This is a genomic window from Actinoplanes sp. NPDC051859, from assembly GCF_044452725.1.
Lineage (GTDB): Bacteria > Actinomycetota > Actinomycetes > Mycobacteriales > Micromonosporaceae > Actinoplanes.
Map to the genome: position 1 here is coordinate 1 of NZ_JBITBX010000011.1, position 230686 is coordinate 230686.

At 70.3% G+C, this 230686-nt stretch carries 178 protein-coding genes, 5 pseudogenes and 2 riboswitches (1 of these 185 cut by a window edge); of the genes and pseudogenes, 102 read left to right on the forward strand and 81 right to left on the reverse strand.

Annotated features, from left to right (window positions below; genetic code table 11):
* Positions 1-619: 619 nt before the first annotated feature.
* From ACIA1L_RS25345 to ACIA1L_RS25365, 5 genes are all read left to right on the forward strand, one after another.
* The gene (locus ACIA1L_RS25345) at positions 620-1798 is read left to right on the forward strand and encodes a S8 family peptidase (RefSeq protein WP_396075404.1); all 1179 of its coding nucleotides are present in this window, start codon (positions 620-622) and stop codon (positions 1796-1798) included.
* Positions 1799-1961: 163 nt separating this feature from the next.
* Positions 1962-2669, forward strand: coding sequence for an HNH endonuclease family protein (locus ACIA1L_RS25350; protein WP_396075405.1), 708 nt, complete (start codon positions 1962-1964; stop codon positions 2667-2669).
* Entirely contained in the window at positions 2657-2794 is a 138-nt protein-coding gene (locus tag ACIA1L_RS25355; protein ID WP_396075406.1) for a hypothetical protein, read from the forward strand. The genes ACIA1L_RS25350 and ACIA1L_RS25355 overlap by 13 nt, the downstream gene beginning before the upstream one ends.
* Before the next feature lie 266 nt (positions 2795-3060).
* A complete protein-coding gene (locus tag ACIA1L_RS25360) occupies positions 3061-3777 on the forward strand; it encodes a substrate-binding periplasmic protein (protein WP_396075407.1) in 717 nt (238 codons plus the stop codon).
* Complete coding sequence (locus ACIA1L_RS25365) at positions 3774-4730, forward strand: cation diffusion facilitator family transporter (protein ID WP_396075408.1); 957 nt, start codon at positions 3774-3776, stop codon at positions 4728-4730. The genes ACIA1L_RS25360 and ACIA1L_RS25365 overlap by 4 nt, the downstream gene beginning before the upstream one ends.
* A 4-nt stretch (positions 4731-4734) precedes the next feature.
* Here ACIA1L_RS25365 and ACIA1L_RS25370 read toward each other — a convergent pair whose 3' ends face one another.
* Both ACIA1L_RS25370 and ACIA1L_RS25375 read right to left on the reverse strand, forming a co-directional pair.
* Positions 4735-5607, reverse strand: a complete 873-nt coding sequence (locus tag ACIA1L_RS25370) for a sulfotransferase domain-containing protein (RefSeq protein WP_396075409.1) — start codon at positions 5605-5607, stop codon at positions 4735-4737.
* Between the two features lie 231 nt (positions 5608-5838).
* Positions 5839-6720 (reverse strand): M66 family metalloprotease, encoded by an 882-nt coding sequence (locus ACIA1L_RS25375; protein WP_396075410.1) that lies wholly within the window; start codon positions 6718-6720, stop codon positions 5839-5841.
* 191 nt (positions 6721-6911) lie between these two features.
* On the opposite strand from ACIA1L_RS25375, the gene ACIA1L_RS25380 reads away from it, so the two are divergent.
* Complete coding sequence (locus tag ACIA1L_RS25380) at positions 6912-8933, forward strand: S8 family serine peptidase (RefSeq protein ID WP_396075411.1); 2022 nt, start codon at positions 6912-6914, stop codon at positions 8931-8933.
* A gap of 67 nt (positions 8934-9000) precedes the next feature.
* Here ACIA1L_RS25380 and ACIA1L_RS25385 read toward each other — a convergent pair whose 3' ends face one another.
* From ACIA1L_RS25385 to ACIA1L_RS25440, 12 genes are all read right to left on the reverse strand, one after another.
* The gene (locus ACIA1L_RS25385; protein ID WP_396075412.1) at positions 9001-9372 is read right to left on the reverse strand and encodes a response regulator transcription factor; all 372 of its coding nucleotides are present in this window, start codon (positions 9370-9372) and stop codon (positions 9001-9003) included.
* 140 nt (positions 9373-9512) lie between these two features.
* On the reverse strand, positions 9513-10700 hold the full coding sequence (locus ACIA1L_RS25390) for a signal peptidase I (RefSeq protein ID WP_396075413.1): 1188 nt from the start codon (positions 10698-10700) through the stop codon (positions 9513-9515).
* Between the two features lie 28 nt (positions 10701-10728).
* Positions 10729-11289 (reverse strand): hypothetical protein, encoded by a 561-nt coding sequence (locus ACIA1L_RS25395; RefSeq protein ID WP_396075414.1) that lies wholly within the window; start codon positions 11287-11289, stop codon positions 10729-10731.
* A 2-nt stretch (positions 11290-11291) separates the two neighbouring features.
* Entirely contained in the window at positions 11292-11858 is a 567-nt protein-coding gene (locus ACIA1L_RS25400) for a TasA family protein (protein WP_396075415.1), read from the reverse strand.
* A gap of 158 nt (positions 11859-12016) precedes the next feature.
* Entirely contained in the window at positions 12017-12715 is a 699-nt protein-coding gene (locus ACIA1L_RS25405; RefSeq protein WP_396075416.1) for a (2Fe-2S) ferredoxin domain-containing protein, read from the reverse strand.
* Entirely contained in the window at positions 12712-13470 is a 759-nt protein-coding gene (locus ACIA1L_RS25410) for an ABC transporter ATP-binding protein (protein WP_396075417.1), read from the reverse strand. The genes ACIA1L_RS25405 and ACIA1L_RS25410 overlap by 4 nt, the downstream gene beginning before the upstream one ends.
* A complete protein-coding gene (locus ACIA1L_RS25415) occupies positions 13470-14426 on the reverse strand; it encodes a FecCD family ABC transporter permease (RefSeq protein WP_396075418.1) in 957 nt (318 codons plus the stop codon). The genes ACIA1L_RS25410 and ACIA1L_RS25415 overlap by 1 nt, the downstream gene beginning before the upstream one ends.
* A gap of 44 nt (positions 14427-14470) precedes the next feature.
* On the reverse strand, positions 14471-15454 hold the full coding sequence (locus ACIA1L_RS25420; RefSeq protein ID WP_396075420.1) for an ABC transporter substrate-binding protein: 984 nt from the start codon (positions 15452-15454) through the stop codon (positions 14471-14473).
* A 30-nt stretch (positions 15455-15484) separates the two neighbouring features.
* Positions 15485-15658, reverse strand: a riboswitch (cobalamin riboswitch).
* Positions 15659-15701: 43 nt separating this feature from the next.
* Positions 15702-16859 carry an alpha/beta hydrolase gene (locus ACIA1L_RS25425; RefSeq protein ID WP_396075421.1) on the reverse strand — a complete coding sequence of 386 codons (1158 nt, stop codon included), beginning with the start codon at positions 16857-16859 and terminating at the stop codon, positions 15702-15704.
* On the reverse strand, positions 16856-18676 hold the full coding sequence (locus ACIA1L_RS25430; protein ID WP_396075422.1) for a phosphatidylglycerol lysyltransferase domain-containing protein: 1821 nt from the start codon (positions 18674-18676) through the stop codon (positions 16856-16858). Before ACIA1L_RS25430 ends, ACIA1L_RS25425 begins: the two co-directional genes overlap by 4 nt.
* Before the next feature lie 188 nt (positions 18677-18864).
* Positions 18865-20316, reverse strand: a complete 1452-nt coding sequence (locus ACIA1L_RS25435; protein WP_396075423.1) for a peptide MFS transporter — start codon at positions 20314-20316, stop codon at positions 18865-18867.
* Positions 20317-20368: 52 nt separating this feature from the next.
* On the reverse strand, positions 20369-22330 hold the full coding sequence (locus ACIA1L_RS25440) for a methyl-accepting chemotaxis protein (RefSeq protein WP_396075424.1): 1962 nt from the start codon (positions 22328-22330) through the stop codon (positions 20369-20371).
* 146 nt (positions 22331-22476) lie between these two features.
* Here ACIA1L_RS25440 and ACIA1L_RS25445 point away from each other — a divergent pair, with 146 nt between their 5' ends.
* Genes ACIA1L_RS25445 through ACIA1L_RS25460 form a run of 4 tightly spaced genes read left to right on the forward strand, consistent with a single transcriptional unit; the run spans position 22477 to position 27915 of the window.
* Complete coding sequence (locus ACIA1L_RS25445; protein WP_396075425.1) at positions 22477-23676, forward strand: hypothetical protein; 1200 nt, start codon at positions 22477-22479, stop codon at positions 23674-23676.
* Positions 23673-24194 carry a hypothetical protein gene (locus tag ACIA1L_RS25450; RefSeq protein WP_396075426.1) on the forward strand — a complete coding sequence of 174 codons (522 nt, stop codon included), beginning with the start codon at positions 23673-23675 and terminating at the stop codon, positions 24192-24194. Before ACIA1L_RS25445 ends, ACIA1L_RS25450 begins: the two co-directional genes overlap by 4 nt.
* The gene (locus tag ACIA1L_RS25455; protein ID WP_396075427.1) at positions 24191-24889 is read left to right on the forward strand and encodes a hypothetical protein; all 699 of its coding nucleotides are present in this window, start codon (positions 24191-24193) and stop codon (positions 24887-24889) included. Before ACIA1L_RS25450 ends, ACIA1L_RS25455 begins: the two co-directional genes overlap by 4 nt.
* Positions 24886-27915, forward strand: a complete 3030-nt coding sequence (locus tag ACIA1L_RS25460) for a hypothetical protein (protein WP_396075429.1) — start codon at positions 24886-24888, stop codon at positions 27913-27915. Before ACIA1L_RS25455 ends, ACIA1L_RS25460 begins: the two co-directional genes overlap by 4 nt.
* A gap of 9 nt (positions 27916-27924) precedes the next feature.
* Here ACIA1L_RS25460 and ACIA1L_RS25465 read toward each other — a convergent pair whose 3' ends face one another.
* Complete coding sequence (locus ACIA1L_RS25465; protein ID WP_396075430.1) at positions 27925-28446, reverse strand: DUF4262 domain-containing protein; 522 nt, start codon at positions 28444-28446, stop codon at positions 27925-27927.
* Positions 28447-28671: 225 nt separating this feature from the next.
* Here ACIA1L_RS25465 and ACIA1L_RS25470 point away from each other — a divergent pair, with 225 nt between their 5' ends.
* The 7 genes from ACIA1L_RS25470 to ACIA1L_RS25500 all read left to right on the forward strand — a co-directional run bounded on the left by ACIA1L_RS25470 (position 28672) and on the right by ACIA1L_RS25500 (position 40609).
* A complete protein-coding gene (locus ACIA1L_RS25470) occupies positions 28672-30789 on the forward strand; it encodes a hypothetical protein (RefSeq protein WP_396075431.1) in 2118 nt (705 codons plus the stop codon).
* A gap of 195 nt (positions 30790-30984) precedes the next feature.
* Positions 30985-32415 carry a xanthine dehydrogenase small subunit gene (locus ACIA1L_RS25475; RefSeq protein ID WP_396075432.1) on the forward strand — a complete coding sequence of 477 codons (1431 nt, stop codon included), beginning with the start codon at positions 30985-30987 and terminating at the stop codon, positions 32413-32415.
* The gene (xdhB, locus tag ACIA1L_RS25480; protein WP_396075433.1) at positions 32412-34850 is read left to right on the forward strand and encodes a xanthine dehydrogenase molybdopterin binding subunit; all 2439 of its coding nucleotides are present in this window, start codon (positions 32412-32414) and stop codon (positions 34848-34850) included. The genes ACIA1L_RS25475 and xdhB overlap by 4 nt, the downstream gene beginning before the upstream one ends.
* A complete protein-coding gene (xdhC, locus tag ACIA1L_RS25485) occupies positions 34843-35688 on the forward strand; it encodes a xanthine dehydrogenase accessory protein XdhC (protein ID WP_396075434.1) in 846 nt (281 codons plus the stop codon). Before xdhB ends, xdhC begins: the two co-directional genes overlap by 8 nt.
* Positions 35685-36977 (forward strand): guanine deaminase, encoded by a 1293-nt coding sequence (locus ACIA1L_RS25490; RefSeq protein WP_396075435.1) that lies wholly within the window; start codon positions 35685-35687, stop codon positions 36975-36977. Before xdhC ends, ACIA1L_RS25490 begins: the two co-directional genes overlap by 4 nt.
* 83 nt (positions 36978-37060) lie before the next feature.
* Positions 37061-38737, forward strand: coding sequence for an LPXTG cell wall anchor domain-containing protein (locus ACIA1L_RS25495; protein WP_396075436.1), 1677 nt, complete (start codon positions 37061-37063; stop codon positions 38735-38737).
* Positions 38738-38854: 117 nt separating this feature from the next.
* A complete protein-coding gene (locus ACIA1L_RS25500) occupies positions 38855-40609 on the forward strand; it encodes a hypothetical protein (protein ID WP_396075437.1) in 1755 nt (584 codons plus the stop codon).
* A gap of 59 nt (positions 40610-40668) precedes the next feature.
* Here the strand turns inward: ACIA1L_RS25500 and ACIA1L_RS25505 are convergent, their stop codons facing one another.
* Positions 40669-42429 (reverse strand): substrate-binding domain-containing protein, encoded by a 1761-nt coding sequence (locus ACIA1L_RS25505; RefSeq protein WP_396075438.1) that lies wholly within the window; start codon positions 42427-42429, stop codon positions 40669-40671.
* Between the two features lie 247 nt (positions 42430-42676).
* On the opposite strand from ACIA1L_RS25505, the gene ACIA1L_RS25510 reads away from it, so the two are divergent.
* On the forward strand, positions 42677-44776 hold the full coding sequence (locus ACIA1L_RS25510; RefSeq protein ID WP_396075439.1) for a hypothetical protein: 2100 nt from the start codon (positions 42677-42679) through the stop codon (positions 44774-44776).
* A gap of 110 nt (positions 44777-44886) precedes the next feature.
* On the opposite strand, the gene ACIA1L_RS25515 is transcribed toward ACIA1L_RS25510, so the two are convergent.
* Positions 44887-45792 (reverse strand): MinD/ParA family protein, encoded by a 906-nt coding sequence (locus tag ACIA1L_RS25515; RefSeq protein WP_396075440.1) that lies wholly within the window; start codon positions 45790-45792, stop codon positions 44887-44889.
* 677 nt (positions 45793-46469) lie between these two features.
* Here ACIA1L_RS25515 and ACIA1L_RS25520 point away from each other — a divergent pair.
* From ACIA1L_RS25520 to ACIA1L_RS25530, 3 genes are read left to right on the forward strand one after another with little or no spacing between them, the layout of a single operon-like run.
* Entirely contained in the window at positions 46470-47009 is a 540-nt protein-coding gene (locus ACIA1L_RS25520) for a hypothetical protein (RefSeq protein ID WP_396075441.1), read from the forward strand.
* Positions 47006-47509, forward strand: coding sequence for a hypothetical protein (locus ACIA1L_RS25525; RefSeq protein WP_396075442.1), 504 nt, complete (start codon positions 47006-47008; stop codon positions 47507-47509). Before ACIA1L_RS25520 ends, ACIA1L_RS25525 begins: the two co-directional genes overlap by 4 nt.
* A complete protein-coding gene (locus ACIA1L_RS25530) occupies positions 47509-48840 on the forward strand; it encodes a hypothetical protein (RefSeq protein WP_396075443.1) in 1332 nt (443 codons plus the stop codon). The genes ACIA1L_RS25525 and ACIA1L_RS25530 overlap by 1 nt, the downstream gene beginning before the upstream one ends.
* A 40-nt stretch (positions 48841-48880) precedes the next feature.
* Here ACIA1L_RS25530 and ACIA1L_RS25535 read toward each other — a convergent pair whose 3' ends face one another.
* On the reverse strand, positions 48881-59809 hold the full coding sequence (locus ACIA1L_RS25535; RefSeq protein ID WP_396075444.1) for an amino acid adenylation domain-containing protein: 10929 nt from the start codon (positions 59807-59809) through the stop codon (positions 48881-48883).
* Between the two features lie 74 nt (positions 59810-59883).
* Between ACIA1L_RS25535 and ACIA1L_RS25540 the strand changes: the two genes are divergently transcribed.
* From ACIA1L_RS25540 to ACIA1L_RS25575, 8 genes are all read left to right on the forward strand, one after another.
* On the forward strand, positions 59884-60879 hold the full coding sequence (locus ACIA1L_RS25540) for a 1-aminocyclopropane-1-carboxylate deaminase/D-cysteine desulfhydrase (protein WP_396075445.1): 996 nt from the start codon (positions 59884-59886) through the stop codon (positions 60877-60879).
* Between the two features lie 16 nt (positions 60880-60895).
* Positions 60896-62377 carry an alkaline phosphatase family protein gene (locus ACIA1L_RS25545; protein ID WP_396075446.1) on the forward strand — a complete coding sequence of 494 codons (1482 nt, stop codon included), beginning with the start codon at positions 60896-60898 and terminating at the stop codon, positions 62375-62377.
* Between the two features lie 25 nt (positions 62378-62402).
* Positions 62403-63590: a sensor histidine kinase gene (locus tag ACIA1L_RS25550; protein ID WP_396075447.1), complete on the forward strand. Its 1188-nt coding sequence runs from the start codon at positions 62403-62405 to the stop codon at positions 63588-63590.
* Positions 63587-64255 carry a response regulator gene (locus tag ACIA1L_RS25555; protein ID WP_396075448.1) on the forward strand — a complete coding sequence of 223 codons (669 nt, stop codon included), beginning with the start codon at positions 63587-63589 and terminating at the stop codon, positions 64253-64255. The genes ACIA1L_RS25550 and ACIA1L_RS25555 overlap by 4 nt, the downstream gene beginning before the upstream one ends.
* 125 nt (positions 64256-64380) lie before the next feature.
* Positions 64381-65139, forward strand: coding sequence for an ABC transporter ATP-binding protein (locus ACIA1L_RS25560; protein ID WP_396075449.1), 759 nt, complete (start codon positions 64381-64383; stop codon positions 65137-65139).
* A complete protein-coding gene (locus ACIA1L_RS25565; protein ID WP_396075450.1) occupies positions 65136-67598 on the forward strand; it encodes an ABC transporter permease in 2463 nt (820 codons plus the stop codon). The genes ACIA1L_RS25560 and ACIA1L_RS25565 overlap by 4 nt, the downstream gene beginning before the upstream one ends.
* Before the next feature lie 90 nt (positions 67599-67688).
* Positions 67689-69014 carry a GH1 family beta-glucosidase gene (locus tag ACIA1L_RS25570; protein WP_396075671.1) on the forward strand — a complete coding sequence of 442 codons (1326 nt, stop codon included), beginning with the start codon at positions 67689-67691 and terminating at the stop codon, positions 69012-69014.
* Positions 69015-69061: 47 nt separating this feature from the next.
* Positions 69062-70246 (forward strand): MFS transporter, encoded by a 1185-nt coding sequence (locus ACIA1L_RS25575; RefSeq protein WP_396075451.1) that lies wholly within the window; start codon positions 69062-69064, stop codon positions 70244-70246.
* A gap of 24 nt (positions 70247-70270) precedes the next feature.
* Here the strand turns inward: ACIA1L_RS25575 and ACIA1L_RS25580 are convergent, their stop codons facing one another.
* The 4 genes and pseudogenes from ACIA1L_RS25580 to ACIA1L_RS25595 all read right to left on the reverse strand — a co-directional run.
* Positions 70271-73429 (reverse strand): penicillin acylase family protein, encoded by a 3159-nt coding sequence (locus ACIA1L_RS25580; protein ID WP_396075452.1) that lies wholly within the window; start codon positions 73427-73429, stop codon positions 70271-70273.
* A gap of 130 nt (positions 73430-73559) precedes the next feature.
* Positions 73560-75542, reverse strand: a complete 1983-nt coding sequence (locus ACIA1L_RS25585) for a protein kinase (protein WP_396075453.1) — start codon at positions 75540-75542, stop codon at positions 73560-73562.
* Between the two features lie 87 nt (positions 75543-75629).
* Entirely contained in the window at positions 75630-75959 is a 330-nt protein-coding gene (locus ACIA1L_RS25590) for a DUF2087 domain-containing protein (protein ID WP_396075454.1), read from the reverse strand.
* A gap of 100 nt (positions 75960-76059) precedes the next feature.
* A pseudogene (locus ACIA1L_RS25595) lies at positions 76060-76179 on the reverse strand (DUF2332 domain-containing protein); the annotation flags it as partial.
* Positions 76180-76225: 46 nt separating this feature from the next.
* Between ACIA1L_RS25595 and ACIA1L_RS25600 the strand changes: the two are divergent.
* Together ACIA1L_RS25600 and ACIA1L_RS25605 are read left to right on the forward strand one after the other, a co-directional pair.
* A complete protein-coding gene (locus ACIA1L_RS25600; protein ID WP_396075455.1) occupies positions 76226-76693 on the forward strand; it encodes a GNAT family N-acetyltransferase in 468 nt (155 codons plus the stop codon).
* Positions 76694-76758: 65 nt separating this feature from the next.
* Positions 76759-77307, forward strand: a complete 549-nt coding sequence (locus ACIA1L_RS25605) for a hypothetical protein (RefSeq protein WP_396075456.1) — start codon at positions 76759-76761, stop codon at positions 77305-77307.
* An 83-nt stretch (positions 77308-77390) separates the two neighbouring features.
* Here the strand turns inward: ACIA1L_RS25605 and ACIA1L_RS25610 are convergent, their stop codons facing one another.
* Together ACIA1L_RS25610 and ACIA1L_RS25615 are read right to left on the reverse strand one after the other, a co-directional pair.
* Entirely contained in the window at positions 77391-78881 is a 1491-nt protein-coding gene (locus ACIA1L_RS25610; RefSeq protein ID WP_396075457.1) for a protein kinase, read from the reverse strand.
* Positions 78882-79051: 170 nt separating this feature from the next.
* The gene (locus ACIA1L_RS25615) at positions 79052-79561 is read right to left on the reverse strand and encodes an Lrp/AsnC family transcriptional regulator (RefSeq protein WP_396075674.1); all 510 of its coding nucleotides are present in this window, start codon (positions 79559-79561) and stop codon (positions 79052-79054) included.
* A gap of 121 nt (positions 79562-79682) precedes the next feature.
* Between ACIA1L_RS25615 and pdhA the strand changes: the two genes are divergently transcribed.
* The 7 genes from pdhA to ACIA1L_RS25650 all read left to right on the forward strand — a co-directional run bounded on the left by pdhA (position 79683) and on the right by ACIA1L_RS25650 (position 87641).
* Entirely contained in the window at positions 79683-80768 is a 1086-nt protein-coding gene (gene pdhA, locus ACIA1L_RS25620; protein WP_396075458.1) for a pyruvate dehydrogenase (acetyl-transferring) E1 component subunit alpha, read from the forward strand.
* Between the two features lie 17 nt (positions 80769-80785).
* A complete protein-coding gene (locus ACIA1L_RS25625; protein ID WP_396075675.1) occupies positions 80786-81790 on the forward strand; it encodes an alpha-ketoacid dehydrogenase subunit beta in 1005 nt (334 codons plus the stop codon).
* Positions 81787-83268: a dihydrolipoamide acetyltransferase family protein gene (locus ACIA1L_RS25630; RefSeq protein WP_396075459.1), complete on the forward strand. Its 1482-nt coding sequence runs from the start codon at positions 81787-81789 to the stop codon at positions 83266-83268. Before ACIA1L_RS25625 ends, ACIA1L_RS25630 begins: the two co-directional genes overlap by 4 nt.
* 18 nt (positions 83269-83286) lie before the next feature.
* Entirely contained in the window at positions 83287-85617 is a 2331-nt protein-coding gene (locus tag ACIA1L_RS25635) for a transketolase-like TK C-terminal-containing protein (RefSeq protein ID WP_396075460.1), read from the forward strand.
* A gap of 79 nt (positions 85618-85696) precedes the next feature.
* Positions 85697-86167: a metalloregulator ArsR/SmtB family transcription factor gene (locus ACIA1L_RS25640; protein ID WP_396075461.1), complete on the forward strand. Its 471-nt coding sequence runs from the start codon at positions 85697-85699 to the stop codon at positions 86165-86167.
* Positions 86164-86658, forward strand: a complete 495-nt coding sequence (locus ACIA1L_RS25645) for an SRPBCC family protein (protein ID WP_396075462.1) — start codon at positions 86164-86166, stop codon at positions 86656-86658. The genes ACIA1L_RS25640 and ACIA1L_RS25645 overlap by 4 nt, the downstream gene beginning before the upstream one ends.
* A gap of 182 nt (positions 86659-86840) precedes the next feature.
* Positions 86841-87641, forward strand: a complete 801-nt coding sequence (locus tag ACIA1L_RS25650) for an ATP-binding protein (RefSeq protein ID WP_396075463.1) — start codon at positions 86841-86843, stop codon at positions 87639-87641.
* Here the strand turns inward: ACIA1L_RS25650 and ACIA1L_RS25655 are convergent.
* Positions 87623-88648 (reverse strand): enoyl-CoA hydratase/isomerase family protein, encoded by a 1026-nt coding sequence (locus tag ACIA1L_RS25655; RefSeq protein ID WP_396075464.1) that lies wholly within the window; start codon positions 88646-88648, stop codon positions 87623-87625. The two genes, ACIA1L_RS25650 and ACIA1L_RS25655, sit on opposite strands and share 19 nt — an antisense overlap.
* 88 nt (positions 88649-88736) lie before the next feature.
* Between ACIA1L_RS25655 and ACIA1L_RS25660 the strand changes: the two genes are divergently transcribed.
* From ACIA1L_RS25660 to ACIA1L_RS25695, 8 genes are all read left to right on the forward strand, one after another.
* Positions 88737-90590, forward strand: a complete 1854-nt coding sequence (locus ACIA1L_RS25660) for a methylmalonyl-CoA mutase family protein (RefSeq protein WP_396075465.1) — start codon at positions 88737-88739, stop codon at positions 90588-90590.
* Entirely contained in the window at positions 90587-92791 is a 2205-nt protein-coding gene (gene scpA / locus ACIA1L_RS25665) for a methylmalonyl-CoA mutase (RefSeq protein ID WP_396075466.1), read from the forward strand. The genes ACIA1L_RS25660 and scpA overlap by 4 nt, the downstream gene beginning before the upstream one ends.
* A gap of 10 nt (positions 92792-92801) precedes the next feature.
* Entirely contained in the window at positions 92802-93797 is a 996-nt protein-coding gene (meaB, locus tag ACIA1L_RS25670; RefSeq protein ID WP_396075467.1) for a methylmalonyl Co-A mutase-associated GTPase MeaB, read from the forward strand.
* A gap of 424 nt (positions 93798-94221) precedes the next feature.
* The gene (locus ACIA1L_RS25675) at positions 94222-95001 is read left to right on the forward strand and encodes a BTAD domain-containing putative transcriptional regulator (protein ID WP_396075468.1); all 780 of its coding nucleotides are present in this window, start codon (positions 94222-94224) and stop codon (positions 94999-95001) included.
* A complete protein-coding gene (locus tag ACIA1L_RS25680; protein WP_396075469.1) occupies positions 94998-95507 on the forward strand; it encodes a MauE/DoxX family redox-associated membrane protein in 510 nt (169 codons plus the stop codon). The genes ACIA1L_RS25675 and ACIA1L_RS25680 overlap by 4 nt, the downstream gene beginning before the upstream one ends.
* A 10-nt stretch (positions 95508-95517) precedes the next feature.
* Positions 95518-96048 carry a TlpA family protein disulfide reductase gene (locus tag ACIA1L_RS25685; RefSeq protein WP_396075470.1) on the forward strand — a complete coding sequence of 177 codons (531 nt, stop codon included), beginning with the start codon at positions 95518-95520 and terminating at the stop codon, positions 96046-96048.
* Positions 96045-97892, forward strand: coding sequence for an ABC transporter ATP-binding protein (locus ACIA1L_RS25690; RefSeq protein WP_396075471.1), 1848 nt, complete (start codon positions 96045-96047; stop codon positions 97890-97892). Before ACIA1L_RS25685 ends, ACIA1L_RS25690 begins: the two co-directional genes overlap by 4 nt.
* Positions 97889-98347, forward strand: coding sequence for a S26 family signal peptidase (locus ACIA1L_RS25695; RefSeq protein WP_396075472.1), 459 nt, complete (start codon positions 97889-97891; stop codon positions 98345-98347). Before ACIA1L_RS25690 ends, ACIA1L_RS25695 begins: the two co-directional genes overlap by 4 nt.
* Positions 98348-98398: 51 nt before the next feature.
* On the opposite strand, the gene ACIA1L_RS25700 is transcribed toward ACIA1L_RS25695, so the two are convergent.
* Positions 98399-101506 (reverse strand): AfsR/SARP family transcriptional regulator, encoded by a 3108-nt coding sequence (locus ACIA1L_RS25700; RefSeq protein WP_396075473.1) that lies wholly within the window; start codon positions 101504-101506, stop codon positions 98399-98401.
* 131 nt (positions 101507-101637) lie between these two features.
* Here ACIA1L_RS25700 and ACIA1L_RS25705 point away from each other — a divergent pair, with 131 nt between their 5' ends.
* Positions 101638-101829, forward strand: a complete 192-nt coding sequence (locus ACIA1L_RS25705; protein ID WP_396075474.1) for a hypothetical protein — start codon at positions 101638-101640, stop codon at positions 101827-101829.
* Between the two features lie 64 nt (positions 101830-101893).
* Here the strand turns inward: ACIA1L_RS25705 and ACIA1L_RS25710 are convergent, their stop codons facing one another.
* Positions 101894-102442: a hypothetical protein gene (locus ACIA1L_RS25710; RefSeq protein WP_396075475.1), complete on the reverse strand. Its 549-nt coding sequence runs from the start codon at positions 102440-102442 to the stop codon at positions 101894-101896.
* Positions 102443-102705: 263 nt separating this feature from the next.
* Between ACIA1L_RS25710 and ACIA1L_RS25715 the strand changes: the two genes are divergently transcribed.
* The 3 genes from ACIA1L_RS25715 to ACIA1L_RS25725 all read left to right on the forward strand — a co-directional run bounded on the left by ACIA1L_RS25715 (position 102706) and on the right by ACIA1L_RS25725 (position 113062).
* Complete coding sequence (locus ACIA1L_RS25715) at positions 102706-106125, forward strand: hypothetical protein (protein WP_396075476.1); 3420 nt, start codon at positions 102706-102708, stop codon at positions 106123-106125.
* Positions 106122-111917 carry a toxin TcdB middle/N-terminal domain-containing protein gene (locus tag ACIA1L_RS25720; protein ID WP_396075477.1) on the forward strand — a complete coding sequence of 1932 codons (5796 nt, stop codon included), beginning with the start codon at positions 106122-106124 and terminating at the stop codon, positions 111915-111917. Before ACIA1L_RS25715 ends, ACIA1L_RS25720 begins: the two co-directional genes overlap by 4 nt.
* Positions 111918-112183: 266 nt before the next feature.
* Positions 112184-113062 carry a bile acid:sodium symporter family protein gene (locus ACIA1L_RS25725; RefSeq protein ID WP_396075478.1) on the forward strand — a complete coding sequence of 293 codons (879 nt, stop codon included), beginning with the start codon at positions 112184-112186 and terminating at the stop codon, positions 113060-113062.
* A gap of 251 nt (positions 113063-113313) precedes the next feature.
* Here the strand turns inward: ACIA1L_RS25725 and ACIA1L_RS25730 are convergent, their stop codons facing one another.
* On the reverse strand, positions 113314-113817 hold the full coding sequence (locus ACIA1L_RS25730; RefSeq protein WP_396075479.1) for a hypothetical protein: 504 nt from the start codon (positions 113815-113817) through the stop codon (positions 113314-113316).
* A 271-nt stretch (positions 113818-114088) separates the two neighbouring features.
* Between ACIA1L_RS25730 and ACIA1L_RS25735 the strand changes: the two genes are divergently transcribed.
* On the forward strand, positions 114089-114565 hold the full coding sequence (locus ACIA1L_RS25735; RefSeq protein WP_396075480.1) for a hypothetical protein: 477 nt from the start codon (positions 114089-114091) through the stop codon (positions 114563-114565).
* 76 nt (positions 114566-114641) lie between these two features.
* Here the strand turns inward: ACIA1L_RS25735 and ACIA1L_RS25740 are convergent, their stop codons facing one another.
* The 3 genes from ACIA1L_RS25740 to ACIA1L_RS25750 all read right to left on the reverse strand — a co-directional run bounded on the left by ACIA1L_RS25740 (position 114642) and on the right by ACIA1L_RS25750 (position 117533).
* Complete coding sequence (locus tag ACIA1L_RS25740) at positions 114642-115349, reverse strand: hypothetical protein (protein WP_396075481.1); 708 nt, start codon at positions 115347-115349, stop codon at positions 114642-114644.
* A gap of 245 nt (positions 115350-115594) precedes the next feature.
* On the reverse strand, positions 115595-116065 hold the full coding sequence (locus ACIA1L_RS25745; RefSeq protein ID WP_396075482.1) for a hypothetical protein: 471 nt from the start codon (positions 116063-116065) through the stop codon (positions 115595-115597).
* A gap of 256 nt (positions 116066-116321) precedes the next feature.
* Positions 116322-117533 (reverse strand): acyltransferase family protein, encoded by a 1212-nt coding sequence (locus ACIA1L_RS25750; RefSeq protein WP_396075483.1) that lies wholly within the window; start codon positions 117531-117533, stop codon positions 116322-116324.
* Positions 117534-117742: 209 nt separating this feature from the next.
* Between ACIA1L_RS25750 and ACIA1L_RS25755 the strand changes: the two genes are divergently transcribed.
* Positions 117743-118114: a VOC family protein gene (locus ACIA1L_RS25755; protein ID WP_396075484.1), complete on the forward strand. Its 372-nt coding sequence runs from the start codon at positions 117743-117745 to the stop codon at positions 118112-118114.
* 133 nt (positions 118115-118247) lie between these two features.
* Entirely contained in the window at positions 118248-118631 is a 384-nt protein-coding gene (locus ACIA1L_RS25760; protein ID WP_396075485.1) for a hypothetical protein, read from the forward strand.
* 81 nt (positions 118632-118712) lie between these two features.
* Here ACIA1L_RS25760 and ACIA1L_RS25765 read toward each other — a convergent pair whose 3' ends face one another.
* The 5 genes from ACIA1L_RS25765 to ACIA1L_RS25785 form a co-directional block, all read right to left on the reverse strand.
* Positions 118713-119099, reverse strand: coding sequence for a hypothetical protein (locus tag ACIA1L_RS25765; protein WP_396075486.1), 387 nt, complete (start codon positions 119097-119099; stop codon positions 118713-118715).
* An 11-nt stretch (positions 119100-119110) separates the two neighbouring features.
* Complete coding sequence (locus ACIA1L_RS25770; protein WP_396075487.1) at positions 119111-119608, reverse strand: hypothetical protein; 498 nt, start codon at positions 119606-119608, stop codon at positions 119111-119113.
* Between the two features lie 537 nt (positions 119609-120145).
* A complete protein-coding gene (locus ACIA1L_RS25775) occupies positions 120146-120595 on the reverse strand; it encodes a hypothetical protein (protein ID WP_396075488.1) in 450 nt (149 codons plus the stop codon).
* A 379-nt stretch (positions 120596-120974) separates the two neighbouring features.
* On the reverse strand, positions 120975-121100 hold the full coding sequence (locus tag ACIA1L_RS25780; protein WP_396075489.1) for a hypothetical protein: 126 nt from the start codon (positions 121098-121100) through the stop codon (positions 120975-120977).
* Between the two features lie 204 nt (positions 121101-121304).
* Entirely contained in the window at positions 121305-121451 is a 147-nt protein-coding gene (locus tag ACIA1L_RS25785) for a hypothetical protein (protein WP_396075490.1), read from the reverse strand.
* 208 nt (positions 121452-121659) lie between these two features.
* On the opposite strand from ACIA1L_RS25785, the gene ACIA1L_RS25790 reads away from it, so the two are divergent.
* Entirely contained in the window at positions 121660-122127 is a 468-nt protein-coding gene (locus ACIA1L_RS25790) for a hypothetical protein (RefSeq protein WP_396075491.1), read from the forward strand.
* 32 nt (positions 122128-122159) lie between these two features.
* Here ACIA1L_RS25790 and ACIA1L_RS25795 read toward each other — a convergent pair whose 3' ends face one another.
* The gene (locus ACIA1L_RS25795; RefSeq protein ID WP_396075492.1) at positions 122160-122423 is read right to left on the reverse strand and encodes a hypothetical protein; all 264 of its coding nucleotides are present in this window, start codon (positions 122421-122423) and stop codon (positions 122160-122162) included.
* A gap of 613 nt (positions 122424-123036) precedes the next feature.
* On the opposite strand from ACIA1L_RS25795, the gene ACIA1L_RS25800 reads away from it, so the two are divergent.
* From ACIA1L_RS25800 to ACIA1L_RS25835, 8 genes are all read left to right on the forward strand, one after another.
* Positions 123037-123930 carry a helix-turn-helix domain-containing protein gene (locus tag ACIA1L_RS25800; protein ID WP_396075493.1) on the forward strand — a complete coding sequence of 298 codons (894 nt, stop codon included), beginning with the start codon at positions 123037-123039 and terminating at the stop codon, positions 123928-123930.
* Positions 123923-124123, forward strand: coding sequence for a DUF397 domain-containing protein (locus ACIA1L_RS25805; protein WP_396075494.1), 201 nt, complete (start codon positions 123923-123925; stop codon positions 124121-124123). The genes ACIA1L_RS25800 and ACIA1L_RS25805 overlap by 8 nt, the downstream gene beginning before the upstream one ends.
* 88 nt (positions 124124-124211) lie before the next feature.
* Complete coding sequence (locus ACIA1L_RS25810; protein WP_396075495.1) at positions 124212-124568, forward strand: nitroreductase/quinone reductase family protein; 357 nt, start codon at positions 124212-124214, stop codon at positions 124566-124568.
* 39 nt (positions 124569-124607) lie between these two features.
* Positions 124608-125180, forward strand: a complete 573-nt coding sequence (locus ACIA1L_RS25815; protein ID WP_396075496.1) for a copper resistance protein CopC — start codon at positions 124608-124610, stop codon at positions 125178-125180.
* Between the two features lie 45 nt (positions 125181-125225).
* A complete protein-coding gene (locus tag ACIA1L_RS25820; protein WP_396075497.1) occupies positions 125226-127199 on the forward strand; it encodes a cytochrome c oxidase assembly protein in 1974 nt (657 codons plus the stop codon).
* A gap of 76 nt (positions 127200-127275) precedes the next feature.
* Positions 127276-127866, forward strand: a complete 591-nt coding sequence (locus ACIA1L_RS25825; protein WP_396075498.1) for a copper resistance protein CopC — start codon at positions 127276-127278, stop codon at positions 127864-127866.
* Between the two features lie 157 nt (positions 127867-128023).
* Positions 128024-129955, forward strand: a complete 1932-nt coding sequence (locus ACIA1L_RS25830; protein WP_396075499.1) for a potassium transporter Kup — start codon at positions 128024-128026, stop codon at positions 129953-129955.
* A 229-nt stretch (positions 129956-130184) separates the two neighbouring features.
* A complete protein-coding gene (locus tag ACIA1L_RS25835; RefSeq protein WP_396075500.1) occupies positions 130185-130376 on the forward strand; it encodes a hypothetical protein in 192 nt (63 codons plus the stop codon).
* Between the two features lie 5 nt (positions 130377-130381).
* Here ACIA1L_RS25835 and ACIA1L_RS25840 read toward each other — a convergent pair whose 3' ends face one another.
* From ACIA1L_RS25840 to ACIA1L_RS25860, 5 genes are read right to left on the reverse strand one after another with little or no spacing between them, the layout of a single operon-like run.
* On the reverse strand, positions 130382-131023 hold the full coding sequence (locus ACIA1L_RS25840) for a hypothetical protein (RefSeq protein WP_396075501.1): 642 nt from the start codon (positions 131021-131023) through the stop codon (positions 130382-130384).
* Between the two features lie 9 nt (positions 131024-131032).
* Complete coding sequence (locus ACIA1L_RS25845; RefSeq protein WP_396075502.1) at positions 131033-132229, reverse strand: ABC transporter permease; 1197 nt, start codon at positions 132227-132229, stop codon at positions 131033-131035.
* On the reverse strand, positions 132226-132948 hold the full coding sequence (locus ACIA1L_RS25850) for an ABC transporter ATP-binding protein (protein WP_396075503.1): 723 nt from the start codon (positions 132946-132948) through the stop codon (positions 132226-132228). The genes ACIA1L_RS25845 and ACIA1L_RS25850 overlap by 4 nt, the downstream gene beginning before the upstream one ends.
* Positions 132945-134108 (reverse strand): efflux RND transporter periplasmic adaptor subunit, encoded by a 1164-nt coding sequence (locus ACIA1L_RS25855; protein ID WP_396075504.1) that lies wholly within the window; start codon positions 134106-134108, stop codon positions 132945-132947. Before ACIA1L_RS25855 ends, ACIA1L_RS25850 begins: the two co-directional genes overlap by 4 nt.
* Positions 134109-134166: 58 nt before the next feature.
* A complete protein-coding gene (locus tag ACIA1L_RS25860) occupies positions 134167-135300 on the reverse strand; it encodes an efflux RND transporter periplasmic adaptor subunit (RefSeq protein WP_396075505.1) in 1134 nt (377 codons plus the stop codon).
* 192 nt (positions 135301-135492) lie between these two features.
* Between ACIA1L_RS25860 and ACIA1L_RS25865 the strand changes: the two genes are divergently transcribed.
* From ACIA1L_RS25865 to ACIA1L_RS25885, 5 genes and pseudogenes are all read left to right on the forward strand, one after another.
* A complete protein-coding gene (locus ACIA1L_RS25865) occupies positions 135493-135939 on the forward strand; it encodes a DUF6069 family protein (protein WP_396075506.1) in 447 nt (148 codons plus the stop codon).
* A 43-nt stretch (positions 135940-135982) separates the two neighbouring features.
* A complete protein-coding gene (locus ACIA1L_RS25870; protein WP_396075507.1) occupies positions 135983-136339 on the forward strand; it encodes a YciI family protein in 357 nt (118 codons plus the stop codon).
* Between the two features lie 12 nt (positions 136340-136351).
* On the forward strand, positions 136352-137530 hold the full coding sequence (locus tag ACIA1L_RS25875) for an RNA polymerase sigma factor (protein WP_396075508.1): 1179 nt from the start codon (positions 136352-136354) through the stop codon (positions 137528-137530).
* A gap of 129 nt (positions 137531-137659) precedes the next feature.
* The gene (locus ACIA1L_RS25880) at positions 137660-140053 is read left to right on the forward strand and encodes a phosphoketolase (protein WP_396075676.1); all 2394 of its coding nucleotides are present in this window, start codon (positions 137660-137662) and stop codon (positions 140051-140053) included.
* Between the two features lie 942 nt (positions 140054-140995).
* Positions 140996-141334 (forward strand): annotated as a pseudogene (locus tag ACIA1L_RS25885) (FtsX-like permease family protein); the annotation flags it as partial.
* 863 nt (positions 141335-142197) lie between these two features.
* Here the strand turns inward: ACIA1L_RS25885 and ACIA1L_RS25890 are convergent.
* Complete coding sequence (locus tag ACIA1L_RS25890) at positions 142198-143391, reverse strand: EAL domain-containing protein (protein WP_396075509.1); 1194 nt, start codon at positions 143389-143391, stop codon at positions 142198-142200.
* 262 nt (positions 143392-143653) lie between these two features.
* Between ACIA1L_RS25890 and ACIA1L_RS25895 the strand changes: the two genes are divergently transcribed.
* The 5 genes and pseudogenes from ACIA1L_RS25895 (at position 143654) to ACIA1L_RS25915 (ending at position 157371) form a co-directional block, all read left to right on the forward strand.
* Positions 143654-144874 carry an MFS transporter gene (locus ACIA1L_RS25895; RefSeq protein ID WP_396075510.1) on the forward strand — a complete coding sequence of 407 codons (1221 nt, stop codon included), beginning with the start codon at positions 143654-143656 and terminating at the stop codon, positions 144872-144874.
* Positions 144871-153837, forward strand: a pseudogene (locus tag ACIA1L_RS25900) (MupA/Atu3671 family FMN-dependent luciferase-like monooxygenase); the annotation flags it as partial. The gene ACIA1L_RS25895 and the pseudogene ACIA1L_RS25900, both read left to right, overlap by 4 nt.
* Before the next feature lie 84 nt (positions 153838-153921).
* Positions 153922-155187 (forward strand): annotated as a pseudogene (locus ACIA1L_RS25905) (condensation domain-containing protein); the annotation flags it as partial.
* A complete protein-coding gene (locus ACIA1L_RS25910; protein ID WP_396075511.1) occupies positions 155184-155909 on the forward strand; it encodes a thioesterase II family protein in 726 nt (241 codons plus the stop codon). The pseudogene ACIA1L_RS25905 and the gene ACIA1L_RS25910, both read left to right, overlap by 4 nt.
* Before the next feature lie 292 nt (positions 155910-156201).
* Entirely contained in the window at positions 156202-157371 is a 1170-nt protein-coding gene (locus ACIA1L_RS25915; RefSeq protein WP_396075513.1) for an acyltransferase, read from the forward strand.
* 54 nt (positions 157372-157425) lie between these two features.
* Here the strand turns inward: ACIA1L_RS25915 and katG are convergent, their stop codons facing one another.
* The 5 genes from katG to ACIA1L_RS25940 all read right to left on the reverse strand — a co-directional run bounded on the left by katG (position 157426) and on the right by ACIA1L_RS25940 (position 165630).
* Complete coding sequence (gene katG, locus ACIA1L_RS25920) at positions 157426-159702, reverse strand: catalase/peroxidase HPI (protein ID WP_396075514.1); 2277 nt, start codon at positions 159700-159702, stop codon at positions 157426-157428.
* Positions 159699-160154 (reverse strand): Fur family transcriptional regulator, encoded by a 456-nt coding sequence (locus ACIA1L_RS25925; protein ID WP_396075515.1) that lies wholly within the window; start codon positions 160152-160154, stop codon positions 159699-159701. The genes katG and ACIA1L_RS25925 overlap by 4 nt, the downstream gene beginning before the upstream one ends.
* 97 nt (positions 160155-160251) lie before the next feature.
* Entirely contained in the window at positions 160252-160554 is a 303-nt protein-coding gene (locus ACIA1L_RS25930; protein ID WP_396075516.1) for an STAS domain-containing protein, read from the reverse strand.
* On the reverse strand, positions 160551-164669 hold the full coding sequence (locus ACIA1L_RS25935) for a SpoIIE family protein phosphatase (protein ID WP_396075517.1): 4119 nt from the start codon (positions 164667-164669) through the stop codon (positions 160551-160553). The genes ACIA1L_RS25930 and ACIA1L_RS25935 overlap by 4 nt, the downstream gene beginning before the upstream one ends.
* Positions 164670-164865: 196 nt before the next feature.
* Entirely contained in the window at positions 164866-165630 is a 765-nt protein-coding gene (locus tag ACIA1L_RS25940) for a hypothetical protein (RefSeq protein WP_396075518.1), read from the reverse strand.
* Between the two features lie 168 nt (positions 165631-165798).
* On the opposite strand from ACIA1L_RS25940, the gene ACIA1L_RS25945 reads away from it, so the two are divergent.
* Together ACIA1L_RS25945 and ACIA1L_RS25950 are read left to right on the forward strand one after the other, a co-directional pair.
* Positions 165799-166374 (forward strand): hypothetical protein, encoded by a 576-nt coding sequence (locus ACIA1L_RS25945; RefSeq protein ID WP_396075519.1) that lies wholly within the window; start codon positions 165799-165801, stop codon positions 166372-166374.
* A gap of 3 nt (positions 166375-166377) precedes the next feature.
* Positions 166378-166563 (forward strand): hypothetical protein, encoded by a 186-nt coding sequence (locus ACIA1L_RS25950; RefSeq protein WP_396075520.1) that lies wholly within the window; start codon positions 166378-166380, stop codon positions 166561-166563.
* Here ACIA1L_RS25950 and ACIA1L_RS25955 read toward each other — a convergent pair.
* Together ACIA1L_RS25955 and ACIA1L_RS25960 are read right to left on the reverse strand one after the other, a co-directional pair.
* On the reverse strand, positions 166552-166977 hold the full coding sequence (locus tag ACIA1L_RS25955) for a hypothetical protein (protein WP_396075521.1): 426 nt from the start codon (positions 166975-166977) through the stop codon (positions 166552-166554). The genes ACIA1L_RS25950 and ACIA1L_RS25955 overlap by 12 nt on opposite strands.
* 97 nt (positions 166978-167074) lie before the next feature.
* On the reverse strand, positions 167075-167419 hold the full coding sequence (locus ACIA1L_RS25960; protein WP_396075522.1) for an MmcQ/YjbR family DNA-binding protein: 345 nt from the start codon (positions 167417-167419) through the stop codon (positions 167075-167077).
* Positions 167420-167570: 151 nt separating this feature from the next.
* On the opposite strand from ACIA1L_RS25960, the gene ACIA1L_RS25965 reads away from it, so the two are divergent.
* From ACIA1L_RS25965 to ACIA1L_RS26005, 9 genes are read left to right on the forward strand one after another with little or no spacing between them, the layout of a single operon-like run.
* Positions 167571-168539 (forward strand): VOC family protein, encoded by a 969-nt coding sequence (locus ACIA1L_RS25965; protein ID WP_396075523.1) that lies wholly within the window; start codon positions 167571-167573, stop codon positions 168537-168539.
* 59 nt (positions 168540-168598) lie between these two features.
* Entirely contained in the window at positions 168599-169606 is a 1008-nt protein-coding gene (locus ACIA1L_RS25970; RefSeq protein ID WP_396075524.1) for a hypothetical protein, read from the forward strand.
* An 11-nt stretch (positions 169607-169617) separates the two neighbouring features.
* The gene (locus ACIA1L_RS25975; protein ID WP_396075525.1) at positions 169618-170787 is read left to right on the forward strand and encodes an NAD(P)/FAD-dependent oxidoreductase; all 1170 of its coding nucleotides are present in this window, start codon (positions 169618-169620) and stop codon (positions 170785-170787) included.
* Positions 170784-171590 carry a VOC family protein gene (locus ACIA1L_RS25980; protein WP_396075526.1) on the forward strand — a complete coding sequence of 269 codons (807 nt, stop codon included), beginning with the start codon at positions 170784-170786 and terminating at the stop codon, positions 171588-171590. The genes ACIA1L_RS25975 and ACIA1L_RS25980 overlap by 4 nt, the downstream gene beginning before the upstream one ends.
* A gap of 16 nt (positions 171591-171606) precedes the next feature.
* On the forward strand, positions 171607-172584 hold the full coding sequence (locus ACIA1L_RS25985; RefSeq protein WP_396075527.1) for a VOC family protein: 978 nt from the start codon (positions 171607-171609) through the stop codon (positions 172582-172584).
* A 3-nt stretch (positions 172585-172587) separates the two neighbouring features.
* Positions 172588-174039: an FAD-binding oxidoreductase gene (locus ACIA1L_RS25990; protein WP_396075528.1), complete on the forward strand. Its 1452-nt coding sequence runs from the start codon at positions 172588-172590 to the stop codon at positions 174037-174039.
* A gap of 26 nt (positions 174040-174065) precedes the next feature.
* The gene (locus ACIA1L_RS25995) at positions 174066-175607 is read left to right on the forward strand and encodes a class I adenylate-forming enzyme family protein (RefSeq protein WP_396075529.1); all 1542 of its coding nucleotides are present in this window, start codon (positions 174066-174068) and stop codon (positions 175605-175607) included.
* Between the two features lie 6 nt (positions 175608-175613).
* The gene (locus tag ACIA1L_RS26000; RefSeq protein ID WP_396075530.1) at positions 175614-177251 is read left to right on the forward strand and encodes a CoA transferase; all 1638 of its coding nucleotides are present in this window, start codon (positions 175614-175616) and stop codon (positions 177249-177251) included.
* Entirely contained in the window at positions 177244-177936 is a 693-nt protein-coding gene (locus tag ACIA1L_RS26005) for a PIG-L deacetylase family protein (RefSeq protein WP_396075531.1), read from the forward strand. Before ACIA1L_RS26000 ends, ACIA1L_RS26005 begins: the two co-directional genes overlap by 8 nt.
* Before the next feature lie 17 nt (positions 177937-177953).
* Here the strand turns inward: ACIA1L_RS26005 and ACIA1L_RS26010 are convergent, their stop codons facing one another.
* Together ACIA1L_RS26010 and ACIA1L_RS26015 are read right to left on the reverse strand one after the other, a co-directional pair.
* Complete coding sequence (locus tag ACIA1L_RS26010) at positions 177954-178769, reverse strand: helix-turn-helix domain-containing protein (protein WP_396075532.1); 816 nt, start codon at positions 178767-178769, stop codon at positions 177954-177956.
* Positions 178766-180064: an ABC1 kinase family protein gene (locus tag ACIA1L_RS26015; protein WP_396075533.1), complete on the reverse strand. Its 1299-nt coding sequence runs from the start codon at positions 180062-180064 to the stop codon at positions 178766-178768. The genes ACIA1L_RS26010 and ACIA1L_RS26015 overlap by 4 nt, the downstream gene beginning before the upstream one ends.
* A gap of 186 nt (positions 180065-180250) precedes the next feature.
* Here ACIA1L_RS26015 and ACIA1L_RS26020 point away from each other — a divergent pair, with 186 nt between their 5' ends.
* Entirely contained in the window at positions 180251-181036 is a 786-nt protein-coding gene (locus ACIA1L_RS26020; RefSeq protein ID WP_396075534.1) for a helix-turn-helix domain-containing protein, read from the forward strand.
* 137 nt (positions 181037-181173) lie between these two features.
* Positions 181174-183039 (forward strand): BTAD domain-containing putative transcriptional regulator, encoded by a 1866-nt coding sequence (locus ACIA1L_RS26025; protein WP_396075535.1) that lies wholly within the window; start codon positions 181174-181176, stop codon positions 183037-183039.
* Here the strand turns inward: ACIA1L_RS26025 and ACIA1L_RS26030 are convergent, their stop codons facing one another.
* From ACIA1L_RS26030 to ACIA1L_RS26070, 9 genes are all read right to left on the reverse strand, one after another.
* A complete protein-coding gene (locus ACIA1L_RS26030) occupies positions 183040-183684 on the reverse strand; it encodes an NADPH-dependent F420 reductase (protein WP_396075536.1) in 645 nt (214 codons plus the stop codon).
* The gene (locus ACIA1L_RS26035) at positions 183681-184118 is read right to left on the reverse strand and encodes an acyl-CoA thioesterase (RefSeq protein ID WP_396075537.1); all 438 of its coding nucleotides are present in this window, start codon (positions 184116-184118) and stop codon (positions 183681-183683) included. The genes ACIA1L_RS26030 and ACIA1L_RS26035 overlap by 4 nt, the downstream gene beginning before the upstream one ends.
* Positions 184115-189751 carry an SDR family NAD(P)-dependent oxidoreductase gene (locus tag ACIA1L_RS26040; RefSeq protein WP_396075538.1) on the reverse strand — a complete coding sequence of 1879 codons (5637 nt, stop codon included), beginning with the start codon at positions 189749-189751 and terminating at the stop codon, positions 184115-184117. The genes ACIA1L_RS26035 and ACIA1L_RS26040 overlap by 4 nt, the downstream gene beginning before the upstream one ends.
* Positions 189752-189761: 10 nt before the next feature.
* Complete coding sequence (locus ACIA1L_RS26045) at positions 189762-190715, reverse strand: enediyne biosynthesis protein UnbU (protein ID WP_396075539.1); 954 nt, start codon at positions 190713-190715, stop codon at positions 189762-189764.
* Between the two features lie 35 nt (positions 190716-190750).
* Positions 190751-192646, reverse strand: a complete 1896-nt coding sequence (locus ACIA1L_RS26050) for a CRTAC1 family protein (protein WP_396075540.1) — start codon at positions 192644-192646, stop codon at positions 190751-190753.
* Positions 192643-193620: a DUF1702 family protein gene (locus ACIA1L_RS26055; protein WP_396075541.1), complete on the reverse strand. Its 978-nt coding sequence runs from the start codon at positions 193618-193620 to the stop codon at positions 192643-192645. The genes ACIA1L_RS26050 and ACIA1L_RS26055 overlap by 4 nt, the downstream gene beginning before the upstream one ends.
* Positions 193621-193716: 96 nt before the next feature.
* On the reverse strand, positions 193717-194640 hold the full coding sequence (locus ACIA1L_RS26060) for a hypothetical protein (RefSeq protein ID WP_396075542.1): 924 nt from the start codon (positions 194638-194640) through the stop codon (positions 193717-193719).
* Complete coding sequence (locus ACIA1L_RS26065) at positions 194637-196238, reverse strand: aminotransferase class I/II-fold pyridoxal phosphate-dependent enzyme (protein WP_396075543.1); 1602 nt, start codon at positions 196236-196238, stop codon at positions 194637-194639. Before ACIA1L_RS26065 ends, ACIA1L_RS26060 begins: the two co-directional genes overlap by 4 nt.
* Positions 196238-196942, reverse strand: coding sequence for a VOC family protein (locus tag ACIA1L_RS26070; protein ID WP_396075544.1), 705 nt, complete (start codon positions 196940-196942; stop codon positions 196238-196240). Before ACIA1L_RS26070 ends, ACIA1L_RS26065 begins: the two co-directional genes overlap by 1 nt.
* A 156-nt stretch (positions 196943-197098) precedes the next feature.
* On the opposite strand from ACIA1L_RS26070, the gene ACIA1L_RS26075 reads away from it, so the two are divergent.
* A complete protein-coding gene (locus ACIA1L_RS26075; protein ID WP_396075545.1) occupies positions 197099-197464 on the forward strand; it encodes a VOC family protein in 366 nt (121 codons plus the stop codon).
* Between the two features lie 80 nt (positions 197465-197544).
* On the opposite strand, the gene ACIA1L_RS26080 is transcribed toward ACIA1L_RS26075, so the two are convergent.
* The 5 genes from ACIA1L_RS26080 to ACIA1L_RS26100 all read right to left on the reverse strand — a co-directional run bounded on the left by ACIA1L_RS26080 (position 197545) and on the right by ACIA1L_RS26100 (position 202488).
* Complete coding sequence (locus ACIA1L_RS26080) at positions 197545-197916, reverse strand: ester cyclase (RefSeq protein ID WP_396075546.1); 372 nt, start codon at positions 197914-197916, stop codon at positions 197545-197547.
* A 140-nt stretch (positions 197917-198056) separates the two neighbouring features.
* Positions 198057-198986: a TIGR03619 family F420-dependent LLM class oxidoreductase gene (locus ACIA1L_RS26085; RefSeq protein ID WP_396075547.1), complete on the reverse strand. Its 930-nt coding sequence runs from the start codon at positions 198984-198986 to the stop codon at positions 198057-198059.
* Positions 198987-198995: 9 nt separating this feature from the next.
* A complete protein-coding gene (locus tag ACIA1L_RS26090; protein ID WP_396075548.1) occupies positions 198996-200582 on the reverse strand; it encodes a DegT/DnrJ/EryC1/StrS family aminotransferase in 1587 nt (528 codons plus the stop codon).
* An 11-nt stretch (positions 200583-200593) separates the two neighbouring features.
* Positions 200594-201469 (reverse strand): VOC family protein, encoded by an 876-nt coding sequence (locus tag ACIA1L_RS26095; RefSeq protein ID WP_396075549.1) that lies wholly within the window; start codon positions 201467-201469, stop codon positions 200594-200596.
* Positions 201469-202488, reverse strand: coding sequence for a methyltransferase (locus ACIA1L_RS26100; protein WP_396075550.1), 1020 nt, complete (start codon positions 202486-202488; stop codon positions 201469-201471). The genes ACIA1L_RS26095 and ACIA1L_RS26100 overlap by 1 nt, the downstream gene beginning before the upstream one ends.
* A 109-nt stretch (positions 202489-202597) precedes the next feature.
* On the opposite strand from ACIA1L_RS26100, the gene ACIA1L_RS26105 reads away from it, so the two are divergent.
* From ACIA1L_RS26105 to ACIA1L_RS26120, 4 genes are all read left to right on the forward strand, one after another.
* A complete protein-coding gene (locus tag ACIA1L_RS26105) occupies positions 202598-203539 on the forward strand; it encodes a hypothetical protein (RefSeq protein WP_396075551.1) in 942 nt (313 codons plus the stop codon).
* A 23-nt stretch (positions 203540-203562) separates the two neighbouring features.
* Entirely contained in the window at positions 203563-204465 is a 903-nt protein-coding gene (locus ACIA1L_RS26110; RefSeq protein ID WP_396075553.1) for an ABC transporter ATP-binding protein, read from the forward strand.
* Positions 204466-204580: 115 nt separating this feature from the next.
* A complete protein-coding gene (locus ACIA1L_RS26115) occupies positions 204581-205639 on the forward strand; it encodes an ABC transporter permease (protein WP_396075554.1) in 1059 nt (352 codons plus the stop codon).
* Positions 205640-205670: 31 nt separating this feature from the next.
* Positions 205671-206213, forward strand: coding sequence for a hypothetical protein (locus ACIA1L_RS26120; RefSeq protein WP_396075555.1), 543 nt, complete (start codon positions 205671-205673; stop codon positions 206211-206213).
* Here ACIA1L_RS26120 and ACIA1L_RS26125 read toward each other — a convergent pair.
* Positions 206191-208227 carry an MMPL family transporter gene (locus ACIA1L_RS26125; RefSeq protein ID WP_396075556.1) on the reverse strand — a complete coding sequence of 679 codons (2037 nt, stop codon included), beginning with the start codon at positions 208225-208227 and terminating at the stop codon, positions 206191-206193. The genes ACIA1L_RS26120 and ACIA1L_RS26125 overlap by 23 nt on opposite strands.
* A 36-nt stretch (positions 208228-208263) precedes the next feature.
* Here ACIA1L_RS26125 and ACIA1L_RS26130 point away from each other — a divergent pair, with 36 nt between their 5' ends.
* Positions 208264-208575: a hypothetical protein gene (locus tag ACIA1L_RS26130; RefSeq protein WP_396075557.1), complete on the forward strand. Its 312-nt coding sequence runs from the start codon at positions 208264-208266 to the stop codon at positions 208573-208575.
* On the opposite strand, the gene ACIA1L_RS26135 is transcribed toward ACIA1L_RS26130, so the two are convergent.
* From ACIA1L_RS26135 to ACIA1L_RS26150, 4 genes are all read right to left on the reverse strand, one after another.
* A complete protein-coding gene (locus tag ACIA1L_RS26135; protein WP_396075558.1) occupies positions 208559-209557 on the reverse strand; it encodes a Ku protein in 999 nt (332 codons plus the stop codon). The genes ACIA1L_RS26130 and ACIA1L_RS26135 overlap by 17 nt on opposite strands.
* 18 nt (positions 209558-209575) lie before the next feature.
* Complete coding sequence (locus ACIA1L_RS26140; RefSeq protein ID WP_396075559.1) at positions 209576-209932, reverse strand: PRC-barrel domain-containing protein; 357 nt, start codon at positions 209930-209932, stop codon at positions 209576-209578.
* A 42-nt stretch (positions 209933-209974) separates the two neighbouring features.
* A complete protein-coding gene (locus ACIA1L_RS26145; protein WP_396075560.1) occupies positions 209975-211447 on the reverse strand; it encodes an amidase in 1473 nt (490 codons plus the stop codon).
* 101 nt (positions 211448-211548) lie between these two features.
* On the reverse strand, positions 211549-212091 hold the full coding sequence (locus ACIA1L_RS26150) for a hypothetical protein (RefSeq protein ID WP_396075561.1): 543 nt from the start codon (positions 212089-212091) through the stop codon (positions 211549-211551).
* 162 nt (positions 212092-212253) lie between these two features.
* Between ACIA1L_RS26150 and ACIA1L_RS26155 the strand changes: the two genes are divergently transcribed.
* On the forward strand, positions 212254-212871 hold the full coding sequence (locus ACIA1L_RS26155; RefSeq protein ID WP_396075562.1) for a hypothetical protein: 618 nt from the start codon (positions 212254-212256) through the stop codon (positions 212869-212871).
* On the opposite strand, the gene ACIA1L_RS26160 is transcribed toward ACIA1L_RS26155, so the two are convergent.
* The 3 genes from ACIA1L_RS26160 to ACIA1L_RS26170 are packed head-to-tail and all read right to left on the reverse strand — an operon-like array spanning position 212868 to position 215352.
* Positions 212868-213608, reverse strand: a complete 741-nt coding sequence (locus ACIA1L_RS26160; protein WP_396075563.1) for an amino acid ABC transporter ATP-binding protein — start codon at positions 213606-213608, stop codon at positions 212868-212870. The two genes, ACIA1L_RS26155 and ACIA1L_RS26160, sit on opposite strands and share 4 nt — an antisense overlap.
* Positions 213605-214375, reverse strand: a complete 771-nt coding sequence (locus ACIA1L_RS26165) for an amino acid ABC transporter permease (RefSeq protein ID WP_396075564.1) — start codon at positions 214373-214375, stop codon at positions 213605-213607. The genes ACIA1L_RS26160 and ACIA1L_RS26165 overlap by 4 nt, the downstream gene beginning before the upstream one ends.
* A gap of 47 nt (positions 214376-214422) precedes the next feature.
* Positions 214423-215352 carry an ABC transporter substrate-binding protein gene (locus tag ACIA1L_RS26170; RefSeq protein WP_396075565.1) on the reverse strand — a complete coding sequence of 310 codons (930 nt, stop codon included), beginning with the start codon at positions 215350-215352 and terminating at the stop codon, positions 214423-214425.
* Between the two features lie 226 nt (positions 215353-215578).
* A riboswitch (SAM riboswitch) is annotated at positions 215579-215695 on the reverse strand.
* A gap of 113 nt (positions 215696-215808) precedes the next feature.
* Between ACIA1L_RS26170 and ACIA1L_RS26175 the strand changes: the two genes are divergently transcribed.
* Positions 215809-217842 (forward strand): M6 family metalloprotease domain-containing protein, encoded by a 2034-nt coding sequence (locus ACIA1L_RS26175; protein WP_396075566.1) that lies wholly within the window; start codon positions 215809-215811, stop codon positions 217840-217842.
* Between the two features lie 72 nt (positions 217843-217914).
* Here ACIA1L_RS26175 and ACIA1L_RS26180 read toward each other — a convergent pair whose 3' ends face one another.
* Positions 217915-218892, reverse strand: a complete 978-nt coding sequence (locus ACIA1L_RS26180; RefSeq protein ID WP_396075567.1) for a DUF2804 domain-containing protein — start codon at positions 218890-218892, stop codon at positions 217915-217917.
* A 115-nt stretch (positions 218893-219007) separates the two neighbouring features.
* Here ACIA1L_RS26180 and ACIA1L_RS26185 point away from each other — a divergent pair, with 115 nt between their 5' ends.
* Genes ACIA1L_RS26185 through ACIA1L_RS26195 form a run of 3 tightly spaced genes read left to right on the forward strand, consistent with a single transcriptional unit; the run spans position 219008 to position 222095 of the window.
* The gene (locus ACIA1L_RS26185) at positions 219008-219601 is read left to right on the forward strand and encodes a DUF4956 domain-containing protein (RefSeq protein ID WP_396075568.1); all 594 of its coding nucleotides are present in this window, start codon (positions 219008-219010) and stop codon (positions 219599-219601) included.
* On the forward strand, positions 219598-220374 hold the full coding sequence (locus tag ACIA1L_RS26190) for a polyphosphate polymerase domain-containing protein (protein WP_396075569.1): 777 nt from the start codon (positions 219598-219600) through the stop codon (positions 220372-220374). The genes ACIA1L_RS26185 and ACIA1L_RS26190 overlap by 4 nt, the downstream gene beginning before the upstream one ends.
* Positions 220371-222095 carry a carbohydrate-binding domain-containing protein gene (locus ACIA1L_RS26195; protein WP_396075570.1) on the forward strand — a complete coding sequence of 575 codons (1725 nt, stop codon included), beginning with the start codon at positions 220371-220373 and terminating at the stop codon, positions 222093-222095. The genes ACIA1L_RS26190 and ACIA1L_RS26195 overlap by 4 nt, the downstream gene beginning before the upstream one ends.
* Here the strand turns inward: ACIA1L_RS26195 and ACIA1L_RS26200 are convergent.
* Both ACIA1L_RS26200 and ACIA1L_RS26205 read right to left on the reverse strand, forming a co-directional pair.
* Positions 222040-223152, reverse strand: coding sequence for a hypothetical protein (locus tag ACIA1L_RS26200; RefSeq protein WP_396075571.1), 1113 nt, complete (start codon positions 223150-223152; stop codon positions 222040-222042). The genes ACIA1L_RS26195 and ACIA1L_RS26200 overlap by 56 nt on opposite strands.
* Positions 223149-224090 (reverse strand): metal-dependent hydrolase, encoded by a 942-nt coding sequence (locus ACIA1L_RS26205; protein ID WP_396075572.1) that lies wholly within the window; start codon positions 224088-224090, stop codon positions 223149-223151. Before ACIA1L_RS26205 ends, ACIA1L_RS26200 begins: the two co-directional genes overlap by 4 nt.
* Positions 224091-224208: 118 nt before the next feature.
* Here ACIA1L_RS26205 and ACIA1L_RS26210 point away from each other — a divergent pair.
* Positions 224209-224325: pseudogene (locus ACIA1L_RS26210) on the forward strand (TetR/AcrR family transcriptional regulator); the annotation flags it as partial.
* The gene (locus ACIA1L_RS26215; protein ID WP_396075573.1) at positions 224326-224766 is read left to right on the forward strand and encodes a hypothetical protein; all 441 of its coding nucleotides are present in this window, start codon (positions 224326-224328) and stop codon (positions 224764-224766) included.
* A 27-nt stretch (positions 224767-224793) separates the two neighbouring features.
* On the opposite strand, the gene ACIA1L_RS26220 is transcribed toward ACIA1L_RS26215, so the two are convergent.
* Entirely contained in the window at positions 224794-225321 is a 528-nt protein-coding gene (locus ACIA1L_RS26220) for a hypothetical protein (protein ID WP_396075574.1), read from the reverse strand.
* A gap of 165 nt (positions 225322-225486) precedes the next feature.
* Between ACIA1L_RS26220 and ACIA1L_RS26225 the strand changes: the two genes are divergently transcribed.
* Positions 225487-226158, forward strand: coding sequence for a DNA alkylation repair protein (locus ACIA1L_RS26225; RefSeq protein ID WP_396075575.1), 672 nt, complete (start codon positions 225487-225489; stop codon positions 226156-226158).
* Here the strand turns inward: ACIA1L_RS26225 and ACIA1L_RS26230 are convergent.
* The gene (locus tag ACIA1L_RS26230) at positions 226124-226243 is read right to left on the reverse strand and encodes a hypothetical protein (RefSeq protein ID WP_396075576.1); all 120 of its coding nucleotides are present in this window, start codon (positions 226241-226243) and stop codon (positions 226124-226126) included. The two genes, ACIA1L_RS26225 and ACIA1L_RS26230, sit on opposite strands and share 35 nt — an antisense overlap.
* A 29-nt stretch (positions 226244-226272) precedes the next feature.
* Here ACIA1L_RS26230 and ACIA1L_RS26235 point away from each other — a divergent pair, with 29 nt between their 5' ends.
* Positions 226273-226428, forward strand: coding sequence for a hypothetical protein (locus tag ACIA1L_RS26235; RefSeq protein WP_396075577.1), 156 nt, complete (start codon positions 226273-226275; stop codon positions 226426-226428).
* Here the strand turns inward: ACIA1L_RS26235 and ACIA1L_RS26240 are convergent.
* Both ACIA1L_RS26240 and ACIA1L_RS26245 read right to left on the reverse strand, forming a co-directional pair.
* Positions 226425-226757, reverse strand: coding sequence for a glyoxalase superfamily protein (locus ACIA1L_RS26240; RefSeq protein WP_396075578.1), 333 nt, complete (start codon positions 226755-226757; stop codon positions 226425-226427). The two genes, ACIA1L_RS26235 and ACIA1L_RS26240, sit on opposite strands and share 4 nt — an antisense overlap.
* Positions 226758-226777: 20 nt before the next feature.
* On the reverse strand, positions 226778-228730 hold the full coding sequence (locus ACIA1L_RS26245; protein WP_396075579.1) for a CapA family protein: 1953 nt from the start codon (positions 228728-228730) through the stop codon (positions 226778-226780).
* A 172-nt stretch (positions 228731-228902) separates the two neighbouring features.
* Here ACIA1L_RS26245 and ACIA1L_RS26250 point away from each other — a divergent pair, with 172 nt between their 5' ends.
* Positions 228903-230471 (forward strand): ATP-binding protein, encoded by a 1569-nt coding sequence (locus tag ACIA1L_RS26250; RefSeq protein ID WP_396075581.1) that lies wholly within the window; start codon positions 228903-228905, stop codon positions 230469-230471.
* A 109-nt stretch (positions 230472-230580) separates the two neighbouring features.
* Positions 230581-230686: the beginning of a Pls/PosA family non-ribosomal peptide synthetase gene (locus tag ACIA1L_RS26255; RefSeq protein ID WP_396075677.1), read on the forward strand. 3812 nt of this gene lie beyond the right edge of the window; 106 of the gene's 3918 nt are visible here — the first part of the coding sequence; the start codon lies at positions 230581-230583; the stop codon falls past the right edge of the window.

Here is a 230686-nt window from a genome sequence, read left to right on the forward strand (position 1 = left end):
ACCCCGATTCCTGCACACCTACAATCACCACCGCCACCACACCGCCATCGGCGGACCACCCGCCAGCCGCGTTCCCAACCTCTCTGGGCAGAACATCTAGTCCTCGCCGAGAAATCCTGACATTGCGCTAAAAAGCATGCCTTAAAGCACATCAGAGATGACAACCGATTTGCAGACATGTGTACGCGCGACCGAAAAAATTTTCTCAGCTCTTTTTCAGGGCTTCCTCCGCGACCGTCCTTAGTGGACTGTTAAGGATCGTCGATCTCGCACGTGACGGCGGCCACTCCGGAGGTGATCTTGTGTCGGGTCGGTCCGGCGAAATGCCTGCTCGCGAAGGCACCCCGGCGCCGGGCGGGTCGCGCGCCGTTCGGCGCCCGCGGTCGAGGATGGACGCGCTCCCAGCGGCGTCACTCTTTGCGTTCGGCGGCCGCTCTCCGCGGGCGGTCAGCGGGCCTTGGTCCGAGTTTCAGCGGTTGTGAACATCGACCGATTGTTATTAGCGTCCTCACCACTCAGTTGATCCTCTCCACTGAACGGACAGCGAGAGTTGGCCGAACGGTGGATGGGAAGAGAGTCGGGAGGCACGTTGCGAGGATCTAGGAAGACGACGCGTCGGGTGTTGGGTGCGACGACGGTGGCGGCCGGTGCGCTGGCCGCGGCGGTAGTGGTGATTCCGGCAAGCGCTACGACGACTCCGCAGCCGGGCGGAGCGAACGCGGTGCAGGGCGCGGGTGCGGCGGACGCCGTGGCCGATCGGTACATCGTGGTGCTCAAGCCGGGCGCCGAAAAGGTCTCGGCGGCGGCCAGCCGGCTCGCCGGCACCCATGACGCCAAGGTGCAGCGCACCTTCAGTCATGCGCTGCAGGGCTTCTCCACCACGATGAGCGCCGACGAGGCCAAGAAGATGGCCGCCGACAAGAACGTGGCCTCGGTCCAGCAGGTGCGCAAGCTGCACACGATGGACACCCAGACGGACGCCACCTGGGGCCTGGACCGGGTCGACCAGGCGGCCCTGCCACTCGACAAGTCCTACACCTACGCCACCACGGGCAAGAACGTGACCGCGTACGTCGTCGACACCGGCATCCGGACCAGCCACTCGGAGTTCGGCGGCCGGGCCACCAGCGGCTTCGACGCCGTCGACGGCGACACGGCCGATGACTGCAACGGCCACGGCACCCACGTCGCCGGCACCATCGGCGGCAAGACATACGGCATCGCCAAGGAAGTGAAGCTGGTGGCCGTGCGGGTGCTCGACTGCGAAGGCTCGGGCACCACGGAGCAGGTCGTCGCCGGCATCGACTGGGTGGCCGGCAACGCGGCCAAGCCGGCCGTCGCCAACATGAGCCTCGGCGGCGGCGTCGACGAGGCCATCGACACGGCCGTCCAGGGCGCGATCGGCAAGGGCGTCACCTTCGCGGTCGCGGCCGGCAACGAGACCGCCGACGCTTGCGAAGGCAGCCCGTCCCGGGTGCCGGAGGCGATCACGGTCGGCGCGACCGCCGACACCGACGCTCGTGCCGAGTTCTCCAACTTCGGCACCTGCCTCGACATCTTCGCCCCGGGTGCGGACATTACCTCGGCGTGGATGGACGACGACTCCGCCACCAAGACCATCAGCGGCACCTCGATGGCTACCCCGCACGTGGTCGGCGCCGCCGCCCTCGTGCTGGACACCAAGCCGGACGCCACCCCGGCCGACGTTGCCACCGCGCTGAGCGACGCGGCGACCGGCGACATCGTCACCGACCCGGGCACCGGCTCGATCACCAAGCTGCTGCGCATCGGTAGCTGACTCCCCGGCTCCACCCCGCGGCGGCGGGCCCCCGGTATTCGGAGGTCCGCCGCCGTTGTCATACCCGCTTCCTCCGCGGCCCCTAGCCGCGTCATCCGCTTCATTCGCGGCGTTGCACCGCCGCGAACCCCCATCACCAGCCAGCTGACCCTGGGAGTCATCGATGCGCCGTACTCGCGCCACCGTCGTCGTCGCAGCCGCCTTCGCCGCCGCTGCCGTTGTCACTGTCCCCGCTTTCGCCGATGAAAAACCCACACCGGTCGTCGCCTTCGGCGGGGGCGGGACCACGGTTCCGCCCACCACAGCGGACATTCCGCCCGTGCCGGCGGTGCCGTCGAAGGCTGAGGCGCAAGAGCAGTTGAACGCCCTGACTGTCGGCGCCGAAGGTTCCGGCGAAGGCTACGAGCGCGAGAAGTTCCCGCACTGGGAGAATCAAGAAGGCAGCTGCAACACCCGAGAGACCGTGCTCCAGCGCGACGGCGACGGCGTGGTGGTCGACAACTCCTGTCAAGCAACCTCGGGAACCTGGCACAGCCCGTACGACGGGGAGACCTGGACGGACGCGCAGGACGTCGACATCGACCACCTCGTGCCGCTGGCCGAGGCTTGGCGGTCGGGTGCCGCCGACTGGACCACCGAGCGGCGTGAGCAGTTCGCGAACGATCTGACCCACCCGCAGCTCTGGGCGGTGACCGACGACCTCAACCAGGCCAAGGGCGACCAGGATCCCGCCGAGTGGCAGCCGCCGCTCGAGGGCTTCAAGTGCGATTACGTCAAGATGTGGATCACGGTGAAGCACACCTGGGAGCTGACCGCCCAGGAGGCCGAGAAGACCGCCCTCCAGCAGGCACTCGAGGCATGCAGCGCCTGACGGACCGGGAGCGAACGCAGCTGGTGGCGGCGCTGCTCGACGAGGACTGGGAAGTCCTCGTCGAGCAACAGCGGCCCCGGGTCGACCCCGGCGGCGGCACGTCGCCATGTGCCACTTGCGGATAGCGAGGAGGTCGGCCGACCTCGGCCGACCTCGGCCGACCTCCTCGCGGGAGTAAGGCTGGGCCTTCCGGTGCGGCATCGGTGGCTGCCGATGGCCCGATGGCTTGCTTTCCCACGCGCCGTGGGTCGCTGTGCGCAATGGCCGTGAGTGGTCGCCGTGGGCGGACAGCGAGCCAACTCTTTTCGGGCGAACCTCTTGATCTGCCGGGGACGGGTAGCCGGCGGACAAAGCGGGTATGCCCACACCCTCGTGATCATGAGGGGGTCGGATGCGGCGCGGCGCTGCTGCTGTGGTGGTGGTGGTCCTGGTGCTGGTGCTGGCTGGCGGGTGTGGGTGGCCGCGGGACACCGGCAGCACCTTGGCCGACGTGCGTGCCGGGGTGCTCCGGGTCGGCCTGTCCGAGAGCCCGCCGTGGACCTGGGCGCCCGACCGGGGTGAGCCGCAGGGTGCCGAGGTGTGGCTGGTGCAGCGGCTGGCCCAGCGGCTCGGAGCTCGGATCGAGTGGTATCCGGGCGCGGAGTCGACGCTCATGCCAGCCCTGAAGGACCGCGTTCTGGATCTGGTGATCGGCGGGCTGGACGCGACGTCGCCCTGGCTTGAGCAGGCGTCGCTGACCCGCCCGTACGTGACGACGAAGACGGTGATTGCGGCCCCGCCGGGCGTGCCGGTTCCGGATGACCTGGCGGGAACGCGGGTGGCGGTGTCGGCCGGCACCGCGGAGGTGGCGGCGCTGGCGGCGGAGGATGCCGTGGTGGTGTCGGTGCCCGAGGTGACGGGCGCCGAAGGTCTGCCGGTGGTGATCGGGGAGTGGCGGCTTTCCGAGCTGGGGTTCGAGTCGTCGGGCCACGAGTTGAGCACCCAGGACCATGTATGGGCGGTGTCGCCAGGTGAGAACGGCTGGCAGGTCGAGGTGGAGCATTTCCTGCTCGACCTGTCGGCCGACGACGTGAACGGCCTGCTGCGTCGGGCGGAGGAATCCCGGTGAGGGTCGCGGACCGGTTCGAACTACCGCCGGAGATGGCTGCCCTGCACCGCCGGGCCGTACGCCTCGAGTGGTGGACGATCGTCTTCTTCGCCGTCGCGATCGGTCTGCTGGCGATCACGCTGGGGCAGTCGCAGGCGATGAAGGCGGCCTGGATCGAGGACATGCTGGGTCTGGTGCCGCCGGCTGCCTTCCTGATCGCCGCGCGGTTTCGGAATCGGCCGCCCACCGAGCGTTTTCCGTACGGTTATCACCGGTCCGTGAGCATCGCCTTCCTTGCCGGGGCCGTGGCGCTGTTTGGTTTAGGCGGTTATGTCGTTTACGACTCGGCGGTGCGCCTGATTGCCGGCGAGCGAGCGCCCATCGGCTTGGTCGAGGTGCTCGGCGTGCAGGTGTGGCTGGGTTGGCTGATGGTCGTCGTGTTGTTCGCGACGATGCTTCCGGCGATCCTGCTGGGTCGGGTGAAGCAGCGGATCGCCCGTGACCTGCACGACAAGGTGCTGTTCGCCGACGCCGAGATGAACCGGGCCGACTGGCTGACCGCGGGCGCGGCGATCCTCGGTGTGCTGGGTATCGGCGCCGGCCTCTGGTGGGCGGACGCCGTCGCCGCGCTGATCATCGGTGCCGACATCGTGCGGGACGGGATCCGCACCCTGCGTGCCGCGGTGGCCGATCTGATGGACGAGCGGCCCAGGGTGGTCGACGGTAGCCGGCCGCACGAGTTGCCGAACCAGCTGCTGACGGCGGTGCTGGACCATGACTGGGTGGCGGACGCCTGGCTACGCCTCCGGGAGGAGGGTCATGTCTTCGTCGGCGAACTGGTGGTGGTGCCGCGCCCGGACATCGGTGACCTGGTGGGCCGGCTCGAACGGCTGGAGGCCTTTGCCCGCGGCTTCGACTGGCGCATGCACGATCTGGTGATTTCCCCGGTGTCGCGGATCGAGGGGAAACCGTGAGCGGTCAGACCCGGACGCTGGTCGACTCCGACCGATAGCCGAGCAGGTCGGTCAGGTTGCCCGATGCCCGAGCGAAGGCCTCCTGAATGTCGTCGTCGAAGTGGTTACGCCAGTCACCGGGGCTGCCCTTGCGGTAGTGCGAGACCGTGCCTGCGCTCTCTCGGTGGTTCATCTCCGAGAAGCTGTAGCGGTGCAGAAGCGTGGACAGCTCAGCGGGCGGGATGACGATGCCGCAGTGCCGCATCAGCTGGTCGACCTGCTCGGTCTGCCCGGGGCCGGTCAGGTCCTCGTAGCGGAAGAGCCGGACGTTGCCGGACTCTCCGGCGTTGGCCCAGGAGCGGAGCGCTTTGAAGGTGCCCTTCTGCGCGAGATGGTTGATCAGGTAGAGCATGCCGTCCTTGACCGGCAGCTCCTCCAGCGCGCGCCGAACCTTCGGGATGTCACCCATGGGCGCATGTGATTTGCGCGTGGAGAAATAGCTCGACACGACCATGTCGCGCGGATCCCGTAAGACGAAGAATGCTCGGTGCCGCTCGGGTTTCGGGATAGCGTCGAAACGCTTGCGGGAGAAGAACAGCGATAATGCCACCCGATCGGGTGGACAGACCTGCGGGTGGCGCCAATTGTAGAAGCGTGGATCATAAGTGGGCAGTCCGGAGTGGCGATACACGATGGGATCGCTGAACAGCGCCTTGATCCATTGGCTCGCCGTCTTGCGCACGGCGCAGTGATAAATGTTCACGTATTCGGAGCGGGCCACCACGGGAACCGTGAGCCGCAACCTGGTGTTGTGGGCTTCGAGCATCGTGCGTCGCACCACGACTCGCATGGCGTTGGGCGTGTGCTGCTTGGCATACATCACTGTGCGGTTGAACATCGTCCAGGCCCTCGTCCGACCGCGCGACGGAACTGCTCCGCGCGGGGGTTGAATTCCCTGCTGTTCGCAGGAGTTTCGCACCACCACGTGCGCCCCTGCCGTGTGCGGACTTTACATCAGTAACGTCAGCGTTGCCAGCGTCGTGGCCGGGCTTGGGTGCACGCCTTCAAGAGCACGGATCAACGGCCGAAATGGATCAATGTTCTAGATAACGAATCGGATAACGCATCCTTACCAGGCGGCGTACGCGCCGTTCGAGGAGGCGGCTTCCGCCGGCACGGAGGCACTCTCTACCGGGTTGTTGTTGGTCATACAGCCGCCCGACTTGCCGACCAGCTTCAGCCCGTTGAGGTCCCCGGCACCCCAGACAGCCTTCTTCCGACTCATCTGGGGGTACATGATCTGCTTCTGGTCGTCGATGTCCGGGTGCGCGAGGCCGATGGCGTGCCCGAGCTCGTGCATGAGCAGCTGGCCGCGGGTGCCCTGCCAGCCGTACTTGGGGCCGGTGCCGAAACCGCCGACCACCTTGACGTCGGTGTTGAGGACGACACCTCCCCAGCTGATCATGCCCTGCTCTTTGCCGCTCTTGGTCCACGCCGGGCTCCAGACCGATCCGCCCACGCCGGCCGGACCGTTCTTCGGCATCCACTCGCTCTGCTTGCCCGGCTTCACCCAGGCGACCACGAGCTGGGTGTTGGCCGGGTACTCGTCGTTGTAACCCTCGTTCGCGCGCGGGACGGCGCTCGTCGTGCCTCGGTACACGAAGCGGAGGCCGGTCGCGGCGCTGACCCGCTTGACCGCGCCCTTGAGATCGGTGAGCGCGCCCTTCGGCGCCCGGGCCGGGTTGAACCGGTAGCCGATCACATCGCACGGGTTCCAGCGGGCGACCGGGTCACCCATCAGCTTGTACGCCTTCCGGTTGCCCGCCGCCGCCGCGAACGTCGTCGCGCCCGAGAACGGCAGCATCGCCTGGGCGACAGCGGCCTCCGCGGCCAGCACTGGGCCGACCCCTGCAGCCGAGGCCGGCACGGTGACCGGGGCAGCTGCGGCAACACCGCCGGTGGCGACGACGGCGAGGGCCGCGGCGAGACGGTGCCGGAAGGACAGCGACATGTCAGCTCCTGGGGTCGGGGGCACCCGTTTCGATCGGCAGCCGCGCCCCGTACCTGTGGAAGGTGGCGTGGGGCTTTCCGCAACCCGGCGGCAACCTCGCCGGTTCCCGTCCCGCACCGATGCCGCACCACTCTGGGCTCGCGTCGCGTCGGTCCATTCCCGGGCCAGGGGCGCGGAAAGGTGGGTCACGGATGACTCTGGAAGTCCGTCGCGTCGTACTGGCCGCGGTCGCCGCCGGCACGCTGGCCGCCACCGCGGTGAGTGTGCCGTCCCTTGTGGGCACCTTGTCGGCGCAAGGTCCCAGCGTGCCCGAATGGACGCCGGTCACGTCCGGCCTGACCGCCGCCCCGGCCGAGCTGTTGCCCGAGCGGATCAGTGTCAAGGAGCCGGTCGACGTCGTCACCACGACGGTCGACGCCACGGGCCGGCCGGTAGTGACCACCCGCCACGCCACCGACCGGGAGCATGCCGAGGAGCTCGTGCGGGCCGGGCAGCAGACGCCGGGCGCAGTCGCGGTCGAGCTCGACGCCACTGCCCGGGCGTTGGCGGCGCCCACCGGCACCGACCAGTACGCCAACCAGCAGTGGAGCCTGCCCCACCTGGGTATATCCCCGGTCTGGCAGCGCTCCACGGGAGCCGGTGTCACGGTGGCGGTGCTGGACAGCGGGGTCGACGCGTCGCACCCCGACCTGGCCGGCCAGCTCCTGCCCGGCATCGACTTCACCCGGGGCGGGGCGCCGGCCACCATCGACGAGAACGGGCACGGCACCCACGTCGCTGGCACCATCGCCGCCTTGACCGGCAACGGCATCGGCGTGGCCGGCGTGGCACCCGACGCTCGGATCCTGCCGGTCCGGGTCCTCGGCGCCAACGGCACCGGCAGCATGTCCGATGTGGCGAGCGGCATCGTCTACGCCACGGACCAGGGCGCCCAGGTCATCAACATGTCCCTCGGCACGCCGTCCCGGCTCGCCTCGGTGAGCAACGCGATCGCGTACGCCCGCTCCCAGGGTGTGACCGTGGTGGCGTCGGCGGGCAACGCCCGGACAACCGGCAGTCCGGTCAACTATCCCGCCGCGGACCCGGGCGTCATCGGGGTGGCTGCGACCGACGACCACGACGCTTACACCTACTTCTCGACCCAGGGCCCCTTCGTCGACGTCGCTGCGCCCGGCCTGAACATCCTCAGCACGGTCCCGCTCGACAAGGGCACGTACGCCTTCAAGAGCGGTACGTCCATGGCTGCACCGCACGTGGCCGCGGTCGCCGCTCTGCTCAAGTCCGCGGACCCGACCCTGACGCCGGACGAGATCCAGAATGCGCTGGAGAGCACCGCGGTCGACGCCGGCGCCCCCGGCAAGGACACCGACTACGGCTGGGGCGTGATCGACCCCGCCGCTGCTCTCGCCTCCGCCGTCCCGGCCAGCGCACCGACCACTCCGCCGACCACTCCGCCGACGACGGCGCCGGCTACAACCCCGCCGACGACGCCGCCAGCCACGACGCCGCCCACCACAGCTCCGACGACTCCGCCGACCAGCGCGCCCAGCGTCACGCCGACCAGTTCAGCGCCGACGGTCGTGCCCGCCCCGAGCGCCGCTCCGACGACGCCGCCGGTAGCTCCCTCGCCCGTCCCGTCCGATCCGGCCGGCTTGCCGACCCCCGGTGTGACGAAGAGCCCGGTCAGGGCGACGCCGGTCGTCGCTGCGCGGACCACGGCCCGCACGGTGAACCACGGTGCGACGAGCACCAGCACGTTCACCGTGACCGCCGCCAAGAAGCCGTGGGCAAACCAGCGGGCCTCCGTCTGCGTCGCCGGGCCGACCGGACCGTTCACCTGCACGGCGACCACCACGGCCGCGGACGGCACCGTGCGCTATTCCCGCCCGGTCACCGGCAGATACTCGGTGCGTCTGGTGGTCTCCGCGACCACGAGCTCGCCCCAGGTGTCGTCGGACACGGTCACGTTCCAGCCGCGCGCAGTCGTCGCGCTGGCGAAGGCGGGTAAGACGCTGACCGGGAATCTCGACGGCGCGGCCGGGCAGACGGTTCGGCTGCAGCGCCTCGACGGCCGGAACTGGGTCAACGTCGCGTCCTACCGTGCGGTGAAGCAGCGCACGTTCTCGGGCCTACGTGCCGGCTCGTCGTACCGTCTCGTGGTGCCGACGGTCCCGGCCGTCACCGGTGCGACGAGCGCCACCGTTCGCCTCTGAGTTCAGGAGCGCGAGAAAGCCCGGGCCAGCTGGCCCGGGCTTTCTTCGTTGTTCGGGTGCGGGAAACCTACGCCGAGGGTTCGACGCCAGTGCGGCGGAGCAGGGCTTGGACGTGGGAGCGGAGGCGGGCCGGGCTGAAGGGCTTCTCCAACCAGCGGTCCACAACGTACAGATCGCGGTGCTTCTCCGTGCCGGTGAGCAGGATGATCGGGACGTCGCCGATGGCGTGGTCTTCGCGCATGGCCCGGACCAGTTCCAGGCCGGTCATGCCGGGCATCATCTGGTCGGTCACCAGCAGGTCGGGCTGCTGCTCCCGCATCGCCGTGAGGGCCTGGGAGCCGCCGGAGGCGCAGTTGACCTCGTGGCCGTCCATGCGCAGGGTGGTTTCGATGAGGTCCCGCACGTCGGCGTCGTCGTCGACAACCATGATGAAAGCCATGGCGCCCTTCCTGTCGGTGCTGGCAGTATGCGCTATCCAGCGGGGGATTTGCACTAATTCGCGAACTTCTTCGGAGGGGTAGACAACAGCACGCAGGGCCCCGCCGGTCGGCGGGGCCCTGCGTGCTGTTGGCAACGTTTTCAGCGGGCCACCGCGATGACGGCGGCGGGCAGCTTGATGCTGAGGACGACGTCGGCGTCGCTGGCGGCGGCCGGCGTCAGGTGCGGCTCGAGGATGCGGTGCGCGACCACTTCGGCCAGGCTGTGGTGATCCTCGACGTCGAAGTCCACCGGTGCGCTGCCCGGCGAGGACACCGAGATGTGCATCTGGTCGCCGTCGCGGTGCGCCGTGACTTCCACGATCGTGCCGGGCTGGGCCGCACCGACAACCTGGCGCAGCAGCGTGAGCAGCGCGTGCCGCAGGCGGCGCGGATCGGCCCGGACGCCGCTGTCGCCCTCGAGGTCGAACTCGAGGTCCACCCCGCCGGCGGCGAGGTCCGCGGTGAGCAGGTCCCGGGTCTGGTGCAGGATCGCCAGCAGGCACGTGTCGGCGGGCTCCTCGTCGCCCGGCTTCTCCAGTGACTGCCAGATGCTGAGGTCGTCGGCGATGCCGGCGAGGCGCTTCGCCTGCCGGGCGATGGTCTCGACCACCCGCGCCTGAGCGGGATCCAGCTCCTCCTCGGCCAGTATCTCGGTGTAGCCGACGATGCTGCTGAGCGGCTGACGCAGTTCCTCCGAGAGCAACGGCAGGGGAGTGGCTACCTCCGTCGGCCGGGTCGGCTCGGCCTGCTCCGGCCGCTGCCGCAGGCGCAGGGCGTAACCGCCGACGCCGATCAGGATCAGCAGGCCGGGCCAGGTCAACATCCCGCCGGTGTGCCGGGTGGTGTTGTGCAGGAACTGCACGAACAGCCCGACGTACGGCAGGTTCGCCTGCACCTGGAGCAACGCGGAGCTGCGCAGGTCGATGGACCACGGGTCGTCGGTCTGGTTGGCGTCACCGCGGGTCCGCATCACCGGTACGCCGGCCTCGTCGCGCAGTTCGACGACGCGGTGCATGACGGACGCCTGGGCGTCGTCGAGGTAGCCGGCCGGCGGCTGGAACACGACCACGTCGCCGATGCGCAGGTCGGCGGCGCGCACCGGAGTGGCGAGCACCAGCGAGTACTGCGGGATGCTCGGGTCCATCGACCCGGTGAGCACCGGCTGCACCTTGGCGTCGGTGATGAGCAGGGCTGCCGTCGCGGCGATGAACAGGGCGGTCGCGCCCGCAGCCACGCGGAACAGGACGGTGTGGGCGCCGGCGAATTGACGTCGGAGCGGATTCTTCATCGGGTACCCCGTCCTGTGTGGCGGTGACTCATCCGGCGGTCCGGTTGGTGTTGCTGATCGGCAGCAGGGCCTTGTTGACGGTCAGGGTGACGGTTGCGGTCGCCAGGAACCCGCTGACCAGCACCTTGAGGTACACCTTGCCGCCGGCGGGAATCGGCGCGGTCTGGAACTGCAACGTTGGTGTCGGCGACAACCAGGTCGGCACCAGCAGCATGACCTCGCCGGTGGGGCACATTCCCAGCACCCACGCCACGGTGCAGGACACCACCGCCACCGCTGAACCCAGCGGCAACCCGCCGCCGCCCGGGACGCTGGACTGGATCGGTCCGGAGAAGCTCGCCGGGGTGGTGCCGGTGTTGGTGAAGACCGGGTAGGTCGTGTCGACAAAGTTGATCACGGTGTACCCGATGGCGAAGCTGCCCGGAGTCGGCCCGGCGAACTGGTAGGACGGCAGGGCCATCTTCAGTGTTCCGGAGTCCGCCCGCTTCGAGCTGGTCCACGACACCGCGGCCTCCGCCGGTGCGCCGGCGACGAGGAGCAGCCCGGCGACCATGGCTACCAGCCAGGCCGCCGGACGACGCTTTCCCATCACTAACCCGCCGTGCGGTTCCGGCCGCCGGTCACCGGCGTGCTGCCGCCGATGGTCACCGAGATCGTGCCGGTCTTGCCCTGGAAGGTCGCCTGGTCGGCGCTCGGGTTCAGCAGGAACTTGTAGCGCAGGTGCGCGGAGCCCGCGGCGGCGACCTGGCCGAGCGCGACCCCGGCCGAACCGGCCACGTCACGGGCGGTTGCCACCGGGAGCAGCGTGCCGCTGCAACTGCCGTCGTTGGCCCACGAGACGGAGCACGAGTCGACCGCGAACTGCAGACCGCCCGCGGCGGCGAGCGCGCCCCCGCCGGACAGGGTGGCGGTGAAGTCCTGGGCGAGGTCGCCGCTGTTCACCAGGTTCGCGTACCGGTAGAGGTAGTCGCCGGGCAGCAGGTCGTTGACGCCGCTGCTGAAGACGGTGCCGTTGGTGTCGTTGTGCACCAGGCTGACGGTGGCGGCCTTGGTGGTGCCGGTCGTCGACTGAGCCGTTGCGACCCACGACGCGAAAACACCGCTACTGGTCATAGCGACGCCCAGAGCGGCTACGCCACCGAGGACCAGCCACTGCATGGACCGGGAACCTTTTCCGGCTGCTGTAGCGCTCGTGCCCATTTCTATACTCCCCCGCTCAATGTTGCTGACAGTGAGACAGTTCGGCTGGCACAAACCGGCCCTGAGCTGGGAAACCTCGAATTGGCTGGTAGCAACCTGTAAGCACCTTGGCTGCTTCACTGCCGCGACGGCCGCGCCGCGATCTCCGGCTCGCCCCGGACAAGATGGTGCTCGGTGATCCGTACGGCGGAGTCCGCGTCCACCCGTTCGTACCAGGTGTCTTCGGGGTGCACGACGACCAACGGGCCGAGATTGCAGGGCGCCAGACAGCCGGTCGCGGTGACGAGCACGTCGTCGTCGCCCAGACCAAGCTCGGCGAGCCGGCCGCTCAGGGCAGCGGCCACCTCGTTCGCGCCGTACGCCGTACAGCGTGGCCCGCGGCAGATGAGGACGTGCCGCCGGTGCGTGGTGAGCTGCGACCAGGCTGGGCTGCGGAACGGCCCGGGATTGCCACCGAGCGGCACGGAGGGACCGGCGGCCGCCTCGACCACCGCGCGGATCAGTGCGGGCTGGGTGGACAGTGGGGCGGAAAGGGCTATGCGGGGCCGCCGATCGCGGGTGGTGCACCAGTGCGCGACCGCTCGCCGGATCCAGGTGTCGAGGTAGCGGTCCGGCGGCAGGTGAGCACCGACGAGGAGCACGTCGTCGTCCGGCGGGACCTCGTCCAGGGCAGCGTGCAGGGACGGTTCGGCGCCGTCCAGAAAGCAGGCCCGGACTGGCAGCTCCAGCTCCGCAGCCGCGGCGGCGGCCAGCCGGTGCACCGCTTCGTGCCCGCCGTGGTGGGTCACCGACCGGGCGATCAGCAAAACGATCATGTCGGCGGCCGGTACGTGATGGTCGTGCGGCCGTGGTGCACGGTGACCTCGGCATCGACCTCGTAAACCTCGGCGAGCAGCGCGGGAGTCAGGACGGACTGCGGCGGACCGGTGGCGACGACCCGGCCGTGGTGCAGGACGACCACCGTGTCGCAGAACATCGCCGCCAGGTTCAGGTCGTGCAGGGCGGCCAGGGCGGTGACAGCGCTGCGGCGTACCAGATGCAGCAGTTGCAGTTGGTGGCCGATGTCGAGGTGGTTGGTGGGTTCGTCGAGCAACAGCAGTTCCGGCTCCTGGGCGAGTGCCCGGGCAAGCTGCACGCGCTGGCGTTCCCCGCCGGACAGGGTCTGCCAGCGACGATCCGCCCACCCGGCCAGGTCCACCCGGGCGAGGGCCTCGACCGCGACCGCCCGGTCGGTGTCACCATCGGCCCAGCGCGAGCTTCGGTGCGGCGTACGCCCCAGCAGCACCACGTCCAGCGCTGTCAGGTCCAGCTCGGTCTCGGCGTGCTGAGCCAGCAGCGCCGTCCGTCGGGCGATGGCGAGCCAGGACAGCGTGGCAAGGTCGGACTCGCCCAGCGACACGCGGCCGTGCTCCGGCCGGATCAGGCCGGCCGCCACCCGCAGCAGCGTCGTCTTGCCGGAACCGTTCGGGCCGAGGAGCCCGACCAGCGCACCGGGCGGCACAGCGCAGGTGACCTCGTCGAGGATGTGGACGGCGGGCACCGACCAGGACACGTCGTTGATCTCGAGCATCAGCGCACCTCTCGGCGGCGGAGCAGCCAGACGAAAGCGGGCACGCCCAGCAGAGCGGTGAGGACCCCGGCGGGTAGCTCTCGCGGCTCGAATGCTGTCCGGGCGGCCGCGTCCACCCAGATCATGAAGATCGCGCCGGCCAACACCACGACGGGCAGCAGCCGCCGATGATCGGGACCGGTGAAGAGGCGGGCGGCATGCGGCAGGATCAGCCCCACGAAGCCGATCGCGCCGCTGATCGCGACCAGGACGGCGGTCACCAGGGCGGTGGTGATCAGCAGCACCCGCCGGACCCGCCGGACATCGATGCCGAGGGTGGCGGCGGATTCCTCCCCGAAGGCGAACGCGTTGAGCGCCCGCGCTTGCGCGCCGATCACGAGCAGCGCGGCGCCGAGCACCGGTGCCGCCCAGGCCAGCGCGGTCCAGTCGACCCGGGCCAGCGACCCGGAGAGCCAGAAGGTGATCGACTGGGTGGCGTGCGGATCCGCCACCCAGATGATCACGAACGTGGTGAGCGCCGCGCACAGTTGGGCGACGGCCACCCCGGCGAGCACCACCCGGGTCGGCCGCAGCGCCGCCCGCCCGCCGGCCACGATGATCACCAGCCCGAACGCTGCCAGCGCGCCGATCAGCGCGCCGCCGCTGAGCGCGGCAACCCCACCACCGACGCCCAGGACGACGACCGCGACCGCGCCGAGGGACGCTCCGGACGAGACCCCCAGCAGGTACGGGTCAGCGAGCGGATTGCGGGTCACGGTCTGCAGCACCGCACCCGCCGCGGCCAGCCCGGCCCCGACGACGGCGGCGCCGAGCACCCGCGGCAGCCGCAACTCCCACACGATGTGGTCGCGCATCAGCGGCACGTCGGCAGTGGTCAGCCCGAGGTGGCCGGCGATCACCTCGCCGACCGTACGCAGGGAAAGGTCGGCCGGTCCGACCGTGACCGCCGCACCCACCGAGAGGACCAGGGCGACCGCGAGAACGCCGACCTTGACCGGAGTCAGCTGCCGGCCTTCGCGAGCCCCGCGGTCAGCGCCTCGACGGCGAGCACGTTGCGCACGCCGGCCGACGTGGCGGAGAACGGGACGACGATGAACCGCTGATTCTTGACCGCGGGCAGGTCCTTCAGCGTGGCGTGCTTCGCCAGGAACGCCTTCTTGGCGGCGGCGGGGTCCCAACTTGCGTCGATCAACACGATCGCGTCCGGGTTCCGCTCCACGACGGCTTCCCAGCTCGAGTCAGCCCAGGAGCCGGTGAGCTCGGCGAACACATTGGTGACGCCGGCCTCGGCCATGATCATGCCGGGGCTTCCGCAGCACGCGCCGACGCTCGGAGCGTCGGTGCCGGCGTCCCACCACAACACCTTCGCGTCCCGGCCGCTCGCCTTGGCCTTGACGATCCGGGCCTGCTGCTCGGCGATCAGTTGCTCGGCCCGGTCCGGCACCCCGAACACGGCGGCGATCTCGCGGATCTCGGTGAAGACGTCGGTCAGGGCCAGCTTTGCCAGGCGGGTCTCCTTCGGGCAGCCCGCCGCCGAGACGTACGAGCTCACGCCCAGTTTCTGCCACTCGGCCCGGTCACCGACACCCTCGGTGCCGAATGCGCTGGCGAACGACGCGTAGACGAAGTCCGGCTCGGTGTCGAGCAGCTTCTCCTTGGCCGGGTACTCCTTGGCGAGCACCGGCACCTTCGCGTAGGCGGCGGCGTACTCGGGCAGGATGGCGTCGTCGAGGTAGGCCGTGCCGATCATCCGGTCCTGCAGGCCGAGCGCGAGCATGATCTCGGTCGCCGGCTGGTTCATGGTCACCGCCCGCGTCGGCGGTTTGGCGATGGTGACGGGCGTACCGCAGTTGGCGAGCGTGACCGGCCCGCCCGCGGACGCCCCCGGCGCGGCCTTCGGCGCATCGGTGGCGCCGCACCCGGCGAGCAGGACGAACAGGACGGACAGCGGCGCGGTTACGCGCCAGGACAGGGAGGACCGCACAGCGGGACCACCTTCCAGCACCTCGTGGACGGGTCGAAACGGTGCCGTGGCCGGTCTCCTGGCTGACGGGTGGTGCGCCGATGGCCGGCCTTCCCAGGCTTGCGCCCAGTGACCTTGTGGTGGCCTCCGGCATCCCGATCACAGTGGCGAGGGCCGCGCCGGCATCACACCGGCTTCCCGAACACCACGGCGCGCCCACCCTAGCGGCTGGGCACCTGCCCATCCGCGCCGGGCCGCTCTGATCTGGTCAGCTGGTCCGGGTGTCCGGTTGCTGGCCGCGGTCGGGGTGCGCGGCGAGCCAGCCGTTGAGCCACTGGAACAGCGCCGGGAGCGTTTCGTTCCAGGTGGCGAAGTTGTGGCCGCCCGGGCGGCTGTCGTAGACGGTGGCGACGTCCGGCGTACGGATCAGCGGCCGGTAGGCGTGCAGGTCTGCCAGCGCCTCCTTGTCGCCGAGCCCGGCGGACAGGAACAGATGCATGGGCCGGGGCCGGCGCTCGTTGATGGTCAGCCGGGGGTCGTTGGCCCGGCGCAGGTTCAGGTCGCCCTGGTAGAGGTCGCCGGTGGAGCGGTCGATGATGGGCCGGAAGTAGCCGGAGAGGCTGGCTGCCGCGGAAAACTTGTCGGGATGCCGCAGGGCCAGGTTGAAGGCGCAGAAGCCGCCGGTCGAATAGCCCGCGACGGCCCAGTTCTCGGGACCGCTGGCCGCCCGGAAATGTCGGGTGAGGATCTCCGGCACATCGGAGGTGAGGAAGGTGTCGGCGCGGACCCCGGTGGCCGAGTCCACGCACTCGCTGTCCTTGCCGCGGACCGGGTCCTGCTCGGGCAGGACGGCGATCATCGGTGGCAGAGCCCGAGCGTTGATCGCCTTGTCCAGGGCTGCGCCGACGCCCATCGTCTTGAGCCAGCTGTCCACCGTGCCCGGATAGCCGGCCAGGAACATCACCACGGGATAGTCCCGCCGCGCGGCCTCGGGAGCGGTGTAGCCAGCCGGCAGGTAGATCTGTGCGGGCAGGTGATAGCCCGTCCGGGCGCCGGTCAACATCGCCGGGATCACCGTGCCCTTGTCGGCGCCGCCCGGGTGCTCGGCGATCCACCGGGCGATGGCGTCGTGACCCGTGTTGTCGGAAGTCAGCCGCGGGGCGTTGTGCGGGATCGTGGCGGCGTACCCGTCGGGTGCGCTCTGTCCCAACAGCTCGCCCAGGGTGACGTAGAAGTTGGCCTGCTTGTTCACTACGGCGCCGATGCTGAGCAGCAGCAACAGCTGGACGAGGATGAGGCCGGCGGCCCGGTGCGCGGTGCGGAACCGGCCGCGGTCCCAGAACTTCGCGGTCGCCACGGCGGCAAGGACCGTCAGGGCGCCGAGCAGGGCGATCAGCCAGCCGCTGGTGATGACGATGCTGTTCAACGGGGCACACTCGTTTCTGCGGCGGCGGGCTCGGGCAGGACGGTCGGGACGATCGCCGCGGCAGATCGTGCCGGGGCCGGTCGGCGTTGTCCCGGCGGAGTGACGAATCCCTCGGCGATGGCCGCGGCCAGGGCGACACGCGGCAGGTCTCGGCCGCGCGGGTAGCAGAGGAACCGAGGCGTCCAGTCCGGCTGATACTTGGCGTTGGCCCGGTAGAGCTGCTCGAGCTGCCACCAGCGGGAGGCGGCCATCAGCAGACCGCGCCAGCCGCGCAGCAGCGGTCCAGCCCCGAGCTGCTCACCCCGGGCGAAGGTGGCCCGGAACATTGCGAAGTTCAGCGAGACACGCTTGACGCCCAGCGCCTCGGCTCGGGCCATCAGCTCCACGACCAGGAACTCGAAGATGCCGTTCGGCGTGTTCGGGTCCTTGCGCATGAGGTCGAGCGACAGTCCGTCGGTGCCCCACGGCACGAAACCCAGCACCGCGGCGGGCCGGCCCTCGGCGTCACGCACCTCGGCCACCAGGTATTCGAGGTCGGTCGGGTCGGCGAATCGGCCCAGTGCCATGGAGAAACCGCGTTCCACCGGTCCGTCGCGCCACAGCTCGGCCTGCGCGGCCAGTTCGTCCATCGTGCTGGGTGCCGCGTCGCCGACCCGGTGGATTCGCACCTCGTAACCGGCCCGTTGCACCCGGTGCACGGCCTGTCGGACGCCGCGCATGGGTCGGCCCTCCACGCTGAACTCGCCGGTGTGCAGGATGGCCTCGTCGCCGATCTCCAGCACCCGCAGGCCAGCCCGGTCGTACGCCCGCGCCGCGGCCTGCCCCGCGCCGAGCACCGCCGGGGTCCAGCCGTTGGCGATCGCCTCGTCGCGCCACGCCTTGATCGCGCCGGGCCATTCCGACTGTTTGCCGATCGGGTCACCGCTGGCAAGGCTGACCCCGTTGACCTGGCGGTAGCAGACGGCGGCCTTGCCGGTCTCGGAGAAGATGGCCGTCTTGTCGTCGCGCAGAGCGAAGTAGCTGAGCGAGTCCTGACCGCCGTGTCGGGCGACGAGGTCGCGCAGCTGAAGGATCTCGGTGCTGGGCATGTGCCGCGGCGTACGGCCCGGACGCAAACTCAGGTACGCCGCCAGGATCACCACAGCCGCGCCGGCGACACCAGCGCTGACCGGGATCCATTCCGGGGGAGCGGCCTCGAGGTGCGGCTGCCGAATGCCGACGAGGCCGCGAACGAAGTACCAGGCGCTGCACAGGGCGCGGTGCGGGCCGCTGGCGGTCGCCGGGCTGAAGGCCGTCAGCATGCCCCAGCTCGCCACCGGGCCGAGGACGGCCAGCGAGCCGAGGAGGACGGTGGCGGCGCGGCGCGGGCGCGGCCCGGTCACGGCGAACTCGGCGCGGGCGGCCACGACGACGGCGAGCAGCAGCATCCCGATGCCCAGGCGCAGACCGGTGCCGGTGGTGCCGGCTACGGGGCCGCCGTCCACCAGGGCGCCGGCGGCGGTCAGCACGATGCCGACCGCCATCAGGCACACCAGCCACACCCAGGCGGTACGCCGGCGCCGGCTCAGGCCGCGGGCGACGACGAGGTAGAGGATGCCGCCTGCGGCCGTACTGATAGCGGGAAGGCCGGACCACGACGAGGCGTGGCCGGCGAACTCGGCGCGGACGGCACCGGCGGCGGCGAGGATGCCGAGCGTGCCGACGAGTGCGCAGAGGACGGTGGCGATCGCCGGTACGCGCCGGCGGCAGGCCGCCCAGCTGGCGTGTCCCGCGGTCTTGCTCGCTGCCGTAGCCGTACTGGCTTCTTGTCGTGCCACGTTGCCCTCCCCGTCGTATCCATCCGCCGGCGGCAATGTCGCGCCAAGATCGGACCGAACGAGAGAGTGCCATCACCGCGCTACTCCGGGCATCTGCCGCCAGGTGGACCTGTCGGCCGGGCTCTCCACCGATAGGTGGACCAGCCGCGGTCAGCTACACGTAGCGCTGCCCCTTGGGTCACTGCCCGTCAGCGAACGCCGCCCATCAGCCGGGAGATCGGTCGAGCCGCGGCGGCCAGAGCAAGCCCCAGCACGATCGCGACCGCACCGAGCACCCCGAAGTACGTGCCCTCGTTGTCGGCGCTGTAGTAGCGGGCGAGCGTGCCCGACAGGGCAGTGCCCAGCGCCACGGACAGGAAGAACAGCGCGACCATCTGAGTGTGGAACGCCCGCGGGGCGAGTTTGGTGGTGAGCGACAGCCCGACGGGGGAGAGCAGCAGCTCGGCGATGGTGAAGACGAGCAGGATGCCGGCCAGGGCGAGCAGCGGCGTGCTGTTCGGTCCGCCGCCGGCGAGGGGGAGGAAGAGCAGGAACGCCACGCCCATGATGGCCGTACCCGCGGCGAACTTGACCGGGGTGGACGGTTGCCGGCGGCCGAGCCGGGTCCACAGCGCGGCGAACGCGCCGGACAGCAGGATGATGAAGACCGGGTTGATCGACTGGACCCAGGACACGGGCATCTGGAAGCCGAACACCGTACGGTCGAGCCGCTGGTCGGAGTAGATCGTGACGACCGTGAACTGCTGCTGGTAGAGCGACCAGAAAGCGGCGCTGGCGAGGAACATCGGGACGAACGCCCAGACCCGGCGACGCTCCTCGCCGCTGATGTCCCGACTGGCCAGGATGACGGCGAAGTAGCCGATCGCGGCGGCGGCACTGACGACCACGACGACGGTGGCGAGCCGGTCGGCGGACAGCACGCCCGTGAGCGCGAGAATCACCAACGCCACGACCACGACCGCGGCGATGCCGGCCACGGTGGTCCGGCTGCGGGCCGGCAGCGGATTCGGTACGTCGTGGGCCGACTCCGGCAGCCGCCGTCGACCGAGCGCGTACTGGACCAGCCCGACCGCCATGCCGACCGCGGCGAGGCCGAACCCGACGTGGAACCCGGCACGCTGCTGCAGCAGCCCGGTGAGCAGCGGCCCGGCCAGTGCGCCGAGGTTGATGCCGAGGTAGAACAGCGAGAACCCGGCGTCGCGGCGCTCGTCGTCCGCGGCGTAGAGGGTGCCGACCAGTGACGTGGCGTTGGCCTTCACTCCGCCGCTGCCGATGGCGATGAGGATCAGGCCCACGGTGACGCCGGCCAGCCTGGGCAGGACGGCCAGCGCGATGTGCCCACCCATCACCAGGATGGCGCTGAGGAACAGCACCCGTTCGGAGCCGAGCAGCCGGTCGGCCACCCAGGCCCCGATGATGGTGGACAGATAGACCGCGCCGCCGTACGCGCCGACGATGCTGGTGGCGGTGTCCTCGCGGATGCCCAGGCCGCCATCGGCCGCCGAGTAGTACAGGTAGATCAGCAGGATGCCCTGCATGCCGTAGAACGAGAAGCGTTCCCACAGCTCGACCCCGAACAGGTTGGCCAAGGCCCGGGGCTGGCCGAAGAACCCGGTGTCCCGTTCACGCGTCACGGTCATGGGCGGCCAGCTACCCGGGCGTTGCATCACCCAAACGGGTGACGTCGATCGCTCAGGCTCGGAACTGACCCACCGAGGTTTTGAGCTGGGCGGCAAGTCCGGCCAGTTCCTCAGCGGCCCGGCCCGTGTCCGTGCTGCTGGCCGTGGTGTGCTGGACGGCTTCGGCGACCGCGCCGATGGTGGCGGCGATGTCGGCCGAGCCGGCGGCGGCCTCGTCCACGTTGCGGCTCATTTCCTGCGTGGTGGCGGTCTGTTCCTCGACGGCGCCGGCGATGGTGGTCTGCAGCTCGTTGATCCGGCCGACGACGTGCACGATCTCGTCGATGGCGGCGACGGCTGCCTGGGTGTCGGCCTGGATGGCCTGGACCCGCCGGGTGATGTCCTCGGTGGCGCGGGCGGTGTCCTGGGCCAGGTCCTTGACCTCCCCGGCGACGACCGCGAAGCCCTTGCCCATCTCACCGGCGCGGGCTGCCTCGATGGTCGCGTTCAGGGCCAGCAGGTTGGTCTGCTCGGCGATGCTGGTGATCGCCTTGACTACCTCGCCGATCTCCACCGACGACGCGCCCAGCTTCGCCACCGTCTGCGTCGTCGCCAGTGCGGCCTCGGTCGCCCGGCCGCCGACCTGGGCCGCCTCGGAGGTGCTGGCCGAGATCTCCCGGATCGAAGCGCCCATCTCGCCGGCACCCACGGTGACCGTGCTGATGTTGCCGGACACCCGCTCGGCCGCCCCGGCCACCACGTCGGCCCGCTCGGCGGTCTCGGCGGCGTTGGCGCGCAGCCGCTCACTGATCGTGCTCAGCGACCGCGCCGAGATGCTGACCTGCTCGGCTTGGGCGTCGATCCGGCGCACCACGTCGCCGATCTTGCTGGTGAACCGGTTGAACGCGGCGCCGAGCTGCCCGATCTCGTCGCGGCGCGACTCGTCCACCCGCGCGCTCAGGTCGCTGTCGCCGTCAGCGATCTCGGAGAGCCGGTCGCGCAGTGACAGCAGCGGCCGGGTCAGGCGGGTGCCGAGCACGTAGACCACGGCCCCGGCGGCCAGGAACGCGACCGCGGCGGCGAGCAGCAGCGTGCCACTCAGCTCGGTGGCCGGAGCGGTGATCGAGGAATCCGGTGCGGCCACGAGCAGCGCCCACGAGTCACCGGTAGCCAGCTTCACCCGCGCCACGACGGCGGTGGCGTCCTCGCCGAGGGTGTCGTCCTTGCCGTTCCACCGGGCCGCTCCGGCGTCACCGAGAGCGGTGGGGATCTGCTTCGCGACCTCGCCGGGCAGGGCTTTGCCGAGCAGGTCGGCCTGCGGGTGTGCCACGACCACGCCGCCCGCGGTGACCAGCGACAGGTAGCCCGTGCCGTACGGTTTGTCGGCACCGAGGGCGGCGCTCAGCTCGGACAGCGCCATGTCGACCGTGACCACGCCGACGAACTTCCCGTCGACCATGATCGGGGCGGTCGCCGTCGTCATCAGGACGTCCTGGCCGTTCACCGGATACACGTACGGGTCCACGACCATGCTCTTGCCGGTCTTGCGCGGCACCAGATACCAGTCGCCGGCGCCGGGCTTCTCGTAGTCCACCAGCGGATCCGACTTCAACGCCGTGCCGTCGCGGTACCAGTACGGAATGAACCGGCCGGTCGCGTCGCTCGGCGCCTTGTCCTTGAACGCCGCGTCGCGCCCGTCGAACGCGTTCGGCTCCCACCCGGTCGACATGCCGACGAACTCCGGGTGTCGGGCCAGGGTGTCGCGGACCAGGTTGCTGCCCGCGGTCCGGTCGGTGATCCCCGCCACCTTCAGCGTCGCCATCGCGCCGGCCAGCTCCTGGGCGGCGGCAACGGCGACGTCGATCCGCGCGCCGACCTCGCCGGCCTCCCGGCGGGCCAGTTCCTCCGTGTGGTCCCCGGCCTGCTCCAAGGCCAACGCGGTCGTCCACGTGGTGGTGATAGCCACCAGGGCGCCCAACGCCACCGCGATGATGACGAGCACGCTGGCGACCAGCCGGGTCCGGATGCCGTGCACGAAACCTCCAGATTGCGAGGGGTACGGGCGCTTCCCGCTACCCAATGGCTACTTCGGCAATAGGCCCTGAATGTCTGAGCGAGGCGTGCGCCACCCCCGACCGACCGTGCCTGGCCGGGCTGGTCAAGGCCGTGCACAATCGCCCGGTGCCCGCCGCCCTGCCCTTCGAGGAGAACACCGCCGGATCCGCCGTCCTCGGCGTATACCGGCAGGTGTTCGCGGTCCTGGCCCGGGAAGCAAACGGCATCGTCGACGACGCGGCATCGGTGCTGATCGACGAGTCGATTCTCAAAGCGTTCGCGGATGCCGGCCCGGCCGGGCTGACCGTGGAGCAGGTCATCGCCGCCTGCCCCGGCACCCCGGCGGTGGCCCTGCGGCGCCGGTTCGAGGTGCTGCGGTCGTACCGGGCGGTGACCCGGGTCAACGAGCGGCCGCACGAGATGTACTACCAGGCGGCGTTCGCGCCGTACGTGATGCTGTTGTTCCTGCGGCGGTTGTCCCGGACCGGCGGCCTGGGTGAGCTGCACCGCATGCTGTCGATCGCCCGGCTGGCCGCCGACGACGCCGCCACGACGCGGGGTGAGGCACGCGAGCACCTGCGCGAGATGACGAACGTGTTCCGGCTGCTCGCCAACCCCATCATGCAGCTCGCCAAGGGCGGGACGGTCGAGTCGCTGCGCTCGCAGGCCCAGCCGATGCTGGGCAACAGCGAAATGCTGGACCAGGCGAAGCTCTACCACAACCGGGCGTTGGCCCGCTGGCCGGAACTGTTGCCCGAGTGCACCGAGCTGCGGATGGCCCTGGGCGCGTACCGGGACGCGGTGACCACGGCCGCGCGGCGCCTCATCGACCAGGCCGGCAAGACCCGGGCGTTGGGGCTGCTCCCGGCCGAGCGGTGGCGCAGCTTCGCCCGGGATGCGGGCGTCGACGAGCTGGCCGCGGCCGTCGACGGGCTGCTGTTCGACGCGCCCGATCCCTACTTCACCGCGGACGACCTGCTCGACGCGGTGGAGGAAGGGCTGCGCACCGACGCCGGCCGGACCCCGCCGCCCCGGCCCCGCATCGACGACGACGGCCCGGTTTCCACCGCGGCTGATCCTGCTGCCGAGGCGGACGCGCTGGTCGCCCGCGCCGAGGAGCTGCTCGCCGGCCAGGACCGGGTCAGCGTCGCCGAACTGCTGACCGGGGCGGGGGACTGGGCCGCCGCGCGCCGGGTGCTGGCGGACCTCACCGCTGTGCACCTGCGGTCCGAGCTGCCGTACGCGCTGACCTGGGCGGACGACTGGCTCGTGCACCCCACCGCCGAGCTGAGCTGGGCCACCGACGGGTGGTTCGAGCGACGATGAACGACCGAGAAACAGCGCTGTGGTGGGTGAAAGCCCGGTCCGGCGGTCCGCAGCACGCCCCCGCGGGCACGGCGACCCCGGCGGGCATGCGACGCCTGATCGCACCGGACGCCCAGTCGGTGTGGTTCCTGCCCGCCATCCCCAGCCAGGCCGGCCCCGACGTCCTCGCCGAGTACGGCCAGCCCGCCGCGACCTTCACCGACCCCGCCGGCACACTGCGGGTGTTCGCCGCCTGCCTGCGGTGCTGCTGGCCCGACCCGGGCGTCGACCCGTGGCCCGGTCAGCCCGCCGACCTCGCCCGGATCGACCGGGTCCTCGAACTGTTGCACCCCGGCCGCGACCGGATCAGTCGCCAGCGACTGCTCACCGCCGGGCTGCGCCGCCTGGAGACGGCCCGGTGGGTGCTGCAGGCGCCCGGCTCGGTCCGGCTCGGCCCGCGGGTCGCCACCTGGGGAGCCCTCGAACTCAGCACCATCCGCGAGCTGTGGCGGCTGATCCCACCGGACGACGAGCGATGAACCCGGTGTTCGAGACAGTGCTCGCTGCGCTGACCGACCGCGGCCGCGAGCAGGTCGAGGCCGCGTACGCGCTGCTGGAGCATTCCCGCGATCCGATCCACCGCCAGGAGCTGCCGGCCGTGCAGGACCCGGCGAGCCGTGCCGGCCTCGACCGGCTGCTGCGCCACACCGGCCGGGTCCTGGTCCAGGTCGACGACCTGCACTTCACCACCGGGTACGACGACACCATCGCCGCGGAGTTGACCGCCGAGGGTTGGCAGCCCCTGACCGCGGTCGAGCGCGCTGTGCTCGTGCTGGTCCTCGTCTACTCCGTCGCCATTGCGCGCAGTGAGGAACGGCTCGGTCAGGACGCGTGGACCAGCACCTACCCGGCGACGGAGCAGGATGTGCTGCGCGCCGGCAAGGTGCCGCCCGGGGCGGCCCGGGCCGCGCTGAGCAAGCTGGTCGCGGCGGGAATCCTGCGCCGGATCCGCGGCGGCGACGCCGATGGTGGGTACGTGCCGGGCCCGCAGCTGCTGCGCCTCACCCCGGCCGCCCGCGCCCGCCTGCAAGACCAGCTGATCCTCGCGGCAGCCCCGGACCATCCGCTGGCCGCGGCGATCCGGGAACGGCGAAACCGCTCCGCCCGCGGTGCGCGGTCGCGAACCGGGACTGGCGCGACCGCGCCGCATCGTGAAGGGGAGAACCCGCGTTGACGGCAGCCGATTACGGCCCTGAGGGTGCCCACGACCTCGTCGGCCCGCGAGTGCTCGCCGGCATCCAGATGATCAACATCTCCCGGTTGTCCACCCACCCGGTGCCGATCACGTCCCGCGGGCTCATCACCGTCGCCGGGCAGGGACCCTCCGATTCCAACGGCGCCGGCAAATCCTCCTTCATCGCCGGCCTCAGCCTGCTGCACGCCGACGACCAGTGGCGTCTGCAGTCCGGTGCGCAAGCCGCCGCCGAACTGCTGTTCACCGCCGAACTCGCCGGCCAGGAATCCCTGCACGCCAACGCCGACCACGGCTACCTCGTCGGCGTCTTCGTCCCGCCCGGCAGCCACACCGTCGCCGAGCTCGACGCCGACGTGCTGACCGTGTGGCTGCGGGTCAACCGCCAGGCCCCGCACGTCGAGCTGCGCTGGGCCAACCGGCTCCACGTCGCGTACGGCAGCACCGAGAACGACCGCGCGAGCACCGCCGACCAGCTCTGGGCCGACCTGCCCCGCAGCAACGGGCGCACCGACCTGCGCGCCAACCGCCTCGCCCGCACCCTGTACGGCACCACGGTCCGCTGCGTCTCCTTCCTGTCCACCTCGGTCCGGGCCAGCCTCACCGCCAACCTGCTCGCCCAGCCACTCAACGAGCTCACCCCGGAACGCATCTTCGACGCGGTCGGCGCCCTGACCGGCCTCAACCGGGAGATCGACGACGAGCAGAAGGCCCGCCAGCAGGAACACCAGTACGCCGTCGACGCCCGGCAGGCGAGCGAGGATTACGAAAACTGGAACAGCCGGATGGTCGCCATCGAGGACACCGTCCGCGCCCGGCAGGAGGCCCGGACGCTGCTCGCCGCAGCCCGGGAGAGCTGGACATCCCGCTGCGCCCGTAGCCTCGTCGACGGCGTCGCCCACGACGAGGAGCTTGCCGCCGGTCTCGCCGACCTCGACCTGCGCCGCCGCGAGCTCGACGACCAGCTCGCCACCGCCGACGACGACCTCGCCCGACTCTCCGACGACAAGACCTTCGAGGCGAGCTACCGCACCCGGGTCCGCGAGCACGAACAGGCCCTGGCCGCCGCCGAAGAGCTGCGGACCAGCCACAGCCACAACGTCGGCCAGCTCGAACAACTCACCGCCCGCAGCCGCACGCTCCGCGAGACCGCGGCCGCCGCGGACGGCCGTACCCTCGCCGATTCCGAAGCGGAACTGCGCGCCGCCCGCGACGCGATCCGCGACGCCGAACGACACAAAGGCGTCACCCAGCAAGCCCTGCTCGACGCTCGCGCCGCCCTGGCTGCCGCGGAACGAGGCGAAGACGTGGCGGTGCCGCAGCTCCAAGCACTGCGCGCCGCCGGCCTCACCGGCATCCCCCTCATCGACGCGGTCACCCTCGACGACGCCGAGCGCCCCAGCTGGGAAGCGCGGCTGCTGCCGTACCGGCAAGCGGTTGTCGTCTCGGACATCGCGGCCGCTGCCGCAGCACTCGTCGGCATCCCCGGGTCGCTGCTTGTCGAAGCAGACCCGGGCACGGCACACACCGTGGACCGCTTCCTCAAAGTTCTCCAGGACCGCGCCGGCGCGACACCCCAGCACACCGACGCAGACGCTGGCGTCCACGCGATCACCGGCTTCGCCGAAGCCCGCACCGGCCGGGCCGGCCGCATCCAGACCGCCCGCGACGCCCTGTCGGCTGCCTCCACCGCCGACGAAGCCGCCGACGACGCCATCCGCGCCGCGAAACGCGCCCGCGACCGGGCCGCCGACCACGCCCAGGCCGCCCGCGCCGCCCTCGAAGCGGACCGGCTCGACACCCAGGTCGCCGAGCTGCGCACCACCAACACCAAACTCAGCGGCGAGTTGGACAAGGTCGCCACGCAACTCGCCCGCACCAAATCCGGCTACGAGACCGCCCTCGGCGAGCGCAACGCCCGCGACCAACGCGCCACCGCCGCCCGCACCCAACGCGACACCCTGCGCCGCGAACTCGAGAACCTGCGCGCCGCCGCCGAGGAGAAAACCACCGAACGAGCAGCACTCGACCTGGCCCAACGCCGCAACGCCTGGACCGGAACCGTCGCCGCAGCAGAACACCACCTGCTCACCCTCGACGAGGCCGAACAGCGGCGCAGCATCACGGAATGGGACGACCTGTGCGCGTACCAGACCGAACTGGCCCGCCGCACCTGCTTCCCCGCCGGCACCCCGGACGAACAGGTCCCCGAAGAACTCCGTGTCGTCGACGACCAGCGCCGAGACCGCCGCGCCGCCGCCCACCTTCGACTCATCCCGCAGGTGCTCCGCATCGTCGGCGGCTACCTCGGCGAGCTCGAAGACCTCGACCAGCAGACCGTCGACCAGATCCACTCCGAACGCGCCACCCGTACCCGCACCCTGCACAGCGCCGAGACTCACCTGCACGAAGCCCAACTCGCCTCGGCGGCCCTGCGGGCCACCCTCGCCACTGCCATCAAGGCCAAACTGCAACGGGTCGCGCTCGAATTCGACAACCTCGACCAGGCGTACGGCGGGTACGGCGCGAGCCTCGACTTCCCCGAACCCGAACCACCCGCCGACCCCCAGAAACCGTGGCAGTGGACCATCACCCCGCGCTGGCGTCGCGGCGAAGGCAAACCGCTGTCGTCATACCGGCTGCGCGGCAATACGGCTCAGATGGACGACAAGGCGGTCAAGCTCGTGTGCGCCGCTGCGCTGGCCGGCTCGCACGACCGGCCGCTGCTGCTCGTCCTCGACGAACTGGGCCGCAACCTGGGCTCCGCCCATCGCCGCGATGCCGTCGCCCTGTTCGAAAACATCGGCCGCGACCGGGCCATCAGCGTCGTCGGGGCGCTGCAGGACGACATGGAGCGGTACGCCATCGGGTCGTCCAGCTTGTACATCAAGCTGCGGCGCACCTCGGACGCGTTCCCCTACAACCAGGCGCCGGTCGTCATCGGCAGCGAACCCGAATCCGCCCGGATCGCCCTCCTCACCGATTGGATGAACTCCTACCGCCCCTGACGCAGCAGCTCAGACGTCTTGAGTCCAGACGCCGGGCACGTGGTCGGTGGGTGGGAGCCACAGGTGCGGCTGGGCCAGGCTGCCGGAGTCCCACGGGAAACGGCCCTCCCGGTCCGGCCAGACGACCTCGAGGAACGGGATGGGCGGATGCCGGTAGAACCACATGCCCTGACCGAAGAAAGCCCGGAACCAGTCCGGCTGCACGCTCCGCAGGTGCACCGGGTAGCCGTTGATGACATCGTCATGGGACTGGCCGTCGGCGAGCCCGTCCCGCTTGCCGAGGATGTTCAGGCACGACTGCATGACCCGCAGGTCGAGTCCGAACATGGCCAGCTCCGGCTCACCCCTGCTGTGCCAACGACCGATCGTGTACGACCAGCCCGGCCCCTGCTCATCCGCGGGAACGCCGGTGACACTCCACCCGAACTCGCGCACATTGTCGATGACGCCACGGTCGGCCGCGTCGTACTCCGCGCGATCGTCGTAGTCGTGACAGATGACGCAGCGGCAGATCCGCGAATCCTCGAACACCCGATGAGCGTAGGCGATCACCAGTACCCGCCTGCAGCGGCCAGCCGGACTGATCGCGGTCGGGCCGGGCCGTCAGCGCGGCAGATCTCCACAATGGTGCGGACATCTTTCCTGGGGAAAGGGCGCATTTCGCGGTTTGACTAGAGAAAACGGGCGGATCGGCGACCGTGGTAGCCTGCCCGTCGCTCGTCACGGGAGCAGTGTCGAGCTCACGGGGGAGGACATATGCGCCGATGGTTGGCGCGTATCACTGTCCTGCTCCTGCTGATAGGCGCCGTCGGTGTGCCTGCCCCCGTCGCTCCGGTGCCGATTGCCGATCCTTATACCTTCACCTCCGCAGATGTCGGCTTCATCGACGGCGGCGACCTGGAGAGCCGGCCCGGCCGGATCGCGGCGATGGACGAGTATGTCGGGAACAAGAAGCCGATCATCCGCGTCGACCTGTACTGGCACGAGGTGCAGCCGAGCCGTCATGTCGCGCCGAACTGGACCAGACTCGATGGTGTGGTCGACGCCGCCTACGAGCGTGGCGTTCGGGTGCTGCTGATCCTGGACTATTCAGCGCCGTGGGCCAACGGCGGTCGCGGAATCCATTATTTTCCTACGGAGGACATGGCCTGGGCCGGCATCGTTCGGCAGGCAGTGGCCCACTTCGGGAACAAGGTGCAGGCCTACGAGGTGTGGAATGAGCCGAACCTTCGCCATTTCGGCAACTACGGTGACAACAGCCTCGACGTCCGGGCCGGACGGTACTGGCAGCTGGTGGAGATCGCCCATCGGGAGGTAAAGGCCGGCTGTCCGCAATGTGTCGTGCTGGCCGGCGGCTCGACGAGCGGCGACACCTACGAGGACGCGAACGGGACCTGGCATGGTGGCGACGAGGCGGCCGACTGGCTGGAGTGGGCCTACCGGAACGGGATGGGAGGCCACATGGACGCGGTCGCCTACCACCCCTACCCGGACCACCCCGGCGGGAACCTTCCCTCGTTCGCCAAGGATCCATGTGCGGGTGCCGGCCACTGGTATCGGTTCTGGTCCACCTTCGGCCCGGACGACCCCGAGTGCGGCGGTCTGGCGGCTCTGCGTGCGGTGATGGTCCGCTACGACGATGCCGACAAGCAGATCTGGGGCACCGAGATGGGCTTCCCCAGCGACGGCTGGCGCGAGCCGCAGACGCCGGAGCGCGTCCGCGACGCCCTCGAGGAGGGGATCCGGATGTGGCGGTCCCGGCCCTACACCGGGCCACTGTTCATCTATTCCTTCCAGGATCTCCCGACGACCTACTCGAACTGCGTCGACCGGCCCTACGAGAGCGAATGCCACTTCGGGCTCCGGGACGCCGACGGAAATCCCAAGGAGCCGATGTACAGCGATGTCCGCGCCGCGCTGATCGGTGACGACTGGCTGCCGACGCTCCCACCGGGTCGATCGCTGTTCCGGGGTGCGGCGATGAGGTCCGCGAACGGCAAGTTCACGCTGCAGATGCAGGATGACGGCAACCTGGTGCTCTATGACCTCCGTGGCGGGGTGCCGGCTCCGATCTGGGTGCGGGGCGACCAGCGCGGGTACCGCCTGACCCACCAGCGTGACGGCAATGTGGTCCTCTTCGACCACGCCGCCCGGCCGTTGTGGGCTGCCAGCTCGTGGGGACGGGGCGCCTCGACGATGCGCCTGCAGGACGACGGTGCCCTGGTGCTCATGCCGCAGAACGCCGATCAGGGCGAGCCGACCTGGAACTCCAGCGACGTGTTCGCCAGTGGGGTGGAGCCTTATCAGCCGGGCAACACCTGGGCCAGCACGGTTTCCGACCAGGCGGTAGCGGGCTGGATCAGTAACGTGGGCGGGATCTGCTGCTCACTGACCGGTCCGGAGCTGACAACCAGCTTTCTGGGGAAGAATGCGCACACCGGGGACAACGCACTGCTTTTCTCGGGAAATGACACCAGTACGACCACGTCGTTCGCCTACACCAAGGTGTTCGACCTGGACAACGTGATCGTTACGCCGACTTCCCGGCTGTCGTACTGGATCTATCCGCAGAGATCGGAAGGTGCCACCGGTGCCAACAGCACCTGCGTGGCGGTGGACCTGATCTTCTCGACTCCGCCCTCCGGTGCCCGGAACAGTCTGCGCGAAAGTGGCGCCACCGATCAGCACGGCAACCGGGCACACCCGGAGCACCAGTGCGGCAAGCTGACCTTGGATACCTGGAACTTCGTGAGCGTCCCGCTGGGCGCGGTCGCCGGCGGCAAGCAGGTCGTGCAGGTGGACGTCGGGTACGACCAGCGGGCGAACATCGGTGGCTACCGCGGCTTCATCGACGATATCCGAATCACCCGTTGACGACTGGCAGAGCTGACCGGTTGGCGGCGCCGGCTTCCCGGGAGGGCCGCTGACTTGTAGAGTCTCTGCTGGCTCGGGCGGTTGTTCACATGGATAACCAGCCGCCCCTGCGTCACCGTCAACCATGTTTCCCGCCCGAAGAGCACGGGCCTGGGGAAACATCGGTACGTGGACGACGGCTGACGGGAGCTGATCATGGGCGCTGCCGGGATCAGGGTTAACGGACGGGATCTCGCACTGGGCGAGGTCGCGCCGCACACGAACGCGCTGGACTGGCTGCGGGAGCAGGGGCTCACCGGGTGCAAGGAAGGCTGCGGCGAGGGCGAATGCGGCGCGTGTTCGGTCCTGGTGGCGCGGCCCGGGGTGGACAGCCCGACCGAGTGGGTGGCGGTCAACGCGTGTCTGATTCCCGCGCTCGGGCTGGACGGCCAGGAAGTGGTGACCGCCGAAGGTCTCGGCAGCCCGGATGACCTGCATCCGGTGCAGCGGGAGATGGCGGTACGGGGCGGCTCGCAGTGCGGTTACTGCACGCCGGGCTTCGTGTGCAGCATGGCCGCTGAGTTCTATCGGACGGGCAGGAAGGCATGCTCGGAGGAATCGACGGCCGAACACGGCCCGAACGGCTTCGACCTGCATGCGCTCAGCGGGAACCTGTGCCGCTGCACCGGCTACCGGCCGATCCGCGACGCTGCGTACGCGCTGGGGACGCCGGATGCTGACGATCCGCTAGCCGGGCGTCGGGATGCTCCGGTGGCGCCGGCCGCGCTGACCAGCGTACGGAAGAATGAGCGGGAGTTTTTCCGTCCGGCCGCGCTGGCCGACGCTCTTGAACTGCTGCGGGAGCGGCCGGGAGCGACCGTGGTGGCGGGCTCGACCGACTGGGGTGTGGAAGTCAATCTGCGCGGGGCGCGGGCGGAGTGCGTCATCGCGATCGACCGGTTGCCCGAGCTGCGGGGGCTGACCGTGGGGGCCGAGACGATCGAGATCGGCGCCGCGCTGACGTTGAGCGAGGTGGAGCGCAAGCTGGCGGGGCGGGTGCCGCTGCTGGGCGAGCTTTTTCCGCAGTTCGCATCGCGGTTGATCCGCAACAGTGCCACGGTCGGGGGGAACCTCGGCACCGGCTCGCCGATCGGGGACCTGCCGCCGGTGCTGTTGGCGTTGGCGGCCGGCGTGGTGTTGGCCGACGCCGACGGGGAGCGGGAGGTGCCGCTCGCGGACTATTACACCGGCTATCGACGCAGCGTGCGGCGGGCGGACGAGCTGATTCGGGCGGTGCGGATTCCGCTGCCGTTGGCAGGGATCACCGCCTTCCACAAGATCGCCAAGCGGCGGTTCGACGACATCTCCAGCGTCGCCGTCGGGTTTGCGCTCGACGTGGCTGGCGGGAGCGTGGTCCGGGCGCGGATCGGGCTGGGCGGGGTGGCGGCGACGCCGATCCGGGCGAAGGACACCGAGGCCGCCTTGGCGGGGCAGCCGTGGTCCGCGGAGACCGTCACGGCCGCTGCGCAGGTGCTGCAGGGCGAGGGCACGCCATTGGACGACCATCGGGCCAGTGCCCCCTATCGGGCAGCGATGCTCGGGCAGGCCCTGCTGAAGCTGTACGCCGAGAAGGAGGTAGCCCGATGAGCGCCCTGTCCGAGCGCCCGGCGCATCCCGCAGTCGGCGTGTCCCTGCCGCACGAGAGCGCGGCGTTGCATGTCACCGGTGCGGCGCTGTATACCGACGACCTGGTTCACCGCACCAAAGACGTGCTGCATGCGCATCCCGTCCAGGTTCCCTACGCGCACGCCCGGGTCACCGCGCTGAAGACCGAGCCTGCGTTGGACGTGCCGGGTGTGGTGCGCGTGTTGACGGCGGGCGATGTGCCCGGCGTGAACGATGCCGGGGTCAAGCACGATGAGCCGTTGTTCCCCGACGAGGTCATGTTTTTCGGGCATGCCGTGTGTTGGGTGCTCGGCGAGACGTTCGAGGCGGCCCGGCTGGGGGCAGCTGCCGTCGTTGTCGAGGTGGAGCCGCTGCCGTCACTGGTGAGCCTGTCCGACGCGATCGCCGCGGAAAGCTTCCAGGGCGCCACCCCGCAGATCGTGCGCGGGGACGTGGAGGCCGGGATGGCCGGGGCCGCGCACGTGTTCAGCGGCACCTTCGAGTTCGCCGGGCAGGAGCACTTCTATCTGGAGACGCACTGTTCGCTGGCGCACGTCGACGAGGCCGGGCAGATCTTCGTGCAGAGCAGCACGCAGCACCCGTCGGAGACGCAGGAGATCGTCGCGCATGTGCTGGGGCGGGCCAGTCATGAGGTCACCGTGCAGTGCCTGCGGATGGGTGGCGGCTTCGGCGGCAAAGAGATGCAGCCGCACGGCCTGGCCGCGATCGCCGCGCTGGGTGCGACCCTGACGGGCCGTCCGGTGCGACTGCGCCTGACGCGTACGCAGGACCTCACGATGACCGGCAAACGGCACGGGTTCCACGCCGATTGGCGGGTCGGCTTCGACGCGGACGGGCGGCTGCGGGCGCTCGACGCGACGCTGACGTCGGACGGCGGTTGGAGCCTCGACCTGTCCGAGCCGGTGCTGGCGCGGGCGCTGTGCCACACCGACAACGCGTACTGGCTGCCGGACGTGCGGTTGACCGGGCGGGTCGCGCGCACCCACAAGACGTCGCAGACGGCGTTCCGCGGGTTCGGCGGGCCGCAGGGCATGCTCGTCATCGAGGACATTCTGGGCCGGTGTGCGCCGCTGCTCGGCATCGACCCGGTGGAGCTGCGGCGGCGCAACTTCTACACCGAAGGTCAGGCCACACCGTACGGTCAACCGGTTCGGCACGCGCAGCGGCTCCACCAGCTGTGGGATCAAGTGCTTGACACCGGCTCCGTCGCCGAGCGGCGGCGGGAGATCGCGGAGTTCAACGCGGGGCACCCGTACACGAAACGGGGTCTGGCCCTGACGCCGGTGAAGTTCGGCATCTCGTTCAACTTCACGGCGTTCAACCAGGCGGGCGCGCTGGTGCACGTCTACAAGGACGGCTCGGTCCTGATCAACCATGGCGGCACCGAGATGGGTCAGGGGCTGCACACCAAGATGGTGCAGGTCGCGGCCACCGCGCTGGGCATCCCGGTCGAGAAGGTTCGGCTCGCTCCCACCCGTACCGACAAAGTGCCGAACACGTCGGCCACCGCGGCCAGCTCGGGCGCCGACCTGAACGGCGGCGCGGTCAAGGACGCCTGCGACCAGATCCTCGCTCGGCTGACCCAGGTCGCCGCCACCATGCTCGGCGTCAACGCCCACGACGTGCGCATCTCGGGCGGGATCGCGCAGGGCATCGGCGCCGCCGCGGGCGTGGCCTGGGACGACCTCGTGCGCACGGCCTACTTTCAGCGCGTCCAGCTCTTCGCCGCGGGCTACTACCGCACCGAAGGCCTGCACTGGGACTCGTCCGTCATGCACGGCACCCCCTTCAAATACTTTTCGTACGGGGTGGCCGCCGCCGAAGTCGAGGTGGACGGTTTCACCGGCGCCTACCGGACCCGCCGGGTCGACATCGTGCACGACGTCGGCGACAGCCTCTCGCCACTGATCGACATCGGTCAGATCGAGGGCGGCTTCGTGCAGGGCGCGGGCTGGCTGACCCTCGAGGACCTGCGGTGGGACGAGAGCGACACCGCCGCCCGGGGCCGGTTGACCACGCAGGCGGCGAGCACCTACAAGCTGCCCAGTTTCTCCGAGATGCCCGAGGTCTTCAACGTGGCGCTGATGACCGACGCCACCGAGGACGGCGTGGTCTACGGCTCCAAAGCCGTCGGCGAACCACCCCTCATGCTGGCCCTGTGCGTCCGCGAAGCCCTGCGCGAGGCGGCCGCAGCCTTCGGCCCCGGCAACGTCACCGTCGAGCTGGCCTCGCCGGCCACGCCCGAAGCCGTGTTCTGGGCGATCGAACAGGCCCGCGCCGGAGCCGCCGACAGCCACACCACCGCTGGCGACGTCACGCCGCCGCAGCCCGGCACCGGCGCGCACCCGCTGCGGCCCGAGTCGGAACAGGTGGGTCAGGCGGTCAGCCGTGTCTGACCGCAGCTGGCTCGGCGCGGTCGCCCACCTGCGGGCGGTCCGCGAACCGGGCGTACTCGTCACCCTGATCGAGGTACGCGGCCACGCTCCCCGCGCGGCCGGTGCGAAACTCGTCGTGGGCACCACCCGAACCTGGGGCTCGATCGGCGGCGGCAACGTGGAGGCCGTCGCCATCGACCGGGCGCGGGAGCTGCTGACCGGTGGCGCCACCGTGCCGGATACGTTCACGGTGGCGCTGTCGGACAAGGCGCCGTACCAGCATGGCGTGCAGTGCTGTGGCGGCAGCGTCACCGTGCTGCTCGAGCCGCTGCCCGTCGTACCCGCGGTGGCGGTGTTCGGGATCGGCCACGTCGGCATGGAACTGGCACGGATCCTGGCTAGGCACGACCTCGACCTGCACCTTGTCGACACCCGCCCGGAGCAGCTGGCCGAGAGCCGGCTGGCGGTGCTCGCCGACGCCGTGGCAACCGTTCACGTGCATCGGGTGGCCGTACTGCCGGAGATCGTGTTGGGGGATCTGCCACCCGGCACCCACATCCTGATCATGACCCACGACCACGCCGAGGACTTCGCGCTCTGCGACGCGGTCCTGCGCGGCGGCCAGTTCGGCACGGTCGGGCTGATCGGCTCGGCGGGCAAATGGGTCCGCTTCCGCGCCCGGCTGGCCGCTCAGGGTCACGACGACGCGGCGCTGGAGCGCATCACCACCCCGATCGGACTCACCGACATCCGCGGCAAAGAACCCGCCACCATCGCCGTCAGTGTGGCGGCCGACCTGCTGCGCACGATGGAACAGGCCACCGCGCCCGTTCCCCTCACCCTGGACGCCGACTCATGACGACCCTCTTCCGTGCCCAGACCCTCGACACTCCGGACGATCCCTTCACCGGGGGAGCGCTGCGCAGCGACAGCGACGCCGGGCTGCTCGTCGAAGGTGGCGTCATCACCGACCGCGGCGCTTTCCCCGCCCTGCGGGCGAAACATCCGCACGCGGACGTGGTCGAGCTGCCCGGCGGCGTCCTGCTGCCCGGCCTGGTCGACACCCACGTGCACTTTCCTCAGGTACGCGTCATCGGCGCGCTCGGCATGCCGCTGCTCGAATGGCTGGACCGTTGTGCCCTTCCCGAGGAGTCCCGCCTCGCCGAGGTGAGCTACGCGCGGGAAGTCGCCGCCGAGTTCACCACCGCTCTCCTCGCGGCGGGCACCACCACGGCCCTGGTCTTCGGCTCCCACTTCGCGTCCGCGGTGGACACCCTGTTCGAGGCGGCCACCGCCAGCGGCCTGCGGGTCACCAGCGGCCTCGTGGTCAGCGACCGGCTGCTCCGCGACGACCTGCACACCACCGCCGAACGTGCGTACGACGAAGGCCGCGCCCTGGCCGACCGCTGGCATGGCACCGGAAACAGCCGGTACGCCGTCACCCCCCGCTTCGCGCTCTCCTGCAGCGACGATGTGCTCGCCGCGTGCGGACAACTGCACAAGGACCTGTCGGACAGCTGGTTCACCTCGCACATCAACGAAAACGTCGCTGAGGTTGCGACGGTCGGCACGCTGTTCGGCGGTGGCAGCTACCTCGACACCTACGACCGGCACGGCCTCGTCGGGCAGCGCAGCGTTCTCGCCCACAACGTGCACCCCACCGACGCCGAGCTGAAGAGGCTCGCCGCGGCAGGTGCGAGCGTGGCGCACTGCCCGACCAGCAACGCCGCGCTCGGCAGTGGCATCTTCCCGCTGCACCGCCACCTCGCCCACGGCGTGCCGGTCGCGCTGGGCTGCGACGTCGGGGCGGGCACCGGTTTCTCGCTCTTCAAGGAGGGCCTGCAGGCGTACCTCCTGCAGCGCCTCAGCGGCACCGACGGCGTCGCCCTCACCGCGGCGCACCTGCTGCACCTGGCGACTGCGGCGGGGGCACAGGCGCTGGGGCTGCGCGACCAGGTGGGCGACCTGAGCATCGGCAAGAAATTCGATGCCATGTGGGTACGCCCCCAGTCCGGCACCCCCCTCGACATCGGCATGCGGCACGCAGCCGGTCCGGACGACGCTCTGGCGAAGGTGTTCGCCCTGGGTACGCCGTACGACGTCGCCCGGGTCTGGATCGACGGCCGGCAGGTGTCCGCAAACAACTAGTTCGTCGCCCGGGGCACCCGCACGATCCGCCAGGACTCTAGGATGCAGATCCTTTGATCTTTGCCAACCGTGGAGGAACCTGGATGTCTCGGCGACTGTTCGCTGGCTTGTGCGCGGCGGGGGTGGCCGTCCTCGGCCTGACCGCTCCGGCCCGGGCCGCCGAGCCTGACGGCACTGTCGCGGTCTTCCTGGCCGACACATTGCTCGGCGTCGGCGCCAACGCCACGCTCAGCCCCGTCCTGTCTGCCGACCGGGAACTGAAGATTCGCAAGGCGGCGCTCACCTACGAGCTTTCCGGCGACCTCCCCGGGGTCAGCCTGATCAATCCGGACGAGGAGAGCTGCACCAGCGACTCGCCGACCACCATCACCTGCTCTCTGGGGTCCACGATCGATCTCGACCCCGAGGGGGGCACCGGCTACGGCGAGGTCGACCTGTCGGCCGCCGAGTCGGCCGTGCCCGGCTCCACCGGATCGGTGACGGCCACGCTTACCGCAAAGGGAATCACTCCGGTCAGCACGACTGCCGCCGTGCAAGTGCTGGAGAGTGTGGATCTTGCCGCCGGCGAGGGCAGTGAAATCAGCGCCGATCCCGGCGCCACTTTCACGGCCCGGCTCGAGGCCACCAACCTGAGCAGCACCACCATCGACGGACTCGGTGTCTACTTCGCCACGCCACCCGCGTTCGAGCCAGCGGAGCGCTACCGGAACTGCCTTTACGCCGGCGACCAGTTGCGCGGCTGCCTGTTCGACCAGTCCCTCGAGCCGGCCGCGACCGCCCAGCTGGCCATGCCGTACCGCCTGCGCAACGACACGCTCGCGCCCAGCAGCGTGGGCGGGCAGTTCCAGTGGCTGACCGCTGCAGAGTATGACGCCGTCATCGAAAAGATGTCTGCCGGAGGCACCGAATTCAGCAGCGACCCGAACGGGGCGACGCTGTCCCTGACACCCAAGCCCGCTGCCAAGCGTGCCGCGGCGGCGCAGACCGACGTCGACCCCAGCAACAACTGGCAGTACTTGTTCGTCAACGTGACCGGCACGCAGAGCACCGACATTGCGGCTCTGGGCACCACGGTCTCTGGCGCGGCGGGTGCCACGGTGCAGGCGACCGTCGGCGTACGCAACAACGGACCCGCAAGTCTGGACCGCAGCGGCGTGGGCGACCCCGCCACGGTCGCCCACGTGACCGTCCCCGCCGACAGCACGGTGACGACGGTGCCGAACGGCTGTAGCCCCGTCGATGAGTTCGACCCGCGACTCGGGTATCTCTGCCAGACCGGTTTACGGTTCCGCGTCGGTGAGTCCGTCACCTGGACGTTCGGTGTGCGCATCGACAAGGTCATGCCGGGCGCCATCGGCACGGTGGAGGCGAACCCGAAGTGCGAATGCGGCAACTTCGCCAAGGACCTGGATCTCGCCAACAACAAGGCAGAACTCGTCCTCAACCCGGTCGAAGCCCCGGCTCCGAGCACTCCAGCGACCGGCAGCCCGGCAACCGACGCTCCGGCCACGGGCCAGCCGACACCTCCCACCCCGTCGGCCAGCGCTTCTGCACCCGCGGCTGTGGTCGACACTGGCAGCGTTGCCACTCCTCGCGCCGCTGCTCCTCGTGCCGCTGGTGTCCTCGCCGTAAGTGGAGTCCGTAGTGCTCTGCCCAACACCGGTCCGGATGGCATGGCCGTGCTGCAAGCGGGCGCGCTGTTCGTGGCGGCCGGCGTGGCGATGGTGTGGCTGACGCGGCGGCGTACCACTGCCGTCTGAGCCTGACCAGAAGCGACAAGGGCGCCGATTCCAGAGTCGGCGCCCGGGGCTCCCCCAAGATCCAGCAGAGTCTAGGATGCAGATCCTTTGATCTTTGCCAGCCGTGGAGGAAACCGGATGTCTCGGCGATTGTTCGCCGGCCTGTGCGCCGCGGGGGTGGTTATCCTGGGTCTGACCACCCCGGCTCGGGCTGCCGCACCGGAGGGCACCGTCGAGGTCGCTCTGTATCACAATGCGCTCCCCGTCGGCGGCCGCGTCGCACTCAGTCCCTCACTGCAGGCTCAGCGGTCAGTGACGATTAGTAACGCGATGCTCACTTACGAGCTCTCCGGCGGCACGACCGGTGTCAGCCTGGTCGCGCCGGAATCGGAGAACTGCACCGCCGCATCGCCCACCAAGGTCACCTGTTACCAGGCAGCCACGATGAAGATCCCCCTTCCCTGGTCGGAGCGCGCCTTCCCCGAGGTCGACCTGCTGGCCGATGAGTCGGTGGTGTCGGGCTCCACCGTGACGGTGACGGCCGCGCTCATGGCGACGGGAACCCCTGCGGTCAGCGCGACCACCGATGTGCCGGTGGTGGACTATGTGGATCTCGCTGCCGGCGAGCACGGCGAGGTCAGCGTCGAGCCCGGCGGCGTTTTCACCGCCAGTTACGAGGTCACCAACGCGGGCGGGAGAACCGTCCGCGGGGTCGGCGCCGACTTCAATCCGCCACCCGAGTTCCAGTCCACGGAGCGCTACCGCAACTGCCTCTACGTCGGCGACGCGTTGCGCGGCTGCCTGTTCGACCAGATCATCGAGCCGGCTGCGACCTACCAGCTGACGGTGGCGTACCGATTGCGTAAGGACACGTTCGCGCCCAGCCGTGTGTTCGGGAACATGTCGTGGCGAACCGCCGCGTTGTACACCGACTTCATGAAGGAGGACTCTGCCGAGGGCCTCGAACTCAGCACTGACCCGAACGGAGCAGTGCTGGCCCTGACACCGAAGGTCGCTGCGCTGCCCGCGACACCGGAGGCCGCTGCCCAGAACTCCGCGGGGCCGCAGACCGATGACAGAAGCGGCAACGACGGGCAGGGCACGATCGTCAATGTGACCGGCAGGCAGAGCGCCGACATTGCGGCGGTGGGTGCCAAGGTCTCCGGCGCGGTGGGTGCCACGGTGCAGGCGACTGTCGGCGTTCGCAACAACGGTCCCGCGATCCTGATAGCCGATGGGTCCGGAATCGCTACGGTTCTCAACGTGACCATCCCCGCCGGCAGCACGGTGCGGACCAAGCCGAGAGGCTGCGATCTCTTCGACCGGGACGGCCCGCAGGTCGAGTACCGCTGCCGGACCGGTGCCCGGTTTGCCGTCGGTGAGTCCGTCACCTGGACGTTCGGTCTGCGCATCGACAAGGTCGTGACGGGTGCCGTCGGCACGGTGGAAGCTAACCCGAAGTGCGAATGCCTGAACTTCGGCGAGGACCTGGATCTCTCCAACAACAAGGCGGAGTTGGTCCTCGACTCGGTGGAAGCCACCGCTCCGAGCAGTCCGACAACCAGCATTCCGACAACCAGCAGCCCGGCCACCGACGCGCCGACCACGGGCCAACCGTCACAGGGCACCCCCACGGCCAGCGCTCCCGCAGGCGTGGCGGTGGTCAACACTGGCAGCGCCGCACCTCCTCGCGCTGCTGCTCCTCGCGCTGCTGCTCCCCACGCCGCTGCTCCTCGCGGTGCCGGTGTCGTCGCCGTGAGCGGAGTCCGTAGCGCTCTACCCAACACCGGTCCGGACGGCATGGCCGTTGTGCGTGCAGGCGCGCTGTTCGTGGCCGCCGGGGTGGCGATGGTGTGGCTGGCGCGGCGGCGTACCACTTCCGCTCAAGCCTGATCAGCGGCGACAAGGGCGCCGTTCCCACCAGGGGAGCGGCGCCCTTTGATATTTCCCGGTCAGGCTGGGGCGTGTGCGGCCAGGAATGCCTGCGCTATGGCTGAGGCCAGTTCGGCCGGGTCCTTGGCGGCCAGTGCCCGGCCGCCGGTGGCCTTCGCCATTGCGGTCAAGGCGTTCATGTCGGCGTCCGCGCCGTAGCCGACGCCCATGATGGGGACCGGGCGGGTCGGGTCCTGTGCCGCGGTCAGCTTCGCCATGAACTGCTGCTCCGGCATCGAGAAGCGGGACTGCTCGTCGCGGCCGTCGGTGAGCACCACGACGAGAGTGGCCGTGCCAGGCTTGGCTTTCGCGCGCATCGCCGCGGTGCCATCGAGCACCGTCTGATAGAGCGGGGTGCCCGCGTTCTGCGGCGGCTGGTAAGCAGAGACCATGGAGGTCAAGGCCGTACGGCGGGTCTTGCCGTCGATCGGTTCGGTGAGCGGGCCGAGGGGGAGCACTTCGGTGTGTGCGGGGCTGGCCGGGTTCTCCGTACCGAAAAACCACATGCCGATGGCCGTGTCCTCGCCGAACAGCAGGCTGGCCGCCAAGCCGGACTCGCGGAGCAGGGCCGCCTTGGTGGTGGCCTTCTTGGCTTTGTCGGTGACCGGCTGGTGCATCGAACCTGACGAGTCCACCAGCAGCAGCACCTGATAGTTCAGCTTCTTGTACTGCGACCACTGCAGCGCCGGCCCCAGCAGCTTGGCGGCGTCCGTGGGCATCGGCATCGCCTGCGGTGTCGCCTCGGTGGCGAAACCGGCGTCAGCCAGGGATTGCGGGGTGATGGCGGCTTTCAGCTTGGCGGCGAGCTCCGGCTGGGCCACCGATGGTGCGAGGGCGTACGGATAATCGGCATCGACCGCACCATCCGCCGGCGCCGCGCTGATCAGGGAGACCGGCGTTCCGTTCTGTTGTGCGGCGCGGATCTGCTGAGCGGTGGTCGGGAAGACGCCGAGTGCGTCCGCCTCCTTGACGGCCCGGGGAAGCAGGGTCGACGGGTCGACGGCTGCGTCCGTCAGCTTGCTGCGCAACGTCAACGCGCGCAGCTGGGCGATGCCCGGATCGGGCGTGGTGCGCGTCATCGCCTGGTGTACGGCGTGCACCGACAGCAGGCCGACCGTGCTGTGCAGCGGGTCGGGCATGGTGACGGCCGGAATTTGGTGCTGAGCCACGCCATCGACGAGCGCGGCCCAGGAACCGCGGCCGTCCTTGGCGTATTTCGCGGCGATCGGTTCCGGGGCGGCCAGCACAATCGGGGAGCGGGCCAGCGGCGCGCCGTCCGTCGTGTAGGCCGCACCGTCGGCGGCGGCGATGGTCAGCCAGGCGCTGCTTGACGGGATCCACACGTCGGGCTTGTGCTCGGCGGCCCGGGTGACGGCCGGTTCTTCCGCGGTGACCGCAACGGCGTAGCAGCCGTCGCCGTCCGGGCCGAGCGTCTTCGCGGCGGCCTGCACCGCCGGCGCGATTTCCGGGGCGGCCGCCACCCGCAAACCCGGTTCGGTGCAGGAGCTGCTGTTTGCGGCGGCTTCCTTCTGCTCACCGCTGACGGGCTCCCGCTGCCACCACAGCCCCACACCCGCGACACCGATCAAGAGCAGGCCCACGGCGTACGCGGTGATGAGCCGGACTGTGGAACGTTTGCGGGGCTGTGCCAAGGGCGACAGACCGAGTTCGTGCAAGGCGCGTCGTTCGGAACGTTGACGCCACACCGAGCGCAGGGCCAGGGCTGCCAGCACGCACACCACGACGGCGATCACGAGCCACCACACGGCGGTTCCGGCCATCTCTTCCTCCGCCTGCCTCAACGATCGGCGGCGGTTGGAGGCGGGTGCCTGAGCGCCGGCGACCCATAGTGGATCAAGAATGCGTGGGGCAATGTAGCAGGCGGGAGCGCACCGGATCCGGGCAGAGTGTGCAGGGAAGCGTATCGATGTCCGTGCGAACGTGGGAGTCTGCCCTCCCGCCCCCGCGCTGCGGCATCCGGCGCGGGCAGGCCGTAATGTGCTGCTCGCTGACGACAAGGGGGCGAGCATGGGAACGGGTTCGCAGCGGGCTGACCCGCCGGTCGACGGCATGCCTGTCCTGAGCGGTGTGGTGGTTCGGTGGGACGAGCGCGTTCTCGTGATCGGGGAGGCCGAGCCGGGGCTGCCAGTGGCGCAGTTCGCGCGCGAACCCGGCCGTCAGCCGGTGCTCGTGGGGGCTGCCCTCGCGGCGGCCGCCCTCATCGCGCTGCTGCGTACCCACCTGCCGCCCGGCTGCGCCTCGATCCGACTGGCGATGTCCGGCGCTGCCCGGCCCACCGACCCCATCGCCCAGACCATCGCGAACGCCCTCGACCTCGAAGTGGTAGCCCCCGACGGCACGGTCGAGCTGCTGCCCAGCGGGGTGCTCTTCGTGCACGACGGCGACGGCAGCGGCGCCTGGTGGACGTTTCGCCCCGGTGTCGAGCCGGTCCGCGGTGGCGCCCGACACCCGGCGCCGCCCTGGCAGACGTACCTGCCGCACCGGCATCCGCACCTTCCGGGGGTGACGGCCCGGTTCATCCCTGCCGGAGTGTGGCTCTCCTCGGCCGACGACCGGCCGCCCCCAGCCGACGATCCGGCGTACCGGCTCGCACCCGACGGTGCCACCCTGTCCGTCCTGGTCGGTCGGCCCGGCGGAGCCGCCCTCGACCCCGAACACCTCGCCCGGTACGTCCTGGCACTGGCACCCGACGCCCGCCGTTACCTGACCCTCGTGCCGTACGGCCCCGGCGGTGCCGCCGTCGACGCCGTGGTCGACTGGCTGCTCGCCGAAATAGACACCGTCGTCGACATAGTCGCAGGTCCAGCCGCCCCGACCAGCGCCGGCGGCACGACCCGAGCGGTTCTGGACGACCTCGGCCGGCCGGCCTGGCGCCCCTTCGCCGAACGAGTCGCGTACGCCGTCGGCAAACAGCCCCGAGTCACCGAAGCCCACCCGCCAGTCCCGGGCCTGCCAGCGCTCGAACCGGCGGCCTGGCGGATCAATCAGGACTGGGCGGTCGAAGCGGTCCGGTGTGGCCTGTGGCTGCGCGAAATCGCGGTCGGCAGCACCGAACCAGCCGCACGCTCCCTACCCGCGGACCCCACCCGGCTGCTGCTGGTGGTCGGCTCCGCGCAGGCGCCGACACCCGCCGACCCGGTGTGGTCCCTCGTCACGAAACTGGTGACCTGGCTGCCCGCCGATGCCCGCGACCGGGTCCAACTCGCGGTGCCGGCCTCCCCGCCGAACCAGCCGCAGCATCTCCCGCCGGCCGCCCTCGCCGACCCCTACGGCCCGGTTCTCCTGGTCAACCCGTCCCCGCCGACCTCGGCCGCCCTCCCACCCGTCCCCGACGCTGCTCCAGGCGAGTCTGTTCCCGCCGGGCTCGCTCGTTCGGAGCCTGCCCTGCTCGGGTCGACAACGACCGGCACCGCATTGTCCGTGATCGCTGATGGCGGCGCCGTTTTGGGGCCGGCACAGATCGCCGCGGACCACCGTAGTACCGATGCGGAACGGCAAGCGCTCCGGGACTGGCTGGGGTCGCAATACGACGCGGAGGCGCGGGTTGTGGCGAATGTTCTCACCGAGCGTCCAGGCCTGCGGAATTCGGCGGCGGCTGAGCACCCCGACACCCTCGTCACCGACCTGGTCGCGGTGTCGGTCGCGGCCGCGCTCGGTCCGGCTGCGCTCGGTGCCGGCCCGGAGCCGCTGCAGGCGTGCCTGGTCAGTGGCTTGCGGCGGCTACCCACCCACGTCGGCCTCCTCCTTGCCGACTGGGGCGCGGAGGCGGGCCCCCTCGATGGTGGCCCCGGCACCACCTTCACGACGACCGTGCCGCTTGCCGCCTCCGTGCCGATGCCGGACTTCGAGATCACCGCGGTGGTGTGGTCCCTGACGGCTCGCCGCATCGACCTGCTCACTAACGGTGACGAGGCGGTGTTCGTCGCCGGCACCACATTCCGCGTTCTCGACGTGGTGACCACGGCTGTGGGCGTACGAGTGGCTTACCTTCGCGAGTTGGCCCTGGGCGCGTCGCCGGACCCGGCCGACCCGGAAAGCGCTGCCGTGGACGCCCGAATCCTCGCCCGCCTGTCAGCCGCCGCTGTCGAGGTTCCAGGTCTGACCTGATTCTGCCTCGCCTGGCGGTCACCGGCCGGCACGCGCAACGCCAGTTCGGCGAGGCGTGCCGACACCGGGAACCAGTCTGCTCGACGTGCTCCGATACGCGCGTGGTGCTGTCAGCCGGCGTCGCGGGCGGCCAGGGAGTGGACGATTTCCGCGCAGGCCAGCTGCCAGGCGCGCCGGGTCGGTACGGAGACCTGGTCGAAGGTCATCCGGCCGCCCGCGCGGATCAGCGGGTCGAACGGGACGACCATGACCTTGCGGACCACCTGCTGGTAGCGGGCGACCACGTCGTACAGAAGCTGCATGTCGGTGCTGGGGTCGGCGCAGGAGACGATGGCGACCGCGTTGGACACCAGGTCGGCCCGGCCGATCTTCGTGAGGTGGTCCAGCATCCACAGGCCGGTGTCGGCGGTGTCGCTCTGCACCGTGGTCGGCACGATCAGGCAGTCGGCGGCTTCGGTGGCCGCGCGCCAGTTGGCGGCTCGGACGTTGTTGCCGGTGTCCACCACCATGACCCGGTAGAACCGGCTCAGCGCCTCGCGGAGCTGGGCGAAGGCCCGGTCGTCGATCATCTCCATCCGGCCGGGGACTTCGTCGGAAGCCAGCACGTCGAAGTGCGCGCTCTGCGGGCGTAGGTATCCGGCCAGCGAGCCTACGCTTGCCTGGGCCTGCAGGAACCGGTCGATGTTGTGCAGCAGGTCGACGACGGTGTGGTCGTGGTGGCTGACTTCGGCGCGGAGCCCCAGCGTGCCCCGTGTCTCGTTGTTGTCCCAGGCCAGCGTGTATCCACCGCGGTGGTTTCCGAGGGTGGCAGCGGCCATGAGCGTGCTCGGTGTTTTTGCCGCGCCGCCCTTCGGGTTGGCGACCACAATGGTCATCGTGCGGCTGAACGGGCGCAGGAGTTGGCGCCGCGCGGCCCGGTGTTTCAGTTCTTCGGCGGTGGCTGGCAGGCGGACCGGGCCGCCGATCAGCCGGTTGGCGCGTCCGCGCCAGCCCCAGCGGGCCGCAGGCTCCTGCACCGCTGCAGTGCCGGCCGGAGGGCCGGTCTCCGCGGAGCCAGTGGTCAGCCGGGGCGGTCCTGAAGGCGTGGCAGGCGAAGCCGCTGCGGCTGGCACGACGGCACCCACCGGGCCGGTGAATGCTGCAGGAACCGGCGGCGCAGGAACCGGTGGCCCGGTGACGGTCGCTGCGTTTCGCGTCGTGGGCTGGTCGGGCGATGCCGGGGTGGTGCCTGCTCTCTCGGAATGCGGGGCTGCAGGCGGTGCGGGGGGACCGGCGGACGGCGTGCTGCGCGTCGCGTCGAGGGTGGACGGAAGCGCCGGAGCCAGGGTGGGGCGGGCGAAGCGGGGGTGCTCCGGGCCGGTCCGGGGTGCGGGGGTGCCGGGCTGTGGGGCGACGTCGCCGGGTGTCTGCGGGTGGTCTGGATCGAGCGTCATCGTGAGTCGCGTTCCCGGCTGGTCAGGGGATGAGCAGAGGGGTGGAATGGCTGGAGCGCAGGGCTGCGCGGTCGCGGGTGAGCGTATCTCACGTCTGCGTCTCGGCTCGGGCGTGCGATCCGGCTGGGGGAATGGGGGGTAACGAAGAGTGCGCGACCTGACCACAGTGTCGGGTAGCTGACAGCTATAGATCAACATTGATCTGTGTGGCGCCTGCTCCCGTATCCCCGGCAGAACGGACGGACCGGGAGGAATTGATCATGAGTGGAGCACGGCGCGCGGCGATCGTGGTGGCGGTTCTGGCCCTGGCGGCAAGCGGCTGTTCGAGCGGCGGGTCGGACAGCGATGACAGCTATCGTCCCCCGGACACCAGTTCGGCGACGACCTCGACCAAACGGGCGACGCCGCAGACGGAAGCAACCGCGACCCGGCGGGTGACACCGCAGACGGAGGCAGCGGTCGCGCAGCCGCCCAAGCCACAAGGCACAGTGCCCCGCGGTGCGTTGGGCATCTGGGTTGGTGGGCTGGGCAGCAAGTCGGACTTCACGTTTATCGTGGTATCCAAGGGCCAGTACCAACTGGAGCATCGTGCCACCCCGGCCATCCCCGCCTTCGTCGAGCAGGGCTGGGTCGTCGGGGACGGTGACGAGTTGCTGCTGCGACCGGTCAACGCTCGGGGCATCAACGCGCGCGAGCGTACGGTCAGCTGGTTTCGGCAACCCAACTCCGTGGGCCTGGACCTGCTCGTGATCGGCGACCCGGTGTTCGGCGAGCTCGACTACGTCCGGGACGACTCGTGAGGCGGGCGAGCGCGGCCGTGGTCCTCGTCCTCGGCCTGCCCGGCTGTGGCCTACTCGACGAACCGGCCGGTCCGAGTCCCACGGTCGTCCACACCACCGAGGCAACGAAAACGGCCGCGCCGACCGAGAAAGCAGCGGTCATCCCGGACGCATTGACGTCGGCGGTGTGGACGCGGGCCACCGCCACGATGGAGGTCGACCTGAAGATCCTGCCGGATGGCCGGTACCGCAGCGTCGAGATCTACTCGCCGGTCGAATCGGGCGGGATCTACCAGCTGCAACGGGTCGAGGACGGCCAAGCGCAGGTCTCCGGGGACCGGCTGCGGCTGGTCGGCCGGACCGCCACCGAGAAACGTACGGCCGAAGACGACCCGGGCGGCAACTACGAGCGACCGTCGGGCACCCGGACCGGCACCTACGACTGGCGGGTCGACGGGGACCGGCTGCACCTCACCGATGCCAACGGCGACGCCGCCGTGTTCACCCGCACGACGGCCTGATGCGCCCGCGGGGCGGTTTCGGTGGCCCGCGCGGGGCGATCCAGCTCGCCTGTCTGGTGGCCGCCGCCGGGCTGACCGGGGTCGCCGCGCTCGCCTTCAGCGACGCCAACAGCTCCTGGCAGGACGGGGTACGCCTGGAGGAGGCCCGCTCTGCTGCCATTCAGGAGCAGGTGCGCGCGATCTACGGCGACGAAGCACCGGCAGCCGTCCGCATCATCATGGACGAGCGACTCGCAGCCCGTCTCACCGCAGCCGACCCCCTGGCCCGTTCACAGCAGAAAGCCAGCGCCGATGCGGCCGAAGCCATGCGTGGCGCCTACGCCACGCTGTTGCCGAAGAGTCTGGCTGCGGTGGGCGGCGAGGACGTCATCGGCCGGTTGCGCACCCTGCACGCCGAGGAGCCACCACCGCCCAACCCTGAACCGCAGGTGCGCGCGGGCGACGCCGCGGCCCGACGCGGCGGCCTGTTCGGTGCCGGCGCGATCGTCCTCAGCCTCGTGCCGGCGCTGCTAGCGCTGCGCCGCCGCGGCCGGCACCGCGCCGAGTCGAAGGCTGCCGAGTTGCTCCCGCAGCCCGGTCAGGAGCCGGACTCCCGGCGCAGGCCGGCACTGATCCACCTGGCTTTGTGGCTGCTCGCCGCGGCGGTGCCAGTGACCCAGCTGGCGTTGAGCGCCGAGGAGCAACGGTCGCAGGGTGCCGCAGCCCGGCACGCCGCACGGCTCACCACCGACATCGCTGCCGGCAATGCGCGTACCCAATTCGGCACTCAGGCTCGGCAGTCCGCGCGCGAGTGGGGCGTCCGGGCGGAGGGCCGTCGGGCGGATGCTGCGGCGAGCGAACGTGGGGTGGCCGATGCCGAGGATCAGGCTGCCGTCGAGGTGGAGGCGATCGTGCTGGCGATGGCCCGCCCGCCGGTTGCCGCCGACGGCTTGGATCCGCGGATGGCGACGGCGCTGGCGTCCGAACCGGCGAACTGGGCCGCGAGCTTAGCCGCTGAGCGGGACGAGGTGGAACGTGCGAACCGCTGGGGCGACCGCTCGAACAACGCGATCGTGCTGGTCGCGCTGCTGGCCGGCGTGGCCTACGGCATCGTGTTGCTCCGCGAACGGATCGCGGTGCCACCACCGCAACCGGTCCCGGCAACGTCCGACCCGCCGGAGCCCTCGGACGCATCGGCGCCCTCGGACGCATCGGAACCCTCTGAGCGGCCGAAGCGTTCAATGCGGTCCGGGCGGGTGGACCCGGCGTCGCGGGTTGCGCTTCTGGTCATCGCCAGTGTTGCTGGCGTTTGTGCCGCAGTCGTATGCGCCCGCCACCACAAGGGGCGGTGAGCTGCGGAGTCAGACGTGGAAGACCAGGTCCTCTGGCGGATCATGGCATAGGCACCACCCAGTCCAACAAGTGCAGCGGCGCCGCTCGGACACCGGCCGCTGCGAGCGCGTCCCAGTAGGCGGCGGCGGAGTCGGCGTCCACCGGTCCGCAGACCAGCGGCAGCCCGGGAGTTGTGGCGTGCAGCAGCGACTCCAGTTGGCAGGACGCTATGGCCGCTGGGATCCCCGTACGGGCCACCGGCGGTATCCCCGCCGCCACTACGCGGGTAGCAGGACCACAGTGGAGCAGTCCGCCACCCACGACGAGAATGTCTCCCTCGACGCGCATGCGCGACAGCGCGCGGTCGGTGTCGAAGCAGTGCGGGAAGGAATCGTCCACGACGACGGTGCCCGGCCGCAGCCGGTCGATGTCCAGCGTGCCGGCTCCGCCGCTGGTCGCCGCCACGATGACATCCGCGCGGTACACGGACGCCGGAGCGCGTTCGCGGCCCGCGGACGGCTCTGCGGTGACGATCTCGATCGGTCCGCCGAAGCCACCCGCGGTGATCGTGGCAGCCAGGTCGGTGAGGCGTTCGACGGCGCCGGGCAGGTCGCACAGCACGAGACCTGCGGGCGCCTGATCTGCGCGAGAGAGCAGCAGGTGCAGGAACGATGCGCCGATCGAGCCTACTCCGACGACGGCGAGCACGCTGCCGGACAGGCGACGGCTGCGCGCCGCAACCGCGGCAAGGGTGGTGTGTACGACGGATGCCGCGGTCACGGCATGGCCGGTGGTGACCCGGGTCGTCGACTGTGCCCGTCGAGCTACCGCCGTCCCGTACCCGGTGAGGGCCGGGATCATTCCGGCAAGCGACACGGTGCGAGCACCCAGCGCGGCGGCGAGGTCCGCCGCGCGAGCGCTCTGTTCGGCCAGGCCGTCGCCGGCCAGCTCATCGGCGAACCGGGGCAGGCACACGAATCCCGTACGGCCCAGCGGGGTTTCCGTCGTTTCCAGCAGCCGTGGTCGACCGTCGGGGAAGAGCGCGGCTCGGATGCTGTCCCGATCCAGGTGCGGCAGCTGCGCCCGTACGGAAGGGGGAAGGTTTCCGGCGACGGCCGCGAGGTGCGCCGGTGCCGGAAGGTAGCCGATCAGCGCGGCATCGAGCCGGGATGTGGTTTCCAGCCGGGACCGAAGCTCAGCGGCAAGGCGGTGCAGGGTTTCCGGCGCGGTCCGGCCGCGTAAGGTCAGCCGCATTCCGCTGTCGGTGGGGCGGACCGCGAGGAGCACCTCCGTGCCGGGCGGGACGGTCAGCTCGGCGTCTGCGTCGTCCCAGGAGAGCCGGAGTGTGTCGCCCCGCAGCGGTCCCAACGCCGCGAAGTCGAGGTAGGTGAAGAAGAAGCGCCACCCCTGCGGGGCGGTGTAGGTGCGGTGCTGTGCCTCGTGCACGGCCGTGGCCGTCTCCTGCCAACCGGTCTTGCCCGGTGGGATTGCCACCGCGCTCGCGCATGGCCCGAAGAGCCGACCAAGGTCGGGCAGCGCATGGTCGCGCCCGGTCACCGCGACCCCCACCTGGGCATCGCCCCATACCGCGGAAAGACTGCGACGGTACGCGTCGAGCACCGGCACGAATGGCGTCACCCCGGCCGCGACGGCTCGGTTCTGCAGCTCGCTGGCGGTTGCCGCCGTGAGCGTGAAACCAGTCGCGGCCACTGCTGCCTGCGGAACCCGGTCGTTGGCGACAACTGTCGGAGTCAGCCGGTCCAGCAGCGCCACGTAGTCGCGGAAGGTCGAGCGGAGCGGCGGCAGGGCCTGCACCCCGCGGTCGAAGGTCGTGAGGAGCTCGCGGGCCAGAAGGGCCACGCTGTATCCGTCGCCCACCAGGTGATGGGCGTGCAGGATCAGCACATGTTCCTGCGCGGTGACTCGGAGCAGCCGCAGGCGGACAAGCGGCCAGTGTGCGGGGTCGAAGCGCTGCACGCGTTGCTTGTCCAGCTCTTCGCCGATCGGCCCGGGGGCGGGTTCATAGTCCACCACCAGTCGTCCTGGGGAAGTCAGTTCTCGCTGGGTGGGCGGTCGGGCATCGGGCCGGAATACCGTACGCAGCATGGGGTGCCGCGCCACCAGTGCATCCACGGCACGCTGGAACCGGTCCACGTCGAGCGGACCGCGCAGGCGTGGAGCCGCCAGCCAGGCAGCGGGTGCCCCCAGCGCGTCGGCCAGCAAGTAGCCGCGCTGTCCCGCACTTAGCGCAAACTCGGCTGCCGGCTCGGCAACGCTTTCCTGGACTTCGACCGCCTCATCGATCGCCGCTGCCAGCTTCGCCAGGGTGCGATGCCGATAGACGACAGTGGGCCGGGGCAACGCCGGCAGCCGCGATTCCAGCTCACCGAACATTTCGAGAACGCCGATGGAGTCGCCGCCCAGCGCGAAGAAGTCGTCGTCCCGTCCGACGTGCGGCAGGTCGAACATCCGTTGCCACACCTCGGCCAGCACCCACTCGGTGGGCGTCGACGCACGGTCCGTCTTGCCGGTCACCGTCACGGGCAACGCCGTCACGACCTCGATGCGACTCGGCACCAGATAGGACGGCAACAGACCCGCCAGGTACGCCCGCAGCTCCGCGCCCGTCAGCTCCTGATCGTCCCGCGTCTGGACGACGGCGACCAGGCGCCCACCCGCGCCGCGTACGGTCGCTCGCTCGACGGCCGGATGGCCGCGCAGCACGGCCTCCACCTCGCCGGGCTCGACCCGATGTCCGTGCACCTTCAGCTGATCGTCGATGCGGCCGCGGAACCACAGCACACCCCGTTCGTCGCGGACGGCGCGGTCGCCGCTGCGATACCACCGTTGCCCGGCTCGTTGCACGAAGCCGGCAGCGGTCTGCTCCGGATCGTCCAGGTAGCCGGCGGCGACACCGATCCCACCGATGTACAGCTCACCCACCTGGCCGGCAGCGCACGGCTCGCCGTCCGGGCCGAGCACTGCCACCAGCGCGCCGCCTACCGGGCGCCCGATGGGCACGTGCGTGTCGTCGTCGGCCGGGCGCCGATCGATGATGTGGAAGGTGGCGTTGATCGTGGTTTCGGTGGGGCCGTACAGGTTGGACACTCGTGCGTGCGGACCCACCAGGTCGAACCAGCGCCGGAGGTGCGCCGCGGACAGTTCCTCGCCGCCGACGTGCACCCAGCGCAGCGTGGACAGGTCGGCCTGTCGCTTTTCGGCTGCCCCGAGGAGGCGTTCCCACAGGGTGGGGACCGAGCTCCACACGGTCACCGCGTCGCGCAGGACCCGGCTCAGCAGTTCGGCCGGATCGCGGATGGTGTCCCGATCCCACGCGATGATCGTGGCGCCGGCGAGGAGCGGGGCGAGGATTTGGCGTACCGAGGCGTCGAAGCAGATCGACGCGGTCTGCGCCATCCGGTCGCCCGGCCGGTAGCCGAAGGTGGTGCCGGCCCAGTCGAGATAGTTGCTCAGGGCTCGATGGGAGACCACAACTCCCTTGGGGCGTCCGGTCGAGCCGGAGGTGAAGATGACGTACGCGTCGTCCCCGGGCGTGGTGTCGACCGGCGGTGGCGTCGCGGGCATGCCGTCACTGATGTCGATGAGGGTGCGCCCGCCGAGCTCGTTGGCTTTCGCCTGCGTGCTGGGGTCGACGACGACCACCGGGGCGCCCGCGCGGCTGAGCTGTGCGGTCAGCCGTACGGAAGGGTGCGCGGCGTCCAGTGGCACCCAGGCCGCGCCGGCTTTGAGGATGCCGACGACGCCGATGACCGTGGCGGCTCCTGGCGCGGTGAGGAGACCGATCCTGCGCGCACCGGTGGCAGCGAGTCGGGCGGCCAGCCGGTCGGAAGCCAGGTCGAGCTCGCCATAGGTGAGGGCCGCACCTTCGGTGAGCACCGCGACTGCTTCGGGTGTGCGTCGACATTGGCGGCGGATCCGCTCCGCCACCGGCTCAATGGCCTCGGTTGCCGAACCGGTCAGTTCGGCCAGGTGCTCGGTGGCGAGCCGTTGCACCGTGGTCAGCTCGAACAAGGCGGTGGGGTAGTTCCACGAGAAGTGCAGGGCACCGTGTGCTTCGAAGCAGACCAAGCCGAGTCGGGTAGCGGCCGACGCAGTTCCCGCTGTCGTCGCCACCACCCGGTTGTCCGAGCCTTCCCGGCCGGGGAATCGCGCGAAGCTGAAGCTTGCCGGGCTGGCGGTTCGTGGTCCGGCACCTGCCGCGGCGAGCATCTTCGCCAGGTCCACAGTAGAAACCTGACCGTGCTGCTCGCTGCTCAGCCAGTCCTCCCGCAACCGCTGCGCCAGCCTCAGGGTTGACTCGTCGTCGCCTATCTCCGCGAGCACCGGCAAGGTGTCGGCGAACGGGCCGACCATCCGGTCCACGTCCGGCAGACGCGCCGTACGCCCGGCCCGGGCCACCAACACCGGCACTCGCGACTGTCCGCTCCAGCGCGACAGACAGCGCGCATAGCCGGCGAGAAGCAGCTGAAAGAGTGAGACACCGCCGGCCTGGGCCTGCTCGGTCAGTCGCGCGGTCACGGTCGGATCGACCCGCACCTGATGCACGGCGTACGGCGGTTCGGGCTCGGCCGTGGGGTCGCCGTCGAAGGGCAGGGCCAGGCCGGGATAGCTGGCGAGCCGCTGCTGCCAGTACGCCAGCTGTTCGGCGCCCGGCTCCCGGCGCGCTTCCTCATGCTGGGCGAAGGACGTGGTCGGCGATGCCGGGAGGTCGTGTCCGGCGTAGAGCCGCCACAGTTCGTCGCCGAGAATCGCGAGACTGTAGCCGTCGGCGGCAGCGTGGTGCACCACCACGATCAGGTGGGAATGGCCCGTCGTGGACATGACCAGGAGCACCCGGATCGGTGCCTCCCGACGCAGATCGAAGGGGCGGTTCCGCAGCTCGGCGTCCAGCTCCGCCACCGCATCGCTGGGTGCCGCATCAGCAAGGGAGGTCACGGTGAACCAGTCGGGGCGGCCGGTGCTCGGCGCCGCGCAGCGTTGGCCGCCGTCCTGCACGCGTATCCGCATCATCGGGTGGCGTCGTTCCAGCTCGGCGAATGCGGCAGCCAGCCGGTCCGGGTCGATGGCGCCGGTCAGGGTTTGGCGCACGTACGCGTACGCGGGCACGTCGGGGTAGAGCTGGCCGGTGGTCGCGAAGGCCTGCTGCACGGGGCTGAGCGGGAACACCTGCGGAAGCGCCGCCGGTCCGGCCAACTGCCGGGCGACGGCGCTGATCGTGCGGTGCTCGAAGAACAGCGTGGTGGAGAGGGTACGGTCGAGCCGTGTTTCCAACCGCTTGACGAGGTCCACGGCGGTGAGGGAGTCGAGTCCGAGGGCCAGGAGCGACTCATCGACCCCGATGTCCTCAGGTGCCCTCCGCAACGGCCCGGCCAGGAGTTCCCGCAGCATGGTCTGGATTTCGCTGGAATCCGAGGATGCGGAAGTCCTTGCTTCGCGCGGTCTTGCTGCCTCCGGTGCGTCGACGAGCACCTGCGGTGCCCCCCGCCGGGCAGCTGCCCACAGCACGTCCGGCACCTGGTCCACCGGCAGCCCACCCGTCCGCAGGCCTTGGCTCGCGGCTAACCCGCCACCGCTGAGCACCGGCAGGTTGACCGTGACGAACCGATGTCCCGCGGCCTGCTCCGCGAAGGCGAAGGCATCGAGGTAGGCGTTGGCGGCAACGTACGCGCTGATCGCGCCGGCCAGTCCGGGCCGTGCTGACGAGATGGACGACAGTGCCAGGATCAGCGGCTGCTGCGCACGAACCGCCTCGGTCAACAGATAGGTCCCGCGGACCTTCGCTGACAGCTCCGTCACGATGTCGGTCGGGCTCTTCGCCTGCAGGCTGCCCGGCTGTACGACTCCGGCGGCCTGCACCACCACGTCGAACTGCCGCCCCGTGGTCAACGCGGCAACGTCCTGCGCCACCGCCACGTCGGCCACGTGGTATTCCACTGTTGCGCCCAGCGCCCGTAGCTCGGCGAGTAGCGCCGCCGGTTCCGCCGACCGTCCAGCGAGCAGCAGGTGGGGCCGTCCGCGCCGGGCCAGGTCCCGGGCGATCGCGCGTCCGACCGCCCCGGCTCCGCCGACGAGCAGATACCGGCCGTCCGGCGGAAGCTCTGCGGTGGTGTGTAGCGGTGAGTCGTGCTGGTACTGCTCCGTGAACTGCCGGGTGAGGCGTCGACCGGCACGGACCGCGATGATCTCCGCAGGGCCGGGGTTCGGCGGCTGGGCCCGCTCCCGATCGATCGCCGCCTGCTGCACCTGCGCCGGATCCGCCGACGAAAGATCCACGATGCGTACGCCGAGACCGGGATTCTCCGCCGCCAGTGCCATCGCCAGCCCGACCCACACCGCGTGGGCCGGGTTGAGCCGCTCGGCACTGCTGCCGGTGGCATAGAGGTCCTCGGTGATGACCAGCAACTGACCCGTACGCGCCGCAGCGGTCAGAGTGGCCGCCGCCGCAGCACACGACTCGTCGAGCGCGGCAAGCCCGGCAAGCCGCGGGGTGGCCCGCACGACCGTTACCGCACCGGCTGCGGCGCTGTCCACGTCGGGAGCGGGGATCCAGTGTGCCGTGAAGAGGGTGGCAGGGGTGTCGGTCACCCAGTACCGCCGCCGTTGGAACGGGTAGGTGGGGAGCGCCACCCGTCGAGTGCCGGCGTCCAGCGTCGAACGGTGCAAGGCGGCGCCACGCTGCCACAGGCTGCCGACCGTCGCGAGCAGCTCCGTGGCGTTGCTGCCGGCCTGCCGTACGGTCGCGTCGCGGATCATCGGTGCCAGCGCGGCGCTGGCGCCCACCTCGACGAAGGTGTCGAAGCCGGCCGCCTGCAACCGGTTCATCGCCGCCGCGAACCGCACCGGGCGCACCGCGTGGTCGGCGAGGTAGGCCGCGTCGTAGGCCGCACCCCACTCGCCGCTGACCGTGCTGAGGAGTGGTGTCTCCGCAGGCCGGGGGATCGGGGCGAGGTCTGACAGCGCCGCGGCGACCGGCAGCATCGTGGGCGAGTGGAACGCGTGCGACACGGCAAGTGGTCGGACGTTGATGCCGTGCGCCGTCAGTCGCGCGGCGGCCCGCTCGACGTCTGAGTCCGAACCGGCAAGCACGGTCTGCCGGGCAGCATTGTGGGCCGCCACCACGACCGCGTCGAGGACGGCAGCACCCAGGATCTCGGTGATATCTTCGGCGCTCGCAGCGACCGCGAGCATGGCGCCCGGGGTCGCCAAGGTGGCGGTCAGCCGTCCGCGCGCTGCCGCCAGGCAGACCGCCTCGGCAGCGGTGAACATTCCCGCGTCCGCGGCGGCAGCCAGCTCGCCGACACTGTGTCCGGCCACCGCATCCGCACCAATGCCGTACGCGCGCAGCTGCGCCGCCTGCGCGGTCCCGAACGCGACCACCAACGGCTGCGTGACCTCGGTACGGGCCAGATCCGCGACCGGCACAGTCGGATCGATGCACCACTGCACCAGAGTGCGGCCCGCGATTGCCCCCGCCGCGACCGACACCTCGTCGAGGACTTCCCGGAACCTGGGCGCCGTCTCATACAGGGCTGCGCCTTGCCCCGGCCGTTGCGTTCCCTGCCCACCAAAGAGGAAGGCGACCCGGGGCAGCCGCCCGACCGGATCGTGGGTCCCGGTCTGGCTGAGCGCGTCGAGCTGCTCGATCAGGGTGCCCGCGGTGACGAGCGCAGCCCGGTGCGGACCGTCGTCCCGGTTCGTCGAAGCGGTAGCGCACACGTCCGCCTCGGCGAGCTCGGGATGGTCACGCAGGTGCCCGGCCAGCTCTTGGGCTGCCGCTCGCAGCGCATCCGCCGACCCCGCCGACAAGGTGAGCAAGCGCGGTTCGTGTGTCGACTCACCAGACCGGTCAGTGGGGGTGCTGCGGGTGGTCGGAGCGGACAGGATGGCATGCGCGTTGGTGCCGCCGAAGCCGAAGCTGTTGATACCCGCGACGGGGGAACCGGTCCAGGGCTGCCGTGAGGAGACCACCTCGAAACCGGCGGCGGCCAGGTCAAACCGTGCCGAGGGCGGGTCGTGATGCAGGGACGCGGGGAGCTCGCGGTGCCGGAGAGCCATGATGACCTTGATGAGTCCCGGCAACCCGGCGGCGTGCAAGAGGTGGCCGACGTTGGTCTTCACCGAGCCGAGCAGCCGGTTGCGTCCGTCCGGCAGTGGTGGGAACGCGTAGGCCAACGACTGGGCTTCCACCGGATCACCCACGGCGGTGCCGGTGCCATGTGCCTCCACATAGGAGACATTCGCGGGATCGATGCCGCAGTCCTGGTACGCCTGGGCGATGACGGCGCGCTGCGACAGCGGGTTGGGGGCCAGCAGACTGAGCGAGCGGCCGTCGTTGTTGACCGCGGTTCCGCGTACCACGGCGAGAACGTCGTCAGCTGCGGCATCGGACAGGCGGGTGAGGATCAGCGCCGCGCCGCCTTCCCCGGGGACGAAACCGTCGGCGTCAGCGGAGAAGGCCCGGCAGCGTCCGGTGGGAGACAGTGCTTGAGCGCTGCTCAGCAGCTGTTCACTGGTCGGTGTCAGCTGGAGGTTGACGCCGCCGACCACGGCCACGTCACAGTCGCCCGCTGCCAGGGCTCGACGGGCGAGGTGCAGCGCCACCAGGGCTGAGGAACAGGCGGTGTCCACGGCGAGAGCCGGGCCGTGCAGATCGAGGAGGTGCGCCACGCGGGCAGGCAACAGGCTGCGCATGGTGCCGGTCATTGCGTGCGGTCCTGCCAGCCCGGCCGCGGTCACCAGCTCGGAATATCCGCTCTCGCCCACCGCGGCGAAGACGCCGATGCGCCGACTGTGCCGGCGTGGGCCGGCGTATCCGGCCCGCTCCAGTGCCTCGTGGGCCAGCTCCAGGAAGATGCGGGCGTGCGGGTCGAGCAGCGCCGCCTCACGATCGTCGATGCCGAAGAATTCCGCATCGAAGAGTGCGGGGTCGGCCAGGAAAGCGCCGTGACCGCCGCCGGGCCAACGGGTGACCGAGGTGACGCTGTCCCGACTGTCGACCAGGTTGTGCCAGAACTCCTCGGGGCTGTCCGCGCCGGGAAAGCGGCACGCCATGCCGATGACCGCGAGCTCGCCACCCGTGTCCGCCGCGGCAGGGGAACGGTCCGGTAGCTCGTCAGGCCGAAGCAAGAGCCGGTCCGCCAGCTCGGAAATGGTCGCGCAGTCACGCAATAGGACCGGATCGAGCGTACGCCCCAGCGCGTCCTCCAGCACCGCCAGCACTTCCATCGCAGCCAGCGACGACCCGCCGATCGCCAGGAACCTGTCCGCCGTTCCGATGGTGCCCGGGGGCACCCGAAGCACGTGCGCCCAGGCCTCGCGGACGACCGACTCCATCTCGGACCTGGTGACCGGCGCGGTGCCGACTCGTGTGGGCGGGGCGGGTGCGGGCAAAGACAGCGCTGGCGCGGTATCAGCGGCGAGCCGGTCGCGCAACGCCTGCCGCCGCAGTTTGCCACTGGTGGTACGCGCGAACACGCCGTTCGGCACCACCTGCACCTCGACACCGTCGTATCCGAGCGCCTCCGCGACCCGTGCCCGGACGAGAGTCGTGACGGCCGGGTCGGTGCGGACGGCGGTGGCGGACAGGAAGACGGCGACCCGTTCGTGGCCGGAGGTCTCGTCACTCGCACCGACGACCGCGAGCGGGCCGGTTCCGAGACCCGGGGTGCCTGCGGCGATCTCTTCGAGGTCCGCGGCGTGGAAAGTGCGTCCGTGCACGAACACCACGTCCTTCTCGCGACCGGTGACGCACAGCCGCCCCGCCTGGAGAAAGCCCGTGTCACCGGTGCGCAGCCAGTCGCCGTCCCGCGCCGCCGCGGTGGCCGCGGGGTCGAGGTGGTAACCGCGGGTGACGTTGGCGCCCTGCACCTGGATCGCGCCGCCGAGGCCGTCCTCGACCGGCTGACCAGCGGCGTCCACGATCCGGAGGCGGCAGCCCGGCACCGGGTGCCCGACGTCCATGACCTCGACGGCCTGCGGATGCGTGGCGGGCAGCGCGACACCGCGAGCCAACGCGGCACGGCTCAGCCGGAGGGGTGTGGCGAGCTCGCCTGCCGGGGCAAAGGTCACCGCCACGCTGGCTTCCGCGAGGCCGTACACCGGGCAGAGGGCGCGCGGGTCGAGCCGCGCCTGGGCCAGGTGGTCCGCGAAGGAGCGCCACACCTGGGGGGAGATGGGTTCGGCGCCCACCATCACCAGCCGTACGCTGCTGAGGTCGAGGTCGTCGAGCACTGCCGCCGGCACCCGCCGTACGGTCAAGGCGAGCGCGAAGTTGGCCGCCGACAGCACCGTCGCCTGGTGTTTCTGGGCGGTGCGCAACCAGGTTTCCGGGCGTTTGGCGAACGTGAGCGGGCTGATCCGCACCTGGCGGCAGCGCACATGGGTCGGGACGAGGTGGGTGCCGATCAGGCCCATGTCGTGGAAGTAGGGCATCCAGGTCGCGACGACGTCGGCCGCGGTCAGGGCGCTGGCCTGGGCCGCCTGGTCGAGGTTCGTCACCAGATTGCGGTGGGTCAGCTCGACCCCCTTGGGCGTGCCTGTGCTGCCCGAGGAGAACTGCAACAGAGCCAGGTCGTCCATGCCGACCGGCACCGGCGCGGTGAGCGGCGCCGACCGGCGCAGCGCTGCGGGAGAAAGCGCGTCGGCGCCGTCGCCGGCCAGCGCCGGCCCACTGAGCAGCCGGGAGACTGCGGCCACGCGGCCAGGTTCCGGTGGCAGCGGCACCGGCACGATGCCGGCGCAGACCGCACCCCAGAACAGGGGGAGGAAGTCGGTGCCGTCCTCCGCCACCAGCAGGAGGGGGTCGCCGGTGCGAAGGCCGGCTTCCTGCAGGCCACCGGCGATGCGCAGCGCGTCGGCGTAGAGGTCCGCGTAGCCGACCATACGTTCCGTCCCGGACGCGCCGACGTGGACCACGCCCTGGTCGGGGGATCGGGTCGCGGCCCGGATCAGCACGTCGGTGAGTGTCATGGGAGAACTCCTGGGCGGCCGGGTGCGGGTGACACGACGGTAGCCAACGGCGAAAATCGCAGTACCCTGCGGGGATGACGGTGCCGCATGTGCACGAGCGCTATCCCGCTGTGGTGGAGCGTCTTCCGTTCCGGCGGCTCGGTGCCGCCCCGACGCCGGTCCGCCCGCTGGCCGGCCTGCCTGGCCTGTGGGTCAAGGACGACGGTGGGTACGGCACCCGGTACGGCGGCAACAAGGTGCGCAAGTTGGAGTGGACGCTGGCCGACCTGTTGCGCCGGGGCTGCCGGTCGGTGGTGACTGCAGGCGGCACGGGCAGCCATCACGCGGTCGCGGTCGCCCGGTATGCGACTGCGGCCGGGTTGCGGGTGTCGTTGGTCGCGCTGGAGCAGCCGTACGACGATCATGTGGCCCGGCAGATCGCCGCCGTGCACGAGACCGGGGCGACGGTGCGGCGGGTGCGCAGCGTGCGGGCCGGCTATCTGACGGCGGGCCTGCTGCTGGCCGGGGCGACGGTGTCCGGCGGTCGCCCGGCGCTGCTGCCGGTCGGTGGGTCGAGCCCGCGCGGCTGTCTCGGCTATGTGGAGGCCGCTTTCGAGCTGGCCGCCCAGGTGGAGACCGGTGCGTTGCCGCTGCCCGCGAAGGTGGTCGTGCCGGTGGGGTCCGGCGGGACGGCGGCGGGCTTGGCGCTCGGGCTTGCCCTGGCTGGGTTGACCACCGCGGTGGTGGGCGTCCTGGTCAACGACCAGACCCCGATGGGGGAACCGCAGGTGCGTCGGCTCGCCGAGGCGACGGCACGCCTGCTGCGTCGCAGCGGCGCGGCACTGCCCACTCCCGCTCCGCTCAATCCGCTGACCGTACGCGCGGACTGGCTCGGTCCCGGCTACGGCCACCCGACGGCCGAGTCGACGGCCGCCGCTGCCTGGCTCGCCGAGCATGCGGGGGTGCACACCGAGCCGGTCTACACCGCCAAGGCTGCCGCCGCGCTCCGCGAGATGACCGCCGCCGCGGACGGCCCGGTCCTGTACTGGCACACCGCCGACGACGGACACCGCCCGGAGCCACCCTTGTAGTGATAGCTTTCGATGCATGAATCGTGCCGCCGTGCGCTCCAGCCTGGTCGCCGCTCTGCTCGTCAGCACCGCCGCCGCTGTGCCTGCTTCGGCCGCCGCCGCGCCGGTCAAGAAGCTCCTCGTCATCGGGATGGACGGCCTGAACTGGGACAACGTGGTCGCCGCTGACGCTCCGCAGCTGAAGAGCCTCGCGGCGCAGGGTGCGCTCGGCCGCAGTCTGGTGCAGTGCCCGACACTGGCCGACTCCTCCAGTGGCCCCGGCTGGTCGACCATCGCCACCGGGGTGTGGCCGGACCGCCACGGCGTCCGCAACAACACCTTTGCCGGCAAGCAGTACGACACCCATCCGGACTTCCTGACCCGCCTCGAACAGGCACATCCGGCCCTCGGCACGTACTCGGCCGTCGACTGGGCGCCGCTGCACCAGCAGGGCACCTTCTCTGCCGCCATCGATACCCGGTTCACTCTGGACGGTGACGCCAATGGGTACGCCGGCGAGGACGAGAAGATCACCGCCGAGGCGATCCACCGGCTGAGCAGCGGCGGCCCGGATGCTTCCTTCCTCTATCTCGGCAACACGGACGTGGTGGCACACGCCGTCGGCACCGGCGCCCGCTACCGGGCCGCGATCGAGAAGCAGGACCAGCAGCTCGGCCGGATCCTGTCGGCGGTACGGGCGCGTCCGACGTACGGAAGCGAAGATTGGCTCGTCATGGTCACGACGGACCACGGCCACCGGGTGCCGTTCGGCGGGCACGGCGGCTGCCGCATCGACGAGCGGGGCACCTTCCTGTTGGCGGTCGGCAGTGGGATCGGCGCCGGCACGCGGCCGGCCGACGTCCGTCAGGTCGACCTGGCCGCGACGGCCCTGCAGCATTTCGGGGTCACCGCGGGTATCGACGGCCGGAGCCTGCGGGTCCCTTCCACCGATCCGTTCGACGCGTTGCCGCTGCAGACCCGGGTGGACGAGACGGGCATTCCGGCCACGCTGGCCGGCTGGACCCCGACCGCCCCGGCCGGCTGGTCGGTGGACCGCGCCGCGATGCCGGCGGGCGGCATGACGGAATGGCGCGGCTGGTCCTTCACCACCGACGACTTCTGGAGCCGGACCCAGAGCGGCCAGGACCGGGAGAACGCGGTGCGGGCGCGCGGCGTCTTCGCGGTGGCGGACAGCGACGAGTATGCCGACAAGTCCGGCGGGAACGCCTTCGACTCGACGCTCGTCTCCCCAGCCTACCCGGTGACCGCGGGTGGCACGGTCCGACTGGACTATGTGACCCACTACCGCCAGGAGGGCGCGCAGAAGGCCGACGTGCTGGTCTCCTTCAACGGCGGCACCGATCAGTTGGTGAAGCGCTACACGGCGGATGCCCGGGCGGCGGTCGAGTCGCTGCCGGTCGCCGTGCCCGCCGGGGCCACCAGCATGATCGTCAAGTTCCGCTACTACGACGCGAGTAACAACTGGTATTGGGTCGTGGACGACCTGCGAGTGAGCTGAGCTGCCGTTTTGTAGTATCGCCCGCATGCTGTGGTCGCTGGTCGGGCGCTACCGGGCGGTCCTGATCGATCTGGCCGCGGCCGGGACGTTCCTGGTGGCCGGAAGCTGGCAGTGGCCCGAGTATTCGACGGGCGGGACGATCTACGGGCTGCTCGTCGGGTGCGCGCTGATGTGGCGTCGGACGCACCCGGTCAGCTCGTTCGCGGCCGTCTTGGTGCTCTCCCTCGCCGCTGTGCCGATCGAGATGCACGACTCCTACCTCCGGGTGGAGATCATGGTGTTCGCGGTGGCTTTCTCGATGTACTCGACGGTGGTGCATGCGGCCCGGCTGCGAGCGGGCATCACGGCCGGGCTCCTTAGCCTCGCGGCAACGACCGCGGGCGGTGCGTTTCGCACCTCCGTGGAATTTCCCGATTCCCTGTTCACCCTCGACGACGTCGAGTTCGCGCTGACCAGCAGCGGTAGCATCCTCGCCCTGGTGTGGGCCGTCGCCTCGCTCGCCCGGTCGCGCCGGCTCTACCAGGTGCGGGGTGCGGAGGAGGTCGCCGCCGCCGAGCGGGAGCGCGACCAGCTGGCCCGGATCGCGGTCGCCGAGGAACGGACGCGCCTCGCCCGCGAGCTGCACGACATCGTGGCGCACTCGCTGACGGTGATGATCGTGCACGCCAACGGCGGCGAATACGCGTTGGACCGCGACCCGGAACGGGCCCGGACCGCGCTGCGCACCATCGGCACGACCGGTCGGGAGGCTCTGGTGGAGATCAAACAGCTGGTGGAGCTGCTGCGCCGCGAGGACTCTGACCTCGACCGCGCCCCGGCCGGGCTGGACCAGGTGAGCGCGGTGGTCGAGCGGGCCCGCGGCGCCGGGCTGGCGGTCGAACTGCTCGTCGACGGCACGCCGCCCGAGGTGCCCAGCGGAGTGGCGCTGGCTGTCTACCGGATCGTGCAGGAGGCGCTGACCAACACCCTCAAGCACGCGGGTCCGGCGCCTGAGGCGACCGTCCGGCTGCGCTACCGTCCGGAGGCCATCGAGCTGGACATCAGTGACAACGGCTCCGGAACCACCGTCGCCGTGCCGGGCGGGAACGGGCTGATCGGCATGCGGGAACGGGCCCGCCTGCACGGCGGCTCCTTCGACGCCGGTCCGTTGCTGTCCGGCGGCTGGCGGGTCCGCACCCGGATCCCCCTGACCGCCGGGTCGGTGGCGGCGTGACGCCGATCCGGGTCGTCCTCGTCGACGACCAGCAGCTGGTCCGCGCCGGTTTCCGCATGGTGCTGGACTTCCAGGAAGACATCACCGTGGTTGGCGAAGCGGGCGACGGCGCGGAGGCGCTGCGCCTGCTGCACACCACCGACGCCGACGTGGTGGTGATGGACCTGCGCATGCCGGTCTTGGACGGCGTGGCGGCGACCCGGCAGATTTGCGCCGCGGGCCCGACCCCACGGGTGCTGGTATTGACCACCTTCGACACCGATGAGGAAGCCTTCGCCGCGTTGCAGGCCGGGGCCAGCGGTTTCCTGCTGAAAAGCGTGCCGCCGGAGGACCTGCTGGCCGCCATCCGCGTGGTAGCCAGCGGCGAGGCGGTGGTGGCGCCGCGGATCACCCAGCGACTGTTGGACCGTTTCGCCGGGCGGTTCGTGCCGGACCGATCGTCGGTGCTCAAGCTGAGCGCGCTGACCGAGCGCGAGCAGGAGGTGCTGCTGCTGATGGCCCGGGGCCAGTCGAACGCGGAGATCGGGACCGCGTTGCGGGTGGCCGAAGCGACGGTGAAGACGCACGTGGGGCGGATCCTCCACAAGCTCAACCTGCGCGACCGGGTGCAAGCGGTGGTGTACGCGTACGAGTCGGGCGTGGTGCGGCCGGGCGGCGATACCTGAGGTGGACCTCGCCGGTCGGGAGCGACCTGCGGCGTACGCGACGGGTCCCACCGCACGCGGACGCGCCGGAGCCGCGCGATCCCTAGCGTCGTGATCGTCCTCGATCATGACCTGCGGGAGTCCCGATGCCTGTGCCCCTCACCCCCTCCAGCGACCGTCCGGCCGTCGAAGCCGTCGGGCTGCGCATGGCGTACGGCGCCGGCGACGCCACCGTTGCCGCCCTGGACGGGGTGGACCTGACCCTGTCGGCGGGTATGTTCCACGCCGTCATGGGGCCGTCCGGCTCCGGCAAGTCGACCCTGCTGCATTGCCTGGCCGGGCTGGACCGGCCGACCGGCGGCACGGTCCGGATCGGTGGCATCGACCTGACCACGCTCGACGACCGGCGGCTGACCCTGCTCCGCCGCCAGCACGTCGGCTTCGTGTTCCAGAGGTTCAACCTGCTGCCGATGCTCAGCGCAGCCGAGAACATCGCGCTGCCGCTGACGATCGCCGGAAGCCGGCCGGACCAGGCCTGGTTCGACCGGGTGGTGGCGGCCGTGGGGCTGCGGGACCGACTGACCCATCGGCCGTCCGAGCTGTCCGGGGGCCAGCAGCAGCGGGTTGCGGTGGCTCGGGCGTTGATCACCAGGCCGCTCGTGGTGTTCGCCGATGAGCCGACCGGCAACCTCGACTCGCGGTCCGGCGCGGAGGTGCTGGGCCTGCTGCGCGACGCGGTGACCGATCTCGGGCAGACCGTCGTCATGGTGACCCACGACCCGCAGGCCGCGGCGCGCGCCGACCAGGTGATCTTCCTGCGCGACGGCCGGTACGCCCGCACGCTGCGCCGACCCACCGCGGACGCGGTGCTGGAAGCGATGACCCGGGTGACGGTGTCGGCATGATCTCGCTGACCCTGCGCTCGCTGCACGCCAACCTTTCCCGCTTGCTGCTGACCTCGCTGTCGATTGTGCTTGGCGTGGCCTTCCTCGCCGGCACCCTCATGTTCACCGACGGCCTGTCCCGGGCCATGACCGCCCAGGTGAGCGCGCAGTTCCGCAACCTCGACGTCGAGGTCACCGGCTTCCCTGATGCCGGCGACCGGGTGGACAAGGTCCGCAAGGTGTCCGGCGTCCGGGCCGCCGAAGGTACGGCGACCGTGACCTCGTTCGGCATCGTCGGCAAGGACGGTAAGCAGGTGCCCGGTGTCCATCGGGCCGACAGCATCCCGGCCGACCCGGCGTTGCAGCCGCTGAGCGCGACCGAGGGCCGGCTGCCCCAGGCCGCCGGCGAGCTCGTCCTGGACGCCGATACCGCCCGCCGGGAGTCGTTCCGGGTGGGCGACGAGATCCGCATGGGTGGTGGCACAGCAGCGGCTCGGCCGTACCGGCTGGTGGGGTTGGTCTCGGCGAGCAAGGCCGCAGTCGAGGCCCGCGGCGCCGTCGCCGGTCTGGTGCTCAGCGATGTGCTGACGCTGGCCGATCAAGACCGGCCGGACCGGGTCGTGGTCTCCGCCGATGACGGCGTTACCCACGCCGAACTGGCCGATCGGATCCGCGCCGCGGTCGACGGCGACGTGCAGACCCAGGAAGCGCTGATCAGGACGGCCCAGGAAGCCGCGCTGGGGGATGCCGGGACATTTCGGGCCATCCTGGTGGGCTTCAGCGTGATCGTCGTAGGTGTCGCCGCGTTCGTCATCGCGAATACGTTCACCATCATGCTGGCGCAGCGCACCCGGGAGACGGCGCTGCTGCGGTTGATCGGCGCGACCCGGCTGCAGATTTACCGCTCCCTGCTGACCGAGGCCGCGGTCGTTGGTCTGGCCGGATCGCTGGCCGGCGTCGTGACCGGCGTCGGTCTCGCGTACGGCCTACGGGCGGCGTTCGCGGCGTCAGGCGCGGGCCTGACTGGCGACCTCGTCGTCACGCCCACCACCGTGGCGATCGCGTTCGCCGTCGGTACGGGCGTGACCGTGCTAGCGGCGCTGATGCCTGCCCGCCGGGGTACGGCCGTGGCGCCGGTGGCAGCACTGTCCGACTCCGAGGTGCAGGACGCTCGCCGGACGGGTCGGGTGCGACGTGGCTTCGGCGTGGTCACCATGGCCGGCGGCGCCGGGGCGCTGATCGCCGCGGTGACCGCCCGCCAGGTCGAATTGGTCGCTGCGGGTGCGGTGCTGGCCGTCGTCGGGTTTGTGCTGCTCAGCCCGGTCCTGGTCCCGGTTCTGGTCCGACTGCTCGGCTGGCCCGCCGCACGGATGGGCGGCGCGACCGTGTCCCTCGCCCTACGCAACGCCGTCCGCAATCCGCGCCGGATCGCCGCCACCACCAACGCCCTGGTGATCGGCGTGACCCTGGTCGCGTCGGTCACGATGATCATCGAGAGTGCCAAGGCGCCGGCCGAGCGGAAAGCCGCCGAGCGGTTCGGTGCGCATTTCCTGGCGGTGGACGGCACCGGCTCGACACTGCCGACCGGGTTGGCCGCGGCGCTCCGCGAGCAGCCCGAACTGGGCGCGCTCTCCCCGGTGTTCACCGCGATCGACACGAGCAGCGATCTCAGTGTTCAGGTGGGGTATCCGGCAATTCTGGAACGCGGGTATCCGGACTACGAAGGGTCGTTCTCCGCCCTTGCTCCCGGCACCGCGGTGGTGACCCGGGAATCGGGCGTCGCCCCCGGCGGCACCATCACGGTGGGCGGGCGGCCGTTCGCCGTGGTGGCCTCGGTGCCGCGCGTTCGCGACGACGCGGACTATCGGCTGGACCGGACAGTGTGGCTGGCCCCGGCGGATTTTCAAACGCTCTTCAGCAAGCGGGATCCGTGGCTGTCCGAGGTGCAGGCCGATCCGGCGCCGGGCGTTTCCGCTGCCGCTGCCCGGGCCGCATTCGATCGGGTCGCCCGCGACTTCCCCACGGTGACCGTGTACGACCGCGCGGGATACACAGCCCATCTCAATGCCCGGCTAGACCAGGGTCTCATCATGGTCACTGCGCTGCTGGCTCTGGCCGTGCTCGTAGCGCTGATCGGCGTCGCCAACACGCTGACGCTGTCGGTGGTGGAGCGGACCCGGGAGAACACGCTGCTGCGCGCAATCGGCATCACCCGCCGTCAGCTGCGTGGCACCCTCGCCGTCGAGTCGCTGGTTCTTGCACTGACCGGCACCGTCGTGGGCATTGTCGCGAGTATTGCGATCACCAAGTCGGGCCTGGCGTCCGTCGCGAGCTCCGGCGCCGGACTGCCGCTCGTGCTGCCGTGGGACCGACTCGGTGTGCTCCTAGGCGTGGCTGTGGTCGCCGCGTTCGCCGCATCCGTGTTGCCGGCTCGGCGGGCTGCACGCCGGCCGATCGCCGCGAATCTGGCCGCGGAGTGATTCAGTGGGCTCGATGCTCTTGTGCGCGCGGCCAGGTTCGCTAATCTGAGCCCCACTCGCTTTTCGAGGAGGCCGGAACCCGTGGTTGCCCTGCCGAAATTCCCCCCGAACTTCCTGTGGGGCGTGTCCACCGCGTCGTACCAGATCGAGGGTGCCGTCCAAGAAGACGGGCGCGGACCCTCCATCTGGGACACGTTCAGCCATACGCCGGGCCGAACCCATGAGGGCGACACCGGTGATGTGGCCTGCGACCACTACCACCGCTGGGCGCAGGACGCGGACCTCATCGCCGACCTGGGTGTGGGGGCGTACCGGTTCTCGATCGCCTGGCCGCGCGTGCAACCCGCCGGTACGGGCCCGATCAACGACAAAGGCCTCGACTTCTACGACCGGCTCGTCGACGGGCTGCTCGTGCGGGGCATCGCGCCGGTGCCGACGCTGTATCACTGGGATCTGCCGCAGCCCCTCGAGGATGCCGGCGGATGGCTCAGCCGGGACACCGCCGAACGCTTCGCCGAGTACGCCGCCGCGGTGGGTGACCGGCTCGGCGACCGCGTCCGACGCTGGATCACCCTCAACGAGCCGGTCGTGCACATGGCCGAGGGGTATGCGTTCGGCACCCATGCTCCCGGCCGTGCCCTGCTGCTGGACGCCCTGCCGGTGGCGCACCACCAGCTACTCGGCCACGGCTGGGCGGTCCGGGCGTTGCGCGAGCGTGGCGCCACCGAAGTGATGATCACCAACAACTGCACGCCGGTGTGGCCCGCGAGCGACAGCGCCGACGACCAGGTGGCCGCCGCGGTCTACGACGGCTTCCACAACCGGCTCTTCCTCGACCCGGTGCTGCGCGGGGAATATCCGCCGTTCGCCGCGGCCCTCACCGACACCGGCGTCGTACGCGACGGCGACCTGGACGTCATCGCCACGCCGATGGACGCGCTGGGCATCAACTACTACCACCCGACCCGGGTCGCGGCAGCGCCGGACGACTCGCCGCTGCCGTTCGTGACCACCGACATCGCGGACGTGCCGCGGACCGCGTTCGGCTGGCCCGTCGTCCCGGACGGCCTGCGCGAACTGCTGACCGGCCTGCACGAGCACTACGCCGACGTGCTGCCGCCCATCTACATCACCGAGAACGGCTGCTCCACCTCGGATTCGATCGACGCGGACGGCCGGATCCGGGACACCGACCGGATCGATTACCTCGACGGGCACCTCCGCGCCCTGCACGAGGCAGTCAGTGCCGGTGTCGACATCCGCGGCTATTTCGTCTGGTCGCTGCTGGACAATTTCGAATGGGCCGAGGGCTACAGCCAGCGCTTCGGCCTGGTCCACGTCGACTACGCGAACCAGCAGCGGACCGCGAAGGACTCCTACGACTGGTTGCGCGCCGTTCTCGCCGGACAGCGGTGACCGCGTACGCTCCCGCGGCCGGACCGCCACGGGTGCGGGGTCGCTGGATGGCGTTGCTGTCGATCGCCAACCTCGGCCTGTGGATCGGCTACTACGCGCCGCTGCAGGTGTTGCTGCCGAACCAGGCCGAGCAGGTTGCCGGGGTGGACAAGACCACGGCACTGGGCATCATCACCGGCGTCGGCGCGTTTGTCGCCGTCGTGGCGGGCCCGCTCGCCGGGGCGTTGTCCGACGCCACCACCCTGCGCACCGGGCGGCGGCACACGTGGACGGCGATCGGGGCGCTGACCGGCCTCGCGGGGCTCTTTCTGCTCGCCGGGCAGCACACGCTGCTCGGGCTGACCCTGTGCTGGTGCCTCGCGCAGGCCGGGCTGAACATGCTCCAGGCCGGGATCACCGCGATCGTTCCCGACCGTACGCCGGTGGGCCAGCGCGGGCGGGTGTCCGGCTGGGTGGGTCTCGCCCAATCGGTCGGGGTGGTGGTTGGCGTCCTGCTGGTCTCCGTCGTGGTGACCGGCACCCTCTCGGGCTATCTGCTGACCGGGGCGGTGGTCGTGCTCGCCGTGCTCCCGTTCGTGTTGTTGACCCGCGATCCGCCGGTGTCGCCGGCCGACGCGCCACGGCTGTCCGCCCGTGCGGTGGTAACCGCGTTCCGGTTCGACCCGCGCGTCGCCCCGGATTTCGCCTGGGCGTGGGCGACCCGGTTCCTCGTCCAGCTGGGCAATGCGATGGCGACGCTGTATCTGCTCTACTTCCTGCGTGACCGGGTGCACCACCCGAATGCGGAGGCGGGGCTGCTGCTGCTCATCCTGGTCTACACCGCCGGCACGCTGCTGACCGTCGTGGCTGGGGGAGTGGTGTCGGACCGCACCGGACGGCGCAAGCCGTCGGTGATCCTGTCCGGCTATGTGATGGCCGCTGCGGCGGCATTGCTGGCGCTTTGGCCGACCTGGCCTGGCGCGCTCACCGCCGCCGCCGTGCTCGGGCTGGGCTTCGGCGTCTACCTCTCGGTGGATCAAGCGTTGATCACCCAGGTCCTGCCGGCCGCCCGGGACCGCGCCCGCGACCTCGGCATCATCAACATTGCCAACTCGGCCCCGCAGGTGCTCGGCCCGGCCCTGGCCTTCCCTGTCGTGGCCTATCTGGGCGGCTATCCGGCGCTGTATCTGACGGTGGCCGCGGTGACTGTCCTCGGCTCGGTGCTGGTGACCCGCATCCGCTCAGTGCCCTGAGACGGACGCGGGTCCCTCGCTGCTCTAGTGCGCGTACAGCTCTACTTCGTAGGTCGAGTAGCCGTAGGACGTCGCCCGCGCCTGACCGGTCAGGCGCACGTACCGGGCCTGTGTCGGGGCGAAGGTGACGTTGTCGACGCCGCCATTGCCGCCGGTCACCGCCTTGACCTGGGTCCAGCTGCTGCCATCGGACGAAACCTCGATGGTGTACGCGGTCGCGTACGCCTCTTCCCAGCGGACGATCATGCGGCTGACCGCCCGGCTGCTGCCCAGATCGATGCGCAGCCACTGATTGTCGGACCACCGACTCGACCAGCGCGACGCGCGATCGCCGTCGACGGCGTTCGATGCCGGATGTCCGAGCTGGCTGCTCGACGCGGTCACCGCCCGGCCCGCCGCCAGATTGCTGACGTCGTCACCGCGCTTCGCCTGGAACGACACCACCTGCTGGTAGGTGGGCCGGTTCTGCCAACTGGTGATCTTGTGGGTGATGCCGCCCAGCGGGGACTGCACAATCGCGTCAGCGCACCACTGGTCGCCGGCGACGCAGTGCGAGTCGCCGGGGTACGTCGTCGTGGTCGGCACCGCCAACGCCGCGGTCAAGCTGGTCAGCAGGGCCGTACGGCATGCGCTGAGCGAACCGTTCCCGCAGTACGTCGTCGGCCATGCGGCCACGCTGTCACCGAGTACCGCCCGTAGGTCCTTCTCCACGTAGCCCCACCAGCCGGACTGGAATGCGGAACCCTTGTGCGCCTGCCCTGCGGACGGCGACTCGTCGACCTGCAGTGCGCCGACAACCGCCTGATAGAGGTCGTCGCCCAGCGGGCCCTTGAACTGCGCCTGCACCAGCAGCGGCCACCACGCATCGAGGATCCGGATCGCCTCGGCGTCGCGGTAGGCCTTGCTGCCCGGTGCGTTCTCGACCCGCTTCGCGCCGCTCTGCAGCCAAGCACGCAGCTTCGCGACCGCGGCGGCCTGCCCCGGATCGGTGACCGCTGCCGAGTCGATCACCCGCAGCAGATCGTCCAGCACCTCGATGCCGCGCAGATCGGTGATCGCCGCGGTCTCCACCACATTGAGCAGGCCGGCCCGGTCGAACTTACGCCCGGCAGTCACAGCCTCCTTGATCGGCCGGTCCAGCAGGTCACCCCGGTGCACCGCGCCGAAACTGAAGTTGCCGTCCGCCGCCGAAGTGCCCGGTGCCTGCTTGTTGTTCCAGTTCACGTAGTAGTCCTGGTTGACCGCCTGCGCATGACTCGCCGGTGGCTCATACGTGGCGACATTCGTGCCCGGATTCCAGCCGGACCACTCGTACGCGGGCTGCGCCCGGGTCGGTAGGTTCGGATCCGCGCCGGCGGCCCGCACCGGGTGCGCCCCGGAGTTGAAGTACGCCGTGTCGGCCGAGTTGACGTAGAACCAGTTGAACGCGAACGGGATCTGCGCCGCCGCGGCCTTGAAGCCGTCCGGCGTACCCATCGCCTCGGGCTCGTTGAACATCTGGAACCCGAGCGCCGAGTCGGCCTCGTGCCGGTACGAAGCGCGCAGGCTGGTGAATGCGACCGGCTTGCCCTCGACCAGGCCGCGCGAGCTCACCAGGCCGTAGTTCGTGCGCAGAATGGTCAACCGGTACGACCCCTCCGGCGTGGGGTCCGCGACGCTCGGCGACCAGGCGTTCGACCGGGACAACGCCTCCATCGGCAGGCACTGGCCGTGGTAGACGTAGTGCGTCGACGCGGTGGTCGGCGTCTGGCCGCCGGGCTCGCACAGTTCAGCGGCGAACGTGTCGGTGATGTCCTGGCTCGCTGAGGTCGCGCTCCACGCGTAGTCCGGCCCGCGGCCGAGCAGTGTGTAGAGGTTGAGTCCGGCGAAGGCGGCACCCCGGGTGCTGATGCCCGGCCCCTGCAACTCCTGCAGCATGAGCAGCTGCGGCGCGAAGTAGCCGGTCTGCGGCCCGAACACAGCGATGGGGTGCCCGGTCGTCGAGTGCGCGCCCGATATCACGGCGGCGTTGGACATGCCCCGGTGCCCGTTGATCGTCAGCTTGCCGAGGGACTCCGCGATGGGGCTCTTGCCGACCGCCTTCTTCGACGTCGCCGAGCCGGTCGGGTCGTAGACCAGCGGTTCGCCCTTGACCGTGCCCGCATCCGGCATCGCCACACCCGGCGCGTTCCGGTTGTCCTGCGTGTACGGGAACGTCTGCCCGTTGTGCACGGTCGTGACGGTCTCCGGATCGTTCTGCGTGCGGAACGCCGTCCACACCGCGTCCCCGGCCACGTCGCCGTACTTGGCGCGCGCGGCGATCCGGACCAGCGCCGACTGCATCTCGCCGCCCCCGCCACCACCGAACAGGCCGCCGATGACCCCGGCGACCGCCACCAGGTCGGTCAGCTTGAACGGCTCCGGGCCACCCTTGTTGGTGATCGGGTCGAGGTGTCCGGTGACCACGTACTCGCCGGGGCAGTCCCGCTTGCCCATGCAGTCGGCGATGTACTTGTTGATCCCGGCGATGTACGACTGCACATCCGCGTACAGCTGCGCGCCGCGTGGTCCGGACGCCCGCAGCGCCGCGATCTGCGCCTCGAGATCCGCCTCCGTGTACGGCGAGGTCCGCCACACACTCTGCTCCAGGCTGCGGTTGGCCGGGTTGCCACCCGCGAACGGCGTCACCTGCCCGCGTCCCAGGCGCCGCATCAGGTCCATCAGGAACAGGCGGTCCTCCGCGCCGACGTACCCCGCGCCGAACATCGTGCCGTCCCGGGTGGTGCCGGTGACGTGTGGAATGCCGAGCGCCTTGTCACGGACCACGGTGACGTCGGCGCGGGGCTGGTAACTCTTGTCAACGTCGCCGGCGGCGACGCCGAACGAGCCGTCGTTGAAGAAGTTCGAGATTTGTTCGTTGGACAGGCCGGTGTGGTGCACCAGATCCGCGTACCGTCCGAGCTGGTCACTCGAATGCGGTGGCATGTACCCGACCGTCTGGTGGGCGAGGATCTGCACGAGGTCGGCGTCGCCGTTCTGCCCTGGCGGCAGGATGTCGCTGCACTCACCGAGGCAGTAATCGGTGTTCAGGACGGGGGCGGCGGCTTCGGCGGGCGCGCTGGTTGCGGGATTGACCGCGATGGCGATGGTCAGCAACAGTGAGGCGGTCAGTGCCGCGCCGAGGCGCGAGGGGCGTCGGTGCATGGGCGGGGGTCCCTTCCAGGCCGCATGACGCGAAAAATTCTCATAGTGCTAACCATCTATTTACGTGTCGGTAACAGGCTTTGACAAGGGTCGATTTCTTCGATCACCGCCAGAATTCGTTCGGCGGACCCTAGATCTTTACCAGCGGATAGCCGATCAGGCTCCAACCGATCTGCGCGACGACGGTGTCGGCGGCGGCGAACAGGTCCGCCGCGCCGGACGTCGCCGTCGACCAGACGGTCTGCCCGGTCGTCGGGTCGAGTTCGTGCAGCACGGAGTCGTACGACGCGGCGAAGAGCCGTCCACCATCGGTCACGACGACGTTGGGGTTGAGCAGTGGGCGACGCCAGCGGATGGCGCCGTCGGCCACCGCGACCAGGCCGGAATAGGTGGGTGAGACCCGGCCGTCCCGGATCGTCGCCACGGACAGGCCGCCGACAGTGTCGACCTGGAGCACCTCCACCGCCGCCTCGTCCTCGTCCGTGGCGACATCCAACAGCTCGACCGCCCACATCCGCTTACCGGTAGTGACGTCCACGCAATGCAGCGTAAATTTCCGCCCCTCGGCGACGGCGGCGTGAACCAGGCGTCCGGCACCCCACAGTGCGCTGCTCGGGCGCAGCGCGGAAGGGCTGTGTTGCGGCACCGCGACCCTTCCGCTTTTTGCCAGGCGGGTAGTCCACCGCGGTTTCCCGGTCGAGCGATCGAGACCGTACAGGACCTGATCGCCGAAGTAGCAGAAGATTCCCTCCGCGCTGTGGAAACCACCGGGCGAGAAGCGGTTCGCGGCCGTCCACAGGTCCTTGCCCGTGAGCGGATCCACCCCCGTCAGCTTCTGCTCCTGCTCCTCAGCCAAGACCAGGCCGGGCACCACGCCGACCACGCCGCGCGGAGACTCCGCCCGCTGCCGCCCGGTCGCCGCATCGAGGATCCGATACCCCGCGGGACCCGCGAATTCCGTGACCAGCAACCGGCCGTCGCCGACGTCGGACACGCTGGGTGACTTAGTTGCCCGGAGCGTCCATCCGTCCCGGCCGGTGGCCGGGTCGATGGTCCACACCTTGTCGGCGTCACCCCCGAACAGGGCAGTCCCGGCCGCGAACGCCGACCTGATGTTGTCGCGACGCCAGGCGGCCGCACCGACTCCGACCGGTCGCCGCACTCCCGAGGACTTCTCTGTTCGCGACCACACGCCGACCGCACCGGCCACGGACGCCGCGCTCACCACTGCACCCGCCACGAGCAGACGGCGCCTGGTGAGCACCGGGCGTCGGACCGTCTTACCCAGGAGCAGGTCGCGGGCCTGCTCCGCGGTCGGGCGCTGAGCGGGGTCGGCGGTGAGCAGCCGCATCAGGGCCGGGGCCAGCGCGCCGGCCCGTTGCGGCTGCCGGACGTCGTGCTTCGCGTACGCCATCAGCATCGGCAGGTACGCGTCCCGCTGGAACGGCCCCAGTCCCTCGACCGCGTAGTACAGGGTCGCCCCGAACCCGAAAATGTCCGCCGGCGGCCCGGGCGGCAATCCCTTGGCCTGTTCGGGGGCGAGGTAGCCGGGCGTACCGAGGACCATGCCGGACTCGGTGAGCGTCTCGGAGTCCGGCGTCGTGGCCAGGCCGAAGTCGGTCAACCGGACCCGCCCGTCCGGCGAGACAAGCACGTTCGCCGGCTTGACGTCGCGATGCGTGATACCCGCCCCGTGCGCGGCGGTCAGCGCCGACAGCAGTTGCAGGCCGACCTCCACCACCCGCGCCGCCGGCAACGGGCCCTCGGCGGCGATCAGCTCCTTCAACGAGCGACCGGCCACCAGCTCCATCACGATCCACGGCCGGCCGTCGTGCTCGACGATGTCGAACACCGACACGATGTTCGGGTGATGCAGGGCGGCAGCGGCCCGCGCCTCCCGCAGGCTGCGCTCACGCTCCACGGCCACCGTCTGGTCGGAGCTGCCCCAGCCGTGCCGCAGCTCCTTCACCGCGACCTGCCGCCGCAGTAGTTCGTCCTGACCGCGCCACACCACGCCCATGCCGCCGGCGCCGATCTGTTCGACCAGCCGGTACCGCCCCGCCACCAGCACGGAACCGCCCGCCGACTCGGGAACAGGGGGATGGCTCGGCACGCCGACACGCTATCCGATCATGTCTCGCGCGCCCTCCGCCGGCCGTACCTGGCCGCGCTGATCTGGCTCCGGTGGGCAGGACGCACCCTAGTCCAGACCGATGGCGTCCAGGTAGCGTTGCGCGGCCCCGGGGGAGGGCAGCAGGTCGCCGCTGCGGGCGTAGACGCCGCCGCTCCGGAACAGCAGTTGATGATCGATGAGATAGCGCCGGACAGCCACATGGTCCACCTCGCTGCCCGTACACCAGCGCAGCAGGATGGTGTTCACGGCAGTCTCGTCATAGGTGGTGCCCTGCGCGAACGACGTCTCGACGAGGTAGCCGAGGACGGTGTGCCGTCGGGTGCGCTTGGCGGGCAGTCGCCGCAGCCGGTCTCCGTCAATGAACGGCGCAAAGGCGGTCTCGTCGGAGGGTTCCATCTGGTGAACCGTAGAGCACGGATCCTCTCCGTGCGATCGAGTATCCGAGCTGGTCAGGACGCGAACCAGTGCAGCGCCTGCCCGTGGCCCTTGGCCCGGGCAGGTTGGGTTGGCGTTTGGCCGGTGGCAGGGTGCCGATCAGATCCAGGACCTGGTCGTCGGCGGCGACCGCGAGAGACCGCCGTTCGTATGCGGCCGACACGCCTCGGGACGGAAACACCGCGAATCCGGTTGCGGCCGGTCGGTTGCGGCGCGACGGTGGGCCGATGGACCATTCCGTACGCCCGATGCCCGCCGCGGAAACCACCGTCGTGGCCGACATGCTGGACGCTTTCAACCGCGAGTTCGACACGCCCACGCCGGGTCCCGAAGTGATCGCCCAGCGCCTGCCCGAGCTGATCGCCGGCGGCCGGCTGGCGGTCCTGCTGACCGGCGAGCCGGCCGCCGGCGTCGCGGTCATCTCCTTCCGGCCCAACCTCTGGTACGACGGCCCGGTCGCCCTGCTCGACGAACTGTACGTACGCCCGGAGCTGCGCGGCCGCCGTTACGGCCACGCCCTGCTGGAGGCCGCCTGCCAGCTGTCCCTGGACCGCGGCGCCGACGTCCTCGAGATCAATGTCGACGGTGAAGACGTCGACGCCCGGCGCTTCTACGAGGCGCACGGTTTCACCAATCTCGAACCGGGCGCCACCGAGCCGATGTACTTCTACTACCGCGAACTCGCCGCAACCTGACAGGTTCCACACATCGGTCGCCGAGGCTGTCCGCGACAGCACGTCGACAGTGGAAGGACCAAGAAATGGCTCAGCGACGGGTACTGCTCTGCGCAGTGGTGGCGGCAACCCTGGCGTTCGGATCGGCCTGCAGCTCCGAGCCGGCCAAGAACGAGGCGCCGCAGGTGGCGACCCTGGCCAGCCCCGGCAGCACGCCCGCCCCGTCCGCTTCCACAGCCGACACCCGGCCCCGGGAACGGATCGACATGACGTCGAAAGACTACGAGGTGATGCTGGAGCCGTACACGAAGTGCATGCAGGAGCACGGCGTGGACATGACCAAGCGCGGCTCCGGTGTGCAGGGTGTTGACGTCACCAAGAACGAAAAGGCCAATGCGATCTGCGAACCGAAATATCTGCCGTTGCCAGCGTGGGAACGCGACCCGGCGAATCCCGCGGCCAAGGACTTCGCCCGGGCGGTCGTCACCTGCCTGAAGGCCAACGGCATCAAGGAGGTCGAGATCGGTGCGGACGGCGTCGGCATCTCGCTCGGCGGTCCCGCCAACGACCAGGACTCCATCACCCGCGGCCTGGACTTGATGCCGAAATGCGAGCGTGAGACCGCCAAGAAGTAACTGTCAGCGGCCGGGCCGCCCCCGGCCCCACCCGCCACCCGTTGAGGAACAGGTCGGCCGGTCAGCTACCGGCCGGAGCGCGCTCAGGGGGTGTTCTCGGCGAGGACCGTCGTCTCCGTGGTGGTGGGGGCGGTGGTGGTCGGCGTCGGCTCGGTGGGGGTGGTGGTCGTCGCCGTGGGGGTGGGCGTCGTCGGGTCCGTGGTCGGGGTGACCGTCGGGGCGGTGGTGGTGGGCTTGGTGGTCGGCGTCGTCGTGGTGGTGGTCGGCGCCGGGTTGGTCGGGGTGTTTGTGGGTTTGGTGGGCTTGGTCGTTGTCGGGGCGACCGTGGGCCAGTGCATCGGCGGGGCGGTCGTGGTGACCGGAATCGGCGGGTAGGTGAGCATCGGCGGGTACGCGGTGAGCGGTGCGTCGACGGCGACGACCGTGCGGCCAGGAGAGACCGGGATGTCCCGGGCGGGGGAAGTCGAGGCCGGGGGCTTGGTGGCCGGCGGGCCGGGGGTGCGTGGTACCGCGACGACCGCGCCGCCGCCGCCGTCGATGGCGGCGTCGGCCTGGCGGCCGTGTGGGGCGGAGCCGCCGTTGGCGAGTTGGAGGCTGAGGACGCTGACGACCGCGGCGGCGACTGCGATGGAGGCCGTCACGGCGGCGCGGCGGCGGGGGCGCCGGATGCGGGTACGGAGCTGGCTGACCTGGCCGACGATGACGGTCGTGTCATCGGTGTCGCGGGCGAGGTCGATGAAGGCGGGGCGCAGGCTGGGGGAGCGGCCCACGGCGTGCCGCAGGATCTGGGCGGCGGTGGCTGCCGTCGGGCGGTGGTCGGGGTTTTCGGCGGTGCACTCTTCGTAGAGGCGGATGACCTCGTTGGGGAGTCCGTCGATGTGGGGCAGGCGGGGCGTCTGGTTGTCGTGGCGGGCGGCGAGGATCTCGCCCACGGTGGTGCCGGGCCAGGCGCGCGTGCCGGTGAGGCATTCGAAGAGCAGGAGGCCCATCGCGTAGACGTCTGCGGCGGGGAAGGTCGGGGCGCCTTGGAGCTGCTCGGGGGCGAGGTTGGCGGGGGTGCCCCAGAGGCGGCCGTGGCTGTCGAAGCTGTTCTGCCCGGCCATGGCGGCGATGCCGAAGTCGAGGACTTTGACGCCGTTGGGGGTGAGCATGACGTTGCGCGGCTTGATGTCGCGGTGCACCAGGTTGCGGGCGTGTGCTGCGGCCAGGGCGGCGGAGATGCCGGCGCAGATCTCGGCGGCGCGCTGCCATTCGAGGGCGCCGGATTCCTTGAGGTGATCAGCCAGGGTGTCGCCCTCGAGGAATTCCATCACCAGGTAGGGGTGCCGTTCGCCGCCTTCGGTGGCCTCGCCGTAGTCGTAGACCCGGGCGACGTGGGGGTGGCTGAGTCCGGCGGCGGCGCGGGCTTCGCGCAGGACGTCGGCGGAGGGTTCGTCGTCGGTGGGGCGGCTCGGGGTGAAGAGCTTGATCGCCACGGTGCGCTTGAGCGTCTTGTCCCAGCCGCGGTGCACCATCGCGCTGCCGCCTCGACCGACGGCCTCGTGCACCTGATAGCGGCCTGCGAGTGAGCGCACCGTGATCCCTACCGTTCTACCTGCGATTACTCACCGTGGTTATTCATGGCGATGAAGATTGTCACCGGTGAGTGCCGCGAATAGTACCCGACCTGCGGAGAATGCCAACCCCGGCCAAGTTCGGCGGATCGTGAAGCGTATTCACGATGGGTAACGGTGGCTTGTGGTGATCATCCCGCCGACTCGCCGTACGGGACGCCCCGGCCGGTTTGTTCCTCGAAGACGAGCCAGGTGCGCGTGGTGCGTACGCCGGGAATGTCCTGAATTCGATCCAGCACGACGTCCCGCAAGGCCGTGTTGTCCGGAGCGCGGACCAGAGCGAGGACGTCATGGTCACCGCCGACCAACGCGAAATGCTCGACGTACGGAATCTCGCGGAGTCCGGCAGCGATCACCCGCCACGCGGTCTGGTCGATGGTGATCGCCACGTACGCGGTGGTGCCCAGCCCGATGCTGCGCGGGTTCACCTCGGCGGTGAAGCCCCGGATCGTGCCGTCCTCCACCATCCGCGACAGCCGGGTGTACGCGTTCGAGCGGGAGATGTGCATGCGCTCGGCCAGCGCCCGGATGGAGATCCGGCCGTCGCGTTGCAGCTCCGCCAGCAGCGCCGTGTCGGTAGCGTCGAGGGGTCCGGCAGAACGTCCAGCCGGACCGTCCGCAGCAGCACTGTCCGAGGACATTCGGTCGTCCTTCCCGCTCGTGGTCGGCAATCTGTCGCCGATCATCCGGCGCTCTTGACCGTACAGTGCCTCGAACTCACGCTGATGCGACCAGACGTCCTTGAAGAGAGCGAGCGTCGCCATGCAGCTTGAGGACCTGTTGCCCTCGGCCGAACCCGTACGGTTCGTCGCCGAGGACGGCACCGAGACCGGGGTGCCCGCGGGTCACGCGCGGCCCGCCGACGACCGGCTGGTCGAGGCGTACCGGCGGATGGTGCTCGGGCGCCGGTTCGACACCCAGGCCACCGCGCTGACCCGGCAGGGCCGGCTCGCGGTCTACCCGTCGAGCCGCGGGCAGGAGGCCTGCCAAATCGCCGCGGTGCTCGCACTGCGCGAGGAGGACTGGCTGTTCCCCACGTACCGGGACAGCGTCGCCCTGGTCGCGCGCGGTCTGGACCCGGCCGAGGTGCTGACCCTGCTGCGCGGCGACTGGCACTGCGGCTACGACCCCGCGGCGACGCGTACGGCCCCGCAGTGCACGCCGCTGGCCACCCAGACGATCCACGCGGTCGGCCTGGCCGAGGCGATGCGCCGCAAGGGCGAGGACAGCGTCACGATGGCGCTCATCGGCGACGGCGGCACCAGCGAGGGCGACTTCCACGAGGCGCTGAACTTCGCCGCGGTGCGCAAGGCCCCGGTCGTCTTCTTCGTCCAGAACAACGGGTACGCCATCTCGGTGCCACTGGCCCGGCAGAGCGCGGCACCCGCACTGGCCTACAAGGGCGTCGGGTACGGCGTCCCCTCCGAGCAGGTCGACGGCAACGACCTGGTCGCGGTGCTGTCCGTGCTGGAGAAGGCCGTCGAGCACGCCCGCTCCGGCCAGGGCCCGTTCCTGGTGGAGGCACACACCTACCGGATCGAGGCGCACACCAACGCCGACGACGCGACCCGCTACCGGGACGAGGCCGAGGTCACCAGGTGGACCGCCGCGGACCCGCTGGCCCGGCTGCAGACGTACCTGAAGAACCGGGGTCTGCTCGACGACGAGGCCGTGCAGACCGCCGAGACCGAGGCCGAGGCTTTCGCCGCCCGGACCCGGACCGCGCTGAACGCTGACGTCGAGGTCGATCCGCGCAGCATGTTCGACCACGTGTTCGCCGAGCCGACCGCGCAGCTGGCCGAGCAGCGCGCCCAGCTCGTCGCCGAGCTGGAAGAGGGGCAGGCGTGATGAGCAACGCGACCGAGATGACCATGGCGCAGGCGCTGAACGCCGCGCTGTGCGACGCGATGAGCGACGACGAGCGCGTGCTGGTCTTCGGCGAGGACGTCGGCGCGCTGGGCGGCGTCTTCCGGATCACCGACGGGCTGACCCGCAAGTTTGGCGAGGAACGCTGCTTCGACACCCCGCTGGCCGAGTCCGGCATCGTCGGGCTGGCCGTCGGTCTCGCGATGGGCGGCTTCAAGCCGGTCGTGGAGATGCAGTTCGACGCGTTCGCCTACCCGGCGTTCGAGCAGATCGCCTCGCACGTCGCGAAGATGCGCAACCGGACCCGCGGCGCGCTGACCATGCCGATGGTCATCCGCGTGCCGTTCGCCGGCGGCATCGGCGGCGTCGAACACCACTGCGACTCCAGCGAGGCTTACTACGCGCACACGCCGGGCCTCAAGGTCGTCACCCCGGCCACCGTCGAGGACGCGTACTGGCTGCTGCGCGACGCGATCGCCGACCCGGACCCGGTCGTCTTCATGGAGCCCAAGCGGCTCTACTGGAGCAAGGCGAAGGTCGACCTCACGAAGCGGTCGGTCGGCACGATCGGCGCGGCGGCGGTCCTGCGCCCCGGGACGGACGTCACCCTGGCTGCCTACGGCCCGACCGTGCCGCTGGCACTGCAAGCGGCCGAGGCCGCCGCGGCCGAGGGGATCAGCCTGGAAGTGGTCGACCTGCGCTCGGTCGTGCCGTTCGACGACGAGACCCTGATGCGTTCCGTACGCAGAACGGGCCGTTGCGTGGTCGTTCAGGAGGCGCAGGGCTTCGCCGGTGTCGCCGCCGAGATCGCCGCGCGCGTGCAGGAGCGGTGCTTCCACTCGCTGGCCGCGCCGGTCCTGCGGGTCACCGGGTACGACATCCCGTACCCGCCGCCGAAGATCGAGCACTCGCACCTGCCGAACGTCGACCGGATCCTGGATGCCGTCGACCGCCTGCAGTTCGACGACGAGCCCGACCTGCGCCACACCGGGACCGCCCAGTGAGCGCCGACCAGGTCTTCCGCCTGCCCGACCTGGGCGAGGGCCTGACCGAGGCCGAGGTCGTCCAGTGGAAGGTCGCCGTCGGTGACACGGTCACCGTGGACCAGGTCGTCGCCGAGGTGGAGACCGCCAAGGCCATGGTCGAGGTGCCGGTCCCGTACGCGGGCACGGTCGCGATCCTGCACGCCGATGCCGGTTCGGTGCTGGCCGTGGGCGAGCCGCTGATCACGGTGTCCGGCGGTGCGGCGGGGCCGTCGGAGGCCGCCGTCGAGCAGTACCGCACCGAGGAGCGCGCCGGCTCGGGCAACGTTCTGATCGGCTACGGCACCGGCCACGGCCCGGTCTCGCGCCGCCGCGCCCGCCGTGGCCGCGCCAACGCTGCCGTGTCCGTTGCTGCTGGCTCGCCCACGCAGGCCACGCCCGTTGCCGCCACCATGCAGGCCGCTTCCCCTGCGGCCACCATGCAGGCAGCTTCTTCTGCGGCGACCGTGCAGGCTGCATCTCTTGCCGCGTCGGCTGCGGCCGCGTCAGGCGCGACCTCCGGCCGTGATTCGGCGGCGGCGCGGGTCATCTCGCCGCTGGTTCGCAAACTTGCCCGCGAGCACGGGCTGGACCTCGCCACGATCCTGCCCGGCGCCGGGCACGGCGTCATCCGGCGCCGTGACGTCGAGAGCGCCATCGCCGCGGCCGGCCAGCCCGCCGTCGCCGGCCAGCCCGCCGTCGCCGGCCAGCCCGCCGTCGCCGCTCAGCCGGCTGGCGCCGCGTCGGCGACCCAGTTCGCGGCCGTGCCGGTTACCGCGGAGATCGTGCGGATTCCGCTGCGCGGGGTGCGGCGGCTGGTCGCCGATAAGCTGTCGCGCAGTCGCAGCGAGATCCCGGACGCGGCCACCTGGGTCGACGTCGACGCCACCGCGCTCATCGAGGCGAAGAACGCCCTCGCGAGCCGCGGCGTGGGCCTGCTTGCGCTGCTGGCCCGGATCACCGTCGCGGCGTTGCGCAAATTCCCCGAGCTGAACTCCACCGTGGACGTCGCGGCGCAGGAGATCGTGCGGCTGCCGTATGTGAATCTGGGTTTTGCCGCCCAGACCGACCGTGGCCTGGTCGTGCCCGTCGTGCAGGGCGCGCACCTGCTGAACGCGGTGCAGCTCGGCGCGGAGCTGAGCCGGCTGTCCGGCCTGGCCCGCGCGGGAACGCTCCCACCGGCGGCGATGACCGGCGGCACCTTCACCTTGAACAACTACGGGGTGTTCGGCGTCGACGGCTCGAACGCGATCATCAACCACCCGGAGGCCGGTATCCTCGGCGTCGGCCGTATCGTCGACAAGCCGTGGGTCGTTAACGGGCAGCTCGCCGTCCGCAAGGTCACCCAGCTCTCGCTCAGTTTCGACCACCGGGTCTGCGACGGCGGCGCGGCGGGTGGTTTCCTGCGGTACGTCGCGGACTGCGTGGAGCAGCCCGCGGTCCTGCTCGCAGATCTCTGAGTTCCACCAGGAGGCACCATGACCACGGTCGATCAGCACCGGCTGCACGAGGCCGGAACGGACCGCTGGGCCGTGCTGCGCGAGGTGGAGCAGCGGGTGCTCTGGCTTGCGACGGCGATGATCGACCACGCCAACCGGGTGCGGCCCAACACGGACGGCCTCAAGGTCGGCGGGCACCAGGCGTCCAGCGCGTCGATGGCGACCATCATGACGGCGCTGTGGTTCGACCACCTCCGCAGCGCCGACCGGGTGTCGGTGAAGCCGCACGCCTCGCCGGTGCTGCACGCGATCAACTACCTGCTGGGCAGCCTCGACGAGCGCTACCTGACGACGCTGCGGGCGTTCGGCGGGCTGCAGAGCTACCCGAGCCGGTCCAAGGACCCCGACCCGGTCGACTATTCGACCGGCTCGGTCGGCATCGGCGCCACCGCCCCGATCTGGGGCGCGCTGGCCCGCCGCTATGTCAACAGCTCCGGCGCCGCGACCGGCACCGGCCGGCAGTATTCGCTGGTCGGCGACGCCGAGCTGGACGAGGGTGCCTGCTGGGAGGCGATCCTCGACCCGATGGTCACCGACCTCGGCGAGGTCTGCTGGATCGTCGACCTGAACCGGCAGTCGCTGGACCGGGTCATCCCGCACGTGGCCGCGACCCGGCTGCAGGCCATGTTCGCCGCCGCCGGCTGGCAGGTGCTGACCGCCAAGTACGGCCGTCTGCTGACCGAACTCTTCGAACGGCCCGGCGGTGACGCCCTGCGCCGGCGCATCGACGAGATGTCCAACGCGGAGTTCCAGCGGCTGTTGCGCTGCGATCCGGAGCAGTTGCGGCTGCGGCTGCCGGGCGAGGGCCCGGACGCGGACGCCCTGCGGTCGCTCGTCGGCACCCTGAACGACGGCACGCTGACGGCGGCGCTGCGCAACCTGGGCGGCCACGACTTGCGCACGCTGGGTGACACGCTCGACGCGATCGACGACACCCGGCCGACGGTGATCTTCGCGTACACGGTGAAGGGGCACGGACTAGCCACCGAGGGCCACCCGCAGAACCACTCCTCGATGCTGACCGAGGCACAGCTGCGCGAGTTCGCCGCGCGGGTGGGCATGTCGGTGGAGACGCCGTGGGCCCGCTTCACCGACGACTCGGCGGCCGGGCAGCTCTGCGCGGAGGTCTCGGAGCGCTTGCACCGTACGCCGCTGGCGGCCCAGCCCGCCCCGGACGTGCCCACCGACCTGGGGCGTACCCCGACCGGCACCTCGTCGACCCAGGCGGGGCTGGGCCGGGCGCTGCTCGACCTGACCCGCCAGGCCCCGGCCGTGGCCCGCCGCGTGGTGACAGCCGCGCCCGACGTGGCCTCGTCGACGAACCTGGGCGGCTGGATCAACAAGGTCGGCGTGTGGGCGGCCGACGACCGGCGAAACTGGTTCGACGACGACCCCGAGACGATCCTGCACTGGCGCGAGCGGCCCACCGGCCAGCACATCGAGCTGGGCATCGCCGAGGGCAACCTGGTCGGGCTGCTCGGTGAGCTGGGTGCCACCTGGAGCCGCTGGGGTCAGCCGCTGCTGCCGATCGGCGTGGTCTACGACCCCTTCGTGGAACGCGCCCTCGAACCGTGGTCCTTCGGCATGTACGCCGGCGGCCAGTCGATCCTGGTGGGCACCCCGGCGGGTGTCACGCTGGCGGCCGAGGGCGGCGCGCACCAGTCCATCAAGACTCCGTCGATCGGCCTCGAACAGCCCGGCTGCATCAGCTACGAGCCCGCGTTCACGGTCGATTTGGAGTGGACCCTGCTCGCGGCGTTGTCCCGGCTGGGCAAGGCCGGCGGCAGTTCCGCGTACCTGCGGCTGTCGTCGCGTCCGGTCGACCAGGGCCTCGCTGCGGTGCCGACCGACCCCGCCGCTCGGGAGCGACGTCGCCGTCAGGTCGTGGCCGGGGGTTATCTGTTGCGCCGGGCCGCGCAGGCACCCGCGGTGACCATCGCCGCGATGGGCGCGATGCTGCCCGAGGCGTTGGCCGCGGCTGACCGGCTCGACGCGCAGGGCGTGCCGGCCGACGTGGTCTGTGTGACCAGCCCTGGCCTGTTGTTCTCGGCCATGCAGGCCCGCGCCGGGCACGGCACCGCCGAGAGCTGGATTCTCGACGCTGTCTTCCCGGCTGACCGGGCCGCGCCGCTGCTCACCGTGCTGGACGGTCACCCGCACACACTGGCGTTCCTGGCCGGTGTGCACCGCCGTCCAGCCCAGCATCTCGGCGTGAGCGCCTTCGGCCAGTCCGGCGCGCTGAACGCGGTGTACCAGCACCACGGCATCGACACCGACAGCATCGTCCGGGCCGGTTTGGACCTCGCCTGACCGCTCGTACGGCCGCCGGGGCTGGATCTCGGCGGCCGTACGTTTGCCTAACGCGTAACACAGTGGTTACGCTTTCGGGGTGGATGAGGTGGCTGCGGCGATCGCCGACCCGGTGCGGCGGGAGATCCTGGAGCTGCTCCGCGAGCACCCTCGGGCCGCCGGGGAGCTCGCCGACCGCTTCCCGATCAGTCGTCCCGCCGTGAGCCGGCACCTGCGTGTGCTGCGCGAAGCCGGGCTGGTCCGGGACACCGCCGAGGGCCGCCACCGGGTCTACACGCTGGATCCGACCCCGTTCGCCGAGCTGACCGCCTGGCTGGACCCGTTCCGCCGAGCCGCCCAGGAAAGCCAGCCGACCACGGAAAGCCTGCCGACCACGGAGAGCCAGCCGACCACGGAGAGCCAGCCGAACACGGAGAGCCAGCCGACAACGGAAAGCCCGGCGGCCGGCTGGGAACGGCGTCTTGATGCCCTCGAGACCGAGGTTTATCGCACCCGTCGTGAGCACCGCACCCGCGGCGCTGCGGCACACCGACAGGAGAACAGCGCATGACCAACCCACCCACCGGCCGGCTGCAGGCGGCCGCGGCCGGCGTCGAGCTCATCGTGAGCCGCAGCTTCCGGGCGCCCATCGAGGATGTCTGGGCCAGCGTCACCGAGTCGGACCGCACCGCGCGCTGGTTCGGCGCGTGGGAGGGCGATGCTGCGCCGGGCGCCATCATCAAGATGCAGATGGCCTTCGAGGAGTCGGCCCCCTGGTTCGACGTCCGCATCGAGGCATGTGAACCACCGCGCCGACTGCTGCTGGTGATGACCGAGGGCTCCGGCATCCAGCGCATCGAGCTGCGGCTCGCCGCGGCGGGGGAGCAGACCGACCTGGAGCTGGTGCAGCACCTCGACACCACCGACGCGGTGGGCGACATGGGCCCGGGCTGGGAGTACTACCTGGACAACCTGGTTGCCTCGCGAGCCGGGCAGCCGCTGCCGAGCTTTGACGACTACTACCCCGCGATGAAGCCGTATTACGAAGGCTTGTCCGCCTAGCGTGACTTTCTGTCGGAACTCTGACAGCGTGCGGCGGATAGTCGCAGGCAAGGCGGCTTGACAGGACAAAGCTAAATATTGACCCACGGCAACGAAAAGGATGACACTTTGCAGCGTAAGTTCCGGTCCCGGACGGTCCTGTCCGATCGGGACCGGGTGAAGCCTCAGCGCAGGAGGCTGCTGTGAAAGACCGTCCTCCGTATCTGTTCGCCACCGCTGTCCGCCGGCCCGCGTCCGCACACGTGGCGGTAACCAGCGACGTCGGCACGGCCGTGACCGAACTGGCCGTCCACGGCCGCTGGGAAAGGCGGATGGCCGCGGAGCTCTCCACGGCCATCCGGAAATGCCACGCCGAGCAACCCCGGGCCGTGATCGTCAACCTGCACGATCTGGGCGATCCGCTCGGCGACAGCATGCCGCTGTGGCTGACCGAGCGCCGGGTCGCCATGCGGCTGCGCCCGGCGGTGCTGTTGGCGCTCAGCCTGCCGACCACCGCCCCGTTGCACCGGCGACTGCGACGGGTAGGCGCCTATCGCTACCTGCCGATGTACGCGTCCATGCCGGAGGCGCATGCGGCTCTGGCCGACCAGTCGCCCCGGCTTGACCTGATGCAGGTCTCACTCCCACCGGAGTTGACCGCGGCGCGCACTGCCCGTGACCTGGTCGAGCAGGCCTGCGTGAGCTGGGGTCTCACCCGCGTCCTGCATCCGGCCCGGCTGGTCGTCTCGGAGCTGACGGCCAACGCGGTCACCCACGCCCGCACCGACCTGACGGTCACGGTATCCCGCCGCGGCAGCGGCCTTCATGTATCCGTCAGCGACGGCGACCCGCAGCTGCCCCAGCTGGATCCGCCGGAGAGCACCCGGGCGGAACACGGTCGCGGCCTCTACCTGGTGCACAAATGCGCGGCCGCGTGGGGCTCCATGCCGACCTGCACCGGCAAGGTTGTCTGGGCGACGCTCTATCACCGCTCCCGGCTCTGAAAGCAGGAGTCGACCAGGCTGTCCGGCACCTCGGCGAGCGTGGCCGGTTGCCAGCGGGGACGCCGGTCCTTGTCGATGATCTGCGCGCGGATGCCCTCGGCCAGGTCCGGCAGCCGGAGCAGGGCCGCCGACAGCCGATACTCCTGCGCCAGCGCGGCCTGCAGGTCCGGCAGCGCGGCGGCCGTGCGCACCGAACGCAGACTGACGGCCAGCGAGGTGGGCGACTTGCCTTCGATTTCCTTGGCCGCTGCCTGGGCCGCCGGATCACCGTGTGCGGTCAGCCGTTCGACGATCGTCGCGACGCTGTCCGCCGCGTAACACTCGTCGATCCACGCGCGGGCGGTATCGAAATCGCCGCCGGGCGGGTCCGTCGCCAACGCCGCGACCGCCGCCGCTGCCTCGGTGTGCACGAGTGAGTCAGTCAGCGCGGCAAGCCGGTCGTGCGACACGAAGTGGTCGGCCAGCCCGGCGGTGATCGCGTCGGCCGGCCCGATCGTCGTGCCGGTCAACGCCAGGTGGGTGCCGAGTTGCCCAGGCGCGTGCGCCAGCAGCCACGATCCGCCCACGTCGGGGTGAAACCCGATGCCGACCTCCGGCATCGCGAGCCGCGAGCGGTCGGTGACCACGCGCACGCCCGCGTGCGCGGAAACCCCGATCCCGCCGCCCATCACCAGGCCGTCCATCCAGGCCACGACCGGTTTCGGGTACGCCGCCAGCTGCGCGTTCAGCCGATACTCGTCGGCCCAGAAGTCCAGCGAACCGGTGCCGCCCGACACCGCGTCGGCGTGCATGGCCCGCAGGTCGCCGCCGGCGCACAGGCCGCGCTCACCCGCTCCGGTGATCAGCACGGTCCGGACCTGCGCGTCATCCGCCCATTCGGTGAGCGTGCGCCGCAGGATGCCGACCATCTCGGCGGTCAGCGCATTGATGGCCCGCGGGCGATTCAGCACGAGGTGCCCGAGCCGGCCGGTGATCCGCGCGAGCACCGGGGAATCGGTCATGGTCATGCGTCTCCTCGCCGTCCGGTCCGCCCCAACCAGTTGATGTTGTCACATCCCGGGGGCGCTCCCGCCGCCACGCATTTACCATCCCGTCATGACGGTGCCGTCAGAGAAGCTTCGCCTTGCCGCAGACTTCCCCGCTGCCACACATGAGCAGTGGCGCAAGCTTGCCCTCGGAGTCCTGCGCAAGGCCGGGCGTGCCGATGAGGACACTCCGGCCGAAGCCGCCGAGGATCTGCTGGCTGACCAGGGCTTCGACGTCACCTTGGCGCCGCTGTACACGGCTGACGACCCCACCCCGTTCCCCGGGCCACCCGGGCTGTTCCCGTTCACGCGAGGCGCGCAGGCGGCCGGCGCGGTGCCGGCGGGCTGGGATCTGCGGCAGCGGCACGCGAACCCGAGCCCGACGCTGACCAACGAAGCCGTCCGGGCCGACCTGGAGAACGGCGTCACCTCGTTGTGGCTGGTGCTCGGCGCCGCCGGCCTCCCGGTGACGGGCCTCGCGACCGCGCTGGACGGCGTCTACCTGGACCTCGCCGCCGTGGTGCTGGACGCGGGCGCGGCTGCGGTGGATGCCGTGCCGGCCTGGTTTGCGCTGGTGGCCGACCGTAAGGTGCCCGTCGACCAGGTCCGCGGCAACCTGGGCGTCGACCCCCTGGGCTATCGGGCCCGCACCGGACAGCACGGGGAGTGGCCCCTCGCAGAATGGGCTGACCGCTGTGTCAGCGAGTTCCCCGGCCTGCGCGCGATGACCGTCGACGCGACCAGTTACCACGACGCGGGCGGCTCCGACGCGCAGGAGCTGGGCTGTGCACTGGCTACCGGCGTGGCGTACCTGCGGGAGCTCACCGCCGCCGGACTGAGCATCCCCGCCGCCCTGGGCCAGCTCGAGTTCCGATATGCGGCCACCGCCGACCAGTTCGCCACGATCGCCAAGCTGCGCGCCGCCCGCCGGCTCTGGGCCCGGGTCGCCGAGGTCAGCGGGGCTCCCGAGGCAGGCGCCCAGCGGCAGCACGCGGTGACGTCCACAGCGATGATGACCGCCCGTGACCCCTGGGTGAACATGCTGCGGACCACCCTCGCCTGTTTCGGCGCGGGCGTCGGCGGCGCGGGTGCAGTTACCGTGCAGCCGTTCGACCACCGCCTGGGGCTGCCGGACGGCTTCGCCCGGCGGATCGCCCGCAACACTCAGTCGCTGCTGCTGGACGAGTCCTCGGTCGGCCGGGTCGCCGACCCCGCTGGCGGGTCCTGGTATGTCGAGCGGGTCACTGAGGACCTGGCCCAGGCTGCCTGGGCCTGGTTCACCGAGATCGAGCGGGCGGGCGGGATGGCTGCGGCGCTGGACAGCGGTCTGATCGCCGACCGGCTCGCCGCCACCTGGGAACGCCGCGCCGACGACCTGGCCCACCGGCGTACCCCGCTGACCGGCGTCAGCGAGTTCCCGAACCTGGAGGAACGCCTGCCGGTCCGCGAGCCGCAGCCCGAGGTCCCGAGCGGTGGCCTGCCCCAGCACCGGTACGCCGAACAGTATGAAACCCTGCGGGACCGCGCCGATGCCCATGAGGCCGCGAACGGCACCCGGCCGACGGTGTTCCTGGCTACGCTGGGCCCGCCCGCGGTGCACAACGCCCGCGCCGGATTCGCCGCGAACCTTTTCGCCGCCGGTGGGATCGCGTCCGTGCGGCCTGCGGTCGGCGCCGACGACCCGGCCCGCCTGGCTGCCGAGTTCGCCGCCAGCGGCGCTCAGGTCGCCTGTCTGTGCTCGTCGGACAAGACGTACGCGGCATCGGCCGCAGCGGTTGCGGCAGCGCTGACCGAGGCCGGTGCCCGCCGGGTCTGGCTGGCCGGGCGCGGGGAGTACGACGGTGTGGACGGCTACGTCTTCGCTGGCTGCGACGCCGTTGGCGTGCTGGAGACCACATTGACCGACCTGGGGGTGGCGTCGTGATTCCCGACTTCAGCGGCGTCGAGCTCGGCGCCCCACCGGCCGGGCCCGACCTCGGGCAGTGGCGCGAAGCGGTCCGCACGGAGACCGGGGGCGACCCGGAAGCGCTGAACTGGACCACCCCAGAAGGCATCGTGGTGCCGCCGCTCTACACGGCGGCGGACCTGTCCGGCCTGGACTTCCTCGGCACCTACCCGGGTGTGGCGCCCTATCTGCGTGGGCCGTACCCGACCATGTACACCACCCAGCCGTGGACGATCCGCCAGTACGCGGGCTTCTCCACCGCCGACGCGTCGAATGCCTTCTACCGGCGCAACCTGGCCGCCGGGCAGAAGGGCCTGTCGGTCGCGTTCGACCTGCCGACCCACCGTGGCTACGACTCCGACCACCCCCGGGTCGGCGGCGACGTGGGCATGGCCGGAGTGGCGATCGACTCCATCTACGACATGCGGCGGCTCTTCGACGGCATCCCGCTGGACAAGATGAGCGTGTCGATGACCATGAACGGCGCCGTGCTGCCGATCCTGGCGCTCTACATCGTCGCGGCCGAGGAGCAGGGGGTGGCGCCGGAACAGCTCGCCGGGACCATCCAGAACGACATTCTCAAAGAGTTCATGGTCCGCAACACCTACATCTACCCGCCGCAGCCGTCGATGCAGATCATCTCCGACATCTTCTCGTTCACCTCGGCGAAGATGCCGAAGTTCAACTCCATCTCGATCTCCGGCTACCACATCCAGGAAGCCGGTGCCACCGCCGATCTCGAACTGGCGTACACCCTGGCGGACGGCGTGGAATATCTGCGCGCGGGTCGCGCCGCCGGGCTGGACATCGACGCGTTCGCGCCGCGGTTGTCGTTCTTCTGGGCCATCGGCATGAACTTCTTCATGGAGGTCGCCAAGCTGCGCGCCGCCCGGCTGCTCTGGGCCCGGCTGGTGCGCGACTTCGAGCCCAAGAACCCCAAATCGCTGAGCCTGCGCGCGCACTCGCAGACCTCCGGCTGGTCGCTGACCGCCCAAGACGTCTTCAACAACGTGGTCCGCACCTGCGTGGAGGCGATGGCCGCCACCCAGGGCCACACCCAGTCGCTGCACACGAACGCCCTCGACGAGGCCCTCGCACTGCCGACCGACTTCTCGGCTCGCATCGCCCGCAACACCCAGCTGGTCCTGCAGCAGGAGTCCGGCACCACCCGGATGATCGACCCGTGGGGAGGCAGCGCCTATGTGGAGCGACTGACCCACGACCTGGCCGCCCGCGCCTGGCAGCACATCACCGAAGTCGAGGCCGCCGGCGGCATGGCCCGTGCCATCGACGAGGGCATCCCCAAACTGCGCGTCGAAGAGGCCGCGGCCCGCACCCAGGCCCGCATCGACTCCGGCCGCCAGCCGGTCATCGGCGTCAACAAATACCGGCCCGACGCCGACGAGCCGATCGACGTGCTCAAGGTCGACAACCGGGCCGTCCGTGCCCAGCAGATCGACCGGCTGCGGCAACTGCGCGCCGACCGCGACGAAGCCGACTGTACGGCCAAACTGGACGCCCTCACCCGCGCGGCGGGCGCCGCGCTCGACGGCACCCGGGGCCCCGGCCTCGACGGCAACCTGCTGGCGTTGGCCGTGGACGCCGCCCGCGCCAAGGCCACCGTCGGGGAGATCTCCGACGCCCTCGAGAAGGTGTACGGCCGACACTCCGCGCAGATCCGTACCATCTCCGGGGTCTACCGGAAGGAAGCGGGAGCGGTGTCCTCGATCGAGAAGGTCCGCACGGCCACCGCGGAGTTCGGCGTCGCCGAGGGCCGCCAGCCCCGCATCCTGGTCGCCAAGATGGGCCAGGACGGGCACGACCGCGGCCAGAAGGTGATCGCCACCGCGTTCGCCGACCTCGGCTTCGACGTCGACGTCGGCCCGCTGTTCCAGACCCCGGGCGAGGTTGCCCGGCAGGCGGTCGAGGCGGACGTCCACATCGTCGGCGTCTCCAGCCTGGCCGCCGGGCACCTCACCCTGGTGCCCGACCTGCGCGACGAACTGGCCGCGCTGGGCCGCGACGACATCATGATCATCGTCGGCGGGGTGATCCCGCCCCAGGACTTCGACGCACTGCGCGCAGCCGGTGCGGCGGCCATCTTCCCGCCGGGCACGGTCATCGCTGACGCCGCGCTGGACCTGCTCGGCCAGCTGTCCCGGCAACTCGGCCACGCCTGAGCCGCGGCCGATGGCGACCTTCGACGTCCAGACGTGCGCCGACGGCGTACGCGCGGGTGCCCGGGCCTGGATCGCCCGGGCCATCACGCTGGTCGAGTCCACCCGGCCCGACCACCGCGCGGCGGCCCAACGCCTGCTGACCGAGTTGACCCCGCACGCGGGCGGCGCCCGCCGGGTCGGCATCACCGGCGTTCCCGGTGCGGGCAAGTCCACCTTCATCGACGCGCTGGGCAGCCGTCTCACCGCCGAGGGGCACAAGGTTGCCGTCCTCGCCGTCGACCCGTCCTCCACCCGCTCCGGTGGCAGCATCCTCGGCGACAAGACCCGGATGGCCCGGCTCGCCGTCGACGACCACGCCTTCATCCGCCCGTCGCCCACCGCCGGCACCCTGGGCGGTGTCGCGAAAGCCACCCGGGAGGCGATCGTGGTGGTCGAGGCGGCCGGCTACGACGTGGTCCTGGTCGAGACCGTGGGAGTGGGCCAGTCCGAGACCACGGTTGCCGAGATGGTCGACTCGTTCCTGCTGCTCACGCTCGCCCGTACCGGCGACCAGTTGCAGGGCATCAAGAAGGGCGTCCTGGAACTCGCCGACGTCATCGCCGTCAACAAAGCAGACGGCCCGCACGAGGCGGACGCCCGCCGCGCCGCCCGCGACCTCGCCGGGGCGCTGCGCCTGCTGCACGTCCAGGAGGACGGCTGGCAGCCGCCGGTGGTCACCTGCAGTGCCCTCGAAGAAACCAACCTCGACGAGGTCTGGCGCCAGATCTGCCACCACCAGGACACCCTCGCCGCCTCCGGGGCGCTTGCCGAGCGCCGCCGGCGTCAGCAGATCGGCTGGGTCTGGTCGATGGTCCGGGCCGAACTGCTCGACCGCCTGCGGACCGACCCGGCCGTGCGAGCCCTCGCCCCCGACGTGGAACGCGCGGTCGCGGACGGCACCCTCACCCCGGCCCTCGGCGCCGAACGCCTCCTTGCCGGCTTCACCTGGCCCGCCGGCGATTCGTAGTGCGGTAGTTGCACTTCCAGCTGCTCCGAAGGGCGGCACCTGGACCTGGACGACGGAGCATCGGCACACTTCGCCAGTGTCGGGCGCTCGACCGGCGCCCAGCCCGTGCTGATGTTCATCCAGGTGAGCGACCGGACACCGGGCAAGAACAGCATCCACCTGGGCCTGCACACGCCGGACGCGCCGGCCGCCGTCGCCCGGGGCGACGGCCCTGGGCGCAAAGCCGGTCGCCGACTTCGCCGAGTACGGCGCGGTGTGGACCACCCTGACCGATCCCGAAGGCAACCTCTTCGACATCGGCGCCGGCAGTTGAGCATGACCACTACGGCACGAGCCAGGTGTTGCCTACCCGAGTAACGCCGAGCCAACGCTGAGCCAATGCCGGGTTGGCAGGGTTGCCTCCGTCAGCAACAAAGGAGGTGGCATGGCATTGCGAGATACGGATGCAGCCCTGCGGTTCCGCATTCTCGGCCGCGTGACGGCGACCCGCGGCCCGGAACGGCTGCACTGCGGCGGGCCGAAGCAGCGGGCACTGCTGGCGGTGCTGCTGCTCAACGCGAACCGTCCCGTGTCGATGAGTCGGCTCGCCGACCTGATCTGGTGGGAAGCGGAGCCGAAGTCCGCCGCCGCGAACCTGCGAACGTACGTGGCTGGTTTGCGGCAGGCGATCGGCGGCGAGCGCATCCTCGCCCGACCCGGGGCCTATGAGATTCGCGTGCTGCCTGGCGAGTTCGACGCGCACGATTTCGCCGAGCTGGTGGCGCGCGGCCGGGCGGCGCTTGCCGCGGGGTCGCTCGACTTGGGGGTGGATGCGCTCGGGCGTGCGCTGGCGCTGTGGGACGGGCGGGCGGGCGAGGACGTGCCGCGGGCGTTCGCCTTGGACAACCTGTTCACGATCCTGGACGAGGAACGCCTAGCCGTCTTCGAGGACTGGGCCTCCGCGCTGATCGCTGTGGGACAGACGGCATTGGCGGTGCCTGCCCTGCGCCGGTTCCTTTCCGAGCATCCGTACCGCGAGCGGGCCTGGCGGCACCTGATGGAGGCGCGCTACCGGTGTGGTGACGCCGCCGGTGCCATCGCGACGTTCCAGCGGGTCCGCGCGGTGCTGCTGGACCAGCTGGGGCTGGAGCCGGGCGTGGAACTGGTGGAACTCCATCGAGCGATCCTCCGGCGCGACCCGCTCGTCCCGGCGGGTGCCAGGTGATCGGCCACGTCGCGACGGCCTGTCTGGTCGCGGTGGGATTGACCTTCTCCGTCGCCGCATGGAACAAGGCGCGGGGCCGGGTGCAGCGCCAGGCCGCGCTGAGTCTCGTGCAAGCAGCTACCGGGTTGACCGGTGTCCGAGCCGGGATCGCCGTCACCGCGCTGGTGGCTGTGGAAACTGCGGTGCCGGTGGCACTCGCCGTTCCCCCGTGGCGACCGGTGGGCGGATGGCTCGCCGTGGCGCTGTCCGTCGGTCTGCTGGGTGGCGTTCTGCTGCTCGCGGATCGCGATGTCCCGTGCGCCTGTTTCGGCGAACCGACGGCCATGGTGTCGGGGCTGCACGCGGTCCGCAACGCCGGGCTGGTCGCGCTAGCGATCGGTGGAGCGGTCGCGCCGCCTCTGCCCCTGACGGTGCCGACCGCCGTCGCCGGGATTCTGCTCTGCCTCTGCATCGTCCGTTTCGAAGCCCTCGGTGCGGCCGTCCGTGCCATCCGGGTAACCCCATGAAGGAGAAACTGTGTTCGTACCTGTGTTGTTGTGCGCCGTGTCGGCCTTGCTGGTGCTCAATCTCGTGCTCACCTACGGCGCTCTGCGTCGGTTGCGGGAGCACGCCCAACTGCTGAACCCGGACCAGGGCCCGGCGATCAAGGCGGCGGGGGAAACAGTCTCGGACTTTGCGGCTAGTACGGTCGATGCCGCAACCCTCACGGCCGCCGATCTGGGCGCCGGCACTCTCATCGGCTTCTTCACGCCAGGGTGCGAACCCTGTCGGGAGATGCTGCCGAAGTTTGCCCGGGTCGCCGCCGCGCACGCTGCCGGCCGGACCGGTGTGGTCGCCGTGCTGGTCGGTGACGAGGAGACGACCGCTGACGACGCTCGCATGCTGGCGTCGGTGGCCCAGGTCGTGGTGGCCTCCCGGGCCGCGCCGATCGTGGCGGCGTTCGCCGTGCAGGCCTACCCGTCCATCTGCACGATGGGCGACCGGGGCCGGATCGCCGCGCTCGGCCTGCCAGCTGCCGAGCCGGTGCACGTCGGTGCTGCCGCATGACAAGCCGTGGCGGCCGTCCCGACCTGGAGATCCGGGTGGGGACGGCCGTACTGGCCGCCTTGGTTTTCGCCCTGCGGACCACCCCCGGCAGGCTCGTCCTTCAACTGTTGCTGGCGATCGTCGCCGGGCTGGTGCCGCTGACGACCGCGCTGACCACCAAGCGGGTATTCGACGAACTTGCCGCCGGCCAACGTGCAGCGGCGCTCATCGCGGGCGCCGTCCTGGCGGGTGCTGCACTGACCGCCGCCTGCGTGCCGCTGCTTCAGCACTACGTCGGGCGGGAGATCGAGCGGCGGTTGAGCTGCCGGGCCTCCGACGAGTTGTATCGGGCCGTCACCAAGCCGGTCGGGCTGGCTCGCCTCGAGGATCCGGCGTTTCACGACCGGGTCCGGCTCGCTCGCCAGTCTGGTGGTGACACCCCGGCCGCCGTCACCGACTCTTTCCTGTCAGTGGCGCGCTGCGTGATCAGTGCGGTCGGTGTGCTTGCGGCGCTGGCGGCACTGAGTCCGCTCCTGGCCGGCGGGCTGCTCCTGGCGTGCGTACCGGTGGTCCTGTGTCATCTCGCGATGTCGAGAGGACGCGCTGCCCTGCTGTGGACGGTGAGCCCGGCAGAGCGACGGGAGATCTTCTTTGGTGGCTTGCTCGTGGATCTGCAAGCGGCCAAGGAGATCCGGCTGTTCGGGCTCGGCGACTTTCTGCGCCACCGGATGCTGGCCGATCGCCAGGTGGTGGATCGGCAATACCGGCGGATGGACCGCAAGGACCTCGTTCTCCAGGCCGCGGCGGCACTTCTGGTCGCGGTTCCGGCTGCCGCAGCCATCATGTGGGGGATCCGGTCGACCGGTACGGGGCTGTCTATGGGCGACGTCTCGCTGCTGCTCATCTCGGTGGGTGCTCTGGGCTCCATCGGCAGTGATCTGGCGTCGGGACTCGCCATGACGCATCGGCAGGCGTTGCTGTACCGGCACTACCTCGCGGTGTTGAGGGAACCGATGGCCGAAGTCGTAGCCGGGCCGGCACTGCCCACCGCAGCGTTGGCGGGCAGCGGCATTCAACTGCGGGACGTCTGGTTCCGGTACGCCGACACCGGTCCGTGGGTGCTACGGGGCGTCACGTTCACGATTCCCACGGGGCGATCGCTGGCGCTGGTCGGTGCGAACGGGGCGGGCAAGAGCACCCTCGTCAAGCTGCTCTGCCGACTCTACGAACCCACGCGCGGTGCGATCACCTGGGACGGTGTGGACATCCGTACCCTGCCGCCGGAGGAACTGCGGAACCGCATCACCGTCGTCTTCCAGGACTACATGGAGTACGACCTGTCGGCGGCCGAGAACATCGCGATCGGCAACGTCAGCGCCCTGGACGACACGCCGGGGATCCGGCGGGCTGCCCAGCAGGCCGGCGTCGACGGCGTGATCACCCGGCTGCCGCACGGCTACGACACCCTGCTCAGCCGGGTGTTCGCGGGCGACTCCGACGCCCCGGACGACGTCGGAGTGCAGCTCTCCGGCGGCCAGTGGCAGCGACTCGCCGTCGCCCGCGCAATGTTCCGCGGGGACCGGGAGCTGATGATCCTGGACGAGCCGAGCTCGGGTCTCGACCCCGCGGCGGAGCACGAGTTGCACGAGCGGCTGCGCCAGTTGCGGCACGGACGGACCAGCTTGTTGATCTCGCATCGGCTCGGCGCGGTACGGGCCGCCGACCACATCGTCGTGCTGGACCAGGGGCGGGTCGTCGAGCAGGGCGATCATGCTGGTCTCCTGGCCGCCGGTGGCCGGTACGCGCGACTGTTCCAGCTCCAGGCCAGCCCGTACCTGGCCCAGCAGCGGCAGGAGGCGCGGTGAGGGGCGTGCTGCTCTCGCTCGGTGTGGTGGCCGTGGCAGCCGGGGTGCTGCGGCGTGGCCTGGTGGTCGTCGACGTGACCGGTCGCAGCATGGAGCCCACCCTGTTCGCGGGTGACCGGGTGTTGATCCGGCGGAGGAGCAGCGCCCGGTTGCGGCGCGGCGCCCTGATCGTGTTGGAACTGCCGGACGACGACGGGAGATGGGACCGCCCGCCGTTGGGTGCTGCCGCCCTGGACGACCGGTACTACCTGGTCAAACGGGTGGTGGCGAGGGGCGGTGACCGGACGCCGCCGGATTCGGTGCCGGCATCGTCGGAGCGCGTCGTACCGCCGGGAACGCTGGTGGTCGCGGGCGACAACCGGCGGCGCAGCCTCGATTCCCGGCAGTTCGGCTTCGTCCCGGCTAACCGGGTGCTCGGAGTCGTCCTGGTCCACCTGCCGCCACGACGCCTGTGACACGTGCTCGGGGGCCTGCTCTGCGGGTCCCCGAGCCGTGCTGTCGGGCAGCTATTCGTCCAGGAGGGCGTCGAGAGCTTCCGCTTCCGCCGCGTTGCCAGCCTTCAGATAGAGGCTCCGCGCCTCGTGACGGGCGGCCCGGGCGGCGCCAGGTCGGCCGTTGAGGTCCTCGGCGGTACCGAGTGCCTTCCAGGCTCGTGCCGAACCGTACGCGGACGCGAGCCGCACCATGCGGTCGCGCCCGTCAGCCAGCAGGGCGTACGCGCGCTCGCCGTCCCCCGCGTCGTTGGCGATCTCGCCGAGGGTGATCAGCGCGTCGCCCTCGGCAAAAGCCAGTCCGACTGCTCGGCTGGCCTGCAGTCCTTCTTCGGCCGTTGTCTGGGCTCCGGCGATATTGCCGCGGCGGCGTTGCAGCGCCGCGAGGTTGTTGAGGATGCTGGCGATGTCGCCTTCGGTGCGGGCCGTGCGGGCCGCGTCGAGGGCTTGGCGGAGGTGAAGTTCCGCCGCCGCGAGGTCGTTTCGCTCCCGGTGCACGATGCCGACCGCGAGCGACAACCAGATCCGGAGCCGAAGGTAGTTGCCCTCGTCGGCCAGCCGGACACCTTCGTCCAAGTGGCTCAGCGCCGTATACAGGTCACCGCTCATCCGGTGCACCCAGCCCACGTGATGCAACAGGTTCGCCTCAGCGCGCCGGTCACCCGTGGCGCGGGCGAGACGGAGCGCCTCCTGCGCATCGGGAAGTGCCTTTGCCAGCTCGCCCAGGCGCAGATGAGCCGCGGACCGGAGGAACAGGGCGTCGACCTCGCCGAGCCGATCGCCGGTGGACCGGAACAACGCCAGGGCTTGCTCCGCTTCGGCCGCGCCCCGGTGGCAATCCCCGCCGCCGCCGAAGATCTCCAGGTGGGCGAGGTTGCGGTGCAGCACCGCCTGGCCGCGGCTGTCGCCGGCCATGCGGGCCGCTGACAGCCCGAGCTGATGCGTCTCTCGCCACTCCTGGAAGAGGCCGCGCGGTTGGAAGGCGAGCAGCGACGCCGCCGGGACCTGCCAGGCCGGCGCACTGCACGAGTCGGTGGAGGCGGCGCGTGCGGCCCAGATCACCATGGTCAGTTCGGCGTCGAACCAGGCCGCCGGATCGGGCAACAGCTCGTCGATCCACGGGTGAACCGGCGCTGCGGCGCCGGTGAGAGTGGACACGGCGGCGAGGATGCGCAGCGGCGAGCGCCGGTCGGCTTCGGTAGCGATTTCCACCAGTGCCGCCCAGACACGGGCCAGCGCGGTGTCGCGGTCGGTTTCCAGCTCCGCCTCGTACGCCTGCTCCCGGGCATAGATCCGGACCAGGTCGTGGAGCCGGTAGCGGAAGTGCGGCCCGGGTCCGGTGCCGGTCACCGAGAGCAGTTGCGCGTCGATGAGCTGATCGACCAGGCGCTCGGCGGTCGCCACCGAGGTGTCGAGCAGCGTCGCGGCGACCCAGGCGTTCCAGTCGCCACTGTCGAGCAGGCCGAGGCGGCGGAACAGCCGGGCGGCATCGGCGGGCAGGGCCTGGTAGCTCAGGTGCAGCGAGCCGCGTACGGCAAGGTCGTCGACCGCCAGTTCGTCGAGGCGACTCTGTTCGGCCTGGAGTGCCCCGGCCAGCCGAGCGAAAGTCCAATGCGGACGGCCAACCAGTCGAGCGCCGGCGATCCGGATGGCGAGCGGCAGGCGGCCGCAGAGCGCCACGACCTCCGCGGCCTCGTCGGCCCCGTCGTGGTCGGCGCCGGCAACTGCCTGCAACAAGCGGGTGCCGTCCGCCCGCGAGAGCAACCCGAGGTCTGTCCAATGGAATCCGTCCAGGGCTGCTACCCGGGAGCGGGAGGTGACAAGAGCGGCGCTGCCGCCGCCGGCGGGTAGGAGCGGGCGGATCTGTGTCGCGCTTGCCGCGTTGTCGAGCACCACGAGGACCCGGCGGTTCGCTAGCCGGGTCCGGAAGAGCGCCGCTCGTTCCTCGGTGCCGTCCGGGATGGCGGCCGCGGTCATGCCGAGCGCCCGCAGGAACGCACCCAGGACCCGTCCGGGGTCGGCCGGTTCCGGCGCGCTGCCCGCCAGGTCCACGAAGAGTTGGCCGTCCGGGAACTCGGCAGCGAGTCGGTGCCCCACCTTGACCGCGAGGGTGGTCTTGCCGATGCCGCCCATCCCCGCGATGCCGGCCAGAGCCGGGCCATTGGTGTCGGCACGGAGCCGATCGCACAGCATCTCCACTTCCTGCTGACGTGCGGTGAAGTGCGCCGGGAGCGGCGGAAGTTGCGCAGGCACGGCGTGAGCAGGGGCAGAGACGGGAGCGGAAACAACGGCAGGAGCAGGAGCAGGGACAGGAGCAGGAGCAGGAGCAGGAGCAGGAGCAGGGACAGGGACAGGGACAGGGACAGGAGCAGGAGCGGGATTCGGTGCTGGAGGTGTTGGTGTGAGCAGGTGGCGGTGCAGCTCGCGCAGGCGGATGCCGGGGTCGACGCCTAGTTCTTCGCCGAGGAGCCGGCGGGTGCGGTCGTACAGCATCAGCGCTTCGGCTTCGCGGCCGCTGCCCGCCAGCGCCGTCATGGCCTGGGCCACGAATTGTTCCTGAAGGGGATGGTCCCGGACGATCGCCAGCAGCTCCGCGCAGATTTCCCGGTGCCGACCGTGGTCGATTTCCAGGTCGAAGAGGTCTTCGTAGGCGGTCATCCGCCGGTCGTTGAGGCGCGCGGCGGCGGTGCGGACGAGGTCGCAGGAGTCGTCGTCCTCGAAGGCGGGACCCCGCCAGAGGTTCAGCGCCTGGCGCAACGTACGGCGTGTTTCGTCGAATTTCCGCGCGAGGGTGAGTGCGCCGGCGTGCTCGACGAGGCGAATGAACTCCTGGGCATCGCCTTCCCCGGGTGCCAGGCTCAGGACGTAGCCATCCGGGTCCCGGACGATCCGGTCGGCGCCGATGGCGCGGCGAACGTGGTGAATGAGGACGCGCAGGGCGCCCGCTGACCGCTGCCCTGAACCCTCCTCCCACAGTGCGGTCGCGAGGGTGTCGGCCGGAACGGCGTGATTGGCCCGGGCGAGCAGGACGCGCAGGATCGTTCGTTGCTGGGGCGGCACGATGACAATCGGCTCTCCCGTCGACCCGATGACCGATAACGGGCCGAGTACCCCAAAGTGCACGTTCTCTCCAGCGCCACCGGAACTGCGACGGCTCAAGATACCCCGCGGCCTGTAGGTGATCTGTGCCGGCATTTGTATGTGCCGTCTTTAGCGTTGGCGACGTCAACAACGAGTGCCACCGAAAAGGACTGATGACAATGTTTGCAAAGCTGGCGGACAAGATGCTCGGTATGGCGGTTCCGCGGACGCAGGCTGCGGCCGGGTGCGCGCCGGACAACGAGTGCTGGATGTACCAGCAGCCCGGCACCTGCAAGTGCATGCGCACCTTCATGGCGCACGGCCAGTGCCGCACCGAGATCTACTTCCGGCGCGGCTGCTACTGAGTTCCGAATGACCGCAGGAGAACGGGGAGCGCCCACCGGCGCTCCCCGTTCTCCGTTTTCCTGATCAGCTCGCGCATTTCCAGTAGAGGTCGTCGATGAGGAGGACCTTGGTGGTGGAGTCACCGAAGAGGGAAACGCGGAAGTAGACGGTTTCCGGGCCGTTGTACCAGTCGGTGGTCTGGACGTCGGCCCAGTTGTTGCCGACCGTCACCTTGTTGAGGGCCAGGTAGGTCCAGGTGGTGGGGTTGATCACCTCGACATTCGCGGTGCTGGTCCGCCCCACGGTTTCCGTCCGCAAAGACAGGCGCAGGGTGCACTTGGTGCCGGTCGGCGTCGGTGGCGCCACCTTCGCGGTGCGGCCCAGTGAACCCCAGCCGGTGCTGCCCGCGGCGCTTTCTTTGAGCCAGCCGAGTTGGCGGTGCACGGGATCGGCGGTCTGTTTGATGCCGCCCGAATAGGCGCCACCCGGGGTGCTGAATTCCCAGCGCAGATGTGCGGTGTCGTAATTGAGGTCGTCGGCGCCGTAGAAGAGCAGATTCGCGTTCGCGGGCGATGCGGTGGCGACGATGGCGGTGGCTGCAGCGGCGGCGGTGAGGGCGGCCAGGATGCGCATTACCGGCTCCTAACGGGAACGTGGTGGTGGGCCGGAATCAGCATGGTCGGGTCTAGCGGTCGACCGCCGGGACTTGCCGATCTTCGTCGAGACGCATTCCGGACAGCAACGGTCGGCGTGTTTGTCGCCCGGATCGCCGGTACCTGCCGTTCTGTGCCGCGCTCAGGTGCAGGATCTCCGACACAACAGGTCACGAGGCGACTACCTGGAGGTAAACCGAGTTCTCGCACTTGTCGTGGATTCACCATCGTCCGGGAGCTCTCATGACCATCGCTGCTGCGACCATGCTCTATTCGGCCCACCCGACGCTCGCCACCAGTTACGCCGAGACCGTCCTGACCGCCAGCTCGCCGCGAACGGGGGTGCTCGAGGAGGTGCGTGCCGAGACCGCTCGGGCGCACGCGCTCGTGCTGGCCGGAAACTACCGGGAAGCCGTGTTCGTCTATCAGAACGTCCGGAACCGGATCTTCCGACTGCTGTCGCCCGGCGGCCCGCGCGGCCTTGGCGACCGGTACGCCGCACCCCACGACTTGTCGCACCTCAAGGAAATGGTCCGGGCCAGCGCGACCCTGCTCGCCGACCTCGTGCCCGGGGTGGTCGAACCGCCGGTGATCCAGGCCGGACTGGACGCCGGGTCGATCCGCGATTTCGCCGCGGGCGCCCAGGCGGTGCCGCACGCGGGCGACGACAAGGCCCGCACGTTCTCGGACGCTGCGGCGCTCGGGCAGTACGCCTTCGATAACGGCAATTACGAGCTTGCCGTCAAACACTTCAGCAACGCCGCCGAGTTGGCCGGCGATGATCGGGCCGCCCGCGCCGGGCTGCAACTCAACGCCGGTGCTGCATACGTGCAGCTCGGCAACCTGGACCGCGCCGAGCGGATGCTGGGCGTGGCGATGGAGGGCTTCCAGGGCGCCGAGGACTCGCTCGGCGCTGCGCAGGCCGCGCACAACCTCGCCATCGTCAGTGCCGCTCGCGGCGACGTGGCGAAGGCCGAGGGTGCTTTCAAACAGACCGACGAGCGGTCCCGGGTCGCCGCCGGTACGGCCGGCATTGCTCTGGACGTCGTGAAGTCCCTGGGCCGGGCCGGAAACAGCGGGCGCACCAACGGGTTGACCGCGACGCTGGAACGAGGTGCCGTAGAGATCAAGGAGCTGGACCAGAAGGCCAGCAGCAGCGGTGTGCAGCAGACCCTCGGGCAGGGCGCGCAGCTGATTCTGCGGGATCCGCTGGTCGCCACGGCCTGGTCCAGCCGCCCGCTGGACAGCACGATCGAGCAGGCCGACCGGGCCGTCACCTACAGCGCCGGTGTGGTGCTCGGCGCCGGGATCCGCACGGTCAGCTGGCAGAAGTCGCAGACGCCGGCCGTCGAGTCGCTGTTGTCGGCCGGGTACGAGGCCCGCCTCACCGCCAAGTCGCACTTCGACCTGCGGGCTTGCGTGTTCACCGCCGCCGATCTGTCGGTGCAGCTGGCGCACCTGTTCTACTACGTCATTCCGGTCGGGCTGGCCGAGGCGTACGCGGGGCAGGGCGATTGGACCGCCGCCCGGACCTGGCTCTATCGGGCCGCCGACTACCCGTACCTGAACGCCGAGTTGGAGGCGCCGGCGCTGTGGCTGCGGATTGCGCAGACGCATCTCGGTGAGGGCGACAGCCTGTACAAGTCCGACGAGTTCGCGAAGGCGCTGGCCGCGTACGGTGGCATCGTCGCGGCCGATGGCAGCAAGGGTGACGCGGCGGTGTTCTCGCACGCGGCGCTGACCGCCACCGGCGGGCGCGTGGCGACGTTGTTGGCCGACCCGGCGACGTTGCCGGACGGGCTGGATCCCGGGCTGGGCGCGGTCGTGCTGGACATCGCGGCGAAGGTGCAGCAGCTCGTCGCACATCTGGACTGGTTCGGGGTGCCGGCCGCGTTCGTGCCGCCGTTCACGTTCGACTATCTGCAGAATGCGGCCCGGTTCCTGGGGCAGCAGGCGCAGGCCGCCGAGCGGGACTTCATTCAGTTCATGGAGCGCTACGACTCCGGCAAGCTGACCCGGATGCAGCTCAACCAGGCTGCCGCCGCGTCCGCCGCCGACGAGGCGGTGGCGAAGCAGCAGGCCGTCGCCGCGCAGGCCGAGGTCACCCTGGCGAACACCGCGCAGCAGTTGGCGAACACCCGCAAGGCCAACGCGGACGCGGCCCGGTCGGCGTTCAACACCATGTCGAACGAGCAGATCCGGCTCGAAACCGAGATGGCCTGGTACAGCTCGCAGAACGACTGGGAGCTCAACAACCCGATCCCCGGCGACGGCCGGGACATCCACGAGGTGATCGCCGCCGACCGCAAGCGGCTCGGCCAGATCAGCCGCGACTACGAGCTGCTGCGCATGCAGCAGACCGCGAACGAGCTGGGCATCGCCGCGACGCAGGCCGCCAACCAGGTCGCGCTGTCGCAGGCCCGCTCGCAGGCGGCCGTGTTGTCGTCGCAGGCCGCCACGTTGCGCCGCCAGCAGGCCCAGCAGCTCGCCGCGGCGTTCGAGGCGAGCGTGCTCACGCCCGAAGTGTGGCGCGCGTTGGCCGACTTCATGCAGCAGCAGGCGCAGCGGTACCTGTACTGGGCGACGCGGATCGCGCGGATGATGGAGCGGGCGTACGAGTTCGACTTCGACGCGGTGGTGGACCGGATCCGGTCCGACTACTCGGCTGGTGTGGTGAACGGGATGCTCGGTTCCGACCAGTTGCTCGCCGACATCGACTACTTCACCTACGACCGGATCACCCGGACCACGCACAAGATGCTTCGGGCCAGCCACAGTGTGTCGCTCGCCGAGCATTACCCGTACGCGTTCGCGACCGGCTTCCGGCGCACCGGGGAGATCCAGTTCGACACGTTGTTGTCCGATCTGGAGCGCAGCTACCCGGGCTCGTACAACCACCGGGTGCAGGCGGTCGAGGTGAACCTGATCGGGCTGGTGCCGTCCGGCGGGTTGCGCGGCACGTTGACCAACAGCGGCGTCTCGCAGTACCGGTCGTTGGCCGGGGACACGAAGTGGCGGCTGCAGGACATCGACACGATGTTGCTGAGTGCGTACACGCGGAACGACGCGATGATGTTCCGTCCGCGCCCCGAGCTGCTGAGCGTGTTCGAGGGCGTCGGGATGGCGTCGGGTTGGGTGCTGCGGTTCCCGCCGGAGATCAACGACGTGGACTTCCGGTTCATCGTGGACGTGCAGGTGACGTTCCACTACGAGGCGCAGTTCGACCGGGCGCTCGCCACCGAGATCGCGGCCCGGCCGGTGCCTGCCGAAGCGCTGCGCGCGAGCACGTCGTTCAGCCTGGGCAACGACTTCCCGGACCGGTTCTATCTGTGGCAGAACGCGGGCACGGCCACCATCACCGTCGGCCCGGAGCATCTGCCGCATCAACACCTCGACCCGAAGGTGCGCGGAATCTCGCTGCAACTGCTCGGTGCGGGTTCGGTGCCGCTGACCATCACCGCACCCGGTGGGGCAACCGCCACGGTCACCCCGGACGCGACCGGCCGCGTGCCGTCCAGCGACCCCGCGCTCGCCGCATTGACCACCGGCGCGGTGGGCGGGGAGTGGGGCATCGCCACGACGGCCAACCCCGCCGACCGGGCCACCGTCGAGAACATCCTGCTGTTCATCGAGTACGACTTCACCCCGCGCGGTGTGGCGTGAACGGCGCCGGACCCGACGTGCTGGCCCTGCCGAAGGGCGGGGGTGCGGTCGGGGGGATCGGCGGCAGCTTCACGCCGGATCTGAACACCGGGGGCGGTGGCTATGCGGTGCCGCTGGACCTGCCGCACGGCGTCGACGGCCACACCCCGCAGCTGACGCTGCAATACAGCACGGCGTTCGGTCACGCTGAGTTCGGGCTGGGCTGGTCGCTCGGCACCGTACGGGTGGAGCACACCGATGGCGCCTACCGGTTGGCCGGCGCCGGCCGCCTCGTCGAGGTGCCGGGGGAGCCGGGCCGGTTCGTGCCGGAGACCGACGGCCTGGGTTGGCGCATCCACCGCGACGGCGACGGTTTCACCCTCACCGACCGCTCCGGGATTCGGCACGTCCTCGGTAGCACCGCGGCGGCCCGCATCGCCGACCCGGCCGACCCGATCCGGGTGACCGGGTGGCTGGTCGAACGGTCGATCCGCCCGTCCGGGGACGAGATCGGCTACACCTGGGACGACGGACTCCTGACGTCCGTGGCCTGGGCTGCCTACCGGTTGGACTTCGGCTACGAGACCCGACCCGATCCGGTGCTGGACGGGCGGTCCGGCTTCCTGCGGTCGCTGCTGCGGCGCTGCACGACTGTGGAACTACACGCTCCCGGCCAGACGCCGTCTCTGCTGCGGCGCTACACCTTGGATTACACGGCCGGGCAACCCACCGGGCACAGCCTGCTCGCCGGCATCACCCTGTCCGGGCACGGCCCGGCCGGCGAGGTCGAGACGTTCCCACGGCTGGCGTTCGACTACACCACCTCGGCATTCGGCCTGCGGGCCACCGGAACGGCACTTGCCGCCGCGCTGGCCCGGCCGGAGGGCACGGTCGCCGACCTCACCGGCGACGGGCTGCCGGACGCGGTGATCCTCGGCGGCGTCCCCACGGTCGCCCGCAACCGAGGCGCCCTGCAGTTCGACCCGCCGCGCCCGCTCGGCCGCGCGGGCCTGCCCGGCTTGCCCGCGGGCACCGCACTTTTCGCCGCCGACCTGACCGGCCGCGGTCGCGTCGACCTCGTCGGGGTCGGCGCGGGCCGCCGCCACCGCTACCCGGTCGACGGCGCGGGCGTGCTCGGTGCACCGGTGGTCAGCCCGTACGCCCCGACGTTCACCCCGATGGACCCGGGCGTCCGACTGCTCGACCTGGACGGCGACGGCGCCGCCGACCTGATCAGCGTGGCCGATGGGCTGCTCACCACCGCGACCAGCGACGGTGGTGGCGAGGACTGGCGGTCGGTCGGCCGTCGCGTCGTCAGCGGCTCCGACCCGCTGGCCGGGGTGGATCTGCGCAGCCCGGACATGCACGTCGCCCCGATGACAGGTGCCGGGCCGGTCGACCTGGTGGAGGTCCGCAACGGCCAGGTGCGCTACTGGCCCAACCTCGGCAACGACCGTTGGGGTGCACCCCGGACCATGGCGAACAGCCCGATTCTGCCCGCCGGTTACCGCACCGAACGGTTGTTCCTCACCGACGTGGACGGCGACGGCTGCGCCGACCTCGTGTACGTCGACACCGACGTCGTCCGCATCTGGACCAACCGCGGCGGCACCACCTTCGAGGAAGAACGGACGATCGGGCCGGTCCCGGGGCTCACCGCGGAACGGGTCGAACCCGTCGATCTGCGCGGCATCGGCTGCACCGGGCTGCTGCTCGCCACCCGGCACGGCAGCCGCCCGGCGGCCTACCACCTCGACCTGGACGCGAAGCCGTACCTGCTGCACCGGGTCGACGACGGCCTCGGCCACCAGACGGCGATCGACTACGGCACGTCGACCGAGGAGTCGCAGCGGGACGCGGCGCAGGGCCGTACGTGGACGACGTCGTTGCCGTTCCCCGTGCCGGTGGTGCGCCGGGTCGCGCAGACCGACCCGGCCGGCGCCGACCGGATCAGCCGGTTCCGCTATCACGACGGGCACTGGGATCCGGCCCTGCGCCGTTTCCTCGGCTTCGCCCGGGTGGACGAGGTCGAAGAGGGCGACGCCACGGTCGCGTCGCTGCTCAAGCGCACCGAGTTTCACCTCGGCCGTACTCCGGAACGGGTGGACCGGCCACCCACCGACGCTGAACGGTTATCCGCTCAGGTGTTACGCGGCCGGGTGATCCGCTCCGCCGGGTACGAGGCGGACGCCGACCCGGACGTGGACGACCCACTGTTCGAGGTGCGCCAAACCTGGACGGCACACCTTGCCGGCCCCACGGTGTCGCCTCGGCTCGTCGAACGCCGCGAGGACCACCTCGACGGCGCCCCCACCGCCTGGCGCAGCACGATCACGACCACGGTCGCCTGGGACGCGTACGGCAACATCACCGAACAGCAGCAACGCAACGAACTCGCCGCCGATCCCGGGGCCACGGCCGAATTGCGGACGCTGACGGCGTACGCAACAGACCCGGTGTCCTGGATTGTCGACAAGCCGGCGCGGATCACCCAGACGGACCGCGACGGGATCGTGGTCGACGCCCGGGTCCTGCGTTACGACGGCCCGGCCTTCACCGGCCTGCCCGAAGGCGTCGTCGCTGCCGGGCTGGTCACCTCGGAGGAACGGCTCGCCCTGCGCGACGACCAGGTCGCCGACATCTACGGCGGCGCGATCGACCCGGCTGCGCTGGGCTACCACCGCCGCCCCGGCGAGGACGGCTGGTGGGTGTACGCCCGCCGCTACGACCGCAGCACCGGTGGCACGCTGGTCTGCCTCGACCCGCGCGGCAACCCGGTCACCCTGCACCTCGACGCCGAGCGCCTCTTCCCGGTCCGCCGGATCGACGCGCGCGGCAACGACATCGCTGCCGAGGTGAACCGGCGCGCCCTGCGCCTCGCCACCCTCGGCGACGGCAACGGCGGGACCCGGCGCAACGAGTACGACGCGCTCGGGCGCCTGGCCGCCGAATTCCGACCCGGCGACGAACCGACCGCCCCGACCGTCACCTACCGCTACCTGCTCGGCGCCGCGGGACCCGCGGTGGAGACCGACGAGTTCCCGGCTGCCGATCGCACCGACCGGGTCACCACGCGACGGTTCCTCGACTCTGACGGGCACGACGTCGGGGTCGCCCGACTCGACGACGACGGGACGTGGGTGGTCGGCGAAGCGATCGCCCGCAACGCGCGCGGGCTGTCCGCCCGGGCCTACCTGCCGTACCGCAGCCCCGCCGGACCCGACCCGCAGCGGCCCACGCCGGCGCTACCCCACACCGCGACCAGCTACGACGCGCTCGGCCGGCCCACCCGGGTCGACCTGCCCGACGGTGGTTTCCGGCTGGGCGTACACCTGCCCGGCCGCTCCGACCTGTTCGACGAGGAGGACACCCGGGCCGGCGGCCCGCACGAGAACACCCCGACCAGCTTCCACCTGGACGCGGCCGGGCGGGTGGGCAAGGTGGTGACGCGCGCCGGAGCCATCGAGATCACCACCAGCTACATGTACGACTTGCGCGACCAGCCGACCACAATGACCGACCCGCAGGGCCGCACCTCCACCGTCCACTACGACCTCCTCGGCCACCGGATCCGGGTGGACGACCCGTCCGCCGGCACGGTCCTGTTCGTCCACGACGCGGCGGGCAACCTCATCCAACGCCGCAACGCCGCCGGCCAGCTCGCCGAACAGGACTACGACGTGCTGAACCGGGTCGTTCGCACCCGGGCCACCGGACAGCCCGACGTCCAGTACCGCTACCTCGACAGCGCCGACGTGGGCGGGGGAGGAGCACCCGGACGTCGGCTGGGCCGCCTCGCCGGCGTCGACGACGCCCGCGGATCGATCAGCTTCGACTACGACGTACGCGGCGAAGTCGACACGCGGCGGGTGGTGCTCACCAACGGCCAGGCCTTCACCGTACGGCGCCGTACCGACCGCCTCGGCCGGGTCGCCTCCATCGGCTACCCGGGCGCAGCCGGCGACGTGCCAGGCCCCGTGCTCACCTACGGGTACGACCGCCGCGGCTTCCTGCGCTCCATCTCCGGCGTCGTCGACACCATCGACTACGACCCGGCCGGCAGCCCGATCCGCACGGTGTACGCCGGCGGCGTCCGCACCCTTCGGCAATTCGACCTGCTGTCCCGGCTCGTCTCCACCGAAATCCGCGACGCCGCCGGGGCGGTCCTCCACCGGCAGGACCTCATCCGGGACCTGTCCGGCCACGTCACCGCCGCCACTGGCTGGGCGTACACCCACGACGACCTTTACCAGCTGATCCGCGCCGAACCCGCGGGCGGCACCGCGATCGACTACACCTACGACCCGGCCGGCAACATCACCTCCCGCTCCGACGTCGGCACGTTCTTCTACGGCGAAAACGGCGCACCACCGACCGCCGTCACCACCGCCGGGCCGGGCAGCTACGCCTACGACGCGTCCGGCCGGCAAACCAGCAGCCCGGCCGGAGCATTCACCTACGACGGCCGCGACCGCCTCGGCCACATCGTCAGCGCCACCACCACCGTGGCGTTGTCCTACGGGGCCTTCGACGAACAGGCCATCCGCGAAACCACCACCGGCGGCGTCACCAAACGCGTAACACTCCTCGACGACCTGGTGGAACTCCGCGACGGACAACTCGTCCTGTTCGTCACCGACGGGCGCACCCGGATCGGCCAACTCGCACCGGGCAGCCCCGTCGCCCACTGGCACACCGACCACCGCGGGTCCGTCACCCTCGTCACCACCGGCGGCGGCACCATCCTGCAACAGATCACGTACGACCCGCACGGCCGCATCCTGACCATCGGCGCGGGAGACCGCCCCCGAGCCACCTACGACGGGTACGACCTGGTCGAAGAATTCGGCCTCTACCTGTCCCCGGCCCGCCCCTACGACCCGACGCTCGGCAGATACCTGGTGCCGGACACCGTCGCGCCGGACCTTTGGCATCCGGCGGGACTCAACCGGTACGCGTACGCCGCCAACGACCCGGTCACCCTGCGCGACCCCGCCGGGCGCGCCTGGTGGCAGATCGCCCTCGCCATCCTCGCCGTGGTGGCAGTCGTGGTCCTCACCGTCGTCACGTTCGGCGTCGGCCTCATCGGCCTCGGCGCGATGATCGGCGTCTTCGCCGCCATGGCAGCCGGGGCGGTGGTCGGCGGCATCGCCGCAGCCCAAGCCGGCGGAGACATCGCCTTGGGCATCCTGCTCGGGGCGGCCCTCGCCGGGGCAGCGGCCCTCGGCGGAGCTTTGGCCGGCGCCGGCTTCGCGGCTGCCTTCGGCGCGAAAGCCCTCATCACCCACCTGCTCGCCGGTGCGGTCAGCGGCCTCCTGCTGGGCGCCGCCACCGGCTTCGCCGCCGGCTGGGCGGGCGGGCAAGGCTCAGCGGGCGACATCTGGGAACGCACCTGGCAGTCAGCCCTCGCCGGCCTCGTCACCGGCCTCGTGTTCGGCCTCGCCAGCTACGGCTTCGCCCAAGGCTGGTTCGGCACCGGCAACATCAACCCCCGCATGCCCACCGGCGCCGAATGGCAGAAAGCCGCAGCCGAAGGCGCCAAAGCCGCCGGCGAGGCCGGCAACGCGGGCGCGACTGCGGGATCGGCGGCAGCTACCGGCGCTCAGGCCGCTGCCACCAGCGCAGCCGGCGCGGCGGTGAACTTCGGCGCGTCGACCGGCTTCAACGTCCTGCAAACCTTCGTCTTCAACCCGGTGGCGATGACCCTGTTCATCGAGGCCACGGCGACCCTGTTCGCCTTCGACCTGGTGGACGACCTCATCGACGCCATCAAGAACAGCGGCGCCAAAACCTCCAAGAGCGGCACCTGGTGAATCACGGGTGCTGGGCGAGCCTTTCGCAGGCTCGCCCAGCATCCCATCCGTTCACCAACCGTCCGATGCGACGGTAGCCACCCTCGAGCCTGCGGATAGCGGAACTGCTGGTCGGATCGGCCCGGACGCCGGGAAACGGAGGACTGCCGGACCGGCCCATCGACGTGACCGGATATCGGTGCGATCATCTCGGCAACCCGGCCGCAGAGTGGTCCCCGTCACTGTGTCCGCGGTTCACGTCGCCGCGTCCATCGAAAGGGGACAGTGTGGATTCCGTGCTGTTGACCGCCGGGCTTCCGGTCGCGCTCGCCGTCATCATGTTCGGTCTGGGCCTGTCGCTCACCGTCGACGACTTCCGCCGCATCGGCAGCCAGCCCCGGCCGGTCGGGGTGGCGCTCGCCGCACAGGTGCTGGTGCTGCCGCTGATCTGTTTCGGGATCGTCGTGGCGCTCGATCTCGACCCGCTGCTGGCTGTCGGCATGATGCTGCTCGCGGCCTCACCCGGCGGCACCTCCGCGAACCTGTTCAGCCATCTCTTCCGCGGCGACGTCGCCCTGAACATCACCCTCACCGCGGTCAACTCGCTGATCGCCGTGCTCACGCTGCCGGTCCTGGTCAATCTGTCGGTGGCCTCCTTCGATCCGGCCGGGGCGGGCGACATCGGCCTGCAGTTCGCCAAGACCGTGCAGGTGTTCGCGATTGTCCTGGTGCCGGTGTCCATCGGGATGACGGTGCGTCGGTTCGCGCCCGGGTTCGCCGCCCGCGCCGACAAGCCGGTGCGGATCGCGTCCGCGGTCGCCCTGGCCGCGGTGACGATCGGGGCGCTGGCCGCGGAGCGCGAGAACATCGGCCGCTACCTCGCCGACGTCGGCCTCGCGGCCACCCTGTTCTGCGTCTGCAGCCTCGCCATCGGCTATCTCGCGCCGCGCGCGCTCGGCGTCGGCCCCCGGCAGGCCATCGCGACCGCCTTCGAGGTCGGCGTGCACAACAGCACCCTGGCCATCGCGATCGCCGTCAGCGTCCTCGGCAACGAGGAACTGGCCGTCCCGGCGGCCGTCTACGGGGTCGTCATGTTCCCCCTCGCCCTGGCCGCCGGAATGATCCTGAGCCGGCTCGACCCGGCCCGCACCCGTACCATTGCCTGACGAGTCTGAACCTTCGGTGGGCATGGCATGCCAGCGGGGTCCACGCACGACCTATGGACGGGCGATACCGGTCCGGGTCGATTTCGGGCTGGCTCATGAGACGGGGCGAGGCCAATCCCCACTCGGCTGGAGCGTTGCCTGCGATCGCGACGCTTTCGCCGCCCGATATGACGGAGCGCGCCACATCAAGGTCATCGGTCGGACCGGTACCCGACGCTGGCTCCCGGCCTCATCCGTGCCACGCTCGAAGGTCATGTCGTGATGTTCGCGATGCCTGGACTCTGCCGGGTAGTGATTCTGGTGACCGGGGTCCGGCCACGGCGGGCGAAGCCGCGAGCGGGAGGTCGGCCGCCCGGGGTGCGGGTGGTGACAGCATCCTCGCCGCTCACGGTTCCCTTCCCGAAACGCTTCACCGTGCGGCGCAAACTCGGATGCCGTGTCTCCCACGCCTCACGAACCCGGGACGGCAGGTGCAGGTCTCGCCATACCCGGCGCAGCACCGCCGGGTTGATCAGATCTGTTACCTCGCCGCAGCTGGCCGCCTCGCACAGCACCCGTTCGTAGGCGTGCCGCAGTTGAGCGGGATCTTCCAGGTCGTATTGGCGTCGACTGGCATGCCCGCAGGCCATGTGGCGCGGCACTTCCAGCACGCCGAGGCTGCCTCCGTGCAGGTCGTCGATCCGGTCAGGGACAGCTGGGGCCCGGTGTGCGGCGCTGCGATTCCGGCGTCCGTCACGGGTGGCGACGTAGGACATGCCCCTCAGGTTAGGACGCCCGGCGCCGCCTTTCCCGATCTCGCGGCCACCGGTGACGGGAGTCCGCCGGAGTGCCTGATGAGCAGGGAGTTGCTCCAATCCGCCGCACCCGAGTTGGATATGTCGGCCGTCAGAAAAAAGGGCCGCAGGTAGGGGGTCTTCTTGCGAGCAAGTCGTCGGGGCATCTCACGAGATAGCCCTCCCACGTTGCCCTGCCGTGCCGCACTGAACAATGGGCGGCGGCCCCGCCGTACAAGGAAAGGTCTTGATCATGGGTTGGAACACCTCGGTGCTCTTCCGCCGGGACGTGACGGTGGACGAGGCTGTGGACGACCTCGCCAGCACAGAGTTCAGCGGCGAACTGGTCGGAGCCGACGAGGCTACCAGCGCCCTCAAGCCCGACGCCCTCTATGCCGCCGAGTCGGATGGCTGGGTGCAGGTCTGGAACCCGATGATGGATGTGGTCATGGGCTGGGAGCCGACCGACCCGGCCGACGCTTTGGTGGTCTTCTTCAGCAGTGTTTCGAGCACATACGGCTTCACGCTGTTCACGAACGGGGAACGCACCCGGCATTGCGTCTACGCCGACGGCGTGGCCGTCGAGGACGAAGGAACGCCACTGCTGGTCGAGGCCGATATTGCCCTGCCGTCCTGGGGCCCGGACGAAGACTTCCTCTGGTCGATCATCACGGCAGTCACCGGTCTCCGGTATGACGAAGAGCTGCAGTACCGCGTCTACCCGGTGTGACGGCGTATGCGACGGGCACCGCGCCATGTCGAAGGTGTCGAGACCTGGCTCCCCGCCGGCATCGACGCGGCATGAATCACTTCCCGCGCCAGTCCGCCACTACCTGACCCCGCGGCGCTCCGGAATGTCCACCGTCGAGGTCGATCACAGTCCGCCGATGCTGATCAGTCCATGTAAAACCGTACGGATCCATGCTGACCCGCGCTGAGCCCTTCCAGCGCAGCGTTTTGCACGCCCGTACCAGGTCATCACCGTGGTAGGCGGCATCGAAGTGTTCGGTGCGCACAATCAGGTCGCCAGCAGCGGTGACCACCTCGACATGGACGTGTCCGAACCCGTCGTCAGAAATGCCGGCCACGGCGCGAGCCCGATGTCGTCGATCCGGCGCCGACTTCCACGGGCCTTCCGACCAGTAGCGAAGTGCCCTCGCCTCGACGTGATGTAACGCGCCGGCGAGCACGACCGGATCCCAGCCGAGCGCCCGGGCCAGCTCCAGCATCCCGTGGTGCACCACGCGAAGGCTCAGCCGGCGCGCTTGGTCGGCGGGCAACATCGCGAAACCGGTCGGCACTGCGACCCATCCATTCTCCTGAGAGCCGAGAAACCGGGCGCTGACTTCCACCATGTCCTCGAGCGGCGCGTCGAGCGCCGGCGGCGGACGCCGCGACGCGCCGGGGTCGGCGTTCAGCCGCATGATCGAGGCCCGTGCGTCCAGCGTCAGTCCCGGCAATGCCTGGCTGTACGCCTCGCAGATGCCTCTACTGATCCGGGCGAAGGCGTCCACGTCGGGGTCGTCGTTCCAGCGCCGCTCTGCGAAGCCGGTGTCCGGCCACACATGCACCTGGCGGAATTTCGGCATGAACGCACTGTAAGGAGAAAGATACTAAGCCTGAACGACCCGCGTCGGCGGGTCCTTCAGCGCCCGGACTTCTCACCTACTCTGCGGATACCGGCGGCGCAATATCGGCGGCAGAAAAGCATGCGCAGATCGAGCCGCCCCAACGGCTGCGGTACGCCGGGCAGCTGAAGTCAAAGCGCGTCGAGCAGCAGGACGTCGTCCGCTGAGTAGAAGTAGTCGTGTACGTGCTGAACCCAGTCTTCGATCGTCGGGTCCTCCGCATGCGACAGCCATTCGGAAAGGCGTGCGTGTACGTCGGTGTGCCCGTTGTCCGAGAGCCATCGCAGCGTTTCGTCCCGACCCGCTCCGAAGACTGCCTGGGCATCGAAACCGATGCCCAGGTCCATGTCACCGGTGCAGAACTTCGCCGCGTACAGGCGGAGCGAGTCGGCGGGATCACCGATCAGGAACAGCAAGTAGGCAGTCAGGTAGATCTGCTCGTACTCGTCGCTCTCGCCGTTGTCCGGACCTTCACGCCAGCCCCTTTCAAGGTCGAATATCTCCCGCAGCATCGCGTGGTAGGGACGAGGGTCGCCGACGTCCACCATCCGGAGCGCTTCCCGGCGCGAAGCCGGAGTCGACAGATCCACAGACTTGGGCACGCGTGCACGGTAGCCCAGCGCGGCTCGTCGACCCGGTGTCAGGAAGCGACCGTCGCGTGGCCGGCCACTACGGTGCGTAGCGATCGGTTCGCGGAAGATTAGTGCGTTCGGCCGCTAGGTTGCCCGCGGATCATGTCCCTCGGGGGAACGGCGGCGATACCTACCTGGAGGCAGGGTTGGGGTCGGCCCCAGTCGCAGTAGGGGTCGGGGGCGTGGTGGGTGATGATCCCTGCCTGAGAGGACACCATGCCCCGCCTCAGCGATCTAGCAGCGGAGGATTCGGGGAAGTTGCGTTGCTGGCTACGCCCGCTGCCTCCTTTCCGGGCCACAACACCGACTCGCTGTGACGGTCCGGGCTAGCGGGGCGGGGAGCCGGCGCAGGGACGGGAGCTGCGGACCGCGCCGCCGCCAGACCGCGCCGCACGGCGTCGCGTAACCGTGGACTGAAGGGCACCTCGACGAGCCGGTACACCAGCCAGGAGACGCCGAGCAGCACCGCGATCGCGCCGAAGACGACTACGACGGCGGGCAGCCCGCTGTGGAGGTAACCGTACTGGACCAGCACGTAACCGACGCGGCGGTGCAGCAGGTAGAAAGGGAACGTCAGCGCTCCCGCCACCGTCAACCACCGCCAGGTCAGCCAGTCGGTGTAGCCCAGTGCGATCAGGAGCAGGACGCCGTACGCCAGAGTCACGATGAGCAGCGCCGGCCAGATCGCGACCTCCCAGCCCGGCTGGACCACCGGTCCAAGGCTCAGGTGATACATGTTGATCAGCCACGAGAAGGCGATGATTGCCCATAGCAGCGGCGAACTGCCGTACCGGCGCATCAGGAACATGGTGACCCCGGCGACGAAATACGGCGCGGCTGCGCCGAGGGTGACCAGGGAAAACAGCGGGCTGTTGACCGCCGGGGTGATCGTCGCCGCGGTGAGCCAGGTGACGCAGAAGATCACCGTGCGTCGGTAGGTGGTGCCGGGCACCACCACGAAGGCCGCAAACAGCAGGTAGAAGCGAAGCTCGACCCAGAGGGTCCAGTACACCGGATCCACTGACGGCGCGCCGAGCGGCTCTTGGAGCATGGTGAGGTTGATGGCGACGCCGCCGAGCGTCACGGGCGGGGCGAAAGGCATGATGCCGCTGACCGGCAGGAGCACGATGACGATTGCCGACACCACGACGCACGCCCAGTAGGTCGGATAGAGCCGCGCTGCTCGGGAGGCGAAGAACTCGCCGAGGCTCCGGCCCCAGCCGCTCATGCAGATCACAAACCCGCTGATCATGAAGAAGAGCTGAACCCCGAGGATCCCATAGACGGCGTACCGGCTGAGTTCCGGCAGAAGATCGGAGGCTGGCCGGTGTCCGTCCAGCGCCCAGATGGCCGTCAGATGGAACAGCCCGACGGCTAGCGCGGCGAACAGGCGGAGAGCATCGAGCGCGGCAAGCCTGCGCCCCGGTTCCGTCGACATGGTCCCGTCTCCTCTCGAAGGACCACCAACTGGTCGGGAGCGATGATCGGCGGCGCGTCGTAACGTCCAGGTAAAGGACTTAGGCAGTTCGCAAGGCAGCCATACACCACCATGCGTCACCAGCGATCATGAACGCCAGCACGCCCGAAGCGGCAGTTGGGCGCACGGCAGAGTGCTCCGCGCAGCAGCAACACCTACGATGAGCGCTCGTGACATCCTTCATTCGCAATGTCTCATTCGACTGCTCCGATCCGTACTCCTTGGCGCAGTTCTGGAGCGAGGTGATCGGCTCGGCCGTACCTCCGGAGTACACGCCGGGCGCCGCCGAGGTAGCCATCGAGGCACCCGATGGACCTCGGTTGTATTTTCAATCTGTTCCCGAGGCCAAGACGGTGAAGAACCGTGTGCACGTCTGCCTTCAGCCAGGCGATCGCGACCGAGACGCCGAGGTCGATCGGCTGCTGGCGCTCGGCGCCAGGGTCTCGAGCGACCACCGCACACCCGATGGCGCCGGCTGGGTCGTACTGCTTGATCCGGCCGACAACGAATTCTGCATGACCTTCTCCACCGCAGGGCGATAGTCCTCACCAGTCGGACGCACTCAACTCGGCCGAAGCTCGCGTGGGCCTGAGACGAGCACACGCAGCGTGAGTGTGGGCGGCAAGCCGGGCGCGCACGATCAAACAGCAGATCCGTGTAGGGGATCATGGGCATGTGCCGTTCAATCCGCCGCCCGGCCACGCCGACCGGGATCCTCGATTCGACCCTTATCGCGAGCGGGCCGGCGCGCTCGCGAATCAAGGCGAGCCGTTCGGCATTCTCTACCTACGCTTTGACGCGTGCTGGTGGCAACTCGGTGGTCACCTCTGGTGGCGCCGCTGGTCAGCGCCGCGCGAGCAAGTCACCGGCTACCTCGTCCTGAACAATGGCGGATTCGACGACTTCGTGGAGGACGCGGACACCGTGCTCGAAGAGCTGGAGGACTGTCAGCGCGGCCTGTTCCGCTACCGCGGCATGCTCCTCACCGTCGAGTGGCTCGACGACGAGGGCTCTCGCCGAGCACGTACGGGTACCTTCGGACTCGACCCGAATCAATGACCCGAGCGGCGGTTCGTCGGCAACCGGCACGCAGATCGCGGCAGTTGAGTGTCATGTGATGGCTATTGTCTTCGCTTCTCATCAGCCCAATTTGCGCCAGGAGTTGACAAGGCGGACGCATAGCCAAATGATCGAAGCGGTGATGATCAAGACGACCACAGAGACTACGCCGAAGCAGGCCAAAACAGGATCGTAGGGCTTCCCTGGAGACACTCCAGAAACGACCTGCCAAGCGGGTGCAGCTAGCGCGGCAGCAAAAAGCGCTGTCGCGAAGGCCAGTGGAATGGCGCGAACGAAGAGTAGTCTTTTAAGAAGTTTTCGGTGCCGCTTCTTCTCGGTGCTAGTAAGTATGTTGTCCAGTTCTAGAGCTTTGCTAAATTCCAAATACCAGGTTGTGTAAAGCACGCCGATGCAGGTGGCGATCAAGGATGACGCACTTAGAAGGTCTGCGGTCACCATCTTCGCCATATCTGCTCCAACTATGACAGGGCCATGAGCGCTGTATATGTATCCTTGGGGATCTTGTAGATCGAGGCTGTTCCTGGAACAAGGGAAACCTTACGCAGGTTTTCACCCAGTTCGGAGATCTCGTCGTTCATCGCTTCAACCAGGTATCCCGTGGGTATGGGCAAAACAGCCCCATCATCACTGACGGATACATCTCCGATCAAGGTCTTCGTCGCCGAGCGCGTGTTCGGCCGCAGCTCCTCCCGATACTTCTTCAAGACCGTAGACAGCAGTACCCGCCCTTGAGACGCGGACATCCTAAATATGAAAGCGACAGCTTCGGCTGCGGGGACGGCATTTGGGTAGGCGTGCTTGATGATGAGATACAGTCGGAACTCTCGCACGGCGCTGATGGTATTTAGAGCATACTTGCCGCTCAGCATATTCGCGTATTCTTCAGATGCGGCCTCAGAGAGGGCGGTGCGGAGCCGGTCAACGTCGGTGGCGGCGCAATGTAGGACCCGCTGCATTTCCGACTTGGAGATGTTAGCTAGCGTCACCTTCGATCGAGCCTTCCGGGAATCGCGATTTTGCGGCAGTCTACCGCACAGCTATCCGATCCGCCGGATTTCTTAAGAAGAGCTGTATCTCCGCGGCCAAACCGGGAAAACGACGTGCGCGCAGCCCTTGCTGGCTCCTGCCTCCAACAGAGCCGTCGGCGCACTACTTTCGGCAGATCCGCGCGCTCGCGCTTCGAGCGACCTCATGATCGTTTGCACGCAGGGCGAGTGGGCGTGGCGGATGACCGGCAGCGCCAGCGGGGGTCAGGATCTGCTAGTGGCGCCGGTTCTCACGTTTCCACTGCCAGGACAGCTGAGTCGGCCGTGGTCTTCTGAGCACGGCTGCCTCGCTTAGAGTGGCGGACGATGCGGTTCAGGTTGTCGTTGGAGACAAGGCGACTCGCTGAGTGTCGGTGACGATGAAGCGTCAATCGATGGCGAGCGGGAGACGATCGGGTCGGATGACGATGGTGCTGACGGTTCCGTTGCCCCAGACGGTGGTGTTCATCATCGCCTTGTGGTCGACGGAGAGCATCGAGAACTCCGGCACGAACCGATCGGTGAAACCCCTCCGAAACCGCTGCGCAGGGCGGTTGAGTTGCTTCCGGCCGGATCCCATTGGTCCGACAGTCGGACCTTGACCCAGGCGTATTCGGGTGAAACCTCGTCAGGATCGCTGTAGTCGACGCTGAGAAGGCACTCCCGACGACTGTCGAGGACGCCGTATTCGGTTGCCATGTGCAGCCAGTCGGCGTTGACCTTCGCTGGCATCTCGGGGTCGTCGACGTCGGTCGCCTCGTCCGAGTCGAACCTTCCGTGCTCTGGTCCGCAACTGGCCGGTGAACGGTAGGGCGGTGGGGACGGCAGCGGCAGGCTGACCTCTTCGGTGATCCTTTCCAGGAACTCAAGCCCGGCCGGAACGAGCTCCGCTTCGACGACTGCATCGGTGAGTGGCACGAGCGGGGTGATAGCCGAGCGCTGATCAGGTCAATGGCGCGCGAGGCGAGGGTGCAAGGGCATCTGCGGTGGAATGCAAGACGATGACGCCGTCCAGGAAGTCGTCGAACTGTGCGATGCGCCGCCAGGGGGTGCACGGCGAACGAGTCGTAGCTCGTGAAGATTGCGGTGAACACGATTCCGCGAATCTGTCGTACCCTCGACCTACGGTGGTGCCTGAGCGCACGCGACATAAGGCCCCATCGCCGCAGGTCGCAGGCTCTCCGGAGTGCGTTGACCTGGGGAAATGACGGAACCCCCGCCGCTTCTGCTTGCCAAGCGTCGCGCGGCGAGGGCCCGTTCCTGCTGGTGCGCTTCCGGGCGCTGGGGATGGCAGTCCCTAGCCTCGGAAGACGCCCACGAGGTCGCAGTACGTACTCAGCACCGCCAACGCGAGCAGCAGCCAGGTGTAGTCCTGCTGCCCGTTCGGGTCGTCCGGGTCGTACTCGTTCCCTTCGTGAGGCACCTCATCACCTCCTTTCCCGGTTTCGAAGGTTCGTACGACGCCCTTCGCTCACCGGGAGAGGTGACTTCGACATTGGAGCACACGGGGCCTACGGAACCGCCGCACCGGCACCCCGAAAGGGTGGGGGTCGGGGTGGCTGGGGGCGACCACCAGCCCTACGGTTCCGCGCCCCGGGGACACTGCACCCGGCCACGTTTGCCGAGCTCACTGGGCTGCGCTGAACGGGCTGAGGGCTGCTGGAGCGGATTGCCCGTTGGTCCTGTGGCCGTGCCGGTGCCACTGGATGACGGCTGCCGCGAAGTCCTCGTTCACCGGGTTGACCAGCTGCTGGGTCGACGAGAAAGAACTCATCCGGGCCGTCGGTGTAGAACAACGTGCCCATGTCGCCGTCCGATCGGTTCACCCAGACCTGATGGTCAAAGGGACGGCGACACTTCCCCGCACTTTTGCTGCCGGCAGGGTTGGGTCTCAGCTCGGCGGATTGAGGGCCGCGACGCATCGTCTCGGCTGAGCACTGCAGCCCCCGCCTGAGCCGGGGATGATGGCATAGTGCGGCGGCGTGAGCAGAAGCGATAGCGACGAGGCCTACGTCATCGATCTTTGCGACGCTGTGCTGGGCGAAGAGGCGGCGCGCCAGCACCGGTTCGAGTGGCTGCTCGGCGATCCGGCACCCACGGGACGACAGGCGAAGCTGCCCGTTGACGCCTACTGGGCTGGTCATGGGATTGTCGTTGAGTACCGTGAACGGCAACATGACCAGCCGGTGCCGCACTTCGACAAGCCCGACAGGCTGACGGTGAGCGGGGTCCACCGCGGCAAGCAAAGAGCCTTGTATGACGCTCGGCGTGCCGCGGAGATCCCCGCCCACGGGCTTCGCCTCGTGGTGATTCGGCCCCGTGATCTCGATGCGGATGGGCGAGGTCGCCTACGTCGCAATGCCACCGTCGATCGCGAGGTTCTCCGCACGATGCTTCTCGAAGACCCTGGCTCGACTACGGTGAATGCGGCCAAGACTCGCGGAGATTGAGGATCTCGCTCTGTGTGCGCGACCGCCTGGGGCTACAGCGGCCAGCGAATGCGGGCGGAGGCCAGTCCTTCGGCGCGTAGATAGAATTCGACGGGGCGCCAGTCGGGGGAGAATCTTTCGGGGGTGCCGGGGGTGAAGTCCGCGGTTACCTGCCACCACGGTTCATCGTGGTAGGGCAGGAGAGCGTTGACCGAAACAATGTGGACGAGTACGGGCCCGATGCCGTATCGGTAGTTCTCTTCGGGTAGGGCGTACACCTCGCCGGGTTGTGGTGGTGTGTGGGCTGTCCCGTCCATGTTCACCACCGCCGGATCAGGTCGCAGAGGCGGGCAAGGTCTTCCGTCGTGAGCTCGCTGGCGTGCGCAAAGTCGGGCGAGGGGACCGTCGCCTGGCCGACAAACCTTGGCGGAGCAGCCGCAGGCGGAGCAGCCGCAGGCGGAGCAGCCGCAGGCGGAGCAGCCGCAGGTGGAGCCACGCCGAACTTAGGCAGCGTTGCACCGGGTACGCGTTGCGGCAACGTCGGATGGCTAATCATGGCTCCTCCGTCCTGATGTCGCGAGTGGGTTGCAGGCCCGGTCGGAGCAGGTGAGCGCCGAGCCGCAAGTCGCGCACCACTGCTGTTTCAGGCGGAACGTCAGAAGTCCGGCCAGAAAGCCGATCGTGAGTCCCGCCAGTACCGCGATTACCAGCATTTCTCCCGCCTCTATTAAAAGATCATGACGGATTCTGGAGAAGATCATTCCCGTCGCGTCTACGGTCAGCCTGCCGACCGGTCTACCGTGGAGGCAATATTCCGCGGTAAGAAATCCGTCTAGGTCTTGCCTGGACGCATGATCGACCGGAATTGTTTGCAGGGCGGAAGGAAAGCTCTTCCGTGTTGCGCGGTCGGCGCAGGCCAGAGGGAGGAAGATGACTGTGGACAGCGAGCCCGGCTCGACGGTTCCCCGGCGGCAACTGGGGAGATATCTCCGCCAGCTCCGCGAGGAGAGCGGATTGACGGTGAAGGCCGCCGCCGATGTCCTCGAGTGCTCGTTCCAGAAGGTGTGGCGGATCGAGAAGGGAGCCGTCCCGGTCCGCAGTCCCGACGTCCGGCTGCTGTGCCAGGCTTACCAGGCCACACCCGAGATGACAGAAGCTCTCGCCGGGCTCGCCAGAGAGACGAAGTCGAAGGGCTGGTGGCAGTCCTACGGCGACGCCGTGCCCGACTGGTTCGAGCTGTATGTGGGCCTCGAAGGAGCGGCAAGTCGGCTCCGCAAGTTCGAGCCCTCGATCATTCCCGGCCTGCTGCAGGCGCGCGCCTATATGGAGGCGGTCATCCTGGCTGATCAGCCGGACATGACCGACCCTGACCTGCAAAGTCGGATCGCGATGAGAACGGAGCGCCAGGGTCTCCTTTCCCGACACTTCCCGCCTCCGCCGAGCCTCGAAGTGATCGTGGACGAGGGCGCTCTGCGACGGTCCCCGACGGTTCCAGGCGCGATGCAACAGCAGCTCTGGCATCTGTTGAAGGCGAATGAGCTTCCACACCTGTCCGTCCGCGTGCTCCCGCTCACCATTGGCCCGCATCGCGCCTCGGTGTCCGGAGCGTTCACGATTCTTGACTTTCCCTCGAGCGACACGGAGAAGGGGGAGCCCTCCACGATCTACTCTGAGTCACTGACGGGCGCGCTCTATCTCGACAAGCCCAAAGAGATCCAACGATATGATGAAGTCTGGTCCGACCTGTCGGATCGAGCCCTGACCAAGGGAGAATCACAAAAGATGATCACAGTGATCATTGGGGAGATGAACAACAATGAGTGACTTTACCGGTGCTGCTTGGCGCAAGAGCACCCGCAGCGGTGCCAATGGTGACTGTGTTGAGGTGGCCGACAACCTGCCCGGCGTCGTCGGAGTTCGGGACTCCAAGAATCCGGCCGGCCCGGCACTGGCTTTCGCGCCTGCAACCTGGTCCACGTTCGTCGTGGACGTCAAGGCGGGATCGTTCGATCGGTAGGTCCCACGCGCAAGACCCCGGCACGGATCTCCTTCCGTGTCGGGGCGGGGCTTGACCTGAAGCCCGGTCGAGGTTGCAGCATGGCCGGATGGCAGAGACAGACGCAGCGCGGCGGGCGCTGGAGGAGCAGCAGACCGTGGAGATCACCACGGTCGGGCGCCGCAGCGGCGTGCCGCGCCGTATCGAGACCTGGCGGTATCGGGCGGCGGGCACGTTCTGGCTGACCGGCAGCCCCGGCAGGCGGGACTGGTACGCCAACCTGGTCGCCCACCCCGAGTTCACCCTGCATCTCAAGGCGCTGGATCTGCGGGTCCGCGGCCGCCTCGTCACCGACCCCGACGAGCGGGCACGGGTGTTTGCGGAGATCGTGCCGGAGCTGAGTTGGGCCGGCACCACGCAGAGTTGGATCGACGGCAGCCCGCTGGTGGAGATCGAGCTGAATTGATCCTGTTCAAGGCGCGTGGGAGTGGCTAGCCTCGCGGGGGTGAACATCGGATGGCGTCGATGGTTGTCTGCCGGCCTCGTGGGGCTGCTCGCCGTGATGGCGCTGCCGCCAGTGACGGCGCAGGCGCATGGCGGGCTTGCTGTCAGCGTGCCGGCGCAGGGCGCGACGGTTTCCGCGCCCGTGGAGTCGTTGACGTTGACGTTCACCGAGAAGCCAGCGTCGAGCGCGACGTTCACGGTGACGGCGCCGACCGGGGAACGGGTCGACGGGGGCTGGTCGCATGGCACGCCGGCGCCGTTGACCAAGCCGGTGCGCGAGTATCAGCTGACGAACGGCGTGTGGGAGCCCATGCTGTACGCCACCGGCTTCCCGGTCGCCGTCACAGTGGAGCAGTGGCCGGCGTCCGGGACCTATGTGGTGCGCTACCAGTCGATCGCCTCGGACGGTGACGAGGTGGACGGCGAGGTCAGCTTCACCTACACCGGCCCGGCGACGGTGAAGCACGCTCCCGGCCGCGGCGTGTGGGTGTGGCTGGTGCCGCTGCTGGTGGCCGTGGCCGGAGTGCTGATCTATGTGCTGGTGCGGAAGCGTCCGGTGGCCCGCGAGGGATAGGTCACGCTGGGGAACCAGCGGGGCTCGCGGAGCGACTGCGGGGGCATGCGTAATGCGGTGAAAACGGTGGCCGCGGCGACGAGTGCGGCCGCAGTGGTGCTGGTCGTGGCGTTGCTGGGTGGCGGTGCAGTGGATGACGCGGCGCTGCCGGGGATCGCCGGCGCGGGGATGTTCACCGAGTGGGGGTTACCGACCGTCACGTTGGTGACCACTGTGCTCGGCATTCTGACGGTCGGCACGGCGGTGACGGCGGCGTTTCTGCTGCCGGGCGACGGACCGTCCGTGGCGGCGCACGGGTGGCTGCTGCTGCGCCGGGCGACGTGGCTGGCGCTGGGGTGGGCCGGGGGCGCCGCCGCGACGCTGGTGTTGACGGTCAGCGACGTGCTCGGCACGCCGGTCCCTCAGCTCAGCGCGCAGTCGGTGGCGAGCTTCGCCGCGTCGATCACGCAGGGTCAGGCGCTGCTGCTGCAGGCGGCTCTGGCCGTCCTCATAGCGCTCATGACCCGGGGTGGGGTTTCTCGGGGGTTGGCGGCGGTCGTGGCAGGGTTGTCGCTGGTGGCGCTGCTGCCGCCGGCGTTCACCGGGCATTCGGCCGGGGCCGGCGACCATCAGGTCGCGGTCACCAGCCTGTCGCTGCATATCCTCGCGGCGTCACTCTGGGTGGGTGGTCTCGCCGGCCTGCTTCAGGTACGCCGGCAGCACCGTTTCGCCGACACGGCCCAGCGGTACAGCCGGCTCGCCCTGGCCTGCTTCGTCGCGACGGCCATCAGTGGGGCGATCAACGCGGCGGTTCGGCTCGGCGACTGGTCGGCCCTCTTCTCTTCCGCGTACGGAATGCTGGTGTGGGGTAAAGCGCTCGCGCTGCTCGTGGTCGGCGGGCTCGGGTGGGTGCACCGCCGTCGGACGCTGCCCGCGTTGCGGGCCGGCGCGCCGGGGGCGTTTCTGCGGCTGTGCGTCGGGGAGCTGGTGGTGCTCGGCGCTGCGATGGGGTTGTCCGTTGCCCTGTCGCGCAGTCCGACGCCGGTGCCGGAGACGGTGGCCGAGCCGGATCCGCTGGTGGAACTGCTGGGGTTCGCGCAGCCCGGCCCGGTCACCGCGGCCCGGCTGTTGGGCGATCCGCTGCCGGACATGTTCTTCCTGACGCTCGTCGTAGTCGGCATTGCCGCCTATCTGGTCGGGGTTCTGCGGTTGCGTCAGGCGGGGCATCCCTGGCCCGCCGCGCGTACCGCCTCCTGGGTGGCCGGGCTGCTGCTCCTCGGCGCCGTCACCTGCCTCGGCGTGGCCAAGTACGCGTACGTCCTGTTCAGCGTCCACATGGTGCAACACATGGTGCTGTCGATGGCCGTACCCATCCTGTTGGTGGGTGGCGCCCCGGTGACCTTGGCGTTGCGCGCCCTGCGCCGCCCGACGGATCCGCAGGTGCGCGGCGCGCGGCAGTGGCTGGTGGTGCTCCTGCACAGCGGGTTCTTCCGGGTGGTCAGCCATCCGCTGGTGGCGCTCGGGATCTACGTGCTGAGCCTGTACGGGCTCTACCTGAGCGACCTGCTGGGCACGCTCATGCGCTCGCACGTGGGGCACCTGGTCATGCTCGTGCACTTCGTGCTGGCCGGTTACCTGCTGTTCTGGGTGCTGATCGGCATCGACCCGGGCCGCCGCCGGATCCATCCCGCGCTGCTGGCGATCGTGCACTTCCTGGCGATGGTGGCGCATGCGTTCTTCGGCTTCGTGCTGTTGCAGTCCACCACGGTCATCGCCGCTGACTGGTACACCGCTGTGCATCCGGAGTGGGCCGCGTCGCTGCTTGCCGACCAGCAGTTGGGTGCGAGCCTGGCCTGGGCGTTCGGGGAGCTGCCGGCGGCGATCGTCATGCTGTTGCTGGTCCGGCAGTGGATCCGCGCCGACGAGCGGGAGCAGGCCCGCGTGGATCGGGCCGCCGACCGCGCCGAAGCGTCGGGGGAGGAGGACGAGTTGGCCCGCTACAACGCCATGCTCGCCGCTGCGGCCCGCCAGGAGCTGTGACCTCGGCCCCGGTCGGAACTTCCGCCGCGTGCGGTACGACAAACGCAGCGCAGACCCCACGATCAGAACGGACATCATGCGAAACAGCACCACCCGGCGGTCCCTCGTCGCGATCCCGGCACGCCTGCCACCTCTGGCGGGCCGGATCCTGGTGTCGGTGCTCGCGGCGGGTACGGTGCTCGTGCCCGGTTCGCCGGCCTGGGCCCATGCCCAGTTGGTCGGCGCGGATCCGGCGCAGCAGAGCACCCTGGCCGAGGCGCCGGCCGCGGTGACGCTCACCTTCAACGAGCGGCTCAACGCCGACTTCACCACCATCGTGCTCAGCGACGCGGCGAAGCGTGCCGTGCCCACCTCCGCCGCGGTGGTCGACGGCGCCAAGGGCACGGTGACCCTGACGGGAGCTCCAGCGAACGGCGCGTACACCGTGGCCTACCGGATCGTGTCGGTGGACGGGCACGCGGTGCAGGGCTCCTACTCCTTCACCGTGGCCGACCCGGCACTGCCCGCCGCCGCGCCGTCAGCGGTGGCGGGGCCGGTCGACCAGCCGGCCGATTCCGGCGGGCTGCCGACCGGGGTGCTGATCGGCCTGGGTGCGGTCGGCGTCCTGCTGGCCGGCCTTGCCGCGGTTTTCTATCGTCCCGCCCGGCGGCGGAGCAAGGTGCGCTGACCAGGCCGCTTGCCGCCCTTCGGCGTCCGTCTCGCGCGTGACCACCTTGACCGAACGGCCGCAGGTGCGTCCGGTCGGGTCTAGCGTCAGGTGCGATGCCGTGCCGCCGCTCGGGGGCGGCCGGGTCCTGCCAGCGTCGGCGCGAGGGGGGTCTGTGGTGGACGCGGAGTCCGAAGCCGGATCGGGACACCACGCGGGTGGGCCGGTGCGGGCCGCCGTGGTCGTCGGGGCGCTCGGCGTCGTCTTCGGCGACATCGGCACCAGCCCGATCTACACCCTGCAGACCGTCTTCAACCCCGAGGACCCGCACCCCGTGCCGGTCAGCACCGGCAACGTCTACGGGGTCGTCTCGCTGATCTTCTGGTCCGTGATGATCATCGTGACCCTCACGTACGTCAGCCTCGTCATGCGGGTGAGCAACGACGGCGAGGGTGGCGTGATGGCGCTGATCGCGATGTTGCGTCGGTGGGGTGGTGCCGACAAGCGGCGGATCGCCGGGATGCTCGCCCTGGCCGGGCTGTTCGGCGCGGCGCTGTTCTTCGGCGACAGCATGATCACACCAGCCATCTCGGTGCTGTCCGCCGTGGAGGGCATCAAGATCGTCCAGCCCGGGCTGCATGATCTGGTCGTACCGCTCACCGCGGTGATCATCGTCCTGCTGTTCAGCTTCCAGCGCCGGGGCACCGCCGCGGTGGGGCGGCTGTTCGGGCCGATCATGATCGCGTGGTTCGTCGCCATCGGCACCCTTGGGGTCGTCGGCATCGGCCACCACCCCCAGATTCTGCGCGCGCTGTCGCCCACGTACGCGATCGGTTTCCTGTCCGGGCACTTCGCGATCGCCTTCTTCTCGCTCGCGGCGATCGTGCTCGCGGTGACCGGCGCCGAAGCGCTCTACGCCGACATGGGCCACTTCGGACGGCGGGCGATCACCCGGGGCTGGTTGCTGCTGGTGCTGCCCGCCTGCGTGCTCAGCTACCTGGGCCAGGGCGCCCTGATCCTCGAGGACCGGTCCGCGGTCAGCAGTCCGTTCTTCCTGCTCGCGCCGGGCTGGGCGCGGTTGCCGATGGTGCTGCTCGCCACTGCGGCCACGGTGATCGCCGCCCAGGCGGTCATCACCGGCGCCTACTCGGTCGCCAACCAGGCCGCGCAGCTGGGCTACCTGCCCCGCGTCCGGATCGCGCACACCTCGGAGTCCGAGATCGGGCAGATCTACGTGCCGTGGATCAACTGGCTGCTGATGATCTCGGTGCTCACCCTGGTCTTCGCCTTCCGCAGCTCGGCCGCGCTCGCCTACGCCTACGGCATGGCCGTGGTCGCCACCATCACCATCACCGCCACGCTGTTCTTCTATCTCGCGCGCAAACGCTGGCGGGCACCGAAATGGCTGATCGTCGCCGGCGCGAGTGTCCTGATCAGCCTCGACCTGCTGTTCCTCGCCGCGAACCTCACCAAGATCGCGCACGGCGCCTGGCTGCCGCTGCTCATCGGCCTCACCGCCTTCACCGTCATGACCACCTGGCAACGCGGGCGGCAACTCGTCACCCGCGAACGGGCCCGTGCCGAAGGCTCGCTGCGGACCTTCATCGACCAGCTGCGCGACCGGAAGCCACCCCTGACCCGAGTGCCCGGCACTGCCGTCTTCCTCAACCGCGGCAAGCAGACCGCGCCGCTGGCGCTGCGCGCCAACGTCGACCACAACCACGCCCTGCACCAGCAGATCCTGATCGTCTCCGTCGAGACCAGCCCCGTGCCCCACCTGCGCGGCGCCCGCCGGATCCAGGTCGACGACCTCGGGTACGCCGGCGACGGCATCATCTACGTCACCGTCCGGTTCGGTTACATGGACACCCCGGACGTGCCGTCGGCGCTGCGGCTGCTCAAACCGGCGCAGACCGAAGGGTCGATCTCGCTGGACAAGGCGTCGTACTACCTCTCGAAAATCGAGCTCACCCGGGGCTCCGCGCCGACCATGGCGCAGTGGCGTAAACGGCTGTTCATCGCGACGTCGTACATCACGGCGGACGCCGCGGAGTTCCTCGGGCTGCCCCGCGACCGTACGGTGATCATGGGGTCCCGGATCGAAGTCTGAGTCAGGTCACCGGCCAACCGAGCGTTGCGGCCAGCACCCCGAACCCACCGACCGCCTCGCCCGTCTTGTGCGTCGTTTTGGCGCGGCTCCGCCGTGCGGGTGACGTCACGACGGTATTGGCGAAGGACACCACGCATGATCGTTACCGTCGGGCCCGAGGGGCGGGTGCCAGCGGAACGGATTCTCCACGCGGCCGGGCGTCCCAGTTCGCCTTAGAGGAGCTGAGACTGTGACCGCCACCGTGAAGTCCGTTGACCTGCCCAACGGCACCACCGCCCACGACGAGACCCTCAACCGGTGGTACGTCAAGAAGCCCGTCGGCATGTTCCCGTGGCGGGCGAACAACGGGGAGAAGCTGACCGACTTCGAGGTCGACAACTTCCTGCGCTCCGGCCGGATCGTCGTCACCCTGCCCGAGTAGGGTCGTCAGCCCGTCGTCACGCTGGCGGCGGTGACGGTGCCATCGGTGGCCGTGGTGCCTTGGACGGTGATTGCCTGACCGGCGGTGAGCTTGTCGGCGGTGATGGTCTGCTGCAGCTTCGTGCTATCGGTGATGGTGACGGTCACCATGGCGCCCGTCATGGTCTGGACCGTGAGGGTGCCGTTGGCGGCCGACTTCAGCGTGCCGACGGTGGCTGTTGCGGCCTCCGCGCCCGGGGCGCCGCCGGGAAGACCTCCGCCGGGAAGGCCTCCGCTCGGACGGCCGGATCCGGGGCCGAACGATGGGTTGCCACCCTGACGCCCGGCGCCGAAGGACGGGCCACCGTTCGGGCTGGTACGCGCCGTCGTGCTACCGGTGCTCTCGCCCCAGTTCTTCTGCGTCAGGACGCCACCGAGGAAACCGGCTGCGGGGAGGGCCAAGGCCAGCAGGACCAGCGTGGTCCGGTTCCACCAGCGGCGGGGCGCGGCGGCGGCGAGGGCGGCGGGCAGGTCAGCGTCGGCGCGGTCGTCGTCCGGGTGGGTGTCAGGCTCCGCGTCGTGGTCGGGCTTGGCGGCGTCCGTACGCTCCGGGTCGTCGACCTTCGGCAGCACTTCGGTGTTGTCGTCGGATGCCTTGGTGTCCTTCATGGTGGTTTCCTACTCGTAGCGCAGCGCGTCGATGGGGCGCAACCGGGCGGCCCGGGCGGCGGGGAGCCCGCCGAAGAACAGGCCGATGACGACGGAGACGCCCAGGGCCAGCACGACCGAGCTCGGGACGACGACCGGTGTCACGCCGGCGATGGTGAAGTTGCTGCCGATCAGGGCGGCTGCCACGCCCAGCCCGCCGCCGAGGAAGCTGAGCAGGGTGGCCTCGATGAGGAACTGGGTGAGGATGACCCGGTGCGGTGCGCCCAAGGCTTTGCGGATGCCGATCTCCCGGGTGCGTTCGGTGACGGTGACCAGCATGATGTTGGTGATGCCGATGCCGCCCACGAGCAGGCTGATCGCGGCGACCGCCCCGAGCAGGGTGGTGAACGTGTCAGCGGTTTCGGTCTGCGTTTCGAGCAGCTGCTCGGCGCTGCGGATCCGGTAGGCGGTGGTGCCACTGCTGGTTGTGGGCATCCGCTGGTCGAGGATGGTGCTGATTTCGGACTCGACGGTGCCAACCTCGTCGGAGCTCTCCGCTTCGACCAGGATCGAGCTGAGCGAGCCGTACCCGGTGAGGGTTTGCCGGACCGCGGTGATCGGGGCGATCGCGACGTCGTTGGCGTCCGAGGCGCCGATCGACGCGCTTTCCTCGGCCAGGACCCCGATCACGGTGAAGAGCGCACCGCCGGCGGTCACCTGCTCGCCGATCGGATCGGTGTCGGCGAACAGCTCCTCGGCGACGGTCTGGCCGATCACCACGACCCGGCGGCCCTGGCTGTCGTCCTCGGCGCCGAACGTCGCACCGGACTCGACCGGCGTGTTCGAGGCGGTGAAGTAGCTGGGCGTGGTGCCGATGAAGGAGCCGACGTCGTGGGAGGTGCTGCCGTACGTGAGGGTGGATTGGGCGCTGACCACCGGCGACACCGACTTGACGTCGGGGGCGAGCGCCGGGTCGTCCAGGGCCTCGGCCACATCCACAGTGAGCCCGCCGCCGGCGGCCGAGCGGGTGCTGCTCATGACCGTCAGGGTGTTGGTGCCCAGCGCCTCGATGCGGTCGCTGACCGCCTTCGCCGAGCCGTTGCCGACCGCGACCAGCAGGATGACCGCGGCGACGCCGATGAGGATGCCCAGCATGGTCAGCGCGGAACGCAGCTTGTTCGCGCCGACGCCACGCAGCGCGAAACGGATGATCTCCACGAAGTTCACCGGGCCGCCTCCACCGCGTGCCGCCCGGACAGGTGCTGCGGCTCGTCCGTCTGCACTTCGCCATCGAGCAGCCGGATCAGCCGGTCCGCGCGGGAGCCCACCTCGGGCTCGTGGGTGATCATGAGGATGGTGCGGCCGGCCGCGTTCAACTCGTCGAAGACGGTGAGGATGTCCTCGGTGGAGTGGCTGTCCAGGTTGCCGGTGGGCTCGTCGGCCAGCACCAGGGCGGGTTCGGTGACCAACGCCCGGGCGACAGCGACCCGTTGCTGTTGGCCGCCGGAGAGCTGGTTGGGTTCATGCTCGGCACGGGCGGACAAGCCCACCAGATCCAGGGCGTGCATGGCCCGCTCGCGGCGCTCACGCGCGTGCACCCCGGCGTACGCGAGGGGCAGCTCGACGTTGGCTCGGGCGGTCGTGCGGGGGATGAGGTTGAAAGCCTGGAAGACGAAGCCGATGAGGCGGTTGCGGACCAGGGCGAGTTGCCGGTCCGACAGGCTGCTGACGTCCACTCCGTCGAGGAGGTACTGCCCGCCGGACGGGACGTCGAGGCAGCCCAGGATGTTCATCAACGTGGACTTGCCGGAGCCCGACGAGCCCATGATCGCCACGTAGTCGCCCCGGGCCACGGTCAGGCTGACCCCGCGCAGGGCGTGCACGGTGGTCTCGCCTTCGCCGTACACCTTGGTCAGTGACCGGACGTCGAGAACCGGGCGGCTCACGGCGGGCCCCCGTTGCCGCCAGGACCGCCGCCGGTGCCGAAACCACCACCGCCGGCCGGCCCCTGCCGGGAGTTGCCGCTGGTCGACGAGGTGGAGCTGGTCGCGGGCAGGATGACCCGCTCACCCGCGGTGAGACCCGAGACGATTTCGTACGCGTCCGCGCCCTTGACGCCCACCTCGACCTGCCGCGTTTCCGTGGTCCCGTCGGCTCTCGGAACGCCGACCGTGTACCGGCTGCCGGTCAGGGTGACCGCCGCCGAGCTGACGCTGACCACGTCCTCGGCGGTGCCGGTGACCACGGCGACCTGGACGCTCTGGCCGGGCCGGGCGCCGACGGGCAGCGCGCCGACGCTGACGGTCACGCCATAGGTGACCACGCCGCTGCTGCTCGTGCCGGACGGGTCGATGGACAGCACCTTGCCGGTCGCCTCGGCGTCGGTCAGCGCGCTCCACTCGATCGTCGCGTCCTGACCTGCCTGCAGCTTGGTGGCATCGGCCTCGCTGAAGTCCGCGGTGACCTGAAGCTTGCTCAGGTCGGCGAGCTGGATGAACCCCGACGAGGCGCTGGCCGTCTGGGTCCCACCGCTTGCTCCGCCGCCTGCTCCGCCGGTGGCGGAACTCGATGCGGACGAGGAACTCTCGCTGCCGACTGTGCCGTTGACCGCGACGACCGTACCCGCCATCGGCGCGGTCAGGCTGGTGCCGGTCACGGCCGCTTCCGCCTCGTCCACGGCAAGCAGGGCCTGGGCAACGGCGTTCTGGGCGGTGGTGGTGTCGGTGCCGGCGTCCTCGGCCCGGTCCACCGCGTCGTACGCGGCCGTCAGATCGGCCTGGGCCAGGGCGAGATCGCGCTGGGCGGCGGCCGGGTCCACCTTGGCGAGCAGGTCACCCTTGCCGACCTGGTCGCCGACCTTGACGTAGATCGTGGTGACCGTGCCGTCGGTCGCGAAATCGGCCGTGCCGCCGGTGACGGGCTCCAGGGTGCCGTCCGCCGTCACGGTCGCCGTCACCGTCCCCTTGGTGGCGGTGACTGTGCGGCTCGCCGCGGAGACAGGCGTCGTGCTGCTCGTGCCGCGCACCAGGAACACCGACCACGTCGCCGCGCCGACGAGGACCGCCAGCAGCACGAGGTTGACAAGATGACTGGTGAGCCTGCGCACACCTCATGATCGCTGGTGGGGCAGGTGGGACGTCGTGATACTCGGAAAATCGGTGCGGCTACCAGGCCCGGACGACCAGCTCCCCGGCCGTGAGCCCGCCGGTGATCTCCGTGTACTGGTCGCCCCGCAACCCGACCTGCACGGACCGCTGCGCCTGCATGGTGCCGGAGCGGACGAGCACGGAGCCCGCCCCGTCACCGGCCTCGTGCACCGCGGTCGACGGCACGCGTAGCGCATCGGCGACCTCGCCGGTGGTCACCTCCACCGCAGCGGTCTGCCCGACGAGAAGTCCGGACGGCACCGCCGTGAAGCTGAGCAGCACCCCGTACGTGACCAGGGTGCCGTCCGAGGTGCCGACCGGATCGACCTGCGCCACCTTGGCCGGGAACTCCTGCCCGACCCGGTCGGCGAGGGTCACGGTCGCCGGCTGCCCGACCGCCAGTGCGCCCGCGTCGGCCTCCGGGAAGTTGGCGGTGATCTGCATCTGGTCGGTGTCGGCCAGCGTGACGAAGGTGGTGCCCTGCCGCACCTGGTTGCCCACCACGCCCTCGACCGACATGACGGTCCCGTCGATCGGAGCCTTGATCGTCGCCCCGGCCAGCGCCAGTTTGGCCTCCGCGAGGGTGATCGTCGCCCGGTTGACCCGTTGCTGCGCGGTGAGAACGGCGTCCACAGCCGCCGCGCGGTTGGTGCCGGTGACGGGTTGGCCCGCGCCACCCAGCGCAGCGCCACCCAGCCCGGCGGCGACCGGCCCGATGGTGGCCGGGACCGGCGTCGCGGGCGTCGTGCTGGGCGCCCGGGTGGGTGCTGTCGTGCGGGTCGCGCTGTCCGCGGCGGCCTCAGCCGCGGTCAGCTGGGTCTCGGCGGAGGCGAGACTGGTCTGCGCCTCGTTGACCGCTGTCGCCGCGTTGGTGGTCTCCAGCGCGGCGAGGACCGTGCCGGCCTTGACTTTGGTGCCGGCCTTCACGGCGACCGAGTCCACTGTGCCGGCGACGGTGAAGGCGAGACTGCGGGTGGTGGCCGCCTGCAGAGACCCGGTGGCGGCGACGCTGACCGTGACCGGGCCGCGGTCGGTGCCCACCATGGCCGGCGTGGACTTGCCGCCCTCGGGCTCCTCACCGATCACCCACGCGGTCATCGCCGCCGCGACGCTCACCACAGCGAGACCACCCACCACCCATCGTCTGCGCACAGCGGTGATTCTTCCCGCCGTCCCGCGCCAATGGTGCAACTTTCGGACATATGCCGCGTTGTGCACCTCGCCGGCCGCCGCAGAAACTCCGCAGAAAATCTTCGGCGGAGCTGTCGATTACGGTCCGGGCCGTTCGTAGCCCTGGTGAGAGGCCGGCACGGTGCCGGTCCGCGGACTCACCCGGAGGGCATCATGACCACCACCGCGACCAGCCCGGCCCGCTCTGCCGTCCCGGCCCGCTCTGCCGTCCCGGCCCGCCGCACGAGCCTGGTCGCGTCGGCCGGGATCGGGATTGCCGCCACCGCGGGCGCCTGCGTGGCAACCATTGCTGTCGCCGCGGCCGGGCGGGCGGCCGGGATCAGCCTGCACGTGAGCGACGCGCCGATCCCCATCGCGGGCTTCGCCGTCATGACCGCGCTGTGCTCGGCGGTCGGCCTGATCCTCGCCGCCGTTCTGCAGAAGACGGTCCGGCACGCTCGGCGCGCCTTCGTCCGGACGACAGTGGTGCTGACCGTGCTGTCCCTGGTGCCGGACGTGCTGGCCGACGCCACCACGGGCACCAAGGCGTTGCTGATGCTTACCCACCTGGTAGCCGCGGCGATCGTCATTCCTGCCGTGGCGCGCCGCCTGTCCGCCTGAAACCGACGTACGTTTTCATCCATCACCCACCGGAGGAACCATCATGAAGCAGTACCTGCTCGCCGTACACATGGTCGAAGGCGTTCCCGACCCCGAGCCGGCTGTGATCCAGCGGATGTACGGCCAGGTCGAGAAGGTCAACCAGGAGTTGCAGGCGGCCGGCGCCTGGGTGTTCGGTGGCGGGCTGCTGCCGCCGGACAGCGCCACCGTCGTGCGGGCCGAGAACGGCAAGACCACCATGACCGACGGCCCGTTCGCGGAGACCAAGGAACAGCTCGGCGGCTTCTGGGTGCTGCGCTGCGCAGACCTGGACGAGGCGCTGGCCTGGGCGGCCAAGTGTGCCGAGGCCTGTGAGGGTCCCGTCGAGGTGCGGCCCTTCCAGGACGAACCGGAGAGCTGAGTCCCGGCCACCGTGGACCTCGACAGCATCTACCGGGCGGAATACGGCCGCTGCGTGGCCACGCTGGTCCGCCTCCTCGGCGACATCCATCTCGCCGAGGAGGCAGTCCAGGACGCCTTCGCCACCGCCCTGCACAAGTGGGACACCCCGCCCCCCAACCCGGGCGCCTGGATCGTGACCACCGCCCGCAACCGGGCCGTCGACCGGCTCCGCCGCGAGTCGACCCGCGAGGCACGGCACGCCCAGGCGCTGCTGCTGCACCAGCAGGACGAACCCCAGGAGGTGGGACCGGTGCAGGACGACCACCTTCGCCTCATCTTCACCTGCTGCCATCCCGCGCTCGCCCCGGACGCCCGGACCGCACTGACGCTGCGGCTGCTGGGCGGGCTGGACGTGCCGGAGATCGCCCGGGCGTACCTGGTGCCCGAGGCCACCGTGGCGCAGCGGATCGTCCGCGCCAAGAAGAAGATCCGCGACACCGGCATCCCTTACCGGGTGCCGGGCGCGGCGGAGCTGCCGGACCGGCTGCCACCGGTGCTGACCGTTCTCTACCTCATGTTCAACGAGGGCTATGCGGCCACCACTGGCACGCTGATCCGCACCGACCTGTGCACCGAGGCGATCCGGCTCGGCCGGGAGCTTGCCGCGTTGATGCCCGACGAGCCCGAGGTGCTGGGGCTGCTCGCCCTGCTGCTGCTCACCGAGGCGCGGCGCCCGGCCCGGGTCGGCCCGCACGGCGAGCTGGTGCCGCTGCCTGAGCAGGACCGAAGCCGGTGGGACCGTACGCTCATCGCCGAAGGTCATGATCTGGTCCGGCGCTGCCTGCGGCGTAACCAGCCGGGGCCGTACCAGATCCAGGCGGCGATCAACGCGGTGCACACCGACTCGGACGCCACCGACTGGGCGCAGGTCCTCGCGCTCTACGACCAGCTGTACGCGCTATCGCCGACCCCGATCGTCGCCCTGAACCGAGCCGTCGCGATCGCGGAGGTGCACGGCCCGGCGCTGGCCCTGGCCGCGCTGGAAGACGTGGAGTTGCCCGGCTATCACCTGCTGCCCGCGACCCGGGCCGACCTGCTGCGGCGGCTCGGTCGGCGACCGGAGGCACAAGCGGCGTACGACGAGGCGATCGCGCTGGCCGGCAACGAGACCGAACGCGCTTTCCTGCGCGGCCGCCGCGCCGACCTCTGACCGTCCGACCGCTGGACGGGTCGAAGGTCCTGCCGGCGGCCCCGGACGGCCCTACGGTGAGGGGAGGCGGCCGGCTCACGGCCGTGGTGAAGACAGCATCCGCGAAAGGACAGCGCCGTGACTGCCGTCATGCCGGACCTGCTGCAAACCCTGGCCGAGCCCGACGAGTCGGAGCTGGGCGGCCTCGACGCCTGGTGGCGTGCGGCCAACTACCTGACGATCGGTCAGATCTATCTGCAGGGCAATCCGCTGTTGCGGGAACCGCTCGCGGCCGAGCACATCAAGCCGCGGCTGCTGGGCCACTGGGGCACCAGCCCCGGCCTGTCCCTGGTTTATGCGCACGTCTCGCGGCTGATTCGACACACCCGCCAGCAGGCGATCTATCTTGCCGGTCCGGGGCATGGCGGCCCGGCGCTGGTGGCCGCCGGCTACCTGGAAGGGACCTACAGCGAGATCTATCCGCGGGTATCGCAGGACGAAGCCGGGATGCTGCGGCTGTTCCGGCAGTTCTCCAGCCCGGGCGGCATCCCCAGCCACGTGTCGGTGACCACGCCCGGCTCTATCCACGAGGGTGGCGAGCTGGGTTACGTGTTGGTGCACGCGTTCGGGGCCGTGCTGGACAACCCGGATCTGTTGGCTGTCGCAGTCGTGGGCGACGGGGAGGCGGAGACGGGCCCGCTGGAGGGTTCGTGGAAGGGCATTTCGTTCCTGAACCCGGAGCGGGACGGCGCGGTGCTGCCGATCCTGCACCTCAACGGCGCGAAGATCGCCGGGCCGACGGTGCTCGCCCGCAAGGATCCCAACGAGGTGCGTGCGCTGCTGCGCGGGCACGGGTACGACGTCATCGAGGTGGAGGGCGACGACCTGCCCGGCATGCACGTGCGGTTCGCGGCGGCGCTGGCGCAGGCGTGGAGCCGGATTCGGGAAATCCAGGCTGCGGCCCGGGCGGGTCAGTGGGATCGAAGCCGTCCGGTGTGGCCGATGATCGTGCTGCGGTCACCCAAGGGCTGGACCGGGCCGGCGCAGGTGGACGGCATTCAGGTCACCGGGACGTGGCGGTCGCATCAGGTGCCGCTGTCCGGCGTACGCGAGAATCCCGAGCACCTCGCGCTGCTGGACGGCTGGCTGCGGTCGTACCGTCCGGAAGAGCTGTTCGATGCGACCGGCGCGCCCACCGCGTTGGTGCGGTCGCAGGCGCCGGAAGGCGTGCTGCGGATGAGTGCCGCGCCGGCGGCGAACGGTGGCCTGCTGACCCGGGAGCTGGACCTGCCCGACTTTCGTGCCTACGCCGAGACGGTGTTGCGGCCGGGTGAGGCGCGCGCCGAGTCGACCCGGCGGCTCGGGGAGCTGATGCGCGACATCTACACCCGCAACCCGGACCGGTTCCGGCTGTTCTGTCCGGACGAGACGACCAGCAATCGGCTCGGTGCCGTCTTCGAGGCGTCCGACCGGGCGTTCGCCGAGCGGGTGACCCCGGACGATGTGGCGATCGGCCCGACCGGCCGGGTGATGGAGGTGCTGTCCGAGCACAACTGCCACGGCTGGCTGGAGGGTTACACGCTGACCGGCCGGCACGGGCTGTTCGCCACCTACGAGGCGTTCGCGATGGTCAGTGCCTCGCAGACCGTGCAGCACGGCAAATGGTTGCAGGAGGCCGCGCAGCTGTCGTGGCGGGCGCCGGTGCCCAGCCTCAACGTGCTGCTCACCTCGACGGCCTGGCGCAACGACCACAACGGTTTCTCCCATCAGGGCCCCGGCCTCATCCAGGTCGTGCTGACCCAGCGCGGCGACGTGGCCCGCGTCTACCTGCCGCCGGACGCGAACTGCCTGCTGTCGGTCGCCGACCACTGCTTCCGATCCCGGTCATACATCAACCTGATCGTCATCGACAAGCAGCCGCAGTTGCAGTACCTGTCGATGGACCAGGCGATGGAGCACTGCGCCCGGGGCGCGGGCAGCTGGGACTGGGCGGGCACCGACGACGGCACCAGCGACCCGGACATCGTGCTGGCCTGCGCGGGTGACGTGGTCACCATGGAGACGGTCGCCGCGGCGCAGATCCTGCACGACCGACTGCCCGGCTTCAAAGTGCGGGTGGTCAACGTCGCCGACCTGATGACCCTGGCCCGGCCGAAGGACCATCCGCACGGCATGAGCGAGACCCTGTTCACCGAGCTGTTCACCGACACCGTCGACGTGGTCTTTGCCTTCCACGGCTACCCGGGCGCCATCCACCAGCTCGTGCACGGTCGCCCGGACGCCGACCGGTTCCGGGTGCGCGGCTTTATCGAGCAAGGGACCACGACCACACCCTTCGACATGACCGTACGCAACAAGGCGTCCCGCTATCACCTCGTGATCGACGCCATCAACAATGCGAAGCGGTTGCCACGCGGCGCCGCAGAGCTGAAGGCGTGGTGCGAGCGCCAACTCGAGCGGCACGCGGCGTACGTGGTGGAGCACCTGGAGGACATGCCGGAGGTCCGCGACTGGGCACTGGGTGACTGGGCGCACCAGGGCTGAGGGACTCGTCGGGCAGCGGTCGCTGCGACTTTCGGTGGACGTCCGCCCTCTGTCGAATGGCGGATGGCGCGTGCCGCGGTGCTGCACCGCGAGCCGATGTGTGGACCGTCCGGGTGCCTCAAGATCCCTCCGGTGAAGGTTCTGGGAACCCAGTTGGCTGGGGTAGCGCGGCGTCCGGCGCGGTTGTTGTTGACCGGTCTTGCGGTGTTGGTGGCCTCGTTCGTCGTCTACGCGACCGTGCTCGCCCACCAGATCACCGAGCGAACGGTCATCAAGGAGGGCGTCGACACCCCCGCGGCGGTGAGCCTCGTCGTCGGCGAGGGGCCGCCGCAGGCGGATGGCTTCCCCGCCCCGACGAAGGTGACGACGCAGCAGATCACCCAGTTCCGTACGGTGCCCGGCGTGGCCGAGGCGGCGCCGCGGATGGACGTCTACGGCGAGGCGAACGGCGATGACCTCGTCGTGACCGCCGACCCCGGCAGTGGCCCGCTGGCCCGCGTACGGATCAGCCAAGGCACCTATCCGGCGCGGCCGAACGAGATCGCCGTGACCCCGCGCACCGCCAACCGGGGCGGCCTGCCCCCGGGCGCCTCAGCAGTCTTCTATTCGCAGTGGGACAAAGACGGTAAGCCGGTTGACCCGGTCACGGTCAAGGTCACCGGCGTCGTGGACCTCGACCAGGACTATGGCAACGCCGCGTACGCCCCTGCGGGCATCGTGCAGGGACTTCGGCGCAACGGCGACGTGACGCGCGTGGACGTGCGGCTCGCACCGGGAGCCGACGCCGCCGCGGCAACCGCGGGACTGCAACGGGTCGTCGATTCCAGCCCCGCACTGGAAGAGCCACTGGTCAAGGCAACGATCCGGACCGGTGACGCGATCCGTCAGGAAGAGGCGGACGGCGCCATCGACGACGTACGCCTGCTGTTCGCGGTCATCGCGATGTTCGTGGCGCTCGCCGTGGGCGCCGCCGGTCTGGTCGCCGCCTCCACCTTCCGGATCGTGTTCGCCCAACGGATGCGTCAGCTCGCCCTGCTGCGGGCCATCGGTGCAGGCCGCGCACCGGTGTGGCGGGCGCTCGCCGCCGAAGGCGCCCTGACCGGGCTCGCCGTCGGCGTGGTGGGTGTCCTGGCGGCGCTCGCGTTCGGTCACGCCCTGCCGCCGATCGTCCGCGCTTTCGGTGTCCAGGTGGAAGCGCCCGGCATGCCGCTCCTGCCCGCTCTCGGCGTCGTCCTGCTCGCCATGCTCATCACTGTGGTGGCCGTGTGCGCGCCCGCCGTCACCGCCGCCCGGGTGGCCCCGCTGGAGGCGCTGCGGACGGCGAACACCGCACCGGGCGGCCGCACCATCGGCAAGGTCCGGGGCACGTTCGGGGTGCTGTTCGCCCTGGTCTCCGCGCTGCTGGCGGCGTACGTCATCGTGCATTTGCCGGTCCCGGGCGAGAGCGGCTATCAGATGGAGATGATGCTGCTCAGCATCGTCGCCTCCGCCACGCTGGCCTATGTCACGCTCATCCTGCTCGGTCCGGTGCTGGTCCGTCCGCTGCTCGCCGCGGTGGGCTGGCCGCTGCGCAGGTTTGGTCCGGTAGGTCGCATCGCCGTCGGTGGTGTCGGCGGCGCACCCCGGCGGGCCGCCGCGGTGTCCGTGGTCGTAGCACTCGGCGTCAGCCTCATCGGCGGCGCGGCGGTCATCGCGGCCTCGGCGCGCATCGTCGCCGACCGGGAACTCGTCACGAGCGCACCGGCTGACTTCGTTCTCGCCGGCAGTGACGGCGTGCAGCTTCCCGCCGCCGTCGTGACCAAAGCGAAGGCCGACCCGCGACTCGCGCAGGTGACGGCGTACCGGGAACTGCCCGTGCAGATCGACGGCTCCGAGGACGATTTCCCGGTCAACGCCAGCGACCTCTCCCTCACCGCACTCCCGCAACTTGCGAAGATCGATGTCGCCCAAGGATCCACGGCCGCGATCGGCCCGGGCAAGGCAGCCTTCGGCGCGGTGCTGGCGCAGGACGAGGACCTTCAGCTCGGCGACAGCGTCACCCTGACAGCCGGTTCGCGTCAGCTGCGGGTGGAGGTGGCTGCCGTGCTGGCTGGGGAAGGACCCTTGGGCGCGAGCATCATGCGCTCGCCACCGACTGACTCGGCTCAGGATCGGACGGCCACGCCGTACTCTTCGCGGAGCTCTTCCGGGGTGGTCGCCCTGCCGAAGAGCCAGCCCTGGCCGAGTCCGACGCCGGCGGCAGCGAGCGCCACGGCGTCGGCCTCGGTTTCGATGCCCTCGGCGACCACAGCCGCGCCCATGGCGCGCGCCAGCTCGACCAACGACTGGGTGACCACGCTCAGCACCGGGTCGGCGCCGATGCCGGCGACGATGCTGCGGTCGAGCTTGATGACGTCCGGCGAGGTGACGACGATGTGCCGTAGCGACGAGAATCCGGCGCCGACGTCGTCGACAGCTAGTCGCATGCCGCGGGCGCGCAGCGGGGCCAGGACGGCCTTCAGCGCGTCGTAGTCGTCGACGGCCTCGTGCTCGGAGAGTTCGAGCACCACGCGGTCCAGCGGAAAGCCGTGCAGCAGCTGAGCACACTCCGGAGTCATCAGCGTCGCCGGGGAGACGTTCATCGTCACGTAGTGGGACACCTGGTACAGGTGGTTCGCCGCCTGCCGCAGGGCCAGCAGCTCGAGGTGGTGGCCTTCGCCGATCGAGTGGGCCTCGGCGAAGACCCGGTCGGGCGGCATGCCCCATTCCTGTGGGAACCGGCTCAGCGCCTCGGCGCCTACCCGGCGGCGGGTGGACAGGTCGACGATGGGCTGCAACAGGACGACCGGGCCGCCGCCGTCCAGAACCGGGCGCAGGCGGGCGGTGATGTCGGCCTGTCGGGCGTGTTCGCGAAGCCCAGGCTCGATGATCATGGAAGCGGCGTGCGAGAGCACGTCCATCAGCGCCCGGTCGCGCGGCGCGAGCGCGGGATCGGTGTCGAAGCCGGCCGCGCAGAACGTGCCGTACACGGTGCCGTCGCTGAGCACCACAGGCACCGAGACGAAGCTACGCAGCCAGGGGATCTGGGCACCGGGCAGCTTCAAGGCCTCCGGGTAGGTCGTCACGTCCGCCATGACCGGCGGCAGGCGCCCATCCATGATCGCCTGGCAGAAGGAGTTCTCCTGCGGCTGGCTCATGCCCGGCCGAAAACCCTCACCGGTGGCGCTGTCGACGGCCTCCAAGTGCTGAGTTGTCCCGTCCATCCGGGTCAGGAAGGCGAATCCGAGGCCCAGTGACTGCCGAGCGGTCCGCAACAGGTCGGCGAGCTGCTGTGCAGTTTCCGTACGCTGCTCGGACACCCGCGCCTCCCTTCGTCACTCAGCTCCGCCGACAGTGCCAATCGGCAGGCCAGCCGCCGTCTTGAGGCCCAACGGGCCGGGCGATCGCCGAAAGTCCGCCGTCGGGGCGGCTCGTTGCCCGGCCGTACATCGACCACTGCCCGGCCTCTCACCTGCAGTTGCGTAGTTCCGCATCGATACTTGCGGCGAAGATCGACATTCTCGTAGGGTCCCTGCGGACCGGGGACGGGTCCTCAATAGAGCCTGGGGGAGGGGGACAGCTGTGCGGAACTTCCGGCTCTTGACGGTGGGCAACGCCGTGTCGTCGTACGGCAGCTTCCTCAGCATGGTGGCGCTGAGCCTGTTCGCCTTCCACCTGACCGGCAGCGCGCTGCAGACCGGCCTGTTCATGGCGCTGCGCCTCGCGACCAGTTTCGTCGCCGGGCTGCTCGCCGGCGGTCTCGTCTCCCGCCTGGACCGCAAGCGCCTCATGGTCGGTGCGGACCTCACCCAGGCCGTTGCGCTCGCGGGTCTGGTCGCGGCGCCGGTCGCCCTGCAAAGCTCCCTCCTGTACGGCGTCGCGGTCGTCACCGGCGCCTGCGGCACCCTCTCCGCGGTCGCCCTGCGCAGCAGCGTCCCCGCCATCGTCGGCCCCGACCAGCGCATCCGCGCGAACGCCCTGCTCGTCACCGGCCGCTCGATCGCCATGGTCGCCGGCTTCGCCTCCGCCGGCCTGGTCGTCTCCACCCTCGGCTTCACCGCCGCGCTGCTCATCGACGCCGCCACCTTCCTGTTCTCGGCCGTCAACCTCGTTCGGCTCCCACTGACCACTCGCGAGGCGCCCGCACCCGACGCCGAAACCCCGCCCGGTCTGCTCACCGCGCAGCGGCTGGCGATCGGCTTTCTCCGCGGCACCCCGATCCTGCTCGCGATGATCGCGCTGCGGGCGATCGACGGCTTCGGCTCCGCAGCGCACAACGTCGGCCTGCCGGTGCTGTCCAGCACGCTCGACCCGGCGCACCCCGCCACGTTCATGGCCCAGTTCTGGACCTCGTGGGCGGTCGGGAACATCGTGGCCCAACGCGTCGTCGCCCGCTGGCTGAGCCGCGGCGCCCGGTCGGTCAGCGAATGGGCCTTCGGCCTGGGCGCCGCCCTCATGTCCGGCGCCTTCATCCTCGCCTTCACCACGCCGCCGCTCATTCTCGGTGTGCTCATCGCAGTGGTGGCGGGGATCGCCGACGGATTCACCGAAATCGCGTACACCTCACGCCTGCAAGCCGCCCCCGACGTGCATCGCGGCTACGTCTTCGGGTTTTCCGCCATGGTGGAGAACATCGGCTTCGGTACGGGCATGGTGCTCAGCGCCGCGCTCCTGGAACGCAGCAGCCCGCTGGCCGTCGTCGCCACCTTCCACGGCACGGCTGTCGCTCTCGCCCTGATCTTCCTCGGCGTCCTGGCCCTGCGCCGGCGTCGACGGCCCGCCGAGCCGCTGCCCGTGTCATGACCGACCAGCGACTGGCCGTGATCGGGCTGGCCTTCCACCTGCCGGGCGCCAGCACCAGCGCACAGTACTGGCAGAACATCCACGATGGTGTGTCGAGCGTCCGCCGCTTCAGCGACCGGGAGCTGGCCGCCGCCGGCATCCCCGCCGACATCCGGTCCGCACCGGACTTCGTCGGCGCCAGCGCGGTCCTGGGCGACGTCAGCGGATTCGACCACGAGTTCTTCGGCATCAGCCCGCAGGAAGCGCGGATCACCGACCCGCAGCACCGGCTCTTCCTCGAAACCTGCCACCACGCCCTCGAAGACGCCGGGTACGCCCGACCCGCGCCGCAGATCCGCATCGGCGTCTACGCCGGAACCGGCTACCACCTCTATCCGCTCCACAACTACCTGCGGAACAACCTGACACCCCCCGACGGTGACCCGGTCGCCGGGCTGCAGATCTCCATCGGCAACAACCCGGACTTCATGGCGACCCGCGCGGCGTACCGGCTGGGACTGACCGGCCCCGCGATGGGCGTGCAGACCGGCTGCTCCACCGGGCTCGTCGCCGTCCACCTGGCCGGGCAGGCCCTGCTCACCGGCGACGCGGACGTCGCCGTGGCCGGAGCCTCGGCGGTGCACCTTCCACAGGTGCTCGGCTACCGCTACGTCAAAGGCTCCATCCTGTCGCGGTCCGGCGAATGCCGGGCCTTCGACGCCGACGCCGACGGAACGGTTGGCGGCAACGGCGTCGTCGCGGTCGTGCTGAAACGGCTCGACCGGGCACTCGCCGACCGCGACACCGTGCACGCGGTGATCCTCGGCTGCGGCATCAACAACGACGGCGATGCCAAACGCAGCTACCTCGCCCCGAGCGCTGCCGGACAGCAGGCCGCGCTGCAGCTGGCGTACGAGCGGGCTGGCGTGTCCCCGGAGACCGTCGGCTACCTCGAGACGCACGGCACCGGCACCCTCAAAGGCGACCCGATCGAATTCGACGCGGCCCAGGCAGCGTTCCGGCAGCACACGGACGCGACCGAATTCTGTGCCCTCGGCTCGTCGAAACCGAACATCGGCCACCTCGACGCCTGCGCCGGCCTCGCCGGCCTCGTCAAAGCGGTGCTCGTGTTGCAGCACAGGGTCATCCCACCGCTCACCGGGTTCCGGCGGCCGAATCCGGCACTCAACCTGGCCGGCAGTCCGTTCTATGTGCCCACCACGGCTCGTCCGTGGCCCGCGGGTGCCGCGCCCCGACGCGCGGCCGTCACCTCGCTGGGCGTAGGCGGCACCAACGTGCACGTCGTCCTGGAGGAAGCGGGTGCCCGCGCCGCCGTGTCAGCCGGTTCAGCGCCCGCACCGGGCCTGCTGCCGCTGTCCGCCCGGCATCCCGAAGCGCTGAGCCAGCTCGCTGCCGACGTCCGTGACCGGCTCCGGACCGACCCTGACCTCGGCCTTGCCGACCTCGCCACCACCCTGGCGCTGGGCCGCCCGCACCTTCGGCACCGGCTGGTCGCGCTCGGCACCACTCCGGCAGCGCTGGCGGATGCACTCGACACCTTCCTCGCTGCGGATCCCGCTCCGGCTCTCTCCAGCCCGGTGCTCTCCGGTGGCCCGGTGCTCTCCGCTGCCGCCCCGGCCTTCCTATACGCCGGGCAGGGCGCACTTCGGCCCGGCGCCGGCCGGCCGCTCTACCAGCGCTTCCCGGCATTCCGGGCCGTCCTGGACGAGTGCGAGCAGCACTACCGGGAACTCGGCGGCGAGTCGCTACTGGACAGTGCGCTCGACGGCACAGATGTAGCCCAGCCGGCGCTCTACGCCTACCAAGTCGCGCTCGCGGCTCTCTGGGGTTCCCTCGGCGTCCTGCCCGCCGTCGCGGCCGGGCACAGCGTCGGCGAGTTCGCCGCTCTGCACGCGGCCGGAGCGTTGTCGCTGGCCGACGGGTTGCGCCTCACGCACGAGCGCGGCCGACTGATGCGCCACCGGACCGCCCCGGGCGGCATGATCGCCGTCCTCGCCGCGGAAGACGAGGTCGCGGCGCTGCTCGCCGAGCATCCCCGCCTCGAAGTCGCCGCCGTGAACGGGCCCGCCAACCGGGTCCTCAGCGGCCCAGCGGCGGCCGTCGACCGGGCCTGCGCCGCAGCCGACAACCGTGGGTTGCGCTGGCGGCGGCTCACCGTCGACCGCGCCTTCCACTCGACGCTGCTCGACCCGATCCTCGAACCACTGCGGCAAGCCGCGGCGGCGGTCACCCTGCACCCCTTGCGTACGCCCCTGGTCAGCGGCCTGGACGGCACGGTGTTCCCGATCGGCCACCAGATCGACCCGGGCTACCTGGTCCGCCACGCCCGCGACCCCGTCCGCTTCGACCTGGTCCTCACCACCCTCGGCAGCCTGTCAGCCCCGCTGCTCGAGATCGGCCCCGACGCCACCCTGACCGGACTGGTCCGAGCCAACCTCGGCCTGCCGGGCATCAACTCCCAACGACCCGGTGCAGAACTGACCACTTTGGACCGAGCCATCGCCCACCTCCACGTCGCCGGGACCGAACTGGAATGGGCCACCCTCCTAGCCGACTGCGGCGGCGGCCGGATCCCGCTGCCGCACTACCCATTCCAGCATCGGCAGCACTGGGATGGACCCGAACCGGTGCGACTGGACGAAAACCCGGCACTGAGCGCCGACCCTAGCGAGGAGACCAAGGCCGTGCAGACGGACAGCAGGACGGACGAAATCGTCGCCCGCGTACGCGACCTGACCGCGCGCCAGCTCGGCTGCACCCTCGCCGACGTCCAACCCGAAGCAGCCTTCCTCGACCTCGGCGCCGACTCCCTCACCATGATCAACGTGCTGCGCGAGCTGGAAACCGAATTCGGTGTACGCATCACCATGCGCGAACTCTTCGACGACGGCGGCACCCCACACCAGCTCGCCGCGCTCCTCGCCTCGCGCACCGCCCCAGCTCCTGCACCGGTTCCGGCTCCGGCTCCGGCTCCGGCGTCTGTTCCAGCTTCGGCCCCGGCCTCTGCTCCTGCTTTTGCTCCTTCAGCCCGTGCGACCCCTGCGGTCTCTGCTATCCCTGCGGCCTCTGTTGGCCCGGCATTTTCGGAAAGTCCGATCGTCGTCGCCCCGCCAGCGGTGTCTGACATTCCGGCGAAGTCGGCTAGCTCGGCTGCGTCGGCTAGCCCGGCCGTGTCGGCTAGCTCGGCCGTGTCGGCTAGCTCGGCCGTGTCGGCTAGCTCGGCCGTGTCGGCTAGCTCGGCCGTGTCGGCCAGCTCGGCCACGTCGGGCAGCTCGGCCACCATGATGCCTAGCCTCCTAGGACGACGAAGCGATGGTGACGCCCCGGACATCTCCCGCGGCGCACCGAGCGGCGGTGGAGGCGTCGACAGCGGGAGTGTTGCGGCGGACAGCGAACAGCCTGTCGTGCACGGTCCGCGGGTGGTCGTCGCGGCTGCGGTGGATCGCAGTGCGGAGCAGCGCCGGCACGTTGCGGAGTTGCAGGGACGGCTGGTGGCGCGGACCGCTGCGTCGAAGGAGATCACGCAGCGGTATCGGCGGGTGCTGGCCGACAGTCGGGCCGTGGTCGGGTTCCGCAGCGGCACCAAGGAGATGTTGTATCCGATCGCGGGCGAGCGGGCGCAGGGCTCGTGGCTCGAGGACGTGGACGGTAACCGGTACGTCGACATCACCATGGGCTTCGGCACGTTGATGTTCGGGCACGAGCCGGAGTTCGTGACCGAGGCGGTTCGGGAGCATCTGTCTCGCGGTCTGCGCTTGGGACCGCGGGGTGTCGACACCGGCGAGGCTGCGCTGTTGTTGGCGGAGCTGGTCGGGCAGGAGCGGGTGGCGTTCGCGAATTCGGGGACGGAGGCGAACTCGGCGGCGATTCGGTTGGCGCGCGCCGCGACCGGCCGGAGCACCGTGGTGATGTTCCACGGCTCGTACCACGGGCATGCCGACAATGTGCTGGGCCGGTCGGTCGGGGCGGGTGGTGAGCGGGTGACCGTGCCGGTGTCCACCGGAATTCCGGCGGGTGCGGTCGCCGATCTGGTCGTGCTGGACTATGACAAGCCGGAGAGCTTGGCGGCGATCGACGCTTTGGGTGACCGGTTGGCTGCCGTGCTGGTGGAGCCGATCCAGAGTAGGCGTCCGTCGCTGCGTCCGGGCGAGTTCCTGCGGTCGCTGCGGGAGATCACCCGGCGGCACGGCGCGGTGTTGATGTTCGATGAGATGCTGACCGGGCTGCGGCCGCATCCCCGGGGGGCAGCCGGCATGTTCGGTGTCGTCCCGGACCTCGCCACGTACGGTAAAGCGCTCGGTAGTGGCTTTCCGATCGGTGCTGTCGCGGGTCGGGCGGACATCATGGACGGAATCGACGGCGGCTTCTGGCAGTACGGTGACGACAGCCGCCCGCCCCGCGAGACGACGTTCTTCGGTGGGACGTATATCCAGCATCCGCTGTCGATGGTGGCTGCCCGGGCGGTCTTGACCCACCTGACCGAGCAGGGTCCGGGGTTGCAGGAACGGTTGAACGCGCGCACCGACGCACTGGCGGAGACGTTGAACCGGTTCTTTGTCGAGGAGGAGTTCCCGCTGCGGGTGGGGCACTTCGGCTCGCTGTTCCGTTTCGAGCACCGCGCCGACCTGGAGTTGCTCTACCACCAGCTCCTTTCCCGCAGCGTGTACGTCTGGGAGTGGCGCAACTTCTTCCTCTCGACGGCCCACTCGGACGCCGACGTCGAGTTTGTGGTGGACGCGGTGCAGGAATCGCTGCGCGATCTGCGCTCCGGCGGTTTCTTCGGGGGACCTCGCCCGGTGCAGGTCGCGGCGCCGGTGCGGAAGGCTGAGCCCGAGACGACGGGCACCGATTTCAGCTTGTACTTCTTCGGCGACTATCCGGAAGCCGCGGCCGCCGAAGGCTACCAGTGCCTTGTGGATGCCACGAAGTTTGCGGACGAGCAGGGTTTTCATTCGGTGTGGCTGCCGGAGCGGCACTTCCACTCGTTCGGCGGCTTGTTCCCCAACCCGGTCGTGCTGGCGGCCGCGCTCGCCCAGCAGACGAGTCGGATCCGGTTGAATGCCGGTTCGGTGGTGCTGCCGCTGCACGATCCGATCAGGGTCGCTGAGGAATGGTCCATGGTGGACAATCTTTCCGGCGGCCGGGTCGGCATCGGGTGCGCATCGGGCTGGCACGCCAACGATTTCGTGTTGGCGCCGGAGCGGTTCGGGCGGCATCGCGAAGCCATGTACGAGCACCTGGACGAGGTGCGCAAGTTGTGGCGCGGCGACGAAGTCCTGCGTCGGAACGGCGCCGGGGAGCAGGTGCCGGTTCGGATCTATCCGCGGCCGGTGCAGGAAGCGCCGCCGATGTTCACCGCGGTCGTGGGTCGACCCGAGTCGTTCCAGCTCGCCGCCGAGCAGGACCTCGGCATCGTGACGAACCTGATGAGTCAGTCCGTCGACCAGCTCGCCGCGAACATTGCGCTGTATCGCAAAACCCGGGATGCGCACGGTTTGGATCCGGCGGCCGGGCGGGTTGTGGTGCTGGTGCACGCTTATCTGGGCCCGGATGCCGCGCAAGCCCGGCGGGAGGCGTACGAGCCGTTGCGCCGGTACATGCGGTCGTCGTTGTCGCTGTTCGGGCAGGTGGCGAACAGTCTCGGCGTGAAGCTGGATGTGGATGCGGCGCACACCGACGACTTGGACTACGTCTTCGAGCGGGCGTACGAGCGGTACTGCGACTCGCGTGCGCTGATCGGGACGGTTGAGGGCTGCGATGCGATGGTGGAGTCGCTGCGCGCGGCCGGCGTGGACGAAATCGCGGCGCTGGTGGACTTCGGCGTCGCATCGGAGCGCTTGCATGCCGGGCTGCCGGAGCTGAATCGACTGCGGGAGCGGTGGCAGCACGCCGCTCCGCAGGAGTTGCCGGTCGCACCGGGGCCGCGACGGATGTGGTTGCTGGACCGAATGTTCCCGGGCCGCACCACCTACAACGAGCCTGCCGCGGTGCAGTTGGACGGCCCCCTGGATGTGGATGCGCTGCGGGGTGCGCTCGACGGGCTGGTGGCCCGACACGCGGCGTTGCGAACGGTGTTCCGCGACACCGACGGCGAACCGGTGCAGCTTGTGCAACCGCCGTCCGCCGCCGCGTTCACCATCGAGGAGCATCCCGGCCGGGACCGGGCGGAGCTGGCCCGCGTTGTGCTGGCCGAGGAGAGCGCGCGGGTCTTCGACCTGAGCACCGGCCCGCTGTTCGTCACCCGGCTGTTGCGGTGCGCCGAGCAAGAACACCTGTTGGTGCTGTCGTTCCACCACATCGTCGTCGACGCGGTGTCCGCGCGGGTGCTCACCCGAGACCTGTCCAGCCTGTACCGGTCGCTGCGCGACGGCACTCCGCCGCCGCCGGCCCCGCTGCGGACGTACGCGGATGTCGTGCGGGACCAGATCGCCGCGCTGGACGACGGCCGGGTTGAGGCGGATGTGGCGTATTGGCGCAACCAGCTCGCCGGGGAGCTTCCGGTGCTCGCGTTGCCCACCGACCGGCCGCGTCCGCCCGTGTTGACGTCACGCGGGCGCAGCGTGTCCCAGCCGCTCGGGGCGGAGCTGACCGCGGCGGTTCGGGCGCTGGGCAACGCCCACCGGGTTACGCCGTTCATGGTGCTGCTCAGTGGTTTCGCCGCGACGCTGCGCCGGTTTGCCGGCCAGGACGAGCTGGTGATCGGCACACCGATCAGTGACCGTCCCACCGGTGCGGAAGACCACGTCGGCTTCTTCCTCAACACCTTGGCGCTGCGGCTCGACCTGGCCGGTGATCCGGCCTTCACCCACCTGCTTTCCCGGGTACGCGAGACCGCCCTCACCGCCTTCGACCATGCCGCAGCGCCGTTCGAGACGGTGGTCCGCGCCGTGGTCACCGACCGGGATCCGGCCCGTCACCCGGTCTTCCAGGTGCTCGCCGAGTTTGAGAGTGAACTGGCCTTCCGGCTGGACCTGCCGGATATCGAGGCGACGACGCTCGACGCCGGCGCCGACCGGGCTGTGGTGGATCTGGGGCTCTATCTGACGAACCGGTCGACGGGGATCGACTGCCGACTGGAGTACAACGCCGACCTGTTCGACGAGGCAACGGCGGAGCGCCTGGTGCGGTACCTGGTGGCGATGCTGGCTGCGGCCGTACGCAATCCTGGGTCCAGGTTGTCGGCACTGTCCGAACTGGATGGTGCGGACGCAGCGCAGGTCGACGTGTGGGGGAGTGGACCGCAGCGGCCGATTCCGGCGGAATGCCCGGCGGATGCGGTGGCCCGGCATGCGGCGGCGACCCCGCACCGGATCGCGGTCATCGGGGGCGGCGCGGTGCTGACGTACGGTCAGCTCGACGCCGCGGCGCACCGCCTGGCCGAGCAGCTGCGGGAGGCTGGTGCCGGAGCGGGTGAGGTGGTGGCGCTGCGGCTGCCGCGTTCGCCGGACCTGGTGGTGGCGATGCTCGCGGTGCTGCGGTCCGGAGTCGCCTATCTGCCGATCGACCCGGACCTCACGCCGGCCCGAACGCAATTCCTGCTTGCCGACAGCGGTGCCCGGGTGGTGCTCGGGCACGGTCCTGGCGAGCTTGCGCCGGACGTGCACGCCCACGCCGGACCGGTGGCGCCGTCGCCTGCGGGCGATCCCGACGCCGCCTGCTACGTGATATACACGTCGGGTTCCACCGGGCAGCCCAAGGGCGTGGTGGTTTCCCGGCGCAGTGTGCGCAACCTATGCCAATGGTTTGCCGGCACGACCAGCCTCAGCCCCGACGACCGGGTGGCGGTGGTGTGCGGTCAGAGTTTCGACGCGTCCGTGCTGGAACTGTGGCCCGCCCTGGTGGCCGGGGCGAGCCTCACCATCGCCGACGACCACGTCCGGCTCGACCCGGCAGCGTTGGCCCGCTGGCTGCGCAGCGCCGGCGCGACCGTGGCCGTCCTGCCGACGCCGCTCGGGGAGGCAGTGCTCGCACTGCCGCCCGCTGCACAGCCACCGCTGCGGCACCTCGCTTTGGGCGGCGACCAGCTGCGGGTACGGCCGCGCACCGACCTGCCGTACCGAGTGCTCAACATCTATGGCCCGACCGAGACGACAGTCGTGTGCGTGGCCCAACACGTCGACGGCTGGGCTGCCGCACTGGTGCCGCTGCCGATCGGCACCCCGGTGGACAACACCCGGCTGCGGATCCTCGACGCCCACGGTCATCCGGTCCCGGTGGGTGCTGCCGGCGAGCTGTTCGTCGGTGGGGCCGGCGTGGCCCTCGGCTATCTGAACCGGCCCGAGTTGACCGCGGAGCGTTTCGTCACGGACGAGGTGGGGGACCGGTTCTACCGCACCGGCGATCTGGTGCGTTGGGCGGCGCGCGGGCGGTTGCAGTTCCTCGGCCGGCTCGACGACCAGGTCAAGATTCGAGGTTTCCGGGTCGAGCCGGGCGAGGTGACCGCAGCGCTGCGGGCGCTCGCTGACGTTGCCGACGCTGCGGTGACCGCCCCGCGCGACCGCGACGGTGCCGCCTATCTGGCCGCCTACGTGGTGCCTGCCGGCGAATCGGACCGGAACGGATTCGCCGAACGGATCGCCGGTGCGCTGGCGCAGACGCTGCCCGGATACTTGATGCCGGCCGCCTGGGCCGTGCTGGACGCCCTGCCGCTCTCCGCCAACGGCAAGCTGGACCGCTCCGCGCTCCCGACCGTTCGGCCGGGCGACGTGGCGGGTCCCGTGGCGGCGCCGGCAGTTTCGGCAGGGATCGCGGCGACGGTGCCGGGTCGGCTCGAGCACAGCGTGCAGGTGATGTGGTGTGCCGAGCTTGATCGGGAGCCCGCCGAGGTGCCGGTGGACGCGTCGTTCTTCGCGCTGGGCGGGGACTCGGTGAAAGCCATGCGGCTGCTGAACCGGGTTCGGGAAGCCACCGGCGTCGACTATCCCGTGCTGTCGTTGTTCCAGGCACCGACGATCCGCGGTATGACCGAGCGGCTGCGCGCCGCCGGGCTCACCGATCCGGCCGAAACCAGCGTGCCCCCCGTCGAGGTGGCCCAGGCACCGCTGACCTTTGCGCAGGAACGCATGGTCCAGGTCGGTGCGGCCACCGGCGAGTCCGGCGCCTGGAACCTCGGCCTTCGGCTGGAGCTCGACGGCGACCTCGACGAGTCGGCCCTCGCCGCCGCCCTCGACGCGGTACGCGCCCGACATGCCGGGCTGCGTACCCGGCTGGTCTGCGACGAGGCGGGCTGGACACAGCGCATCCTCGCCGCTGCGCCGGTGCCCCTGCCGGTCGTGACGCATACCGCGACCGAGGCCGCCGACGAAGCTTGTCGGGACCTGCTGCGGCCCGCGTTCCGGCTGGACCACGAGGATCCGATCCGGGCGCTGCTGATCCGCCGCCCGAACCAGCGGTGGTGGCTCGCCCTCGTCCTGCACCACATCGCCTGCGACGGCTGGGCAATGACGGTGCTGCTGCGTGAGCTGGGCGAGGCATATGCCGCGGCCCGCGCCGGACGCACTGTCGACCTGCCGGCCGCCACGCAACCCGCCGAGTACGCCCGTTGGCAGCGCACCCGGTGGGACGACGAGACCCGCGACCGGCGGCTGGCGTACTGGCGGGACGAGCTTGCCGGGGCGCCGCTGGGCTTGGCGCTGCCGTTCGACCAACCGGCGCCGGACGTGCCGACCGGGCGGGGTGCGCTGCACAGGTTCACGCTGCCCACCGAGGCAGTAGCGGCAGCCCGGGAACTGGCCCGAGACCGCGGCACGACGGTGTTCGCCGTGACGCTGGCCGCGTTCGGGGTGTTCCTCGACGAATTGACCGGCCAGGACGACGTGACGCTGTCCGTGCCGTACGCCAACCGGGACGACCGGGCACACGAGGGTCTGCTGGCCATCACCTCGACGCCGATGCTGCTGCGGGTCCGCGCGGGTCAGTCAGCCAGCTTCGGCGCGCTGGTCGACCAGGTCACCGAAACACTCTGCAGTGGCGTCGACAACCTCGTGCCGGTGGCCTGGGTCTACGAAGCACTGGCCGCCCACCGCGGTGACGGAGTGCCGCTGATCGTGCCGATGAGCTTCGCCTATCAGAGCACCCTGGAGTTGAGCTTGCACCTGCCCGGCGTCCGCGCCGAGGTGGCCGAACTGCCACCGCTCGCCGACCGGGGCACGCTGTTGTTCGGTCTCGTGCCGGAAGGCGACGGCCTCGGCGGCTACTTCGGCTTCCCCTTGGACCGCCTCGACCCCGCAACCGCCGACCAGTGGACCACCCGGTACGCCGCTGTCCTCACCCGGATGTGCACGCAGCCGGGCCTACCCCCGGGCGTACGGTGAATCTGCCGGTGCGGTTGTTCTGCCTGCCGCATGCCGGTGGCGACGCGCGGATCTTCGGGCGCTGGTCGCCGTACCTGCGGCGGGGGATCGAGCTGCACCCGCTGGACCGGGCCGGACAGGGTTCCCGGGTGGCCGAGCCGCCCTCCGCGTCGTGGGAGGCGGCGGTGGCCGATCTGGCAACCCGGATCACCGCAGCCGTCGACGGACCCTGGGCGCTGTACGGGCACAGCATGGGCGGCCTGCTCGGCTACGAGCTCCTGTGCCGGCTGGCCGAAACACTGCCGCCGCCACGGTGGTTCTTCGTGGGTGGCTGCCGCCCGCCGCAGCTCGGCCGCCGTCATCCGGTGCTGCACGAGCTTCCGGACCGGGAGTTTCTCACTGCGCTGTCCGAGCTGGGTGGCATCCCGCCGGAACTGCTGGGCGACGAGGATCTGGTCGCCTACTTCGCCGCCGGGGTGCGCGCCGACTTCCGGCAGTACGAGCAGTATGTGTTTCGCCCGCGGGAGGTGCGCCCGGCCTGCCCGCTCACCGCCTTCGTCGGCAGCGAGGACCCGATCACCGACCCGGCCGAGGCAGCGCGATGGGCCGAACTGATGGCCGGTCCGGTCGCCGGGACAACCCTCGCCGGCGCCGGCCATTTCCTGGTCGTCGAACGACCCGCGGAGATCGTCGCGGTGATCAACTCCGTGCTGGGACCGACGGCGCCCGGACCGGCTGGTTGACGGCTAGTGCGTGAGGGGTCGATCTGACTGGTCGGGTCGCGCGGCTGCTGCCCGTACGCAGCAACGGTCATCGCCCTGGTGCGTGCGGTCTGGCGCGAACACTGCCGTTTCCGGCGTTTCGCGGTCCTGCGTCCTATTCCGTACGCCCGGCAGCGGGGTACCGCGAATGGTCGCGACAGCGCTCTGACTCTGCCTTTCGACCAGCCGGAGAGTGCCCTGTTCCAGCCGTTCGGCTCACCGCGGGACCGGCAAATGCGGATACGTTGAGTAACGCTGTGTCGGGTCGAAGGTCGTGGGAGAAGCGCTGGTGGCGGAGTTGGCGAGCGCTGAGTTGCCCGCGCGGGATCGTTATTTCGACACGCTGCGTGCTATGGCGATGGTGCGGGTGGTGGCGTATCACGCCTTCCACTACACCGTCCTTGCGCTGCTGTTTCCATCGATGGGCATCATGTTTGCGCTTGGCGGGTCGCTGATGGCCCGGTCTCTGGACCGGGCTGCCGGCGCGCAGGTGATTCGCGGCCGGGTTCGGCGTCTGCTGCCGGCGGTGTGGGTGATGAGCGCCGTGCTGGTGCCGCTGATGCTGGTCGCCGGGTGGGGTCATCGCCCAGCCTGGCCGGACTTCCTGCTCTGGGTGGTGCCGCTGGCGACTCCGCCGAGCAGCCACGGCTTCGGAGATGTGGGTGCCGAGGGCGCGGGAGTGCTCTGGTATCTGGCGACGTACCTGTGGTTGGTTTTGCTGTCGCCGGTGCTGCTGCGGCTCTATCGCCGACAGCGGGTGCTGACGATCCTGCTGCCGTTGATCGTGCTGGCCGCGCTGCACAGCGAGAAGATCGCGGACGGCAACAACGCGGTGCAGACCGTCGGATACGTGCTGACGTTCCTGCCGTGCTGGCTGCTCGGTTTCGCCCACCGCGACGGTGACCTGCGCAAGCTGCGCCCGGCCGTGGTGGCCGGGGTGGCCGTCGGTTGCGCCGCGCTCGGCCTGGGCTGGGTGGTGGAACATCCCGGGCCGGGCGGCTTGGACCTGGTGCCTTTCCCGCTGGCGCACGCCCTGTACTCGATGGGCTTCGTGCTGGCGCTCCTGCGACTCAACCCGAGCCTTGCCTGGCTGGGTCGGATGCCGCTGGTGCAGAAACTGGTGGCCGCCCTCAACAACCGGGCCGTGACCATCTATCTGTGGCACAACGTCGTCATCACGGTGGCGATCCTGATCGGGGACCGGCTCGGCCTGTGGGACCTCGGTCGGGGCGCGCTGGTGTACTTCGGCTTCACCTGCATCGCGCTGTCGCTGCTGACGGCCACCGTTTTCGGGCTCGGCTGGGTGGAGGACCTGGCAGCCCGTCGTCGCCCCCGGCTGCGGCCGTGGCCGGTCCGCTCCTCCCGGCATGCAGCGCCCCCGCTGGCCGGTCGTGCACTGGTGGCGCCCACAGCCGCGAAACACCGCGTCGGCGCCGCCTCCTGACTGAGCCGAGCCCGACCGATCCGAAGATCGGCCGGGCTCGGCGCAGTGCGGTGGTCAGACCAGGTCGAAGCGGTCCAGTTCCATGACCTTGGTCCAGGCGGCGACGAAGTCCGTGACGAACTTGGCGCTGCCGTCCTGGCTGGCGTACACCTCGGCGAGGGCGCGCAGCTGGGAGTTGGAGCCGAAGATGAGGTCGACTGCGGAGGCGGTCCACTTCACCTCGTCGGTGGCTACGTCCCGGATCTCGTAGCCGTGCTCCTCGGACTTCGACGCCGTCCACCGGGTGCCGGGGGAGAGCAGGTTGACGAAGAAGTCGTTGGTGAGCACGCCAGGCCGGTCGGTGAGCACGCCGAGCTTGCTGCCGCCGACGTTGTTGCCCAGGGCCCGCAGGCCGCCGACGAGCGCGGTCATCTCGGGGGCAGTCAGATCGAGCATGTACGCCCGGTCGATGAGCAGCACCTCGGGCTGGGTCTTCTCGCCCGCCCGCAGGTAGTTGCGGAAGCCGTCAGCCCGCGGCTCCAGCACCCGGAACGATTCGGCGTCGGTCTGCTCGGCCGTGGCGTCCGTACGGCCCGGGCGGAACCGGACGGTCACTTCAGCGCCGCCGTCGCGGGCCGCCTTCTCTACCGCGGCGGAACCGGCCAGCACGATCAGGTCGGCGAGCGAGATCTGCGCGCCGCCGGCCGCGTTGAACTCCTGCTGGATGCCCTCGAGGGCGGTCAGCACGGTGGCGAGCTGCTCGGGCTGGTTGACCGCCCAGCTGCGCTGCGGCTCCAGGCGGATGCGGGCCCCGTTGGCGCCGCCGCGCTTGTCGGTGGAGCGGAAGGTCGCGGCGGAGGCCCAGGCGGTCGAGACCAGCTGGGCGACGCTCAACCCGGACTCGAGCACCTTCGCCTTGAGGGCGGCGACGTCGGCGTCGCCGACGAGCGGCTGGTCGGCGGCCGGCACCGGGTCCTGCCAGAGCTGGGCCTCGGCGACCCACGGTCCGAGGAATCGGGCGACCGGACCCATGTCACGGTGCAGGAGCTTGTACCAGGCCTTGGCGAAGGCCAGCGCGAACTCGTCAGGGTTCTCCAGGAACCGGCGGGAAATCTTCTCGTACGCCGGGTCGATGCGCAGCGACAGGTCGGTGGTGAGCATCGTCGGCTTGTGCTTCTTCGCCGGGTCGTGCGCGTCCGGGATGATCGCGTCGGCGTCCTTCGCCACCCACTGCTTGGCGCCGCCGGGGCTGGTGGTGAGCTCCCATTCGTAGCCGAACAGGATCTCGAAGAACCGGTTGCTCCACTGGGTCGGCTTGTCGGTCCAGGTGACCTCGAGGCCGCTGGTGATCGTGTCGCCGCCCTTGCCGCTGGCGTGGGTGCTCAGCCAGCCCAGGCCCTGCGACTCCAGCGGGGCACCTTCCGGCTCCGCGCCGACGTGGCCGTCGGCCGGGGCGGCGCCATGCGCCTTGCCGAAGGTGTGGCCGCCGGCGATCAGCGCGACGGTCTCCTCGTCGTTCATCGCCATCCGGCCGAAGGTCTCGCGGATGAACCAGGCCGCGGCCAGCGGGTCGGCGTTGCCGTTGGGGCCTTCGGGGTTGACGTAGATGAGGCCCATCTCGGTCGCGCCGACCTCGTCGGACATCTTCGCGTCGCCGAGGTAGCGCTCGTCGCCGAGCCAGGTGTCCTCCGGGCCCCAGAAGATCTCCTCGGGCTCCCACACGTCTGCGCGGCCGAAGCCGAAGCCGAAGGTCTTGAAGCCCATCGACTCGAGCGCCACGTTGCCGGCGAGCACCAGCAGGTCGGCCCAGGAGATCTGCTGACCGTACTTCGCCTTGACCGGCCAGAGCAGGCGGCGGGCCTTGTCGAGGTTGGCGTTGTCCGGCCAGCTGTTCAGCGGGGCGAACCGCTGGCCGCCGTCACCGGCGCCGCCGCGGCCGTCGTGGATGCGGTAGGTGCCCGCCGCGTGCCAGCTCAGTCGGATCATCAGGCCGCCGTAGTGGCCGAAGTCCGCCGGCCACCACTCCTGCGAGGTGGTCAGCACTTCGGTGATGTCCCGCTTGAGGGCCTCGACGTCGAGCTTCGCGAACTCCTTCGCATAGCTGAAGTCCTCGCCCAGCGGGTTGCCCTTGGCCGAGTGGGCGTGCAGCACCGACAGGTCGAGCTGGTTGGGCCACCAGTCCCGGTTGGTGCGCGGGCGACCGCCGGTCTTCGGGGTCGGCGAGTCGATCGCCGGGTTTTCGCTTTCGCTGCCCTGCGCGGTCACCGAATCGTGGGCGACCGGGCAGCCGGCCGCAGCCTTCTGGTCCACGCCCTGTGCACTCGCGGGGGCGTTGTCCTGCGTGTCGCTCATCTGTTTCCTTCCGAACTGCTCGGATCACTGGGGCTTGCGTCGGTCGCGCAGGTGGGGCAGGTGCCCCAGAAGACGACCTCCGCCTCGTCGACCTCGAAGCCGTGGTCGTCTGCGGCGGTGAGACAGGGGGAGTGGCCGACCGTGCAGTCGACGTCGGCGATGGTGCCGCAGGAACGGCACACCATGTGGTGGTGGTTGTCCGCCACCCGGGACTCGTAGCGGGCGGTCGCACCGGCGGGTTGGATGCGCCGGATGAGGCCGGTGTCGGTGAGTGCCCGCAGCACGTCGTAGACGGTCTGGTGGGAGACCGTGGGGTGCTCGGCTCGGACCAGCGCGAGCACCGTGTCGGTGTCGACGTGCGGATGGTCCTGCAACGCGGCCAGCACGGACAACCGCGGCCGGGTCACGCGCAGCGAAACCGACCGCAGTTGAGCCTCGAAGTCGGACGTCACGGGCGAAGCCTAGGGTGCTTGTCTGGAATAAATCAAGTTTAGAGGCTGGCGTGCCCCCAGACACCTCACCACGAACGGACCGGGTCGGGAGGCCGTTTTACTCCTCGTGAATGGTCAACAGGTCGTCCAGCCCGGCCACGGTGAGCACCGGCGCGAGCAACCCGGTGGTGAGCAGCTGGAGCTGGTCGACATGTGGGAAGAGCGCGGCGAGCCCGGCGCTGTCGATGTACTCGACCCGGGTGAGGTCGACGATGAAGGGGTCACCCGCGGCTTCCTGTCGCGCCGCGGCCAGGGCAGCCGAGAACGCCTCGGCGTTGCTCATGTCGATCTCGCCCGTCGCGGCCAGCACCACGGTGGCGTCCGCGCGGCGGCTGGTGGTGAAGGTCAGCGCGATGCTCATCCGGAGATCCTCGTCTGCAGGCCGACGACGGTGCCGGTGGCGCCCGTCGTCACGGTCACTTCACTCATCAGCGCCCGCATCAGCGTGAGCCCACGGCCCCGGTGCGGATCGGCGGCGGGCTGCGGCGCCTTCCACCGGCCGCTGTCGGTGATGGTGAGGTGCAGATGCGCGGCAGTGGCGGCGGCTCGCAGCCGGACCCGGCCGCCGGGAGTGTGTCGGTGGCCGTGCTCGATGGCGTTGGCGCACGCCTCGCCGGCGGCCACGAGCACGTTCTGCGCGGTGGTGGTGTCGACCCCGCAGCGACGCAACCAGCCGCGCAACGCCGAACGCACCGGGGCGAGACGGGTGGCCTCGGCGGGGAAGTCGAGCTCCAACGGCCCGGGATGCCGATAGAGCAGCAACGCCACGTCGTCGTCGTACCCGCCGGCGGGCGCCATGCTAGCCATGACCTCGCCGGCCAGTTCCTCGAGCGGAGCGGACCGACCCTTGCGCACTGCCGCGGTCACCCGGTCGATGCCGGCAGTCAGCGGCTGGCGTCGGCGCTCCACCAACCCGTCCGTGTACAGCAACAGGGTGGCCCGGGTGGGCACGGTATAGAGGGCCTCCGTGCGCGCCGACCGGCTCCGGACGCCGAGCGGTCGGGAGCGGCCCCGATCGAGCAGGTCGGTGGTGCCGTCGGCATGGGTGACGAGCGCGGGCGGGTGCCCGGCACTGGAATAGCTGAGCTGGCCGGTGGCGGGGTCGAGGATGCCGCAGAAGACCGTGGCGCACATCGCGCCCGGCAGCTGAGCCGCGAATCGGTCCAACGCCGTCAGCGTCCGCGCCGGATCGGTGTTCTGCAACAACAACGCGCGGCAGGCACTGCGCAACTGGCCCATGACGGTGGCTGCCTGCAGGCCATGACCGACACAGTCGCCGACCACGATGGCGATGCGGCCATCGGACAGCGGCACCGTGTCGTACCAGTCGCCGCCGACCTTCAGCGGTCGGGTCGCCGGGGAATACCGCACGGCGAAACCGGCGGGCAGCTGGGCCGGACCGAGAATCGCGCGTTGCAGGGCGAGTGCGGTCTCCCGCTGCTGGTCGATCTGGTGCACCCGGTGCAGACCCTGGCCCAGATGCCCGGCCAGCAACGCCAGCAACGTCAGATCTTGCTCGGTGAACGGCCGATTCTCGGCCAGCTGCACCCACAACACCATCGTGCCGTCGGGATGCTCCAGCGCGATGCCCGCCCCGGCCGCCCGGGCGGCGACTGGATGCAAAAGCGGCTTCTCGCGTACGGAAGAAAGGGTTTCGCGGTGCTCTTCCGGCAGGTTCTCCCACCGTGCCTGGGCATCGGTGGCCGTGACCACCGGGGTGTGCGAGCCGTCGAACACCGTCGCGGACACGTCGGTCGCCTGCCAGAGATCCTGCAGGACGGGCAGGATGCCCCGCACCGCTCCATTCAGGCTCTCCGCCTGCGCCAGACGCACGCTCACCGCAGCGAGCGCACTCTCCCGCTGCACGGCGTAATGCTCGGCCGTGACGTCGCGGAACGTGCCGACCACGACCCGGCGACCGGTGGCCGGATCGTCGACCTGGCTGAACGCAGCCGCCACCCACAGCCGGTGCCCGTCGCGGTGAATCACCGGGATCGTGTACGCACCACGCGACCGCCCCATCAGCATCGAGAACGCGGCGACGACCTGCTGATGTCCCTCGGGGTCGGCGGCCTGGTCCGGCCACCACGGATGCACCGGAAGGTACGGCAGGCCTTCGGGTCCGTACCCGAGGATGGTGTGGAAGGTCGAGTTGATCTCGATGATGGCGCCGTCCTCGTCGCAGACGAAGAACGCCTCCTGCAACGAGTCGATGAGCGCCGTCCGCCAGCGGGTGTGATGGTTGCGCAGCCGGGCGAGCTCCACGTTGGCCCGCACCCGGGCCAACAGCTCGGCGGAAGAGAACGGCTTCACCAGGTAGTCGTCGGCGCCCGCCTCCAGGCCCTCGATGGAGGCTTCCTGGCCGGCGCGCGCCGACAGCAGGAGCACCGGCGTGCTTGCGGTCCGGGGGTCGGCCCGCAGCGCGGCCACGAGTTGCAGGCCGTCCAGGCGCGGCATCATGACGTCGCTGACGACCAGGTCCGGGTTGCGCAGCCGAGTCGCCTCCAGCGCGGCCAGCCCGTCGGCGACCGGCTCCACCCGATGCCCCGCCGAGCGCAGCAACCGGGTGAGGTAATCCCGCATGTCCGCGTTGTCGTCAGCCACCAGAACGTTGGCGGACGTGCGTTCCGCCGGCACCGGCGGGTCCTCGGCCACCGCCGGGTCGCTGTCGGGCAGCCACCGCATGGCTTCCTGCACGTACGGGGTGGCGCCCGCCGCGTAGCCGCCCGAAGGGTCCGCCGTAGCGAGCGCCCCGGCCGGCAGGTGCTCGGTGCCGAACGGAAGCCGGATGACGAAGGTGGTGCCCTCGCCCACGACGCTGTCCGCGGTGATGCTCCCGCCGTGCATCTCGACGAGCTCTTTGACCAGGGCGAGCCCGATTCCACTGCCCTCGTTGGACCGGGACCGGGCGTGCTCGATGCGGTGGAAGCGCTCGAACAGGCGGGGAATCTCCTCGGCGGGAACGCCGATGCCCGTGTCCGTCACGGTGACCACGGCGTGCAGCCCGTCGGCGCGTGCGGCGACCCGCACCCCGCCGGCGAACGTGAACTTGAGGGCGTTGCTGAGCAGGTTGAGAATCACCTTCTCCCACATGGCCCGGTCGATGAAGACCGGCTCCGGCAGCGGCGGGCAGTCCACTTCCAAGCTGAGGGAGGCGCGTTCGACCGCGGAACGGAACACGCTGGCGAGCTCGCCGGTTGCCGCCGCAAGATCCGACGGCTCGTAGCGGGCCTGCATCCGGCCGGCCTCGATCCGCGAGAAATCGAGCAGGGTGTTGACCAGCTTGCCCAGTCGCAACCCGTTGCGCTGAATGACGTCGAGCTCCTGGCGGACCGCGGGATCCGTCCCGTCGACCCGGGTGAGCAGGTCCTCCACCGGACCCATGATCAACGTGAGTGGGGTGCGGAACTCGTGGCTGATGTTGGAAAAGAAGGCGGTCTTCGCCCGGTCGAGCTCGGCCAACTCCTCCGCACGGCGCTGCTGCGCCGCGTAGCCGCGGGCGCTGGCGATCCCGGCAGCGACATGCCCGGCGGCCAGCTCGACGAAGCCGCGGTAGCCGTCGTCCAGCGGCCGGTAACGGTTCACCGCCGCCACCAGATAGCCGTACGGTGCGGAGCCCTGCTGCAACAGCGGCACCACCATCGCGTGGGTGGCGGGCTCCGGCCAGTCCCCGGGCGGGAGATCGGCAAAGGTGTCGCCGGGGAGCGGCAGCACCAGGGGTCGGCCCGGCACGGTGGTCGGCCACACCGCGGGCTCGCCGACCTGCAGCGTCGCGGGAGCGGCGGGATGATCCGCCGCGATGCCGGTCGCACCGGCGAGCCGAGCCCGGTCGCCGTCGAACAGGTAGGTCAGCGTGAACGGCAGGTCGCGCAGGTTACGGCCGAGCTGCGCTTCCGCGAAAGCCAGCACCTCCTGCTCGGTCCGGATGGCGCTGGGATCAGAGCCGAGATCGCGCAGCGTCGCCATCCGCCGCTCGCCGATGACCCGGTCCGTATCCTCGCTGACCACGCACAACATGCCGACCAGAGCAGCGTCATCGTCGCGCAGCGGGCTGTAGGAGAAGGTGTGGTAGCTCTCCTCGGTGTAGCCGGAGCGCTCCAGGAACAGCAGCAGGGCCTCGTCCCACGTCGCCTCGCCGGTGGACAGCACCGTCTCGATCCGCGGGCCGATGTCGTCCCAGATCTCCGCCCACACCTCATTCGCCGGCCGACCCAGCGCCCACGGATACTTGCGGCCCAACGTGCCCTGTCGGTAGGCGGCGTTGCAGAAGAAGGTCAGCTGAGGTCCCCAGGCCATCCACATCGGGAACCGCGACGACAGGAGGATGCTGACCGCGGTCCGCAGACTCTGCGGCCACCCGGCCGGCACGCCCAGCGGCGTCGATTCCCACGCCACCGCGGCCAGATCCCGCCCGACTTCGCCGGTGAACACGTCGGCACCCGGCACCGTCTGTGGTTGACGCTCAGCGCCACTCATGGCCTCGCGTTCCCCTTGCTCCTCGGGTCAGCACACCCCTTCTCCGGAGACGATAGATTCACCGACGCGCGTCGACACGACCGGTTGTCCGATTCTTCCGCAAGACCGGCTGCGAGCTGGGTAGATGTCTGGAAAGTCGGAGTTATGGCTCACCCGGCCGGCGTACGCTGCCCGCCGGGTGACTCCGTGCTCGACGTCAGGGGAGAACGGTGGCCTTGGCGACGATCCAGACGAATTGCGGCTGGCGGGGGTCGACGTAGCGGACCTCGGTGGTGCCCTCGCTGAGCTGGAACTGGGCCTGGGTCCACCTGTCCACCGTCTGGAAGAGCATGTCGCCGCCGACCAGGAAGCCGCCCTCCTGCTGGCGAGTTGCCGGGTTGTAACGGTAGAAGTAGCCACCTGCCGGCACGAGGGGAGCCTGGGCCACCTTGAGGACGGACACCGTGCCGCCGCCGATGGACGGCTGGGTGCCGAGCGCGATGTTCGTCACGCGGTATCGGGTAATGATGTGTGCAGCCTGCACCGCGGCGGTTTCGGGTGCGTTGACGTCACCGAAGCGAACCTGGGTGCTGGTGGTCCGCGGCTGGAACTCCATCATGGTCCACTCGGGAGTGCTGTGGATCATCATGTCGCCCTGGTAGATGAAGTCGACCACCGAGCGGGTCTTCGGGTCGTAGAGGAAATATTCCCCGGTGTCTTCGGGGCCGTCAGTGTCCTCAGGGGCACGGGACTGGAGCTTGAGCACCCGGACGGTGCCGCTCGGCCAGGTGGGCTGGTTGGCCCAGCCGAGGTTCCACAGCCGCGTCTCGGTGAGCGTCGACGACGCGGCGGCACTGGCCGTCGCGGTCTCGGTGGGGGAGAGCGGTGCGGCGCTGGCTGCCGCGCCCGCGCCGACCCCGCCCGCCATGACGCACAGCGCCAGGGCAGCCTGCAGACCGGTGCGTAGCATACGACGTTTCACGAAAATCCTCCTGCAATGAAGATCGATGAGCGTCGCTATCGTAGCGGCGGAAAAAGTCGGCAATATTGAACTTTGCGAATGGAGAAAAGCAAGAATCGAGAAGTTGCCCAGCGGCTCCGTCGATAACGTTCGGGGCATTTCCGCTCGGCGACAAAGGAGTGGCCTGCCATGGCGAACGGTGGCTTCCTCGCACCCCGAACCCTCAACGAGACGCATCACCGCGCCGCGCTCAACATTTTCATGCTGATCGTCCTGGCGCACTGGGCCGAGCACCTCACCCAGGCCGTGCAGATCTGGGGCCTCGGCTGGCCGCGTCCGGAGGCCCGCGGTGTCCTCGGCATACCATTCCCCGCTCTGATCTCCTCAGAGTGGCTGCACTACGGCTACGCGATCGTCATGCTCGCCGGGCTGTGGCTGCTCCGCGACGGGTTCACCGGCGCCGCGCGGACCTGGTGGATGATCGCCTTCTGGATCCAGGCCTGGCACCACGTCGAGCACTTCCTGCTGCTGGTGCAGGCGCAGCTCGGCCAGCCCTTCTTCGGCCAGGCGGTGCCGACGAGCCTCGCACAGCTGATCTTCCCCCGGGTGGAACTGCACCTGTTCTACAACACCGTCGTCTTCATCCCGATGGTGATCGCCGTCTACCTGCACATGCGGCCGAGCGCGGCCGAGGCGAGCCGGATGGAATGCAGTTGCCGGCCGGACCGGGCGGACCGGCCGCTCGCGTCGGCCGGCGCCCGCTGAGCGGTGCTCACCCATCAGCACGGCGAGTGGAGTACGGCGAACGCCCTGCTGCTCGCCATCAGCGCGGTCCTCGTCCTCGTGGTCCTCGCCCTGCTCCTGCGGCCGCCACGGATCCGCGAGGAAGCCCGCTGGCGCCTCTCTGAGCAGGAGCGACGGCGCCAGTTGGAGGACGAGGACCTACGGGGCTGACCGGGGCGGGGTGCGCACCACGGCGGACGGGCCGGCCCGCCAGCCGACGCTCGGCCACATCAGGCACTCGTCGGAGATGTCCAGCAGCACGAACCGTGGCCCGTCCGAGCCGGCGAAGGTGGCGCCGGTAGCGCACGGGTCGCAGCGTACGCCGCAGCCGGACAGGGCACCCCGGACGGCGTCGAGCTCGTCGACCAGCAGGACCACATCCCGGCGCGGATCGTCGTCGGCGGCCGCGGCGGCATGGTCCAGCGTCCAGTCCACCACCAGGACGGCGTCGCGGGCGGCATAGCTGATCGACGTTGCGTCCTGTGCGGACACAGGAAGCAGCAGTGACTCCTCAAAGAACCGGCGCAGCGCCGACAGGTCGGGACGGGCGGCGTGCAGGCGCATGATCCTGGGGTGCGACGTCACGTGCTGCTCCTTCGGGTCGTTTCCCCATGATGCGACGGGGGGTACCGGCATCGGTACTCCCAGATTGCGCAATCACCGGCGGACGACCGTGCGGCGCCTACGTCGGGCGGTCCTTCTTGGGCAGAGCCGCCACGATCGCGTCGTACGAGGCGTCGACGGCCTCGCGCAACTCGTCGTCGGGGATCGCGCCGCCGATGTTCAGCGAGTTCCAGCCGTACCGGCCGATGTAGGACGACGGCGAGGCATCGTCCGGGTAGCGTTTGATCCACTCGTCGGCGGTGTCGCGGTTCTTGCCGCACTTGACGCCGACGGAGGTGATCTCGGCGCCGAGGAAGGCGAAGACCTTCGGCCCCACCTTGGCTACCGTGTCGTTTTCCCATGGCTCGTCCTGCCAGGCCCCGGGCTTGGACAGGCAGTACGCGAGCATCTCGTCCCCGGTCATGGCACCAGTCGTACGCCGTACCGGGCGCTGTCGCAACCACCGCCGGTCGCGGCGTGGCGCGGTCATGGTCGAAAGAGCAACACCGGAGAAGGCGTGACCGCGGGTCCGGGCAGAGCATGGTCAGGACGGCTCCCCGCATGGAGGTAGCGCAATGCTGACCGGAGCACCCCTCGTCTCGCTGGTGATGTATTCGTCCAACGTCGCCGAATCCGCGGACTTCTATCACCACCGGCTGGGCCTGCCCCACCTGAGCGCCGAACCGAACGAGGCTCGGCTGAGCGCGGGCGGCGTCGACCTGTGGCTGCGTCCCGCGGGTCAGCACGGCGTACGGCTGTTCGGCCGCCGCGACGACTCCTCGGACGTCGTGTTTCTCACCGAGGACATCGACGCGACCCGGGTGGCGTTGGAAGGCCGGGGCATCCAGTTCGAGCGGCGCCGCAGCTACGAGATCGGCTCGGTGACCGACTTCTACGACCCGAGCGGCCATCGGCTGATGCTGTACGAGCCGTCACAGACCGCGCTCGGCTGGCCCAGCGGGCCCAAAGTGCGCGAGGTGTGGCGCGCGCACGGCCGGGGCGGCGCGGAGGTGATCGGGCCGGCCGCCGGTCCGACTCTGGGACCGCCCGAGGAGACCGGCCTGGCCGGCAATCCGTTGGTCTACCTGTTCATGTTCGAGAACGACCAGCTGTCCGCCCTTGGCTTCTATCGCGACCAGCTCGGCCTGGATCTGCTGGAACGCGTGCACTGCTGCAACCAGGACTGCGACGAGGAGATCGAGGGGATCGGCAAGTACGACGGTGGGGACGTGCTGCTGTCCACCCACCACATGCACGAGAAGAGCATGGTCTTCGACGATCTCGGTCGGCCGTACTCGCCGCGCGAGTTCACCCCCGCACACGGTCAGGGCATCGCGCCGGTGTTCCTGGTGCGGGATGTGGCCGAGACGACCCGGCAGCTCGCCGAGCGTGGTGTGGCGTTCCCGGGCGGATTGCAGGACGACCCGGCCGGCACGCTGGCCCGTTTCGAGGACCCGTTCGGTCACCCGTTCTTCCTCCTGCAGCGGGCGCCAGGAAATGCCGAGCAGAGCAAAACGAGAGAAGGCGCCGGCAGCGTTCACTGAAACAATTTCATTACTGCGACTTCGTGGAACTCCCGTTGCACAGCCAGAAGGGAACAGTCATGCCCGTCAACGTGTACCGCAACGAATCCCTAGTCCAGATGGAGACGTACGAGGCCCCGCCGTCCCAGGTCGACGAGCTGGTCGAGCAGGTCCGCGCCAAGTGGTCGATGCTGCGCGAGCACGGCTTCGCCGGCGACTACCCGATCGAGGTGCTGCGCGGCGCCCGCAACGGCAACGAGAACGTCAAGGTCGTCGAGGTCTTCCGGTGGAAGTCCATTCAGGACCGGGTCAACGCCCAGACCGACCCGGACTATGTCGCGATGGCCGGCCGGATCTCCGAGCTGACCACCACCGAGGGCCCCAAGGAGGCCTTCACCCAGGCCGTACGCGGCTTCAACCACAACTTCCCGCCCATCGGTGGCGTCGAACTGCTCAAGGGCGTCTGCTCCTGCCTGCTCACCATCGACGGGGTGGTGAAGGACTACCAGATGAGCGTGAAGAACGGCATCGTCCTGATGCACCGCAGCCCGCGGATGGACCTCGACGGTGACGGCTACAACGAGATGTACCTGAAGATCCTCATGCACGGCGGCGAGATCATCCAGGCCGCGCTCGGCCCGATCCGGGTGGAGCAGAACTTCAACCGGCCCAACGACGGCATCGTCAAGTCCAACAGCATGGACGGCTCGGACTTCCCGGCAACCGCCATCTGGCGGGTGTCGTGGAAGATCCACACCCCGCTCGGCCCACTGCTGACCGACCCCGACAACCCGCTGATCTTCGGCCCCGCCCAGGTCAACCACTACCCGCCGGTGGGGACGCACTTCCACTCGCCGACCGGCCCGACGGCTCTGATCCACGAGGAGACCGGCGCCCGGGTGGGCACGCTGACACCGGGCGAGCTGACCGCGTTCGACATCGTCGTGACCAAGGACGACGAGATCTACGCCGACGTGCTGAACACGCCGCCGGCCGACATCTTCGAGGTCATGGAGGAATGGCGGTCCCGGATGGGCGGCGCCGAGGTCGAGCCGGTGGTGGCGGGTGCCACTGACGGCGTGATGTGACCGATCGCTCCGTGGGGCCGCCAACCTCCTGGCTGGCGGCCCCGTCCCCGGAATCCTTCCCGGCGCCGGCTGCGCTGCCGACCGAGGCCGACGTCGTGGTGATCGGCGGCGGCCTGATGGGCGTGTCCACCGCCTATTGGCTGGCTCGGCGGGGCGCCTCGGTGTTGCTGCTGGAAGCCCGCGGCTTGGGCTGGGGCGCGAGCGGCCGCAACGCCGGGATCTATCTGTCCGGACTGCACGCGATGGAGGACGACACGGTGCTCCGGAAGGTGCTGAGCGAAGAGGGCTTCGATCCGGGCTACCGCAGGACCGGCCACCTTGCTCTGGCTACGACACCGGAGATTCAGCAGCAGTACCGCGCCGAGGTGGCGCGGCGTCCGGACACCGCCCCACCGCTGCACGCGTTGGACCGGGCGGGTTGCCTGGCCGTCCTCCAGCAGCCGATCGCCGAGCAGGTCGCCGGCGGTCGGTGGTTGCCGGACGGCCACGTGATCCACCCGGTGCGACTCGTCCGGGGATTGGCCGGGGCGGCCCGACGGCATGGCGCCCGGATCGCACCGCGGACCCGGGCGCTGCGCGTGGTGGCCGGTCGCAACGCCGAGCTGCGGGTCCGGACCACGCGTGGGACGGTCCGGGCCGGTCAGGTGGTCTATGCCTGCCAAGCCGAAGTCACCCGGTTCTGTCCCACGCTGAGCCAGGCCATCCGGCCGGTCCGCGGGCAGATGTTGGTCACCGAACCCCTGCCGCCGATGTTCGGGCCGGGCCTAGCCACCGACTTCGGCAGCGTCTACTGGCGGCAGACGGACGACGGCGCGATCATCATCGGTGGTCTCCGCTCGGCCTCGGTTGCCCAGGACGTGGACGAGAACGTGGATTCGATCGTGCAGAGTGCCCTGGAACGCTTCCTGCCCGCGACGTTCCCGGGCTTTCCCCGCTTCCGGGTGCAGCACCGGTGGGCCGGTGTCATGGATCAGAGCGTCGACGGGAGACCGTTGGTCGGCGCGGTGCCGTGGACGCAGCGGCAGTGGGTGATCGCCGGTTTCGGCGGGCACGGCCTGCCGCCCGGCCTCGCCGCCGCGCGCGGCCTCGCCGAGGCCATGGACGCCGGGTGCCGGGCCGGGCCGGAACCCGCCTTCGACCCCGCCCGGGCACTGCCCGGCGACCAGGGAGGACCACGATGAGTTACGCGACCGAAGGCCTGTCCGGTGCATCTTTGATGTTCGTCTTCCTGGACGTCTCCTCGCTGCCCCGGCACCGCCGGCTCTACGAGGAGGTGTTCGGCTTCGAGGTCATCGAGAACCAGTTCCATCCGCCACATGAGCACCACGGCTTGGTGAAGTACGACGCCGGCGGCACCATCCTGGCCGTCAACCTGTTCGCCGAGCGCAAGTTCCAGCGCCCGGACGCAGACGGAGTCACTCTCGTCTGCCGCGTTGCCGAGCCGGACCGGCTGGAGGCGTTGACGGAATACGGCGTGCGGACCGGCGCCGACTTCACCGACGTGGACGGCCACCATTACCGGTTCACCACCGAGCAGCCGGCCGGCCCCGGTCTGCAGGCCGAGATCAGCGAGCTGCGGGTGGCCGTACCGGATCTGGCGGCGGCGGTGCCGTTCTACCGTGACGTGCTCGGCTTGCGGCTCGCCGGCGACGATTCCGGCGACGAGGTGCGCTTCCACACCGGATCGATCGACCTGACCATCTACCAAGCCGCCGTCGGTCCGGACGGCCGGCCGCTGCGCTACAACGCCTTCCTGATGGTGTTCTACACCGGTGACGTGGAGGTCGCCGAACGGGAGCTGGCCGGGCGGGGCCTCACGTTCTCGCAGGGCGCCGGGTTCAGTGACATCGGCGGCACGGCCCGCTTCCGCGACCCGTCCGGCAACGTCTTCTGCCTTTACCAACCGTCGGCGGAGAGCCTCACCTGGGGTAGCGCCGACAAGGTCATGCAACTCATGACGCACCGTGCCCCCACCCGCAGCTGACCCTAGGGAGCTTCTGATGCCGACCGATGTCGCCACGCTGGCCGAGCGCCGCGTCGTCTACCTGTTCCTGTACGTCGCCGACCTGGCCGTGTCGCGGGACTTCTTCGAGCAGAAGCTGCGCCTGCGCGTGCTCGAGGAAGACGACCGATCCGTCAAGTACGACACGGGCGAGGTCATCCTGGCGCTGAACCGCGCCTCGGACTTCGACATCACCTTGCCGAACGAGCCGGACCACTCCACTGACATCGTCTTCCTCGTCGAGGACCTGGACGCTGCTCGCGCCGCGTTGGAGGAGCGTGGCGTGGAGTTCACCGAAACCCACAACTACGAGATCGGCGGCATCAGCGACTTCTACGACCCGGACGGGCACTGGTTCACCCTGTACGAGACGTCGGAGGAGTCGCTGACCTGGCCCAGTGGCGACCGGATCCAGGCCGTCCGCAAGCTGTACGAGGCGGAGGGCAAGCCCGGACTGGTCGGGCCGCACGGCGGGCCGGAGTTCAGCCTGGACGGCAAGCCGCTGATCTACCTGTTCCTGTTCATCCGCGACGCCGAGGAAGCGGTGAGCATCTACGCCGACGGGCTCGCCATCAAGGACCTGGAGGGCGGGCCGTGCAGCCGGGCCTCCACCGCCGACGAGGAAGGCGTGATCAAGTACGACACCGGCGGCATCATCCTCACCACCCACTCGCTGGAGACGGTGCGCGACGATCACGAGATCATCGACCACCCGTGCCCGCCGCGCACGGTGAACCCGCTCGAAATGGGTGGCAAGGCGGTCGTGTTCCACGCCCCGAACATCGAGGTCGCGGTCAAGGAACTGGCCGAGCGTGGCGTCTCCTCACCGGAGCACATCGTCCACTCGGAGATCGGCGCGACGCAGCGCTACACCGACCCGTCCGGGCACGTGTTCTTCCTGTACGAGCCATCCGAGGAAGCACTGCGCACACCGAGCGGCGAGAAGCTGCGGACGATCATCTCGCGGACGTACTGAGCCGTGCCGGGCACCGGCGGCGCGGCCGCGTACCGGGATCTGGGACGCCTGGTGCGCGGCCCGCTGCTGCGCCCCGGTGATGAGGGGTACGACTCGGCGCGCCGGGTGTGGAACGGCGCCATCGACCGGCGACCGTTGCTGATCGCCCAGTGCGCCGATGCCGACGACGTCAGTGCGGCGGTGCGGTACGCCGTACGCAACGGCATCGAACTGTCGGTGCGCAGCACCGGCCACAACGTCACCGGATGCGCGATCAGCGACGGCGGTCTGACCCTGGACCTGTCGGGCCTGCGTGATATTCGGATCGACCCGGACCGGCGGACCGCGGTGGTGCAGCCGGGCGTGCTGTGGGGCGATTTCGACGCCGCAGCGCAGGAGCACGGCCTCGCCACCACCGGCGGGCGGATCTCCACCACCGGCGTGGCCGGGCTGACCCTGGGCGGCGGTTTCGGCTGGCTGATGCGCCGCTACGGCCTGTCCGCCGACAACCTGCGCGCGGTGGACCTGGTCACCGCGGATGGCCGCCGGTCGCGGGTGGACCCGAGCACCGATGCGGAGCTTTTCTGGGCGCTGCGCGGAGGTGGCGGCAACTTCGGGGTCGCGACCGCGCTGGAGTTCCGGCTGCACCCGGTCGGCCCGATGGTGACCGGCGGTGCCGCCTTCTATCCCGAGGCCGAAGCGGGGCGGGTCCTGCGGTGGTATCGCGACTTTCTGCGGGATGCCCCGGACGTCGTTTCCGCGCAGTGCAACCTGCTGAGGCTGCCGCCGGCGCCGTTCGTCCCTGCGGAGCTGCACGGGCGCTCGGCCGTCGCGATCGCCGTGTGTCACACCGGCACCGACACGGAAGCCGAGCGGGACCTGGCAGCCCTGGGCGACCTCGGTCCGCCGCTGCTGCGCCGCATCGGTCGGATGCGGTACCTCTCACTGCAACGCCTCTACGACATGGCCGGCCGGTTCGGTTCTTTTGTGTACGGCCGCGCCGGCTACCTGCCCGCACTGGACGACCAGGCCGTCACGGTGCTGGAGAAAGGCGCGGGCGCGGTGCCGTCCCCGCACTGCATCATCATGATTTCTCCGCTGGGTGGGGCGGTCGCGCGGGTCGGCCTGGGCGACACCGCGGTCGGCCATCGCAGCGCCCAGTTCAGCATCTCCGTCGACGCGGTGTGGCGCAGTCCCGCCGAAGCGCCGGCGCACCGGGACTGGGTGAATGGGCTGTGGCGTGGCCTCCTGCCTTCCACCACCGGGGTCTACGTCAACGAGTTGGGCGACGAAGGCCCGGAGCGGACCAGGTCGGCGTACGAGGAGACGAGCTGGGCGCGGCTGCGCTCGGTGAAGGCCGACGTCGACCCGGGGAACGTCTTCCACTTGAACCAGAACATCCCACCGGGCGTGACCGAGACAACCGCAAGCGCCGAGAAGACACCCCTGGTGGTGACCGGCGAGGCTGACAGGTGATGCGTCCACGACCTCCGGGAGCGGCCATGAGCGCCGAACCAGCACCGACGTTGTCCGCCGCCCTGATCGCGACGGCGCAGCGCTGGCCGGATCGGCCGGCGCTGCTCTGCCCCCGGCACCGGATCACCCACGCCGGACTGGTGGAGGCAGCCGGGCGGCTGACCGCTATCTATCAGCGCCTCGGCGTCGTGCCCGGCGACCGGGTGGCCTGTTCGGTCGGCAACCGCTGCGAACACCTGATCGCGATGCTCGCGGCATGGAACTGCGGCGCGGTGCACGTCGCTACGGATCACAAGTTCACCGTGCCGGAGCTCGACGCGGTGGTGACGAAGACCGGGGCCCGCCTGCTGATCTACGAGCCCGGTGACGGTCGGATGAATCCGTACGCGACGCCGTCCGCGCTGCGCCGCCGGCATCCCGACCTGCAGTACGTCGTCGTGACGCCCCACCTGGCCCCGGCGGAGTTCGTCCGCTGGACGATCGACGACCTGGGCGAGCCGGCGACCGGGCCGGGCCCGGCGCCGGCGGACCCGGCCGTCGTGTTCGTCAGCTCCGGGACGACCGGCACCCCGAAAACCACCGTCGGTTTCCACGGCAACCTGGCCGGACGCTGGCGTGGCCTCGCCGGCTGGCTGGAGTTCCGGCCGGACGACGTGCACCTGGCCCAGCTCCCGCTGTCGCACGGCTTCGGCATGATGATGGCGATGGCCGCACTGCTGTCGGGCGGCTCGCTGGTGCTGCTCGACCGGTTCTCGCCGGAGGCCGCGCTGCAAGCCTGCGGTGAACACGGCGTGACCGTGCTCAACGGCGCGCCGGCACACTTCTCCCTGCTGCTGGACCGCCTCGACCCAGCCATGCACGACATCGGCACACTGCGGTTCAGTGTCGGCACCGCCGGTTCGTTCCCACCCGAGCTGGTCAACGCCATCTGGGAGCGGCTGTCCGTCGACCTGATGGTCATGTACGGCTCCAGCGAAGGCATCGGCGTCGCCACCAAAGACGTCGAGGACGTGCTGCGCGGCTCGGTCGGTCGGCCCGACCCCGGTTCAGTGCGGATCGTCACCCCAGAGCGGGAGACGTTGCCGGTCGGGGAGGTCGGGGAGGTCGCCTTTTCCCGGGCCACCTTTCCGGTGCGCTACTACGGCGAGACACCACCGGCCGACCCCTGGTACTACTCCGGCGACCTGGGTCGGCTGGACGAGCAGGGCCGCCTCTACATCCACGGGCGGCTGGCCCACCGGATCGACCGTGGCGGACTCAAAGTGGACCCGGTCGAGGTGGAGCGGGCGCTGCTGCGCTGCGCCGATGTGGCCGATGCGGCGGTGTTCGGGCGTACGGATCCGGTGGTGGGGGAGATCGTGTGCGCCTGTGTCCAGGCCGCGGCCGGGCGGCAGCCGGAGCTGGTCGCGCTGCGCGCCGAACTGAGTGACCGGCTGGCCCCGTTCAAGCTGCCCGAGGAGTTGTGCCTGGTGGACGAGATCCCACGGACGGCCATCGGCAAGGTCGACCTGCCGCGGCTTCGAGAAGCGGCCGCGACGGCACCGACCCAGCGCCTGGCTCGGCGGTGAGCGCGGGTGGATCCCCTCGCACTCGTCGCTGACCACCTCGACCGCGCCGGCGTCGCCGCAGACGTCGAGGTCCGCATCGACCCGCCGACCGGGGAGGGAATCGCGCAAGGGCGTACCGGGCTGATGACCGTGCACGGTCGCGACGGCGGTGCGCCGCGCCGGCTCGGCCTGGAGGTCGCCTCGGTCGCCACCGGCATCCTGGCTACCCAGGGCGCGCTGGCCGCGCAGATCGGCCGGCTCCGCGGTATGCCCATCGAGCGCGTCACGGTGCCCGGTCTGGCCGGAGCGCTGCAGTTCGTCCGCCATCAGCTGGCGATCGCCACCGGTGGCGGCTCGTTTCCGTTCCGGCCGGGCGGCGTGCCCGGCACGCCGTTGCGGACCGGCGACGGCGTGTGGGTGGAGCTCGAGGTGCTGTCCGGCGACGACTGGGCGGCCTTCTGGCGGCAGCTCGGCCTGGACGGGGCGCGGGTGGTCGGCGCCGCCTGGCTGCCGTTCGTCTACCGCTACCTGGCCGGCGAGTGCCGGGTGCCGCCGGAGCTGCCGGCCGCCTTCGCCCGACACAGCCTCGCCGAGATCCAGGCCTTCGCTGCCACGTGCGGGGTCGCGGTCGTCCCGGTCCGGTTGACTTCGGCGGACGGCGTTGCACTGTGGACGCTTCAGCCGCACGACGCGGTGCCCGCTCGCCGGTCGACTGCGGAGACCCCTGATGCTCCCTTGCGCGGCCTGCGGGTCGTCGAGGTGACCTCCCGGCTGCAAGGTCCGCTCGCCGGCCGACTTCTCCACCAGCTCGGCGCCCACGTGACCAAAGTCGAGCCGCCCGGCGGCGACTTCGGCCGGCACAGTCCGCCGTTGGCCGGCGAGTTCGGCGCGGCCTACCTGGCCTACAACGACGGCAAAGACCTCGTCGAGATCGACTACAAGTCCGCCGCGGGCCGGGCTGAGCTGCGGGACCTCGCCGCGGGAGCGGACGTGTTCCTGCACAACTGGCGGCCGGGTCGCGCCGAGGAGCTGGGGCTTGACCCGGACTCGGTGGCGCGAGCCAACCCCGCGGTGGTCCACGCCTTCGCGTCCGGCTGGGGCGGGATCGATGACCCGCCCTGCCCCATCGCCGGGGACTTCGTCGTGCAGGCGTACGCGGGAACGGGGTCCTTGTTGCACCCGCCCGGCGCCCCACCGTTGCCGAGCCGGCTCACCCTGGTCGATGTCGCCGGCGGTTTGCTGGCCGCCGAGGCCGTGCTGGCCGGATTGCTGCACCGGGAACGGACCGGGCAGGGCTGCGCGGTCGGCAGTTCGCTGATCCGGGCCGCCGCGACGCTGGCAACGGCCGCCACCCAGCCTTGGGGGCCGCTCGACGGGCCCATCGACACGACTGCCGGGTTCCTCGTGGTGAGTCCCGAGGACCCGCAGGCCGCCCAGCGGTTGCGGAAGGACTGCGGGCTGCCGGAGACGGCTAGCGACGTGGAGGTCCGCGCCCGGCTGGGGCAGGCGCCCGCCGCGGAGTGGGCCGAGACGCTGTCCGTGCCGGCCGTGGTCGTACCCCCGGATCTCACCGGGTTGCCCGCTGACCCGGCGCTTACCGGCCTGCTGGAGCGGGCCGGCGGCGCCTGCTGGATTCCCGGCGTACCGTGGAGGTTCGATGCTTGAGCCGGGCACTCGCGTCCTGGTCGTGACAGCCCATCCGGACGACGCGGAATTTCATTTCGGGGCTACCATCTCGGCCCTGGTCGACGGCGGCGCGGACGTGCGCTACCTGGTGTGCAGCGACGGCGCGCAGGGCGAGCCGGGCGACGGGCCACTGGGGATCGCCTCGGTGCGGATGGCCGAGCAGCGGGCCGCGGCAGCCGTGCTGGGTGTGCACGCGATCCGGTTCCTCGGGCTGCCGGACGGCAGTCTGGAGCCGACCCTTGCGCTACGCCGGGAGATTACCGCCCAGCTGCGCCGGGACCGGCCCGCACTGGTGCTCACCCACTACCCCCGCCGGGTGTTGGACATTCCGATCGAGGCTTCGCACCCGGACCACGTCGCGGTCGGCGAGGCCACCCTGGCCGCGCTGTACCCGGACGTGAGCAACGCGCGGGCCTTTCCGGAACTGGCCCGGGACGGCCTCGCGCCGCACAAGGTGCGCGAGGTGTGGGTTCCCGGCTACGAACGGCCCAACCATTTTGTCGACGCGACCCCGTGGGTGAAGCAGAAGAGCGACGCCCTGCGGGAACACCGCAGTCAGACCGGCGGCGAGCCGCCCGCATGGGTGTTCGGCTGGATGCGGCAGGCCGGGCGCACACCGGGGTACGAGTTCGCCGAGCACTACAAGCGGATCGAGCTCGGCTGAGGCACGACTGGCGGACCCTACAGCTCGGCGGCGACCATCAGCAGCGGCAGGGCCAGCAGGATCGGCGGGTCGGTGGGGCGACGGCGGCGCAGTGGCAGGTCCACGGCCACCGGTGCGGTGCCACCCCCGGGCACCCGGACCGGGCTCGGCGCGGCGGCGACATAGCAGCCGTCCAGGTCGGTGTCGGCGACCGCTTCCCGGACGGTCACCGACGTGTCGAAGCACATCGCCATCGGCTGCACCACCGCGTCCGACGCGAGGACGATTCCCGCAGTGCCCGGCACCGCCGACACTGCGCAGCCCTCCGGCCGGTGCTGCGGAATCGCGCCCGCGAAGAGCCCGACCGCGGCCAGGGCGCCACCGTCCGGCCCGCCGCTGACTGACACCGTCACGGTGGGGTAATGCGCCGCGGGGAGCGCGGCGCCGAGCCGTTCGAGGATGTCCTGGAAGGGCACGTCGGCGTACGCCTGCACGAGCCGCCGGAACCGCCCCGGCGACACGCCGACCACCCGGGTGAACTGCGACGTGAACGTGCCCAGGCTGGCGTACCCGACCTGCATGCAGACGTCCGTGACGCTGTCATCCTTGTAGGCCAGCAGCCGTTTCGCCTCGGCGATCCGCCACGCCGCAAGGAACCGTGCCGGAGTGGAGTCGGTGAGCCGGTGAAAGACCCGGTGGAAGTGGAACGGGCTGAGCCAGGCCGCCTGGGCCAGGGTGCGCAGCGGCAGGTCCTCGCCGAGGTGTTCGCGCATGGTGCCGATCGACCGCAGCACGGCCTCGCTCCACAGGTCCGCGGTGCGTTCGGTGACCGGCCGTCCCGTGGTCGACGTCATGTTCCTGACCTCTCCTTCTCCGGCGGCAGCTCTATCCGCAATGCTTCGAACAGGGTGGGGATCGATTCGGCCTGGAAGTCGACCTGCACGTCGAAGTCGTTGATCATTCCTTCCAGGACCAGCAGGGAGAGCAGGGGAAACACGAACTCCGGGTCGGCCGAGATGCGGTACCGGCGCTGAATGTCGAACAGCCGGGCGGCGAACGGTCCGAGCCGGAACTGACCGATCCGCTTGCCGTGGTTCTCCCGGACCAAAGCCCCCAGCTCGCGGGAGAATCCGGCCAGGTCGGCGTCGGCGGGCAGGGCGCTGGCGCTGCGCAGCACGATCTGGGAGCATTCGTCGGCCCGGCCCAGGGCCATGTTGACGAAGAACTGGGCGAAGAGCTTGCGCACGGCGGGCGTCAGCTCGACCACGAAGCCCGCGTCGAGCAGCACCACTTCGCCGTCAGGTCGCAGGTAGAGGTTGCCGGGGTGCATGTCGACGTGCACCAGGCCGTCGATGAACAGCATGTGGTAGACCGCGCGCAGGATGCGCCGCACGATCGCGGTGCGCTGCTCGCGGGTGAAGGCGCCCGGGCCGAAGCGTTCCAGCCCGTCGAGGAACTCCATCACCAGGACGCCTTCACCCGCCGCTTCTGTGACGGTCGCCGGGATGCGTACGGTATCGCCGAGGTTGGCGCGCAGCCGTTCCAGCATGACCGCCTCGCGGGCCAGGTCGAGCTGGTTGAGCACCGCCGGCCCGACCGAGTCCATCATCCGCTGGGCGGGCAGTCCCTTGAGCCCGGGCAGCCGCTCGCCGACCTTGGCGAACAGGCCGAGCAGCCGAAAGTCGGCCGCCATCTGGCGGTCCAGGCGGGGCCGTCGCACCTTGACCGCGACCTGTTTGCCGTCGTGGAGCCGCGCGCGGTACACCCCGGCGATGCTGCCGCTCGCCACCGGTGCGTGGTCGAATTCGCGGAACGGCCACGGCCGCCCCTGCGGGTACGCCGTCGCGAGCGCCCGCCGCAGGTCGTCGTCGGACATCGCGGCCATCCGGTCGGTGAGCTGGGCCAGTGCGGCGCAGTAGGCCGGGGGCAGCAGGTCAGCCCGGGTGCTGAGCAGCTGACCGCCTTTGACGAAGGTCGGTCCGAGCCGGACCAGGACCGGCACGACCCGCTGACCGGGCTGGCCCTTCGGCGGGCGGCGCAACGCTCGGCTCACGGCCCAGCGCGAGCCCGTGACCAGCAGGCCGGCACCGGCCAGCAGCCACGTGCTCAGACGAACCACCAGGAGCGGCCAGGGGACGGTGGGCGCCATGCGGGCCTCCGGCGGGCGGCAGGGAAGACACGTGAATCTGTGGCCGATTCAACGGGCCGCCCTGGGGCGGAACAAGCCAGCGCGGCGCATATCCCAAGCTCGAAGAGCCGTTGGTCGGCGGCGTCCAGAATCCGTCAAGGTGTGCGGGGCAGACTCGAGATCCCAGCAGCATTGCGAAGGGGGATCGTGGCCACGGCGACGGAGACCGGACGCAACGGTACGCACACCGCGCACCTGGAAGCGGTGACTCGGGCAATCGACGTGATGCGGCACCGGCTCGCTCACCCGCAGCCGCTGTCCACCCTGGCCGAGGCGGCCGCCTTCAGCCCCTTTCACTTCCACGAGATATTTCGGGAGCTCACCGCGGTGACCCCGGCCCGATTTCTGGCGGCCCTGCGGATGGCCGAGGCCCGCCGTCTGCTGCTGCATTCCAGCCTGCCGATTCGTCAGGTCGCCGCGCAGGTGGGGTATACCAGCCCGGGCACCTTCGCCGCCCAGTTCGCGCAGCTCACCGGCACTCCACCCGCGCGGTTCCGGGGGCAGGCCCGTGCGCTCGGCGACGTGCGCGCGGCCGAGGCGGCCCGGTGGTCCCGGCTGTCCGGGACTCACCGAGGCGCGGCGGTCACGCTGGCCCGGGCACCGGAACCGGGTTCGCTGGTCTGCATCTGTCTGGTGCCGTCCGGCAGTCTGCGGATTCACCGCGGACATTGGACGGCGGCCACCGGGTCCTCCCGGGTGCCCGGGGTGGCACCCGTTTCCGCCGCTGCGTACGCCACGTTCTGCCTGGTGATCCCGCCCGGCGAACGGGTGGTCGACGCGCTGATCGACGAGGTGCCCGGCAGTTTGCGCCTGGGCCGCGTCGGGCCCTCGCCGCCCGGCCATCCACCGCCACCGGGGGTGCGGATGCGCTGGCCGGAGCCGGCCGATCCACCGATCACGGCCCTGCTGTCGTTGACCCGGCCAGCCGGCTGATCGGTGGCGGCTCACCGCGATTTGGATGATCGGCCACTCGAATCAATCGATATCTTAAGGGCACACTTTCCTATGCGGACCGACGGGCCGGTGCACCATGGCCGCCGCCGGTGACGACCTCGACGGGGGAGTAGTCGATGTCCGACTCCAGAGCGATCCTGCGTATTTCCGCATTGGGCTCGATGCAGGTGCACCGAGGCCCCGTACCGATCGATCTCGGGCCGGCGAAACAGCGGGCGGTGCTGGCGGCGCTGGCCCTGCACGTCGGCCACCCCGTCTCCATCGACTGCCTGCTCACCCTGGTCTGGGGCGCAGCTCAGCCGGTCAGTGCCCGGCAGTTGGTGCACACGTACGTCGCTCGGCTGCGCCGCCTGCTGGAACCGGATCTGCCGCCCCGGGCGCGTACCAACATCATCAGTTCCGGACCCGGCGGCTACCGGCTCATCACCGGCCGGGAGCTGGTGGACATCACGCGATTTGAGCTGCTCTACCGGCAGGCGAAACAATTCCTGTGCGCTGACGAGCCGTCTCGGGCATTCGAATTGTTCGGTGAGGCGATGCGGTTGTGGCGCGATCCTGAGCTGGCCGAACTGTCCGCCCTCCTGAACTCTGCGGAGGCGTTGGATCTGCTGCGCCGGCGGTGGTCCGAGGCGGCATTGGACTACGTCCGCACCGGGCTCGACCTCAAGCAGGCGGCGGCGGTGCTGCCCGCCGCGCGCCGGCTGGCGATCAGTGAGCCGATGAACGAGGTCGCTCAGGCGCTCTACATCGTCACGCTGGAGCAGACCGGGCGCCGGGCCGCCGCGGTCCGCCACTTCGACGACATCCGGGTGATGCTCAAGGCGGAGCTCGGGGTGGGGCCGGGTTCGCAGCTGTCCGATGCGTACCGCGCGGTGCTGGCCGGCGACCATTCGGGGCCGGGCCGCATCGTCGTCTCCGGCGCGACCACCGAACAGACCCGCCCGCCCTGGTACGGCCGCGGCCCGGGACTCGGCCCGCTGATCTATCGCGACCGGGACCTGGACGCCGTGCTGTCGCTGCTGGCCGAGCAGCGGCTGTTGACGATCACGGGCCCGCCCGGCTGCGGCAAGTCCACCCTGGCCCTGCGCGCAGCCGCCGGTTTGCGGGACAACCTGCTGGGCGGCGTCGCGGTGCTGGATTGCGCGGAGATCACCGCGTTGGCGGGCTTGGACCGGCAGCTCAGCATGTTGCTCGGCGCCGAGCCGGGCACTGCGCCGGCCCGGGCGGTCGGCGAGCAACAGCTGCTGATCGTCCTCGATGACGTCGAGCATGTGCTCGATGCCTGCGCCGAGGTGGTCGATGACGTCGTCCGCTCCTGCCCGAACGTGTCGGTGGTGATCACCTCACGGGAGCCGCTGGGGGTGCCGTACGAGACGGTGTGGCGGTTGCAGCCGTTGGCGGTGTCCAGCGCCGATGAACTGGACTGGGGTGCGGAGCCGCCGGCCGTGCAGGTGTTCACCCGGCGGGCCGCTCAGGTCAGCCCGGGGCTGCGGCTCGGCGCGGACGACCTGCGGACGGTCGCCGAGCTGTGCGCCCAGCTCGATCATCTGCCGCTCGCGGTGGAGCTGGCGGCCGAGTGCCTGGCTACCGAGACGCTGGATGAGGTGGTGCAGCGGCTTGAGGATCCACTGCGGGAACTGAAACCGCCGCGGCGCGGGCAACCGGCACACCATCGGTCGTTGCAGGCTGCATTGCTGCGCAGCCTGCACTGCCTCAACCCGCAGGAACGCTGGTGCTTCCTGCGGCTGGGCGGGTTGCCGCTCTCCTTCCGTGCCGCCCAGGCCGAGGCGGTGTGGGCGGCGTCGCCGTACGGGCCGGTGGACGGTCGCTCGATGCTGATGGCGCTGTGCGAGAAATCGCTCCTCTTCGTCCGGCACGACCTGGCCGGCCCGTTGTACGGCAAACTGCGTCTGGTGCACCGGTTGGCCGCCGATCTGGGGTCGGAGCGCCGGTATGCGGAGGCCCCCGCCGTCACGATCTGATCAGCTCGCCACCTGGGCGGTCGGGGCGCGGTCCGGCTCGGCGATCCGGATGCCGATCCGACCGTGCAGACCGTGCGCGGCGCTGACCCGGGCCATCAGCACGGCGAGGGCCTCCAACTCCCGGCTGCCCTCGATGCCGCCGGCGTCCAGCGGGTCGAAACCGAGCCGGCGGGCCAGGTCGAAGACCGCGGGCTTGGCGTCCGGCGGCCCGGCCACCGGCAAAGTCACCGCACCCCCGTCGATCCGGGTCGCGGCCAGGTGTTCGGCAGCGACCGTGTTGAACGCCTTGACGGTGCGCCAGCCGGACGCCGCGGCGGCGATCAACTCGCCGCCGGACAGGCCGGGCGGCACCACCCGGTCCCGGCAGAAACCCGGATTCGTGGCGTCGATCAGGGTCCGCCCGCCGCCGCACCGGCCGGCCGGTCCGGACATCAGCCCGGCCGCCACCGGGTACGGCAAGGCGAGCAACACCGGCCCGGTGTGCCGCAGCACGAAGTCCAGCGTGGCAGGCGTGGACTCGGGTGGCACGCTGCGTGGTCCTCGGCCATGACGTGCGGTGCACAGGGCGGTGGGGATGGCTGCGGCGGCGAGCGCGTGGGCCAACGCCGTGCCCATCCGGCCTGCGCCGATGATCCCGACGGTCACGACACACCGGCCGGGTCGTAGGGCGCCAACGCCGCCCGCAGCTCGTCCGGAATCGGCACCGGTTCCATGCCGTGCGCCGCCCGCCGCATGCACGCCACGGTCTGGCGGCCGCGGGCCAGCAGTTCCTCCCGGTCGTCGGTGCAGCGGACGTAGTCGAACGTCATGGTCGCCCGGTTGCCGGTTATCCGGTCCAGCCCCATCCGGATTTCGAGCCGGTCCCCGGCGTAGCCCTCCGCGTAGTACTCGACGGCACAGTCGACGGTGACCAGCGCCAACTCGCCGGACAGCAGGGCCACGACGCCGGGCGCCCGGTCGAGCAGGAAACCTTCGCGGCAGTGGCCCTGCCAGCGTACGTAATGCGCGAAGTAGACGTTTCCCACCAGATTGGTTTCGTCGAAGGTGACGACATGCCGGTGGATGTAGTGGCCGCTCATCCGCGTTCTCCGGTTCCCACGCTGACCGCCACCGGCCCTGAGGTGCTGTCCAGGACGATGCTGTGCAGCGTGACGTCTCCCGCGGTGGCGATCAGCCAGCCGTCCCGGACGCCGGTGACGGACAGCGGCGCGTTCGGCGGCTCGCCGAGCTTGCTCAGCGCCTCTCGGCAGGTCCAGATCTGGACGGCCGCCGCGGCGCTGCTCGCCCGGCCCACCCGGGCGGCCTCGGCCGCGGCGGCCTGGTCCGTGGTGCTCAGCGGCGGCGTCGCCGAGCCGACCCGCTCCCAGTCGACCGCGACCCGGCCCGGCCCGGCAGCGACCAGCAGCACCTCGTCAAGATGACTCGCCGATACCCCTCCGGCAGCGTCCCGACCCGCGGTCACCAGCCGGCCGTCGGTGGCGTGCGTGACCGGGGTGCCGGCCAGCCAGCTCGCCACGGCCTCGGTGTGCGACGGAACGCTGCGGTCGGCGTAGGCAGTGGCTAGCCGCACCGGCGGTGGCTGCGCGAGCCGAGCCAACGTCCGTGTGAGGTGGGCGCCGACGAGTTCGAGGGGCCAGCGTTGCAGGCCGGTGTCCCGGACGGTCCGCAGCCGCAGGCCGGTCCAGTCCTCCACGACGGCGCCGTCCGGGCCGGTCACGGTCAGGTCGAAGACGAAACCTTCCGCGTCCTGAGCGCGCTGGCGGGCGGAGACGACGAGCCGTCCGGCTAGGGGCCGGTGCAGCCGGATGCGGTCCACCCCGACCGGCAGCACCAGCCGGTCCGGCACGCAGGCCTGCAGCAGATGCAGGAAGGCGTCGCGCGCGGCCGCATCGCCCAGCCGCAGCCGCTGGTCCAGGTAGGCGGAGAACCACGGGCCGTCCGGGTCGGCGTCCACGACCGCCACGCATCCGTACGCCCCCAGCACCCGATAGCCCCGCACTCGACGGAACCGGGGTCCGTGGAAGAACAGCGGTCCGTAGAGGTGCGCGGCGCTCAGCTCGACCCCGGCCAGCAGGTCGGTTGCCGGGTCCGGGGTGGACGCGGGACCACTGATCCGGGCAGTGAAATGGTCGGTGGCGAAGCCGGTTTCGGCGCTGCGCAGCACGACATCGGTGCCATCGTCCCCGGCCAGCGCGGCTATCCGCAGCGCGCGTCGGTCCCGGTCCGGCACGGTCACCGGATGGGTGAGCCGGACGTCGGTGAATTCGACGGTCTCGGTGCCGCCGGTCAGCACCGCGGCGCACTGGGCCATCGCTTCCAGGCCCATGACCGCGGGCAGCACGGCCGTACCGTCGATGCGGTGGTCGGTGAGGTAGGGATCGGTGCCGGTGGAGACGTCGACGGCGGCGACCAGCTCGGTGCGCGGGGTGTGCACCAGCGGCGTTTCCGGGAAGCGCCCGGTCATCGGCTCGTCGGCGCCCTGCCAGCGCAGCACCGGCCCGGCCGGCAGCCGTCCGGCGACCAGCACGGTCGGCGGCAGCTCGGGGGTGGACAGCAGGCGCAGCAGCGTGGCGACCCCGGCGTCCACCGCGATCGGGTCGAGGCCGCGCCGGATCAGGGCGTCCAGCACGCCGAGGCGTACACCCATGCCCGCGCCCGACCACGCCGACCACTCGATGTTCAGCCACCTGACCTGGGGATGTGCTGCCGCCAGCTCGGTGCAGCGGCGAGCCAACCACTCGTTCGCCACCGCGTAGTGCGCCTCGCCGGCCAGTCCGGTGCGGGCGATGACCGAGCCGAACGTGACCGCGAATCGCAGCTCAGCGACGTCGAGCGCGGCGAGGACCCGGTCGAACCCGACGTTCTTGCCCGCCGCCGCCGTGGCCAGGGCCGTGACGTCGAGCTCGGGAATGGGCGTCGGCTGGTTCTGCCCGGCGGCGTGGATCAGTGCCCGGATCGGCCCGTGCCGCCGGCGTACCTGCGCCAGGGTGGTGGCGACGACGGCCGCGTCGGTGATGTCCACGGCGTAGTAGTGGGCGTTGGGCAGGCGAGACAGGGTGGACTGGACGGCCGGGTCGGTCGCTGGCGCTCGGCCGAGCAGCACCATCCGGGCCCCGGTCAGCCCGGCGAGGGCGATCGTGCATTCGGCGCCGATCCCTTTGGCGCCGCCGGTCACCACGCAGACCTCGCCCGCGCGCAGCCCCACCTTGCCGGCGTCGACGGCGGCGAGCGGCATCGGCACCATCTCCGGGGTGTGCCGCTCACCGGCGGTGAAGATCACTTCCGTATACGGGGCCAACTCGCGGCGGGCCTCGGCGGCAGCCCGGGCGATGCCGGCAGCGTCCGCGGAGGTCTCGACCACCAGCACCGGCACCTGGGGGAGCTCCGCGAACAGGCTTCGGCCCACCGCGGCCCCGACGCCTTCGTGGTGCAGGATCACCAGCGGCACCCGGTCCTGGTACGCCGCCTGCAATGCCGCCACGATGTCCGCGGGCGGCGCCGGGGCGGGCCAGGGCGGCACTGCGAGCAGGTAGGCCGGGTCGCCGCCCGCGGACCTGCCGAACGCCGCACGGATCTCGGCGGCCAGCGGGTGTTCGGCCAGGTCACCGAACACCGTGAAGGAACGGTCCACCGTGGCCGTCGTCGGTGTGGCGGCTGGGGTGAGGACGGGGACGAATGCGCGTACCCAGCTGGTGACTCCCGCGGGGGGAGCTTCCCCTGAGCCGGCAGCGGGCAGCTCGCCGACCGTCTCGGCAAGCTCGCGGATCGTGGCGTTGCTGAGTGTGAGCGGGGCTGCGGGCAGCGCGCGGCCCAGCCGTGCCGCGACCGCCGCGGCGATCTGACCCACCCGCAGCGAGCTGAGGTGCAGTTCGGCGAGTAGCCGGGCATCCGGTGCCAGGGACTCGGCGTCGAGTTCGAGCACCTCCGCGACACAGGCCAGGGCGACCGCCAGCGGGTCGCCGCCCGTGACCTCCACTTCGGCCGGCGGGACCACCGCGGGGGCCGCCGGCACGAAGGGAACGGTCGGGCCGGGAATCGCCTCGCACGGGTTGGTCAGCAGCACCCGGTCCCGGTCCAGGTCGTACGGCCGGGTGAACCGGCCGGCGAACCAGGGCGCGAGCGTGGTGCAGCGCCCGGCGGCGAACAGTGCGGCGGTGACCGTCGCGGCGCCCTCGGCAGTGGGTGAACCCGCGTCCAGCGAGACGGTCGCCTGTGCAGCCAGCCCGGCCATCATCCGACCCGGTCCCACCTCGACGAACAGGTCGGCGGTCAGCCGCTGGACGGCCTCCGCGAACCGGACTGGCGCGGTCAGCTGCCGGACCAGCAACTCGACGAGGTCCTCGTTGGACAGCCAGTCGCCGGTGACGGTGGACGCCACCGCCCGGCGCGGTGGCAACCAGGTGACGGCGGCCGCGGCAGCTTTCAGCCGTGGCGCCGCCGCTTCCATGGCGGGGGAGTGGAAGGCGTGTGCGACCGGCAGCCAGGTCGCGCCGACGCCGGTCCGCGCTGCCGCGTCGATGACCAGGCCCACCTCGGTGCGACTGCCGGAAACCACCGTCCGCTGCGCGCCGTTGTCAGCGGCGATGACGACGTCGGTGCCGTGCAGCAAGCCAGCAGCGGTGCCCGGATCGGTGTGCAAACTTGCCATCGCACCCGGCACGGGGTCCGCCTCGGCCATGGCAGCGCCCCGCACGGCCGCCAGCGCGTAGGCGTCCGCTCCGCGCAACGCGCCGGCCCACACCAGGGCGCCGAGCTCGCCGAGGCTGTGGCCGACCGCCTCGTCCGCGTCGGCGCCGAGCGCGGCGAGCCAGCGCAGCCCGGCCAGGATGCCGCGGACGATGGCCGGCTGGGCTACCTCGGTGCCCACCGTGGCGTACGGATCCTCGCCCAGCGGCAGCCGGTCGGCGTACCCGGCGGGCAGCGTGCCCAGCAGTCGGCCGAGTGCTCCCGGCCCGGCGTAGCAGGGCGCCGCCTGCCCGGGGAACAGCAGCGCGATGCGGAGCGGGTGCGGGCCACCCACGAAGACGCGACGGGCCGGATCGACAAGGGCGGTGTCTCCGCCGGCCAGGTGCTCCTGGGCGATGCGGACGGCGGTGGTCAGCTCGTCCGGGTCGGTGACTGCGGCGGCGAACCGCCACGGCGAGTCCACCGGAGACTGTGCCAGTTCCGCGGCCAGGTCGCCGAGCTCGCCTCGGGTCAGCGTGGCGCTCACTGCGCCGAGCCGGTCGAGCTTCGCGGCCAGCGCCGCCCGGTCGGATGCCGCGCAGACGACGACCTCGTGACTCGGGTTCGGAGCGGACAACCGCTGGTCGGCTGGGCTGAGCCGGCGGCGCCGGGCGGGCGCGATGCCGCCGACGACCCCGTGCACGTTGATGCCGCCGAAACCCATGGCGCTGACCGCGGCATACCGGCGGCCGACCGGCCACGGCCGGGCCTCGTCGAGAACCTCCAGCTCCGCGCCGGGCTCGGCCAGCAACGGGTGTGGTTCCGCGCAGCCGGTCGTCGGCGGCAACACACCCTGGTGCACCGCCCAGATCGCTTTGATCAGCCCGGCGACCCCGGCCGCCGCCTTGGTGTGCCCGATGTTCGCCTTGACGCTGCCCAGCGCTGCGGGACTGTCGGCGCCTCGGCGTAGGTGCCGCAGCGCCTCCAGCTCAGCCTGGTCGCCGACGGCGGTGCCGGTGCCGTGCCCCTCGACCAGGCGGACGGTCGCCGGATCCACCCGGGCGTGCTCGTAGGCGCGGCGCAGGGCCAGACCCTGCCCGGCTGACTCCGGCCGGGTCAGCCCGCCGCTGCCGTCCGACGACATCCCGAAACCCAGCAGCTGACCGTACGTACGCAGCCCCCGCTCCCGCGCCCACGAGTCCCGGCACAGCACCAGCACGCCGCAGCCTTCGCCGGGCAGGAAGCCGGTCGGGCGCCGGTCGTACACCCGCATCTCGCCCTGCGCGAGGGCGCCCACCCGGGCGAAACCCACCAGCTCGAACGGGTCGAGGCTGAGGTCGACACCGCCGGCCAGCGCCACATCGAGGCGGCCGTCGGTCAGTGCCGTGACGGCGGTCGACACGGCCAGCAGCGACGACGCGCAGGCACCGTCCACGGTGTAGCCGAAGCCGTGCAGGTCGAAGTGGTTGCACACCCGGCCGGCGATGGTGTTCGCCAGGGCCCCGGACAGCGTCTCGTCGGACGGTTCCGGGAAGGGCGCCTTGTAGGCGCGCTCGATCGCCGCGACCAGTCCGGCCTGCTCGTCGGTCGGCACCGCCGAGTCTGTCAGCGCGGCGAGCACCGACTTCCGGACGTACGGCCACCGGGTGCGCAGCGAGGCGGCGCGGCTGAACTCGCCGGTCAGCGAGTTGCCCAGCACCACGCCCGTGCGGCCGCGGTCCAGCCCGTCGCCGTCGGGGAAGCCGGCGTCGGCGAGCGCCGCCGCGGCCACGTCGAGGGCGAGCCAGTGCGTCGTGTCGACCGCTCGGAAGGTGGGTCCGGCCACTCCGAAGCGCCGCCGGTCGAACGTCCAGTCGCTGATCAGCCCGGCCCGGGTCACGTACGTCTGGTCGGGGGTGTCGCCGCCGTACTCGGCCAGCGGCAGCCGTTGCGGGGGCAGCCGGCGGAAGGACCGCCGCCGCGACATGACGTTCTGCCACAACCGGTGCGGCGAGTCGGCCTCCGGGTAGCGGCACGCCATCCCGACGACGGCGATCTTTTCGGCCATGCTGGTCCTCCTAGCCGGCAACGCGGGCCGTCTCCGGCGCCGGGGCTGCGACGACGGGCGGCTGCGGGATTGCGGGCTGTTCGTTGCGGCGACGCCGAAGCTCGCGGACGAGGGTGAACAGGAAGCGGCCGGCGCAGACGATGGTCAGCGCGTAGAACAGGCCGAAGGTGATGTGCCCGACGACCAGCAGGCCGTAGACGCCGGCCGTGGCGCCGCCGAAGAGGACCTGGTCGCGGGGGCGCGACGGGGTGGTCTGCGGGTCGGTGATCATGTAGTTGGTGAACAGGATGAACGCGACGCCGGTCATCACCAGCAGGCCGGAGGGCAGCGAGTCCGGGCCGAGCGCCCAGCGGAGGACCGCCTGGAGCGCGAACCCGCCGACCCAGCCGAGGATCAGCGGCATCCGGTTCGTCAACTTGGCGTTGATCATGGTCCCGGCCATCAGGATGCCGGCGGGCAGCGCCCAGTCGATGACCGACCCGACGTTCTCGGTGAACTGGTACGGCGGCGCGATGGCGACCCAGCTGAACAGCACCAGCGTGAGGCTGATCCCGAAGTTGCTGGGATTGAGGAAGTGCTTCATGACGCCGTCGACCCGGATCCGCACCAGGTACTTGCTGGCGATGGCGAGCGTCACGGCGAACACGGTGGGCATCAGCCGCTGGTTGCCGTACAGCAGCATTGCGCAGGCCAGGGCGGCGATGTGCGCGGGCAGCAGGAAGTTGATCACGTTGACCATGCCGCCCCGGTAACGGGGTGGCCGGTCCTGTGCCCAGGCGTCGAGGGATTCGAATGCCAAGCTCAGGCCGTAGGCGACCACCATCGCCACGATCGGCGTCAGGTAGGCCTGCTCGAAGCCCAGGAAGGCGTGCCCGAGGATGGTGAACACGGTGATGGAGATGGCGAACCGGCGGAGCGCGGTCAGCCCCTTGGCGGAGCGGGCGGGCGGGGGATTCAAAGTCATCGCAAAGTCCTCCTGCGGCGGCGGTGCCGGCTGCGTCAGGCGCCGAGGGTCAGGTCGTGCCAGCCGGGGGTCAGCGTGCGGGTGGTGGTGTGCGTGCCGGTGGTGTCCCGCCAGGTGACGGCGACGGAAACTCCGGCGCTGGTGCTCGCGCCCAGCCCGAACATCAGCTCGGGGGCGTTCACCCCGGAGTGCCCGTTGGCCGGGTAGAGCTGGGAGCGCAGCACGGTGCCATCGGCCCGGGTGACCGTGACCGCGGCACCGATCGCAGGCCGCGGCTTGCTGCCCGCGCCGACGCCCGGCAGCAGCAGCCGCAGGCCCAGGTACGCCCGCGGCGCCCCGGTGTTGTGCAGGAATTGCGACCGGGCCCACTGGTTGGCGATCAGCACGTCCAGCCGGCCGTCGTGGTCGACGTCGGCGACGGCGAGGCCGCGGCTCGGCCCGTGGTTGTCGATGCCGAGGTCCCGGCCGATGTCGGCGTAGCGGCCCTCGGCCGTGCGCACGAAGAACGGATCTTTCTCCCAGCCGGAGATGTCCGCGTCGTCCTCAAAGGTCGGCCACGCGCCCGGGAAGCGCAGCACGTCGTCGTTGGCCATGGCGAGTTCCTGCAGGTTGGCCCAGCGGTTCACGGTGCCGCGGACGAACCCGACCGCCTGCATCAGCTCGTCGATGCCGTCGCCGTCAAAGTCGGCGGCTTTCACGTCCCAGCCCCAGCCGGTCCGGGCCAGGCCGAGCTTCTCGCTGTCGTCGCGGTACGGCGCATGCCCGCCTGCGAGCGCGTCCGTGCCCGTACTGACGAAGGCGAAGTTGCTTTCCTGCAGGCCGCGGGCGACGGTGATGTTGCTGACCACCAGGTCGGGACGGCTGTCGGTGTTGAGGTCGGTGAAGGCGACGCCCATGCTCTTGAACGAGTCGTCGCCCAGCGCTTTGGACTTCGGGGTGTCGAGCACCCGGCTGCCCTTCAACACCTCGAACGCGATCTTTCCCGGTGTCGAGCGGTTGTGCAGCAGGTGGTCCGGGCCGAAGTCGTTTGCCACGTACAGCTCGGGCAGGCTGTCGCCGTCGAGGTCCTGGGCGCCGGTCGCCAGCGTCCAGTGTCGGGTCTGCGAGGGCGTCAGGGCCTTCGACGCGTCGGAGTAGCGCGGCACGGCCACGCCGTCGACCACGTCGGTTCGCTCGAACCGCAGGATTCGGTTGGTGCCGGCGTTGGCTGCCCCGGACATCGAGTCCTGCATCCGCATCAGCGGGTCGTTCTTCGCGGCGGCGTCGAGCACCCGCGCGCCGTCCGGGAAATAGTTGCCGATGAACAGGTCCAGGTGGCCGTCGCCGTCCAGGTCCAGCACGTTGGCGGTGGAGCTGTTCCAGATCTCGGTCGGGTGGGGCACGATGTCGGTGGCGCGGAACGCGTCCGGTCCCAGCGCCACACCGGGCCGCCGCAGGTACGCGACCGGCGTACGCCCCCAGAAATGCACAAGCACGTCGGTCCAGCCGTCCTCGTTCAGGTCGGCGGGCACGCAGCCCATCGGCGCGGTCGTCATCGCGTCGTACGCCAGCCCGGCCGGCAGCAGCGCAAACACCGGGAACCGGCCGGGGCCCTCAGGCGTGGGCCGGACGGTGACCGAGTCGTCCCGCGGGTCGACCAGGCAAGCCTCGCCGGGCAGCCCGTCTCCGTCCAGATCGGACAGTCCTGCTGACGCGCCGACCGCCGAGATCCAGGCGCGGATGTGGTCCAGCCCGGGCTGCACGACCCGCCGCGTCCGAGCGCCGGCCGGGTCATCGTTGACGTCGGTGATCGCGAAGTCGAACCGTTGGGCCAGCGCCGCGGTGTCCGCCTTCGGCGCGGCCGGTGACCGGGTGAACCACCCCGCGGTGATACACAGCCCTGCGGCCAGGACGACCACCAGCGCGGCCCGTCCGCTCTGCCGTGCCTTCATGCCACATCCTCTCCACGCGCCGAGTCGACCTCGGCCACGGCCGCTGATCGTTGAATGCGCAGCCGCCACTCGCGGTAGTCGTCCGCCGTGCGGGCCATCCCGCCGAGGTGTTCCCGTGCGGCCCAGGTCCACTGCGCGGCCACCGCAGGCGTGACCCCGGCGAGGATCGGCACCGCGAGTTCGGCGTGTGCGGGGGTGAAGCCGCTCAGCCGCCAGGCTTCGGCGCCGAAGGCCGCGCCCTGGGCGACCGCCGCGCGATGCTTGGCGCCCCGCTCGGCGAGCAGCCCGTACGTGTCCGCGTCGACCCCGCCCGCGTAAACCGCGGCCAGCGCGATGCCGCTCCACAGGTCGTCGTGGTGCTGCTGCGGCATCGTGCCGACCAGGGCGGCCAGCCGGTCCGGGTCGCCGCAGGCGCGGAACCAGAAGGACCGGCCCACACCCTGGTACTCGATCTCACACGTCGCCGTGCAGGGGCGCCGGTGCTCGCGCCACCGGCCGAGCTGCTGCGGCGTGGCGAAGAACGCCTCGCAGAACCCCTTGCCGTCGTACGCCAGCCAGCGCAGCAGCGGTGCTTCCACCCCGATCCGCCCGAGCCGCCGCCGGTGCAGCTTGGCGAGCGCCCAGCCGTTGCCGACGTGCATCAGATAGGTGTACCGGTCGCCGTACGCCGAGCGCAGGGCGGCCGACCGCCGGGTGCCACTCGGGCGGACGGCGTCGAGCATGGTGGCGGCCATCGCGGCGCCTTCAGCGGCGAGCCCGCGCCGGACCGGCGGCACCCCGGACAGGTCGGGTGCCCGGTCCGGGGTGGTCGCCAGCTCGGCGTTGAAGCCGTCCAGGAAGGACCGGGCTGCCGCTTCCAGGGTTTCCCGGGTCGCGGCGGGTCCGGTAGCGAACTTTCGCTCCTCGAAATCGACGAGGCTGTCCTTGAGGACCAGCAGCCGGCGCCAGCCCCGTGCGGTGTGCGATCCGGTCATCGTCGACCTTTCCCTGAGACACTCGACCCGCAGTCGAACACGGCCGGGTTGCACGTTTCTGTACTGACCTGGACCGGACTGGATTCGCTGGTCAGCTCAGTTCCACGGCATGGTGGGGAAGGCACCGAAGCCGAAAATGGCGGGCACGCGGACGTCCCAGTAGACGACGAGGAAGACACCGAGCGCGATCAGAGCCGCCCCGGCGATCCGGATCGTTCGCTCGGGTTGGCGCGGCCGGTCCACCCGCCGGTTCGCGGTGGCTCGGCCGATGAGCGCGATCAGGCCGACGAGCAACGCCACGATCAGCACGTTGCCCAGCGACTGCAGGACGAACGCCAGTGCGCCGTACAACGGGTTGTGCGTCGCCGCCGCGTATTCCAGGAGTTTGTCGAACAGCGGATAGGGCCGGCCGATCAGGAACCCGCCGATCAGCGCGCCGAGCGTGATGAGTCGTGCCTTTGGCCGCTGCGCGAACGGGTCGGGCAACACGCCTAACGTGCACAGTCCCAGATAGACGAACGCCAAGCCGATCAACCCGAAGACCACGAAGGACTGGACCAACCGCACGGGTACGCCGTTCGCCAGCACCCGTTCGGACAACTGCGGCAGGCGTTCACCGAGCAGGACGGCGATGACGCCGTACAGGGCGGAGACGGTGACCATGCCCGTCGCCAACCACCCGAGGCCGGTCAGCGCCGACCGGGTCCGGCTGGTCGGGGAACCGGTCAGCTGCGGCAACGCGCCGAACACGGCGATGTTGCAGGCGGTGAACGTGCCCGCCAGCCCGGTGACGAAAGCGAACACGATGCCCGCCGCGGCCCCGCTGATGGCGGTTTCCTTGGCGTCGTACCCGAGCAGTGAATTGGCGGTGTTGTCGCCGATCACCCCGTCGACAAACTCGAACGACCAGACGACCGCGAGGACCAGACCGATCAACACCCCGACCGCGACGGGTACGAGGGCAGTGGGGCGGCGGATCGGCGCAGCGGCCGGGCTCTCCACCGGCTGGGACAGGCTCATCGCGACACGTCCTCTCCCACGGCACTGAACAAGGCCTCGAACAGGGTGATGCGCCGGTCGGACTGCGGCACGGTGAGGTGCAACTGGCCGGACTCGGGTGGCACCGGGACCGGTGCGGGAGCGGGCAGCAGCCCACGGATGCCACGGGACGCCAGTTCCCGCTGCACCGCGCCGTCCGGGTTGGCGACCACTACCCAGGGAATGTCGGGATGACCCGGCTCGACCGCGAGGCCGGCCTTGGTGAGGAGCGCGACGAACGGTGGTTTGACCCGCCGGAGCCGTTCCCGGACGGCGGCCAGCGGATCACCGGCGGCCAGCACCTCCAGCGCCGCCCGCAACGCCAGCTCGCCGATCGACATCGGCGTAGCCAGCTCGCGCACCCGGGTGGCGATTCCCGGCGAGCAGACCGCATACCCGGCCCGCAGCCCGCCCCACGAGTACGCCTTCGTGAAACCGCGCACGACGACGAGGTTGTCCGCCTGCCCGACGACGGTGGCGGCGCTGTCCGCCGGCCCTAGGTAGGCGGCCGGGCTTTCGTCCACCACGAGCGCCGCGCCCACCTCCGCCGCCGCCTGAGCGATCCGCAGGATGTCGTCGAGGGCGAAGACGCTCGCGTCGAACGCGGGTCGGTCGAGGTGCACCAGCGCGGGCTGATACCGGCTGATTGCGGCGCGCAGTGCGGCGACCGAGGCACGTCCGGGAACGATCTCGATGTCCGAGCCGCGCATCGTCGCCCAGGCCGACAGGTCCGGATGGGTGTCCACCGGCGCGAGGACCGGCCCGGAATCGGCGAGACCGCTCAAGTCATGCAGCAGTGCGGTCACTCCGGCCCCGAAGACGAGCTGGTCGGGTGTCACCTCCCGGCCGAAGTACCGGCTGACCACCGGTGCACCCCGCACGCTGCCGTACGGGTCGTCGACGGGGTAGTGCCCGGCGACCTCCTCGGCCGTGGCGGCGAGACCGGCCCAGGCCGCCGCCGGCGGCGGGTCGAGCAGTTCCGTCTCGTCGTCCGCGTAGCGCAGGTCGAGCCACACGTCGCCGGCGTCCTCGCCCCAGCCGGTGACGGCCAGCGTGCTGGGTGGACTGGGCACCGCGCGGGCAAGGATCATCATGCCGGGAGGTCCACCGCCGGCTCCGGGAGAGGTCAACTCCACATGCTCCACGCGGAAGCCGGCCGCTCGGACGAGTTCGGCCAGCTCGGTCGGGTGGTAGCAGCGGACGACACCGGCGCGCCCGGTCAGCGGGTCGAAGTCGTCCGGCGCTGCCGGCTGGTCCACCACCAGCACCCCGCCGGGGCACACTCGGCGGCGGATCCCGGCCAGGAACCGCCGGTGGGACGCTGGCCCGCCGGTCCAGCTCCAGCCGGCGCAGACCGCGGCGTCGAAGTCTTGGCCCGCTGCGTCCGTCGACAAGGCAGCGCGGTCCGAGCCCTGCGCAGCCGGCGAGCGGGTGTCACCGTCCGGCCCCGGCGCGCCCGGTGTCCAGGTGGCGATGGTCCGGCCGGGTTGGGGGAGCGTGGCGGTCCATTCCGCCGTGGCGGTTCCGGCGAGCAGGATGCGGTCGCCGGCGAGCCACCGGCCCAACACTGCGGCGGGCATCAGCGGCCTCCAGCTAGCAGTTCACGGACGGTGGCGCCGCTGCCCGCCGTCAGGGAGACCTCTGACGGCTCGTACAGGCAGAAGCGGTTGCCGGTCGGGTCGGTGAAGTGGATGGTCCGGCCGATGTCTTTCGCGCCGACCTTGCGGCCGCTGAAGGTCAGCCCGGCGGCGGACAGCTCGGCCGTGGTGCGGTCGATGTCCGGAGTGTGGAACACCAGCAGGTAGGTGTCCTGGCGGATCTCGCGCGCGTCGGCCGCCCGCAGCGCGGGTTCCAGCACGATCGGCACTGTTCCGGTGGCGAAGATGGGCACGGCGGGATCGGGTTGTCGCAGCCCCAGCACCGTACGGTAGAAGGCGGTGGCGGCGGGCAGATCGGTGACCCGCAGGTGCAGGCCGGTGATGCGGACGGGTGGATCCGCCGCCCGGAAGTGGTGGCCGTGTGGATCGGTCGTCAGTGTCGTGCCGCCCGCGCACACCATGGTCAAGCCGTCGGAGCCGGATGCCGCGAAGCGGGATGCGGGGGAGAGGTTGAGCGACAGGATGAGCGAGCCCGCGTCGTATTTCACGACGCCGTGGCGGTGGTGGGGGTCGTTGTCGGTCTCGATGACGTCAAGGCCGAGGCGGTGCTCCAGAAACGCGCGCTGCGCGTCCAGGTCGTGTGCCTCGAGGAAGACGTAGAGCAGCGGAAGATCTCGAACAGTCAAGGGGAACTCCTCGCGTCCGGGCCTCCGCAGGAGCCTAGGGACGGATCTACCTAACGGCTTCTCCTTCCTTGCTTCCTTCGGGTTTCCGGCTACCCGGGACGTCCGTCTGGTGCCACTCTGGTCAGGACGGACCTAAACCCTCCAGATGGGAGCATCATGATCACCGGATCGCACGTCGTGCTGTACAGCACCGATGCGGACAAAGACCGGGCTTTCCTGCGGGACACCCTCGGCCTCAAGGCGACCGACGGCGGTGGCGGCTGGCTGATTTTCGCCCTGCCGGCGGCCGACGCGGCACTGCACCCGGCCGACAACGTGCCGCGCGGCGAGTCGGGGGATCTCAGCGAGTTCTATCTGCTGTGTGACGACGTCAAGGCGACCATCGCCGAGCTGCAGGGCAAGGGCGTCGAGATGTCCGAGGAGATCGAGGACAAGGGCTGGGGCCTGATGACGTCGATCCCGCTGCCCAGCGGCGGCAAGATCGGTATGTATCAGCCGCGGCACCCCTCGGCGCACAGCTGAGTCGTCGTTACGGCCGGTAGCGGGCGCCACCGGAGCGCGTCGGAGATCGGCGCGACTCCGGTCGCGCCCGCACCGATGCGCTACTCGATTCTGGTCCGAATCATGCCGCCTTTGTTGTCCACCGAACGGTGCTCGACCATCTTCCCGTCTTTGAAGGTCACCACGTCCTGACCGGAGAAGCTGGTGGGGCGGTTGGTCGGTTTACGGCCGAGGAAGCGGCCCCGCTGGGTGCCTTCGAGCTTCCACCGGAACGTCACCATATCGCCGTCGGACTTCATCTCCTCGATCGAGAACTTGGCATCGGGGAACGCCGTCCGCAGGTGTTCAATCTTCAGTTTCAGGCCCAGCCGGTCGCGCGACGTCCCGGGCATCGGGGTCTTCTCGAGCTCCTGCTTCGCCTCGACAAGTTCGTCGACGATGTCCACTTCCCCGGTGTTGAACGCCTCGGTCATCCGCCGGATGGCTGCTTCGTGATTCTTCTGCCTCTCTGCCTGTGTCATTGCCGTACCTCCTGCATTCGTCGAGCTCACGGACCTATCCGTGTGCCCGTCCGACTGCCGATCCTAGGGACGGCGCAGGTCGATTGCTTCTCTTAGGTTGCTGGTTCAACCAACCGGCCCGCGGCCGCCCGGATCCGGTCGAGCAGGGACAGTTGCTCGTCCAACGCCGGCATCCGTACGTTGGTGAACAGCACGTGGTCGACGGCCAGATCCTCGAGCCGACGCAGATCCTCCACCACTTGATCGGGTGAGCCGCCCAGGAACGGCCGGCCCCCGCTCATCGGGTCTGCGGTGATCGGGGTCGCGGCCCGCACCACGATCGACAACCGGCCGGGGTCCCGTCCGACGCGTGCCGCCGCCGTCCGGAACCGGCCGATCGCCGCGGTGAGCCGGTCGAGCGTCATCGAGGTCGGATTGAAACCATCGGCGATCCGGGCTGCCCGGTCTATCGCGGCGGGTGCGGTGGCACCGACGAGCACTGGCGGGCCGCTGGCCTGGTAGGGCTTGGGATCGAGGTGGGCGAGCGGAAACCGGTAGAATTTGCCGTCGTGCTGGACCGGGTCCGGCGCCCACGCCGCCCGGAGTGCGGTCACGAACTCTTCGAGCCGCTCGCCCCGCTCGGCGAACGGGACGCCGGCCATCTCGTACTCCTGCCGCATCCAGCCCTGCCCCAGACCGACCACCACGCGCCCGCGGCTGAACTGGTCGAGCGTGGCCAACCGGCGGGCGAGCACAGCGGGGTGGTGCAGCGGGGCGGTCAGCACGCTGGTGCCGAGCCGGACCCGGGAGGTCCGGGCAGCGAGGAAAGACAGCGTGTCCAGCGGCTCGAAGGTCCGCTGGTAGTACATCGGCAGCGGCCGGGGCGGTCCCGGCGGCTGGTCGACGTCACCCGCCGGGCAGAGCATTCGCTCGTGCGTCCACACCGCGGCATACCCCGACTGCTCGGCCGCCACCGCCATCCGAACGATCGCGTCGGCGTCGGCGTACGGCCCCGAGGTCAGCAGGTCCACTCCCAGATCCATCCGCGTCCCCTACCCGGCCGCACATTCGGCGTCCGCCTCGGCGAGCGCCCGGGCGATGGTCGCGCAGTGGTCCGGTTCCAGCCGCGGATTGGTCTGCACAAAGGCGATCCGCTGCAACAGCCGCATGCTCTCGTCCATGAAACCCGGCGGGTACGCCCGCCCCGGCGCGTACTCCCACGGGTTGGTCCGCGGATCGATGCCGACCTGGGCGACCATCGCGCGGAAGTTCGCCGCCCAGTGCGCCCCGGTCGTCGGCAGATAGCGGTCGGTGCTCATCGCCGCGTAGCAGTGTTCGATCTCGCCGCCGGCGAACAGCTCGCGCGACGTCGTGACGTGCCGGATGCCCCGGGACCGGACGGCCCGCACGAAAGCCTGGCAGGCGTCCTCGCTGGGGAACAGCAGCGGGGTCATCCAACCCGAATCGCCCGCCGGATCGTTGCCGGCCACCCGCCGGTACGACCGCGCGGGCCCGGCCAGCTCGAAGATGAGGTCGCGGGATGCGCGCAGCCGGTCCAGCAACTCGTCCAGGCGTTCCAACTGGGCCAGCGCCACCGCACCGGTCAGCTCGTTCATCCGAAGGCCGGTGGCCGGCATGATCCGGTCGCCGAGCTCCAGGCCGCGCTTGCGGGCCGGCAAGGTCCGCCCGCCGGTGTAGAGCACCGCGAACTGGTAGAGCGTGTCCGAGTTGGTCATGAAGAAGCCGCCGTCCCCGGCCGCCAGGAACTTCATGAACTTCGTGCTGAAGGTGGCGGCGTCGCCGATGCTGCCCAGCCGGCGGCCCCGGTAGCTGACCCCCACCGCCTGGGCGTTGTCCTCGACCAGCGCGATGCCGTGCCGGTCGGCGAGGTCCCGCAGCCCGCCCATGTCGCAGGCCGCCCCGAACAGACTCACCGCCATGATGGCCCGGGTCCGCTCGCTGAGCTGCCGCTCGACGTCGGCGACCGACAGCCCGAGCGTCTCGTCCACCTGGGCGATGACCGGCACCGCACCGCACAGGATCACGGCGTCGGCGCAGCCCACCCAGGTGACCGCCGGGATGATCACCTCGTCGCCGGGGCCGACCCCGATGCCGAGCAGCGCCGCCGTTAGGGCCGCCGAACCGGATACCGTGGCGTGGACGTGCTTGACCCCGAAGAACTCCTCCGCCGCGGCTTCGAAGCGCCCGACGAACGAACGCGCCGCGGGCACCTCGTAGCGCCAGAGGCGTTTGCTGCGCAGCACCTCGAGGACGTAACGCTCCTCGGCGTCGCCGGTCAGCTCGGCGCCCGTACTCGTGTAGGGAATGTCCAGATAGGCCGACAGCCCCGCCGCGCGCAGGGCGGTGGCGTAACGCTCGTCCCCGACCGCCTCGCGAATCAGGGACAGCACCACGGCCACGGCCGGGGGCGGCGCGGTCTGGGTGAGGTGCCGGACCACCTCGGCGATCTCGTCGTCGTCCTTCGAGACGAACGCCTTGCTGAACTCGTCGTAAGCCTCGTCGCCGGCCAGCGCGGCGTACGCGGCGAGCTGCAGGTTCTTCACCGCCTGGCGGGATCCGGCCGGTGAGTCGTCCCCGGCCAGGGTGGCGAGCGCAGCGCGGAGGTCCTTGAAATCCATCGCCGCCGCCTCTACAGGTCCGCGTCGAGGATGCGGCGGATCTCCGCGCCGGTGGCCCCGGCCATCGTCTGCTCGGACGGCTCGCACAGGTGGTAGTGGTAGCCACCCGGGTCCGAGAACGTGGCGGCCGTCCCCAGCCGGGTCGGCTCGGATTCGCTGGTGAACTCGAGCCCGCGCGCGGACAGCTCGGCCACCGACTCCTTCAGGTCATCGGCGTGGAAGCCGAACGAGACGCCCCGAGAACCCTCGGTCGCCACCCGGTGCAGCGCGGCGTGTTCGCCGACACCGACGTGGTGGGTGGTCAGCAGCACACCGCCGCCGTCGTACTTCACGACGCCGTCCGGAACCGCGGTCACCCCGCGATGACAGGTGTTCTTCTCCACGGGGTCGAGGCCCAGCGTGCGCTCGTAGAACTTTTCGGTGTCCGCCAGATCCTTGTTGTACAAGAAGATGTAGAGCAGCTCCCGGCCGCCGTCGCCCGCGCCGCGCAGCGCGTCGATCTTCCGGCCGCTCGGCCAGGTCATCGCCCCATCGCCCACCGCATACAGCGACAGCCAGTGGCCGTCCGGGTCGTAGAACTCCGCCATCGTGCCCGCCCGCGACGTCTGGACGGGTCCGATCTTGGCGCCGCGCTCGTCGATCGCGGCCCGGGTCGCCGGCACGTCGTCGACCAGCAGGGCCAGTGTCAACGACCGGTCCGGTTCTCCGAGCGGCACCTCGTCGGTCGCCTGCTGCAGAGTCAGGAGAACGTGGCCGACCGGGTAACTCACCGACGTGGCATCGGGATCCAGCGCCCGCAGGCCGAGAATCTCCTCGTAGTAGCGTCGCGACTCGGCGAGGTCGCGGACGTGCAGGGTGACGTACATCAGGCGCGATCTGGTCAGCATTACTCGGACTCCCGACCCTCGATGACGCTGTAGCCGTGCTTGGTCGACGTGCTGGCGGACAGCTGCAGTCCCGCCGTACGGAAAAGTTCGGTGAAGTCGTCCGCCGTGCGTTCGCGGCCGTGGCAGCCGACCAGCATCAGCAGATCCATCAGCAGACCGGGACTGGGCCCGTCGCCCGGCGGCAGCAGAAAGTCGACGACGAGCACCCGGCCGCTCGGGCGCATCGCGTGGCGGCAGTTCGACAGGACCGCGGCCGCCTCCTCGTCGGGCAGGCCATGCAGGACGCTCTTGAGGACGTAGACGTCGCCTGCCGGCAGCGGTTGCTGGATGTCGCCGGCCACCGCCGTGCACCGGTCGGCGAGCCCGGCCTTCGCGAACACCGCGCGGGCGTCGTCGAGGACCCGCGGCTGCTCCACCAGCACCCCCCGGACGTCCGGGCGGCTGCCGAGCACCGCAGCGAGTAGCTCGCCCCGACCACCACCGACGTCGACGACGGTGTCCACGCCGGTGAAGTCGAATCCCGCCAGGGCGTGCGCGACCGGCACGGTATGCCGCGACATCATGTCGTCGAACACGTCGCCGGACTCCGGGTGAGCGCCCAGATAGGCAAAGAACTCCTCGCCGAACAGGTGCTCGAACGCGGGCTCGCCGGTTCGCACGCTGTGCTCCAGCGCGCCGAACGCCTGATAGCTGACCCCGCCGGACCAGAGCGCGAACGGCAGCACCGACCGCGGATCGTCCGACCGCAGCAGCTCACCGAGCGGGGTGAGGGCGAATCGGTCCGCGCCGGCGCCGGCAACGAAACCGTTCCCGGCCAGCACCCGCAGCAGCCGGCGCAGCGCATCGGGGTGAGCGTCGACGGCCTTCGCCAGGTCGGCGCTGCCCCGGGGCCCGCCCGCCAACTGGTCCGCAATGCCGAGCCGAGCCATCACAAAGACGGCTTGTTGCAGCTGATTACCGACGAGCAGCCGGGCGAGACTCTGGGCCGCGGACGCCGACGGTGCCGAAGTGCTGGTCATCGTGACGGCTCCCCCTGATCGCCGAGTGCCGCGATCGTAAGCAGACGAAGCGGGCGTATCTTTCTCCTCGCTTGCTCTCTCGGCGGCCGGCCCGATCTACGCTTCGTCGATGGACGTGATCGCCTGGCTGCTCGACACCGACCCCGCACTGCGCTGGCAGGTGCTGCGCGACCTCACGGACGCGCCGCCCACCGAGGCCGCCGCGGAGCGCTCCCGCGTCGAGCACGAAGGCTGGGGCGCCCGCCTGCTGGCGTTGCAGGCCGCGGACGGCATGTGGGACAGCGGCACACTGTTCCCGGCCGGGTATGCCAATGGTGAACCAGGTCAGCCCTGGACGACCACGATGCACACCCTGCAGACGTTGCAGATCTTCGGCCTCGATCTTGCATGCGCGGCAGCGCGCCGAGCAGTCGCGTTGGTCGCCGAGCACGGCCGCTGGGACCACGACGGCCAGCGCTACTTCGACGGCGAGGTGGAGGCGTGCATCAACGGCCGCACGATCGAGGCCGGGGCGTACTTCGGCGTCGACGTGGCACCCATCGTCGATCGGATCGTGGGGGAACGACTCGCCGACGGCGGCTGGAACTGCTACCCATCGCAGCGATCCTCGATCGACACGACGATCGACGTGCTGGACGGCCTGGTCGCCTACGAACGCGCGACCGGCGGTTCGACCGCCGTCCGCGAAGCCCGCCGCAGCGGCGAGGAATATCTGCTGGTCCGCGGCCTATTCCGCCGGGCGAGCACCGGCGAGGTCATCGCCCCCGGCTACCTCGACGCCGCCTTCCCGTACTACTGGCACTACGACGTGCTGCGCGCGCTGGACTACTTCCGCGCCGCGGGAGCCGCGCCGGATCCGCGGATGGCGGAGGCCGTCGAGATCATCCGCGGCAAGCGGCAGCCGGACGGCCGCTGGCCCCTCGACCGCGTCCATCCCGGCCGCGTGCACTTCCCCGTCGACGGCGACGTCGGGGAGCCGAGCCGGTGGAACACCCTACGCGCGCTGCGGGTCCTCGCCTGGTGGGACACGGCCACCCCCCCACCGGGCTGACCTGACCTCCTACGATGATCGCCATGAAAGACATGATCGTTGTCGACGGGCTGGTCAAGTCCTATGGCGACGTCCGGGCCGTGGACGGGGTCTCCTTCACCGTCGGCGAAGGGGAGTTCTTCGGACTGCTCGGCCCGAACGGCGCGGGCAAGACCACCACCCTCGAACTGGTGGAAGGCCTGCGCCGTCCCGACGCCGGCACCGTCTCGGTCGCCGGGCTCACCCCGTGGCCCCGCAACCCTGCCCTGCTGCCCCGCATGGGCGTCCAACTGCAGGCGTCCAGCTTCTTCGAGCGGTTGACCGCCCGCGAACAGATCCGGACTTTTGCTTCGCTGTACGGCGTACCGCCCGGCAAGGCCGACGAGATGCTGGCCGTCGTGGGGCTGGAGGAGCACGCCAAGGTGCCGGCCGAAAAGCTGTCCGGCGGCCAGGCCCAGCGCCTCTCCATCGCCTGCGCCCTCGTGCACGAACCGGACCTGGTGTTCCTCGACGAGCCGACCGCCGCACTGGACCCGCAGGCGCGCCGCAACCTGTGGGACCTGCTCCGGCAGATCAACACCGCCGGCCGCACGGTCGTGCTGACCACGCACTACATGGACGAGGCCGAGCTGCTCTGCGACCGGGTCGCGGTCATCGACGGCGGCCGCATCCTGCGTACGGGCGCGCCCGCCGCCCTGGTCCGCGACCTCGACGCACCGACCCGCATCGGCATCGAGAGCGGCCTGCTGGCGGCCGACGAGGCCACCCGGCTGTTTCCCGCCGACCAGGTGGACGACGACGGCATCTCGCTGACCATCACCACCCGCGACGCGGCGCACGTCCTCGCGGGCCTGGCCGAACGCAACGCCCTGCGCGGCCTGCAGGTCCGCGGCGCCACTTTGGAAGACGTTTTCCTCGACCTGACTGGACGGGAGTACCGGGCGTGATCGACTGCACCGCGGCGAAGCAAGGGCCAGGAGAGCACGCCATGGAAGGCACCGGCGTGATCGACTGCACCGCAGCGAAGCAAGGGCCAGGAGAGCACGCCTCGGAAGGCACAGCATGAATAGCTTCGTCAGTCTGTCCCGGGCGATGCTCCTGGGGTTCGTCCGGGACAAGGTTTCCGTGTTCTTCACGATCCTGTTCCCGCTGATGTTCCTGGTGCTCTTCGGCGGTCTGCTCGCCAACCAGGAAGCACCGCGCGTCGAGGTCATCCAGATCGGCGCGGTGCCGGTGTTGGACAGCGTGCCAGCTGCTGCGCGTACCGAGCTCGACAAGGTTCTCAAGATCGGCAAGTCGGACTCGGTCGACGCCGCTTTGGAAGAGGTCCGCCGCGGTGAGGCCGATGGTCTGATCCGGCAGGAGGGCGACACGATCCGGGTGGACTATTCGGCCGCCGACCGGGTCCGCGCCGGCACCCTCCAGGCCGTCCTGGGCCAGGTGGTGCAGGGCGCTAACTTGGCTGGCCAACCGCAGCGGTTCACCCTGCGGTCGGAGCAGGTCGAGGACAAGTCGCTCAAAACCATTCAATACATCACGCCCGGCTTGCTGGGCTGGGCGATCGCCACCGGCGCCACCTTCGGCGCGGCGCTCACCCTGGTGTCGTGGCGGCAGAAGAAGATCCTCCGCCGGCTCCGGCTGTCCCCGGTCTCCACCGCCAGCGTGGTCCTGGCCCGGGTCGGCACCAGCGTGATCACTGCCCTGATCCAAACCGCGATCTTCATCGGCGTGGCCATGCTGCCGGTCTTCGGGCTGCAACTGAGCACGTACTGGTGGGTGACCATCCCGCTGGTCGTCCTGGGTACCCTGTCGTTCCTGTCGATCGGCCTGCTCGCAGGCGCCTTCGCCAAGACCGCCGAGGGCGCGAGCGGCATCGCCAACCTCATCGTCCTGCCGATGGCGTTCCTGTCCGGCTCGTTCTTCCCCCTGGACGGCGCCCCGGCCTGGCTGCGCACCATCTCCCAGGCGTTCCCGCTGCGCCACCTCAACGAAGCGATCCTCGACGTCATGGTGCGCGACCAGGGCCCGGCCAGCGTCCTGCCGGAGTGCGGCATCCTGCTCGGCTTCACCGTCGTGGTCTCGGCCATCGCGGTCAAGCTCTTCAAGTGGGACGACGTCTAATTCGTTAGGTACGCAATGGGAGCATGCCCGCATGCACAAGATCCCGACGCTGTTCCGCCGTGACCCCGAGAACCGCAAGCGTGTCCTGCCCGAAGCCAACCCCGAATGCCAGTGGGTCCTCGACGGGCAGGGCACGCCGACGCGGAAGTACGACGGCACGTGTGTCCTGCTCGACGAGGACGGCACATGGTGGGCCCGGCGGGAAGTACGGCCGGGCCGGACCCGTCCGCCGGGATACCGTCCGGTGGTGACCGACGAGGCCACGGGCAAGACTCAGGGCTGGGAGCCGATCGCCCAGTCGTCGTACGCGAGCTGCCACGCCGAGGCGCTCGCCGCCGCACCGCCGCAGCTTCCGCCGGGCACCTACGAGCTGATCGGCCCGAAGATCAACGGCAATCCGGAGAGCGCTACCACGCACGAGCTGGTAGCTCACGCCGACGCCGACCGCCTGGACGTGCCGCGCGACCTCGCCGGCCTGCGGGACTGGCTGCTCGCCCACCCGCAGTACGAGGGCATTGTGTGGCATCACGCGGACGGCCGACGGGCGAAGCTCAAGTATCGCGACTTCGCCTGAGCCGGCCCGGCCGCCACCAGTTGGCCTCGCCGAGGGCAGCGACCAGGGCGGGCGCCAGCACCCCGCGGACGATGGTGGCGTCGATGATGATGCCCAGCGCGAGCGCCGTCGCGAGAATCTTCACCTCGGTGGTCGGCACCTGCGCCAGTGAGATGAACGCCAGGAACAGGATCAGCGCCGCCGAGGTGACCAACCGCCCGGTACGGGCCACGCCGTGCACGGTCGCCTCGTCGGTGCTGTGCCCGTTGTCGTGTTCCTCGCCGATCCGGGCCAGCAGGAACACCTCGTAGTCCATGGACAGGCCGAACAAGAACGCGAACACGGCGATCGGCACCCAGATGGTGATCGCCCCGGAGGCGGTCTGGTCGAACAGCAGCTCGGTGCCGTGCCCGTCCTGCCAGATCCAGACCGTGATTCCGTACGCGGCCGCGAGCGACAGCACGTTCAGCAACAGAGCCTTCAGCGGCAGCACCACGGACCGCAGCGCCCGGGCGAGCAGCAGGAACGTGACCACCACGATGATCAGGACCACCCAGCCCGCGTTGCCGTACGTGGCCTCGACGAAGTCCGCGTCCTGCGCCGGCGTCCCACCCACTTTCGCGCCGGCCTTCTGGGCAACGGCTCGGATCCGGGCGGCGACGTCCGCACCTTCGCTGGTGGACGTGTCCGCGCTGGTCCACGCGAGCACGATGCTGTGGTCGCCGACCGTCCAGCCGATCGGGGTGATCGCCGCCGCGGTGCCGGGTACGGCGGCGACCTTGTCCCGTACGCCGGCCGGGTCGTTCGTCAGGATCTCGATCGGGGTGGTGATGCCGGATCCGATGCCGGCGGAGTCCACGGCGGTGATCGCCGCACCGGCGCTGCTCCCCGTTGAGGCGAGCGAGGCGTTGGTGGGCTGGCCCAGCCGCAGCCCGAGCAGGGGCGCGGCGAGGACCAGCAGCACGACGGAAGCCGCGATCGCGGACAGCCAGCGGTGCCGGACCACCACTGTGCCGATGCGCCGCCACAGCTTGCTGTCGGGCTCGGCGGAGCGCCGGTGCGGCCAGTCGAGACGCGGCCCGCACAGCGACAGCAGAGCGGGCAGCAGGGTCAGCGACGCGAGCACGCTGACGACGGGGATCAGCAGGCCGGTGAAGCCCACGCTGCGCAGGAACGGCACCGGCAGGGCGATCAGCGCGGCGAGACTGACCGCGACGGTCACCCCGGAGAACAGCACCGACCGTCCGGCCGTAACCAGGGCGGCCCGGACCGCGTCGTCGTTGTCCCGGCCGTGGCCGCGTTCCTCACGCCAGCGGGTGACGATCAGCAGGGCGTAGTCGATGGCGACGCCCAGCCCGATCAGCGCCAGCAGGAACTGCACGATGAACGAGATGTCGGTGATTCCGGTCAGGCCCCACACGATGAGGAACGTGGTGAGGATCGACGCGGCGGCGATGAGCAGCGGCATCAGCGCCAGCACCGAGCCGAACACCAGCAGGAGCACGATCAGCGCCCCGACTCCACCGAAGATCGTCTCGGCGAGCACGCTGGCCCCGCCGCCGCTGCCGGTCTCCGACGCCAGCGCGTCCTTGCCGGTCACCGTGGCACCCTGAGCGGCCGCGACCTGCTGCAACACGGGCAATGCCGCCGCGTACGGGTCGCCGCCCGGCACCGGCGGCGGGTAGACCACGACCACGCCGATGTCGCCGCGGATCAGCTCAGGCTGCTCCGCGTACGTGCTGACTCGCGCGCCGGGCAGCGCACCCTGCACCGCGAAGCGAAACTGCCCGGCCCTGGACGGATCCCTGTTCGGATCTTTGACCGACAGCAGCACGGGGGAGAGGTCGCCGCCGTTGCCGAACAGCCGGGAGATCTCCTCGTTGGTTTCATATCCGGCCTGCCCGGGCAGCGAGAAGTCGTACGTCAGCGCGGCCGTCGCCTTGGGCGCCGCGAACCCGCCGACCAAAGCCAACACGCACCACGCCGCCACAACCCACCAGCGTCGGTCCACCACGAAACGAGCCAAGGCGCTCACGAAGCGACCATAACGGGCATCGCGGCGAGGAGAGTGATGGCGACCAAGGAACCGCCGGAGACCACCGAGGACGGGCGTTTCATCGTCGTGTCCGGCCGGCGCTGGCGCGCGACAGATCCGGCAATTCCCGAGGACGTGGCGGCGGAGTTGCGCCGGGCACTGATGGCCGCCCGTCGCGACGTCGGCGCCGCACTACGCGCGGGTCAGGACCCGGCGCCTGCTCGCGCCCGCGTCCAGACCGCAAAGGTGGCCCTCGGCGAGCGCGGCACGCCCTGGTGGGAGCAGACCGCAGATCAGCGGCGGCACCGCTGGGAGCTGGGTCTGCGGGAAGTCACGAAGCCTTCCTAGCAGCTCCCGTCGCCTTCTTCGCTGGCGCCTTCTTCGCAGGCGTTTTCTTCCCCGTCGCCTTCTTCGCCGTCGCTTTCTTCGCCGTCGCCTTCTTGGCCTTCGCCGGACCGGCAGCCTTCTTGGGGGAAGACGAACCGGGAGCCTTCTTCTTCGGCGAAGTCGATGTGGCGGTCTTCTTCGGCGGGACCGCGGCCTTCTTGCCGGACGATGCGGCCTCCACGCTGCGCCGCAGCACCTCGAGCAGGTCGGTGACGTTGGTCGGCTCGGCGACCTCGGGCGCGACAGCGACCTCCTTGCCCTTTTTCTTGGCCTTGATCAGCTTGTTGACCCGGTCGGTGTAGGTGTCGCGATACTCCGCCGGCTGCCACGGGCCGGACATCGAGTCGATGAGCTGCGCCGCCATCGCCAGCTCGGCGGGCTTGGCCTTGGCCTTGCCCGGGATCCGGTCCAGCTCTTTCTTCGGGTTGCGGACCTCGTCCGCGAAGAACATCGTCTGCAGCACGAGCAGGTCGCCGTCCGCACGGATCGCGGCCAGATACTCCTTGCTGCGCATGACCAGCGTGCCGATCGCCGCCCGGTTCGCGTCCTGCATCGCGTCGCGCAGCAAGGCGTAGGTCTTCATGGTCTCGTCGCTGCCCGGCGCCAGGTAGTAGGTCTTCTGGTAGTGCACCGGGTCGATCTCGGCGAGGTCGACGAACCGATGGATTTCCAGGCCGCGCGAGCGACCGGGCGCCACCGAGTCCAACTCCTCCTGGTCCAGCAGGACCAGCTTGCCGCCGCCGACGTCGGTGCCCTTGACGATGTCGTCGTAATCGACCTCGTCGCCGGTCCGCTCGTTGACCCGCTTGTTGCGGATCCGGTCGGTGGTGCCTTTCTCGTATTGGTGGAAGGAGACCTCGTGCGCGTGCGTGGCGGAGAACAACCCCACCGGCACCGCGACGAGCCCGAACGTGATCGAGCCCTTCCAGATCGGCCGTGCCATCTGTTTCCCCTCGACCGGTTAGCGGCGTCCGAGTCGGCGCTCGCCTGACAAGCCTGGCTGATAGACGAGCTCGTAGTGGGCGAACAGCGCCGGTTCGTCGGCGGCGGTGAGCTCGCCGTCGAGGTCGATCGCGGGGGCTTCGGTGACCAGCTTCTTGGCGTACCGGACGCGGACGGCCGAGGGGCTGACGGTCGCCCCGGTCAGCGGCACGAACACCAGCCGGTGCCGCCCGAAGAAGCCGACCTTGACGGTGGCGAACGCGGGCTCGTCGGTGCCGGTGTCGACGTACACGGCCTCGAGCTCGCCGATCTTGTCGCCCTGGGGGTCGATGACCTTCTCGCCGCGCCAGTCGCGCAGGTTCTCAGCGGGGAACATACGACCGTATTCCCCGCGGGGAACCTCCCCACACGTGCGGCGCTACTCGGCGGCCGAGGGTTGGCGGGGGTGGGGCACCCGACCGGTCTGATTCTCCGGGTTGCCCGGCGTTCCGGACGGCCAGTGCCGCGCCCACTGCCGGTCATCCTCCAGCTGGGCGGCGAGGGAGACCAAGAGCGGCTCGCTGTGCGCGGGACCGAGCAGCTGCGCGCCGACCGGCAACCCGTCGGTGGTGAAGCCCGCCGGGACGCTCACGCCCGGCCAGCCCAGAACGTTCCACGGCCACGCGTACGGGCAGGCGGCGATCATTGCCCGGTCCGTGTTCCAGCTGGACAGCGCGTCCCAGGCGCCGATCCGTGGCGGTGGGGTGGCGGTGGTCGGGGTCAGCACCACGTCGTATTGGGTGAAGATGGCGCCGATGCGGCGGCGCAGAGGAGCGTCCGCGGCCCAGGACAGGCGCAGTGCCGCGCCGCTGAGCAGCTGTCCCTGCCGGGCGGTGTGTCGGGTGCGGCGGTCGAGCACCGAGATGTCCGGCACCCGCTGAGTCCAGTCCCGGACGCCGGTGGCGGCTCGGGGCACGAAGGCCAGGCCGATCAGCCCGTAACGCGGGTTGGCCTCCACGACCTCGTGCCCGAGCCGGGTGAGCGTCTCGGCCAGGCCGACGACGGCCTGCCGGACCGCCGGGTCCAGTGGCCGGGAGATGCCGCCGGCGAATGCGCTGCGGAACGACAGCGCGATCCGCAACCGGCCCGGATCCCGGCCCACGGCGGGGAGCACCGGCACCGGCGGCGGCTGGTGCAGGTCGCCTTGATGGCTGCCGGCGGCCGAGTCGAGCAGCAGTGCGGCGTCGGCGACCGTGCGAGCCAGTGGCCCGTACCCGGTGAGCCCGTGGAACGCCTCCGGGTGCGGCCAGGTGCTGATCCGGCCGCGTTGGGGTTTGATGCCGACCAGGTGGGTCCAGGCGGCCGGGATGCGCACCGAACCGGCACCGTCGGAGCCCAGCGCTGCCGCGACGAGCCCGGCGGCCACCGCAGCGGCAGCGCCGCCCGAGGACCCGCCGGGGGTCCGGTCCAGCGCCCACGGGTTGCGGGTGGCGCCGAAGGCCGGCCCCTCGGTGAACGGCCACTGGCCCAGCTCACACGTGTTGGTCTTGCCCACCACGACCGCTCCGGCGGCCCGCAGCCGGCGGACCGCCTCGGCGTCGGTCTCCTGCGGCGGAAATTCGCCGTCGCAGCCGAACGCGGTGGGGTCCCCGGCCACGTCGATATCGTCCTTGAGCGCGACGGGGACGCCCAGCAGGGGCAGCCGTTCCCCTGCGGCGAGGCGTCGGTCGGCGTCCTCGGCCTCCGCGAACGCGGCCTCGGCCCGCAACCGCCGAAACGCGTTGAGCGTCGGTTGAGCTGCTTCGATGCGCAGCAGGGCCCGTTCGACGAGCGACGTCGACGTGACCGTGCCCTCGGCCAGTGCCTGTGCCTGGGCCGTGAGTCCGTCGGGTGCGGCGTGGGCCATGGACATCCCCTGTCGTCGACGCGGTGAAACGCATCGAACGATAGGCAATGGTGGCTGCCGCGTATAGGTTGATCTCAATAAAAAGCCCGATCAGCCCTAGGCCCGGGTCACCGCACCCGCTTGACCCCCACCCGCGGCTCGCCCGCAGCCGACAGCAGGAGCACCTCGTCGCCGGTGCCGACCAGCTCCAGCTGCAGCACCGCGATGTGCCCGGCGCCAACCGACACCAGCCCGGCGCCGGTCACGGTCAGGATGCCCGGCCAGCTCAGATCCTCCTCGAGCAGCCGGACCAGGCCGTCGGTCACCGGGCCGTCGCCGCTCTCGCGCGCCGCCACTGGCAACGTGTCGGGCACCGTACGCCCCGCAGCCACCAGCCGATGCACTCCGATCCCGATCCGTCCTTCCCGGACCTGCGCGTCGAGGCAGATCGGTCCATGCTCCGCTGGCAGCGCATTCAGGGCAGTAGCCGCAGCTGTGGCATCGTCCGGATCGGCGGACACTTGCAGCACTTCCGCCAGCGGAGCCGCAGAGTGCTCGAACGCCCCACGGAACACTTCCATGAAACTGCGGAACGCCGGCAGTTCGTCCGTGCCAAGGTCGATCCGCACCGCGTCGAAGATGAAGCTCTCCCGCATCGTCGCCTCCCCCATCGGCTGCCACGTTCCGCCGAGCGTGGCACGCCCCGGTCGCTTCCCGGCGGCGAACGCTGAAGGTTGTCAGCGAACCGACACCCGGGCGGCAACCCGGTGGCACTCAGTGCGGTCTGCCGGCGGCCGATTCCATCCTTGACGCCAACCTGGGAGGGATTGCCGGTGCTTGTTCGTACCTGGATTCTGCGGCTGGCGGCAGCGGCGCTCCTCCCGGTCCTGCTCAGCGGCTGCGATGTGCCCGAGGCGCTCGGCGGCAAGGGGTCCGCGAAGGAAGCCGACCAGGCGGCCGAGCCCGCGGCGGGCTGGATCGTCGTCAAGCAGGGTGCGAAGGCCCCGGAGAAGACCGCGCCGAAGGCGGTGCCGACGCCCAGCGCCACTGTTCCACCGGCCAAGCCGGCCGCGGCGCCCGCGCCCGCGCAGACCGGGCGCAGCACCGATCTGCGCTGCAGCGAAAACTACCAGCCCGGCAAGATCGACGGGCTGGACACCACGATCGGATCCACCTCAGCCACCGTGCGCTGGCTCGACACTGGCGACAAGAGCGTGCTCACTTACCGCGTCACCAGCATCTCCCAGCAGCTGAACTCCGGTGCGCAGCCGCCGCTGGTGTGGCAGGAGGTCAAGCCGGCCAAGGGTTGCGCGATGCTTTCCGCGGTCATCACCGGCCTGAAGCCGAAGACGCCGTACATGTTCTCGGTCGACATCGTCCGGGCGACCTCCTGGCAGAACGGGCTGATGGCCGCGACCGTCGCCCGGTCCCCGGTGATCAAGACGCTCTAGAGCACCTGCGAGAGGAACTGGCGCAACCGCGGATGGGTCGCCCGCTCGAAGATCTCGGCCGGGGGACCGGCCTCGAGCACGACCCCGCGATCCATGAAGGCGACGGTGTCGGCGACCTCCCGAGCGAAGCCCATCTCGTGAGTCACCACGACCATGGTCATGCCCCCGGCGGCCAGGTCGGCCATCAGGCCGAGCACGCCCTTGACCAGCTCCGGGTCGAGCGCGGAGGTGGCCTCATCGAAGAGCATCACCTGCGGCTGCAACGCCAGGGCGCGCGCGATCGCGACGCGCTGCTGCTGGCCGCCGGACAGGTGCGCCGGGCGGGCGTCGGCCTTGGCCGACAACCCCACCAGATCCAGTTGGGTACGGGCGATCGCCACCGCCTCGTCCTCGGACAGCTGCTTCAACCGGCGCAGCGCGAGCGTGATGTTGCGCAGCACGCTCATGTGCGGAAACAGGTTGAACTGTTGGAACACCATCCCGACCCGTTGCCGCAGCCGGTCCGGGTCGTCGGCTAGCACGCTGCGGCCGTCCAGCAGGACGTCGCCGCGGTCCGGCTCGATCAGGCGGTTGATGGTGCGCAGCAGCGTCGACTTGCCGGAGCCGGACGGCCCGATGACACACGCGGTCTCGCCGCGGGCCACGTCGAGGTCGACGCCGCGCAGCACCTTGTTCGGTCCGAAGGCCAGGTGGATGTCGCGCAGCGCCAGGCTGACGGAAGTGGCGACGTCGGTCATCGTTCGGTTCCCCTCACCGCGCCGGACAGGGCCAGGTCGTCATCGTCGTCGGGTGCCGCGGGTTGTCGGCCGTTCCGCAGCCGCCGGTCGATCCAGTTGACGATGTGGGTCAGCGGCACGGTCAGCGCGAGATAGAACAGCCCGGCCAGCAGCAGCGCGGACTCGTTGCCCGTGGTAGCGGCATGGTCTTGCCCGATCCGGAACAGTTCCCGCTGGCTGGCGACCAGTCCGAGGAAGTAGACCAGGCTGGAGTCCTTGATCAGGGCGATCAGCTGGTTCACCCAGGCCGGCAACACCCGGCGAATGCCCTGCGGAATGATCACCAGCCGCATCGACTCGGCCCAGGAGAAACCGAGCGCGCGGGCGCCCTCCAGTTGGGCTGCCTCCACGGACTGGATGCCGGACCGGAAAATCTCTCCGATGTACGCCGCCGCGATCAGCGACAGCGCCAGAATCCCCAGCGGGTAAGGGTTCGGCCCCCAGATCTCCATGCCCAGCGGCGCCAGCCCCACGCCGATCAGCAGGATGGTCGCCGCCGCCGGGAGCCCGCGGAACACGTCGGTGTAGACCCGGGCCGGCCAGCGCAGCCAACGGGTCCGCGAGATCCCGGCGACGGCCAGGAGGAGGCCGAAGATCGAGCCGAGCAGGGCGGCGGTGACCGCCAGGATCAGCGTGTTGCGCAACCCGACCGAAACCATCTCGGGCAGCGCGGCCCGCATCGACTCCCAGTCGAAGAACGTCTCCCACAGAGTGCTCAGCGCATCCATCCGTCGGTCACCGTCCCCTACTCGTTGTTCCGTAGTGTCAATCGCGGTCAGGAAGCAGCCGACGCGGAGGCCGCCGGAGCCGTGGCAGTGGCGGACGCAGTGGCGGACGCACTGGCCGCCGGAGTCGCCCCGGCCGAAGCCGAGCCCGCGGCCTTGCCGCTGCCGGGCTTGAAGTCGGCCGGCACGGGACGGCCGGGGTAGTACTGCTCCTGGAGCTTCTTCCAGGTGCCGTCCGCGATGACCTCGTCCAGGCCCTTGTTCAACGCCTCGCGCAGCTTGTCGTTGCCCTTCGCCACCGCATAGGCGGTCGGGGCGGGGGACAGCTCCTTGGCCGCGACCTTGATCTTCGAGTTGCTGTCCGCAGCGGACTTCTCGCCGATCTCCGCGGGCGCGATCCAGGCGTCTGCGGTGCCGGCCTTGAGCTGGTTGATCGCACCGTTGTAGTCGGGCACCCGCACCGGGTTGAGGCCCTTACCGCTGGCGTAGTCGTCCTGGACGGTGCCCTGCACGACGACGACCCGCTTGCCGGCGAGCTGGTCGAACGAGGTGATCGTCGAGTTTGCCGGCACGTCGAGTCCGAAGTAGCCGAAGTCGTAGCCGTTGCCGAAGTCGACGGTCTTCTTCCGCGCCTCGGTGATGGTGATGGAGGAGCTGCCGACGTCGAACTTCTTGTTGTTGACCTGGGACAGCAGGGCGGAGAAGTCGGTGCCGACGAACTCCACCTTGAGGTTCAGCTTGCCAGCGACCGCGGTGAGCAGGTCGTTGTCGAAGCCGGTGAACTTGCCGTCCTTGAGGTAGACGTTCGGCGGCGCGTCGGTCAGCGTGCCGGTCCGCAGCACACCCGGCGTCTGCAGGCCGTACGGGTTGTCGGCCGAGCTGGCGGCCTTGTCGTCGCCGCAGGCGGTGAGCAGGGTGGTGCCGAGGATCGCGGTGATGCCGAGGGCCGCGGCCCGGGTGAAGGCAGGCAGGAATCGCACAGGGTTCTCCGATGACAGGTGTTCGACGCGGGCAGAGCGCAGGGCTCCGCCACGCAGAGGGGAGGGCGTACTGAAGGGGGAGTGGGGCGCGGCTAGCGCGCGTCGCCGGGGCGACAGGCGGCGCTGCAGACCCGCATCATGTCGACGTGCCGGCGCTGGGTCAGGGCCGGTGTGATCGGATCGCGGGAAGACATGGTTCTCCTAGGTCGGGAATGACCTGGGAACCAGGCCACGCTTGCACGGCGAGCTTGCGCTCGGCGTGCCTGGTCTTCACCCGGGGCACCCCACCGCGGAGGAGGGTTGCCGGCCAGCAAGCCGGGGCTTGATGCTGGCGCTCATGACCTGGTCGAAAGGCTAGCAGCCGGGCTGGCCTTGCCGTCCAGTCAGTGAGACCACGCTCACCTGCCCGACACCCAAGGCATTGATGAGCGTCACTGAAGCTGCCAGGATGGGCCGATGACCATGCGAAGGCGGGTAGGACCGGCCGCGGCGGCCGTACTGCTGCTCCTGGCCGGGGCCTGGGCGGCCCCGGCGCCGGCGAGCGCCGAGCCTGCGGGCGGCGACGCGGACACTCCCTGGCGGCTGCGGCACTGGCCGCAGACCCAACCCTGGCAGCGGGACCAACCCGCGGCCGCGGCCCGCCCGGCCGGTGCCCCGAGCCCCATCGACCCGCAGATCTACGAGCTGCCGGACACGATGACCTGGGACGACTACGTCGCGGTGCCGGGCACCAACTGGGCGGACCCCGCAGTGCGCGGTTCGGTCCGCAATTTCAAGGGCGCGCTGGTGCTCGTCGACTTCGCCAACCAGCCCTTCGTGGTGACCCAGCCGGAACGGTCCACCATCTACGGCACTCCCATCGGTGTCCACGATGTACCGCGCGCCGACGTGCCCGAGTTCTACGGCGACTTCCTCAACAAGCCGGGCGGACTCAACCGCGGACACACCATCCACGAATACTGGATGGAGGACTCCGGCGGCCGGTTCGGCATCGAGCTCGGCAGCTTCGGCGTCTACCAGATGCCCCAGTTCAGCCACGAGTACGGTATCGAGACCTCCATGCAGCGCGGCCTCGGTTGCCCGGCCGGTGACACGTGCGGTCGCGACATTCGTACGGACGCCCGCGCGGCCTGGATCGCCGACGTGGGTGAGGAAACCGCCGCGCAGTTCGACTTCGTGTTCTTCCTCGCGGCCGGCCAGGACGAATCGGCGACCTGGCAGGAGTTCGGCGAGATGAAGTTCGCCACCAAGGAGCAGGTCTCGGACGCGTTCGGCCCACCGGACGCCGCTCTGCCCAACTGGAATGCCACCCGTTACGTCGAGTGGACGTCGTGGGCGGCCTCGTCGAACATCTGGCCCAACGCCACCAGCGGCAGCTCCGTGCAGGCCGAAAGCTCCGGCATGTCCACCTACGCGCACGAGTTCAGTCACATCCTCGGCGTCGGCGACAACTACAACAACCCGTACTCGGTGCCCGCCCGCCGCGACTACAGCGGACCGTGGGAAATGCTCAGCCGCGGCACCTTCAACGGCCCCGGCGGCCCGCACAGCCGCTGGCTCATCCCCGGCATGGCCGGCTCCTCCATGGGCGCCCAGCACATGCTGCGCAACAAGCTCAAGCTCGGCATCGTCGACAACGCCGCGGTGGTCCGCCTGTCCCGCGCCGCTCTCGCCACCTCCGGCGTCGTGGTGTCCCGCGTAACCGCCCGCACCGTGCAGGGCGGCACCGCCGGCATCAACGTCACCCTCGACGGCGGCGACCGCAGCCCCGCCTGCGACACCACCACCGACCCGTACTGCGACGGCGGCCGGTACGACAACTACACGCTCGAAGTCGTCGACCGGATGGGCTTCGACTCCTTCACTCCCGACTCGGGCGTCCTGCTCGCGAAGACCAAGAACGCCGACGCGGCCCCGTTCATCTGGACCATCGACGCCAACCCGCAGGACATCGACAAGGTGGACTTCGTGTCCCCCGACGGCACTGAAAAGAAGATGACCATCGGCGATTATCGGCAGCTCTCGGACGCCCTCTTCCACGCGGGCACCGACTCGGGCAGCCGCTACGAATACGTCGACACCGCCAACCGGCTCCACTTCTACGTATTGGACCGCCAACGGGATGCGGCCGGCGTGCTCTCCTACCGGGTGGCCGTACGCTCCCTCGACGGCGCCGGACCACACCGCCGCGGAGTCGCCCTCTCCGCCTCCACCGGCACTGCCACCGGCTCGGGCTGGTCCCGTTGCCGCCTCCCCATCCGCAACACCGGCAGCGCCACCGACGTCTACCGCATCGCCGCTTCGGCCGGTGCCGGCTGGACGGTGTCACTGCCGCGTGCCGTCACCGACGTGGCGGCCGGACAGGGCGGCACGGTCGAGGTCCACGTCAAGCGCCCTGCCGGTGCTGGACGCGGCACGACGGTGACGGTCACCGCCAAGTCGGAGAGCAACGCAGCCGTGGCCGCCACGGCTACCTGCCGAGTCCGCTGATCCCGCTATCGTGGTCCCGGTTCCCACCCGCGGGATCCGGGACCACGATGCTGGTGAAGGGCGGGTGCGCGCTTACCAGCGGTTGCGGGCTTCCTCAGCCCAGCCGGTGAGGCCGCTCAGGTCGACGCGATGGCCGGCGGAATCGGTGGCCCAGCCGGTGAAGTGGCCGAAGCACTGGTGGGTTTCGCCGGCGAGGATGCCGAGATTGGTGCGGGAAACGCGCTCGTGGAAAGGCTCGAAGCGCACGTCGACCCGTTCGCCCTGCACGCGCCAGGGTTGGCGCCAGGCCCGCCGGTCGTACGTCCAGACCAGGTCTTCGGAAATCTTGTGGAGGACGCCGTCGAGGATGAGGCCGTTCTCGGTGCTGCCCGTGCCGTCGGTCCACTTGCCACCGAGTTGGAGGGCGCGGCCCGGCGCATAGCCTGCGGCCCAGTTCCACGCCGCCGAGTACGGCCACTTGCCGCGCCCGTGGTCGAGGACGGCGAACGACCCGTCGAGCGGCACCGGGTGCAGGACGCCGCCGAGCCCGAGGGTGCCGTGGACGGGGCGGCCGACGTCCTTGAGCGTGTACTGGAAGCGGGTCGTGGACCAACCGACGACCACGCCGAGGACGTCGTGGCCGGTGTGGGGGATGGTCAGGTCGAGGTCGATGTTCTTGGCGTGGGCGCGCACGGTGGTCGCGGCGGCGTCCTGGTCGATGTCGATGGAGAGGCCGCCGCCCCGCGCGGACACCCGGCCAGTGCCGGACACCGGCGGAAATACGGCGTCCCGGGCAAACGGCACCGTCGCTTCGGCGGTCGTCTCGTGGCCGGTCGCCCGGTCGAGGACGTAGAGGCTGTGTACGCCGGCGTAGTCGAGGGATGACGCGACCACGCCGATGATGTGCGACGGGGTGACGACGCCCCAGTATTCCCACCGTTTGGTTCGCCCCCAGCCGCGCAGGTTGGCGTGGTGCAGGGGCGTGCGGCTGAAACCCACCGCGGCCGGGTTCAGGCGCCCGTCGGGGCGGCACAGCTCGACAGCTGAGGTGATCTCGCGTTCCCCGGTCATGGCCGCCATTTGATCACGCCCACTCTCGTACGGCCGGCACAGGATCGGCACAGGGAACGGACAGGTGCGCCGGGCGTACTGAGGAGGTCGTTGTCGTCTGGAGCTAGGAACGCCCGTGAATCAGCTGTTCGCCGTGGGTGCGGATCTCGTCGCCATCGCCTTGTTGACCTTCGCCGTCTATTTCCCGCGGCACCATCGGCGGGACCTGGTGGCCGCCTTTCTGACCGTGAACATCGGCGTGCTGGCCTGTGCGACGGTGCTGGGGTCGGCGAGCGTCGGGGCGGGGCTCGGTCTGGGGCTGTTCGGCGTGCTGTCGATCATCCGGTTGCGGTCGGACGAGATCGCCCAGGTCGATCTGGCCTACTACTTCGCCGCGCTGGCGTTGGGCCTGCTGGCCGGGCTGGGCGCCGAGCTGGGGTCGGTGACCTATGCGCTGATGGCCCTGGTGGTGGCGGCGCTGCTGATCGGCGACCATCCCCGGCTGTTGCGCCGCTACCGCAGTCAGACCGTGCAGCTCGATGTGGCGTACGCGGATGAGGACGCGCTGCGCGCCCACCTGGAGCTGATGATGAAGGTCCGGGTCGTGCACGTCAGCGTCAAGCACCTCGATCTGGTGAACGACACGACGCTGGTGGAGCTGCGCTATGTGGCGGCCACCCCGGTCGCGGTGGCTGATCGCGGTCCGGCGCTCGAACGGGTCAGCGCATGACCACCGCCGTGGCGGAGGAGGCCGCGCTGGCGCCTATCACGCTGGCCGAGCTGAACGAGCAGGCCGGGCTGCTCACGCGGGTGGACCGCAAGTATCTGCTTCCGGTCGCGGACCTGCCGCTGCTGTGGGCCGGGCTGCCCGCCGACGTGCGGGTGCTGGAGATCGACTCGCGGCGCCGGTTCGGCTACCGGTCGGACTACTTCGACACGCCCGCGCTGACCAGCTTTCACGGCGCCGCGCGCCGCAGGCGACGCCGGTTCAAGCTGCGGGTCCGCAGCTATCTCGACTCGGACCTGCGGTTCCTGGAAATCAAGACCCGGGGCGCGCGCGGCACCACCGTCAAGCAGAGATTTCCGTACGCGGGCAGCACCGCGTTTCTCCACCCGGCAGCCGCCGAGCTGGCCGTGGCAACACTGCACGCGGCGGGCGTTCCCGACGTGGGTGACCGGTTCGCTCGCACCCTGACCACCGAGTATGAGCGGATCACGCTGCTGCTGCCCGCCAGCGGCAGCCGGGTGACCGTCGACCGGCATCTCGGCTGGGCTGTGCCGGGCGGCGGCGAACTGAGTCTGCCGGGCCGGGTGATCGTGGAGACGAAGTCGGGCGGGTCCACCTCGCCCATCGACCGCCTGCTGTGGTCGTTGGGGCACCGACCGTGCGCGGTCTCGAAGTACGCCACCGGCCTCGCCGCCCTGCACCCCGCCCTGTCCGCGAACCGCTGGTGCCCCGTGCTGCGGCGCCATTTCACCGATCCGGAGACGAGCCGATCATGAGAATTCGCAAGACCTTCCTCACCGCCGTGACCTCGGCTGTCCTGGCCGCGGCGGTGCTGACCGGCTGCTCCCGCGCCGACGACACGACGAGCGCCGCACCGGTGGCCGTCGCGGTCAGCGCCGACCTGACCGCGGCCGACGTGCTTGCCGCCAACAAGAAGGTCCACACGGCTGCCACTGTGGATGCTTCCCAGACCATCGACATCACGCTCTCCGGCCATACGGCGCGGGCTTCGGGAAGCGGCGTCAAGGTCGACGGGGGTACGGTCACCATCACCGCGGGCGGCGTGTACCGGATCTCCGGCACGATCAACGACGGCCAACTCGTCGTGACCGCACCGGACGCCACGGTGACCCTGATCCTGGACGGCGCGCATGTCACCAGTTCGACCACAGCGGCGATCGCCGCGACCGAGGTGAGCGAGCTGATCGTCGACCTCGCAGACGGCAGCACCAACGAACTGGCCGACGCGTCGTCTCACGCCGCGGACGCCGATGTGAACGCGGCGCTGTTCAGCGCGGGTGACCTCACCATCACCGGCTCGGGTGCGCTGGCGGTGCGGGGCAACGGCAACGACGCCATCGCCTCGAAGGACGGTCTGGTGGTGCAGTCCGGTGCCCTCACCGTGCAGGCGAAGGACGACGGCATCCGCGGCAAGGACTATGTCGTCGTCAACGGCGGCACGCTCGCGGTGACGGCGGGCGGCGACGGGCTCAAGGCCGACAACGAGGACGAGGATGCCGGCTTCGTCGCCGTGGCCGGCGGCTCGGTAGCGGTCACCAGCGGTGGTGACGGCGTCGACGCCACGACCGACCTCGTCGTCACCGGTGGGAAGGTGACCGTTACAGCGGGCGGCGGAGCCGCGACGCAGCCCAGCGACGACGTCTCCACCAAGGGCCTCAAGTCGGGCGTGATCTCGGTCCTCGAAGGCGGCACCCTCACGGTCGACTCGTCCGACGACGCGGTGCACAGCGACGGCGCGGTCCGGCTGAGCGGTGCCACGGTCACGGCAGCGAGCGGCGACGACGGCATCCATGCGGAAAGCAATCTGCGGGTCGACAGCGGCAGCCTGACGGTCACGGCGTCGGTGGAGGGCGTCGAGTCCGCCACCATCGCCGTCAACGGCGGCAAGGTCACGCTGACCGCCAGCGACGACGGCCTCAACGCGGCCGGCGGGTCTACTGACACCTCGACCGGCGACGCAGCCGGTGGTCAGCAGCGGGGTGGCGGGCCCGGTGGCGGCGGAGAGCAGGTGGGCCCGTACACGGCAACGGTCACCGGTGGCGAGCTGGTGATCAACGCGGAGGGCGACGGGTTCGACTCGAACGGCACCGCGAGCATCACCGGTGGCAAGGTCGTGGTCAACGGGCCGACCCGCAACGGCAATGGCGCGCTCGACGTCAACGGCACGTTCCGGGTGGACGGCGGCGAGCTGATCGCGGTGGGCAGTGCCGGAATGGTGGTCACCCCGGATGCGGCATCGACGCAGGGCTGGCTGTCGGCGACGCTGGACTCGGCCGTCGAGGCCGGCACCACCGTCACGATCCTCGACGGCGACGGCAAGGAGGTGGCCGCGTTCACGGCTTCCAAGACGATGCAGAACGTCGTCTACTCCGCGGCCACCATCGAGAAGGGCCAGCAGTATTCGGTCTCCGGCACCACAGTCACCGCCGGAGAGGCGCCGGCCGGCGGCGGCGGGTTCGGGCGGGGTGGCCGCTGACCGCGTACCCGAGGAAGGCCGCCACGACCAGGGCGCACGCCGCCGCGTACCCCAGGCTTCCGATCGGGGTGCCGACCGGCGTGCGCCCGTCCGTGGCGGCGAGATAGTCCGGCAGCGCGACCGCCCACAGCCCGGCGAACACCGCGAGAAACGCCCAGCCGGCCACGACCGGATAGCCACCGAGGAAGCCCGGTGCGGGTTCTTCCCGCGGACGACCCGCGCGGCGCACGGTCCCGATCGTCAGGACCACGAACACCGCGAGAACCACCCAGAGCGCGATTGCCTGGGCGATCGGGAAACGGCTCGGCACCAGTCCGTACGGCAGGGAGCAGATCATCATGGCGAACGGGGTGAGCACTCCCACCGCGACAACTCGCAGCACCATCGACGCTGTGGTGTGGGAGCGCCGGGCCAGCAACAGCCTGGTGAGAAGCACCATGCCGAACGGGGATGCGGCCGCGAAGATGACGACACTGCTGACCGGGACGGCCGCCAGCCAGGGCGTATTCGTCGGCGCGTCCGGGTTCCACGCCCACCAGCGCAGGTGCGGTCCGAGCTGATCGAAGATCTCGTAACAGCAGTGGAAGACGACGGCCACGCAGGCCGCCCCGGCGACCGGTCCGTGCCGGTCCAGCAGGCCGGTCCGTTGGACGAGCGCGTACGCGGCATAGGTCAGCGCCGGATAGATCGCGACGATGTAGAGCGGCAGCCGGTCCTGCAGGAACTGCACGGAGAACACGTTGTGCACGAAGATCAGGCCGAGCTGGTCCTGCAGGCCGAACCGCTCGGGAAAGTACAGCGGCGGCTCGAGCACCAGCAGGTAAACGAGGGTGGCGCACCAGAGGCCGAGATTGCTGGGATCGCCGCGCCGGCGCCACCACAGCACCGCGTGAACCAGGGCGGCGATCGCTGCGAGGACGAAGAACGCCTCCACGACGGGCATCGTGCTGTCGGCGAGTGCGGTCGGTGCGCGTACGGAAACAAAGGGTGCGGTGTTTGTGCAGTCGATCTCCCCGAGGGTGCGGGCCGTCTCGGCGAAGCCGGGCGGGCAGCTCATAGCCGACCACCCGGCAGCTTGGCCCCGGAGTAGTAGTGGGTCATGTCGTAGCCCGCCTCCCACCGCGTGAACCAGGTGTCCGCGAAGCGCGGGAGCGGCTCGCGGGACGGCCGGTGGTGCGGCACCTGCGAGAGCAGCAGGCGGTAGACGAGGATGAGCATCTCCCAGTTCGACGCGGGGGCGAAGGTGGCGGGCGGGAACATGCCGAGGCGGGTGCGCCACGACTCCCGTAGCGGCAACCGGGCGAGCAGCTCCTCGCGGCGGACGCCGTCCGGGGAGACGTTGCGGTATTCCGCCCGCCGGTCCGCCTCCGGCACGTGCTCTTCAAACCCGGTGAGGATGTCCCGGTAGAGCTGCATGACGTGCCGGAACACCGACCGCGTGCAGCGGGTACGGAAGTAGCGGTTCCGCACGACGGCGTCGCACACGATCAACGCTGAGCTGCGGTGCTCAACCTCTTCCACGAAGTGCCAGAGAAACAGCGAGGCGACCCGCTCATCGCCCGGATGGAACAGCACATCCTCGTGGTCGAGCATCACCTTGAAGATCGGCGTGAACGTCGATTCCAGATCCGCCGTGTACGCCAGGCAGTACGCCAACGATTTCGTCTCGATGAGCCGGTCGAACGAGGCGTGTGCCGCGTCGACGGTCTGCTGCAGTGCCGGGTATTGCCGGACCAACGCCGCCACGTGCTTGCGGTGGTTGTTGGCGTGCTGCGCCTCCTGGCGCAGAAACGCCTCCGCCTCTTCCGCCGCCGCCGGGTCCTTGATCAGGGGGATCGCGGCGCGGGTGTTGGTGACGATGAACTTCTCGAAGGCGATCGCCATGATGCTGATGGCGTTGGCCATCAGCCCGAACTTCGGGTGGCTGGGCAGCCACTGGAACGGGGTGGTCTCGTCGAAGCGGAAGTCGATCTTTCGGATGTGCAGATCGGTCATGGGACGCTCCGTAATTGACGGGTGTCAATTACGTTTATAGAGTCGCCGCATCGCACTTGTCCAGAGGCCACCGACCGAGTCCCGGGGCGAACGCCGCCGGGACGCCCTGCTGCGCGCGCTGGACGACCTGCTGCACGAGGCCGCCCTGGAATCGATCACGATCGCCGACATCACCGCCCGCGCCGGAGTGACCCGATCGGGCTTCTACTTCTACTTTCCCGACAAGGCAGCCTGCATGGCAGCCCTGGGCACCGACGTCTACCAGGCCAGCGTCGCGGCGGCCGCCCACCTCGCCGACGAGTCGCTGCCGGGCCCCCGCCGGATCGAGCTCATGGTGCACGATCTGGCCGCCTCGGTCCGCCGCCTGCACTACCTCTACCGCGCGATGCTCGACGCCCGCCGGCACAGCGCCGCCATCCGCGAGATGTGGGACAGCAACCTCGAATCCTTCGTCGCGCCGATGGCGCAGTACATCGACGGCGAACGGCAGGCGGGGCGGGCGCCCGCCGGGCCGGACAGCGGCAGCCTGGCCGGCCTGCTGCTGCGGCTCAGCGACCGGACACTGGAGAGTCTCGGCCCGCAGGAGACGCCCGAGGACCGGCAGCGGATGAACACGCTAGCGACGATCTGGGCGCGGAGCATCTATGGCGCGGCCGATGATCCGGGCGAGCCGTAGCCGAACCGGCCCGCCCGAACTCGCCGTTCAGCTCACGGTCAGCGTTTCGGCCACCGGCCGAGTATCGCCGGGCACACAGTCCACCGTGATGGCTCCGAGCAATACGACATTGGCCTTCACCGTGACCGTCCCACCCCGAAACTCATCGACGCCGGCAACGGTGGGCGTCCAGGTGCCGGCCAGGCTGCCCGTAATGGGTTGATTGGCCGGCACCCGACCGCCCGAGCCGGTAATCGGGAACTGGGTGGTCTCGGCCCCACTGACGTCGAGGTTCGCCGTCATGGTCCACGAGTTGATCGCCACCGGGGCGCGCAAGCTGATCTGCGTGATGCGCAACGCGAAGGCGGCCGGTGCACCCACCGCGGCCGGATTCGGTGTGGCGGTGAGCGAGCCGTCAATGGTGACGTTCTGGGTGCCCAGCACCGGGGCCGTGCAGGTGAAGGGTGCGGAGAAGTCGGCAGCGTACGCAGGCGCCTGCACCGCGACGGCGCCGAGGCCACCCAGCGTCAGCGCAGCAGCGCCAGCCATCAGGCGCCGGCCGAGGGATCCGTTCATCAGGTATCTCCTCCATGGGGACTATCCGGGCACCACCGCGGCGCCCGTCATGTTACCCATTCGTAACTATCCAGTGACGATTGTCAATACCTTGAGGCGGCGGCCGAGGCGGTGCGCCGACTCTTAAGGTGGGAACCCGGCACATCAACAATGGAGGACCCGGTAGTGGCGACGAAGACGGTGACCGAGCTCCAGGGCGAGTTGGCTGCCCTCGAGGACCCGAAGATTCGCGAGGTCAACGAGCGGCACGGCGACGACCACGGCGTCAACCTCGGCAAGCTCCGCGCCCTCGCCAAGGAGCTCAAAACCCAGCACGACCTCGCCCGGGACCTGTGGGCGACCGGCGACACCGCAGCCCGACTCCTGGCCCTGCTGATCTGCCGCCCGAAGCTGTTCGACCGCGACGAACTGGACACCATGCTGCGCGCGGCACACCGGCCCAAAGTGCACGACTGGCTGGTGAACTACGTGGTGAAGAAAAACCCGCATGCCGAGGACCTGCGCACCACCTGGCTCGCCGACCCGGATCCCATCGTCGCCAGCGCAGGCTGGGCCCTGACGACCGAACGGGTGGCGAAGCAACCGGCCGGCCTCGACCTCGCCGGCCTGCTCGACATCATCGAGGCGCAGCTGCGCGACGCCCCGGACCGCTTGCAGTGGGCCATGAATCACTGCCTCGCCCAGATCGGCATCGAGCACCCCGACCATCGGGCCCGGGCGCTCGCCATCGGCGAACACCTCGGCGTCCTCAAGGACTACCCGACGCCGCCGAACTGCACCTCACCCTTCGCACCCATCTGGATCACCGAAATGGTACGCCGCAAGACCGCTTCCTGAGCCTTCGCTTACTCCATGGGCCCAGCGTCAACGAGGCCAGATCGAACATCGGATCGCCTCGGCCGGCCCCGGACCAGTCCAGCACGCCGGTAACCCGATCGCCGGCAGTGAAACGTGGGCGAGTGGGAAGTCGCCGTGGGTGAACACCGGCACGAACGGTCGAAAGGCGGCCTCCGCGACCGCACGGTGGTGAGCGACCAGGTCGGCGGGCAGCGTCCCGCTGGTGACAAGCAGCTCGCACTCGGCCGCCAACTGCGCCCGGGTTTCTAGGCTGACGTGCTGCTCAACCGGAGCCGGTTGCCGGCCGGGTCGGTGAGCTGAATCTCGGGACCCCACGGCTGCTGCTCGACGACCACACCGAACTCGGCGGCAACCGCGTCGAGGTTGTCGACTCGGAGGTACACCAACGTGTCCGGCCGGGCGTCGCCCTGGTGCTCGGACAGGAAGATCTGCAGGTCGCCGCGTGCGATGCACAGGAACAGCGGGAAACCGGGCTCGAAGCGGTGTTCCCACTGCTTGACGAAGTGCAGCCGGGCGTACCAGGCGGCTGCCGCTTCGGCGTCGGTGGTGTGCAGGATGGGAATGATCGACTCGGCCACGCGCTCATCGTGGCAGTGGGCTAGCCGGCTGTCGGGAGCGGGTCGAGTTTGGCGCAGCCGCGCAGGTCGGCGAAGTGGTGTCGGGCGATCGCCGCCTGCCAGCCGGTGACGGGGGCCGGCTGGCCCGTGTCGGAAACGACAGTTGGCACGAAGTCCGATCCGACGACCGTACGGCCGCGCACGGTCAGTGTGAGCACTCCGGCCCGGGCGCTGTGCGGGACGTGCAGACCGGAGCTGTACCAGAGGAAGTTACCCAGTCCGTACGCGACGAAGGCGTTTCCGGATCTTCCCGCGCCTTGCAGGACATGGGCGTGAGCACCGACGATGATGTCTGCCCCGGCCTCGATGAGCGCGGCGGCGAAGCCGAACTGGTGTGCGTCGGGGCAGCGGGAGCCCTCGGTGCCCCAGTGTGGCAGCACGACCACCAGGTCGCTGTTTGCGCGGGCGGCGCGGACGGCGGCCAGGGCGCGGTCGCGGTCGAAGGCCATCGCGAGCCCGTCTTTGCCGGGTTGGGCGGCCCACTGGTCGGCGAGGTCGTCCACCTGGTCGAAGGCCAGCACGGCAATCTTGCTGCCGCGGACAGTGGCCTCCCACGGGCGGTATGCCTCGTCGACGCTGCCGGCGCCGATGGTGCCGAGGCCGCCGCGACGGGCTGCGGCGAGCGTGTCGGCGAGACCTTCGCGGCCGTAGTCGAGGCTGTGGTTGTTGGCGAGCGACACCGCGTCGACCCCCGCGGCCTTCAGCGCGGGGACGGCGGCGTCGCGGGCGCGGAACAGGTAGCGCTTCGGCTCGGGGGCACCGCGTCGGGTGATGGGCGTTTCCAGGTTGACGAAGGTCAGGTCGCCGGCTGCCAGATCCTTGGCCGCATCCCCGAACGCGGTGAGCGGAGCGTCGAGGAGTCGGTCCGCGCGGCCCTCGAAGTGCACGTCGCCGGCGAACGTCAGCGTGATCTCCGGCGCCGCCTTGTCGACTTCGGCCAGTGGGGCGCAACCGGTTGCCGGCAGCACCAACAGCATGGACAGGAACACGAGGGGCCGCCGTCGTGTCATCGCGCGGAGGGCGAGGCCACCGATCACCACTGCTGTCGCCAAGACAAGCGGCTCCACCGTTGCGGCGACGAGCTGTGCGGTCGTGCCTTGCAGGGACAGTCGGGGCAGCAACACCGCGTCCGCCAGCCCCAGCGCGGGCACGAGCAGCAGGTAGCCGGGGACGGCGGCGGTGCCGATCGCGGCCAGGCGGCGGCCGGGGAGCAGTGCCGCCGCCGTGAGGCCGAACGGTAGGGCGGCGAGACCGGCGACCACCGCGCCGAGCGCCGGCGGGATGCGGTCGATCCCGAGCACCGCGATCCCGACCGCCGCCACGGCCCCGCGGGGCAGAAGGTCCCGCCGGGTGGCTGTAGCGAGCAGCTTGTCGACTGCCGGAGCGAACCGCAGTCCGACGGTGAGGAACACCGCGAACGTCGCCGCCGGTGCCACGGCGGCCACCACCACGAACGTCGCTACCAGTGCCGCTGCCGGAAGTCGCCGAGCGGCCTTCGCGCAGATGGGAAACAGCGCCAAGGCGTACAGCAGGGACAGCTCCGGCGGCGGCAACAGCGCGGTGCCCGCAAGTTCACCGAGATTGCGGACGGGCGCACCGGTGAACTCGGGGTTGAAGCGGTGCAGCAGCGCGAGCGTGCCGGCCAGCCACCCCAGATGTGCCAGCAGCCCCGGCACGACCCAGGTGAGCAGCAGCCGAGGCCACGACATTGCGATGAGCCGGGTTGTGTGCCGGCCGAGGGGCACCAGCAGCAGCCCCGTTCCCAGGACTCCGGCGATCGTGCCCGCCACCCACCACACCACCGGGATCGGCGCGGTGATCTCCCAGCCGATGTGCAGGTAGTGACGGGTGACGACGTACTCGATGGCGGCAGCACACAGCCCGATACCGGCCGCCGCCGGCAGTGCGCGGCCCGCTCCCTGGTGAACCAGCATCCGCGAATGCTGTCCGGTGACCTATCTCGTCAGCGTCAAAAACGCATTCTCGTCGGTCGATCAGCGCTGACTGATCCAGGCTAGCGGCGGTACTGGTCCGCTCGCGGCCGCCGCGCGTCGATGGGGGATACTTCGGTCCGATTTTCGCCAGCGGAGGACGCGAGGGAGCCCGATGAGTCGCGTACGGCTGAGGTCGTGGACGCTGCGTCGCCGAGTGGTGGTGCTGTTCACGATCGCAGGAATTCTGCTGTCCGGCATCGGGGCACTGGCCGCCTCCACTGCGATGAGCAGCAACGACCATCTCGACGTCATCCTGGAGAAGACCGGGCCGATGCGGATCGCCGGTCAGGAGCTGTACTCCGCCTATCTGGACCAGGAGACCGGCGTCCGCGGCTATGCGCTCACCCGTGCCGCCGCGAACCTGCAGCCGTACGAGCAGGGCATGCGGACTGAGCAGGACCTGCTGACCCAGATCGAGAAGCTGAACGACGCCAGCGGGACGGCGGCTGTCCGTGCGGACCTGCAGCTGGTCCGGGACGCCTCCGGTGAATGGCGGCGCAGCGTGGCTGAGCCGATCATTGCGGCGGCCCGGGCGGATGCGCCCACTCCGGCGATCTCCGGCACCGCGCAGTTCGACGCGCTGCGGGCAGCGGTCAACCAGTTGCAGGGCAGCATTCTCGATCTGCGCAACGAGGCGGTGGCAGCCGCCCGGCGGACGGGGTCGGTGCTGGTGGCCCTGGAGATCGCCGTGGCGGTCATCGTCATCGTCGTCGGCGCGCTGATGCTGCTGTCGCTCGACCGGCTGGTCAGTCGCCCGGTGACCGACCTCGCCGACCAGGTGCGCCAGGTGGCCGGCGGCGCTTACGAGCGGCCGATCACCAGCGCCGGGTCGCCGGAGTTGCGGCACCTGGCCGCCGATGTGGACGGCATGCGTCGGCAGATCGCCCGGGAGCTCACCGAGGTCAGGGACGCGCGGGCGCAGGTCGAGTCGGTCAACGAGCAGTTGGAAGCGAAGGCCGCGGAACTGACCCGCTCCAATCGCGACCTGGAACAGTTCGCGTACGTGGCGTCGCACGACCTGCAGGAGCCGCTGCGCAAGGTAGCCAGCTTCTGCCAGTTGCTGCAGCGCCGGTACGCCGGAAAGCTCGACGAGCGGGCCGAGGTGTACATCGGTTTCGCGGTCGACGGCGCACAGCGGATGCAGCAGCTGATCAACGACCTGTTGGCCTTTTCCCGGATCGGTCGGATCACCTCCGGCTTCACCGACGTCGACCTCGACCGGGTGCTGCCCGAGGTGCGGTCGCAGCTTGCCAGTCGGGCGGGCGACGACGCGGAGATCAGCTGGGGCGATCTGCCGACGGTGGCAGGGGAGGAGCCGCTGCTCACCACGCTGTTCGTCAACTTGATCGGCAATTCGCTGAAGTTCCGCCGCCCGGACGTGGCACCGGCGATCCGGGTGACCGCGGAACGCGACGGTGACCACTGGAAGATCAACGTTCGGGACAACGGGATCGGCATCGAGCGCGAGTTCGCCGACAAGGTGTTCGTGATCTTCCAACGGTTGCACCCGCGGGATGCGTACGAGGGCACGGGCATCGGCCTCGCCATCGTGAAGAAGATCGTCGAGTACCACGGCGGCCGGATCTGGCTCGACTTGGACGTGGAACCGGGCGCCTCGGTCTATTTCACGATTCCGGCGGCTGTGGTTACTGTCACGAATCTGTCTGATAACCGTCACTGACCGCTAAGCGGACGTAGCGTGGAGGGTCGCCTAGGCCGGAGTCTGTCCGCTCCCGCACGTCTAGGCATCCGCCTACCCGTGAGGTGAAGATGGTGCACGCCCGGTGACCGTGACGACGACTGAAACACCACTGGTCGGCCTGCCCCCCTTGGTTTTCGCGCCGGTCGCCCCGGCGGTGTTCCGCACCGATTCGCCACCGGTCCGCCGCACGCTCG

What these genes read in the sequence shown, in the direction of transcription:
- ACIA1L_RS25565 (WP_396075450.1), top strand. Translation starts at nt 65,136, where the DNA reads ATGATCTCGCTGACCCTGCGCTCGCTGCACGCCAACCTTTCCCGCTTG.
- ACIA1L_RS26090 (WP_396075548.1), bottom strand. Translation starts at nt 200,582, where the DNA reads ATGGATTTCAAGGACCTCCGCGCTGCGCTCGCCACCCTGGCCGGGGAC.
- ACIA1L_RS26050 (WP_396075540.1), bottom strand. Translation starts at nt 192,646, where the DNA reads ATGAAGGCACGGCAGAGCGGACGGGCCGCGCTGGTGGTCGTCCTGGCC.
- ACIA1L_RS25825 (WP_396075498.1), top strand. Translation starts at nt 127,276, where the DNA reads ATGCGAAACAGCACCACCCGGCGGTCCCTCGTCGCGATCCCGGCACGC.
- ACIA1L_RS25730 (WP_396075479.1), bottom strand. Translation starts at nt 113,817, where the DNA reads ATGTCCTACGTCGCCACCCGTGACGGACGCCGGAATCGCAGCGCCGCA.
- ACIA1L_RS25500 (WP_396075437.1), top strand. Translation starts at nt 38,855, where the DNA reads ATGTCTCGGCGATTGTTCGCCGGCCTGTGCGCCGCGGGGGTGGTTATC.
- ACIA1L_RS25590 (WP_396075454.1), bottom strand. Translation starts at nt 75,959, where the DNA reads ATGGAACCCTCCGACGAGACCGCCTTTGCGCCGTTCATTGACGGAGAC.
- ACIA1L_RS25965 (WP_396075523.1), top strand. Translation starts at nt 167,571, where the DNA reads ATGCTGACCGGAGCACCCCTCGTCTCGCTGGTGATGTATTCGTCCAAC.
- ACIA1L_RS25380 (WP_396075411.1), top strand. Translation starts at nt 6,912, where the DNA reads ATGACTCTGGAAGTCCGTCGCGTCGTACTGGCCGCGGTCGCCGCCGGC.
- ACIA1L_RS26150 (WP_396075561.1), bottom strand. Translation starts at nt 212,091, where the DNA reads ATGGGGGAGGCGACGATGCGGGAGAGCTTCATCTTCGACGCGGTGCGG.
- ACIA1L_RS25560 (WP_396075449.1), top strand. Translation starts at nt 64,381, where the DNA reads ATGCCTGTGCCCCTCACCCCCTCCAGCGACCGTCCGGCCGTCGAAGCC.
- ACIA1L_RS25625 (WP_396075675.1), top strand. Translation starts at nt 80,786, where the DNA reads ATGACCATGGCGCAGGCGCTGAACGCCGCGCTGTGCGACGCGATGAGC.
- ACIA1L_RS25805 (WP_396075494.1), top strand. Translation starts at nt 123,923, where the DNA reads ATGAGTGACTTTACCGGTGCTGCTTGGCGCAAGAGCACCCGCAGCGGT.
- ACIA1L_RS25370 (WP_396075409.1), bottom strand. Translation starts at nt 5,607, where the DNA reads ATGTTCAACCGCACAGTGATGTATGCCAAGCAGCACACGCCCAACGCC.
- ACIA1L_RS25410 (WP_396075417.1), bottom strand. Translation starts at nt 13,470, where the DNA reads ATGCTCGAGATCAACGACGTGTCCTGGTCGGTGCCCGCCGTCCACATC.
- pdhA (WP_396075458.1), top strand. Translation starts at nt 79,683, where the DNA reads ATGCAGCTTGAGGACCTGTTGCCCTCGGCCGAACCCGTACGGTTCGTC.
- ACIA1L_RS26085 (WP_396075547.1), bottom strand. Translation starts at nt 198,986, where the DNA reads ATGGATCTGGGAGTGGACCTGCTGACCTCGGGGCCGTACGCCGACGCC.
- ACIA1L_RS26120 (WP_396075555.1), top strand. Translation starts at nt 205,671, where the DNA reads ATGCACAAGATCCCGACGCTGTTCCGCCGTGACCCCGAGAACCGCAAG.
- ACIA1L_RS26245 (WP_396075579.1), bottom strand. Translation starts at nt 228,730, where the DNA reads ATGCTGGTTCACCAGGGAGCGGGCCGCGCACTGCCGGCGGCGGCCGGT.
- ACIA1L_RS25490 (WP_396075435.1), top strand. Translation starts at nt 35,685, where the DNA reads ATGACGACCCTCTTCCGTGCCCAGACCCTCGACACTCCGGACGATCCC.
- ACIA1L_RS26015 (WP_396075533.1), bottom strand. Translation starts at nt 180,064, where the DNA reads ATGGCGCCCACCGTCCCCTGGCCGCTCCTGGTGGTTCGTCTGAGCACG.
- ACIA1L_RS26040 (WP_396075538.1), bottom strand. Translation starts at nt 189,751, where the DNA reads ATGGCCGAAAAGATCGCCGTCGTCGGGATGGCGTGCCGCTACCCGGAG.
- ACIA1L_RS26135 (WP_396075558.1), bottom strand. Translation starts at nt 209,557, where the DNA reads ATGGCACGGCCGATCTGGAAGGGCTCGATCACGTTCGGGCTCGTCGCG.
- ACIA1L_RS25810 (WP_396075495.1), top strand. Translation starts at nt 124,212, where the DNA reads ATGGCAGAGACAGACGCAGCGCGGCGGGCGCTGGAGGAGCAGCAGACC.
- ACIA1L_RS25655 (WP_396075464.1), bottom strand. Translation starts at nt 88,648, where the DNA reads ATGACCATGACCGATTCCCCGGTGCTCGCGCGGATCACCGGCCGGCTC.
- ACIA1L_RS25455 (WP_396075427.1), top strand. Translation starts at nt 24,191, where the DNA reads ATGAACCCGGTGTTCGAGACAGTGCTCGCTGCGCTGACCGACCGCGGC.
- ACIA1L_RS25770 (WP_396075487.1), bottom strand. Translation starts at nt 119,608, where the DNA reads ATGCAGCGGGTCCTACATTGCGCCGCCACCGACGTTGACCGGCTCCGC.
- ACIA1L_RS25385 (WP_396075412.1), bottom strand. Translation starts at nt 9,372, where the DNA reads ATGGCTTTCATCATGGTTGTCGACGACGACGCCGACGTGCGGGACCTC.
- ACIA1L_RS25705 (WP_396075474.1), top strand. Translation starts at nt 101,638, where the DNA reads ATGACAATGTTTGCAAAGCTGGCGGACAAGATGCTCGGTATGGCGGTT.
- ACIA1L_RS25645 (WP_396075462.1), top strand. Translation starts at nt 86,164, where the DNA reads ATGACCAACCCACCCACCGGCCGGCTGCAGGCGGCCGCGGCCGGCGTC.
- ACIA1L_RS25795 (WP_396075492.1), bottom strand. Translation starts at nt 122,423, where the DNA reads ATGGACGGGACAGCCCACACACCACCACAACCCGGCGAGGTGTACGCC.
- ACIA1L_RS26035 (WP_396075537.1), bottom strand. Translation starts at nt 184,118, where the DNA reads ATGAGCGGCCACTACATCCACCGGCATGTCGTCACCTTCGACGAAACC.
- ACIA1L_RS26025 (WP_396075535.1), top strand. Translation starts at nt 181,174, where the DNA reads ATGTCCGACTCCAGAGCGATCCTGCGTATTTCCGCATTGGGCTCGATG.
- ACIA1L_RS25545 (WP_396075446.1), top strand. Translation starts at nt 60,896, where the DNA reads ATGAATCGTGCCGCCGTGCGCTCCAGCCTGGTCGCCGCTCTGCTCGTC.
- ACIA1L_RS25550 (WP_396075447.1), top strand. Translation starts at nt 62,403, where the DNA reads ATGCTGTGGTCGCTGGTCGGGCGCTACCGGGCGGTCCTGATCGATCTG.
- ACIA1L_RS25995 (WP_396075529.1), top strand. Translation starts at nt 174,066, where the DNA reads ATGAGCGCCGAACCAGCACCGACGTTGTCCGCCGCCCTGATCGCGACG.
- ACIA1L_RS25580 (WP_396075452.1), bottom strand. Translation starts at nt 73,429, where the DNA reads ATGCACCGACGCCCCTCGCGCCTCGGCGCGGCACTGACCGCCTCACTG.
- ACIA1L_RS25930 (WP_396075516.1), bottom strand. Translation starts at nt 160,554, where the DNA reads ATGAGCATCGCGCTGACCTTCACCACCAGCCGCCGCGCGGACGCCACC.
- ACIA1L_RS25530 (WP_396075443.1), top strand. Translation starts at nt 47,509, where the DNA reads ATGCGCCCGCGGGGCGGTTTCGGTGGCCCGCGCGGGGCGATCCAGCTC.
- ACIA1L_RS25970 (WP_396075524.1), top strand. Translation starts at nt 168,599, where the DNA reads ATGCCCGTCAACGTGTACCGCAACGAATCCCTAGTCCAGATGGAGACG.
- ACIA1L_RS25840 (WP_396075501.1), bottom strand. Translation starts at nt 131,023, where the DNA reads ATGAAGGACACCAAGGCATCCGACGACAACACCGAAGTGCTGCCGAAG.
- ACIA1L_RS25360 (WP_396075407.1), top strand. Translation starts at nt 3,061, where the DNA reads ATGCGGCGCGGCGCTGCTGCTGTGGTGGTGGTGGTCCTGGTGCTGGTG.
- ACIA1L_RS25615 (WP_396075674.1), bottom strand. Translation starts at nt 79,561, where the DNA reads ATGTCCTCGGACAGTGCTGCTGCGGACGGTCCGGCTGGACGTTCTGCC.
- katG (WP_396075514.1), bottom strand. Translation starts at nt 159,702, where the DNA reads ATGAGCGACACGCAGGACAACGCCCCCGCGAGTGCACAGGGCGTGGAC.
- ACIA1L_RS25450 (WP_396075426.1), top strand. Translation starts at nt 23,673, where the DNA reads ATGAACGACCGAGAAACAGCGCTGTGGTGGGTGAAAGCCCGGTCCGGC.
- ACIA1L_RS26080 (WP_396075546.1), bottom strand. Translation starts at nt 197,916, where the DNA reads ATGACCGAGGCGTTCAACACCGGGGAAGTGGACATCGTCGACGAACTT.
- ACIA1L_RS26060 (WP_396075542.1), bottom strand. Translation starts at nt 194,640, where the DNA reads ATGAGCCTGTCCCAGCCGGTGGAGAGCCCGGCCGCTGCGCCGATCCGC.
- xdhB (WP_396075433.1), top strand. Translation starts at nt 32,412, where the DNA reads ATGAGCGCCCTGTCCGAGCGCCCGGCGCATCCCGCAGTCGGCGTGTCC.
- ACIA1L_RS26045 (WP_396075539.1), bottom strand. Translation starts at nt 190,715, where the DNA reads ATGACTTTGAATCCCCCGCCCGCCCGCTCCGCCAAGGGGCTGACCGCG.
- ACIA1L_RS26010 (WP_396075532.1), bottom strand. Translation starts at nt 178,769, where the DNA reads ATGACGTCGACCACGGGACGGCCGGTCACCGAACGCACCGCGGACCTG.
- ACIA1L_RS25870 (WP_396075507.1), top strand. Translation starts at nt 135,983, where the DNA reads ATGAAGCAGTACCTGCTCGCCGTACACATGGTCGAAGGCGTTCCCGAC.
- ACIA1L_RS25820 (WP_396075497.1), top strand. Translation starts at nt 125,226, where the DNA reads ATGCGTAATGCGGTGAAAACGGTGGCCGCGGCGACGAGTGCGGCCGCA.
- ACIA1L_RS26180 (WP_396075567.1), bottom strand. Translation starts at nt 218,892, where the DNA reads ATGACCGGGGAACGCGAGATCACCTCAGCTGTCGAGCTGTGCCGCCCC.
- ACIA1L_RS26145 (WP_396075560.1), bottom strand. Translation starts at nt 211,447, where the DNA reads ATGTCCATGGCCCACGCCGCACCCGACGGACTCACGGCCCAGGCACAG.
- ACIA1L_RS25935 (WP_396075517.1), bottom strand. Translation starts at nt 164,669, where the DNA reads ATGAGTGGCGCTGAGCGTCAACCACAGACGGTGCCGGGTGCCGACGTG.
- ACIA1L_RS25350 (WP_396075405.1), top strand. Translation starts at nt 1,962, where the DNA reads ATGCGCCGTACTCGCGCCACCGTCGTCGTCGCAGCCGCCTTCGCCGCC.
- ACIA1L_RS26110 (WP_396075553.1), top strand. Translation starts at nt 203,563, where the DNA reads ATGAAAGACATGATCGTTGTCGACGGGCTGGTCAAGTCCTATGGCGAC.
- ACIA1L_RS25960 (WP_396075522.1), bottom strand. Translation starts at nt 167,419, where the DNA reads ATGACCGGGGACGAGATGCTCGCGTACTGCCTGTCCAAGCCCGGGGCC.
- ACIA1L_RS26140 (WP_396075559.1), bottom strand. Translation starts at nt 209,932, where the DNA reads ATGTTCCCCGCTGAGAACCTGCGCGACTGGCGCGGCGAGAAGGTCATC.
- ACIA1L_RS26220 (WP_396075574.1), bottom strand. Translation starts at nt 225,321, where the DNA reads ATGAACGGATCCCTCGGCCGGCGCCTGATGGCTGGCGCTGCTGCGCTG.
- ACIA1L_RS25675 (WP_396075468.1), top strand. Translation starts at nt 94,222, where the DNA reads ATGGCATTGCGAGATACGGATGCAGCCCTGCGGTTCCGCATTCTCGGC.
- ACIA1L_RS26190 (WP_396075569.1), top strand. Translation starts at nt 219,598, where the DNA reads ATGACCACCGCCGTGGCGGAGGAGGCCGCGCTGGCGCCTATCACGCTG.
- ACIA1L_RS25605 (WP_396075456.1), top strand. Translation starts at nt 76,759, where the DNA reads ATGGCTCAGCGACGGGTACTGCTCTGCGCAGTGGTGGCGGCAACCCTG.
- ACIA1L_RS25435 (WP_396075423.1), bottom strand. Translation starts at nt 20,316, where the DNA reads ATGACCGTGACGCGTGAACGGGACACCGGGTTCTTCGGCCAGCCCCGG.
- ACIA1L_RS26100 (WP_396075550.1), bottom strand. Translation starts at nt 202,488, where the DNA reads ATGACCAGCACTTCGGCACCGTCGGCGTCCGCGGCCCAGAGTCTCGCC.
- ACIA1L_RS25735 (WP_396075480.1), top strand. Translation starts at nt 114,089, where the DNA reads ATGGGTTGGAACACCTCGGTGCTCTTCCGCCGGGACGTGACGGTGGAC.
- ACIA1L_RS26105 (WP_396075551.1), top strand. Translation starts at nt 202,598, where the DNA reads ATGGACGTGATCGCCTGGCTGCTCGACACCGACCCCGCACTGCGCTGG.
- ACIA1L_RS26095 (WP_396075549.1), bottom strand. Translation starts at nt 201,469, where the DNA reads ATGCTGACCAGATCGCGCCTGATGTACGTCACCCTGCACGTCCGCGAC.
- ACIA1L_RS25520 (WP_396075441.1), top strand. Translation starts at nt 46,470, where the DNA reads ATGAGTGGAGCACGGCGCGCGGCGATCGTGGTGGCGGTTCTGGCCCTG.
- ACIA1L_RS25800 (WP_396075493.1), top strand. Translation starts at nt 123,037, where the DNA reads ATGACTGTGGACAGCGAGCCCGGCTCGACGGTTCCCCGGCGGCAACTG.
- ACIA1L_RS25945 (WP_396075519.1), top strand. Translation starts at nt 165,799, where the DNA reads ATGGCGAACGGTGGCTTCCTCGCACCCCGAACCCTCAACGAGACGCAT.
- ACIA1L_RS26065 (WP_396075543.1), bottom strand. Translation starts at nt 196,238, where the DNA reads ATGCCCGCCGCAGTGTTGGGCCGGTGGCTCGCCGGCGACCGCATCCTG.
- ACIA1L_RS25980 (WP_396075526.1), top strand. Translation starts at nt 170,784, where the DNA reads ATGAGTTACGCGACCGAAGGCCTGTCCGGTGCATCTTTGATGTTCGTC.
- ACIA1L_RS26115 (WP_396075554.1), top strand. Translation starts at nt 204,581, where the DNA reads ATGAATAGCTTCGTCAGTCTGTCCCGGGCGATGCTCCTGGGGTTCGTC.
- ACIA1L_RS26130 (WP_396075557.1), top strand. Translation starts at nt 208,264, where the DNA reads ATGGCGACCAAGGAACCGCCGGAGACCACCGAGGACGGGCGTTTCATC.
- ACIA1L_RS25395 (WP_396075414.1), bottom strand. Translation starts at nt 11,289, where the DNA reads ATGGGAAAGCGTCGTCCGGCGGCCTGGCTGGTAGCCATGGTCGCCGGG.
- ACIA1L_RS26165 (WP_396075564.1), bottom strand. Translation starts at nt 214,375, where the DNA reads ATGGATGCGCTGAGCACTCTGTGGGAGACGTTCTTCGACTGGGAGTCG.
- ACIA1L_RS26195 (WP_396075570.1), top strand. Translation starts at nt 220,371, where the DNA reads ATGAGAATTCGCAAGACCTTCCTCACCGCCGTGACCTCGGCTGTCCTG.
- ACIA1L_RS25575 (WP_396075451.1), top strand. Translation starts at nt 69,062, where the DNA reads ATGGCGTTGCTGTCGATCGCCAACCTCGGCCTGTGGATCGGCTACTAC.
- ACIA1L_RS25475 (WP_396075432.1), top strand. Translation starts at nt 30,985, where the DNA reads ATGGGCGCTGCCGGGATCAGGGTTAACGGACGGGATCTCGCACTGGGC.
- ACIA1L_RS26215 (WP_396075573.1), top strand. Translation starts at nt 224,326, where the DNA reads ATGGCAGCCCTGGGCACCGACGTCTACCAGGCCAGCGTCGCGGCGGCC.
- ACIA1L_RS25715 (WP_396075476.1), top strand. Translation starts at nt 102,706, where the DNA reads ATGACCATCGCTGCTGCGACCATGCTCTATTCGGCCCACCCGACGCTC.
- ACIA1L_RS25470 (WP_396075431.1), top strand. Translation starts at nt 28,672, where the DNA reads ATGCGCCGATGGTTGGCGCGTATCACTGTCCTGCTCCTGCTGATAGGC.
- ACIA1L_RS26005 (WP_396075531.1), top strand. Translation starts at nt 177,244, where the DNA reads ATGCTTGAGCCGGGCACTCGCGTCCTGGTCGTGACAGCCCATCCGGAC.
- ACIA1L_RS26075 (WP_396075545.1), top strand. Translation starts at nt 197,099, where the DNA reads ATGATCACCGGATCGCACGTCGTGCTGTACAGCACCGATGCGGACAAA.
- ACIA1L_RS25510 (WP_396075439.1), top strand. Translation starts at nt 42,677, where the DNA reads ATGGGAACGGGTTCGCAGCGGGCTGACCCGCCGGTCGACGGCATGCCT.
- ACIA1L_RS25690 (WP_396075471.1), top strand. Translation starts at nt 96,045, where the DNA reads ATGACAAGCCGTGGCGGCCGTCCCGACCTGGAGATCCGGGTGGGGACG.
- ACIA1L_RS25400 (WP_396075415.1), bottom strand. Translation starts at nt 11,858, where the DNA reads ATGCAGTGGCTGGTCCTCGGTGGCGTAGCCGCTCTGGGCGTCGCTATG.
- ACIA1L_RS25635 (WP_396075460.1), top strand. Translation starts at nt 83,287, where the DNA reads ATGACCACGGTCGATCAGCACCGGCTGCACGAGGCCGGAACGGACCGC.
- meaB (WP_396075467.1), top strand. Translation starts at nt 92,802, where the DNA reads ATGGCGACCTTCGACGTCCAGACGTGCGCCGACGGCGTACGCGCGGGT.
- ACIA1L_RS25375 (WP_396075410.1), bottom strand. Translation starts at nt 6,720, where the DNA reads ATGTCGCTGTCCTTCCGGCACCGTCTCGCCGCGGCCCTCGCCGTCGTC.
- ACIA1L_RS25785 (WP_396075490.1), bottom strand. Translation starts at nt 121,451, where the DNA reads ATGAGTTCTTTCTCGTCGACCCAGCAGCTGGTCAACCCGGTGAACGAG.
- ACIA1L_RS26160 (WP_396075563.1), bottom strand. Translation starts at nt 213,608, where the DNA reads ATGACCGACGTCGCCACTTCCGTCAGCCTGGCGCTGCGCGACATCCAC.
- ACIA1L_RS25985 (WP_396075527.1), top strand. Translation starts at nt 171,607, where the DNA reads ATGCCGACCGATGTCGCCACGCTGGCCGAGCGCCGCGTCGTCTACCTG.
- ACIA1L_RS26250 (WP_396075581.1), top strand. Translation starts at nt 228,903, where the DNA reads ATGAGTCGCGTACGGCTGAGGTCGTGGACGCTGCGTCGCCGAGTGGTG.
- ACIA1L_RS25390 (WP_396075413.1), bottom strand. Translation starts at nt 10,700, where the DNA reads ATGAAGAATCCGCTCCGACGTCAATTCGCCGGCGCCCACACCGTCCTG.
- ACIA1L_RS25880 (WP_396075676.1), top strand. Translation starts at nt 137,660, where the DNA reads ATGCCGGACCTGCTGCAAACCCTGGCCGAGCCCGACGAGTCGGAGCTG.
- ACIA1L_RS26055 (WP_396075541.1), bottom strand. Translation starts at nt 193,620, where the DNA reads ATGACCGGATCGCACACCGCACGGGGCTGGCGCCGGCTGCTGGTCCTC.
- ACIA1L_RS26200 (WP_396075571.1), bottom strand. Translation starts at nt 223,152, where the DNA reads ATGAGCTGCCCGCCCGGCTTCGCCGAGACGGCCCGCACCCTCGGGGAG.
- ACIA1L_RS25355 (WP_396075406.1), top strand. Translation starts at nt 2,657, where the DNA reads ATGCAGCGCCTGACGGACCGGGAGCGAACGCAGCTGGTGGCGGCGCTG.
- ACIA1L_RS25765 (WP_396075486.1), bottom strand. Translation starts at nt 119,099, where the DNA reads ATGGCGAAGATGGTGACCGCAGACCTTCTAAGTGCGTCATCCTTGATC.
- ACIA1L_RS25600 (WP_396075455.1), top strand. Translation starts at nt 76,226, where the DNA reads ATGGACCATTCCGTACGCCCGATGCCCGCCGCGGAAACCACCGTCGTG.
- ACIA1L_RS25660 (WP_396075465.1), top strand. Translation starts at nt 88,737, where the DNA reads ATGACGGTGCCGTCAGAGAAGCTTCGCCTTGCCGCAGACTTCCCCGCT.
- ACIA1L_RS26175 (WP_396075566.1), top strand. Translation starts at nt 215,809, where the DNA reads ATGACCATGCGAAGGCGGGTAGGACCGGCCGCGGCGGCCGTACTGCTG.
- ACIA1L_RS25540 (WP_396075445.1), top strand. Translation starts at nt 59,884, where the DNA reads ATGACGGTGCCGCATGTGCACGAGCGCTATCCCGCTGTGGTGGAGCGT.
- ACIA1L_RS25405 (WP_396075416.1), bottom strand. Translation starts at nt 12,715, where the DNA reads ATGATCGTTTTGCTGATCGCCCGGTCGGTGACCCACCACGGCGGGCAC.
- ACIA1L_RS25505 (WP_396075438.1), bottom strand. Translation starts at nt 42,429, where the DNA reads ATGGCCGGAACCGCCGTGTGGTGGCTCGTGATCGCCGTCGTGGTGTGC.
- ACIA1L_RS26205 (WP_396075572.1), bottom strand. Translation starts at nt 224,090, where the DNA reads ATGACCGATCTGCACATCCGAAAGATCGACTTCCGCTTCGACGAGACC.
- ACIA1L_RS25865 (WP_396075506.1), top strand. Translation starts at nt 135,493, where the DNA reads ATGACCACCACCGCGACCAGCCCGGCCCGCTCTGCCGTCCCGGCCCGC.
- ACIA1L_RS25495 (WP_396075436.1), top strand. Translation starts at nt 37,061, where the DNA reads ATGTCTCGGCGACTGTTCGCTGGCTTGTGCGCGGCGGGGGTGGCCGTC.
- ACIA1L_RS25750 (WP_396075483.1), bottom strand. Translation starts at nt 117,533, where the DNA reads ATGTCGACGGAACCGGGGCGCAGGCTTGCCGCGCTCGATGCTCTCCGC.
- ACIA1L_RS25710 (WP_396075475.1), bottom strand. Translation starts at nt 102,442, where the DNA reads ATGCGCATCCTGGCCGCCCTCACCGCCGCCGCTGCAGCCACCGCCATC.
- ACIA1L_RS25535 (WP_396075444.1), bottom strand. Translation starts at nt 59,809, where the DNA reads ATGACACTCACCGACGTGCTGATCCGGGCCGCGACCCGATCCCCCGAC.